The organism is Starkeya nomas (assembly GCF_902703545.1).
GTDB classification, from domain to species: domain Bacteria; phylum Pseudomonadota; class Alphaproteobacteria; order Rhizobiales; family Xanthobacteraceae; genus Ancylobacter; species Ancylobacter moscoviensis.
Window position 1 is genome coordinate 3,940,110 of sequence record NZ_CACSAS010000001.1, and the last position, 224,733, is coordinate 4,164,842.

The 224,733-nt window shown below is 68.6% G+C and carries 206 protein-coding genes, 4 tRNA genes and 3 pseudogenes (1 of these 213 cut by a window edge); 120 read left to right on the top strand and 93 right to left on the bottom strand.

Features of this window, described 5'->3' with window-relative positions:
- The 6 genes from STARVERO_RS18605 to STARVERO_RS18630 form a co-directional block, all read right to left on the bottom strand.
- On the bottom strand, positions 1–623 hold the 5' portion of the coding sequence (locus STARVERO_RS18605; RefSeq protein ID WP_144341234.1) for an LLM class flavin-dependent oxidoreductase. It extends 484 nt beyond the left edge of the window; only the first 623 of its 1,107 coding nucleotides appear in the window; it begins with the start codon at positions 621–623; the stop codon falls past the left edge of the window.
- A 263-nt stretch (positions 624–886) separates the two neighbouring features.
- Positions 887–1,981 carry an ABC transporter ATP-binding protein gene (locus STARVERO_RS18610; protein WP_159600693.1) on the bottom strand — a complete coding sequence of 365 codons (1,095 nt, stop codon included), beginning with the start codon at positions 1,979–1,981 and terminating at the stop codon, positions 887–889.
- On the bottom strand, positions 1,978–2,772 hold the full coding sequence (locus STARVERO_RS18615) for an ABC transporter permease (RefSeq protein WP_144341236.1): 795 nt from the start codon (positions 2,770–2,772) through the stop codon (positions 1,978–1,980). The genes STARVERO_RS18610 and STARVERO_RS18615 overlap by 4 nt, the downstream gene beginning before the upstream one ends.
- 31 nt (positions 2,773–2,803) lie before the next feature.
- A complete protein-coding gene (locus STARVERO_RS18620; RefSeq protein ID WP_159600695.1) occupies positions 2,804–3,676 on the bottom strand; it encodes an ABC transporter permease in 873 nt (290 codons plus the stop codon).
- A gap of 36 nt (positions 3,677–3,712) precedes the next feature.
- Positions 3,713–4,888 (bottom strand): ABC transporter substrate-binding protein, encoded by a 1,176-nt coding sequence (locus STARVERO_RS18625; protein ID WP_159600697.1) that lies wholly within the window; start codon positions 4,886–4,888, stop codon positions 3,713–3,715.
- Between the two features lie 208 nt (positions 4,889–5,096).
- Entirely contained in the window at positions 5,097–6,710 is a 1,614-nt protein-coding gene (locus STARVERO_RS18630; protein ID WP_159600699.1) for a GMC family oxidoreductase, read from the bottom strand.
- A 347-nt stretch (positions 6,711–7,057) separates the two neighbouring features.
- Between STARVERO_RS18630 and STARVERO_RS18635 the strand changes: the two genes are divergently transcribed.
- Positions 7,058–8,233, top strand: a complete 1,176-nt coding sequence (locus tag STARVERO_RS18635) for an MFS transporter (protein WP_144341240.1) — start codon at positions 7,058–7,060, stop codon at positions 8,231–8,233.
- 12 nt (positions 8,234–8,245) lie between these two features.
- Here the strand turns inward: STARVERO_RS18635 and STARVERO_RS18640 are convergent, their stop codons facing one another.
- The gene (locus STARVERO_RS18640; RefSeq protein WP_159600701.1) at positions 8,246–9,733 is read right to left on the bottom strand and encodes an aldehyde dehydrogenase family protein; all 1,488 of its coding nucleotides are present in this window, start codon (positions 9,731–9,733) and stop codon (positions 8,246–8,248) included.
- Positions 9,734–10,076: 343 nt separating this feature from the next.
- Between STARVERO_RS18640 and STARVERO_RS18645 the strand changes: the two genes are divergently transcribed.
- A complete protein-coding gene (locus STARVERO_RS18645) occupies positions 10,077–10,583 on the top strand; it encodes a flavin reductase family protein (protein WP_144341242.1) in 507 nt (168 codons plus the stop codon).
- 17 nt (positions 10,584–10,600) lie between these two features.
- Here the strand turns inward: STARVERO_RS18645 and STARVERO_RS18650 are convergent, their stop codons facing one another.
- A complete protein-coding gene (locus STARVERO_RS18650) occupies positions 10,601–11,500 on the bottom strand; it encodes a LysR family transcriptional regulator (protein ID WP_159600704.1) in 900 nt (299 codons plus the stop codon).
- A 92-nt stretch (positions 11,501–11,592) separates the two neighbouring features.
- On the opposite strand from STARVERO_RS18650, the gene STARVERO_RS18655 reads away from it, so the two are divergent.
- A complete protein-coding gene (locus STARVERO_RS18655) occupies positions 11,593–12,942 on the top strand; it encodes an MFS transporter (RefSeq protein ID WP_159600706.1) in 1,350 nt (449 codons plus the stop codon).
- Here STARVERO_RS18655 and STARVERO_RS18660 read toward each other — a convergent pair.
- The 7 genes from STARVERO_RS18660 to STARVERO_RS18690 all read right to left on the bottom strand — a co-directional run bounded on the left by STARVERO_RS18660 (position 12,929) and on the right by STARVERO_RS18690 (position 21,979).
- On the bottom strand, positions 12,929–15,256 hold the full coding sequence (locus STARVERO_RS18660) for a Tex family protein (protein WP_159600708.1): 2,328 nt from the start codon (positions 15,254–15,256) through the stop codon (positions 12,929–12,931). The genes STARVERO_RS18655 and STARVERO_RS18660 overlap by 14 nt on opposite strands.
- A gap of 52 nt (positions 15,257–15,308) precedes the next feature.
- The gene (locus tag STARVERO_RS18665) at positions 15,309–16,901 is read right to left on the bottom strand and encodes an ABC transporter ATP-binding protein (RefSeq protein ID WP_159600710.1); all 1,593 of its coding nucleotides are present in this window, start codon (positions 16,899–16,901) and stop codon (positions 15,309–15,311) included.
- 9 nt (positions 16,902–16,910) lie between these two features.
- Entirely contained in the window at positions 16,911–17,831 is a 921-nt protein-coding gene (locus tag STARVERO_RS18670) for an ABC transporter permease (protein WP_159600712.1), read from the bottom strand.
- A complete protein-coding gene (locus STARVERO_RS18675; protein WP_159600714.1) occupies positions 17,828–18,955 on the bottom strand; it encodes an ABC transporter permease in 1,128 nt (375 codons plus the stop codon). The genes STARVERO_RS18670 and STARVERO_RS18675 overlap by 4 nt, the downstream gene beginning before the upstream one ends.
- Before the next feature lie 78 nt (positions 18,956–19,033).
- Positions 19,034–20,161 (bottom strand): BMP family ABC transporter substrate-binding protein, encoded by a 1,128-nt coding sequence (locus tag STARVERO_RS18680; protein WP_159600716.1) that lies wholly within the window; start codon positions 20,159–20,161, stop codon positions 19,034–19,036.
- 104 nt (positions 20,162–20,265) lie between these two features.
- On the bottom strand, positions 20,266–20,979 hold the full coding sequence (locus STARVERO_RS18685) for a flavin reductase family protein (protein WP_159600718.1): 714 nt from the start codon (positions 20,977–20,979) through the stop codon (positions 20,266–20,268).
- A gap of 310 nt (positions 20,980–21,289) precedes the next feature.
- Positions 21,290–21,979: a GntR family transcriptional regulator gene (locus tag STARVERO_RS18690; protein WP_144341251.1), complete on the bottom strand. Its 690-nt coding sequence runs from the start codon at positions 21,977–21,979 to the stop codon at positions 21,290–21,292.
- 220 nt (positions 21,980–22,199) lie between these two features.
- Between STARVERO_RS18690 and STARVERO_RS18695 the strand changes: the two genes are divergently transcribed.
- The 7 genes from STARVERO_RS18695 (at position 22,200) to STARVERO_RS18725 (ending at position 30,180) form a co-directional block, all read left to right on the top strand.
- Positions 22,200–22,400 (top strand): ribbon-helix-helix domain-containing protein, encoded by a 201-nt coding sequence (locus STARVERO_RS18695; protein WP_159600720.1) that lies wholly within the window; start codon positions 22,200–22,202, stop codon positions 22,398–22,400.
- 10 nt (positions 22,401–22,410) lie between these two features.
- Positions 22,411–23,310, top strand: coding sequence for a DUF1989 domain-containing protein (locus tag STARVERO_RS18700; protein WP_159600722.1), 900 nt, complete (start codon positions 22,411–22,413; stop codon positions 23,308–23,310).
- A gap of 203 nt (positions 23,311–23,513) precedes the next feature.
- Positions 23,514–24,722 (top strand): hypothetical protein, encoded by a 1,209-nt coding sequence (locus tag STARVERO_RS18705; protein ID WP_159600724.1) that lies wholly within the window; start codon positions 23,514–23,516, stop codon positions 24,720–24,722.
- Between the two features lie 86 nt (positions 24,723–24,808).
- A complete protein-coding gene (locus STARVERO_RS18710) occupies positions 24,809–27,634 on the top strand; it encodes a xanthine dehydrogenase family protein molybdopterin-binding subunit (protein WP_159600726.1) in 2,826 nt (941 codons plus the stop codon).
- The gene (locus STARVERO_RS18715) at positions 27,631–28,176 is read left to right on the top strand and encodes a (2Fe-2S)-binding protein (protein ID WP_159600728.1); all 546 of its coding nucleotides are present in this window, start codon (positions 27,631–27,633) and stop codon (positions 28,174–28,176) included. Before STARVERO_RS18710 ends, STARVERO_RS18715 begins: the two co-directional genes overlap by 4 nt.
- An 11-nt stretch (positions 28,177–28,187) precedes the next feature.
- Positions 28,188–29,492 carry a c-type cytochrome gene (locus STARVERO_RS18720; RefSeq protein WP_159600730.1) on the top strand — a complete coding sequence of 435 codons (1,305 nt, stop codon included), beginning with the start codon at positions 28,188–28,190 and terminating at the stop codon, positions 29,490–29,492.
- A 202-nt stretch (positions 29,493–29,694) separates the two neighbouring features.
- Positions 29,695–30,180, top strand: coding sequence for a DUF4189 domain-containing protein (locus STARVERO_RS18725; protein ID WP_159601898.1), 486 nt, complete (start codon positions 29,695–29,697; stop codon positions 30,178–30,180).
- Between the two features lie 87 nt (positions 30,181–30,267).
- Here the strand turns inward: STARVERO_RS18725 and STARVERO_RS18730 are convergent, their stop codons facing one another.
- Both STARVERO_RS18730 and STARVERO_RS18735 read right to left on the bottom strand, forming a co-directional pair.
- Complete coding sequence (locus STARVERO_RS18730; RefSeq protein ID WP_159600732.1) at positions 30,268–31,182, bottom strand: SDR family oxidoreductase; 915 nt, start codon at positions 31,180–31,182, stop codon at positions 30,268–30,270.
- A gap of 28 nt (positions 31,183–31,210) precedes the next feature.
- On the bottom strand, positions 31,211–31,951 hold the full coding sequence (locus STARVERO_RS18735) for an SDR family oxidoreductase (protein ID WP_159600734.1): 741 nt from the start codon (positions 31,949–31,951) through the stop codon (positions 31,211–31,213).
- A 120-nt stretch (positions 31,952–32,071) separates the two neighbouring features.
- On the opposite strand from STARVERO_RS18735, the gene STARVERO_RS18740 reads away from it, so the two are divergent.
- The 6 genes from STARVERO_RS18740 (at position 32,072) to map (ending at position 36,466) form a co-directional block, all read left to right on the top strand.
- The gene (locus STARVERO_RS18740) at positions 32,072–32,995 is read left to right on the top strand and encodes a LysR family transcriptional regulator (RefSeq protein ID WP_159600736.1); all 924 of its coding nucleotides are present in this window, start codon (positions 32,072–32,074) and stop codon (positions 32,993–32,995) included.
- 93 nt (positions 32,996–33,088) lie between these two features.
- Positions 33,089–33,517 carry a lysozyme inhibitor LprI family protein gene (locus STARVERO_RS18745; RefSeq protein WP_159600738.1) on the top strand — a complete coding sequence of 143 codons (429 nt, stop codon included), beginning with the start codon at positions 33,089–33,091 and terminating at the stop codon, positions 33,515–33,517.
- A gap of 72 nt (positions 33,518–33,589) precedes the next feature.
- Positions 33,590–34,522, top strand: a complete 933-nt coding sequence (locus STARVERO_RS18750) for an AraC family transcriptional regulator (protein ID WP_159600740.1) — start codon at positions 33,590–33,592, stop codon at positions 34,520–34,522.
- 77 nt (positions 34,523–34,599) lie between these two features.
- A complete protein-coding gene (locus STARVERO_RS18755) occupies positions 34,600–35,349 on the top strand; it encodes an SDR family oxidoreductase (RefSeq protein WP_159600742.1) in 750 nt (249 codons plus the stop codon).
- Between the two features lie 137 nt (positions 35,350–35,486).
- Positions 35,487–35,699: a ParD-like family protein gene (locus STARVERO_RS18760; RefSeq protein WP_144341264.1), complete on the top strand. Its 213-nt coding sequence runs from the start codon at positions 35,487–35,489 to the stop codon at positions 35,697–35,699.
- Entirely contained in the window at positions 35,696–36,466 is a 771-nt protein-coding gene (gene map / locus STARVERO_RS18765; protein WP_159600744.1) for a type I methionyl aminopeptidase, read from the top strand. Before STARVERO_RS18760 ends, map begins: the two co-directional genes overlap by 4 nt.
- Before the next feature lie 86 nt (positions 36,467–36,552).
- Here map and STARVERO_RS23855 read toward each other — a convergent pair whose 3' ends face one another.
- Positions 36,553–37,626, bottom strand: coding sequence for a transglycosylase SLT domain-containing protein (locus tag STARVERO_RS23855; RefSeq protein WP_244616820.1), 1,074 nt, complete (start codon positions 37,624–37,626; stop codon positions 36,553–36,555).
- 139 nt (positions 37,627–37,765) lie between these two features.
- Positions 37,766–39,835, bottom strand: a complete 2,070-nt coding sequence (locus tag STARVERO_RS18775) for a sensor histidine kinase (protein WP_159600746.1) — start codon at positions 39,833–39,835, stop codon at positions 37,766–37,768.
- A 15-nt stretch (positions 39,836–39,850) separates the two neighbouring features.
- On the opposite strand from STARVERO_RS18775, the gene STARVERO_RS18780 reads away from it, so the two are divergent.
- From STARVERO_RS18780 to STARVERO_RS18795, 4 genes and pseudogenes are all read left to right on the top strand, one after another.
- Positions 39,851–40,564, top strand: coding sequence for a response regulator transcription factor (locus tag STARVERO_RS18780; RefSeq protein WP_159600748.1), 714 nt, complete (start codon positions 39,851–39,853; stop codon positions 40,562–40,564).
- Positions 40,565–41,210: 646 nt separating this feature from the next.
- Positions 41,211–41,387, top strand: a pseudogene (locus STARVERO_RS18785) (autotransporter outer membrane beta-barrel domain-containing protein); the annotation flags it as partial.
- 261 nt (positions 41,388–41,648) lie between these two features.
- Complete coding sequence (locus STARVERO_RS23400) at positions 41,649–43,205, top strand: hypothetical protein (RefSeq protein ID WP_200837865.1); 1,557 nt, start codon at positions 41,649–41,651, stop codon at positions 43,203–43,205.
- 120 nt (positions 43,206–43,325) lie between these two features.
- Positions 43,326–44,096: a DUF6065 family protein gene (locus tag STARVERO_RS18795; protein WP_144341267.1), complete on the top strand. Its 771-nt coding sequence runs from the start codon at positions 43,326–43,328 to the stop codon at positions 44,094–44,096.
- A gap of 156 nt (positions 44,097–44,252) precedes the next feature.
- Here STARVERO_RS18795 and STARVERO_RS18800 read toward each other — a convergent pair whose 3' ends face one another.
- Both STARVERO_RS18800 and STARVERO_RS18805 read right to left on the bottom strand, forming a co-directional pair.
- Complete coding sequence (locus STARVERO_RS18800) at positions 44,253–44,675, bottom strand: putative quinol monooxygenase (RefSeq protein WP_159600750.1); 423 nt, start codon at positions 44,673–44,675, stop codon at positions 44,253–44,255.
- A gap of 17 nt (positions 44,676–44,692) precedes the next feature.
- The gene (locus STARVERO_RS18805) at positions 44,693–45,535 is read right to left on the bottom strand and encodes a VOC family protein (protein WP_159600752.1); all 843 of its coding nucleotides are present in this window, start codon (positions 45,533–45,535) and stop codon (positions 44,693–44,695) included.
- 340 nt (positions 45,536–45,875) lie between these two features.
- Here STARVERO_RS18805 and STARVERO_RS18810 point away from each other — a divergent pair, with 340 nt between their 5' ends.
- Together STARVERO_RS18810 and STARVERO_RS18815 are read left to right on the top strand one after the other, a co-directional pair.
- Positions 45,876–46,415, top strand: coding sequence for a hypothetical protein (locus tag STARVERO_RS18810; protein WP_159600754.1), 540 nt, complete (start codon positions 45,876–45,878; stop codon positions 46,413–46,415).
- Entirely contained in the window at positions 46,412–46,813 is a 402-nt protein-coding gene (locus tag STARVERO_RS18815) for a helix-turn-helix domain-containing protein (RefSeq protein ID WP_159600756.1), read from the top strand. Before STARVERO_RS18810 ends, STARVERO_RS18815 begins: the two co-directional genes overlap by 4 nt.
- 710 nt (positions 46,814–47,523) lie before the next feature.
- On the opposite strand, the gene STARVERO_RS18820 is transcribed toward STARVERO_RS18815, so the two are convergent.
- A tRNA-Ser gene (locus tag STARVERO_RS18820) sits at positions 47,524–47,613 on the bottom strand.
- A 381-nt stretch (positions 47,614–47,994) separates the two neighbouring features.
- Here STARVERO_RS18820 and rplU point away from each other — a divergent pair.
- The 11 genes from rplU to STARVERO_RS18875 all read left to right on the top strand — a co-directional run bounded on the left by rplU (position 47,995) and on the right by STARVERO_RS18875 (position 58,837).
- A complete protein-coding gene (gene rplU, locus STARVERO_RS18825) occupies positions 47,995–48,303 on the top strand; it encodes a 50S ribosomal protein L21 (protein ID WP_144341325.1) in 309 nt (102 codons plus the stop codon).
- 31 nt (positions 48,304–48,334) lie between these two features.
- On the top strand, positions 48,335–48,604 hold the full coding sequence (rpmA, locus tag STARVERO_RS18830; protein ID WP_144341326.1) for a 50S ribosomal protein L27: 270 nt from the start codon (positions 48,335–48,337) through the stop codon (positions 48,602–48,604).
- 142 nt (positions 48,605–48,746) lie between these two features.
- A complete protein-coding gene (locus tag STARVERO_RS18835) occupies positions 48,747–49,418 on the top strand; it encodes a GNAT family N-acetyltransferase (protein ID WP_144341327.1) in 672 nt (223 codons plus the stop codon).
- Positions 49,419–49,498: 80 nt separating this feature from the next.
- Positions 49,499–50,533, top strand: coding sequence for a GTPase ObgE (obgE, locus tag STARVERO_RS18840; protein WP_144341328.1), 1,035 nt, complete (start codon positions 49,499–49,501; stop codon positions 50,531–50,533).
- A 370-nt stretch (positions 50,534–50,903) separates the two neighbouring features.
- Positions 50,904–52,091: a glutamate 5-kinase gene (gene proB / locus STARVERO_RS18845; RefSeq protein WP_159600758.1), complete on the top strand. Its 1,188-nt coding sequence runs from the start codon at positions 50,904–50,906 to the stop codon at positions 52,089–52,091.
- 78 nt (positions 52,092–52,169) lie between these two features.
- A complete protein-coding gene (locus STARVERO_RS18850; RefSeq protein WP_159600760.1) occupies positions 52,170–52,769 on the top strand; it encodes a hypothetical protein in 600 nt (199 codons plus the stop codon).
- Between the two features lie 456 nt (positions 52,770–53,225).
- On the top strand, positions 53,226–54,266 hold the full coding sequence (locus STARVERO_RS18855; RefSeq protein WP_159600762.1) for a serine hydrolase domain-containing protein: 1,041 nt from the start codon (positions 53,226–53,228) through the stop codon (positions 54,264–54,266).
- A gap of 304 nt (positions 54,267–54,570) precedes the next feature.
- A complete protein-coding gene (locus tag STARVERO_RS18860) occupies positions 54,571–55,746 on the top strand; it encodes an extracellular solute-binding protein (RefSeq protein ID WP_244616821.1) in 1,176 nt (391 codons plus the stop codon).
- An 81-nt stretch (positions 55,747–55,827) separates the two neighbouring features.
- Positions 55,828–56,907: an ABC transporter ATP-binding protein gene (locus STARVERO_RS18865; protein ID WP_159600764.1), complete on the top strand. Its 1,080-nt coding sequence runs from the start codon at positions 55,828–55,830 to the stop codon at positions 56,905–56,907.
- A gap of 1 nt (position 56,908) precedes the next feature.
- Positions 56,909–57,919 carry an ABC transporter permease gene (locus STARVERO_RS18870; protein WP_159600766.1) on the top strand — a complete coding sequence of 337 codons (1,011 nt, stop codon included), beginning with the start codon at positions 56,909–56,911 and terminating at the stop codon, positions 57,917–57,919.
- 30 nt (positions 57,920–57,949) lie between these two features.
- Complete coding sequence (locus STARVERO_RS18875; RefSeq protein WP_159600768.1) at positions 57,950–58,837, top strand: ABC transporter permease; 888 nt, start codon at positions 57,950–57,952, stop codon at positions 58,835–58,837.
- A gap of 33 nt (positions 58,838–58,870) precedes the next feature.
- Here the strand turns inward: STARVERO_RS18875 and gmd are convergent, their stop codons facing one another.
- Positions 58,871–59,887 carry a GDP-mannose 4,6-dehydratase gene (gene gmd / locus STARVERO_RS18880; protein WP_159600770.1) on the bottom strand — a complete coding sequence of 339 codons (1,017 nt, stop codon included), beginning with the start codon at positions 59,885–59,887 and terminating at the stop codon, positions 58,871–58,873.
- A gap of 90 nt (positions 59,888–59,977) precedes the next feature.
- The gene (locus STARVERO_RS18885; RefSeq protein WP_244616822.1) at positions 59,978–61,354 is read right to left on the bottom strand and encodes a phosphohexomutase domain-containing protein; all 1,377 of its coding nucleotides are present in this window, start codon (positions 61,352–61,354) and stop codon (positions 59,978–59,980) included.
- A 154-nt stretch (positions 61,355–61,508) separates the two neighbouring features.
- Between STARVERO_RS18885 and STARVERO_RS18890 the strand changes: the two genes are divergently transcribed.
- On the top strand, positions 61,509–62,951 hold the full coding sequence (locus tag STARVERO_RS18890; protein WP_159600772.1) for a mannose-1-phosphate guanylyltransferase/mannose-6-phosphate isomerase: 1,443 nt from the start codon (positions 61,509–61,511) through the stop codon (positions 62,949–62,951).
- 63 nt (positions 62,952–63,014) lie between these two features.
- A complete protein-coding gene (locus STARVERO_RS18895) occupies positions 63,015–64,208 on the top strand; it encodes a glycosyltransferase (protein ID WP_159600774.1) in 1,194 nt (397 codons plus the stop codon).
- Between the two features lie 68 nt (positions 64,209–64,276).
- Here the strand turns inward: STARVERO_RS18895 and STARVERO_RS18900 are convergent.
- The 3 genes from STARVERO_RS18900 to STARVERO_RS18910 form a co-directional block, all read right to left on the bottom strand.
- A tRNA-Leu gene (locus STARVERO_RS18900) sits at positions 64,277–64,363 on the bottom strand.
- A gap of 159 nt (positions 64,364–64,522) precedes the next feature.
- The gene (locus STARVERO_RS18905; RefSeq protein ID WP_144341338.1) at positions 64,523–64,987 is read right to left on the bottom strand and encodes a hypothetical protein; all 465 of its coding nucleotides are present in this window, start codon (positions 64,985–64,987) and stop codon (positions 64,523–64,525) included.
- Between the two features lie 42 nt (positions 64,988–65,029).
- On the bottom strand, positions 65,030–65,326 hold the full coding sequence (locus tag STARVERO_RS18910; RefSeq protein WP_159600776.1) for a hypothetical protein: 297 nt from the start codon (positions 65,324–65,326) through the stop codon (positions 65,030–65,032).
- A 319-nt stretch (positions 65,327–65,645) separates the two neighbouring features.
- Here STARVERO_RS18910 and STARVERO_RS18915 point away from each other — a divergent pair, with 319 nt between their 5' ends.
- The gene (locus STARVERO_RS18915) at positions 65,646–65,960 is read left to right on the top strand and encodes a hypothetical protein (RefSeq protein ID WP_159600778.1); all 315 of its coding nucleotides are present in this window, start codon (positions 65,646–65,648) and stop codon (positions 65,958–65,960) included.
- A gap of 55 nt (positions 65,961–66,015) precedes the next feature.
- Here the strand turns inward: STARVERO_RS18915 and STARVERO_RS18920 are convergent, their stop codons facing one another.
- The 4 genes from STARVERO_RS18920 to htpX form a co-directional block, all read right to left on the bottom strand.
- Positions 66,016–66,903, bottom strand: a complete 888-nt coding sequence (locus STARVERO_RS18920) for a LysR family transcriptional regulator (protein ID WP_159600780.1) — start codon at positions 66,901–66,903, stop codon at positions 66,016–66,018.
- 19 nt (positions 66,904–66,922) lie between these two features.
- Positions 66,923–67,975: a YeiH family protein gene (locus tag STARVERO_RS18925; protein ID WP_159600782.1), complete on the bottom strand. Its 1,053-nt coding sequence runs from the start codon at positions 67,973–67,975 to the stop codon at positions 66,923–66,925.
- 201 nt (positions 67,976–68,176) lie between these two features.
- Positions 68,177–68,252, bottom strand: a tRNA-Thr gene (locus tag STARVERO_RS18930).
- Between the two features lie 88 nt (positions 68,253–68,340).
- Complete coding sequence (gene htpX, locus STARVERO_RS18935; RefSeq protein ID WP_159600784.1) at positions 68,341–69,324, bottom strand: zinc metalloprotease HtpX; 984 nt, start codon at positions 69,322–69,324, stop codon at positions 68,341–68,343.
- A gap of 147 nt (positions 69,325–69,471) precedes the next feature.
- On the opposite strand from htpX, the gene STARVERO_RS18940 reads away from it, so the two are divergent.
- Positions 69,472–69,693 carry a DUF1674 domain-containing protein gene (locus STARVERO_RS18940; protein ID WP_144341344.1) on the top strand — a complete coding sequence of 74 codons (222 nt, stop codon included), beginning with the start codon at positions 69,472–69,474 and terminating at the stop codon, positions 69,691–69,693.
- 22 nt (positions 69,694–69,715) lie between these two features.
- Here STARVERO_RS18940 and arfB read toward each other — a convergent pair whose 3' ends face one another.
- Genes arfB through STARVERO_RS18955 form a run of 3 tightly spaced genes read right to left on the bottom strand, consistent with a single transcriptional unit; the run spans position 69,716 to position 71,418 of the window.
- Positions 69,716–70,144 carry an alternative ribosome rescue aminoacyl-tRNA hydrolase ArfB gene (gene arfB / locus STARVERO_RS18945; RefSeq protein WP_159600786.1) on the bottom strand — a complete coding sequence of 143 codons (429 nt, stop codon included), beginning with the start codon at positions 70,142–70,144 and terminating at the stop codon, positions 69,716–69,718.
- Between the two features lie 58 nt (positions 70,145–70,202).
- Positions 70,203–70,688 carry a cyclic nucleotide-binding domain-containing protein gene (locus tag STARVERO_RS18950; protein ID WP_159600788.1) on the bottom strand — a complete coding sequence of 162 codons (486 nt, stop codon included), beginning with the start codon at positions 70,686–70,688 and terminating at the stop codon, positions 70,203–70,205.
- 43 nt (positions 70,689–70,731) lie between these two features.
- Positions 70,732–71,418 carry a response regulator transcription factor gene (locus STARVERO_RS18955; protein WP_144341347.1) on the bottom strand — a complete coding sequence of 229 codons (687 nt, stop codon included), beginning with the start codon at positions 71,416–71,418 and terminating at the stop codon, positions 70,732–70,734.
- Between the two features lie 216 nt (positions 71,419–71,634).
- Between STARVERO_RS18955 and STARVERO_RS18960 the strand changes: the two genes are divergently transcribed.
- The gene (locus tag STARVERO_RS18960) at positions 71,635–72,222 is read left to right on the top strand and encodes a L,D-transpeptidase family protein (protein ID WP_244616823.1); all 588 of its coding nucleotides are present in this window, start codon (positions 71,635–71,637) and stop codon (positions 72,220–72,222) included.
- 9 nt (positions 72,223–72,231) lie between these two features.
- Here the strand turns inward: STARVERO_RS18960 and STARVERO_RS18965 are convergent, their stop codons facing one another.
- A complete protein-coding gene (locus STARVERO_RS18965) occupies positions 72,232–72,915 on the bottom strand; it encodes a YggS family pyridoxal phosphate-dependent enzyme (RefSeq protein ID WP_144341349.1) in 684 nt (227 codons plus the stop codon).
- 281 nt (positions 72,916–73,196) lie between these two features.
- On the opposite strand from STARVERO_RS18965, the gene STARVERO_RS18970 reads away from it, so the two are divergent.
- From STARVERO_RS18970 to holA, 4 genes are all read left to right on the top strand, one after another.
- Complete coding sequence (locus STARVERO_RS18970; protein WP_159600792.1) at positions 73,197–74,882, top strand: sensor domain-containing diguanylate cyclase; 1,686 nt, start codon at positions 73,197–73,199, stop codon at positions 74,880–74,882.
- A gap of 112 nt (positions 74,883–74,994) precedes the next feature.
- Positions 74,995–77,607, top strand: coding sequence for a leucine--tRNA ligase (leuS, locus tag STARVERO_RS18975; protein WP_159600794.1), 2,613 nt, complete (start codon positions 74,995–74,997; stop codon positions 77,605–77,607).
- Positions 77,594–78,160: an LPS assembly lipoprotein LptE gene (locus tag STARVERO_RS18980; RefSeq protein ID WP_244616824.1), complete on the top strand. Its 567-nt coding sequence runs from the start codon at positions 77,594–77,596 to the stop codon at positions 78,158–78,160. The genes leuS and STARVERO_RS18980 overlap by 14 nt, the downstream gene beginning before the upstream one ends.
- A gap of 6 nt (positions 78,161–78,166) precedes the next feature.
- The gene (gene holA, locus STARVERO_RS18985) at positions 78,167–79,192 is read left to right on the top strand and encodes a DNA polymerase III subunit delta (protein WP_159600796.1); all 1,026 of its coding nucleotides are present in this window, start codon (positions 78,167–78,169) and stop codon (positions 79,190–79,192) included.
- A gap of 15 nt (positions 79,193–79,207) precedes the next feature.
- Here holA and STARVERO_RS18990 read toward each other — a convergent pair whose 3' ends face one another.
- From STARVERO_RS18990 to mnmE, 5 genes are all read right to left on the bottom strand, one after another.
- Positions 79,208–80,119: a ParB/RepB/Spo0J family partition protein gene (locus tag STARVERO_RS18990; RefSeq protein ID WP_144341353.1), complete on the bottom strand. Its 912-nt coding sequence runs from the start codon at positions 80,117–80,119 to the stop codon at positions 79,208–79,210.
- A gap of 10 nt (positions 80,120–80,129) precedes the next feature.
- Positions 80,130–80,996, bottom strand: coding sequence for a ParA family protein (locus tag STARVERO_RS18995; RefSeq protein ID WP_272482961.1), 867 nt, complete (start codon positions 80,994–80,996; stop codon positions 80,130–80,132).
- A 13-nt stretch (positions 80,997–81,009) separates the two neighbouring features.
- Positions 81,010–81,681: a 16S rRNA (guanine(527)-N(7))-methyltransferase RsmG gene (gene rsmG / locus STARVERO_RS19000; protein WP_159600798.1), complete on the bottom strand. Its 672-nt coding sequence runs from the start codon at positions 81,679–81,681 to the stop codon at positions 81,010–81,012.
- Between the two features lie 24 nt (positions 81,682–81,705).
- A complete protein-coding gene (gene mnmG, locus STARVERO_RS19005; RefSeq protein ID WP_159600800.1) occupies positions 81,706–83,562 on the bottom strand; it encodes a tRNA uridine-5-carboxymethylaminomethyl(34) synthesis enzyme MnmG in 1,857 nt (618 codons plus the stop codon).
- Between the two features lie 193 nt (positions 83,563–83,755).
- Complete coding sequence (gene mnmE / locus STARVERO_RS19010) at positions 83,756–85,138, bottom strand: tRNA uridine-5-carboxymethylaminomethyl(34) synthesis GTPase MnmE (RefSeq protein ID WP_159600802.1); 1,383 nt, start codon at positions 85,136–85,138, stop codon at positions 83,756–83,758.
- A 102-nt stretch (positions 85,139–85,240) separates the two neighbouring features.
- On the opposite strand from mnmE, the gene STARVERO_RS19015 reads away from it, so the two are divergent.
- The gene (locus STARVERO_RS19015) at positions 85,241–87,262 is read left to right on the top strand and encodes a thioredoxin domain-containing protein (RefSeq protein ID WP_159600804.1); all 2,022 of its coding nucleotides are present in this window, start codon (positions 85,241–85,243) and stop codon (positions 87,260–87,262) included.
- Between the two features lie 287 nt (positions 87,263–87,549).
- Here STARVERO_RS19015 and STARVERO_RS19020 read toward each other — a convergent pair whose 3' ends face one another.
- The 4 genes from STARVERO_RS19020 to hemE form a co-directional block, all read right to left on the bottom strand.
- On the bottom strand, positions 87,550–87,930 hold the full coding sequence (locus STARVERO_RS19020) for a hypothetical protein (protein WP_159600806.1): 381 nt from the start codon (positions 87,928–87,930) through the stop codon (positions 87,550–87,552).
- A gap of 21 nt (positions 87,931–87,951) precedes the next feature.
- Positions 87,952–89,217, bottom strand: coding sequence for a transcription termination factor Rho (rho, locus tag STARVERO_RS19025; protein WP_013168580.1), 1,266 nt, complete (start codon positions 89,215–89,217; stop codon positions 87,952–87,954).
- Between the two features lie 247 nt (positions 89,218–89,464).
- Positions 89,465–89,890 (bottom strand): protoporphyrinogen oxidase HemJ, encoded by a 426-nt coding sequence (gene hemJ, locus STARVERO_RS19030; protein ID WP_144341359.1) that lies wholly within the window; start codon positions 89,888–89,890, stop codon positions 89,465–89,467.
- A 15-nt stretch (positions 89,891–89,905) separates the two neighbouring features.
- A complete protein-coding gene (gene hemE, locus STARVERO_RS19035; protein ID WP_244616825.1) occupies positions 89,906–90,937 on the bottom strand; it encodes a uroporphyrinogen decarboxylase in 1,032 nt (343 codons plus the stop codon).
- A 327-nt stretch (positions 90,938–91,264) separates the two neighbouring features.
- Here hemE and STARVERO_RS19040 point away from each other — a divergent pair, with 327 nt between their 5' ends.
- From STARVERO_RS19040 to dnaQ, 5 genes are read left to right on the top strand one after another with little or no spacing between them, the layout of a single operon-like run.
- Positions 91,265–92,131, top strand: a complete 867-nt coding sequence (locus STARVERO_RS19040) for a pyruvate, water dikinase regulatory protein (protein WP_159600810.1) — start codon at positions 91,265–91,267, stop codon at positions 92,129–92,131.
- On the top strand, positions 92,124–92,756 hold the full coding sequence (locus STARVERO_RS19045) for a Maf family protein (RefSeq protein WP_159600812.1): 633 nt from the start codon (positions 92,124–92,126) through the stop codon (positions 92,754–92,756). Before STARVERO_RS19040 ends, STARVERO_RS19045 begins: the two co-directional genes overlap by 8 nt.
- Positions 92,753–93,598, top strand: a complete 846-nt coding sequence (locus STARVERO_RS19050) for a shikimate dehydrogenase (RefSeq protein WP_159600821.1) — start codon at positions 92,753–92,755, stop codon at positions 93,596–93,598. Before STARVERO_RS19045 ends, STARVERO_RS19050 begins: the two co-directional genes overlap by 4 nt.
- Before the next feature lie 8 nt (positions 93,599–93,606).
- Positions 93,607–94,245: a dephospho-CoA kinase gene (gene coaE / locus STARVERO_RS19055; protein WP_159600823.1), complete on the top strand. Its 639-nt coding sequence runs from the start codon at positions 93,607–93,609 to the stop codon at positions 94,243–94,245.
- A complete protein-coding gene (gene dnaQ, locus STARVERO_RS19060; protein WP_144341365.1) occupies positions 94,238–94,936 on the top strand; it encodes a DNA polymerase III subunit epsilon in 699 nt (232 codons plus the stop codon). Before coaE ends, dnaQ begins: the two co-directional genes overlap by 8 nt.
- A 39-nt stretch (positions 94,937–94,975) precedes the next feature.
- Here dnaQ and secB read toward each other — a convergent pair whose 3' ends face one another.
- On the bottom strand, positions 94,976–95,443 hold the full coding sequence (secB, locus tag STARVERO_RS19065; protein ID WP_144341366.1) for a protein-export chaperone SecB: 468 nt from the start codon (positions 95,441–95,443) through the stop codon (positions 94,976–94,978).
- 433 nt (positions 95,444–95,876) lie between these two features.
- Between secB and STARVERO_RS19070 the strand changes: the two genes are divergently transcribed.
- The 4 genes from STARVERO_RS19070 to STARVERO_RS19085 are packed head-to-tail and all read left to right on the top strand — an operon-like array spanning position 95,877 to position 98,865.
- The gene (locus STARVERO_RS19070) at positions 95,877–96,608 is read left to right on the top strand and encodes a Tim44/TimA family putative adaptor protein (RefSeq protein WP_144341367.1); all 732 of its coding nucleotides are present in this window, start codon (positions 95,877–95,879) and stop codon (positions 96,606–96,608) included.
- Positions 96,609–96,620: 12 nt separating this feature from the next.
- Positions 96,621–97,904 carry a murein transglycosylase A gene (gene mltA / locus STARVERO_RS19075; RefSeq protein WP_159600825.1) on the top strand — a complete coding sequence of 428 codons (1,284 nt, stop codon included), beginning with the start codon at positions 96,621–96,623 and terminating at the stop codon, positions 97,902–97,904.
- Positions 97,904–98,503 carry a Smr/MutS family protein gene (locus tag STARVERO_RS19080; RefSeq protein WP_159600827.1) on the top strand — a complete coding sequence of 200 codons (600 nt, stop codon included), beginning with the start codon at positions 97,904–97,906 and terminating at the stop codon, positions 98,501–98,503. The genes mltA and STARVERO_RS19080 overlap by 1 nt, the downstream gene beginning before the upstream one ends.
- Entirely contained in the window at positions 98,500–98,865 is a 366-nt protein-coding gene (locus STARVERO_RS19085; protein WP_144341370.1) for a helix-turn-helix domain-containing protein, read from the top strand. The genes STARVERO_RS19080 and STARVERO_RS19085 overlap by 4 nt, the downstream gene beginning before the upstream one ends.
- Positions 98,866–98,913: 48 nt before the next feature.
- Here the strand turns inward: STARVERO_RS19085 and hslU are convergent, their stop codons facing one another.
- The 3 genes from hslU to STARVERO_RS19100 are packed head-to-tail and all read right to left on the bottom strand — an operon-like array spanning position 98,914 to position 102,109.
- Entirely contained in the window at positions 98,914–100,221 is a 1,308-nt protein-coding gene (gene hslU, locus STARVERO_RS19090) for an ATP-dependent protease ATPase subunit HslU (protein ID WP_144341371.1), read from the bottom strand.
- 47 nt (positions 100,222–100,268) lie between these two features.
- A complete protein-coding gene (hslV, locus tag STARVERO_RS19095) occupies positions 100,269–100,814 on the bottom strand; it encodes an ATP-dependent protease subunit HslV (RefSeq protein ID WP_159600829.1) in 546 nt (181 codons plus the stop codon).
- A 53-nt stretch (positions 100,815–100,867) separates the two neighbouring features.
- Positions 100,868–102,109 (bottom strand): MFS transporter, encoded by a 1,242-nt coding sequence (locus tag STARVERO_RS19100; RefSeq protein WP_159600831.1) that lies wholly within the window; start codon positions 102,107–102,109, stop codon positions 100,868–100,870.
- A 166-nt stretch (positions 102,110–102,275) separates the two neighbouring features.
- Between STARVERO_RS19100 and hisB the strand changes: the two genes are divergently transcribed.
- From hisB to STARVERO_RS19145, 9 genes are all read left to right on the top strand, one after another.
- Positions 102,276–102,869 carry an imidazoleglycerol-phosphate dehydratase HisB gene (hisB, locus tag STARVERO_RS19105; protein ID WP_159600833.1) on the top strand — a complete coding sequence of 198 codons (594 nt, stop codon included), beginning with the start codon at positions 102,276–102,278 and terminating at the stop codon, positions 102,867–102,869.
- A gap of 32 nt (positions 102,870–102,901) precedes the next feature.
- Positions 102,902–103,420 (top strand): DUF2628 domain-containing protein, encoded by a 519-nt coding sequence (locus tag STARVERO_RS19110; protein ID WP_159600835.1) that lies wholly within the window; start codon positions 102,902–102,904, stop codon positions 103,418–103,420.
- Positions 103,417–104,079, top strand: coding sequence for an imidazole glycerol phosphate synthase subunit HisH (gene hisH / locus STARVERO_RS19115; RefSeq protein WP_159600837.1), 663 nt, complete (start codon positions 103,417–103,419; stop codon positions 104,077–104,079). The genes STARVERO_RS19110 and hisH overlap by 4 nt, the downstream gene beginning before the upstream one ends.
- Positions 104,076–104,810 (top strand): 1-(5-phosphoribosyl)-5-[(5-phosphoribosylamino)methylideneamino]imidazole-4-carboxamide isomerase, encoded by a 735-nt coding sequence (hisA, locus tag STARVERO_RS19120; protein WP_144341377.1) that lies wholly within the window; start codon positions 104,076–104,078, stop codon positions 104,808–104,810. Before hisH ends, hisA begins: the two co-directional genes overlap by 4 nt.
- An 11-nt stretch (positions 104,811–104,821) precedes the next feature.
- Entirely contained in the window at positions 104,822–105,607 is a 786-nt protein-coding gene (gene hisF, locus STARVERO_RS19125) for an imidazole glycerol phosphate synthase subunit HisF (protein ID WP_159601910.1), read from the top strand.
- Positions 105,608–105,619: 12 nt separating this feature from the next.
- A complete protein-coding gene (locus tag STARVERO_RS19130) occupies positions 105,620–105,955 on the top strand; it encodes a phosphoribosyl-ATP diphosphatase (RefSeq protein WP_159600839.1) in 336 nt (111 codons plus the stop codon).
- A 123-nt stretch (positions 105,956–106,078) separates the two neighbouring features.
- Positions 106,079–107,038: a type I pantothenate kinase gene (gene coaA / locus STARVERO_RS19135; RefSeq protein ID WP_159600841.1), complete on the top strand. Its 960-nt coding sequence runs from the start codon at positions 106,079–106,081 to the stop codon at positions 107,036–107,038.
- 9 nt (positions 107,039–107,047) lie between these two features.
- Positions 107,048–107,695, top strand: coding sequence for an alpha-ketoglutarate-dependent dioxygenase AlkB family protein (locus tag STARVERO_RS19140; protein ID WP_159600843.1), 648 nt, complete (start codon positions 107,048–107,050; stop codon positions 107,693–107,695).
- A 48-nt stretch (positions 107,696–107,743) separates the two neighbouring features.
- Entirely contained in the window at positions 107,744–108,724 is a 981-nt protein-coding gene (locus tag STARVERO_RS19145) for a hypothetical protein (protein ID WP_144341381.1), read from the top strand.
- Between the two features lie 78 nt (positions 108,725–108,802).
- Here STARVERO_RS19145 and grpE read toward each other — a convergent pair whose 3' ends face one another.
- Together grpE and hrcA are read right to left on the bottom strand one after the other, a co-directional pair.
- Positions 108,803–109,435: a nucleotide exchange factor GrpE gene (gene grpE, locus STARVERO_RS19150; protein WP_144341382.1), complete on the bottom strand. Its 633-nt coding sequence runs from the start codon at positions 109,433–109,435 to the stop codon at positions 108,803–108,805.
- A gap of 82 nt (positions 109,436–109,517) precedes the next feature.
- Positions 109,518–110,618: a heat-inducible transcriptional repressor HrcA gene (gene hrcA, locus STARVERO_RS19155; protein ID WP_144341383.1), complete on the bottom strand. Its 1,101-nt coding sequence runs from the start codon at positions 110,616–110,618 to the stop codon at positions 109,518–109,520.
- 181 nt (positions 110,619–110,799) lie between these two features.
- Between hrcA and rph the strand changes: the two genes are divergently transcribed.
- The 3 genes from rph to hemW are packed head-to-tail and all read left to right on the top strand — an operon-like array spanning position 110,800 to position 113,349.
- The gene (gene rph, locus STARVERO_RS19160) at positions 110,800–111,513 is read left to right on the top strand and encodes a ribonuclease PH (RefSeq protein WP_144341384.1); all 714 of its coding nucleotides are present in this window, start codon (positions 110,800–110,802) and stop codon (positions 111,511–111,513) included.
- Positions 111,510–112,175, top strand: a complete 666-nt coding sequence (locus STARVERO_RS19165) for a non-canonical purine NTP pyrophosphatase (protein WP_144341385.1) — start codon at positions 111,510–111,512, stop codon at positions 112,173–112,175. Before rph ends, STARVERO_RS19165 begins: the two co-directional genes overlap by 4 nt.
- Position 112,176: 1 nt before the next feature.
- Positions 112,177–113,349 carry a radical SAM family heme chaperone HemW gene (gene hemW / locus STARVERO_RS19170; protein WP_159601912.1) on the top strand — a complete coding sequence of 391 codons (1,173 nt, stop codon included), beginning with the start codon at positions 112,177–112,179 and terminating at the stop codon, positions 113,347–113,349.
- A gap of 15 nt (positions 113,350–113,364) precedes the next feature.
- On the opposite strand, the gene STARVERO_RS19175 is transcribed toward hemW, so the two are convergent.
- Complete coding sequence (locus tag STARVERO_RS19175; protein ID WP_159600845.1) at positions 113,365–114,594, bottom strand: penicillin-binding protein activator; 1,230 nt, start codon at positions 114,592–114,594, stop codon at positions 113,365–113,367.
- A gap of 237 nt (positions 114,595–114,831) precedes the next feature.
- On the opposite strand from STARVERO_RS19175, the gene rsmI reads away from it, so the two are divergent.
- The 3 genes from rsmI (at position 114,832) to gshB (ending at position 117,180) form a co-directional block, all read left to right on the top strand.
- Positions 114,832–115,737 carry a 16S rRNA (cytidine(1402)-2'-O)-methyltransferase gene (rsmI, locus tag STARVERO_RS19180; RefSeq protein WP_144341388.1) on the top strand — a complete coding sequence of 302 codons (906 nt, stop codon included), beginning with the start codon at positions 114,832–114,834 and terminating at the stop codon, positions 115,735–115,737.
- Positions 115,730–116,101 (top strand): YraN family protein, encoded by a 372-nt coding sequence (locus STARVERO_RS19185; protein ID WP_200837867.1) that lies wholly within the window; start codon positions 115,730–115,732, stop codon positions 116,099–116,101. Before rsmI ends, STARVERO_RS19185 begins: the two co-directional genes overlap by 8 nt.
- A gap of 134 nt (positions 116,102–116,235) precedes the next feature.
- Positions 116,236–117,180, top strand: a complete 945-nt coding sequence (gene gshB / locus STARVERO_RS19190; protein WP_144341390.1) for a glutathione synthase — start codon at positions 116,236–116,238, stop codon at positions 117,178–117,180.
- An 87-nt stretch (positions 117,181–117,267) separates the two neighbouring features.
- Here the strand turns inward: gshB and STARVERO_RS19195 are convergent, their stop codons facing one another.
- The 4 genes and pseudogenes from STARVERO_RS19195 to STARVERO_RS19210 all read right to left on the bottom strand — a co-directional run.
- Complete coding sequence (locus STARVERO_RS19195) at positions 117,268–117,552, bottom strand: BQ00720 family protein (protein ID WP_159600849.1); 285 nt, start codon at positions 117,550–117,552, stop codon at positions 117,268–117,270.
- Positions 117,553–117,598: 46 nt separating this feature from the next.
- On the bottom strand, positions 117,599–118,021 hold the full coding sequence (locus STARVERO_RS19200) for an Hsp20 family protein (RefSeq protein WP_144341392.1): 423 nt from the start codon (positions 118,019–118,021) through the stop codon (positions 117,599–117,601).
- Positions 118,022–118,201: 180 nt separating this feature from the next.
- Positions 118,202–119,260, bottom strand: coding sequence for a l-ornithine N(alpha)-acyltransferase (gene olsB / locus STARVERO_RS19205; RefSeq protein WP_159600851.1), 1,059 nt, complete (start codon positions 119,258–119,260; stop codon positions 118,202–118,204).
- A 297-nt stretch (positions 119,261–119,557) separates the two neighbouring features.
- A pseudogene (locus tag STARVERO_RS19210) lies at positions 119,558–120,457 on the bottom strand (YifB family Mg chelatase-like AAA ATPase); the annotation flags it as partial.
- Between the two features lie 370 nt (positions 120,458–120,827).
- Here STARVERO_RS19210 and STARVERO_RS19215 point away from each other — a divergent pair.
- The 3 genes from STARVERO_RS19215 to STARVERO_RS19220 all read left to right on the top strand — a co-directional run bounded on the left by STARVERO_RS19215 (position 120,828) and on the right by STARVERO_RS19220 (position 122,598).
- The gene (locus tag STARVERO_RS19215) at positions 120,828–121,949 is read left to right on the top strand and encodes a hypothetical protein (protein WP_159600853.1); all 1,122 of its coding nucleotides are present in this window, start codon (positions 120,828–120,830) and stop codon (positions 121,947–121,949) included.
- A 154-nt stretch (positions 121,950–122,103) separates the two neighbouring features.
- Positions 122,104–122,235 carry a hypothetical protein gene (locus tag STARVERO_RS23740; protein WP_280178142.1) on the top strand — a complete coding sequence of 44 codons (132 nt, stop codon included), beginning with the start codon at positions 122,104–122,106 and terminating at the stop codon, positions 122,233–122,235.
- Between the two features lie 42 nt (positions 122,236–122,277).
- Positions 122,278–122,598, top strand: coding sequence for a Rha family transcriptional regulator (locus STARVERO_RS19220; RefSeq protein WP_159601914.1), 321 nt, complete (start codon positions 122,278–122,280; stop codon positions 122,596–122,598).
- On the opposite strand, the gene STARVERO_RS19225 is transcribed toward STARVERO_RS19220, so the two are convergent.
- Positions 122,548–122,916, bottom strand: a complete 369-nt coding sequence (locus STARVERO_RS19225) for a hypothetical protein (RefSeq protein WP_159600855.1) — start codon at positions 122,914–122,916, stop codon at positions 122,548–122,550. The genes STARVERO_RS19220 and STARVERO_RS19225 overlap by 51 nt on opposite strands.
- A gap of 230 nt (positions 122,917–123,146) precedes the next feature.
- Positions 123,147–123,887: a GIY-YIG nuclease family protein gene (locus tag STARVERO_RS19230; RefSeq protein WP_244616827.1), complete on the bottom strand. Its 741-nt coding sequence runs from the start codon at positions 123,885–123,887 to the stop codon at positions 123,147–123,149.
- Here STARVERO_RS19230 and STARVERO_RS19235 point away from each other — a divergent pair.
- The 4 genes from STARVERO_RS19235 to STARVERO_RS19250 all read left to right on the top strand — a co-directional run bounded on the left by STARVERO_RS19235 (position 123,867) and on the right by STARVERO_RS19250 (position 128,871).
- On the top strand, positions 123,867–125,690 hold the full coding sequence (locus STARVERO_RS19235; protein ID WP_244616828.1) for a hypothetical protein: 1,824 nt from the start codon (positions 123,867–123,869) through the stop codon (positions 125,688–125,690). The genes STARVERO_RS19230 and STARVERO_RS19235 overlap by 21 nt on opposite strands.
- A gap of 270 nt (positions 125,691–125,960) precedes the next feature.
- Positions 125,961–127,718: a hypothetical protein gene (locus STARVERO_RS19240; RefSeq protein WP_159600857.1), complete on the top strand. Its 1,758-nt coding sequence runs from the start codon at positions 125,961–125,963 to the stop codon at positions 127,716–127,718.
- A 93-nt stretch (positions 127,719–127,811) separates the two neighbouring features.
- Entirely contained in the window at positions 127,812–128,237 is a 426-nt protein-coding gene (locus tag STARVERO_RS19245) for a hypothetical protein (protein WP_159600859.1), read from the top strand.
- Positions 128,238–128,241: 4 nt separating this feature from the next.
- Positions 128,242–128,871, top strand: a complete 630-nt coding sequence (locus STARVERO_RS19250) for a hypothetical protein (RefSeq protein ID WP_159600861.1) — start codon at positions 128,242–128,244, stop codon at positions 128,869–128,871.
- A 461-nt stretch (positions 128,872–129,332) separates the two neighbouring features.
- Here the strand turns inward: STARVERO_RS19250 and STARVERO_RS23745 are convergent, their stop codons facing one another.
- The 3 genes from STARVERO_RS23745 to STARVERO_RS19260 form a co-directional block, all read right to left on the bottom strand.
- Positions 129,333–129,458: a hypothetical protein gene (locus tag STARVERO_RS23745; protein WP_280178143.1), complete on the bottom strand. Its 126-nt coding sequence runs from the start codon at positions 129,456–129,458 to the stop codon at positions 129,333–129,335.
- A 463-nt stretch (positions 129,459–129,921) separates the two neighbouring features.
- Positions 129,922–130,560 (bottom strand): recombinase family protein, encoded by a 639-nt coding sequence (locus STARVERO_RS19255; protein ID WP_159600863.1) that lies wholly within the window; start codon positions 130,558–130,560, stop codon positions 129,922–129,924.
- A gap of 115 nt (positions 130,561–130,675) precedes the next feature.
- On the bottom strand, positions 130,676–131,176 hold the full coding sequence (locus tag STARVERO_RS19260; protein ID WP_159600865.1) for a hypothetical protein: 501 nt from the start codon (positions 131,174–131,176) through the stop codon (positions 130,676–130,678).
- An 84-nt stretch (positions 131,177–131,260) separates the two neighbouring features.
- Between STARVERO_RS19260 and STARVERO_RS19265 the strand changes: the two genes are divergently transcribed.
- Both STARVERO_RS19265 and STARVERO_RS19270 read left to right on the top strand, forming a co-directional pair.
- On the top strand, positions 131,261–131,716 hold the full coding sequence (locus STARVERO_RS19265) for a hypothetical protein (RefSeq protein WP_159600867.1): 456 nt from the start codon (positions 131,261–131,263) through the stop codon (positions 131,714–131,716).
- Between the two features lie 255 nt (positions 131,717–131,971).
- Positions 131,972–133,279 carry a hypothetical protein gene (locus STARVERO_RS19270; protein ID WP_159600869.1) on the top strand — a complete coding sequence of 436 codons (1,308 nt, stop codon included), beginning with the start codon at positions 131,972–131,974 and terminating at the stop codon, positions 133,277–133,279.
- Positions 133,280–133,296: 17 nt separating this feature from the next.
- On the opposite strand, the gene STARVERO_RS19275 is transcribed toward STARVERO_RS19270, so the two are convergent.
- Positions 133,297–135,081, bottom strand: coding sequence for a recombinase family protein (locus STARVERO_RS19275; protein WP_159600871.1), 1,785 nt, complete (start codon positions 135,079–135,081; stop codon positions 133,297–133,299).
- Between the two features lie 39 nt (positions 135,082–135,120).
- A pseudogene (locus STARVERO_RS19280) lies at positions 135,121–135,768 on the bottom strand (magnesium chelatase domain-containing protein); the annotation flags it as partial.
- A 254-nt stretch (positions 135,769–136,022) separates the two neighbouring features.
- Here STARVERO_RS19280 and STARVERO_RS19285 point away from each other — a divergent pair.
- From STARVERO_RS19285 to STARVERO_RS19310, 6 genes are all read left to right on the top strand, one after another.
- A complete protein-coding gene (locus STARVERO_RS19285) occupies positions 136,023–136,496 on the top strand; it encodes a formate dehydrogenase subunit gamma (RefSeq protein ID WP_159600873.1) in 474 nt (157 codons plus the stop codon).
- The gene (locus tag STARVERO_RS19290) at positions 136,493–138,052 is read left to right on the top strand and encodes a formate dehydrogenase beta subunit (protein ID WP_159600875.1); all 1,560 of its coding nucleotides are present in this window, start codon (positions 136,493–136,495) and stop codon (positions 138,050–138,052) included. The genes STARVERO_RS19285 and STARVERO_RS19290 overlap by 4 nt, the downstream gene beginning before the upstream one ends.
- Before the next feature lie 14 nt (positions 138,053–138,066).
- Complete coding sequence (gene fdhF / locus STARVERO_RS19295) at positions 138,067–140,922, top strand: formate dehydrogenase subunit alpha (RefSeq protein WP_159600877.1); 2,856 nt, start codon at positions 138,067–138,069, stop codon at positions 140,920–140,922.
- Positions 140,923–140,934: 12 nt separating this feature from the next.
- A complete protein-coding gene (fdhD, locus tag STARVERO_RS19300; RefSeq protein ID WP_159600879.1) occupies positions 140,935–141,768 on the top strand; it encodes a formate dehydrogenase accessory sulfurtransferase FdhD in 834 nt (277 codons plus the stop codon).
- Positions 141,758–142,045, top strand: coding sequence for a formate dehydrogenase subunit delta (locus tag STARVERO_RS19305; RefSeq protein WP_186291810.1), 288 nt, complete (start codon positions 141,758–141,760; stop codon positions 142,043–142,045). Before fdhD ends, STARVERO_RS19305 begins: the two co-directional genes overlap by 11 nt.
- Positions 142,046–142,300: 255 nt before the next feature.
- Positions 142,301–144,130: a monovalent cation:proton antiporter-2 (CPA2) family protein gene (locus tag STARVERO_RS19310; protein ID WP_159600881.1), complete on the top strand. Its 1,830-nt coding sequence runs from the start codon at positions 142,301–142,303 to the stop codon at positions 144,128–144,130.
- A gap of 27 nt (positions 144,131–144,157) precedes the next feature.
- Here the strand turns inward: STARVERO_RS19310 and STARVERO_RS19315 are convergent, their stop codons facing one another.
- The 5 genes from STARVERO_RS19315 to STARVERO_RS19335 all read right to left on the bottom strand — a co-directional run bounded on the left by STARVERO_RS19315 (position 144,158) and on the right by STARVERO_RS19335 (position 148,459).
- Positions 144,158–145,006, bottom strand: a complete 849-nt coding sequence (locus STARVERO_RS19315) for a Cof-type HAD-IIB family hydrolase (protein WP_159600883.1) — start codon at positions 145,004–145,006, stop codon at positions 144,158–144,160.
- Entirely contained in the window at positions 145,003–146,544 is a 1,542-nt protein-coding gene (gene zwf / locus STARVERO_RS19320) for a glucose-6-phosphate dehydrogenase (protein WP_159600885.1), read from the bottom strand. Before zwf ends, STARVERO_RS19315 begins: the two co-directional genes overlap by 4 nt.
- Positions 146,545–146,559: 15 nt before the next feature.
- Positions 146,560–147,543: a phosphogluconate dehydrogenase (NAD(+)-dependent, decarboxylating) gene (gene gnd, locus STARVERO_RS19325; RefSeq protein WP_144341402.1), complete on the bottom strand. Its 984-nt coding sequence runs from the start codon at positions 147,541–147,543 to the stop codon at positions 146,560–146,562.
- Positions 147,544–147,825: 282 nt separating this feature from the next.
- Positions 147,826–147,901 (bottom strand) — tRNA-Ala (locus tag STARVERO_RS19330).
- Positions 147,902–148,060: 159 nt separating this feature from the next.
- A complete protein-coding gene (locus STARVERO_RS19335) occupies positions 148,061–148,459 on the bottom strand; it encodes a TIGR02300 family protein (RefSeq protein ID WP_159600887.1) in 399 nt (132 codons plus the stop codon).
- A gap of 214 nt (positions 148,460–148,673) precedes the next feature.
- On the opposite strand from STARVERO_RS19335, the gene aroA reads away from it, so the two are divergent.
- The 5 genes from aroA (at position 148,674) to STARVERO_RS19360 (ending at position 153,614) form a co-directional block, all read left to right on the top strand.
- Positions 148,674–150,038: a 3-phosphoshikimate 1-carboxyvinyltransferase gene (gene aroA / locus STARVERO_RS19340; RefSeq protein WP_159600889.1), complete on the top strand. Its 1,365-nt coding sequence runs from the start codon at positions 148,674–148,676 to the stop codon at positions 150,036–150,038.
- A complete protein-coding gene (gene cmk, locus STARVERO_RS19345; RefSeq protein WP_159600891.1) occupies positions 150,035–150,670 on the top strand; it encodes a (d)CMP kinase in 636 nt (211 codons plus the stop codon). Before aroA ends, cmk begins: the two co-directional genes overlap by 4 nt.
- Positions 150,671–150,885: 215 nt before the next feature.
- A complete protein-coding gene (locus STARVERO_RS19350) occupies positions 150,886–151,278 on the top strand; it encodes a carboxymuconolactone decarboxylase family protein (protein WP_159601918.1) in 393 nt (130 codons plus the stop codon).
- Entirely contained in the window at positions 151,275–152,126 is an 852-nt protein-coding gene (gene cobF, locus STARVERO_RS19355) for a precorrin-6A synthase (deacetylating) (protein WP_159600893.1), read from the top strand. Before STARVERO_RS19350 ends, cobF begins: the two co-directional genes overlap by 4 nt.
- A 30-nt stretch (positions 152,127–152,156) precedes the next feature.
- Entirely contained in the window at positions 152,157–153,614 is a 1,458-nt protein-coding gene (locus tag STARVERO_RS19360; RefSeq protein WP_159600895.1) for a hypothetical protein, read from the top strand.
- 17 nt (positions 153,615–153,631) lie between these two features.
- On the opposite strand, the gene STARVERO_RS19365 is transcribed toward STARVERO_RS19360, so the two are convergent.
- Together STARVERO_RS19365 and STARVERO_RS19370 are read right to left on the bottom strand one after the other, a co-directional pair.
- Positions 153,632–153,829, bottom strand: a complete 198-nt coding sequence (locus STARVERO_RS19365) for a type 2 periplasmic-binding domain-containing protein (protein ID WP_159600897.1) — start codon at positions 153,827–153,829, stop codon at positions 153,632–153,634.
- 77 nt (positions 153,830–153,906) lie between these two features.
- Positions 153,907–155,472, bottom strand: a complete 1,566-nt coding sequence (locus tag STARVERO_RS19370; protein ID WP_159600899.1) for an EAL domain-containing protein — start codon at positions 155,470–155,472, stop codon at positions 153,907–153,909.
- A gap of 734 nt (positions 155,473–156,206) precedes the next feature.
- On the opposite strand from STARVERO_RS19370, the gene rpsA reads away from it, so the two are divergent.
- From rpsA to STARVERO_RS19385, 3 genes are all read left to right on the top strand, one after another.
- Positions 156,207–157,913 carry a 30S ribosomal protein S1 gene (rpsA, locus tag STARVERO_RS19375; RefSeq protein ID WP_144341411.1) on the top strand — a complete coding sequence of 569 codons (1,707 nt, stop codon included), beginning with the start codon at positions 156,207–156,209 and terminating at the stop codon, positions 157,911–157,913.
- Between the two features lie 247 nt (positions 157,914–158,160).
- Positions 158,161–158,397, top strand: a complete 237-nt coding sequence (locus STARVERO_RS19380; protein WP_280178155.1) for a PIN domain-containing protein — start codon at positions 158,161–158,163, stop codon at positions 158,395–158,397.
- A gap of 134 nt (positions 158,398–158,531) precedes the next feature.
- Positions 158,532–159,047 (top strand): YqhA family protein, encoded by a 516-nt coding sequence (locus tag STARVERO_RS19385; RefSeq protein WP_144341412.1) that lies wholly within the window; start codon positions 158,532–158,534, stop codon positions 159,045–159,047.
- 90 nt (positions 159,048–159,137) lie between these two features.
- Here the strand turns inward: STARVERO_RS19385 and STARVERO_RS19390 are convergent, their stop codons facing one another.
- The 4 genes from STARVERO_RS19390 to STARVERO_RS19405 form a co-directional block, all read right to left on the bottom strand.
- Positions 159,138–159,686 carry a sugar O-acetyltransferase gene (locus STARVERO_RS19390; RefSeq protein WP_244616941.1) on the bottom strand — a complete coding sequence of 183 codons (549 nt, stop codon included), beginning with the start codon at positions 159,684–159,686 and terminating at the stop codon, positions 159,138–159,140.
- A 424-nt stretch (positions 159,687–160,110) separates the two neighbouring features.
- On the bottom strand, positions 160,111–161,199 hold the full coding sequence (gene hemH / locus STARVERO_RS19395) for a ferrochelatase (RefSeq protein WP_159600905.1): 1,089 nt from the start codon (positions 161,197–161,199) through the stop codon (positions 160,111–160,113).
- A gap of 167 nt (positions 161,200–161,366) precedes the next feature.
- Entirely contained in the window at positions 161,367–162,794 is a 1,428-nt protein-coding gene (locus STARVERO_RS19400) for a homospermidine synthase (RefSeq protein ID WP_144341416.1), read from the bottom strand.
- A gap of 320 nt (positions 162,795–163,114) precedes the next feature.
- Positions 163,115–164,335 (bottom strand): polyhydroxyalkanoate depolymerase, encoded by a 1,221-nt coding sequence (locus STARVERO_RS19405; protein ID WP_159600907.1) that lies wholly within the window; start codon positions 164,333–164,335, stop codon positions 163,115–163,117.
- A gap of 632 nt (positions 164,336–164,967) precedes the next feature.
- On the opposite strand from STARVERO_RS19405, the gene STARVERO_RS19410 reads away from it, so the two are divergent.
- Positions 164,968–165,624: a glutathione S-transferase gene (locus STARVERO_RS19410; protein WP_159600909.1), complete on the top strand. Its 657-nt coding sequence runs from the start codon at positions 164,968–164,970 to the stop codon at positions 165,622–165,624.
- An 89-nt stretch (positions 165,625–165,713) separates the two neighbouring features.
- On the opposite strand, the gene polA is transcribed toward STARVERO_RS19410, so the two are convergent.
- Positions 165,714–168,662, bottom strand: coding sequence for a DNA polymerase I (polA, locus tag STARVERO_RS19415; protein ID WP_159600911.1), 2,949 nt, complete (start codon positions 168,660–168,662; stop codon positions 165,714–165,716).
- Between the two features lie 289 nt (positions 168,663–168,951).
- Between polA and truA the strand changes: the two genes are divergently transcribed.
- Positions 168,952–169,704 (top strand): tRNA pseudouridine(38-40) synthase TruA, encoded by a 753-nt coding sequence (truA, locus tag STARVERO_RS19420; protein ID WP_144341422.1) that lies wholly within the window; start codon positions 168,952–168,954, stop codon positions 169,702–169,704.
- Positions 169,705–169,737: 33 nt separating this feature from the next.
- Here the strand turns inward: truA and STARVERO_RS19425 are convergent, their stop codons facing one another.
- Positions 169,738–171,072 (bottom strand): dihydroorotase, encoded by a 1,335-nt coding sequence (locus STARVERO_RS19425; protein ID WP_159600913.1) that lies wholly within the window; start codon positions 171,070–171,072, stop codon positions 169,738–169,740.
- A 116-nt stretch (positions 171,073–171,188) separates the two neighbouring features.
- On the bottom strand, positions 171,189–171,821 hold the full coding sequence (locus STARVERO_RS19430) for a MarC family protein (RefSeq protein WP_144341424.1): 633 nt from the start codon (positions 171,819–171,821) through the stop codon (positions 171,189–171,191).
- 212 nt (positions 171,822–172,033) lie between these two features.
- On the opposite strand from STARVERO_RS19430, the gene STARVERO_RS19435 reads away from it, so the two are divergent.
- Both STARVERO_RS19435 and STARVERO_RS19440 read left to right on the top strand, forming a co-directional pair.
- Positions 172,034–172,924 carry a TIGR01459 family HAD-type hydrolase gene (locus tag STARVERO_RS19435; protein WP_159600915.1) on the top strand — a complete coding sequence of 297 codons (891 nt, stop codon included), beginning with the start codon at positions 172,034–172,036 and terminating at the stop codon, positions 172,922–172,924.
- 125 nt (positions 172,925–173,049) lie between these two features.
- Positions 173,050–174,000 carry a bifunctional riboflavin kinase/FAD synthetase gene (locus tag STARVERO_RS19440; RefSeq protein WP_159600917.1) on the top strand — a complete coding sequence of 317 codons (951 nt, stop codon included), beginning with the start codon at positions 173,050–173,052 and terminating at the stop codon, positions 173,998–174,000.
- A 68-nt stretch (positions 174,001–174,068) separates the two neighbouring features.
- Here the strand turns inward: STARVERO_RS19440 and STARVERO_RS19445 are convergent, their stop codons facing one another.
- Positions 174,069–174,971, bottom strand: coding sequence for a LysR family transcriptional regulator (locus tag STARVERO_RS19445; protein WP_144341427.1), 903 nt, complete (start codon positions 174,969–174,971; stop codon positions 174,069–174,071).
- Between the two features lie 108 nt (positions 174,972–175,079).
- Here STARVERO_RS19445 and STARVERO_RS19450 point away from each other — a divergent pair, with 108 nt between their 5' ends.
- The 7 genes from STARVERO_RS19450 to STARVERO_RS19480 all read left to right on the top strand — a co-directional run bounded on the left by STARVERO_RS19450 (position 175,080) and on the right by STARVERO_RS19480 (position 184,690).
- Positions 175,080–176,105: a zinc-dependent alcohol dehydrogenase family protein gene (locus STARVERO_RS19450; protein ID WP_159600919.1), complete on the top strand. Its 1,026-nt coding sequence runs from the start codon at positions 175,080–175,082 to the stop codon at positions 176,103–176,105.
- A gap of 86 nt (positions 176,106–176,191) precedes the next feature.
- Positions 176,192–179,251 (top strand): isoleucine--tRNA ligase, encoded by a 3,060-nt coding sequence (ileS, locus tag STARVERO_RS19455; protein WP_159600921.1) that lies wholly within the window; start codon positions 176,192–176,194, stop codon positions 179,249–179,251.
- A gap of 24 nt (positions 179,252–179,275) precedes the next feature.
- Positions 179,276–179,764, top strand: a complete 489-nt coding sequence (lspA, locus tag STARVERO_RS19460; protein ID WP_159600923.1) for a signal peptidase II — start codon at positions 179,276–179,278, stop codon at positions 179,762–179,764.
- A 96-nt stretch (positions 179,765–179,860) separates the two neighbouring features.
- Positions 179,861–180,514: a hypothetical protein gene (locus tag STARVERO_RS19465; protein WP_186291813.1), complete on the top strand. Its 654-nt coding sequence runs from the start codon at positions 179,861–179,863 to the stop codon at positions 180,512–180,514.
- A 217-nt stretch (positions 180,515–180,731) separates the two neighbouring features.
- Positions 180,732–182,138, top strand: a complete 1,407-nt coding sequence (locus STARVERO_RS19470; protein ID WP_144341431.1) for a M16 family metallopeptidase — start codon at positions 180,732–180,734, stop codon at positions 182,136–182,138.
- Positions 182,135–183,535, top strand: a complete 1,401-nt coding sequence (locus tag STARVERO_RS19475; RefSeq protein ID WP_244616829.1) for a M16 family metallopeptidase — start codon at positions 182,135–182,137, stop codon at positions 183,533–183,535. Before STARVERO_RS19470 ends, STARVERO_RS19475 begins: the two co-directional genes overlap by 4 nt.
- 183 nt (positions 183,536–183,718) lie before the next feature.
- Positions 183,719–184,690: a hypothetical protein gene (locus STARVERO_RS19480; RefSeq protein WP_159600925.1), complete on the top strand. Its 972-nt coding sequence runs from the start codon at positions 183,719–183,721 to the stop codon at positions 184,688–184,690.
- A 28-nt stretch (positions 184,691–184,718) separates the two neighbouring features.
- Here the strand turns inward: STARVERO_RS19480 and STARVERO_RS19485 are convergent, their stop codons facing one another.
- The gene (locus STARVERO_RS19485) at positions 184,719–186,113 is read right to left on the bottom strand and encodes a DUF3422 family protein (protein WP_244616830.1); all 1,395 of its coding nucleotides are present in this window, start codon (positions 186,111–186,113) and stop codon (positions 184,719–184,721) included.
- A 299-nt stretch (positions 186,114–186,412) separates the two neighbouring features.
- On the opposite strand from STARVERO_RS19485, the gene STARVERO_RS19490 reads away from it, so the two are divergent.
- Complete coding sequence (locus STARVERO_RS19490; RefSeq protein WP_159600927.1) at positions 186,413–187,219, top strand: hypothetical protein; 807 nt, start codon at positions 186,413–186,415, stop codon at positions 187,217–187,219.
- Between the two features lie 115 nt (positions 187,220–187,334).
- Here STARVERO_RS19490 and STARVERO_RS19495 read toward each other — a convergent pair whose 3' ends face one another.
- A complete protein-coding gene (locus STARVERO_RS19495; protein ID WP_159600929.1) occupies positions 187,335–187,754 on the bottom strand; it encodes a hypothetical protein in 420 nt (139 codons plus the stop codon).
- A 243-nt stretch (positions 187,755–187,997) separates the two neighbouring features.
- Here STARVERO_RS19495 and STARVERO_RS19500 point away from each other — a divergent pair, with 243 nt between their 5' ends.
- From STARVERO_RS19500 to STARVERO_RS19520, 5 genes are all read left to right on the top strand, one after another.
- Positions 187,998–189,494 (top strand): FAD-linked oxidase C-terminal domain-containing protein, encoded by a 1,497-nt coding sequence (locus STARVERO_RS19500; protein WP_144341436.1) that lies wholly within the window; start codon positions 187,998–188,000, stop codon positions 189,492–189,494.
- A gap of 23 nt (positions 189,495–189,517) precedes the next feature.
- Positions 189,518–190,939, top strand: a complete 1,422-nt coding sequence (locus STARVERO_RS19505; RefSeq protein ID WP_159600931.1) for an 8-oxoguanine deaminase — start codon at positions 189,518–189,520, stop codon at positions 190,937–190,939.
- Between the two features lies 1 nt (position 190,940).
- Positions 190,941–192,173, top strand: a complete 1,233-nt coding sequence (locus STARVERO_RS19510) for an FAD-binding protein (protein WP_200837869.1) — start codon at positions 190,941–190,943, stop codon at positions 192,171–192,173.
- A 3-nt stretch (positions 192,174–192,176) separates the two neighbouring features.
- A complete protein-coding gene (gene glcF, locus STARVERO_RS19515) occupies positions 192,177–193,496 on the top strand; it encodes a glycolate oxidase subunit GlcF (RefSeq protein WP_159600935.1) in 1,320 nt (439 codons plus the stop codon).
- Between the two features lie 100 nt (positions 193,497–193,596).
- Positions 193,597–194,586, top strand: coding sequence for an asparaginase (locus STARVERO_RS19520; RefSeq protein ID WP_159600937.1), 990 nt, complete (start codon positions 193,597–193,599; stop codon positions 194,584–194,586).
- An 11-nt stretch (positions 194,587–194,597) separates the two neighbouring features.
- Here STARVERO_RS19520 and mbfA read toward each other — a convergent pair whose 3' ends face one another.
- From mbfA to rimP, 9 genes are all read right to left on the bottom strand, one after another.
- A complete protein-coding gene (gene mbfA, locus STARVERO_RS19525) occupies positions 194,598–195,554 on the bottom strand; it encodes an iron exporter MbfA (RefSeq protein ID WP_144341441.1) in 957 nt (318 codons plus the stop codon).
- 172 nt (positions 195,555–195,726) lie between these two features.
- The gene (gene pnp / locus STARVERO_RS19530) at positions 195,727–197,883 is read right to left on the bottom strand and encodes a polyribonucleotide nucleotidyltransferase (protein WP_144341442.1); all 2,157 of its coding nucleotides are present in this window, start codon (positions 197,881–197,883) and stop codon (positions 195,727–195,729) included.
- 240 nt (positions 197,884–198,123) lie between these two features.
- Entirely contained in the window at positions 198,124–198,393 is a 270-nt protein-coding gene (gene rpsO, locus STARVERO_RS19535) for a 30S ribosomal protein S15 (protein ID WP_159600939.1), read from the bottom strand.
- Between the two features lie 307 nt (positions 198,394–198,700).
- On the bottom strand, positions 198,701–199,705 hold the full coding sequence (gene truB / locus STARVERO_RS19540) for a tRNA pseudouridine(55) synthase TruB (protein WP_159600941.1): 1,005 nt from the start codon (positions 199,703–199,705) through the stop codon (positions 198,701–198,703).
- A complete protein-coding gene (gene rbfA / locus STARVERO_RS19545; protein ID WP_159600943.1) occupies positions 199,702–200,127 on the bottom strand; it encodes a 30S ribosome-binding factor RbfA in 426 nt (141 codons plus the stop codon). The genes truB and rbfA overlap by 4 nt, the downstream gene beginning before the upstream one ends.
- A 156-nt stretch (positions 200,128–200,283) precedes the next feature.
- Positions 200,284–203,025 carry a translation initiation factor IF-2 gene (infB, locus tag STARVERO_RS19550; protein WP_144341446.1) on the bottom strand — a complete coding sequence of 914 codons (2,742 nt, stop codon included), beginning with the start codon at positions 203,023–203,025 and terminating at the stop codon, positions 200,284–200,286.
- A 66-nt stretch (positions 203,026–203,091) separates the two neighbouring features.
- On the bottom strand, positions 203,092–203,781 hold the full coding sequence (locus STARVERO_RS19555; protein WP_244616831.1) for an RNA-binding protein: 690 nt from the start codon (positions 203,779–203,781) through the stop codon (positions 203,092–203,094).
- A 46-nt stretch (positions 203,782–203,827) separates the two neighbouring features.
- The gene (gene nusA, locus STARVERO_RS19560; protein ID WP_144341448.1) at positions 203,828–205,441 is read right to left on the bottom strand and encodes a transcription termination factor NusA; all 1,614 of its coding nucleotides are present in this window, start codon (positions 205,439–205,441) and stop codon (positions 203,828–203,830) included.
- A gap of 12 nt (positions 205,442–205,453) precedes the next feature.
- Complete coding sequence (gene rimP / locus STARVERO_RS19565; RefSeq protein ID WP_159600945.1) at positions 205,454–206,260, bottom strand: ribosome maturation factor RimP; 807 nt, start codon at positions 206,258–206,260, stop codon at positions 205,454–205,456.
- 235 nt (positions 206,261–206,495) lie between these two features.
- Here rimP and STARVERO_RS19570 point away from each other — a divergent pair, with 235 nt between their 5' ends.
- A complete protein-coding gene (locus STARVERO_RS19570; RefSeq protein ID WP_159600947.1) occupies positions 206,496–207,404 on the top strand; it encodes a 4-(cytidine 5'-diphospho)-2-C-methyl-D-erythritol kinase in 909 nt (302 codons plus the stop codon).
- Between the two features lie 8 nt (positions 207,405–207,412).
- Positions 207,413–207,736 carry a YnfA family protein gene (locus STARVERO_RS19575; RefSeq protein ID WP_159600949.1) on the top strand — a complete coding sequence of 108 codons (324 nt, stop codon included), beginning with the start codon at positions 207,413–207,415 and terminating at the stop codon, positions 207,734–207,736.
- A gap of 19 nt (positions 207,737–207,755) precedes the next feature.
- On the opposite strand, the gene STARVERO_RS19580 is transcribed toward STARVERO_RS19575, so the two are convergent.
- On the bottom strand, positions 207,756–208,778 hold the full coding sequence (locus STARVERO_RS19580) for a polyprenyl synthetase family protein (RefSeq protein WP_186291815.1): 1,023 nt from the start codon (positions 208,776–208,778) through the stop codon (positions 207,756–207,758).
- Positions 208,779–208,963: 185 nt separating this feature from the next.
- Here STARVERO_RS19580 and STARVERO_RS19585 point away from each other — a divergent pair, with 185 nt between their 5' ends.
- The 8 genes from STARVERO_RS19585 to STARVERO_RS19620 all read left to right on the top strand — a co-directional run bounded on the left by STARVERO_RS19585 (position 208,964) and on the right by STARVERO_RS19620 (position 217,069).
- Entirely contained in the window at positions 208,964–209,188 is a 225-nt protein-coding gene (locus STARVERO_RS19585) for a putative signal transducing protein (protein WP_144341452.1), read from the top strand.
- Positions 209,189–209,199: 11 nt separating this feature from the next.
- Positions 209,200–210,003, top strand: a complete 804-nt coding sequence (locus tag STARVERO_RS19590; RefSeq protein ID WP_244616832.1) for a tRNA1(Val) (adenine(37)-N6)-methyltransferase — start codon at positions 209,200–209,202, stop codon at positions 210,001–210,003.
- A gap of 68 nt (positions 210,004–210,071) precedes the next feature.
- The gene (locus STARVERO_RS19595) at positions 210,072–210,980 is read left to right on the top strand and encodes a S49 family peptidase (RefSeq protein WP_159600953.1); all 909 of its coding nucleotides are present in this window, start codon (positions 210,072–210,074) and stop codon (positions 210,978–210,980) included.
- Between the two features lie 50 nt (positions 210,981–211,030).
- Positions 211,031–211,225: a hypothetical protein gene (locus STARVERO_RS19600; protein ID WP_144341455.1), complete on the top strand. Its 195-nt coding sequence runs from the start codon at positions 211,031–211,033 to the stop codon at positions 211,223–211,225.
- 139 nt (positions 211,226–211,364) lie between these two features.
- Positions 211,365–212,570 (top strand): efflux RND transporter periplasmic adaptor subunit, encoded by a 1,206-nt coding sequence (locus tag STARVERO_RS19605; protein WP_144341456.1) that lies wholly within the window; start codon positions 211,365–211,367, stop codon positions 212,568–212,570.
- 9 nt (positions 212,571–212,579) lie between these two features.
- Entirely contained in the window at positions 212,580–214,586 is a 2,007-nt protein-coding gene (locus STARVERO_RS19610) for a MacB family efflux pump subunit (RefSeq protein ID WP_159600955.1), read from the top strand.
- 160 nt (positions 214,587–214,746) lie between these two features.
- Positions 214,747–216,012 (top strand): phosphoribosylamine--glycine ligase, encoded by a 1,266-nt coding sequence (gene purD, locus STARVERO_RS19615; RefSeq protein WP_159600957.1) that lies wholly within the window; start codon positions 214,747–214,749, stop codon positions 216,010–216,012.
- A gap of 130 nt (positions 216,013–216,142) precedes the next feature.
- Positions 216,143–217,069, top strand: a complete 927-nt coding sequence (locus STARVERO_RS19620; RefSeq protein WP_159600959.1) for a patatin-like phospholipase family protein — start codon at positions 216,143–216,145, stop codon at positions 217,067–217,069.
- 10 nt (positions 217,070–217,079) lie between these two features.
- On the opposite strand, the gene STARVERO_RS19625 is transcribed toward STARVERO_RS19620, so the two are convergent.
- Positions 217,080–217,523 carry a nucleoside deaminase gene (locus STARVERO_RS19625; RefSeq protein ID WP_159601922.1) on the bottom strand — a complete coding sequence of 148 codons (444 nt, stop codon included), beginning with the start codon at positions 217,521–217,523 and terminating at the stop codon, positions 217,080–217,082.
- Between the two features lie 255 nt (positions 217,524–217,778).
- Here STARVERO_RS19625 and STARVERO_RS19630 point away from each other — a divergent pair, with 255 nt between their 5' ends.
- The gene (locus STARVERO_RS19630; protein WP_159600961.1) at positions 217,779–220,061 is read left to right on the top strand and encodes a pseudouridine synthase; all 2,283 of its coding nucleotides are present in this window, start codon (positions 217,779–217,781) and stop codon (positions 220,059–220,061) included.
- A gap of 13 nt (positions 220,062–220,074) precedes the next feature.
- Positions 220,075–220,629 carry a 16S rRNA (guanine(966)-N(2))-methyltransferase RsmD gene (rsmD, locus tag STARVERO_RS19635; RefSeq protein ID WP_144341461.1) on the top strand — a complete coding sequence of 185 codons (555 nt, stop codon included), beginning with the start codon at positions 220,075–220,077 and terminating at the stop codon, positions 220,627–220,629.
- A 43-nt stretch (positions 220,630–220,672) separates the two neighbouring features.
- Here rsmD and STARVERO_RS19640 read toward each other — a convergent pair whose 3' ends face one another.
- Entirely contained in the window at positions 220,673–221,458 is a 786-nt protein-coding gene (locus STARVERO_RS19640; protein ID WP_159600963.1) for an alpha/beta hydrolase, read from the bottom strand.
- Between the two features lie 301 nt (positions 221,459–221,759).
- On the opposite strand from STARVERO_RS19640, the gene infC reads away from it, so the two are divergent.
- Entirely contained in the window at positions 221,760–222,284 is a 525-nt protein-coding gene (infC, locus tag STARVERO_RS19645) for a translation initiation factor IF-3 (RefSeq protein ID WP_144341463.1), read from the top strand.
- A 137-nt stretch (positions 222,285–222,421) separates the two neighbouring features.
- Here the strand turns inward: infC and STARVERO_RS19650 are convergent, their stop codons facing one another.
- Entirely contained in the window at positions 222,422–223,771 is a 1,350-nt protein-coding gene (locus STARVERO_RS19650; RefSeq protein WP_159600965.1) for a bifunctional folylpolyglutamate synthase/dihydrofolate synthase, read from the bottom strand.
- Between the two features lie 8 nt (positions 223,772–223,779).
- Positions 223,780–224,718 carry an acetyl-CoA carboxylase, carboxyltransferase subunit beta gene (accD, locus tag STARVERO_RS19655; protein WP_144341465.1) on the bottom strand — a complete coding sequence of 313 codons (939 nt, stop codon included), beginning with the start codon at positions 224,716–224,718 and terminating at the stop codon, positions 223,780–223,782.
- Between the last annotated feature and the right edge of the window lie 15 nt (positions 224,719–224,733).

Here is a 224,733-nt window from a genome sequence, read left to right on the forward strand (position 1 = left end):
ATGAAGTTCGCCGAAGCGAAGCCCCAGCCATGCAGGCCAGCCTGACGGGCGCTGCCGGAATTGGGCGTCATCGCCGAGATCGCGACTTCCGGGTACGGCTTCTGATAGGGCTTCGCCATCGGCCCGAAGCCGAGCTTCGGTATCACCGAATCCTCGATCTTGATGTGCCAGTACTTGCCCTTGATGTTGTAGGGCGGGTCCGAGGCCCAGATCTTGTGAATGATGTCGATGGAATCGACCAGCATCTCGGCGCGGTTCTTGTCCTCGATGCCGAACAGCTCGAAGTCGCTGGCGAGACCGCCGGGGCCGATGCCCATGATCAGGCGGCCCTTGCTCAGGTGGTCGAACTGCGCCGCGTCGCCGGCAATGTTGGCCGGGTGATGCTGCGGCAGCGCCAGAACACCGGTCGCGAACTTGATGTTCTTGGTCGCGTCGATCAGCGAGGCAAAGAACTGGAGCGGGTTCACGATGGGTTCGATGCTGGACGAATAATGCTCGCCGACCCACACCTCGGAATAGCCGAGCTTGTCGGCGAGGATCGCGGCCTGGCGGTCCTCGTCCAGCATGTCGGTGATGCTCCGCTCGGGGTTGTGAAGCGGTTGCATGAAAAGCCCGAGATCCATCTGCCTCTCCCTGCGCGACCCGCCATCCTTGAAGACCGGGCGGCATCGCTGCTGTTTCACTAATGGCCGCCGCGGGATGTCTCGCCGGCGGTGTCCTGCGGCTCGACAGGAGCCGCGGGTTTTCTTGCGCAATCGGCGTGCCAGCGAAAAAAACGTCGATAAATCAATGATCTTTCGGTCGGAGCCCGAACCTGAGCCGGCGGCGCGTGAGACGTCCCATCGGTGAGACGTTTCGCGGCGCTGAGACCGCCGGACCGGAAAGGTCAATGGGTCAGCAGCACCGCCGCATCCGGCCGCCAGGACGCACGCACCGGCTCGCCCTTGGCCAGCATGGTGCCGTCGACCGAGCGGGTTTCCTGATACTTGATCGTCTCGACCGAGGTGCGGATCGAGTAGACGACGCGGCTTCCCATGAAGACGACGTCCTCGACCACCCCGTCGAGCGCGTTCACCCCGTCCCCGCCCGCGCCGCCCGGCGCCAGCCGGCTGACCTGCAGCGCCTCGGGCCGGATGGCGAGCGAGACGTTCTGCCCGATCGCGACGGCCGCGCCATTGGCCGGCACCTTGACCGTGCCGGGACCGACATCGACATAGGTCGTGTCGGTCTCCGCGGCCCGTACCGCGCCGGCGAGAATGTTCGTCTCACCGAGGAAGCGCGCGCAGAACAGCGAGCGCGGATGCGCGTACATCTCTTCCGGCGTGCCGATCTGCTCGATCCGGCCCTTGTTCATCAGCACGATGCGGTCGGAGAGGATGGTCGCCTCGTCCTGATCGTGCGTCACGTAGATGAAGGTGGTGCCGGTTTCCTGGTGGATGCGCTTCAGCTCGGCCAGCATGTGGTGGCGGATCTTGAGATCGAGCGCAGCCAGCGGCTCGTCGAGCAGGAGCACCGAGGGCGAATTGACCAGTGCCCGCGCCAACGCGACGCGCTGGGCCTGCCCGCCCGAGAGCTCGTGGATCCAGCGATTGCCGTATTCGCCGAGCTGGACGAGGTGCAGCATGTGCTGCACCGCCTCGCGGATGCGCTCCTTCGGCCATTTCTTGAGACGCAGGCCGAAAGCGACGTTGTCGAACACGTCGAGATGGGGAAACAGCGCGTAGCGCTGGAACACCATGTTCACCGGCCGCTTGTCCGGCGGCAGGTAGGAGACGTCGGCTCCCTGAATGGTGACCCGCCCGTGCGTCGTCGCCTCGAAGCCGGCGATGATGCGCATCAACGTGGTCTTGCCGCAGCCCGACGGGCCCAGCAGCGTCAGGATCTCGCCCTGCTGGATGGTGAGATCGATGTCGTGCAGGACGGTCAGCGCGCCGAAGGCCTTCGTGACTCCATACAGTTCGACGATGTTCGGCGTGCTCATGCTTCCATGTCCTTGGCGCGTGCGCTCAGGGCCAGCCGGCGCTGGTACCAGACGAGAAGGCCCCCGATCAGGATCAGGCCGATCGACAGGCCGAGGGAGATGACGGATGCGGCGTTGATGTCCGGGCTGACGGCGCGGCGCATCATCGACCAGATGGTCAGCGGCAGGGTGGTGTCGTTGCCGCTGACGAAGACGGTGATGATGAATTCGTCGAAGGACAGCGCGAAGGACAGGATCGCCGCGCCGCCGATGGTCGGGCCGATGATCGGCAGCGTGACCAGCCGGAAGGTCTGCAACGGCGTCGCTCCGAGATCGCGCGCCGCCTCTTCCAGCGAAAGGTCGAAATACTCGATGCGCGAGCGCACCGCCTCGATGAAGAAGGGCAGGGTGAACAGCACATGGGCGATGATGATCGTCACCAGCGAGCGCTGCAGCCCGATCTGCGAGAACAGCATCACCAGCGCGATGCCGAGGAACAGCCCCGGCAGCGCCACCGGCCCGAAGGCCAGCAGGCCGAACAGGGTCTGTATCCGCCCCTTCAGCCGCGCCAGGCCAAGCGCCGTGAGCGAGCCGAGAATGGTCGTCACCAGCGCGGTGGAGGCCCCTACGATCACGCTATTCCACAGCGAGGCCATGAAGGTCGCGTCGGAGAAGATCTTGGCGTACCAGCGCAGGCTCACCCCCTCGAAGGGAAAGGTGAGCGCCGGCGAGCTGTGGAAGCTGAACAGCGTGATGATGGCGATGGGCGCGTAGAGGAACGCCACATAGAGCCAGACATAGATCCTCAGCATGAGACCTCCGTGTGCGGCGAGACGGCGCGTCTCAATCGTGGAACCGGCGGCCGGGCGCGAGCCGCAGGAGATCGAGCAGCCGCACGAAGCCGAGATAGACGATGAGGAAGGCGGCCAGCAGCAGGAACGCCATCGCCGCCCCGAAGGGCCAGTTGCCGGCGGTGCGGAACTGGTTGGCGATGAGGATGCCCGTGGTCATCCCGTCGCGCCCGCCGAGCAGCTGGGGCGTGACGAAGTCGCCGGCCGAGATGACGAAGGTGAACATGAAGGCGCCGACCAGCCCCTTGTAGCACATGGGCAGGATGACCCTGGTCAGCACCTCGGTATTGCTGGCGCCGAGATCGCGCGCGGCCTCGACATATTCCTTCTTCACGTCGCGCAGCGCCGAGACCAGCAGCAGCAGCGCAAAGGGCAGCATGATGTGGGTCAGCGTCAGTATGGTCGCGAAGGGGCTGAACAGCAGCACCTCCAGCGGCTGGCTGATCAGGCCGAGCTGCATCAGCGTCGTATTGATGAGCCCGTTGGAGCCCAGGATCACCCGCCACGCATAGATGCGCACGAGATAGCTCGAGAACCACGAGACGAGGATCAAATAGAATAGCAGGTTCCCGCGCGTGCGGTAGACGATGAAATAGGCCGCCGGAAAGCTGAGCCCGACCGTCAGCACCGCGGTGCACAGGCCGTTCTTCAGCGCGTTCCAGGTGAGCAGGTAGAAGCCGGACGCGGAGAGCGCCCGGCCGTAATTGTCGAAGGTGAACGCCGGGATGAGCTTGAACGCCTGCGCCATCCAGAAGCTGCAGACGAAGAGAAGCACGGCGGGAACGATGAAGAACACCAGGAGGAAGAGGAACGAGGGGGCGACCAGCGCCAACCCCATTGCCTCGCGACGACGACCCTTCATCATTCCCAACACGATCTCCGTAGGCGGCGGTGCGGCGGCTCAGAACGAGGACTTGAAATCGGTCCAGGCCTGGGTCCACTCGTCATAGGTGGCGTAGGTGTCGGAGGTGCGGGGCGGCTGGCCCTGCAGCGGCGACTTGCGGAACACCTCGGGCAGGTTGCCGTAGTCGAACAGCGCCCTCGTATCGGCGTCCATCAGCGCCGGGGCATGCTTGTTGACCGCGCCGCCGGTGACCGCCTTGGCGACCTCGGCCTGCGCCTTGGCCGCCACCGCCTCGTTCATGAAGGCATAGGCGGTGTCGATGTTCTGCGCGCTGATCGGCATGAACCAGGCGTCGCACCACATCACCGCGCCTTCCGCCGGCACGGCATAGATGGTCTTCACGCCGCGCTTGGCAGTCTCCACCGGCGTGCCGCTCCACACCGAGAAGCAGGCCGCGATCTCGCCGGAGGCGAAGAGCGAGATGACGTCGCCATTCGACGAGCCGAACACGCGGCACTGGTCGCGGTAGGGCCCGAGGCCCTCGAAGGCGGTCTTCATCTCTTCCTTGGTGAGGTTCGGGAATTTCGGCCCGAAGCCGGCGAGGCGCGCGATCATCGGCCAGGTGGCGATGGTGTCGTCGCAGAAGGTCACCTTGCCCTTCAGCTCCGGCGCCAGCAGGTCCTTGTAGGTGGTGATCGGCTTGGTCATGGCCGGGTTGTAGACGAGGGCGTTGAGACCCCAGATCCACGGCAGCGCGAAGTGGGTCTTGTCCCAGTACCAGGTCGGCGCCTCGTAGAACTCGGGATAGATGTTCGCGGCGGTAAAGTTCGGCAGGCGGGCGATGTCGAGCGGCTTCACGATCTTCAGCTCGTCGACATAGAAGCGCTCGAAGCCCTGCGAATATTCGGCGAGATCGAGCCTCACCGGGTTGGAGCCGATCAGCTTGGCGTGGACGTCGTCCTGCGTGCTGATGATGGCCGCGTCGACCTGGACCTTGTTGGCCTCGCGCCAGGCTTTGAGCTCGTTGTCGAGGGTGAAGCCTTCCCAGGCCATGATCTTGAGGTCGCCGCCCACGGCCGCGTGGGCCGGGCCGGGCCAGGCGCCCAGCGTGGCGCCGGCCGCCACCCCCGCGCCGAGCGCGAGCGACGTGCCCAGGAAATCGCGACGGGACAGGACGTCGTTGCGAAGTAGGTTGGCGCGCCCGAACGGGCGCCCTTTAGGCGTATCGACCATGCTGTTCCCCTGATTTTTGAACGTGCTTGATGTCGGAGCCGCGACTTCCGCCGGAGGGGTCAGCAAGAGGCATGCCAGCACTTGCGTGAACAATATTATCTTTCTATATCAATGCCTTAGTATTTTACCGCGACTGGGTTTGAGATTGCTGTCGCAGGAGTCTCAAACCGCGACGGACGGTCGAGAAAACCTGGGCGCGACAGGTTGGTCATGCGAAGGTATCGGCCTGCCCGACTCCATGCCGGATCAGATCGGCGGCCTTCTCGGCGACCATGATGGTCGCAGCGTTGGTGTTGCCGGAGGGCACGGAGGGCATCACCGAGGCATCGGCGACCCGCAGCCCGTCGATGCCGCGCAGCCGGAGCAGCGGATCGACGACGGCCATGTCGTCCGTCCCGATGCGGCAGGTGCCGACCGGATGCAGCGCCCCCTGCGCCCGCTCCTTCACATAGGCCCGGCGCTCCTCACGCGTCTCAAGGCGGCGACCGGGAATCTGCTCGCCGGCGAGCAGACGCGCCATGGAGGGTTGCGCCATGATCTCCTGCCCGAGCCGGATGCCCTCGGCCATGCAGTCGAGATCATACTCCTCGCCGAAATAGTTCGGTGCCACCCGCAGCGGCGCCAGCGGATCGGCCGAGGTCAGCTCCACCACCCCGCGCGAGCGCGGCCGGGTCAGGCAGATGTTCAGCGTGGAGCCGCAGCCGCTCGCGGCCGGCGTGACGCCTTCCTCGATCCCGGTGCCCGGCAGGAAATGGAATTGCAGGTTGGGCTCGGCGATCGCGGGATCGCCCCACCAGAAGGCCCCGCCCTCGATCAGGTTGGAGCAGAGCGGCCCGCGCCGGAACAGCAGCCATTGCAGGCCGGCCATCGCCTTGCGGTGGAGCCTGCGATAGGCGTCGTAGCTCTCCACGCCGTCGAGCGCATGGACGATGTAGACGTCCATATGGTCCTGAAGGCCAACCCCGACGCCGGGCAGGTCATGGCGAACCTCCACCCCGACCTTGCGCAGATGATCGGCCGGACCGACGCCCGACTGCAGCAGCAGTCGCGGGGACTGGATGGCGCCGGCCGACAGGATCACCTCACGCGACGCACGGACCGTCTCGGGCCGGGTGCCTCCGGCGAGGAACTCCACGCCCGACGCCCGCCCCTTGTCGATCAGCACCCGCGTCGCCCGGCAGCCGGTGCGCACGGTGAGGTTCCTGCGCCGCCGCGCCGGCTTCAGATAGGTCACGGCGGTGGAGGCCCGCCGACCGTTGCGCGCGGTGATCTGGTAGAGGCCGCAGCCGGTCTGCACGCCGCCGTTGAAATCACTCGTCGGCGGAATGCCGAACTCCTGGCAGGCCCTTAGCCACGCCTTGGTCAGCGGGTGCGGCGAGGGCTGGCTGGAAACCCAGAGCGGCCCCTCCGTGCCATGCGTGGCGTCGGCGAAGGTGTCGTTGCTCTCCGCTCGCCTGAAATAGGGCAGCACGCCCGCATAGCCCCAGCCTTCCGCGCCTTGTGCCGCCCAGCCATCGAAATCGCTCGGAATTCCGCGGACATAGACCATGCCGTTGACCGAGCTGCCGCCGCCGAGCACGCGCGCCTGCACCATGTGGGGAGCGCCGACGCCGCCCGAGGCACCGTTGGCGGGCTCCCAGGGAATGCGCTGGAGCAGGTTGCCGGTCGCGGTCTTGTAGACCATGGCCGGCAGATGGATGGCGGGAGAAAGATCCCGCGGCCCCTCCTCCAGCAGCAGCACCGAGACGGCCGGATCCTCCGACAGCCGTGCCGCCAGCACGCAGCCGGCCGATCCGCCGCCGACGATGACATAGTCGTACATGCCTCTCACTCTCCTGCTCACCCGGCCGCCGCCAGCGCTCCGTGGGCGGGTAGCAAGTTCCGGTCCGACGCCGGAAAGTACGGATTCCGCGAGGGGGCCGCGCCCGCATCTCACGCCGCGACGTGAGATTCTGCGAAAACCGCGAGACGAATCCGCACATGACGGGAGGCGAACGGCCGGGCGCGAGCGTGCGATCCTTCTTTTTGCGGAACGCAATGGCGCACCGGGCGCACCTGCGGTATGGCGCCCGCGTCTGGCACACATTGTGCCCGGCGGCCGGGACGACCGGCGACGGTCGCAAGGTGGCGTGGCGCCCGATATCGGCGCCGAGCGTATTGGGAAGTGGCATGACTGAAATGACCGCCGCGCGGGAGCAACGAGCGCTCGCCGCGTCGCGCATGGCCGTGAGCGCCGTGTTCTTCGTCGGCGGCGCCGGCCTGACGGTATGGGCGACCTATATTCCGATCCTCAAGGCGCGAGCCGGCCTCGACGACGCCCAGGTCGGCCTCGTGCTGCTCTGCGTTTCGCTTGGCTGCCTGTGCGGAATGCCGGCGGCGGGGTTCATCCGCCCCCGCCTTGGGCCGCTGCGCTCCGGCGCGCTCGCCGGCATCGCCTTCGCCGCCGCGAGCTTCGGTCCTGCCTTCGGCGTCACCATGCCGGTGCTGGCGGCATCGGGCTACGTCATCGGCGTATGCTTCGGCTTCCTCGACGTGTGCATGAACTCGCATGCCTCGGCGCTGGAGCGCGAGCTCGAGCGGCCGATCATGTCCTCCGTGCATGCCTTCTTCAGCCTCGGCAACGTGGCCGGGGCGCTGGCGGGCGGGGCACTGATCGGCTCGGGGCTCGGCATCCCGTCCGCTCTCGGCCTCGCCAGCCTGGTCCTCATCAGCATCGCCACCGCCGCGGTTCCATGGCTCTGGTTGCCGGAAAGCCATGTGCGGGAGGCGGCGGGCACCTCGATCTTCCGCCTTCCCAACCTCACCATGCTGGGGATCGGCATCCTCACCGTGCTGGCCTTCGTCATCGAGCTGGCGTTGATCGACTGGGGAGCGCTCTACCTCGTGCAGGCCACCGGCTCGGTGCCGGCGCAAGCGGCCTATGGCGTGGCGGCCTTCTCGCTCGCCATGACGGGCGGACGCCTGTGGGGAGACCGGATCGTGCGCCGGCTCGGCCCGGTGACGACGATCCAGATCTCCGGTGCCGTCGCCTTTCTGGGCATCGCGATCATCGTGCTGGCCCCGACGACGCTGACGGCGCTGCCCGGCTTCGCCGTCGCCGGCCTCGGCATCGCCAATCTCGTGCCGGTGTTCTTCTCGCTGAGCGGCCGGATGCCCGGCATTCCCCCGACGGCCGGCATCGCCATGACCGTGACCATCGCCTATGGCGGCGGCCTCTTCGGGCCGCCGCTCATCGGCTTCGTGGCGCATTCGCAGGGTATGCGCGCCGCCTTCGTCCTGCTGATCGGCGGCGCGCTGGTGATCGCGGGGATGGTCCGGACGGTCATCCCCCGCGACGTGCGGTGAGAAGCCGGGCGGTCAGCCCAGCTTCATCACCACCGACTTGGTCTCGAGATAGGCGTCGAGATGCTCGACGCCGGACTCGCGGCCATAGCCGCTGGTCTTGTAGCCGCCGAAGGGCACGGCCGGGTCGAGCCCGCCATAGGTGTTGACCCACACCGTGCCGGCACGGATCGCCTTCGCCATGCGGTGCGCGGTGGAGACGTTGGTCGTCCACACCCCGCCGCCGAGGCCGAACACCGTGTCGTTGGCGATGGCGGCGGCTTCCTCCAGCGTGTCGAAGGGGATGGCCGCGGCCACCGGGCCGAAGATTTCCTCCTGCGCGATGCGCATGTCGTTGGTCACGCCGCTGAGCACGGTCGGCTCGAAGAAATAGCCGTCCTTCAGCGCGCCCTCGGTGATGCGCTTGCCGCCGGTGGCGGCGGTGACGCCCTCGCCGAGACCGATCTCCATGTAACCCGCCACCCGATCGAGCTGCTTGGCGTTGACCACCGGGCCGATCTGCGTCGCCGGATCGAGCCCGTTGCCGACCTTGAGCGACTTCGCGTAGTCGCTGACGCGGGCGACGAACTCCTCGTAGATCGGCCGCTGGACCAGCAGGCGCGTGCCGGCGCAGCAGATCTGCCCGGTATTGGCGAACACGCCCATGCCGGCGCCGGCGACGGCGGCGTCCATGTCGCAATCGGCGAAGATGATGTCCGGCGACTTGCCGCCGAGCTCCAGCGTCACCCGCTTGATGTTGCTCTTCGAGGCCTCGATGATCTTGCGGCCGGTGAGGTCCGAGCCGGTGAAGGCCACCTTGTCGACATCCATGTGCCGGGCAAGCGCGTCCCCGGCGATGTGGCCGAAGCCGGGCACGATGTTGACCACGCCTTCCGGCACGCCGGCTTCCAGCAGCAGCTCGCCCAGCCGCAGTGCGGTCAGCGGCGCGTCCTCGGCGGGCTTCAGCACCATGGTGCAGCCGGTGGCGAGCACCGGACCGATCTTCCAGATGGTCGAGGTGAGCGGGGCGTTCCACGGCGTGATGGCGCCGACGACGCCGACGGGCTCCTTCAGCGTGTAGGTGAACACCTCGCCGGGCATGGAGTTCGGCAGCGTGCCGCCGCTGATGACGGTGCACATGCCGGCATAGAAGCGCGGCAGGCCGAGCGCGCGCTGGCGGCGGGCATACATGGAGGTGATGGGCGCGCCCATGTCGAGCACGTCGATATGCGCCAGCGTCTCGAAGTGCTTCTCCACCAGATCGGCGAAGCGCAGCAGGCACTGCTGGCGCTGGAACGGCGTGAAGCGGCTCCACGGGCCGGTGAAGGCGCGGCGCGCCGCGGCCACGGCGAGGTCGATGTCGGCAGCGCCGCCCTCGGAGACCTCGGCCAGCATCTCGCCGGTCGCCGGGTTGAAGGTCTTGAAGGTCTTGCCGGAAAGCGAGGGGACGAACTTGCCGTCGATCAGGAGCTGCTTGGGCAGCGGCGCGATGATGTCGGCGATCGGGTTCACGTTGATGGTCATGGCACTACTTTCGGAAACGAAAGGGATGGCCGGAGAACCGCAAGAGCCATGCCATCGGCTCCTCATCCCGCGGGCGCGCGGAGCGCGGGCGAGCGCCCCGCCGGCGGAAGCCCGCACCGGTGCTGGATTCCTCTCCCCCGCCTCGCCCGATCCGACCAGCCGGCGCGGGACGCCGGCAGGCGCCGGGCGTCTCACATCAGCGACATTTGTCGCAGCGGCTGGCGAGACGCAGACCCCGATCTCCCGCGATTTCCGGAGAATCGGGACGTGGCACGCGACTTGCGCTCCTGTCCCCGCGGTCCCGGCCGGGAATGGCCGGAGGAGCCGCGAAGTGGAGTTCGCCATGATCGAGCCGTCTCATTTCAAGCAGGGCATGCGGCGCCTCGCCGCCGGGGTGTCCGTGATCACCACCATCGACGACGGGCAGCCGCACGGCTTCGTCGCCACCTCCGTCACATCGGTGGCCGCCGACCCGACACCGACCCTGCTCGTCTGCGTTAACCGCAACGTTTCCTGCCACGACGTGATCGACCGCTCACGGTCGTTCTGCGTGAACCTTCTGGCCGAGCCGGAACTGGAGCTCGCCAAGGCGTTCAGCTCCGCCGAGCGCCGCCACGCGCGCTTCAGCACGCATGAATGGCGCCCGCTCTCGACCGGCGCCCCGGCGCTGGTCGGGGCGCTGGCCAGCTTCGACTGCGTGCTGACCGACAAGGTGAGCGTGCACAGCCACAGCATCTTCCTCGGCACCGTGGTCGACATCGTGCTGCCGGAGACACCGCTGCATCCCCTGATCTATGCCGACGGCCAGTTCGACGCGCTGCGCTCGCGCTGCGCCGCGACGGCGCTGTAAGGACGGCCGCTCCGGGATCAGACGCGGCCCCGCGCCGTGTCGCGGGCGACCTTCGCGAAATTCAGCGCCAGGGGCGGCGGCCGGTTGCGCCGGTACACCACCGCCAGCCCGATGCGCGGCGTCGGGGCGCGGATCGAGCGGAAGGCGACGCCGTGCACGTTCAGGCCGCCCATCGATTCCGGCACCAGCGAGATTCCCAGCTCGGCCGAGACCAGCGACAGGATCGAGGCGATCTGCGGCGCCGGCTGGCCGAGCCTCGGCTCGAAGCCGGCCGCCCGGCAGGCGGCAAGCGCGGCGTCGTGGAGGCTGGTGCCGACCGAGCGCGGCGTCAGGATCAGCGCGTCGTCCCTCAGCGTCGCGAGATCGAGGGCGCCCTTCCCGCGCGCCGCCGGGTGGGCGGCGGGCAGCGCCACCACCAGCGGCTCCTCGGCGAGGCTCTCCTCCCGCACGCCCTCGGGATCGGAGGCGGCCGGCCGCAGGATCGCCACGTCGAGCCGTCCCTCGACCAGATTGTCGAGCAGGGTGAGCGAGCTCGCCTCCTCCACCCGCAGCTCGACGTCGGGATAGGTGCGCCCGAAGGAGCGGATCGCCGCCGGCACGATGGGGTTGAGCGCCGCCGTGCCGGTGAGCCCGATGCTGAGCTGACCGATCTCGCCGCGCGCGGCGCGCCGGGCCGCCCGCACGGCGGCCGCGACCTGCCCCGGCAGCGGCGCGACCCCATCGAGGAAGGCCTGTCCCGCCTCCGTCAGCTCCGCGCCATGGGCCACGCGATGGAACAGCAGCGTGCCGATCTCCGCTTCCAGATCCTTGATCTGCGAGCTGAGCGGCGGCTGGCCGATGCCGAGACGCGCGGCGGCGCGGGTGAAGTTCCGTTCCTCGGCGACGGCGAGGAAGTAGCGGATGTGCCGAAGCTCCATCCCATACATATGACAGATGATGAACGCCATTTCCATATATTGGACGGATGGTCGCGCCGGGATTATCTCCCGGTGCGAAAAGGTCACCCGCCATGCCTCCGCACGCCGCCGTCGCCTCCTCCCCCTTGCTCGACCATACCGCTGGCGGTGCTGCCGCCGACGCCTCCACGCCTGCCCCGGCGCGTGAAGCCGCACGCGGACCCGTCTGGATCGCGCGGGGCACACCCGAATACCGGCGGGTCGGCTTCGCGCTGTTCCTCGTCGGCTTCGCCAGCTTCTCGCTGCTCTATTGCGTGCAGCCGCTGCTGCCGGCCTTCTCCCGCAGCTTTGCCATCAGCCCGGCACAGAGCTCACTCGCCCTGTCGCTGACGACCGGCCTGCTCGCCATCTCCATCGTTCTCGCCGGTGCCTTCTCGCAGGCACTCGGCCGCCGCGAGATGATGTTCGGTTCCATGCTGCTGGCGGGCGTGCTCAGCCTTGCCGCGGCCCTCGCGCCGAGCTGGCACGGTCTGCTCGTCGCCCGGGCGCTGGAAGGCTTCGTGCTCGGCGGCGTGCCGGCGGTCGCCATGGCCTATCTGGCCGAAGAGATCGAGCCGCGCCATCTCGGCCGGTCGATGGGGCTCTATGTCGCCGGCACCGCCTTCGGCGCGATGATGGGGCGCGTCGGGATGGGGCTGATCACCGAGTTCACCACCTGGCGCATGGCGCTCGGCGCGATGAGCGTGCTGTGCATCGTCTCCGCCATCGGCTTCCGGCTGCTGCTGCCGCGCTCGCGCAACTTTACCCCCGAGCGCGGGCTCAATCCGCGCTTCCATGTCGAGGCGTGGGCGCAACACCTGCGCAACCGGGGTCTGCTGCGGCTCTACGCCGTCGGCTTCGCGCTGACCAGCGTGTTCGTCACGCTGTTCAACTACGCCACCTTCCGCCTGTCGGGGGCGCCCTACGGCCTGAGCCAGACCGGGGTGAGCCTGATCTTCCTCGCCTTCAGCTTCGGCATCGTCGCCTCCTCGGTTGCCGGCGGACTGGCGGACCGTTTCGGTCGCCGGCCGCTGCTGGTGGCGGGCTTCCTCACCATGCTCGCGGGCGTGGCGCTGACCCTGCTCACCCCGCTGCCGGCCATCGCCGCCGGCATCGCGCTGGTGACGACCGGTTTCTTCATCGGCCATTCGGTGGCGAGCAGCTCGGTCGGCCCGCTCGCCGGTGTGTCGAAGGGGCACGCCGCGTCGCTCTACCTGCTTTTCTACTACATGGGCTCGAGCCTCATCGGCTCGGTCGGCGGCTGGTTCTGGGAGCATGGCGGCTGGCCCTCGGTCGCCGCGCTGACCGGGGCGATGGCGCTGGCCGGTCTCGTGCTCTCCATCGGCATCGAGAGCCGGGCCCGGCCGCGCGCCGGGCGCGCCGCCGAACCTTCCGACGATGTGGAGCCCCTCAGCGCCGCTTGAGCGCGTCCATCAGCGCCGCACCGAGCGCACCCTGCGGCTCACGCGACGCCGGCTTCGCCGGGGCGCCGCGGCCCGATGTCTTGTCGCGGACGTCCGGCCCGCGCCCGGGCTCCCTGGCCTTCGGTCCGCCGGTCGCGGCCTCGCGGCGCATGGAGAGCGCGATGCGCTTGCGCTTGAGGTCGACCTCGACCACCCGCACCTTCACCACGTCGCCGACCTTCACCACCTCATGTGCGTCCTTCACGAAGCGGTCGGCGAGCTGGGAGACGTGCACCAGCCCGTCCTGATGCACGCCGATATCGACGAAGGCGCCGAAGGCCGCGACGTTCGTCACCGTGCCTTCGAGCTCCATGCCGGGCTTGAGGTCCTTCATGTCGTCGATGCCGTCCGCGAAGGTCGCGGTCCTGAAGGCCGGGCGCGGGTCGCGGCCCGGCTTGTCCAGCTCGGCGATGATGTCGCGCACCGTCGGCAGACCAAAGCGCTCGTCGACGAAGACACGGGGATCGACCGCCGCGAGCGCCGAGCTGTCGCCCATCAGCGCGCGCAGATCGCGCCCGCAGGCTTTGACGATCTTGCGCGCCACGCCATAGGCCTCCGGATGCACCGACGAGGCATCGAGCGGCTCGGCGCCGTCTCGGATGCGCAGGAAGCCCGCGCATTGCTCGAAGGTGCGCGGGCCGAGACGTGAGACGTCCAGCAACTGTCTGCGGCTGGCGAAAGGACCGTTGGCGTCGCGATGGGCGACGATGGCTTCCGCGAGCGAGGTGCCGAGACCCGACACCCGCGCCAGCAGCGAGGCGGAAGCGGTGTTGAGGTCGACGCCGACCGCGTTCACCGCGTCCTCCACCACCGCGTCCAGCGCGCGGGCGAGATGGTACTGGTCGACATCGTGCTGATACTGCCCGACGCCGATGGATTTCGGCTCGATCTTCACCAGCTCCGCCAGCGGGTCCTGCAGGCGCCGGGCGATGGAGACGGCGCCGCGCAGCGACACGTCGAGCTGGGGGAACTCCGCCGCCGCCTGCTCCGAGGCCGAATAGACCGAGGCGCCCGCCTCCGAGACCACCACCTTGATCGGCTTGGGCGGCGGCAGGTCGCCCAGCATCTCCGCGACCAGCTTCTCGGTCTCGCGGCTGCCGGTACCATTCCCGATGGCGACCAGCTCGACACCGTGCTGGCGGATGAGACGCGCCAGCTCGGCCTGCGTGCCGCGCACGTCGTTCTTCGGCGGGAAGGGGTAGACCGTCGACGTCGCCACCAGCTTGCCGGTCCCGTCCACCACCGCCACCTTCACGCCGGTGCGGATGCCGGGGTCGAGCCCCATGGTGGCGCGCGTGCCCGCCGGGGCGGCGAGCAGCAGATCCTTGAGGTTGCGGGCGAAGACGTTGATCGCCTCCGTCTCCGCCTTCATCCTGAGCTCGGTCATCAGGTCGAGCGCGAGGTGGAGCGAGAGCTTCACCCGCCAGGTCCAGCCGGCCACCTCCATCAGCCAGGCGTCGCCCGGCAGCTTCTCGCCGATGGCATAGGCCTCGGCGATCATCCGCACGACGGGCTTGATCGGGCGCGGGTCGTCCGCATCGGCCTCGATGTCGAGGGTCAGCACGTCCTCGTTGCGCCCGCGTAGCATGGCCAGGGCGCGGTGGCTCGGCACGCCGGACCAGCGCTCCACATGGTCGAAATAGTCGGAGAACTTGGCTCCCGCCTCCTCCTTGCCCTCCACCACGCGGGCGCGCAGGAAAGCGTTCCGCTGGAGGTAGGCGCGCAGCTGGCCGATCAGCTCGGCGTTCTGGGCGAACTGCTCGGAGAGGATGTCGCGCGCACCTTCCAATGCGGCCTTGGTGTCCGGCACCTCATCGGTGAGATAGGCCTTCGCCAATTCCGACGGCACGAGCGAACGGTCGGCGAGGATCGCCTCGGCCAGCGGCCCGAGGCCGCGCTCGCGGGCGATCTCCGCCCGGTTCCGCCGCTTCGGCTTGAAGGGCAGGTAGATGTCCTCCAGCTCCGCCTTGGTCGCGGCGGCCGCGATGGCGGCCTCCAGTTCCGGGGTGAGCTTGTCCTGCTGGCGGATCGCCTCGTGGATCGCCGCCCGCCGCGCCTCCAGCTCGCGCAGATAGATCAGCCGCTCGCCGAGCTGGCGCAACTGCGTGTCGTCGAGACCGCCCGTGACCTCCTTGCGGTAGCGCGCGATGAAGGGAACGGTCGCGCCCTCGTCGAGCAGCGCGATGGCGGCTTCCGCCTGTTGCGGGCGGGCGCCGATCTCGGTCGCGATCTGCCGGGCGATGGCGGTGGTGGTGGAGGCGTTGTCGGCTGTCATGCGGAACACGGAATCGCTTCAGGGAGGCGCGACCATATTCTGCCCGGCGCCGTCAGCCTAGCGGCGCGCCCTGCTCGCCTTCCGAACCCCCGGCGAAGTGGATGCCGATCGTGCCCCGGTCGACCTCGGCGATCGGCGCCTTGTAGGCGATCTGGCCGTGCGAGATCACCGCGACGGTGTCGGAGAGGTCCAGCACCTCGTCGAGATCCTCAGAGATGAGCAGCACCGCCGCCCCGGCATTGCGCGCGGCGACGATGCGGGCGCGGATTTCCGCCGCCGAGGCGAAGTCCAACCCGAAGCAGGGATTGGCGACGATCAGCACCGCGATAGGCTCGGCGGAGAGCTCGCGCGCCAGCACCGCCCGCTGCACGTTACCACCCGACAGCGCGCCGATCGGCGTGTCGGGCGAGGGGCTGGCGACGCGGAAGCGGGTCATCAGCTCGCGCCCCGCGGCGCGGATGGCGCGCCGGTCGAGCCACCAGCCCCGCCGGCTCAGCGGCGGCTTCTCGAAACGGCGGAACACGATGTTGTCGGCCACCGACATGCCGGCCACGGCGGCATTCTTCAGCGGTTCCTCCGGCACGACGAACAGGCCCGCCGCGTCGAAGGCGCGGCGCGTCGGCAGGAAGTCCCGCCCGTTCACGAACATCTGCCCGGAGGAGAGCGGGCGCTGCCCGCAGCACGTCTCCACCAGCGCGCCCTGCCCGTTGCCGGAGACGCCGGCGATGCCGACGATCTCTCCCGCCGCCACCTTGAGGCTCACGCCGCGCAGCGCCGGCCGGCCGTCATCGTCCTCGGCGAACAGCCCCGCCAGCTCCAGCGCCGGCTCGCCGACAGAGGCGGGCATGGCGCGGCGCTCCGGCAGGGCGGCCTTTCCCGAGGCCCCGGCGGTCGCGGCGGCCTCGCCGACCATCATCGTCGCCATCTCGCGCGTCGAGAGGCCGCGCCCTCCGCCGACGACGCGCCCGCGCCGCAGCACCGTCACGGCGTCGGCGAAGGCCTGCACCTCGCGGAACTTGTGGGTGATCATCAGCACGGTGATCTCCCCGCGCTCGGTCATCGCCTTGAGATGCCCAAGGATCTCGTCCGCCTCGGCCGGCGTGAGCACGGAGGTCGGTTCGTCGAGGATCATAAAGCGCTGGTCGAGATAGAGCAGCTTGAGGATCTCGAGCTTCTGCCGCTCCCCCGCCGAGAGCGCGCCGACGCGCCGGTCGAGCGGCACGCGGAAAGGCGTGCGGTCGAGGAAGGCCTCGATCCGGCGCCGCTCGGCCGCCCAGTCGATGACGGCGGGCGCGTCGCGCCGCGCGATGACGAGGTTCTCCGCCGCGGTGAGCGAAGGCACCAGCGTGAAGTGCTGGTAGACCATGCCGAGCCCCAGCCCCTGCGCCTCGCGCGGGTTGCGCACCGCCACTTCGCGGCCGTCGAGCAGCACGGCTCCCTCGTCCGCCCGGTGAAAGCCCATGAGGCACTTCACCAGCGTCGACTTGCCCGCCCCGTTCTCGCCGAGCAGTGCGTGGAACTCACCGGCGGGCACCTTCAGCGACACGTCGTCGAGCGCCTTGAAGCTGCCGAAGCGCTTCGACAGCCCGATGGCCTCCAGCGCGATGGCGCCGGGGACGGCGAAGGAGAGGGCCTCGTTGCTCATCCTTCCCCCTCAGCGATTGATCGAAAGTTCGCCCGGCGCATATTGCGCGGCGCGGCGGGCGCTTCCCGAACCCGCCATGATCAGCAACGTCAACACATAGGGCGCGGCGTTCAGGAAATAGTAGCCGGCGGTGATTCCGACCGACTGCAGCGCTGGCCCCAGCGCGCTCGCCGCGCCGAAGAACAGCGAGGCGAGGAGGCAGCGCCGGGGTTGCCAGCGGGCGAAGATGACGAGGGCCACCGCCATCAGGCCCTGGCCGGAGGACAGGCCCTCGTTCCAGCTGCCGGGGTAATAGAGCGAGAGGAAGGCCCCGCCCACGCCGGCACTCGCCCCGCCCAGCGCGGTGGCGAACAGGCGCACCCGGTCCACGCCGATGCCGAGCGCCCGGGCGGCGGCGGCGTCATCGCCCGTCACCCGCACGATGAGGCCCGCCCGCGTGTTGCGGAACACCCAGTCGAGGAGAAAGGCGAGGGCGAGGCCGACGAGGAAGAGCGGGCTCACATCCAGCATCTGCGCCAACGCCGGCATGCCCAGCCAGTCGCCGAGCGGCAGCGAGGGCAGGCGCGGTGCGCTCGGCTGGATATAGGGCTTGCCGAGGAACAAAGCGAGGCCGGTGCCGAACGACATCATGGCGATGCCGATGGCGATGTCGTTGACGCGCGGCAACCGGCAGATCGCTCCGTGCAGCGCGCCCATCAGGAACCCCGCTCCCGCCGCCGCGGCCACGCCCAGCCATGGGTTGCCGCTGTGGTAGGAGATCGCGAAGGCCACCATCGCGCCGAGCACCAGCGTGCCTTCCAGCCCGAGATTCACCCGCCCCGACTTTTCCGTCAGGCATTCCCCGAGCGAGACGAAGAGGAAGGGCGTCGACACCCGGATGGCGCCGGCCAGCAGGGCGATGAGCACGGTGATGGCGCCGGCATCCGTCATGGGCGCGGCCTCGCGGCGCGCGGCTGGAACAGGGCGAAGCGCCCGTAGAGCGTCTCGCTGGTCAGCAGCGTCACGAAGATCACGCCCTCCAGAAGCGCCACCGTGGCGTCCGGCAGGCCGAGCCGGCGCTGGATCAGCCCGCCCGCCGCGCCGATACCGCCGAACAGGATGGCGACCGGAGGGATCGCCAGCGCGTTGTGGCGGGCGAGGAACGACACGAGGATGCCGGTGAAGCCGTACCCCGCCACCAGCGACACGTTGGCGGCCCCGTGCACGGTCGCCACGTCGAAGAATCCGGCGAGCCCGGCCGCGCCGCCCGCGAGCAGGCAGCACAGCACGATCAGCTTTCCGACCGGTAATCCCTGCCCGAGCGCCGTGCGCGGGTTGCCGCCGGCGATGCGGATGGCGAAGCCCGTGCTCGTCCGGTTGATCAGCAGATGCGCCAGCACGCAGGCGACGATGCCGGCCACCAGTCCCCAATGCACGGAAGTGCCGGGTATCGGCGCCAGCATCACGTCGGCACCGATCGGATGGGTGGAAGGCTTGTTGGGCGTGGCGGGATCGCGCAGCGGCCCTTCCACGAGGAAGGAGAGTATGGCGACGGCGATATAGGTGAGCAGCAGGCTCGATATGGTCTCGTTGACCCCGCGCCGGTAGCGCAGAACGCCCACCAGGCCGATCCACAGCGCCCCCGCCAGCATCCCGGCGGCCGCCATCAGCGCCAGAAGCACCGGCGCCGGCGCCAGCCCGAGAAACGGCAGCGGCGCGATCGCCGCGGCGAGCCCGCCGACGACGAAGGCGCCCTCGCCGCCGATCACCATCAGCCCGGCACGGGCGGGAAGCGCCACGCAGAGCGCGGTGAGGATGAGCGGCGCGGCACGCTGGAGCGTGTTCTGCCAGGAAAAGGCGCTGCCGAAGGCGCCGCGCCACAGCAGCTCGAAGAAGGCGAGGGGAGACTGGCCCATTCCCAGCAGCACCGCCGAGAACAGCGCCGCCGCCACGAGGAGTGCGAAGGCCGGGACCGCGACGAATTCGGCGGCCCGCCGCAGGCGGTCTCCGCCCTGCGGCAGCAGCTTCGTCAGGCCGGTTCCCGGCTCAACTCCCGAAACGGCGCCTTTTTCCATCCTGGCCTGCACTCCAGAGATTGCCATGCCGGGCGGCGATCCCGCACCGCCCACATTCCGCGCCGCGTCGTCGTGGCGTCAGGTCACCGAGCCCTCGACGCCCTCGACGAGGTAGTTGGTCGTCTCCAGCTCCGGCGCGTAATTGCCGAGCGAGCTGCCGGCCGCGACGATCACGTTGCCTTTGTTGTCGTTGATTGGACCGACAAAGATCGGCTTGCCCGTCTTCAGCGCCGCAATGGCGGCGTCGGCGGCGCGGCGCGCCTCCTCGGTCGCCCCGGCGCCGTAGGGGGTGTTCGTCACCATGTCCTTGTCGTAGCCACCGACCGCGACGTTCGGCAGCTTCTCGCCCTTCACCAACGCCTCGGCGAAGCCCTTGTAGATGGTCTCGTACTTGTTCTCGGCGCCGGTGATGAACCCCTTGGGCGCGAGCGAAGCCTGCGAGGCGTTATGGCCGCAGCTCTTCACCCCGCGCCGCTCCAGCGTCTCGACGATCACCTTCGGGCTGTCGACGTGACAGGCCACGACATCGCAGCCGGCGCCGGCCAGCGCGTTCGCCGCCTCCGCCTCGCGCACCGGCAGCGACCAGTCGCCGGTGAAGATGAGCTTGACCGTCGCATTCGGATTGCCGAGCCGCGCGCCGAGCATGAAGCTGTTGATGTTGCGCAGCACGAGGCTGATCGGCTTGGCGGCGATGTAGCCGATCTTGCCGGTCTTGGAGGAAAGCCCTGCGGCCACGCCGTCCACGTAATGGGCCTGGTCGAGATAGGCGAAATAGCCGCCGAGATTGGCCGGATGCTTGTCGGCCGACCAGAGCGTCGTCGGATGGCGGAACTGCACGTCCGGGTACTGCTTCGCCATGTCGATCATGAACGGATTGAAGTAGCCGAAGGAGGCGCCGAAGATCAGCTTCGCGCCGTCCAGCTCGATCATCGACCGCATGGTGTTCGACACGGCGAGCGTCTCGGGGACGTTTTCCTCCTCGACGACGGTGACGCCCGGCACCTTCTTCAGTGCCTCGACCGCCGTCGCGTGCGACTGGCTCCAGCCGAAATCGCCGCGGGGGCCGACATAGACGACGCCGACGACGAGATTCTCCGCCGCGCGGGCACGGCCGGCCCATGAGGCCGATGCGAGCGCCGCCGCACCGAAGGCGGTGCTCTTGAGCAGGCTGCGCCGATTGATCGCTGCCGTCATCGCTGCTGTCATGGATGTCACTCCCCTCTGACCGGAAAAGCCTCCCGCCGCGCCTGTCGCCATGACGGGCCGCTCCGGCGGGCACCTGCGTACCGGGCGTCGCGCGCCTGGTATCGTTATTTGGCCGGCTGTACCTGCGCACGCGCGACGATGGGCTCGGGCTCGGCCGGCCGGACGATCCGCACCGGCGGCGGGGCGTTCTCCCAGTCGTCCACCGTCATGGTCCGCAGGTCGTAATAGTCGCGGGTGGTCACGTAGCCATGCCCGCCCATGCGGCCGACCGCATCCAGCGCGGCCTGGTCGACATAGTGGTTCTGCGCGTCCACCGCGTCGGCGCGGATATGGGCGGCGACCACCTGCCCCAGGATGATCTCGCGCGAGCGGCCGACCTCCAGCGTGAGATAGCGCCGGCATTCCAGGCTCGCCGGCGCCTCGCCGATGCGCGGGCAGGAAACCTGCGTACCCGGCACCGCCGTCAGCCCGGCCTCGGCCAGCTCGTCCACCGTCGCCGGAAACGGCACGGCGCAGACATTCATACGCTCGACCAGCGCGTCCGAGACGATGTTGACGGTGAATTCCTCGGTCAGGCGGATGTTGCGCGCGGTGTCCTTGAAGGCCATGCCCGGCCGGTTCTCCACTCCGAGCGCGACGATGGCGGGGTCCGCCGACAGGCAGTTGAAGAAGCTGTAGGGCGCGGCGTTCACGCGCCCTTCCTCGTCCACCGTGGTGACCAGCGCGATGGGACGCGGCACGACGGTGCCGATCAGCAGCTTGTAGCGCTGGCGGGCAGTGAGCCCGGAGAAATCGAAGAACTCATGCGAGCGGGACATCGCGCCTCGGCCGGTTGCGGCGGACGGGGCGGCTCGAATGCGCACACCTTCACGCCGATTTCGATTATTCTCGTATGCATGATTTTGATGTTCAAGAATACAATATGTGCAACCAATCGGCGAATTGCACACAAAACGTGCGCCGGGAGGGCTGGCTGTCACGATCCACTCACCGGCGCGCGCATGCCTCGAGGCTGGCGCGGCGACTGGCACGCCAGATCATGACCGGTTGAACCGGCGAACGCAGGCCTGAGCGTGATGCAGGGAGAGGGCCGATCCTATGCGGGCATTCACGCCACCGGCGACGGGCTCAGCGCGCCGCGCTGTAGCGCGCCAAAATGTCGGAAATCCTCACCTCTTCAGCCTCTTGGGGCTTCGGCAGGGCGCGCGCCTCCACCGCGTGGAGATGCTCCTTCATGATGCGGATCGAAGCTGCGGCATCACCCGTGCGCAACGCCGCGATAACGCCCCGGTGCTCCGTCGTCGCGCATTCCGCAACATGAGGCCGACCATAGACGGCGAGGATCAGGGAGCAGCGGGAGACGACTTCGGAAAGGTAGCGAGTGAGTAGCGCGTTGCCTGCGAGTTGGGCAAGAACGATATGAAACTCGCCGGCCAGACGGCTCGCGGAGGCCGTATCACCGCTGCGGGCGGCGGCCTCCTCTTCCTTCACATGCGCCTCCAGCGCCTCGCCCATCTCCGGACGCCAGTGCGCGGTGAGACGGTGGATGACCTGCTGCTCCAGGCAGTGGCGCAACTCGAAGATCTGCCGGGCCTCGTCGAGGCTCGGGATCGCCACCGTGGCCGTGCGCTTGCGCCGGATGTCGACCAGCCCTTCCTGGCTCAGCCGCAGCAGCGCGGCGCGCACCAGCGTCCGGCTGACGCCGAAATGCGCGCCGATCTCGTCCTCGCGCAGCTTGGTGCCCGGCATCAGCGCCTGCTCGATGATGGCCCGCCGAAGCGCCTGATAGGCGATGTCGGACCGCGACGAATTCTCCATGGCCCTGTCTCTGCGGGTATCCCGCCGTCCTGTCCGCCGCCGTGCTGAAACGGCACGACGTCGGGGATACCGGGCACGCGCACGCAAGGCAAGCGCGCCGGACGTTCGTATGCCACCGAACCGGTGATGGACGACGAACATGAATTCCGAATTGCCATCTCCATCGACAATCACGTATACATGATTTCACATCCTTCACGAGAGACGGTCAGGACCTTCCATGGCTACACGCATCGTGCAAATGGCGCTCAACCAGCAGCAGCTCGAACTGATCGACCGGACCGTGGCGAGCGGCGTCGCCGCCGACCGCGCCGCGCTCGTCCGGCACGCGCTCCGGCGCTACGCCGCCCGCCACCTGCCGACGCAGGACACGAATGTCCGCCCGGACGCGAGTGCCCGCCCGAACGTGGCCGTCGGCTGAGGAGGCGATCATGGCGCGCGAGGTTCTTCTCGACTTCGTCCTCGAACCCGGCACCGGCAAGGCGCTGGAGGTCCGCAAGGGACAGATCATCCGGCTGGAGCAGATCGAGGGCGGCCAGTGCCTCGACTTCAACTGCTTCAACCTCCATGACTACAAGGAATATTTCCACACCGGCCGCACCCGCACGCTGCACGGGCTGCACCCCACCGCCGGCGACTTCCTGTGGTCCGCCCCGCCGCGCGAGCGGGCGATGATGTTCATCGCCGCCGACACGGCGAACGCCAACGACGTGATGTTCCCGCGTTGCAGCGCCAATCTCTACGAGTCGCTCTACGGCTTCTGCACCCACACCAACTGCCAGGACATCCAGGCCGAGGCGCAGCGCGAATACGGCCTGACGCCGGACGACGTGCACGATTCCTTCAACCTGTTCATGTGCACCGGCGTCGACGACAAGGCCCGCCCCTACATCACCCGGCAGGCCTCCAAGGCCGGCGACTATGTTGACCTGCTGGCGCTGATGGACGTGCTGGCGGTGCCCAACATCTGCGGCGCCGACATCATGCGCACCAGCAACTTCTCGCTGAAGCCGGCCCGGATCAGCATCCTGCAGGCGACCGAGGAGGATCTCGCCGCCGTTCCCGCCCTGCCGAGCTGGCGCACGCAGCGCACCGTCGCCGACTTCCGCCAGAAGCAGATCCGGGTGGAGCGCGAGCTGAGCCGGGACACCTCCTACGTCGCCGACTTCGCCAACGCGCCGATCCAGACCTCGCTGCTCGACGTGCCGCTGGACGAGGAGGAACAGGCCCTTTTCGACCGCCTGAAACGGAGCGAGCTTTACGACGGGGACGGGGCGGCGCTGCGCGACATTCTCTTCAGCTGGTGGGAGGAGGAGCACCTCGCCCGCTGATCCCGCCCCGGCGTCCGGAGCCGGAGCATCGACGCACGACACCGGCGACGGGAACGCCATCGACACAAGACGCCAGCGACGCAGAACGACATCGCCGTTCAGACAAGAGGGGAGAACGTGCCGTGACCCAGCCTGCCGGGATCCGTACCGCCGGAGCGAGCGCCGCCGCAAGGGCGCCGCGCGCGCACCGCCCTGCCACGACCATGCCTGCCACGACCATGCCTGCCGCCTTCCATGGTGCGCGCGGTGCCGCGTGCCTTGCCGCGTGCCTTGCGGTCCTGCTTGCTCTGCCCGCCCTGCCGGCCCGTGCCGACACCGCCGGCAAGCCCGAGGTTCCCGCCTTCATGGACGTGGTGGCCGGCGCCCCCGGGGCCGCGCCGGCCGTCGACATCGGCAAGCTCGACGAGGCGGTGGGCGACGGCATGGTGCGCCGCGAGGCCACCGCCGCCGAGAAGAAGGTCATCGAGCTGAACAATGTGATGTTCGGCATCTATGACGCCAACCTGAAGAAATTCATCCGCAACCTGCGCGAACAGAACCCGATCATCATCGGCCTGTTCAACGGCGACGGCGGATCAATGATCCTCTATCCCCCCGGCAAGGCGCCCATCGTCGCCCCGCCGGTGGCGCCGGTCTACCGGCTGGTGAAGTCGGTGGGGCACAGCTCGATGGCAGTGTTCCAGCTCGTCGCCACCTCGGTGCGCGATCCGGCCGGCGACACCTCCTGGCGCGCGCCCGCCACCGCCTATCGCGCCAGCCTGCAGGAGGCGCTCGGCAGCCTCGACGCCATCGAGATGACCGGCGAGCAGCGCGCGGTGATGCGCGAGCTGATCACCCGCAACATCGCCTTCCTCGATTCCTGCCTCGGCAAGGGCACCTACACCTATGCCGAGCTCGAAGCCTTCGCCTATGGCCTGCGCCCGCTCATCGGCAAGGCCACCGAGATCGCCGGCCTCGCGCAGGTGGAGCACTGGACCGGCGTGCTGAAGGACTGGCGGCGCATGCTCGGCGACGACTGGGGGCGCACCTACGCCGTCACCAACACGCTCTATGTCACGCGCCGCAACAACATCCTGTTCACGCTGCTCGCCCAGCAGATGGGCCGCGAGGCCATCAACACCCGCCTGCTGCTGCTGGAGACCTCCGCCTTCCAGACCAAGCCGCAGCAGATGCTGGAGCTGCTCGCCCGCATCGTCGCGGACCGCGCGCTCGGCAAGGTGTTCTTCTCCGACTACTACCTGATGGATTCCGAGCTGCTCACCGACGGCACCCGCAAGGCGATGACCGATCTCGCCGCGCAAGCGGGAGAAGAGGTGCTGATGCCCCCGCTGGCGCCCTTCCTCACCAATGCCTGGCCCTGGCAGACCAGCGCCGAGTTTGGAACGGGTCCAAGTCAGATAGACTGGAAGTGAAGCCGGGTGCATAATTACCTTCGCCGGGCAAGCAAGCGTCAAGCAGGCCCGGCGTGGGCGCCAACCCGCAAGCCAGGAGGAAACCGATGCAGGTCGGGATGTCGCGCCGGGGATTTCTGCGCGCGGGCGCCCTTGCGGGCGTCGCGCTGAAGGTCTCCTTCCTCACCCCCGCCGCGCAGGCGCGGCTGATCGAGACGCCGCCGCGCCCCGGCCCGGACTGGCTCACCCCCGACGGCAAGCCGAAATACCGGCTCGACGCCATCGCCAAGGTCACCGGCGCCAAGACCTTCGCGCGGGACTACCGCGCGCCGGACCTCGCCGGCTGGCCGAAGGAGCAGTCGCACGCCTTCCTCATCCACGCCACCAAGGCCGACCATACCTTCGAGGGCATCGACCTCTCCGTCCTCGGCGAGGGGCTGAAGCCCGACCGCATCGTGCTGCACGAGGACCTGATCGCCGACGGGATCACCACGCCGCATCCCGATTTCTTCGGCGACGTCTTCCTGGTGCCGAAGGGCGAGACGCCGCGCCTGCTCGGCCAGCCGGTCGCCCTGCTCATCTACCGCGACTTCGCCCGCTACGACGCCGCCAAGCGGACGGTCCGCTTCGACGATTCCGTGGTCCGCTATGGCGCGAAGACGCCGTTCAACCCGCCGCCCCATTACGGCGCCTCGCGCTATGTGCGCATCGACGGCGGCACGCCCGACGCCGAGGACGCGTTCTCGCCGTTCAAGGACACCGCCATCTTCGGCTCCTTCTCCGGCGACGCGGTGGTCTGGCCGCCGGCCGGCGAGGGCGACGCCATGGCGCGCGGCATGGCCGCCGCCGCGCAGATCGAGCGCGACATCGCCGCGGCCGGCGACGGCGACCTCGTGCTGAAGCGGCACTATTTCTCGCAGTCCATCGACGCCTCCGCCATGGAGGCCGACAACGGCAATGTCTGGTACGACGCGGAGAGCGGCGTGCTGCACATCATGGCCGCCTCGCAGTCGCCCTACGAGGTGGCGGAAGTGTCGGCCGGGATGGTGGCGAAGTCGAAATTCCGCCTGACCGAGGTGGACCTCAAAGTCGGCTACACGGTCGGCTACGGCACCAAGGACCATTATCTCTTCCCGTTCCTCTCGGTGGTCGCGGGGCTCTATGGCGAGGGCCGGCCGGTGCGGCTGGCCAATGACCGCTTCGAGCAGTTCCAGACCGGGCTCAAGCGGCATCCCTTCTGGATGGACAACACGCTGGTGGTCGACCGCGCCACCGGCAAGTTCCGCATCATGACCGGCCACTTCAAGACCGATGGCGGCGGGCGGGCCAACTACTCCTTCTCGGTCTCCTTCGTCGGCGCCACCGCCGCGCAGTCGATCTACTACCTGCCGAAGAGCGACTTCTCCGCCGCCGCCTTCGCCTCGCGCGCCGTGGAGGCGGGCTCCACCCGCGGCTACGGCACGCTGCAATCCATGTCGGCCACCGAGATGATGGTCGACGAGGCGGCCGAGCTGCTCGGCCTCGACGCCATCGAGCTGCGCCTGCGCAACGTATTCCGCTCCGGCATGAAGAACACCCAGGGCGCCATTCCCGGCGGCGCGCTGCGCAACGAGGAGATCCTGCTCAAGGCGCGCGCCCATCCGCTGTGGGCGGAACGGGCCGGGAAGAAGAAGGCGTATGAGGCCGCCAATCCCGGCAAGAAATACGGCGTCGGCTACGCCCATGTGCAGAAGGACTACGGCACCGGCGCCGAGGCCGCCCTCGCCTCCCTCGAGATCGACCCGCAGGGCCGCATCCGCTTCCGCCATGTCGCCCACGAGATGGGGCCGGGCGTGACCACCTCGCAGGCGATCATGGTCGGCGAGATCCTCGGCCGGGTGCCGGACGAGACCGAATACGGCGTCGTGCGCTGGCCGCAAATGCCGCTGGAGACCACCGACGAGCCCTACACGCTGAGCCAGGAGGAAGAGGACCGGCGCAAGGAGAACCCGCGCTGGACCCCGCGCATCACCTCGCCGATGAGCGCCACCAACAGCGTCTATTATCTCGGCCACGCGACGCGCGAGGCGGCGCGCATCCTCGTCGATCTCGCGCTCTGGCCGGCGGCGCGCGCGCTGTGGTCGCGCGGCACGGGCGGCGGCATGCTGGCGCCCTACGACGTGCGGCGCGAGGAGCTGAGCCTCGCCAACGGCATGCTGAACGCCGGCGGCCTGCCCCCGCTCGCCTTCGAGGCGGTGGCGGCGGAGGCCCACCGGATGGGCCTGCCGGTCGGCGTCACCGTGCACACCTTCAACCGCTGGCAGTGGACCGAGGCGGAGTTCGACATTCCCGGCCGCGGGCGCGAGCGGCGCGTGGTCGACGCGCTCGCCTTGCGCTATGGCGAGGGCGCCCCGGCCGAGCGCCGGCAGCTGGAGACCACCGGCGGCTGGCACTTCATCGAGCGCGCCGCCGTCTCCTATCCGCCGACCCAGCGCAACAATGCCGGCGTCACCTATTACGCGCCGATGGCGACGCTGGCCGAGGTGATGGTGGACACGGCCTCCGGCGCGGTCACGCTGCTGTCGCACCATTCCATCCTCGAATGCGGCCGGCAGGTGGTGCCCGAGCTGGTCTCCGGCCAGGTGCAGGGCGGCATCGCCATGGGCATCGGCCACGCGCTGAAGGAATACCTGCCGCTCTACGAGGACGGGCCGGGCGACGGCACCTGGAACTGGAACCGCTACGAGCTGCCGCGCGCCCTCGACGTCGCGCTCTGGACGCAGACGGCGGAGGTGCTGCCGCCGCTCTCCGACAGCGACCCGCCCAAGGGCATCGCCGAGGTGGTGATGATCGCCGTGGTGCCGGCCATCGCCAACGCCGTGACGCACGCCATCGGCAAGCGCTTCTACGACCTGCCGATCACCCCCGAGAAGGTCCGGGAGGCCCTGTCATGACCCTGCCGACGAAGCCGCTCGCCCTCACCGTCAACGGCCAGCCGGTCGGCCCGCTCGACGTGCCGGAGGGGCTGATGATGCAGGACTTCCTGCACGAATATCTCAACCTCACCGGCGCCCGCATGGGCTGCGGGCAGGGCATCTGCCACGCCTGCACGATCATGGTGGAGGAAGCCGACGGCGCCGTTCGCGAGATGCGCACCTGCATCACCGGCGCGCACTGGTTCGCCGGCAAAAAGGTAGTGACCATCGAGGGTCACGCCCAGCACGACGCGCAGGGCGGGCTGGTCGCCCTCTCCTCGGTGCAGCAGGCCTTCATCGAGCACTTCGCCTTCCAGTGCGGCTATTGCACGCCGGGCTTCGTCACCGGCGCGACCGTCCTCATCGACCAGCTCAAGCGCGCGCCCATCCCCCGCGCGGAGCTGGAGAAGACGGTCACGGAAGCGCTCGACAAGCACATCTGCCGCTGCACCGGCTATGTCCGCTACCACACCGCGGTGCGCGACCTGATCCTCAACACGCCCGGCCTGCTGCGCGGCTGAGGGGGAACGCCATGACGAAGCGGACCATCCTGCTCACGGCGGCCGCCCTTGTGGTCATCGGCGCCGCCGCCGTCGCAAGCGTGTTCTTCGGCGCCCTCGAGACGAGCGTGGTATCGAAGGACGTCGACACGCCGCTGAGCGCGCAGGAGATGCAGCGCCTCGCCGAGCGTGGCGCCTATGTGGCGGTCGCCGCCGACTGCTACGCCTGCCACACGGCGAAGGACGGCCCCGCCTGGGCGGGCGGGCTCGCCTTCGAGACGCCCTTCGGCACGCTCTACGCGACCAACATCTCGCCGGACAAGGAGCACGGCATCGGCGCCTGGACGCGGGCGGAGTTCCACCGCTCGGTGCGCGACGGCGTGGCCAAGGGCGGCCGGCACCTCTACCCGGCCATGCCCTACGCCTCCTATCGCGAGATGACGGCGGAGGACGTCGACGCCGTCTACGCCTTCCTCATGACGCGCGAGCCGATGCCGGTCCCGAACCGCGAGAACCAGCTCTCCTTCCCCTTCAACATCCGCCAGTCGCTGACCTTCTGGAACCTCGTGAACCTGCGGCGCTCGGGCTTCGAGCCGGATCCCGCGCGCTCGGAGGTCTGGAACCGGGGCCGCTACGTCGTCGACGCGCTGGCCCATTGCGGCGAGTGCCACACGCCGCGCAACCTGCTGCAGGGCATGAAGCCCGGCGCCTATCTCGAAGGCGCGGTGATCGAGGGCGTGGAAGCCCCCGACATCACCAAAGAGGGCCTCACGCGGATGGGCTTCGACCCGGCGACGCTCGCCGCCTTCATGAAATCGGGCGTCTCGGCGCAGGGCTCGATGACGCACCAGATGTTCGAGGTGGTCCATTTCTCCACCCAGTACCTGACCGACGACGACCTCAAGGCGATGGCCGCCTATCTGTTCGACCTCGACGCGATGCCGGCCACCTCCACGCCGCCGCCGGCGCCCGCCCCGGTCGACGTGGCGCCGCCGGTCGCCAGCGCGGCGCGCAGCACCTATCTCAATCTGTGCGCCGGCTGCCACGGCGCCGAAGGGCAGGGCATCCCGCATGTCGCCGTGCCCCTGTCCACCAATGCCTCGCTGCGCCTGGAAAGCCCGCGCAACTTCGTGCGCGCGGTGCTCAACGGCATCCCCGCCCAGCGCTTTCCCGGGCTGGAGCGCATGGAGGCGATGCCGCCCTTCGCCGACCTGCTCGACGACCGCGAGCTGGCCGATCTCACCAACTGGATGCGCGCCCGCTGGGGCGGCCGGCAGCCGGCCGTGACGCCCGAGGATATCGCGAAGCTGCGGGAGCGGGGACATGGGGGCTCCTGAGGCGGCCCCCGAGGGCGGCGGCTGAGGGCTGGCGCATCCTGTCCCAAAACGCGCGGAATAGAAGATACCTGCCGTAAAGTGAGGACCCCGGCTTGCCGGGGGACCGAACCACCCCCTACCGCTTTGAAGGTGCGGAATGCCGCGCCGGGCCCGACGAACGGGCGACGGCCGGCGAACGCGCCGACCGGGGGGTACGATCATGATGAAGAGCAAGACCGCCACCGCCGCGCTGGGCTTCCTCCTGGCCTTCGGCCAGGCCGGATGGTCGTCGGACCTGCCGACCAAGGCGCCGGCCGCCGCGCCGGTGGCGCAGTCCGGCATCTGGGGCGCCATCGCCTATTCGCGCACGGACGGCAAGCACGGCTTCTTCTGGGGTGCCGACAAGCGCCGCGAGGCGGAAGAGACCGCCTTCAAATATTGCGAGAACGCCGGCGGCAGGAGCTGCTCGGTCGTCACCGTGTTCCGCAATCACCGTCACTGGGACGACGATGACGGCAGCGGCTTCCCCTATAATCACTGCGCGGCGCTCGCCATCGACGCGCAGGCTTCGCCGCTGGCGCCGGCCAACGCCTCGACCCCCTGGGCGGCGGCGTCGGCCACCACGCGCAAGGCCGCCGAGGACAAGGCGCTGAGCAAATGCGACGCGCGCGGCAGCACCTGCAAGATTCGCGAGTGGGTCTGCACCTGAGACGCTGACGGCGGACATCGAGAAAGCCGGCGGGGAGGGGTTCGCGGACGAACGCCCGCCCCCCATCGGCGCTGCCGTCGCCGCCGCTCAGGCCGGCATCGCCGGCGTGAGCAGGTCGGACAGGCCGACCCGGCGCAGCATCTCCGCCCGCAGCCGGTCGAGCACCGCGAAGCCGACATCGGCGCCGTCCTGCGCCGGGTCGATATGGACCCGGAACGGCCGCTGGCCGAAGGGCGCGTCGACCACACGCACGATCGCCTCGGCCACCGCCGACACATCGGCATCCGGCGGCACGATCTCCGCGAACGCCTTCTGCACCTGCGCGCCGAAGCCGGCATAGGGCCCAGCCTCGTACTCGCCGGCCACCGCCTCGTCGGCCGGCGTGCCGGCATGGGCGAAGTGACGGGTGCCGGAGGTGAAGGCGCCGGGCACGATGATCGAGGTCTCGATGCCCCAGCGCGAAAGCTCGCGGGCATATTGCACGGCGATGGCGTCCATCGCCGCCTTGGCGGCGAAATAGGGCGCCAGATAGGGCGGCGTGCCGCCCGCCGAGCTCGACGACGACACCCACACCAGCAAGCCCCGCCGGCGCGCGCGCAGATGCGGCAGCACGGCGCGGTTGACCCGCTGCGTGCCGAGCACGTTGCTGTCGTAGAGCTGGGCGTACTGCTCCGGGGTGAAAGCCTCGGCCGGGCCGAACGCCATGTGCCCGGCATTGTGCACGAGCACGTCGATGCGCCCGGTCTCGGCGATCACCCGCGCCACCGCCGCGTCGACCGAGGGCTGCGACTGCACGTCGAGCTCGACGGCGCGCAGGTCCGCGCCGCTCTCCCCGGCGAGGCGGGCGAACGCCTCGGGCGTGCCGGCATTGCGCCCGGCGATGTCGCGCATCGAGGCATAGACGGTGTGCCCGTCCCGCGCCAAGGCTTCGGCGGTCAGCCGGCCGAAGCCGCTGGACGCGCCGGTGATGAGCACGATCTTGCGGTCCGTGCTGCGTTCCATGGGACTGTCCTTTCGCGTTCCGGGCCGCTCAGTCCATGCCGCCATTGGCGCGCAGGACCTGGCCGTTGACCCAGCCGCCCTCGGGGCCGGCGAGGAAGGAGACGACGGCGGCGATGTCCTCCGGCGTGCCCAGCCGCTCCAGCGGGTTCATCTTCGCCATGCGGTCGATCAGCTCGGGCGACTTGCCGTCGAGAAACAGCGCGGTCGCGGTCGGACCCGGCGCCACCGCGTTGACGGTGATGGAGCGCCCGCGCATCTCCTTCGACATGACCGCCGTCAGCGCCTCGACCGCCGCCTTGGTGGCGGAATAGACGCCGTATTTCTCCAGCCGCAGGCCGATGACCGAGGTGGAGAAATTGATGATCCGCCCGCCCTCGCGCAGCCGCTTGCCGGCCTCGCGCAGGGCGTTGAACGTGCCCTTCAGGTTGACCGCGACGTGGCTGTCGAACAGCGCGTCGTCGGCCTCCGCGATGGCGGCGAGCTTCATGATGCCGGCATTGTTCACCAGCACGTCGACGCCGCCGAACGCCGCCTCGGCGCTGTCGAAGACGCGGCGCACGGCGGCCGGGTCGCTCACATCGGCCTGCGCGGCGACCGCACGGCCACCCGCCGCCTCGATCTTGCGCACCAGCGCCTCGGCCTCCGCCGCGCCGCCCGCATAATTGACGACGACGACGAAGCCGTCGCGCGCCAGCCGCTCGGCCACCGCCGCGCCGATGCCCCGCGAGGCACCGGTGACGATCGCCACCTTCCGATCATCGGTGTTCATGATGTCCTCCATTGCTCGGTCGCCACCACGGCGACGGGGTGGATATGCCACCTGTCCCGGATGAGATAATCGCGTTAGTTTCGGTATTTCTATTCAATCAGAATGAACAATGGTGGCGCCATGGACCGCCTCGACGCGATGCGCCTGTTCACCCGGATCGTGGAGCGGCGCAGCTTCACCGAGGCCGCGCACGACATGGACGTGCCGCGCTCCACCGTGACCACCGTCATCAAGCAGATGGAGGAGCGGCTCGGCGTGCGCCTGCTCCAGCGCACCACCCGCACCGTGCGCCCGACCCTCGACGGCGAGGCGTGGTACCGGCGCTGCCTCGCCATACTCGACGACGTGGAGGACGCGGAGGGCGCCTTCGGCAATGCCGAGCCGAAGGGCATGCTGCGCATCGACGTGCAGGGGACCATCGCCCGGCACTTCCTCCTGCCGGGATTGCCCGATTTCTTCGCCCGCCATCCCGGGATCGAGCTGTCGATGAGCGAGCGCGACCGCTGGGTCGATCCGGTGCAGGAGGGCGTGGACTGCGTGCTGCGCTATGGCGAGCTGCCGGCGAGCGACCTCGCCGCGCGGCGGGTGGCGACGCTGGAGCGCCTGACCTGCGCCGCGCCTTCCTATCTGGAGCGCTTCGGCACGCCCGCCACCCTCGACGAGCTGGCCGGGCACCGCATCGTCGGCATCCGGCTCCTGAGCTCGGGCGCGCTGACGCCGGTCGCGTTCCAGGTCGGCGGCACGCTGCGCCGGATCGAGCTGCCGGCGCCCTTCTCCGTCACCGGGCCGGAGAGCTACCTGCTCGGCGTCCGGCTCGGGCTCGGCCTCGCCCAGGTGCCGCGCTTCCATGTCGAGAAGGAACTGGAAAGCGGGGCGCTGGTCGAACTGCTCGCCGACACCCCGCCGCCCCCGGCGCCGGTCTCGCTGCTCTATCCGCGCAGCCGCCAGCTCTCCCCGCGCGTGCGGGTCTTCCTCGACTGGGCCGCCGGCCGCTTCGCCGGCCATGGCGGGCCGGGCGATCCGCGCCGAGGCGCGGTCAAATAGACGAAGCAGGCGGCTGCGATTATCGTCCCGGCGGGATGCTTCGCCTCAGCATCTTCGTGCCCGTCTCGGCCCCGCAGGTGAAGGAAAACAGGGATGATCGCCGCTTCTGTCAAATTATCCGCATTCGCTATCACGATATCACTTCTTGCCGCGGGAACGGCGTCGCCTGTCCGGGCGTCCGATGACTGCGCGAATGCGAGCGCCCAGTCGACGATGACCGAATGCTACGGCAAGGCCCTCACCGCCATCGACAAGGAGCTGAACGAGAACTACCGCAAGATCGAGAAGCGGCTCGGCGACGATGCCGATACCCGGAAGCGGCTGGTCGCCGCCGAGCGCGCCTGGGTGGCGTTCCGCGACGCCGAATGCGGCTTCTCCACCTCAGCGGCGGAGGGCGGCAGCCTCTACCCGATGACGCTCGCCATCTGCCGGACGGAGCTGACGCGGCAGCGCAACGAGCAGCTCAAGGCCTATCTCGCATGCGAGGAAGGCGATGTGAGCTGCCCGGTGCCGCCGCAATAGCGCGCGGGCTGTCGACAGGGCGTTGTGGACGGCCTAGTAATCGGGAAGCCGAGATCATTATGGATCGTCCCGATGGATCCCCTGAGCGACATCATCGCGCTGCTGCGGCCCCATACCGCGATCTCCAAGCCGATCACCGGACGGGGCCGCTGGGGCGTGCGCTACGCCGCCCATGAGGCGCCCGGCTTCACCCTCATCCTGAAGGGCGAATGCTGGATTGCCTTCGAGGGCCGGGAGCCGATGGCGCTGCGCGAGGGGGATTTCCTCCTGCTGCCCTCCACCCCGGCCTTCACGCTGAGCAGCCATCCGGGCGTCGAGGGCGTGCCGCGCGCGCCGATGGAGGTGGCCGTCCGGCACGGCGAGGCGGAGGGCGCGGCGGACTTCGAATCGCTCGGCGGCACGTTCCGCATCGAGCCGGTCAACGCGCCGCTGCTGCTGGCGCTGTTGCCGCGCCTGATCCACATCCCCGCCGCGCACGGGCGGACCGGCCGGCTCGGCCGCATGATCGGGCTGATCATGGAGGAATGCGCCAGCGAGGAACCCGGCCGCGAGATGGTGCTCCAGCGCCTGCTCGAAGTGCTGCTCGTCGAGGCGCTCCGCTGGCACGGCATCGCGGCGGCCGACGGCCGGGCCGGGCTTCTCAGCGGCCTGCGCGACCCCGCCCTCGCCCGCGCCCTGCGCGCCCTGCATGCGGATGTCCGGGCCGGCTGGACGGTGGCGGATCTCGCCAGGATCGCCGGACAGTCCCGCTCCGCCTTCGCCGCCCGCTTCGGCGAGGTCCTCGGCTGCGGGCCGATCGAATATCTCGCCCGCTGGCGGATGGCGCTCGCCAAGGATGCGCTGATCCGGGGAACGAAGACGCTGGAAGGGATCGCCGACGAGATCGGCTACGAATCCGCCAGCGCCTTCAGCACGGCGTTCCGCAAGCGGCTGGGCTGCCCGCCGGGAAAATTCGCCCGCATCGGCAGCGGGGCCGTGCCGTTTTCTGGACAGTTGGAAATTTAATCTGGACTTCGAATTATGTATCGTCCGGTCATTCGGCCTTAACAAGGGACCCATCCCCAGAACGGATGGAGCTCCCGATGCCCACGATACTGATCACCGGCACCTCTTCCGGCTACGGCCGGGAAACCGCCCGCCGCTTCCTGGCCGAAGGCTGGAATGTCGTCGCCACCATGCGCACGCCGGACACGGATGTCCTGCCGCGTTCGGAGAGGCTGAGAATCCTCCCGCTCGACGTGACCCGCGCGGAGAGCATCGCGGCGGCCGTCGAGGCCGCGGGGCCCATCGACGCGCTGGTCAACAATGCCGGCATCGGCGTGGTCGGCGCCTTCGAGGCCACGCCGATGGCGCATATCCGCAAGATCTTCGACACCAACACCTTCGGCGTGATGGCCATGTGCCAGGCGGTGATCCCGCAGATGCGCGCGCGCCGGGCCGGGGTCATCGTGAACGTGACCTCGACCGTCACCCTCGCCGCCATGCCGCTGGCGGCGGCATACACGGCCAGCAAGCAGGCGATCGAAGGCTTCACCGGCTCGCTCGCCCATGAGCTCGGCCACTTCGACATCCGCGCCAAGCTGGTGGAGCCGGGATACGGCCCGACCACCCGCTTCGCGCAGAACACCGGCGTCCGCATCGAGGATCTCATCCCCGCCGCCTATGCCGATTTCGCGGCGCCGATCTTTGCCGGCTTCGCCCATCCGGCACTGACCACCAAGGAGACGGACGTCGCCGAGGCGGTGTGGGCCGCCGTCAACGACACGACCGGCCGGCTCCACTTTCCCGGCGGAGCGGATGCGGCGGCCCTGCACGAAGCCCGCTTCGGCTGAGAAGCGGGTTCCGGCGGACGCGGCCGTGGCCGGCTATCGGCGCGCCCGGCCGCCATCGCCGTTCCTTCGGCACGCCCTCTTGCCGCGCCGCTCGCGCGCATATATGGACTATATACGAAATATATAGGAGCGGTCGCGTGGGGATCGTCAATATCGAGGATGAGCTGCACGAGCAGCTGCGGCGGGCGAGCCGGGCCTCCTTTCGCTCGATCAACGCCCAGGCGGCGTTCTGGATCAGGATCGGCATGCTCTGCGAGCTGAACCCCGGCCTCACCTTCCAGGAGCTGGTGGCGCGCGAGCTGAAGGAGGCGGGCGTCGACGCCCGGGCTCTCCCGACGGCGGCGGCATGACGAAGACGCCGGCCGAAATCGAACTCCTCGCCGAGTCCGGGCGCCTGCTCGCCTCGGTGTTCGCCTATCTGGACGGGCAGCCGCTCGCCGGATCGACCACGCTACAGGTCAACGACCTCGTCGAGGCGTTCATCGTCGACCGGCTCGGCGCCCGGCCCGCCAGCAAGGGCCAGTACGGCTATGGCTTCGTGCTGAACAGTTCGAGGAACGAGGTCGTCTGCCACGGCGTGCCGTCGAAGGACGAGATCCTGCAGGACGGCGACATCGTCAATTTCGACATCACGCTCGAGAAGGACGGCTATATCGCCGATTCCAACAAGACCTTCCTCATCGGCAACGTCGCGCCGGCGGCGCGGCAACTCGTGCGCGCCACCTACGAGGCCATGTGGAAGGGTATCCGTGCCGTGCGGCCGGGAGCGCGGCTCGGCGACATCGGTCACGCCATCGAGCGGCACGCGAAGCGGAACGGCTATTCGGTGGTGCACGACTATTGCGGCCACGGCATCGGGCGGGAGATGCACGAAGCCCCGAATGTGCTGCATTTCGGCAAGCCCGGAACCGGCCTCGCCCTGCGCGAGGGCATGGTGTTCACGATCGAACCCATGCTCAATCAAGGGCGCCGGACGGTGCGGACCGAGGAGGACGGATGGACCGTCGTCACCACCGACGGGAAGCTCTCCGCGCAGTTCGAGCACACCGTCGCGGTGACGCGCGACGGCGTCCGCGTGCTGACGCTGCGCCCGGAGGAAGCACGGCCCGCCGCATGAACCGCGACGCCGGCCCGTCCTGAGGGATACCGGACCTTGTCTTCGGATGGCCGGAAGCCGCCGGGTGCCGTGAAGGCGCTCGCGGCCTATTCCTCGGCGGAGGCGGTACGGATCAGCGAACCGAGCATGCCCTTGCGCTTGGCCTCGTAGTAATAGCCGCTGGCATAGAGCATCACCGCCCGCTTCTCGTCACGGCCGGCGACCCGGTAGGCGTTGGCGAGATAGGCGACCGCGTAGGTCATGTTGGTGTTGGCGTCGAGCAGATCGCGCGGCGCGCCCCGGAAGCCGAGCCCGCGCGCGGTATCGACGCGGATCTGCATCAATCCCCAATAGGGCCCGTGGCGCTGGCTCGGATCGAACTTGCTCTCCCGCCAGGCGACACGGCGCACGAGCCGCGCGGGGACGTCGAAACGCCGGGCGTGGCGCTCGATCAGGGCTTCGATATGCGGGGGCGCGCGTTCGGCGGTCAGCCGGCCCCTGACGGGCTCGGGAGCGTCGTCGATGGGCGCCGCCGCGTTCCCCACGGGGGCCGCGACGTCCTCGCCGATCGCGTCCTCTCCGGTCGCATTCTGGCCGGTCGCGGCGTCACGCGACGGCGCCGCCTCTTCCGGCGCGGCTTCCACGAGCGCGGCCGGCACCGGCGCCGGTTCGGAGAGGCGCCTCGGCGGCAGCGGCGCCAGCGCGGCCATGACGATCTCGCGCTTCTCGACCAGCCGCTTCGGCGGCAGGGGGACGGACGAAACGATCGGGGCGAAGGAGCTCAAGGCGCCGGAGGGCAGGACCTGTGACGGAACCTGGGGCGGAGCGGCGATGCTCTGCTGGATCGCCTCGATCCCGGAGGTCGCCTGCGCGCGGGCGACGAACGTCCCGCCGGGCGAGGGCCGGCGCGGCGGATCGGTCAGCCACCCCGCATAGGAAGGAGCGACAAGACCCGTCGCATCATAGGCGGCAGGCGCGGAGAACCCGGCCGACATGGCCCCGTCGATCGAGGGCCAGACATTCCGGGGCGTCGCGGCGGAGGATTTCAGCAGCACGATGTGAGCCGGCCGCGCCGGCCCGGATTCAGCCGCGGCCCATGCCGGCGACGAGCCGGAGATCGGGCCGGAAAGGAACGCCCCCGCCAGCGCGAGCACCGCCGCCGCAGGGAATCTTCCGCCCATCCATTGCTGTGTCGTTCGCCATTCCACGCCGCGTCTCTAGCACAATTCGTTAACAGCCGAAACGCTGCGCACCGGCAACGGTCCCGCACGGTCCGGCCACAAGCTCCCGATCGCGTTGCAGATCGCCGGGGAAAGCGCGTTACGTGGTCAATGCCTCCGCCCCTTCGATGGGCAGCGAGAGGCAGAATGTCGAACCGTTCTTGTCGCTGGCGGCCAGCGTGAGGTCGCCGCCGTGCTGGCGGGCGATCTCACGTGAAATGTAGAGGCCCAGGCCGGAGCCGTTCGCCGGTTGGCCCACGGCGCGATAGTATTTCATGAATATGAACTCGCGATCGCCGGGCGCCACGCCGGTGCCCTGATCCGTCACATATACAAAAGCCACGCCTTGATCCGTCGACAGCCGTACCGTCACGGGACCCGGCGCGGCGGAGTATTTCATGGCGTTCTGGATCAGGTTCTGGACCGCGATCTCCAGCAGATTCCGGTCGCCTTTCACCGTGACGCCCCCACCGTCAATAAAGCTGACCCGTCCGGCGACATCGTCATCCAGCCCCGCTTTCACGGTGCGCAATACCTCGTTCACATCGACGGAGTCGGTCGTGGGAAAAGCTTTCTGTCCGCCATGGAGCCGGTCGCCGGCCAGGACGTTTTCGATCAGCAACGACATCCTCTTGACCGTCTGGCGGATCCGGGTGGTGCGTAGCCGGGTGTTGTCGGTACTGTCCACGGAAGACAGATTGTCCGCAGCGGCCGAGATCACGGCCAGAGGGCCGCGAAATTCGTGCGACACCAACGCCACGAAGTCCCGTTGCTGAGCCAGGGCGTCGTTCACTGCGTCCAGAGACTGTCTGAGCTTGAGTTCGAGCAGATGGCGCCGGTCCACTTCGGCGTTGAGCGAGGCGTTTCTTTCCGCGAGTTCCGCGGTCCTTTCTCGTACCTTCATGGCCAGCTGGCGTTCAGCCAATTGCGACACGGCGATGGTGCGATCCTTCTCTGCGTTCAGACTGAGCTCGGCAAATCGTGCGCGTTGCGCGACGGCGGCGCTCAGCAAGACAAGGTGGATCAAGGTTCCGATGGCCATGAACCTGGCCAGGGACGTGTCGATCTTGAACAGGTTGGTCCCGGCATATTGGCTTTGCATCACCAGACTGACGGTGATCACACAGGCAAACGCCAGCGCGGACAGCAGATATTGCCGCTGCTTCAGGACGATCAGCAGATAGAGCACGAACGCGGCGATGAAGAGATAGGATAGTTGCTGCAATCGTGAGACGAAAAATCCCACATCGCCATAGTGTCCTGCGATCGAAAATACCAGGGCGATGACATTGAGCAGGATAATGCCCTGAATGATACGCCAGGCCCAGATCCAGTGGCGGCGGAACTCGAAGAGTCTGGCGAGAAACCACACCATGACAATGCTATACAGGCAGACAATTGCGCCCCAGGCTCGATGAATAGATTTTGGTTCCAGAAACTGGAAAATCTCATCAGCATATCCGAGATGAAATATTGTCATCAATACGGATTCAACAAGGAGCGCCGCATAGAGAAGATACAGCGAATCCCTGAGCAGATAAGCGTAGAGCAGGTTCGCGAACATCATTGCGCCGACGGCGCCGAGCACGATGCCCATGATCCAGTTGTCGGAACGTCGATATTCCGCATATCCGTCCCTCTGCCAGATTTTCAATGCGGTGGTTATCGAGGTCATCGACTGGAATCGAATGTAGTATTCGGTCTCGGCGGATGAGGCGGGGATTGAAAAGAGGGTCGCATAGGCGCGAGGGGCGCCGTCATCTCCGGACAGATCGGTAGAGGGCAAGGTTACGAAATGCCCTGCCCTGTCGCGAACATAGAGCGCGACATGTTCGATCAGGGGCCGTTCTACCTGCAGCAGCCACCGATTGCGGGCCCCTGGGGCGGACAGCGAAAACCGGACCCAGATGGCGCCCTCTCGATAGCCCTCCGTGAGCATCGATGGAACGGGTTTGAACGGGATGTTCAAGCGCCCGGAGACGATGTCTTCGAGGGTGAGCACGCCGGAAGGGTCGTGAAGGACGGCGAGGTGGCCACTGAGTGAAACCGGAGCATCGACGCCGTCCGCCGGATCCAGCGTCAGTGCCCGTGACGTTTGTGTCGTCAGACATCCAAACAGGATGGACAGCGCAATGATTAGATGTAATCGAATACCTTGGAAGCGCTGCACTGGAGGATGCCGTTGATGATCGATGAAGTGTCCGAACAGGGCGGTAACGCGATCTCCCCCCTCGTTTATCTTGTCGATGACGACGGGGATTTTCGCGAGGAAATGGTTTTTGGCCTATCCAGGCTGGGCCTGGACGTGCACGGCTTTCACAGCGCTGCGGCCCTCTACCGGGCCTACGCCGCCAAGCCCTCCGACATCGTCATTCTCGACATCGGTCTGGACGGCGAGGATGGCCTGTCCATCGCGGCCCATTTGCGGGCTTCGCAATCGGTCGGGATCGTCATGGCGACGGCCCGAAGCTCCATAGACGACCGGGTGAATGGCCTCGAGAAGGGAGCGGACGCTTATCTGGTCAAACCCATCGATGTTCGGGAGCTTGCCGCCACCGTGGTCGCGCTCAACGAGCGCCTCGGCAGGCACCGCGCCCCTTTGCCGCCCCCAACGCCCCGATGGGCGCTGGTGGAAGGTGGCTGGGTGCTCACCGACGGCATCGGCCATCGTCTCCGCCTGACCACCTCGGAACAATGTTTCCTGGGGCGCCTGTTCAGTAAGCGCGGCGAGACCGTAGCGCGGCACGCTCTCGTCGAAGCCCTGGGCGCCGACGTCCATGACTTTAACTACGCGCACCTTGACACCATTGCGAGCCGCCTGCGTCGAAGGGCCGAGAAAGCCAACATGCGGCTTCCTTTGCATGCCGTTCGCGGGGTGGGCTTCGCCTTCACCGACTAGACGCGTCACCTTAAATCTCACCTAGAGAAAGCGTCCGTTCCACTTGATGTGGAGGACGATTCGCAGACTATTTCCGCCGATCCATCGGGTGTCAGCAAGTGTCATTATATGATATTATCTGCGATTGTTAATAATATCGAACAAAAATACATGAACAATGGGAGAAAAATTCGCGTTCTAGGCATGCGAAGGCAGAGATGCGTCGCGCACATCGCGAGATGGATGCCCGAACTTGCCAGTGTGGAGCGCGGAGCCATTTACTTGCCAAGCCTGGATTTAGCGAAGAATTTCGGTCTTCTCGGCGGGGCTGCTGCACGTGGCCCGGGTTCGTCGTCGGCCACGCCCCTGTTCTTCCCGGGGGCTCAGGTTGCGGGCCCGTCCGCGGGATCGGTTGTCCACCCGATCCGGCCTGAATTCCATGGCCCGCGAGCCATGCAGCTTCCGCCTTCGGAACAGTCTGGCCGCGGCGCCGTTCCGAAGCCTCCCTCAGCCTCCTCATAAATTCTTCAGCCGCCCGGCATCGGGACGGCGCGCTTTGTAATGGCGCCATGGCCCGGCTGCCCGCGACACCTCCACCGCACTCAATGATGCAGGTATCTAATGACCGTGCCGGCATCTATGCCGTCGACCGTGGAACGGGCGACACACCACCGGCTACGGTATCGGCGGGACCCTGACCTGGTACGGCAATAACGGCTTCTACGTCGACGGCCAGGCCTCGGTGACGTGGTACGAGAGCGACCTGAAGTCCGATCTGGCGGGTACCCTCGCCAAGAATCTCGACGGCCTCGGCTACGCCTTCTCGGTGGAGGCGGGCCGGCGCTGCGAGGGCAGCCCGTCTGGCCGATGGCATTGCGAACGGGAAAGTTAAGAGTACCCATAGTGTAACCGGCTGACTAGAACAGTCAGCGAGTGACAGTTAGTGACATTGTAAATAAGTATAAATATATATGATAATAAAGATGGAGCGGGAATGTCATTCCATCTGCGCTGTAGCGGAGCGTGGTGCGTAGGGGTGGCCGCCGATGAAGTTCCTGGTCGAGTAGAAAGCAAAATCATCCAGGGTCTCTAGGGGCGACTTACCATGCCTTTGAAAAGGGAATTGCGGCGCAGTTGCTCTGCGCTGGCGATTGTGTGCGTGTTGGGAATGGCCGGCCCGGTCTTCGCCCAGACGGCGTCGAACGAGGAATTATTCAAGCTTATTCAGGAGCTTCAGACGAAGCAGAGGGCTCTTGAAAACAAGCTCGGAGCCGCAAACGGCGAAATTGCGCGCCTCAAATCTCAACAGTCAAGGAACTCGGCATTCGCCGCGGCCCCGGCGGTTGGCGTCCAGACCGGAAGCATCGATTCCGGCCCGATCGGCTTCAACCCGCCGCCTGATCCGAGACGCGCCGTCAGTACGACAAACGTGCGCGTGGAAGCGGGCGGCGGCTACAACGGAGCCGGCTTCGGCGAGGTCGGCGGCTCACTCGCCGTCCCACTCGGCGACAGATACGGCTTCCAGATCGATGCTCTGGGTGGCATGGCCGAGGAAAACGGCATTGCCGGTGCGGCCGCCCACCTTTTCTGGCGCGATCCCGAGGTTGGCGCGCTCGGTCTTTACGGGAGCTACCTCTACGGCACCGCAGACTGGGGCTTCGACTCCAACGGCTTTGCCAATTCCGGAATGTACGATTTCAAGGGCGGCCTTGAAGGTCAGCTCTATCTCGGACAATTCACCCTGCAGGGTATCGTCGGCGTCGAGTGGAATAATTTCGGGAGCGGGGATGCCTTTGGCTATTATGGCCAGAGCGAAGCGCGCTTCTTCGACGACATCCGGCTGGCCTGGTACGCGACAGACGACTTCAAGCTGAGCATCGGCCATCGCTATACGAATGGCGCGAATCAGCTTGTCGGCGGCCTTGAATACCTGGCCGATTTTGGAGGGGGAACGGCGGCGTCACTGTTCCTCGACGCGTCGTATAGCACCGAGCGCCCGGATTACGGCTATTACGGCGATCATTACTCGGGCGACGACTTCACGGTTCTGGCGGGCATCCGGGTCTATTTCGGCTCGGGCAGCACGCCGGCGCCTTCGACAAGCACCGGTGGCTACTTCTCGAAGGAACACGGTTACATCCCGGCCAAGGCTCCCAGCCAGCCCGGTGGACGCTCGCTCAAGCAGCGGGATCGCGGCGATCTGATGCCGAGCTATCTCGGCTTCGACGTCGGCGATCTGCCGAAGGCACGGAAGGCGGCTGTCGTCGGTCTGCCCGGTGTGCCGGGAGCGCCGGGCAATCCTGGAACGCCTGGAACGCCTGGAACACCTGGAACGCCCGGCGCTGCCGGTGCGCCCGGTTCGGACGGCACTCCCGGTACGCCCGGCAAGGATGGTCTTCCCGGGACCCCCGGTTCGGACGGTACCCCCGGCACGCCCGGCAAGGACGGTCTTCCCGGTGCACCCGGTTCGAACGGTGATCCCGGCGCCCCCGGTGCGCCCGGCAAGGATGGTCTTCCCGGGACCCCCGGTTCGGACGGTCTCCCCGGTACACCCGGTTCGAGCGGCGAGCCCGGTACGCCCGGTCCGGAAGGGTCCCCCGGCGTCCCGGGCAGTCCTGGCCCGTCCGGTCCCCCCGGCCCTCCCGGACCTCCCGGTCCCTGAAGCTCCTGATGCCAGCGGCCGAAATCGAATGCAGCCGCTGGCGTGGCAGCACAATACGAGCAGCCCGTCTCGGTCGGGCGACGGGCTGCTCGACGCCCGATTTGATTGCGAAGGCTGACCATGACGGGACCAAAACTCGAGTGCTATGCGTTGCACGATCCTTCGCCGCAGCTGGTGGCGGCCGCCGCGGATCGGGACTGGATGGACGCGACCAACCAGCATTTCGCTTACCGCTGCACGCCCCTCTCCATTGCCAACGCTTCCGGGTGGGAGGTGCTGAATCCCGTCGGCTTCTCGGCCACCTGGACCGGATGGAACGGCAAGCAGGACGTCATTCTCCGCCCGCACGAGGCGGGCGTGAATCTGCGCCACACCGGGCTGTTCTTCGGCCACGGAATCCTGAGTTTCCACCCCGGCTATCTCTTCAGGACCGATCCCGACTGGACAATGTGGGTTCGTGGCTCTCCCAACCGTCTCAAGGATGGGATCCAGCCGCTCGACGGCATCGTCGAAACCGGCTGGCTGCCGTTCACCTTCACCATGAACTGGAAGTTCACGCGCCCCTGCACGGTGCATTTTGAGAAGGGAGAGCCCTTCTGCTTCATCACGCTGGTGCCGGCCGTCACGATCGAAAGCGTGCAACCGGTGATCCACCGCATCGCCGAAAATGCCGAACTGAACAGGGAATACAAATCCTGGACAAGCGAGCGGACGAAGTTCAGCGCAGCCATCGACCTCGGTGATCCCTTGGCCAATGAACAGAAATGGCAAAAGAACTATCTCGTCGGCCGCTCGCCGAGCGGTAACTCCGTCGCCGGCGACAATCACCGCGTGAAGCGCAACCTCAAGGCGCCCATCTGGGCCGACAAGCCGCCCGCGTCTGAAGACTGAGCCCGCTCTGGCCCAGCGGATGAGGCGCACCCCGCATTTCGGCCCGCGGGAGCTGGAAAAGCGGGGAGCAGGTCGCTCAGCGCCCCAGCCGACATCGGTACTTTGCCTGAAAGCTGGCGTTCCGATGGAGTTGGCAGGCCCCCGAACCTCTTTTCGTCAGCGCCCCAAAGCCGTGTTCTCCAGAATGCCCATGCGGATCACGCTGACCCCGCCATCGGCGAGGTCCGGCAGGCGCGCGAACCAAGCCCGGACATGCGGGGTTCGATTATGTGCCTCGAAATCGGCCTGACTGGCGAAAATCTCGGTGAAGATGAAATGTCCGGGCGTCTCGCGGCTCTCCTGGAGAAAGTAGAGCAGGTTGTTCGGCTCGGCGCGTACCTGTGCCACGAGCGGTAGCGTGATCGCGCGCAGGGCATCCTCCTTGCCCGGCTTGGCGCGAAGCTGGGCCACGACGGCATAGGCGTCGGCGGGAATGTCGGCATAGCGCACGCCGTCAGCCCCTCGGGCGGTCGCACCTGCAGGGAGCGCGGCCGCGACCAATGCTGCCGGCGCTGCACGGGATGGGAGCTTGCGGGGCATGGCCGGTCTCCTTGCGCTCAGCGCGCTGCCGACACCATCTTGCGCCGCGCCTCGAGCGCGTCGTCGAAGGTCTGCTTGACCGGACCCAGTGCCTGTACGAACTCGAGCTGCTCGCCTTCCGAGCCGGTGCAGTAGATCAAGCGCCATCCGTCCGACTTGCCTTCGGTGATTCCGTTGGAGTTGGCTTCGAGCGGGGTTGCGCGACGCTCGGCCTCGTTCGCCACGGTCACGATGCGGTTCGCGCGGACATTCGTCATCCCGCGCCGGCCGGATTCCGCCTCGAGGTCGGCGATGAACTGGTTGAAATCGACATCGTCGCGGATGTGGAAACAGATATGCATCATTCGCGGAAATGCCGGGCTCATGTGATCGAGCGGCTCGGCGAATGCCCGTGCTCCGCCCATCGGCTGGTCGGCATCGCGATACTGCAGGAGTTCGATCACGACATTGTCGAACTGGATGAAGCGTACATCAAGCCGCTGCGCGCCGCCGCGCAGGTCGGGAATACCCATCGTGCGTGGGTTGACGCCGCGTGCGCGAGCTTCGATTTCCGGGCCGGTCAGAAGCGTGTTGTGGATCCGTTCGCCTTGGAAATCGCCATCGCGCATCACCTCGGTTCCACCCAGCACCTCCGTGTAGAAGGTGAAGGCTCGCTCCATGTTCTGGACCGTGAGGCCGAAATGTTGAACGCCTCGCAGCCGCTGGCCGATCGGTCGCTCGCCGGACTTGAGCGATCCTGCCTCCTGCCCCTGCGCCGCGGACGGCGCCGTCATTCCTGTGGCCGAGGCCAGCGCCGTACCCGCGGTTTTCAGCGCGTCCCGGCGGTCGAGGCCCCCTGAAACCTGTCCCTGGCTTTCCATCATCCCTCTCCCGGAACTTGCCCAAGGTGCTCCGTTGCTCTCGACAGTGGCCGGGCGCTCTCGCCGCTGCATCGCGCCGCCATTCCTCGGCGCTGAACAGGCAAAGTTCCACCTCGGACACCTATGGTACCGCGGCTGGCGCGTCTTACAGAATCTTGCTCTTTGCCGCGCCAACGCTTCGATGGCGATCGGATTTTCCCGATCTCGCCGACCTTCCAGCGGAGCGCGTCGGCGGCTCGTCGCATGGGATGGGGGCCGTCCTGGCTCGGCTTCCTGGCAGGCCGCCGATGGTGTAATTTCGGGCGGCCAAAATGCGTCACGGCAGCCTGGAGCACGGGCGTTGAAATTCGAAGACGCCTGGAAGGAGATCGACGGCAAGAGGGGCGATGACGGAGGCGCCGGCTTCGCGTCCTGGAGGGCGAGTTATTCCCCGCACGTGCCGCGTTACTGGAGAGACCATCTGATTGCGCCGGTACGCACGATCGGTGCCGCGACGGCGACGTCGCTCAAGATGAGCTACTGGTTCTCGACCATCGAGGATTCTCCGCAGGAGGGCGACCCGACATTCGTCAGTGCTTCACTGCGAACGAGCCCGGCAACGGCCTGGCGCGATGCCGCGCCGTCGGGGCTGGTATCCATGCTGCCGTTCGAGGGCGCGCAATGGCGCTTCGAGCAGCCGGTAAGCTTCGTGCAGTTCCATCTTCCTTTCGATCTGAGGGCATGGTTTGCGCTTCGCTGTTCGGAAGGGAGCTCACCCACGATCATCTGCGGATGCCCGCCGACGTACCGGGCGCCCAGCTATGCCGTCGGCTGGATCGCATTCGGCATAGAGCCTCCGCGAGCGAGCCGACCAACCTCCTTCTCGACAGTTGGGCGTTGATCCTCGCCGAAACATTCCTCCGGCGGCTGTCGAGCCACGGCGAGCGAAACGGGCACGGACCGTTCGGCAAGCTCCCCGCCAGGGGAATCGCCCGCGTCGTCGATTACATCGAGGATGGCATCGACCAGGATCTGCGGCTGTCGTCACTCGCCGCTGTCGCCGGGATGAGCGTGTATCATTTTGCTCGGCGCTTCCAGGAAACGGTCGGCATCTCGCCCTATTCCTACGTGCTGGTGCGGCGCATCGAACGCGCTCGTGCGCTGCTGCGCCGGAACGACGAAAAGCTCGTGGACATAGCGCTAGCTTGCGGCTTCTCAAGCCAGGCTCATCTGACGACGGTTTTCCGCCAATGCGTCGGTGTTACCCCAGGAGAATATCGCCGGCGCGTTCGGGGATGAATGGCGGGACAGCGACGGGACCGTCGGAAATGGCCTGGAATCGCTTGCATTCGACAAGCGCCATGGCCCCGGATGATCGGTAATCTGTCGCCAGTCTTCCAGCCAGTTCACGCCGTCCGGCTGCAACGCGCTGGAACCGGACTTCGGCGAGAACGCCACAAAGCGGGCCTTCATCTTTGCGACGCCTGATCCGCTTGGCGGCAATCCGGGTTGCGGTAGACGACGTCCATCACGCTCACGCCATGTCCGGGCGCCGCGTCGTGCCATCTCGGGGCTGCCCAATCTCCCTCAGCTTCGTGCCGAGCGCGGCGAAGGCAGGTTGGGTTCGGTCGATTGACTTCCAGTATGCCCGCTTCGGAAGGCGCTCAGCGCCAGAACAGCCGTGCCAGCGTCGCCGGGAGGCCGCTGCGCCGAGCAGCGCGTCGAGCGCAAAACCAAGACGACATCCCATACCGGACGCCGATTGGTATTCCGGCAATCCTGCCCGGCAAGTTCGCGGTTCAAACCGGTGGTGCGCTCATTTCTCGCGAAACCGGACTGCATCGCCGCACGCGAGAGAATATCCCCAAGGGCCTTACCTCGGCGGCCCTTTTCCGAGTCAGGTCCGGCGCCATGGAGACAACCATGAACCGGAAACGTGCCGCGCTTTCCGGCGGCTCTCGCAACGCGCCAGAGGCTGAATATTCAGTGATATCAATTACGTGAATGGCTGGCGGAGAGGGTGGGATTCGAACCCACGGTACGCTTGCACGCACAACGGTTTTCGAGACCGCCCCGATCGACCACTCCGGCACCTCTCCGCGCACGAGGCGCGGAAGTCCGTCCGCGCCGTGGAGCGGGGGCTCAATAGCCGAGGTCCGCCGCCCGCACAAGTACCGAGCCGCGCGCCCGGCCACATTCTCCCCGCCCGTTCCGCCCAGCCCGCTGGAAGCGCGCGGCAGGGGTGACGGGGAGGAAAGCGACCCGACGCCACGGGGCCGGACGGCGGGAACCCGCCGGAAATCACGCTTTGCCGGGCTTTTTCTTGACACCGACCCCACCGGCCGCTATGAGCCGGGCGCTGCGTGATGGGTGCCCTGCCTCCGTCGCGCGGCGATCAAACCCAACCGACCGAAAGAAGCCGGTCCGAGCCGAGCGCATGGCGCGAGGCCAGAGACCGGGCTCGAACGAAAGGACAGAACATGTTCGCGGTCATCAAGACGGGTGGCAAGCAGTATCGCGTTGCTCCCGATCAAGTCGTCACCGTCGGCAAGATCGAGGCCGAGGCCGGGTCGTCCGTGACCCTCCCGGTGCTCATGCTGGGCGGCGACAACCCGAAGGTCGGCGCCCCGCTCGTGGACGGCGCCTCCGTCACCGTCGAGGTGGTCAAGCACACCCGCGGCGACAAGGTCATCGCGTTCAAGAAGCGCCGTCGTCAGAATTCGCGTCGCAAGATCGGTCACCGCCAGGACTTCACCGTCGTCCGCGTGACCTCGATCGCCGGCGCCTGAGACCGCCAGCAGGTAAGAACAGGAGAGCACCATGGCTCACAAGAAAGCAGGCGGTTCCTCCCGCAACGGTCGCGACTCGGACGGCCGTCGTCTGGGCGTGAAGAAGTTCGGCAGCGAGAAGGTCGTGGCCGGCAACATTATCGTTCGTCAGCGCGGGACGCAGTGGCATCCCGGCGTCAATGTCGGCATGGGCAAGGACCATACCCTCTTTGCGCTTACCGACGGCCGAGTCGAGTTCCGCACGAAAGCCAACTCCCGAACCTACGTATCCGTCGTCCCGGCCGCCGAGGCCGCCGAATAAGCCGGTGAGATTTCTTGAAATCCCGCCGGTCTCGCCCGACCGGTAGGATTTCTGGAATGCCCTTGAGGGCGTCCCGGGTACCCGACAGGGGAGGCGAGGAAACCGCCTCCCCTTCGTCGTTCAGGCCCCCAGGAGACCCTCCATGACCATCGTCGAAGCGCCCCCCGGGTCCGCTCTTGCCGAGAGCAGTATCGCCGTCCTCGAAACCGGCCGCCTCATCCTGCGCGTGCCGCGGATCGAGGACATGACGTGGATCGCCGAGCTCGCCGACAACCGCAAGGTCGCCGAGATGACGGCGAACATTCCCCATCCCTACGGCATGGCGGACGCGGCGGCCTTCGTCGCCAACCTGCCGGGCGGCCCGCAGGCGGCGACCTTCGCCATCTTCCTCAAGAACGACGCCACGCTGCGCGGCGAGGGGGAATCGAGCTTCGGCCCGCCCATTCCCGTCGGCATGTGCGGCTTCGTGCGCCGCGACGAGGATGCGCCGGAGATCGGCTACTGGCTCGGCGAGCCCTACTGGGACCACGGCATCGCCACCGAGGCGACGCGGGCGCTGGTCGACCACGCCTTCGGCGACCGCAAGCTCGAGGCGCTCATCGCCTCTGCCCGCGTCGTCAATCCGGCCTCGCGCCGGGTGCTGGAGAAGTGCGGCTTCCAGTGGACCGGCGTCGGGCTCGCCCGGGTCCGGGCCATCGGCGCCTCGGTGCCGGTCGACCGCTTCCGGCTGGAGCGCCGCCTGTGGACCTCGCTGCGGGCCTGGGGCGCCACCCAGCCGCCGCGCCGGCACGACATCGACACCACCCGGCACTGATCGGTGATCTTGTGCCGGTGATTTTGCTATCCTGAACGGGCTCCCGCACGGGCGGGGGCCCAAGCTTGAGCGTCCGACCGATGAAATTCCTCGACCAGGCCAAGATCTATGTCCGCTCCGGTGACGGGGGGGCGGGCTGCCTCTCGTTCCGGCGCGAGAAGTTCATCGAGTTCGGCGGGCCGGACGGCGGCGACGGCGGGCGCGGCGGCGATGTGTGGATCGAGTGCGTCGACGGCCTCAACACGCTCATCGACTACCGCTACCAGCAGCACTTCAAGGCCAAGAAGGGCGGCTTCGGCATGGGTGCCAACCGCTCCGGCGCCAAGGGCGACGACGTGGTGCTGAGGGTGCCGGCCGGCACCGAGGTGCTGGACGAGGACGACGAGACCGTGCTCGCCGACCTCACCGAGGTCGGCCAGAAGGTCCGGCTGCTCTCGGGCGGCAATGGCGGCTTCGGCAACGCGCATTTCAAGACCTCGACCAACCAGGCCCCGCGCCGCGCCAACCCCGGCCTGCCGGGCGAGGAGCGCTGGATCTGGCTGCGGCTGAAGCTGATCGCCGATGCCGGCCTCGTCGGGCTGCCGAACGCCGGCAAGTCCACCTTCCTCGCCGCCACCACGGCCGCCAAGCCGAAGGTCGCCGACTACCCCTTCACCACGCTGCATCCTGGGCTCGGCGTGGTGAAGGTGGACGGGCGCGAATTCGTGCTGGCGGACATTCCCGGCCTCATCGAGGGCGCGCATGAGGGCGTGGGGCTGGGCGACCGCTTCCTCGCCCATATCGAGCGCTGCCGCGTGCTGCTGCACCTCGTCGACGGCACCAGCGAGCATGCCGGCCAGACCTACAAGACCGTGCGCGCCGAGCTGGAGGCCTATGGCCACGAGCTGGCCGAGAAGCCCGAGATCGTCGCGCTGTCGAAGATCGATTCGCTCGACGAGGAGACGCTGAAGACCCAGCTCGCCCGGCTGCAGCGCGCGGCGAAGAAGAAGCCGCTGGCGCTTTCCGCCCAGTCGGGCGAGGGCGTGCGCGAGGCGCTGCGCGCGCTGATGGCGATCATCGACGAGGGCCGCGCCGAGGAAGTCGCGAAGGAAGTCGCCGAACCCTGGCGGCCGTGAGGTCGCGTCGCAAGGGAGCCTGTTCTTCCCGGCGCCGAACGGTGGACGCCCCGGCGGGGATAGCGGCCGCCTGCTCCCTCTCCCCGTGGGGGAGAGGGTCGGGGTGAGGGAACTGGCTGAACGGCTCCCGGCACAGGCGAAGGCGTGGATGCCCGGGCCGGGCCCGGGCATGACGGAGCTTTGCTTCACATCCCGGCCGCGACGCGCGCCCGCATCCACGGCCTTGCGCCGGGCGTATCGCCCGAAGGCGGCACGATGCTCCGCCAGCTCTGCTGCGTGAAATTCCCGCGCACGCGGCGGCAAATCGGCGTATGAAGCGCGCCAGCGCCCCATGGCCCTCTCCCCTTCCGCAACCCGAAGCCGCCGCCCGATGAACCGCCCCGCCTCGCCGCTCGAAGCCGCCCTGCACGCCGCCGCCGATGCCGCCGGCGCGCCGGCGCCGCAGCTTTCCTCCTTCCGCCGCATCGTGGTGAAGGTCGGCTCGGCGCTGCTGGTGGATTCCACGCGCGGGGCGCTGCGCCATGCGTGGCTGGCGGCGCTGGCCGAGGACGTGGCGAACCTGCACCGCGAGGGCAAGCAGGTGCTGGTGGTCTCCTCCGGCGCCATCGCGCTGGGGCGCAACGTGCTGAAGCTGCCGAAGCGGCCGCTGAAGCTGGAGGAAAGCCAGGCCGCCGCCGCCGTGGGGCAGATCGCCCTCGGCCGTGCCTGGTCGGAGGCGCTGGCGCATGAGGGCGTCACCGCCGGGCAGATCCTCATCACGCTCGGCGACACCGAGGAGCGCCGGCGCTACCTCAACGCCCGCTCCACCATCGCCAAGCTGCTGGAGCTGAAGGTCGTTCCCGTCATCAACGAGAACGACACGGTGGCGACCTCGGAAATCCGCTACGGCGACAATGACCGGCTCGCCGCCCGCGTCGCCGGCATGACCAGCGCGGACCTGCTCGTGCTGCTCTCCGACATTGACGGGCTCTACACCGCCCCGCCGAACGACGACCCCTCGGCCGACTTCATCCCCGTGGTGCCGCGCATCACGGCGGAGATCGAGGCGATGGCCGGCGGCGCCGGCACGGAGCTGTCGCGCGGCGGCATGAAGACCAAGATCGAGGCCGCCAAGATCGCCACCACGGCGGGCGCGCACATGGTGATCGCCTCCGGCAAGGTGAAGAACCCGATCCGCGCCGTCGAGACGGGAGCCCGCTGCACCTGGTTCCTCGCCCCGGCCAACCCGGTGGCCTCGCGCAAGCGCTGGATCGCCGGGGCGCTGGAGCCGCGCGGCGTGCTGCATCTCGACGCCGGCGCGGTCGCCGCGCTGCGCCGTGGCTCCTCGCTGCTGCCGGCAGGGGTGAAGCGGGTGGAAGGCGATTTCCAGCGCGGCGACGCCGTGGTGCTGCGCGGGCCCGACGGCGCCGAGATCGGCCGCGGGCTGGTGGCCTACGACCACGACTACGCGGAGAAGATCAAGGGCCGCTCATCCGACGAGATCGCCGAACTCATCGGCTTCGAGGGGCGGACGGCGATGGTGCACCGGGACGATCTGGTGATCGCGGGTGGGGGGTAGGTAATGAGAGGTGCTTCGATACTTCTTAATGCGGCATTAACTATATGATTCACCTATTCTTTCAACAGGAGGCGAATCATGGACGCGACCTATAATCTCAGTGGCGGCTATAAACCGACGCTTAAGAGATTCGCTGATCTCGATGGTCCCGACTTTTTTCCGACGCCCCCTTGGGCAACGTTCGCACTGGTCGACAACGAGCGTTTCGATGGAAATATTTGGGAATGTGCGTGCGGCAATGGCGCCATGTCCCGCGTACTTGAGAAAGCACAGGGCGCGAACAACGTTTTTAGTTCTGACTTATACAAGCGTGGTTATGGGGAGACCGGTATTGACTTCCTTTCCACGCCCAAGATTTCTGATAACATCATAACAAATCCTCCTTATAATAGTGCAGAAGGGTTCGTCCGCTCTGGACTCAGAAATTCACGTAAGAAGTTTGCGTTACTTCTGAGATTGGCATTCTTAGAGGGCGCAAATCGCGCCAACACAATTTTCGATAAGAGCCCCCCCAGCCGCGTCTGGGTATTCAGCGAACGCATCACATTTTATCCCGCCGGGGCCGTACAGAAAGGTTCGGGTACAACTGCCTATGCGTGGTTTGTATGGGACAAAGACGCTCCGCGAGGCACCGAACTCCGCTGGTTCAAGCCGGGGTACAAAAAAATGCGCATCTGACAAGTTAAATTATGGCTCGTCCAGATTCAGTGAGAGAAAGACGATAAGGCATCCTATCTAAATATCCGTCGTGAATGAAATTTCCTTGAGATTTTCTGTGGGATATAATGTTTCGAACTTGTTGCTCCCACATCTCTTCACCTTTTCGGGTTGAAGACGGAGCTCGATCTTCAGCCGAAAGAGGGATGAAGATAGGAAGATTTCGCCGAATTGAGCGCAACGTAGCCACGCCATCAGGAAGAGTCGAAAGGTACTTACAAACGCCGAGGGCAATCTCTCTTTCTGTCGACTTCGCCATATACCCACTCCTTCTAATCCAAGCATCTCGTCAGGTAATCACTCGGAATGCGTGCGCAAGTAGGGGTTGAGTTGAATTTCGAATTATCTCTCCGGGACGAAAACGGACTCCCCCCATCGTGACCCCACCTCCTGCCGTCCTTCCCTATCCTCCTCTTCATGCACCGCCGCTCCCTGCTTGCCGCCCCGCTCCTGCTGCTGACCCCACGCCTCGCACGCGCTCAAGGCGCGACGCCTGAGATCCCCTCCGCACCCGAAGCCCGAGCCGCCCCGGCGGAGGCCCTCGCCCCCATCCTCGACCGCGCCGCCGCGCTCGAACCGCTGCGCACCGTGCTCGTCATGAAGGACGGGCGCCGGCTCATCGCGCGGAGCTATCGCGGGGCCTCGCCGGAGCGCCCGGCCAACATCAAGTCGGCCTCCAAGAGCATCCTCGCCATGCTGGCGGGCATCGCCATCGACAGGGGCGTGCTGGAGGGGACGGACCAGAAGATCGCCCCGCTGCTGGAGGCCGACCTGCCGGATGATCCCGACCCGCGCCTCCACGCGATCACGCTCGGCCACCTGCTCTCCATGCAGGCGGGGCTGGAGCGGACCTCCGGGCCGCATTACGGCGCGTGGATCGCCAGCCGCAACTGGGTGCGGGCGGCGCTCGACCGGCCCTTCGTCGACGCGCCGGGCGGGCAGATGCTCTATTCCACAGGCTCCAGCCATCTCGTCTCCGCCATCCTCACCCGCGCCTCCGGGCGCTCGACACTGGCGCTGGCGCGGGACTGGCTGGGGCCGATCGAGGGCTTTTCCATCGCCAGCTGGGAGCGCGACCCGCAGGGCCTCTATTTCGGCGGCAACCAGATGGCGATGACGCCCGCCTCGCTGCTCGCCTTCGCCGAATGCACCCGCAATGGCGGGCGCAACCGCGCCGGCCGCCAGGTGATCCCGCAGGAGTGGATCGCGCAATGCTGGCAGGTGCGCACCCGCTCGCGCTTCACCGGCGACGGCTACGGCTATGGCTGGTTCACCCGCGACATCGCCGGGGTGACGACGCATTACGGCTGGGGCTATGGCGGGCAGATGCTGTATGTGGTGCCGGCGCGGGGGATGTCGCTGGTCATGACTTCCGACGCCGGCGCACCCGCCGGCCGCACCGGCCACCGCGACGAGCTGCACCGCCTCGCCGGGGAGATCGTCGCCGCGCTCGGCTGAGCAGGGGCGGCCGGGGCTGCCGAGGCGCGAATGAAAGCCGGCGGCTTTCGTGGGAGAGCGAACCGCGCCCGATCCGCGTGCATCGCCGCGATGCAGCGTGATCAAAACGGCGCCAGAGGACGGCGCGCGAACCCTTTCCGCGCCTGGAGCCGGGCCGCCCTGTCGCCTCGGTCCAAGCGATCCGTCGCCTTTGTGCAACGCAGCAGCGCGGCGGCGGCGCTGGCATGCTTCCTGCTCGATTTCCCCCCGATCCGACCGCCCGCAGATCCCAAGCCACCGGGGCGGCATTCACGAGGGGACAGCCGTGACGAAGAAGCCAGACGCTCCGAACTCGTCGATCGAAACCCTGCTCGCCGCCCGCACCTTCACCCGACGGGTTCTGTTCAAGGGCGCCCTCGCTGCGGGCACCATGGCCGCCGCCGGCCCCTATCTGGTGCGCGACGCCTTCTCCTCCTCGGGCGAACTGAACATCCTCAACTGGGCGGACGAGCTGCCCGAGCCGGTGATCCCCGAATTCACCAAGAAGACCGGCATCAAGGTCAATTCCACCCCGTTCTCGCAGAACGAGGAGCAGATCAACAAGCTGCAGGCGACCGAGGGCGAGGGCTTCGACCTGTGCGCCCCCACCCGCGACCGCGCCCCGCAATTCCAGGAGCTCGGCGTGCTCGCGCCCTACGACACGGCGAAGCTGAAGCTCGACAACGTGCTGCCGGCGATGCTGGAAGGCTCCACCAGCGTGTGGACCTGGGACGGCGGGCTCTACCACGTGCCGCATTGCTGGGGCTCGGAGGCCATCGCCTGGCGCACCGACCTCGCGCCCGGCCTGACCTACGACAAGCTCTCCTACGGCACGCTGTGGGCGCCGGAGTTCAAGGGCAAGATGCAGGGCCGCCCGCATTCGCTGCTGCTCGGCATCGGCCTGTGGTGGGACAAGACCGGCAAGCTGCCGTCCAACCGCATGCTCGACGCCTTCAAGGACGAGGCGACGATGAAGAAGATCTACGACCCGATCCTCGAATTCGCCATCGCCAACAAGGGACAGGTCAAGCAGTTCTGGGATTCGGCGGACAACACCAAGTCCGGCTTCATGGAGAATGGCTGCGTCATCGGCCAGACCTGGGACGGCCCGCCGCTGTCGCTGAAGAAGGACGGCAAGCCCGTCGCCTACATGGCGCCGCAGGAAGGCGCGGTGGCCTGGATCGACGGCTGGTCGCTGCTCAAGGCGGCGAAGAATACGGCGCAGGCCTACGAGTTCATCAACTTCATCCACACGCCGGAGATCTCGGCGATGGTCGCCAACGGCTCGGGCTACAACCCGGTGGTGAAGGGCGCGGACGCCTTCCTCTCCGAGGTCGCCAAGAAGAACTTCGCCGAAGCCTATCCCGGCAACGCGCTCGACAACCTCTGGAACCGCCCGCCGGAGCCGTCGTGGTACGCCGAGCTGCGCACCCAGTACGCCGAGAAGTTCAAGGCGGCGTGATTATTTTGCCGGCTTAATACGCGACCATCGAGCGGACGGAACGCCGCCCGCTCGCCTGTTCCCCGGTATTGAGGAAACCGCATGGCCGCAGCCGTCGAGCTTGAGGGCGTCAACATCACCTTCGGCGAGTTCGTCGCGGTGAAGGACGCCAACCTCACCATCGAACCGGGCGAGTTCTTCTCCTTCCTCGGGCCGTCCGGCTGCGGCAAGACCACGCTCCTGCGCACCATCTCCGGCTTCATCGAGCCCACGCGCGGGCGGGTGAAGATCGCCGGGCAGGACATGAAGGGCATCGGCCCCAACAAGCGGCCCACCGCCCTGATCTTCCAGAACCTCGCGCTGTTCCCGATGATGACGGTGGCCGAGAACATCGGCTACGGGCTGCGGGTGCGCGGCGTGCCCAGGCACGAGCGCGACGAGAAGGTGAAGAACCTGCTCATCCAGGTCGCGCTCGCCGAGCACGGGCACAAGAAGGTCTCCGAACTCTCCGGCGGCCAGAAGCAGCGCGTCGCCATCGCCCGCGCGCTCGCCGTCGAGCCGTCGGTATTGCTTCTGGACGAGCCGCTCTCGGCGCTCGACCTCAAGCTGCGCCAGCACATGCGCACCGAGCTGCGCGCCATCCAGAAGCGCGTCGGCATCACCTTCATCTACATCACCCACGACCAGGGCGAAGCGCTCACCATGTCCGACCGCATCGCGGTGATGAATGCTGGGGTGATCGAACAGGTGGGCGACGGGCGGGCCGTCTATGCTGAGCCGCGCACGCCGTTCGTCGCCTCCTTCGTGGGCGAGAACAACCGGATCCGCGGGCGCATCACCGCCGCGGAGGAGGGGCTGGCGACGCTGGACACGCCGCTCGGCACGCTCAGGGGCCGCAATCCCGTCGGCCTCGCGGTCGGCGAGGAAGCGCTGCTGTTCGTCCGTCCGGAAGCGCTGACACTGCACGACAGCGGTTCGACCGGCGGCTTCGAGGGTGAGACGCTGGACGTCGCCTATGAAGGCAGCGTCACCCACGTCACGCTCCGGGCACGGACCGGCCAGAAGGTGACGGCGAGCATCGGCGCCAGCACCGGCGTCGCGCTGCCGGTGGCGGGCGAGAGGCTGAATGTCGGCTTCCGGCCCGAGGACGGGCTGCTGCTCGCGCATCCCGGGAGGCACTGAGATGAGCGGCAGCCTCGCCTTCGTCCTCGGCCTGCCCCTCGCCGTCGCGCTCGCCTTCTTCGCGCTCGCCGCCCATGAGCGGCGCACCGGCACCGCCACCGGGCCGGGCTTCTTCCAGCGCAACGGGCTCGGCGTCGGCCTCTACCTCATCATCGCGGTCGGCTTCTGGGCCTTCTTCATCATCCTGCTGCCGCAGCTCGCCATGGTGGACATGTCGTTCCGCCCGAAGCTGCCGCCGGCGCAGATGGGCGGGCCGAAGGACGTCTACACGCTGGAGAACTACCGCTATTTCCTGTTCGGCTCGACCACCTCGACCGACGCGTGGAACTGGCTGCACATCAAGGCCTTCCTGCTCACCATCGGGGTGAGCATCGCCATCACCGTGCTCAATTTCGCCATCTGCTACCCGCTCGCCTTCCACATGGCGCAGTCGGCAACGGCGGCACGGCTGCGCATCCTGCTGCTGCTGCTCATCCTGCCCTACTGGGTGAACGAGATCCTGCGCGCCTTCGCCTTCCGCGTGCTGCTCTCCTCGGGCGGCATCATCAACCAGATGCTGATGGGGGTGGGGCTGACGAGCGAGCCCGTCGATTTCCTCGGCGCCGATATCGGCCTCTATATGGGCCTCAGCTACGCCTACCTGCTGATGATGATCTTCCCGCTCTACAACGCCATCGAAAGCCTCGACAAGAATCAGGTCGAAGCGGCGCGGGACCTCGGGGCGCCGTGGTGGCACATCCACGCCTTCATCGTCATGCCGCACGCCAAGCCGGGCATCGCCTCGGGCTGCACGCTGGTGTTCATGCTCACCGCCGGCGCGCTGGCCGCGCCGCTGGTGCTGGGCGGGCCGCGCACGCTGTGGTTCACGCCCATCGTCTATGACCGCTTCTACCAGGCCTTCAACTGGCCGCAGGGCGCGGCCTACGCCTTCATCCTGCTCGTCACCTGCATCGTCTTCGTGCTGCTGGTGCTCAAGGCGTTCCGTCTCAGCCTCGGAGAGATCACGCGATGATGGAAATGACGCGATGACGGAGATCACGCGATGAAAGCCGACCCGTTCCAGCGCGTCCTGTTCGCGGTCTATATCGTGGTCTTCTTCCTGTACCTGCTCGGCCCGCTGGCGGTGATGGGCGTCTCCGCCTTCAACACCCCGCAATACCCGCAGGTCTGGCCGATCGAGGGCGTGACGCTGGACTGGTTCGCCATGCTGTTCGCCGACCAGGACATGATGACCGGCCTGCGCATGAGCATCTGGATCGGCCTGCTGGTGGTCGCCATCTCCGTGCCCATCGGGCTCGCCGGCGCCATCGTGATGACGCAGATACAGGCGCGGGTGCGCTCGGCCTATTATCTCGTCGTGGTCTCACCGGTGCTCACGCCGGGCATCATCATCGGCATCTCCACCGTGGTGTTCTGGCGCCAGTTCACCGGGCAGACCGGCACGCGCTTCCTCTATGACGGCGTGGTGCTCACCGTCCTGGGACAGGCGAGCTTCATCTCCGCCTATTGCATGCTGATCATCCTCGCCCGCCTCCAGCGCTTCGACCGCGCGCAGGAGGAGGCGGCGCTCGATCTCGGCGCCACTTATCCGCAGGTCTTCCGCCATATCCTGCTGCCCTTCCTTAAGCCTGCGCTGGCCTCGGCGGCGGTGCTGGCGTTCCTGTCCTCCTTCGAGAACTACAACACCACGACCTTCTCCATCCTCTCGGACAAGACGCTGACCACGGTGCTGGCCGGGCGCGTGCGGCAGGGCTCGACGCCGGCGATCTCGGCGCTCGCCGTCATCATCGTCGCCGCGACGATCCTCGGCGCCATCGCCTACGAGGTCTACAAGCGGCGGGCCGATGCTGCCGCCGCGCGCCGGCAGCGCGCGGCGCTGGCGGAGGAGGAGGCCGAGCTTTCCGGCACGCCGGCGCCGGCCATGGGCTGAGACGGGAAATCGTCCGCCCCAGCCCGTTCCCCGTCAGCCCTGCCAGCCGTCGTAATCGGCCCGCGCCATCATCGCCGCGAGCTCGCGGACGGTCACCTTCGGCTGCCAGCCGAGCGTGCCGCGCGCCTTGCTGGAATCGCCGAGCAGCAGATCGACCTCGGCGGGACGGTGGAATTTCGGGTTCACCCGCACCGCCACCTTGCCGCTCCTGCGGTCGACGGCCATCTCCGTCATCTCCTCGCCGGACCATTCGAGGTCGAGATCCAGCGCCTCGGCGGCGAAGCGCACGAAGTCGCGGATCGTGGTGGTGACGCCGGTGGCGAGCACGTAGTCGTCGGCCTTGTCCTGCTGGAGCATGCGCCACATGCCCTCGACATAGTCGCCGGCGAAGCCCCAGTCGCGCTGCGCGTTGAGATTGCCGAGATCCACCGGCACGTGCTCGCCGCGCGCGAAGCGGGCGAGGGCGAGGGTGATCTTGCGGGTGACGAATTCCGGCCCCCGCAGCGGGCTTTCATGGTTGAACAGGATGCCCGACGAGGCGTGCAGCCCGAAGGATTCGCGGTAGTTCACCGTGATGAAGTGCCCGTAGACCTTCGCCACGCCATAGGGCGAGCGCGGGTGGAAGGGCGTCGTCTCGCTCTGCGGGACCTCGCGCACCAGGCCGAACATCTCGGAGGTCGAGGCCTGGTAGAAGCGCGTCTGCGGCGTATAGGTGCGGATGCAATCGAGAAGGCGGGCGACGCCGAGCCCGTTGACGTCGGCGGCGTAGATCGGCTGCTCCCAGGACGAGCCGACGAAGCTCTGCGCCGCGAGATTGTAGATCTCGTCGAACGCCGTGCCGCGGATGAGCCGCGTGATGTTGTTGATCTCGCCGAGCTCGAAATCGACGAAGGTGATGTCGTCGGCGATGCCGAGCCGCTGCAGGCGCGCGATTTCCGTCTGGGAATTACGCCGGACCGCGCCGGTAACGCGGTAGCCCTTCTCGAGCAGAAGCTTCGCGAGATAGGAGCCGTCCTGGCCCGTAATCCCCGTAATCAATGCACTTTTCACGGGAGAACTCCGTCGTAACCGTGCCCACCTAGGTGGTCGCAAGCTACCGACAGAAGTCCTCCCGATAAAGGCGCTTGATCAAACCGGCGTTCAGGCCCCGCTCTCGGCGCGGATGAGGTCGGTCAGGTCCGCCACCCGCCGCTCGATCCCGCCGTCCTGCGAACGGGCCTCGACGTTCAGGCGCAGCAGCGGCTCGGTGTTCGACTTGCGCAGGTTCAGCCGCCAGTCGGTGAAGGCCAGCGACAGGCCGTCGGTCTCGTCGCGGGCGGGATTCTGGCCGGAGAGCGCGGCCTCGACCCGCGCGATGGCGGCCTCGGGATTGGCGATGCGGAAGTTGATCTCGCCGGAGGACGGGAAGGCCGCCATGCGGTCCGACACCAGCTCCGACAGGCTCTTGCCGGTGCGCCCCATCAGCTCGGCCACCAGCAGCCACGGGATCATGCCGGAATCGCAGGCCATGAAGTCGCGGAAATAATGGTGCGCCGACATCTCGCCGCCATAGATGGCGCCGGTGTCGCGCAGCGCCTGCTTGAGGAAGGCGTGGCCGGTGCGGGCCTGCACGGCGTGCCCGCCGGCGCGCGCCACCACGTGCTGCGTGTTCCACACGACGCGCGGATCGTGGACGATAGTCGCGCCGGGCTCCTTGGTGAGGAAGACCTCGGCCAGCAGCCCCACAATGTACTCGCCGGGAATGAAGCGGCCATTGTGGTCGAACAGGAAGCAGCGGTCGAAATCGCCGTCCCAGGCGACGCCCATGTCGGCACCCGCCTCGACCACCGCCCGCCCGGTGACCGGCTGGTTCTCCGGCAGGAGCGGATTGGGAATGCCGTTCGGGAAGCTGCCGTCCGGCTCGTGATGCAGGCGCAGGAAGGTCAGCGGCGCGCCGCGCGCGGCAAGCTCCGCGGCGATGGCGTCGAAGGTCGGCCCGGCCGCGCCGTTGCCGGCATTGACCAGGATGGTCAGCGGGCGGAGCTGCGTCTGGTCGACGAAGGACAGCACCCGCTCGACATAGGCCGCGCGCGCGCCCTCGGCCGGCACCACCGTTCCGCCGGAAACGGACGGCAGCTCCGGCCCTTCCGCCAGCGCGCGGATCGCCGCCAGCCCGGTCGCGGTGTCGAGCGGGGCGGAACCCTTCCGCACCAGCTTCATGCCGTTATAGTCCATGGGGTTGTGGGAGGCCGTCACCTCGATGCCGCCATCGGCGCCGAAATGCGTCACGGCGAAATACATTTCCTCGGTGCCGCACAGGCCGAGGTCGAGCACCTCGACGCCGCCGGCGGTGAGGCCCTCGATGCAGGCCGCCGCCAGCGATTCGGAGGAGGCGCGGCAGTCGCGGCCGATGACGACCCGCCGGGCCGACAGCGCCTCGACGAAGGCGCGCCCGATCCTGCGGGCGATGTCCTCGTTCAGTTCTTCTCCAAGACGACCGCGAATGTCGTAGGCCTTGAAGCAGGTAAGCATAGGCATCGCACTCCATCGAGCCAGTGGTGTGATCTGGATTTTTTGCAGTGCACCCTGTCGTTTGATTGTGGTCAAGCCATGATGTTTGGCTTGCCTTTATTCATAACGACATTAGAGATAAATTCGACTTATCGCAGCGGTAGCAAATCACCGGCGCATCATGCCCCATCTCTATCCCGTTCTTCTGTGCGGCGGCTCCGGCACGCGGCTCTGGCCACTCTCCCGCAAGAGCTACCCGAAGCAGTTCGTCAAGCTCGGGGACGGCGAGACGCTGTTCCAGGCCGCCGCGCAGCGGATCGCCGGGCCGGACGTGATGGCGCCCGTCATCATCACCAATTCGGATTTCCGCTTTATCGTCACCGAGCAGCTGGCGGAAGCGGGCATCGATCCCGGCGCAATCCTCATCGAGCCGCGCCCGCGCAACACGGCACCCGCCATTCTCGCGGCGGTGCAGTTCCTGGCGGCGCGTGACCCCGAAGCCCTCCTGCTGGTGATGCCTTCCGATCAGGTCATGCCCGACCGCGCGGCCTTCTCCGCCGCCGTGCGCGCCGGCCTTCCCGCCGCGGCCGACGGGCAGATCGTCACCTTCGGCATCCGCCCGACGCGGCCGGAGACCGGCTATGGCTGGCTGGAGCTGGCCCATCCGCCGGAAGAGGCCCGGCCGGCCGCCATTCCGCTCCGGCGCTTCGTCGAGAAGCCGGCGGCCGAGCGCGCCGCCACCATGCTGGCGGACGGGCGCTACCTGTGGAACGCTGGCATCGTCCTGATGTCGGTGAGGACGGCGCTCGCCGCCTTCGAGACGCATGCCCCGCAGATGGTCACGCCGGTGCGCCGCGCGGTCGAGGAGGCCCGCACCGATCTCGGCTTCCTGCGGCTGGCGGAAGAGCCGTGGCGGCTGGCGGAGGAGATCTCCGTCGACTACGCGATCATGGAGCGCTCCTCCAACCTGCAGGTCGTGCCGTTCGGCGGCGACTGGTCGGACCTCGGCGACTGGGCCTCGGTGCTGCGCGAGGGCGAGCCGGACGCGCGCGGCGTGGCGACGCATGGCCCCGTGACCGCCATCGACTGCGAGGACACGCTGCTGCGCTCGGAAGCCGACAATCTGGAACTCGTCGGCATCGGCCTGAAGGAGCTGATCGTCGTCGCCATGCCGGACGCCGTGCTGGTGGCGGACCGCGACCGGGCGCAGGACGTCAAACAGGCGGTGACGGCGCTCAAGGCGAAGGGCGTGCGGCAGGCCGAGAATTTTCCGCGCGACCACCGGCCCTGGGGCTGGTTCGAGACGCTGGTCCTCGGCGAGCGCTTCCAGGTGAAGCGCATCGTCGTGCATCCCGGCGCCGCGCTGTCGCTGCAGAGCCATTTCCACCGCTCCGAGCACTGGATCGTGGTCTCCGGCACCGCGCAGGTCACGGTGGACGGCGAGGTGCGGCTGCTGACCGAGAACCAGTCCGTCTACGTCCCCCTCGGCGCGATCCACCGGATGGAGAATCCCGGCAAGGTTCCCATGGTGTTGATCGAGGTCCAGACCGGCACCTATCTGGGCGATGACGACATCATCCGCTATGAAGACGTGTACGCGCGGGGCCAGGGGGCAAAAGGCTGACCGACTGCGAAGACGGGCCATCGCCCGTATCGTGTCTGCATGCCGGACAGACCGGGTAACAGAATGACGGACGGTGCAGTTTCCGATGTCGTCGCCGGCCGCCAGCAGGATGATTCACCGCCCCATGAGCCCGACGCCGTGCGTCAGGCGTCCGCCTCGGACGCTTTGCCGGAAGCCGGCAAGGGTGCGCCGGGCTTCGGTTTCGACGTCATCGGCTATCTTCTCTCCGAAATAGGGCTCGGCGAAGCGACGCGACTGCTCGTCGCCGCGCTCGACGCCGCAGACATACCCACCGCCCTCGTCAATGCGCCGCTGCCCGGACGGGAGAGCGACGAAAGGCTGCTCGACCGCCTGACGGATGCCGGGCGGCACGACATCGCGCTGTCGGTCTTCGGCCTGCTCGACGTCGGCATCTTCGCGGCGCGCTCGTCCCGAAACCGCATCAGGATCGGCTACCCGTTCTGGGAACTGCCGACCGCGCCGGCCTCGATAGGCCCGGACATCGAACGTTTCGACGCCTATTGGGCGCCGAGCACCTTCATCCGCGACATGCTGGCGCGCGAGCAGAACCGGCCGGTGCATCTCGTCCGCCAGCCCGTCCGCCTTCCGCCGCTGCCGCCGGCCGCGCCGGTCTTCGAAGGCCCCCTCCAGATCCTGAGCTTCTTCGACTACGACTCGGTCATGGCGCGGAAGAACCCGCTCGGGGCCGTGCGCGCCTTCCTCTCCGCCTTTCCGGCGGGAAGCGAGGACGCGCAGCTCGTCATCAAGGCCCGTGGTGCTCCGCAACCGGACGCCGCGCAGCAGCTCCGGGCGCTCACGGCCGGGGACCGGCGCATCACGATCATCGACGAGACGATCTCACGCACGCGAATGGACGGGCTGATCGCCGGGTGCAACGTGTTCCTGTCGCTGCACCGCTCGGAAGGATTCGGTCTCGGCTGTGCGGAGGCGCTGGCGAGCGGCAAGATCGTGGTCGCCACCGATTTCGGCGGCACGCGCGATTTCATCACGCCGATCACCGGTTATCCCGTGGCCTATCATCGGGTCCGGCTGTCCGCCGGCGACTATCCGGATGCGGCGGGAAGCTATTGGGCGGAGCCGAACGTCGCACACGCGGCGCTGATCCTGCGCAGCATCTATGACCGGCCCGACGACGCGGCGGCCCGGATCGGCGCCGGCCATGCCCATCTCAAGGCCCATCATTCCTTCGAGGCGGTGGGAGCAAGGCTCCGCGAGCTCCGGCAGGAGATGCGCTAGGAGCGCCGGCCAATGCGCCGGGAGCCATGGATCTTCGGGGTCAGAAGGAAAAGCCACGGCCTCGGCCATGGTGCGGGTGGTCGGACTCGAACCGACACTCTGTCACCAGAAACGGATTTTGAGTCCGTCGCGTCTACCAGTTCCGCCACACCCGCGCCGCCGGTCCGGTCCTTCCGGTGGCGCGCTGCTGGCGCGCCGGCGAAGCGCGCGGACTATAGCGGCCCGCGCGCCATGGGCAAGTCCGACCCGGCCTTCACGGGGCGATGCACGACGCGGCCGAGGCCCCGCCGGTCGCCCCGCTCGGCAGGCGCCGCTCAGGGCGCCGGCTTGCAGGTGCCGAAGGCGCTCAGCACCTTGCCGCCGGCAAGGGTGGTCAGCGTCACTTCCGACTTGGAGCGCGAGAGCTGGATGGCCCAGGCCGACAGATGATCGTTGCCGTCGACGATGATCGTGTCGCCCTCGCCGATGATGCTCTGGATCGGGCTGATATGCGGCAGGTCGTCATCGGAGACGCTGGCAATGACCTGTTCGCCATAATGCACGAGGAAGCGGGCCGGCAGATCGATGGTGCCGAGCTCCTTGGACGGCGCGCAGCCGCCGGAAGCGTCGCAGACGAACACCTTGTCGAAGGTGCAGTCGGCGTTCGGCGGCAGGGCCTCGGCGGCGCCCGGCGCGGCCGCCTGCGCCGCATCGGCGGCGGGAGCCGGCGCGGCGTCCTGCGCCTGTGCGGTGGCAACGCCCAGCATCAGGCAAAGGGCGGTAGCTGTCGTCTTGAACATCGGATGACCCTGGCACGTGACCGAAGGATGGAAGGGCAGGTCTCAGTAGACCGGCGTGCGGCACGGCGGATAGGGCGGCGCGCCGCAATAGCCGGGGCCGTAAGCCGGCACCGGACGCGCCGGCACATAATAGGCCGGCGGCGGCGGGGGCGCGTAGTAGTAGGTCCGGGGCGGCTGCGTCGCGGCGGTGGCGACCGAGCCGATCAGCGCGCCGGCGACCAGGCCGCCGATCAGCGCACCCGTCGAGTTGTGGGCATAGACCGGCTGGCTCACCGCCAACGCCGGCAGGACAACGGCGAGGACCAGCCCCGCACGCATCGTCGTCGCGAATTTGCTCATATCCGACCTCTTGCGAATCGTCGCCCGACTATTGCCCGTCGACCTGCCGGGGACAAGCCGCACCTTGTCCCTTTACCGCCGCGGCATGGTGCCTGGACACCGAGCGCCGGAATAGAAGGGTGCGATAATGATACCCGCCATTTTCCCGCGAACGGGCGGCCGGCGAGCGTCGGCGGTGCCCAATTCCGGCACGATGGTGCCCCATCATGGCCGCGATTGCGCGCCAGCGTGGCAGGTGGTCGGCAAACCAAACCGCACGCGACGCGTTGTCGTGGCGGGCCCGGCTCCTTTCCGGAGCGGGACGATAGTGGAGGTTGAAGTGGACAGACGTGGCTTTCTGCTCGGTCTTGCCGGCGCTCTCGGTGCCGGCGTTGCCGCCGGGGCTATGCTTTCGCCGGCCCAGGCCACCGTCCTTGGCCAGCTCAAGGACCTGACGCCGGAGGATGCGCTCGGCGACGCCGCCGTCGAGGCGGCCGGCACGACCCCCGACGGCACGCCCGTCGAATCGACCCAGTACTGGGGCCCTCCCGGCGCCTATCGGCGTCAGCGCCGTCGCCGGCGGCGGCGCGTGTGCGGCTGGCGCCGTGACCGCTGGGGCCGCCCGGTGCGTCGCTGCTGGTACGTCTGGCGCTGACGCGGCGCGAGCCATCCGGATCGAAGAGGGCGCGGACCGGTTCCGCGCCCTTGTCTTACGTATGGCCGTCCGAAGCCAAGTCGAGGAAGGCCTGCGTCGCCTTGGTGGCGTAGCGCTCGCGGTGGCGCAGGGCCAGGAAGCGGCGCGAGGGAACGGGAAACTCGATCAGCGCCATCGTCCCGGCGCGAATCGATCCCTCGACCACGCGATGCGAGATGACGGTGACGCCGCTGCCGGCTTCCACCGCCGCCCGCACCGCCTCGTTGGACGGATATTCCAGCACCACGCGCAGGGCCTGCGGCGCCACGCCGAGGCCCTGCAGATGCGCCTCGAAGATCGCCCGCGTGCCCGAGCCCGGCTCGCGCAGCACCCACGGCCCTTCCGCCAGCTGCCCGGCATCGCGCGGCGCGCGCCATGCCCAGGGATGGGTGACCGGCGCCACCAGCACCATCTCGTCCTCCGCCACCGCCGTCGCGGTGAGCACCGGCGCGTCCACCTCGCCTTCGACGAAGCCGAGATCGGCCGCCCCGTCGCGCACGCAGGCGGCGACGAAATCGGTGTTGCCGATCGCCAGGCTGGTCGCGATGCCGGGATAGCGCGCGCGGAAACGCTCGATCAGCGGCGGCAGCCAGTAGTTGGCGACGGTCTGGCTGCCCGCCAGCGCCAGCGTGCCGTGCGCGAGGCCGGCGAGATCGGCAAGGACCTTCTCCGCCGCCGCGGCGCGGGCGAGCACGGCGCGGGCCTCGTCGAGGAACAGCCGGCCCGCCTGCGTCAGCACGATGCCGCGGCCCACGCGGTCGAACAGGCGGGTGGCGTGGCGCGCCTCCAGTGCCGCCACCGCCGCACTGGTCGCCGACTGGGTCAGGTTGAGATCGCGCGCCGCCAGGGTGACGTGCTCGCGCTCGGCGACGGCGACGAAGATACGCAACTGCTCGAGCGTCATGGGTCTCCCGGCCGGTCGTTCATGCGGTCATCTTCACCAGCATCAGGCTGAAGGCGGCGATGAAGAGGAAGGCGGCGAAGCCGAGCAGGAAGGGCCTCATACCCTTGGCGCGCAGCTTGCCGATATCCGTCTCCAGCCCCATCGCCGCCAGCGCCATGGAAAGCAGGAAGGTGGTGACGAGCACGATGACGGACTTCAGTTCCGCCGGCATCGTCACCACGCTGTTGACCGCGACCATGCCGAGGAAGCCGAGCACGAACCACGGCATGGGCGGACGGGCGCGCGTGGCGCCGTGGCCGTGGCGCGCCGCCCGCCGGGTCGCCATCAGCCCCAGCACGATGACCACCGGTGCCAGCAGCATGACGCGCGAGAGCTTGGCGACGGTGCCGAAATCGCCGGCCGCCGGGCCGTCCTGATAGGCGGCGGCGACCACCTGCGCGATCTCGTGGATCGAGGCGCCGGCCCAGAGCCCGTAAGCATGCGGGGCGAGGTCCAGCACCTGCGGCAGCAGCGGATAGAGGAACATCGCCACCGAGCCGAAGACGGTGACGCAGGCCACCGCATAGGCGACATCCTCGTCCGGCGCCCGCGTCACCGTGTTGGTGGCGATCACCGCCGAGGCGCCGCAGATCGAGGTGCCCGCCGCGATCAGCTCGGCGAGGCCGCGCTCGACGCCCATCAGCCGGCCGAGCCAGGTGGTGAACAGGAAGGTGGCCGCAAGGGTGAGCGCGATGACGGCGAGGCCACTCGCCCCAACCTCCGCCACCTGCGCCGCCGTGAGCTGGAGGCCCAGCAGCACGATGGCCGCCCGCAGCACCCGCCGCATCGCAAAGACCACGCCCTCGCGGGCCCGGACCGGGGTGCCGATGAGATTGTGGAAACCGATGCCGATCATGATCGCCAGGATCATCGGGCTGAGGACGCCGACGAACGGAATCTGCCGCAGGCCGTAGGCCGCGCCGGCGATCGCCGCCGTGAGGGCGATGCCGGGCCAGATGCCGTAATGACGGGGCTTGGAAGCCTTGCGAGCATCGGCGAAATCCGTATCCGCAACATCGACATGGGCGACCATGACCGTCCCTCCTGGGTGACGGTCCTTGATCGCAAGCGCCGATCATTCGATCCAACGGATAATATCGCACAAATCGTTCGGTAAAAACGAACGATCTGGCGCAAAGACTCCGCCGGCGGACGCTATGAGCCGCACGAGGTGTCGCATCGGGATTGAATTCAGCAGGGAATGCCGGGGCCCATGGCCGCGCCGAACGGTAGATGGTGCCGCTTGTCAGACTCGAACTGACGACCTCCGCATTACGAATGCGATGCTCTACCAACTGAGCTAAAGCGGCACGCGCGGCTCTGATAGCCGCGACGCCCCTTTTTTTCAAGCGTCGCCTGATGCGGGGCGGCTTTTGCCCGGCGCCTTCCCGGAATCCGTCAGCCCCACGGGCCGCGCCGGCCACCGCTCCCGGTGCCGCGCCCCCAGGGATCCGACGACCGATCCGTCGCCGGTCGGGGAGCCTGCGGCGCGCCGCCGGCCCACGCGCCGGAAGAGCCCGGCTGGGAAAAGCCGCCGCCCATCTCCCGCGCCAGCGCTTCCAGCGCCGCGATGCGGTTCTCGGTGTTGGGATGGGTGGAGAACAAGCTGTCCATCCGCTCGCCCGACAGCGGGTTGATGATGAACATATGCGCCGTCGCCGGATTGTGCTCGGCCGGCATGTTGGGGATGCGGTGGGCGGCATTGGCGATCTTGCCCAGCGCCGAGGCGAGCCACAGCGGCTGGCCGCAGATCTGCGCGCCGAGCCGGTCGGCCACATATTCGCGCGAACGCGAGACCGCCATCTGCACCACCATGGCGGCGAGCGGGGCGAGGATCATCATCGCGATGGTGCCGATGACGCCGAAGGGATTGTTGTTGTTGCGGTTGCCGCCGAAGAACATGGCGAAGTTGGCGAGCATGGAGATGGCACCCGCCAGCGTGGCGGTGATCGTCATGGTCAGCGTGTCGTAGTTCTTCACATGCGCCAACTCGTGCGCCATCACGCCGGCCACCTCCTCCCGCGAGAGCGCGTTGAGCAGGCCGGTGGTGGCGGCCACGGCGGCGTTCTGCGGGTTGCGGCCGGTGGCGAAGGCGTTGGGCTGGGGATTGTCGATGAGATAGACGCGCGGCATGGGCAGGCCCGCCCGCGCCGCCAGCGCCTCCACCATGTTGTAGAAGTCCGGCGCGCTGGAGCGGTCGACCTCGCGGGCACCGTACATCGACAGCACCATGCGGTCGGAATTCCAGTAGCTGAACAGGTTCGTGCCGGCGGCGAAGAGCAGCGCGATCATCATGCCGCCGCGCCCGCCCAGCATGTAGCCGACGGCCATGAACAGCGCGGTCATGCCCGCGAGCAGAATCGCCGTACGGAAATAGTTCATCGGACCCTCTTAACCGTGCCGCCGTCTCCTCTGTCGGCCGGCGGCTGCCGTAGGGATAGAATGGGAGGCGCCGCCGATGCCCGCAAGATCGTTCGGGAAGGACGGCACGCTTGACGCGGTGCGCCCGCCGGTGGTTCCAATGTCGCCATGACCCGTCCCGATCCCGCTTCCGGCGACACGCCGGCCGCTCCGTCGCAGCCGGCCGCCCGCCCGCTTACGCCCGCCGCCGAGCGGGCGCTGGCCGAGGCCGCCGCCCGGCGCGCCGCCGCGCAGCCTTTCACCGGCCCGAAGGAAATCGACGGCCGCGACGGCCCCGAGCCCGTGCGCTATGGCGACTGGGAAGTGAAGGGCATCGCCTCGGATTTCTGACGCCGACGGGCTTCGCCCCCGGTCAGTCGCCGCCCGTTCCCGGCTTGTCGCGCCGCATCGCCTTCACGCCGGCGCGCCGCGCCTTGCCCTCGAGCCGCCGCAGCTTCGAGCCGAGCGTCGGGCGTGTCGGGCGGCGCGTGACCGGCACCACCGCCGCCTCGCGCACCATCTCGACCAGCCGGGCGACCGCGTCGGCGCGGTTCTGTTCCTGCGTGCGGTAGCGCTGCGCCACCAGCACAATCACCCCTTCCTTGGTGAGCCGCCGGCCGGCGAGGCGTTCCAGCCGCTCCTTCACCGCGTCGGGCAGCGTCTTCGAGCCGCGCACGTCGAAGCGCAGCTGCACCGCCGTCGAGACCTTGTTGACGTTCTGCCCGCCGGGACCGGAGGCACGCACGAAGCTCTCGACGATCTCGTCCTCGTCGAGCCAGACGCGCGGGGCGACGGGAATCATGCGGGAATCGCGAACGGCGCGAAGGCCGGGACCGCATCAGCGATGTGCCGCCACCCGGTCATGGACGCGGCTCGCCGTCGATCGCCTCCAGCCGCTGGCGCACCTTGTCGAGCTCGGCCAGCGTGGTGCCGAGCTGCGCGCTGAGCTCGCGCGTCAGCCGCCGGGCGGCGTCGGGGTAGCCTTCCAGCGTGCGCAGGAACACCATGCGGGGAATGCGCATCACTTCCGCATCTTCCAGCGCCGTGGCGGTGGCGGGCCGCCTGGTGTCGGTGAGCAGGGCCATCTCGCCCAGAAGAGCGGTGGGGCCCACCTGCACCGCCTGGCCGGGCCGGCGGGCCAGGGCGGGATCCGCGCGGGTGATGGCGAAACTGCCGCGATGCACGACATAGGCGCAATCGGCCGGATCGCCCTCGCGGAACAGCGCCTGTCCGCGCGCCACGGAATAGTGCTCCAGGCTGATGGCGATCACCCGCAGAGCCTCACGGCCGATCAGCGTCAGCGTCGGCACACGTTCCAGAAAGGCGATGTCGTCCTCGATGGACATTCGGCAGGCGAAACTCCACGGCGGGACGAATCAATCGTCCCGCTCAGGGCAGCAATTTGTAGCCTCCAGCCTCCGTGGCAAGGAGATTGGGGTGCGAGGGGTCCTTTTCGATCTTCTGGCGCAGGCGATAGATGTGGGTTTCCAGCGTGTGCGTGGTGACGCCGGAATTATAGCCCCACACTTCCTGCAGCAGGATTTCGCGCGCCACCGGCTTCTTTCCGGCCCGGTAGAGATAGCGCAGGATCGCCGTCTCCTTCTCGGTGAGCCGGATTTTCGAGTTGCGCTCGGTCACCAGCATCTTGGCGCCGGGACGGAACGTGTACGGGCCGATGGTGAAGATCGCGTCCTCGCTCGCCTCGTGCGAGCGCATCTGGGCGCGGATGCGGGCCAGCAGCACCGCGAAGCGGAACGGCTTGGCCACATAGTCGTTGGCGCCCGCTTCCAGCCCCATGATGGTGTCGCTGTCGGTGTCGTGCCCGGTGAGCATGATCACCGGCGCCTTGAAGCCGCCCTCGCGCATCACGCGCACGGCCTCGCGCCCGTCCTTGTCCGGCAGGCCGACATCCATCAGCACGAGATCGACGCGCTGCGCCTCGACCTCGTTGATGGCGGCCTGGGCGGTATCGACGGCGACCACCTCGAACTCGTCATAGAGCGAGAGCTGCTCGACCAGCGCCTCGCGCAGGTCCTTGTCGTCGTCGACCACCAAAACTCGTTGAGCGTTCGCCATGTCGCGTTCCCGAATGTCCGCTTTCCGAATATCCGCGTTTCCGCAAGGCCGCCGACGGAAGCACTTGTTCGTGGCACGCCGCGCGTCCACCTTGCGCAGCGTCGGATGGATGCCCCACGTCCCGGAGTAGGCAGGCGGGGCGCGTTCGGCAAGAGTCGGCCGGCCCGCAGATCGACGTAGGAGCGGGTTCGTGACGTGATCGTGAACGGAAAACGCGTGAAGAAGAAGCCCCTTCGCAAAGAAACCCGCAGGAATTTGCCGCTCGCGCGCTCCCGCGCCGCCCGCCTGCGGGTGGTCACGCGGCCGGGGGCGGAGCTGCGGGATCGCCAGCGGGGCTGGCTGTTTCTCGATGGCCGCGCCATTCCCGTCGCGCTCGGCCGTTCCGGCGTCCGCGCCGACAAGCGCGAGGGCGACGGCGCCACGCCGCGGGGCGTCTGGCATCCGCGCGAGGTGCGCTACCGCGCCGATCACGGCCCGCGCCCGGTCACCGGCCTGCCGGTCCGCCGCACCCGGCCCGACGACGGCTGGTGCGACGATCCCGGCGACGGGCGCTACAACCGCCCGATCCGCCGGCCGTTCAAGGCCTCGCATGAGGAGATGTGGCGGACCGACGGGCTCTACGACCTGGTGATCGTCCTCGACCACAACGCCCGCCCGCGCCGGGCGCGGCGCGGCTCCGCCGTCTTCCTGCATCTGGCGCGCGGCGCCTTCGAGCCCACCGCCGGTTGCATCGCCTTCCGCCGCGCCGATCTCCGGCGCCTGCTCGCCCGCATGTCGCCGCGCACGGCGATCGAGGTAGTGTAGAGGCGCGCCTCAGCGCCCGCCGAAGATGGCGCTGCCCACCCGCACATAGGTGGCGCCGAGCGCGATGGCGGTCTCATAGTCGCCGCTCATGCCCATGGAGAGCGTGGACAGGCCGTTGCGGCGGGCGATCTTGGCGAGCAGGGCGAAGTGCGGCGCGGCGGGCTCGTCCGCCGGAGGGATGCACATCAGCCCGTCGATCGCCAGCCCGTGGACGTCGCGGCATTCGGCGATGAAGGCGTCGGCCTCCTGCGGCACGACGCCCGCCTTCTGCGGCTCCTCGCCGGTGTTGACCTGCACCAGAAGGCGCGGCGCCGGGCGCCCGTCGAGCTTCGCGAACTCCTTGGCCAGCGCCGCCGCCAGCGAGGGACGGTCGAGCGTGTGGATGACGTCGAACAGGCCGAGCGCCTCGCGCACCTTGTTGGTCTGCAACGGGCCGATCAGATGCAGTTCCAGATCGGGGAAGCGGGCCCGCAATTCCGGCCACTTGGCCTTGGATTCCTGCACCCGGTTCTCGCCGAACAGGCGCTGGCCCGCCTCGAGGACCGGCAGGATATGCTCCGGACCGAAGGTCTTGGAAACCGCGACCAGATGGACCTGCGCCGGATCGCGGCCGGCATCGCGGCACGCCTGCGCGATCCGCTCCCGCACCTCGCCGAGCCGGCTCGACACTTCCATTGACAGATCGCCCGTCATCGCCACCACCTATCGTGGAGGGAGGCATGGCCGGGCCGCACCGATGCTGTCAATAGAGGTGCCCGAAACAGGCGATCCGGAACAGACGTCCCGAGGCCCCGTAGCGGCTACCGCCTGCCCTTGCGGCAGCGACGGCTGGCCGATAACGTCCGCAGCCACATAAAGCACGCCGCGAGAACAACTTGACCAGCGATCGGGGTCCGACCCCCGTTTCCGACCCTTCCGCTCCGCCGCCCCGGCTCGCTCCTCCGGCAGGGGGACAGAGGCCACGGCCGCGGACAGTGAGCCTGCGGATCCGGCTGGCGGTCTTCGCGCTGCTGGTCATGACCATCGTCGCGAGCGAGCGCACCTACAGCATCGTCCGGCTGCACATGGACAATCTCGCCGCGGCGGAAAGCCACGTGACGGACCTGCTGGAGCGCGGCGTCGGCCAGTTCAGCGCCGCCGTGTCCAGCGCCCACGCCGTGCTCTCCACCCTCGCCGCGACGCCCGGCACGGTGCCGGTGGACAACGCGCTCTACACCGCCACGCCGTCGGACCAGACGCCATCGGTGCCCGATCCGGGCATGACGCCAGACGCACCCTCGCACTGCCAGGCGCTGCGGCCGGTGCTCGAAAGCTCGCCCTCCATCGCATCGCTGACCATCGTGGCGCCGAACGGGATCGTTCGTTGCGGCACGGCGAACGGCGCGGTCGGCCTCGACCTGTCGACCCGCGACTATTTCCGCATCGCGATGCGCGGCATCCCGTCCCTCGAATCGGTATCGGTCAGCTACGTCACCGGCACGCCCAGCCTCTATGCCGCCCAGCCGGTCATCGGGGAAAACGGCGACGTCGTCGCGGTGCTCGTCGCCCGTATCGAGCTGAGCGACCTGCTGCCGCGCGAATTCCTGTCCGACCTCGGACCGACGGCGCAGGTCATCATCGTCGACCCCGCCGGCGCGCTGGTCATGACCTATCCGGACGGCCTGCCGGTCACGGCCCGCATGGACCTGTCGGACACCGCGCCGGTGGCCCGCGCCATGAGCCGCACGCGCGGCACCATCCTCGCCGAAGGGCCGGACGGCGTGCGCCTCTACGCCTTCACGCGCCTGCCCGCCACCAATCTGCACCTGCTCGTCGGCGTCGACGAGGCGATCATCCTGAAGCCGGTCGAGCGGGCCACCTGGTCCGCGGGCCTGATGCTGCTCGTGCTCAGCGGCATCATCCTGTGCACCTTCTGGCTCGCCGGCGAACGGCTCATCGTCGCCCCCGTGCAGGCGCTCGCCAACCGCCTCGTCCGTTTCGGCCGCGGCGAGACCGAGGAGGCGCCGACCGCCCACCTGCTGATCACCGAGCTCCAGCCGCTGGTGGTGGCCTTCGAGCACATGGCGGGCGAGCTCACCCGCCGGGAATCGGCCCTGCGCAACGCCAACCGTCGCCTCAACTCGCTCGCCAGCCTCGACCCGCTGACCGGCATCGCCAACCGCCGCAGCTTCGACGCCGCGCTCGCCCTGCAGTGGAACACGGCGACGCGGCTCGGCATGCTCATGATCGACATCGACAAGTTCAAGGCGTTCAACGACCACCACGGCCACCAGGAAGGCGACCACTGTATCCGCCTCGTCGCCCAGACCATCGCCTCGACGATCCGCAGCTCGGACATGGTCGCCCGCGTCGGCGGCGAGGAATTCGCCGTACTGATGCCTGGCGCCACTCTCGCCGCCGCGACGGAGGTCGGGCAGAGGCTGCGCCGGGCGATCGAGAGCCTCGCCATCGAGCATCCCACCGGCGTGACCGGCGTGGTCACGGTCAGCATCGGCTGCGCCGCCTGCGATCCGGGGCCGGCACTGGCGGTCAGCGATCTGGTGGCGGCGGCCGACAAGGCGCTCTACGAGGCGAAGGCCGCCGGCCGCAACGAGGTGCGCAGCGCGAAGACGGTCGGCGCCGGCACCGCAGACGACGCCCGCCGCGCCGCCGAGGGCTGAGCCGAAGGTTGACCGGGCGCACGACTTGGTGCCTAGTCCGGCGCCATTATCCGCAAGCGGTCATCCTCGCGACGTCCGCCATTTCAACAGCCTGCCCATATAGAAGCCTGCCATGACCACCGAGCGTTACAATGCCCGCGAGGCCGAGCCCCGCTGGCAGAAGATCTGGGACGAACGCGGCATCTTCCGCACCCGCAACGACGATCCGCGTCCCAAATACTACGTGCTCGAGATGTTCCCCTATCCTTCCGGGCGCATCCATATCGGCCATGGCCGCAACTATGTGATGGGCGACGTCGTCGCACGCTTCAAGCGCATGAAGGGCTTCAACGTCCTGCACCCCATGGGCTGGGACGCCTTCGGCCTGCCGGCGGAGAACGCCGCGATCGAGCGCAAGACCCATCCGGGCAAGTGGACCTACGAGAACATCGCCACCATGCGCGACCAGCTCAAGCTGCTGGGACTGTCGCTGGACTGGTCGCGCGAGATCGCCACCTGCGACCCGGAATATTACGGCGAGCAGCAGCGCATCTTCCTCGAATTCCTCAAGGGCGGCTTCGTCTACCGCCGCGAGAGCGAAGTGAACTGGGACCCGGTCGACAACACCGTGCTCGCCAATGAGCAGGTGATCGACGGCCGCGGCTGGCGCTCCGGCGCGCTGGTCGAGCGCCGCAAGCTCGCCCAGTGGTTCTTCCGCATCACCGCGCTGGCGCAGGAGCTGCTCGACGGCCTCGACACGCTGGACCGCTGGCCGGACAAGGTGCGCCTCATGCAGCGCAACTGGATCGGCCGTTCCGAGGGCCTCCACGTGCGCTTCGCGCTGGAGAACGCGCCGGCCGACCTGCCCCGCGAGATCAAGGTCTACACGACCCGTCCGGACACGCTGTTCGGCGCCTCCTTCCTCGCGCTCTCCCCCGGCCATCCCCTGACCGAGACGCTTGCCGCCGGCAATCCGGCGCTTGCCGCCTTCGTCGAGGAATGCCGCCGCGGCGGCACCTCGACGGCGGAGATCGAGACGCAGGAAAAGATGGGCTTCGACACCGGACTGAAGGTGCGCCATCCGCTCGGCGGTCCCGATCTGCCGGTCTACGTCGCCAATTTCGTGCTGATGGAATACGGCACCGGCGCCATCTTCGGCTGCCCGGCGCACGACCAGCGCGACTTCGACTTCGCCAGCAAATACGGCCTGCCGATCACCCCGGTGGTGCTGCCGCCGGACGCCGACCCCGCGACCTTCTCGGTCGCCGGCGGCCCCTATGAGGGCGACGGCACGCTCTATAATTCCCGCTTCCTCGACGGCCTCGCGGTTCCCGAGGCGAAGGAAGCCGTCGCCGCGAGGCTCGAGAACGACGTTCTCGGCAACGCGCCGGTCGGCGAGCGGGCGGTGAATTTCCGCCTGCGCGACTGGGGCATCTCGCGCCAGCGCTATTGGGGCTGCCCGATCCCGATCATCCATTGCGACGCCTGCGGCCCGGTTCCCGTTCCCGAGGACCAGCTGCCGGTGCGCCTGCCGGACGACGTGACCTTCGACCAGCCCGGCAACCCGCTCGATCGCCATCCGACGTGGAAGCATGTCGACTGCCCGCAATGCGGCGCCCCGGCCCGGCGCGAGACCGACACCATGGACACCTTCGTGGATTCGTCCTGGTACTTCGCGCGCTTCGCCTCGGAGCCCGGCACCACGCCGCTGCAGAAGGCTGCCGCCGACAAGTGGCTGCCGGTCGACCAGTATATCGGCGGCATCGAGCACGCGATCCTGCACCTGCTCTATTCGCGCTTCTTCATCCGCACGCTGAAGAAGCTCGGCCGGGTGTCGGTGGAGGAGCCCTTCGCCGGCCTCTTCACCCAGGGCATGATCGTCCACGAGACCTACAAGGACGCGGAAGGACGCTGGCTGTTCCCCGAGGAGGTCGAGCGCGACGCCGAAGGGCAGCCGGTGAAGGTGGGAACGGGCGAGCCCGTGACCATCGGCGCGCCCGAGAAGATGTCGAAGTCCAAGAAGAACGTGGTGCCGCCGGAGATCGTCGCCGACACCTACGGCGTCGACTGCGCGCGCTGGTTCATGCTGGCCGACACCCCGCCCGAGCGCGACAGCGAATGGACCAGCGCCGGCATCGAGGGCGCCTGGCGCTTCGTTCAGCGCATCTGGCGCCTCGTCGGCGACGCCCTCGCCCTGGCGCCCGAGAACGTCGCCCGGCCGGCTGATTTCGGTTCCGAATCGATCGCGCTGCGCCGTGCCGCGCACAAGCTCGCCGCGCAGGTCGAGGACGATGTGGAGCGCCTGCGCTTCAACGTCGCCGTCGCCCGCGTGCACAGCTTCGCCAACGTGTTCGGCGATGCGCTGGTCGCGGCCCGCAAGGGCGGCGAGGTGCCGGCCGATCTCGCCTTCGCCCTGCGCGAGGCGGCGGCCTTCCTCGTCGCCGTGGTCGCGCCGATGGTGCCTCATCTCGCCGAGGAATGCTGGCAGGTGCTGGGCACTGCCGGCCTCGCCGCCGAGGCGCGGTGGCCGGCCGTCGAGCCCGCCCTGCTGGCCGAGGACACCGTTACGCTGCCGATTCAGATCAACGGCAAGCGCCGCGGGGAGATCGTCGTGCCGAAGGACGCCGCGCCCGGCGAGGTCGAGAAGGCGGTGCTTGCCCTCGATGTCGTCACGCAGGCACTCGACGGACGCGCGCCGAAGCGTATCATCGTGGTGCCGCAGAGGATTGTGAATGTCGTCGCCTGACCGGATGAACCCGATGCCCTCCCGCCGCCGCCTGCTCGGCCTCGCCTGCGCGGGGCTGCTCGCCGCTTCCACCGCCGGCTGCTTCCAGCCCATGTATGCCGAGACGACGCCGGGCCAGGGTTCGGCGCTGGCCGAGAACCTCAGCCAGGTCGAGGTCGCCTTCGCCGGCGGCCGCGTCGGCAACGAGGTCCGAAACGACCTGATCTTCGAGCTGACCGGCGGCGCCGGGAACCCGGTGGGAGCGCCCTACCGGCTGATCCTCAAGGTCCGCAATTCGACCACCGAGGCGGCCGTGGTGAGCCCGCTCACCGGCCTGCCGGAAGTCGAACTGGTGACCGTCGACGTCGACTGGCAGCTCTTCGATGTCGGCGACCTGAAGACCCCGCTGAAAACCGGCAACGCCTTCGGCAAGGCCTCGCTGGACAGCGGCTATCAGCGCTTCGCCCGCGCCCGCGCCATCCGCGATGCGGAGAACCGCTCGGCTCGTGTCGCCGCCGAATCGATCAAGAGCCAGCTCGCCTCCTTCTTCGTGACGCGCGCGCCCAAGAGCTGAACCGCCATGGTTGCGGTCCGGCCGAGCGACGTCGAGGCGACGCTGACGCGTATCGATCCGCTGCGCCCGGTGCTCCTGCTCTTCGGCCCGGACAGCGGGCTGGTGCGCGAGCGCGCCCGCGCCTATCTCGCCCGCGCCGCCGAAGGCTCGGACGATCCGTTCGGCATCGTCCGCCTGGACGGTGACGAGATCTCCGGCGATCCCGGCCGGCTGGTCGACGAGGCCGGCACGGTCGCGCTGTTCGGCGGTCGGCGCGTGGTCTCGCTGCGGGCAGGTGCGCGCAACATCGTCCCCGCCGTCGAAGCTCTCCTCGCCTCCCCGCCCTCCAATGCCATCGTGGTCATCGAGGCCGGCGACCTCAAGCGCGGCACCGGCCTGCGGGCGCTCTGCGAGGGCTCGCCGCACGCGCTCGCCATCACCTGCTACGCCGACACCGACCGCGACCTCTCCCGGCTGATCGACACCATGACGGCGGAAGCCGGCATCTCCATCGAGCGCGACGCGCGTGCCGAGCTGCTGGGCCTCCTGGGCAGCGACCGGCTGGCCTCGCGCGGCGAGATCGCCAAGCTGCTGCTCTATGCCGCCGGCGAGCCGCGCATCACGCCCGAGCATGTGCGCGCCATCGTCGGCGATGCCTCGAGCCTCGCGCTCGACGAGATCGCCGACGGCACCTTCGCCGGCCAGCCGGGAGACATGTCGACGGCCTTCGCCAAGGCCATCGGCGAGGGCATGCGGGCGGACATCATCCTCGGCGCGGTGTGCCGTACGGCGCAGTCGCTGCACCAGATGCGTCTCGGCATTGAGACCGGCGGCAGCGTCGAGCGCGCGGTCGAGGGCGCCCGGCCGGCCATTCATTTCCGGCGCAAGCCCCTGGTCGAAAAGGCGCTTCGGAGCTGGACCGCGGCACGACTGGAAACCGCCCTTCTGGCCCTCGACGACGCGCTGCTGACGGCGCGCCGCAACGCGGCGCTCGGCCCATCGGTGGCGGAACGGGTTCTTCTGCAGATCGCCGGTCAGGCCCGGCGCGGCTAGCGATTAACGGGCGCCTCAGCCCGCCGCCAGGCGGCGGCACACCTCGTCCAGCTGGTCGAGCGAGGAATAGCGGATGCGGATCTCGCCCGCCTCGCCATCGTGCTTCAACGTCACCTGAAGGCCCAGCTCGTCGGAGAGCTTGCGCTGCAGCGCGGCGGTGTCGGCATCGAGCGCCGGAATCGTCTTCGGCTTGCGCGGCGGCTTGCCGGCGGCTTCCGCCTTGGCGACGTTCAACTCCTGCGCCAGCGCCTCGATGGCGCGCACATTCATGCCCTGCTCGACGATGGCCCGGGCGAGCGCTTCCGGATCGTCCTGGGTCAGCAGCGCACGCGCGTGGCCGGCGGAAAGGCGCCCATCCGCCAGATATTCCTTCACCGTCTCCGGCAGGCGCAGCAGGCGCATCGTATTGGCGACGTGGCTGCGGCTCTTGCCGATCACCCGCGCCAGATCGTTCTGCGAATAGCCGAACTGATCGGCGAGCGACTGGTAGCCAGCCGCCTCCTCCAGCGGGTTGAGATCGGCGCGCTGGACGTTCTCGATGATCGCAATCTCGAGCGCCTCGCGGTCGTTCACCTCGACGACGACGATCGGCACCTCGTGGACGCCGGCGCGCTGGGCGGCCCGCCAGCGGCGCTCGCCGGCGACGATCTCATAGGCATCGCGCTCGCCGGCCACCTGCCGGACCACGATCGGCTGGATGATGCCGCGCTCATGGATCGAGGCGGCGAGGTCTTCCAGATCCTCCTCGGCGAACGTACGGCGGGGGTTGCGCGGGTTCGGGCGCAGGAAGGCGAGCGGCACCTTGCGGGCGCCGCCGCCCGACCGGCCGCGATCGTTCGCCGCGCCGCTGTCGTCGCCCATATCGCCGATCAGCGCCGCGAGGCCGCGCCCGAGCCGCGAACGTCCGCCGTCTTCCGCCATCGCCATTACGCCCTCCTCACGCTGCCGCCGTTGCGCGCAAGGTCCGCTCGCGCTGGATTATTTCGGATGCGAGACGAAGATAGGCCTGCGATCCGACGCATTTGAGATCGTAGAGCAGCACCGGCTTCCCGTAGGACGGCGCCTCCGACACCCGGACATTGCGGGGGATGATGGTCTCGTAGACCTTTTCGCCCATGAACTGCCGCACATCCTCCACCACCTGGCTGGAGAGATTGTTGCGCGCGTCGAACATGGTCAGCACGACGCCGTGGATGGTAAGATCGGGATTGAGCGTCGAACGCACCTGCTCCACCGTCTTCAGGAGCTGGGACAAGCCTTCCAGCGCGAAGAACTCGCACTGCAGCGGCACCAGAATGGCGTTTGCCGCCGCCATGGCGTTGACCGTGATCAGGTTCAGCGAGGGCGGGCAGTCGATCAGCACATAGGTGTAGTCGATATCGTTCCGCTGGCGAATCGACATCCCCGACGGGGCGTTCAGCCGCCGGATAGCATCGCGCAGTCGATAGGCGCGGTCGCGTTGCCCGGCCAGCTCCAGCTCGACGCCGGAAAGGTCCATGGTGGAAGGCGCGATGTGCAGTCGTGGCACCGCCGTCTCGAGGATAGCGTCGCGGAACTCGACCTCGCCGGTCAGCACGTCATAGGTCGAGACGCGGCGGCTGCGCCGGTCGATGCCGAGCCCGGTGGAAGCGTTGCCCTGCGGATCGAGGTCGACGATCAGCACGGTCTCACCGATCGCCGCCAGCGCGGTGCCGAGATTGATCGCCGTCGTGGTCTTGCCGACGCCACCCTTCTGGTTGGCGAGAGCGAGTACGCGCGGCATCGGGCGCGGCGCGTTCGGTGCGAGCGGAACCTCATCCGTCATGATGTCGATCCTGCTAAACGGGCGCGGAGCCCGGTGACGTCGATACCAGCGGCTCGGCCGCCCGGACGATCAGGACATGGCCTCCACGATCGGTCAGGCTGTCCTTGATCTGAGCCTTGAGTTTCCAAGATTTAGAGGCTTGGGTCAATTCGTTATCAACATCTTGTCCCTTGAGGAACAGTCCCGTTGCCCCCTGCGCAAGGAACGGCGCCGCCAGCTCCAGCAATTTCGGCAATGGCGCAAGCGCGCGGGCGGAGACGATCTCCACGCCGGCGGCGATCTTCGGCGCCACCTGTTCGATGCGGGCGGGCAGCACCGTCACCGGCAGTTCCGCGATGCGCGCCGCCTCGCGCAGGAAAGCCGCCTTGCGGCTGTCGCTCTCCACGAGGGTCACGTCCGCCTCCCGCCGCTCGGCCAGCGCCGCCGCGACCACGAGACCGGGAAAGCCCCCACCGGAGCCGAGGTCGACCCAGCGGGTCGCCTCCCCCGCCAGCGGCACGAGCTGGAGCGAATCCGCGATATGGCGTGTCCAGACCTGCGGCAGCGTCGCCGGCGCGACGAGATTGATCGTCCGCTGCCATTTCTCCAGCAGCGCGACAATGGCATCGAGCCGCTGCTCTGTTTCACGTGAAACAGGCGTGAGTTGCAGCGCGCGGGCGCGGTCGGACGAATCGCTTTCGGTCATGAGCGCAGTATAGCGGCTCGAAACCTACTGCGCGCGGCGCGCATGCGCCGCCAGCAATGCCAGGGCGGCCGGGGTCATGCCATCGATGCGACTCGCCTGACCAATGGTACGGGGGCGAATCGATTCCAGCTTGGCCTTGATCTCGTTGGAGATTCCGGCGAGACCACAATAGTCCACCTCGGGAAGCTCGGCCGCCTCGTCCCGGCGAAAGGACGCGATGTCCGCCTCCTGCCGATGCAGGTAGACGGCATATTTCGCGTCGATCTCCACCTGCTCGCCGATGCGCGCCTCCTCCACCGACGCCTCCGGCCAGATCCGACAGATGTCGGCCCAGCCGACATGCGGATAGGACAGGAGATCGAAGGCGCTGCGGCGCTGGCCGTCCCGGTTCAGCGTCAGCCCATGCCGGTCGCCTTCCGCCGGCGTCAGCGACACCGAGCGGCTCCATTCGCGCACCCGCTCCAGCGCCTCCCGCTTCGCGGCGAAACGCGCGCGACGCTCCGTGCCGACGAGGCCGCGTGCCTCACCGCGATCGGTGAGCCGCTGGTCGGCATTGTCGGCCCGCAGCGACAGGCGGTACTCGGCACGCGAGGTGAACATGCGGTAGGGCTCGCTTACGCCGCGCGTCACCAGGTCGTCGATCATCACGCCGACATAGGCTTCCGCCCGGTCGAAGGTCACGCCCTCCATGCCGCCCGCCCGGCGGGCCGCATTGAGCCCGGCGACCAGTCCCTGCGCCGCCGCCTCCTCATAGCCGGTGGTGCCGTTGATCTGCCCGGCCAGGAAAAGCCCCTTCGCCTTGCGGGTCTCCAACGTCGGCTGCAGTTCGCGCGGATCGACGTGGTCATATTCGATGGCGTAGCCGGGCCGCAGCATCGCCACCCGCTCAAGGCCGGGAATGGTCGCGAGCAGCGCGAGCTGCGCGTCCTCCGGCAGCGAGGTCGAAATACCGTTGGGGTAGACGGTCGGATCGTCCAGGCCCTCCGGCTCGAGGAAGATCTGGTGCCCTTCCCGCTCGCCGAAGCGGACGATCTTGTCCTCGATGGACGGGCAATAGCGCGGACCGACGCTACGGATGTTCCCGGAATACATCGCCGAGCGCTCGATATTCGCCCAGATCACCGCATGGGTTTCCGGCGTGGTGCGGGTGATGCCGCACTGGACTTGCCGGTTGGTGATCGCCTCGGTCAGGGTCGAGAAGGGTTCCGGCGGTGTGTCCCCGTCCTGCATCTCCAGCCCCGCCCAGTCGATGGTCCGCCCGTCGAGGCGCGGCGGCGTGCCGGTCTTCAGCCGCCCGAGCGTCAGGCCGATGGCGGCGAGCGAACCCGACAGGCCGCGCGCCGGCTGTTCACCCATCCGCCCGGCCGGCATCTGCCGGTCGCCGATATGGATCAGCCCGTTGAGAAAGGTGCCGGTGGTGATGACGACGGCGCCGGCTGCGACCACCCGGCCATCCGCCAGGACCAGCCCCTGGACGCGGCCATCCGTCATCAGCAGACGATCCGCCTCCCCTTCCACGACCGAAAGGTTCGGCTGCGAATCGATCGCCCGCTGCATGGCGGCGGCATAGAGCTTGCGGTCGGCCTGCGCGCGCGGGCCGCGCACGGCCGGCCCCTTGCGGCGGTTGAGCACGCGGAACTGGATGCCGCCCTGGTCCGCCACTCGGCCCATCAGTCCGTCCAGCGCATCGATCTCGCGCACGAGGTGCCCCTTGCCCAGACCGCCGATGGCCGGGTTGCAGGACATGGCGCCGATGGTGGCGAAGGCGTGCGTGACCAGCGCGGTGCGCGCGCCGAGCCGCGCGGCAGCCGCCGCCGCTTCCGTGCCCGCATGTCCGCCGCCGACAATGACGACGTCGAAGGAAAGATCGTGTTCGTTCATGGCTGCCCGATCCGCACCATATGGGCGCGCGTCCGTTCGCCTGTTTCAAGCCCGCGAAAGATGGCGGCGTCAAGCCAAACGAACGAGGGCAAAAATCGGGATTGGTGAATGGTGCTGATTCACGTGAAACATTTCGTTTACGAATCGGACCAGCATGCGCCGGTGTTTCACGTGAATCCCCGTCTCGACGGCCTCACTTGCCGATGCAGAATTCGCGGAACACCACGTCGAGCAGATCCTCGACGCCGATGGCCCCAGTCATCCGCCCGAGCGCGCGTCCGGCGAGGCGCAGCTCCTCGGCCAGCAACTCATCGTCGAGATGATCCCACCGGACGAGGGCGAAGCCGAGCCGACCCGCCGCTTCCGCCGCGCTGGCGCGGTGACGCGCGCGGATCAGCGCCGGATGCTCGCTGCCGCGTGCGCGCTCGGAGACGAAAGCTCCGACCGCCTCCGTCAGCGCATCGAGGCCGGTGCCGAACTTCGCCGATACCGAAAAGCTCTGCCCGGCCCAGCCGAACCCCATCGGCGCGGCGGCGCCCGGCGCGTCGAGCTTGTTGGCGACCAGCCACAGCTCCGCGCCCTTCGCCTCGATCTCCGGTCGCTCCACCGGCGGCGGTCTACCCGGCGCATCGTGCACCCACAGGACGAGGTCCGCCTCGGCGATCCGGGCACGGGCACGGCGGATGCCCTCGGCTTCCACCTTGCCCTCCGCCATGCGTAGCCCCGCCGTATCGACGAGCGTCACCTTGTGTCCGCCGAGATCGAGCGCGACCTCCAGCACGTCACGGGTAGTGCCGGGCTCGTCGGAGACGATGGCGACGTCACGTGCGGCGAGCGCGTTGAGCAGCGATGACTTGCCGGCATTGGGCACCCCGGCGATGGCGACCAACGCGCCCTCGCGCACCATCGCCCCGCGACGGTCGGCGAGCGCCGCTTGCAGCTCCGCGAGCAGCGCCATCACTTCCGGTCGGGCGAGCGCACGTGCCTCCGCCGGTACGTCGTCCTCCTCGGCGAAATCGATGCCCGCCTCGATCAGCGCCATCGCCCGGATGAGCCGGCGCCGCCACTCCTCCACCCGCTGGCCGAGATGGCCGAAGGCATGGGCGAAGGCGAGCCGGCGCTGCCCCTCCGTCTCGGCGGCGATGAGATCGGCGAGGCCCTCGGCTTGCGTCAGGTCCATCCGCCCGTTGAGGAAGGCGCGACGGGTGAACTCGCCGGGCTCGGCGGGACGCAGGCCCGGCAGGGCGAACAGTGCCGCCAGCACGGCCGCGACCACGGCGCGGCCGCCATGGATCTGCAGCTCCGCCATGTCTTCGCCGGTGGCGCTGCGCGGGCCGGGAAACCAGAGCGCCAGGCCTTCGTCCAGCACTTCGTCATCGGCGGGATTGCGCAGCTTCGCCAGCACCGCCCGGCGCGGCTCGGGCAGACGGCCCGTCAGCGCCCGCACGGCCGGCCCCGCCGCCGGCCCAGAGATGCGGATGACCGCGACCGCGCCGCCGCTTCCCGAGGAGACCGCCGCGATGGTGCCGCCGCCCGACGCCACCGTGCCAATTCCGCTTTCCTCCTGCACACTCACCCGCTACGCCCTATCTCTTGAGACGGCCCCGAGAGACCACGCCTCGCGCCGCTCCAACAACGCCGCCCACAGCAAGACCCTGTCATAAGCCGGAGAGACGCCTTGCCCAACCACCTCGCCGACGCCGCCAGTCCCTATCTGCTCCAGCACAAGGACAACCCCGTCGACTGGTGGCAGTGGCAGCCCGAGGCGTTCGCGCAGGCGCGCCGCACCGGCCGGCCCATCCTGCTCTCCGTCGGCTACGCCGCCTGCCACTGGTGCCACGTCATGGCGCATGAGAGCTTCGAGGATGAGGCGACGGCCGCGGTGATGAACGAGCTGTTCGTCAACATCAAGGTCGATCGCGAGGAGCGACCCGAGGTCGACCAGATCTACATGTCGGCGCTCCAGCAGCTCGGCGTGCAGGGCGGCTGGCCGATGACCATGTTCCTCGATGCCGAGGGTGCTCCCTTCTGGGGCGGCACCTACTTCCCCAGGGAAGCGAAATACGGCCAGCCCGCCTTCGTGGACGTGCTGAGGACGATGGCCAATGCCTATGCCTCCGGCGATCCGCGCATCACGCAGAACCGTACCGCCCTGCTGGAGCGGCTGCGCCAGAAGGCGCGTCCCGCCGGCCAGGTGGTGATCGGCCCCGCCGAGCTCGACGAGGCGGCGGGCCGCATTCTCGGCATCATGGATCCCGAACATGGCGGCCTGCAGGGCTCGCCGAAATTCCCCAACACGCCCTTCCTCGATCTGCTCTGGCGCGCCTGGGAACGCACCGGCCGGCAGCGCTTCCGCGACGCCGCGCTGCACGCGCTCGACGGCATGAGCGAAGGCGGCATCTACGACCATATCGGCGGCGGCTATGCCCGCTACTCCGTCGACGACCACTGGCTGGTGCCGCATTTCGAGAAGATGCTCTACGACAACGCGCAGATCCTGGAGTTGCTCGGCCTCGCCTATTCCGAGACGCTCGCCGACCTCTTCCGCGCCCGCGCCGAGGAAACGGTCGGCTGGCTCCGGCGCGAGATGATGACCGAAGGCGGCGCCTTCGCCGCCAGCCTCGATGCCGATTCCGAAGGCCATGAGGGCCGCTATTACGTCTGGACGCTCAAGCAGGTGCTCGACGCGCTCGGCGCCGAGGATGCCGAGTTCTTCGCCCGCCACTACGACATCGCGCCCTTCGGCAATTGGGAGGGCGTTTCGATCCCGAATCGATTGAAGGAGGTCGACCGCTCCGGTGGCGACGAGGCCCGGCTCGCTTTGCTGCGCGACAAGCTGCTGGCGGTGCGTACGACGCGCGTGCCGCCCGGACGCGACGACAAGGTACTGGCAGACTGGAACGGGCTGATGATCGCAGCCCTTGCCGGCACTGCACCCCGCTTCGGTCGCCCGGAATGGATCGAGCTGGCCGCCGGTGCCTTCCATTTCATCGCCGAATCGATGGTGAAGGACGGGCGTCTCGGCCATAGCTGGCGGGAGGGACGGCTGGTCTTTCCCGGCCTCTCCTCCGATTATGCGGCAATGATCGGTGCCGCCCTCGCCCTGCATCAGGCGACCGGAGACGCCGCCTATCTCGACCGCGCCGTCGCCTGGCAGGCCGAACTCGAGGCCCATCACGCCGCCGAGGATGGCGGCTATTACCTCACCGCGGACGATGCCGAAGGGCTGATCCTGCGCCCCGACGCCACCGCCGACGATGCCGTCACCAATCCCAACGCGCTGATCGCCCGCAATCTCGTGCGCCTAGCGACGCTGACCGGCGAAGAACGCTACCGCGAGCGCGCCGACCGGCTGTTCGCCGGCCTGTTGCCGCGTGCCGCCCCCCATCTCTACAGCCATGCCGGCCTGCTCAACGCCCTCGACAGCCGGTTGCGCGCACCGGAGATCGTCGTTGTCGGCCAAGGCGAGACGGCCGTGTCCCTGCTCGACACCGCCCGCCGGTTGCCGCGCGCCGAGCTCGTCATCCAGCACGTCACCGACGACGCCGCACTTCCGGCCGGGCATCCCGCGCGGGAAAAGATGGAGGCGATCGACGGCGATGCCGCCTTCGTCTGCGCCGGCTCCGTCTGTTCGCTGCCGGTTACGGAAGCCAATCGGCTGGCCGAAGCCGTGCGGTCGGCGGGTCCATCAATCGGCTGAGAGGAGTGCGACCGGACCTCGCCCCTCCTCCGGGGGTAAATCGGCGATCTGGGGACAGGGCTGTGGATAAGTTGTGGGCATTTTTCGCCGAATGCCCGCGATTCCTCAGAAATCGCTGCTGACGGTCGTTCAGCCTTTTCCGATGGATGGATCGGACAGACGGTCAAATCGCCGTCCTGAGTCATTTCTGAAGGATATCGTTTCGCCTACGAAACAGCCTCATTCATTGCAATGAGGCATCTAGTAGTAGTTCGCCTTGCGAAAATGCCGCCTCTACCGCGCGCGGCCTATTCCTTCCGGCCGAAACGGATATTCGCGAACATCAGCGGGACCACCAGCATCAGCGCCCCGGCGAGGTCGGCCTGGAAGATGTAGGCAAGGCCCAGTTCCTCCCGCACCGCCGGTCCGATCACCGGGTCGGCGAAGTCGGCGACGAGGCCAGAGATGAACAGCGCGGCCGGGAGCCAGACGGTGAGCGGCAGCCACCAGCGCCGGCAGGCCATGACCCAGCTCAGCGCGGCAATGCCGATCACGAAGATCCACAATTCGGCGGAAGGCGGCTCACGCTCGGCGATGCCGGCAGCCGCCGGCATCGTGGAAATCAGGGCGACGGGAGCCCCGAGCACGGGGGTGACAACGAAGAGCCGGAAGAAACGTCCCGCCTTCATGCCGCCTCCCGTTACGATGGCTCAGGTGTTCATGGAATCGAAGAAGTCGCCGTTCGTCTTCGTCTGGCGCAGCTTGTCGACCAGGAACTCGATGGCATCGACCGTGCCCATCGGATTCAGGATGCGCCGGAGCACATACATCTTCTTCAGAACATCGGCCGGCACAAGCAGTTCTTCCTTGCGGGTGCCCGAACGGGTGATGTCGATCGCCGGGAAGACGCGCTTGTCGGAAACCTTGCGGTCGAGGATGACCTCGGAGTTACCGGTGCCCTTGAACTCTTCGAAGATCACTTCGTCCATGCGCGAGCCGGTCTCGATGAGCGCGGTCGCGATGATCGTCAACGAGCCGCCTTCCTCGATGTTGCGCGCCGCGCCGAAGAAGCGCTTGGGACGCTGCAGCGCATTGGCGTCGACACCGCCGGTCAATACCTTGCCCGAGGACGGCACAACGGTGTTGTAGGCGCGGCCGAGGCGGGTGATCGAATCGAGCAGGATGACGACGTCGCGCTTGTGCTCGACGAGGCGCTTGGCCTTCTCGATCACCATCTCAGCGACCTGCACGTGGCGCTGGGCCGGCTCGTCGAAGGTGGAGGAAACCACCTCGCCCTTCACCGAGCGCTGCATGTCGGTGACTTCCTCCGGCCGCTCGTCGATGAGCAGCACGATGAGGTAGCACTCGGGATGATTGGTGGTGATGGACTGCGCGATGTTCTGCAGCAGCACCGTCTTGCCGGTGCGCGGCGGCGCCACGATCAGGCCGCGCTGGCCCTTGCCGATCGGCGCCACGATGTCGATGACGCGAGCGGAAAAATCCTTGCGCGTCGGGTCTTCGATTTCCAGCTTCAGCCGCTCGTCGGGATAGAGCGGGGTCAGGTTGTCGAAGTTGATCTTGTGCCGGATCTTGTCCGGATCCTCGAAATTGATCGTGTTGACCTTGAGGAGGGCGAAGTAGCGCTCGCCGTCCTTCGGCGAGCGTATCTGTCCTTCGACCGTGTCTCCGGTCCGCAGCCCGAAGCGGCGGATCTGGCTGGGCGAGACATAGATGTCGTCGGGCCCGGGCAGATAATTGGCATCCGGCGAGCGCAGGAAGCCGAAGCCGTCGGAGAGGATCTCGACCACGCCCTCGCCGATGATGTCGGTCTCGCGGGCGGCGAGCTGCTTGAGAATGGCGAACATCAACTCCTGCTTGCGCAGCGTGCTGGCGTTCTCGACCTCAAGTTCCTCGGCGAACACCAGAAGTTCGGCGGGATTCTTGGACTTGAGGTCCTGGAGCTTCATTTCCCCCATGGGAAAAGGCCTCGATATCGATATTGGAGAGACCCGGCCAAGCGATAGAACCCGCCGGGACTGCAAAAGGGTGGGAAACGCTGGTCTGCGGACCTGGCCGAGAAGATCGGCCTCTTGTCCGAACACACCGGGCGGCATCGGGGAAGATGCCCGCCAAAGCGGAGCGTCAGCCAGCTTCGTGGAAGTAGCGGCAACATAGGCAAAGCCACGATTCGGCGCAAGCCTGCCGCACGAAGCTTTGACGCGATCAAAACGGCTTTACGATGACGAGGATCACGATGCCGATCATCAGCAGCGTCGGAACCTCATTGATGAAGCGGTAGAAACGCGGCGGACGGGTGTTCCGGTCCTCGGCGAAATCGCGCACCCGCTCGGCCAGAAAGCCGTGGAAACCGCTCATGCCGAGCACCAGCGCGAATTTGGCGAGGAACCAGCCGGAAAAATACCAGCCGCCGTCCCAGGCGAGATAGAGCCCGGCGAGCCACGCCACCCCCATGGCGGGGTTCATGATCGCCTTGAGCAGGCGCCTTTCCATCACCTTGAAGGTCTCGGACTGCGGCGAGCCGGCGGGCGCGTCGCAATGATAGACCATCAGCCGCGGCAGATAGAGCAGGCCCGCCATCCACGAGATGACGGCGATGACGTGCAGCGCCTTGATCCACTCATAGAGCATGGAGGGCCGCCTTCCTCAGCTCCCCCGCACCCGCGCGATCATGCGTTCCACATGAGCGATGGGCGTCTCCGGCCGGATGCCGTGGCCAAGGTTGAAGATATGCGCCGCGCCGTGGAAATCCTCCATCAGCGCATCGATGGCACCGTCGAGCGCCTTGCCGCCGGCGATCAGCGCCAGCGGATCGAGATTGCCCTGCAACGCGCATTTGCCACCGAGCGCATAGCGGGTGGCGCGGCGGTCCGCCGTCCAGTCCAGCCCGACGCCGTTCACCCCCGTCGCCTGCACCAGCTCGGTAAGGCCAGAGAGCGTCGCACCCTTGGGAAAGGCGATGATCCGCGCGCCCGGCACTTCGGCCCGCACCGCCGCCACGATCCGCCGGATCGGATCGATGGTCCAGCGGCGGAAAGCCTCCGGATCGAGCACGCCCGCCCAGCTGTCGAAGATCTGCACCGCATCGGCACCGGCCCGGAACTGGCCGATCAGATAGCGCGCGGAGGTCTCGACCAGCCGGTCGATCAGCGCCGCGAAGAAGGCGGGATCGATGAACGAGACCAGCCGCGCCGGCGCCTGGTCGGGCGTGCCGCGTCCGGCGACCATGTAGGTCGCCACCGTCCACGGCGCTCCGCAGAAGCCGAGCAGGGCCGTCTCGCGCGGCAGCTCGGCACGGATGCGGGCAACCGCCTCGAACACCCGGTCGATCTTGCCGGGATCGAGTTCCTCGCGCAGCGCGGCGAGCTCGGCCGCGTTGGTCACCGGCACGAGGCGCGGTCCCTCGCCGGCCTCGAAGGTGAGTGAACAGCCCAAAGCATGCGGCACGACGAGAATGTCGGAGAACAGGATCGCCGCGTCGAAGCCGAAGCGGCGGATCGGCTGGAGCGTCACCTCGACGGCATGATCGGGCGTGTAGCAGAGGGAGAGGAAGTCGCCCGCCTTCTCGCGCACCGCCCGGTATTCCGGGAGGTAGCGCCCTGCCTGGCGCATCATCCAGATCGGCGTGCGCTTCGGCACATGGCCGTCGAGCGCCTGCAGCATGATGGGCAGGCCCATCCCGTTGTCCCCCGGCTCTTTCATACTTCTTTAATCTCTTTTGAAGGAGAGTCGTCTTTGTTTAGGTGAGGGCATTAGACGGGTTCCTCGCCCATCACAACCGACCCCCAGCTTGATCGCTGCGGGACGGCGCGTGCGCGTTCCGAAATCGCTTCGGTGGCAGGAAGTTAGGGCAGGCGCGGCGGATTATCCACGCAGTTCGCCAAAGGCCCGGCGATTTCACGCACAGGCCCATGCCCTGTGGAGGAAACGGGTCGCTTTCCCCAGCCCGGACTTGCTAACGTCGCCGGGGCATGGCTTGTTCCATCCTCATGCACAGCCCTGTGGATGACCGGTGTGACTGATGCCGCCCGCCCGTCGGAAAGCTACTACCACCTTCATCTCGTGTCGGATTCGACCGGCGAGACGCTGATCAGCGTCGGCCGTGCCGCCGCGGCGCAGTACAATGTGAAGCCGATCGAGCACATCTATCCGCTGGTGCGCACGCACAAGCAGCTCGACAAGGTCATCCAGGCCATCGACGAATATCCCGGTATCGTGCTGTACACGCTGACCGAGCCGGAGCTGCGCAACCGCCTGAAGACCTATTGCCAGGAAAACGGCGTGCCGGTCCTTTCCGTGCTGGCGCCGGTGGTGCGGCTGTTCCAAGCTTATCTCGGGGGCGTGCCGGAGCCGCGCGTCGGCGGCCAGCACCAGCTCGACGGCGATTATTTCCGCCGTATCGACGCGATGAACTTCACCGTCATGCACGATGACGGCCAGCATGTGGACGGGCTGGAGGGAGCGGATGTCGTGCTGCTCGGCATTTCCCGCTCGTCCAAGACGCCGACCAGCATCTATCTCGCCAATCGTGGCATCAAGACCGCCAATATCCCGCTGGTGCCCGGTCTTCCGGTGCCGTCCGGCCTGTCGGAGCTGAAGCGTCCGCTGATCGTCGGCTTGCTGGCGAGCGCCGAGCGCGTGGTGGAGATCCGCCGCAACCGGCTTCTCGGGCTCAACGCGGCGCAGTCGGTGGATGCCTATACGGACCGCCAGTCGGTGGCGGAGGAGATCGCCTTTTCCCGCCGCCTCTGCGCCAAGAATGGCTGGCCGATGATCGACGTCACGCGCCGGTCCATTGAGGAGACGGCAGCCGCCATCATCGGCTTGTTGCAGGAACACCGGCGCAAACTTTCCGAGAGCTCAGGTGCCTGATTCGTCGCGACAGAACGGCCTTTGGCGAGGTTCCAAGCCGCTCGTCCTCGCCTCGAAGAGTACCGCCCGCCGGGCTTTGCTCGAAGCGGCACGTCTGCCCTTCGAGGCGGTCGGGGTCGATGTGGACGAGCGCGCGCTGGAATCGGACGCGGCGGGCAGGGGCGTTGACCCGGCCCGGATCGCCGGCGTGCTGGCCCGTGCCAAGGCGCTGGCCGGCAGCACGGCGCATCCGGGCCGTCTGGTCATCGGCGCCGACCAGACGCTGGCGCTCGGGGATGAAGCCTTCCACAAGCCGGCCGACATGGCGGCGGCGCGGATGCAGATTGCCCGCCTTGCCGGGCGGACCCATGCCCTGCATTCGGCGATCGCCGTCGCTTGTGATGGTGCGGTGCTATTCGAGACGGTCGAATCCGCCCATCTCGCCATGCGGCCGCTCGACGAGGCATCGCTCGACGCCTATCTCGCGGCGGCCGGGCCGGCGGTGCTGTCGAGCGTCGGCGGCTACCAGCTGGAAGGGCTGGGCATCCATCTGTTCGAGCGTGTGGAAGGCGATCATTCGGTGATACTGGGAATGCCGCTTCTGCCGCTTCTCGCCTTTCTGCGCCGCCGGGGAGACCTGCTGTGACCCGCCATGCCGCCGTCATCGGCCACCCGGTCGCCCATTCGCGCTCGCCGCTGATCCATGGCTACTGGCTGAAGCAGCACGGGATCGACGGCGATTATGGGCTGCGCGACGTGCCGCCGGAGCGGATCGAGACCTTTCTCGCCGATTTCGCCGGCAGCGGCCTCGTCGGAGCCAACGTCACCGTCCCGCACAAGGAAGCCGCCTTCCGCGCGGCTGTGGAGCGCGATCCGGTGGCGCAGGCGCTCGGCGCGGTCAACACGCTCTGGCTCGAGGATGGCCGGCTCTGCGGCGCCAATACCGACGTTCACGGCTTCCTCGCCAATCTCGACGCGGCCGAGCCGGAATGGGCGCGCGCGCTGGGGGAGGCGGTGGTGCTGGGGGCCGGTGGGGCCTCCCGCGCGGTCGTCTACGGACTTCTCAGTCGCGGTATCGACCGGGTCGTAGTGGCGAACCGCACACGCGCCCGCGCCGAGGCGTTGCGCGATCAGTTCGGGCCGCGCGTGCTGCCGGTGGACTGGCGTGACCTTGCCAGCCGTCTCGATGGTTGCCGCCTTCTGGTCAACACCACCTCGCTCGGCATGAAGGGCCAGCCGCCGCTCGACATCGACCTGTCCGCGCTGTCGCCGGACGCGCTGGTGACGGACATCGTCTATGTGCCGCTGGAAACGCCCCTGTTGAAGGTGGCGAAGGCGCGGGGTCTCGCCACGGTCGACGGGCTCGGCATGCTGCTTCATCAGGCGGTGCCCGGCTTCGAGCGCTGGTTCGGCGTGCGCCCGGAGGTCACGCCGGAACTGCGGGCGCTCGCCATCGCTGATCTTGCCGCCAAGGGCCAGCTGACGTGACCGGATCCATGCCCTTCCGCCTCGGCCTTACCGGCTCGATCGGCATGGGCAAGTCGACCACCGCCGGCATCTTCCGGGAATTCGGCGTGCCGGTGCACGATGCGGATGCCGCCGTGCACGCGCTCTATGGCGCCGAGGGCGTCGCGCCGGTCGAGGCGGCCTTTCCCGGCGTCACCGTCGCCGGGCGGATCGACCGGGCCTTGCTCGGCGCGCGGGTGCTCGACGACGATGCGGCGATGAAGAGGCTGGAATCCATCGTCCACCCGCTGGTGCGCGCCCGCGAGGCGGCCTTTCTCGCGCAGGCGGCCGCGATGGGCGAGCCGGTGGCCGTGCTCGACATCCCTCTGCTGTTCGAAAGCGGCGCGCGGGGGCGGGTCGATGCGGTGGTCGCAGTCACCGCGCCGGAATCTGTGCAGCGCGCACGGGTTCTCGCCCGTCCGGGCATGACGGAGGAGAAATTCGCGGCGATTCTCTCCCGGCAGCTTCCCGATTCGGAGAAGCGGCGCCGCGCCGATTATGTGATCGACACCGGCCATGGGCTGGATCATGCCCGCGCCGAGGTCGCGGCCCTGCTGGCGGGGCTGCGCGAACGCCTCGCCCGTGCCGACGGTGCGGGGAAGAATGCGCAAGGAGACGACGATGCGTGAGATCGTACTCGATACCGAGACCACCGGCCTCAATCCGCTCACCGGCGACCGGCTGGTGGAGATCGGCTGCGTGGAGATCCTCAACCGCATCCCGACCGGGCAAGTCTACCACGTCTATCTCAACCCCGAGCGCGACATGCCAGTGGAGGCGTTCAACGTCCACGGCCTGTCGGCGGAGTTTCTGTCCGACAAGCCGCTCTTCACCCAGGTGGTGGACGATTTCCTCGCCTTCATCGGCAACGATCCGCTGATCATCCACAACGCGGCCTTCGATATCGGCTTCATCAATGCCGAGCTCGGCAAGGCCGGGCGGGCTGCCATCACCTTCGACCGGGTGGTGGACACGCTCAGCCTCGCCCGGCGGCGGCATCCCGGTGCGTCGAATCGTCTCGATGACCTGATGGCGCGCTACGGCATCGACGGCTCGCGCCGCACCAAGCACGGGGCGCTGCTCGATTCCGAGCTTCTGGCGGAAGTCTATGCCGAGCTGTGCGGGGGCAAGCAGACCACACTCAGCCTCGCCGTCGCGGAGGTTGCCGGCAGCCTGGGCGACCGCCAGTCGTCAGCGCCGCTCCAGCGGCCACGCCCTCTCGCGCCGCGCGTCCACCCCGAGGAAACCGCCGCGCACGAGGCGTTCGTCGCCACGCTCGGTGACGCCGCGATCTGGAAAGAATACACGGCCGAAAGCTGAGCTTCCGGCCGTGCGGGTCGTCGACAGGCGGGTGTGGCGTCAGGAAGCCAGCACGTTGTTCGGCTGCTGCTGCGCCATGCGCTGGCGATAGAGCGTCACGAAGTCCACCGGATCGATCATCAGCGGCGGGAAGCCGCCGTTGCGCACGGTGTCGGCGACGATCTGGCGCGCGAACGGGAACAGCATGCGCGGGCATTCGATCAGGATGAACGGGTGGATCGTCTCCTGCGCCACGTTCTGGGCGCGGAAGATGCCGGCATAGACCAGCTCCAGCGCGAACAGGGTCTTGCCGCCGAGCTCGGCCTTGGCCTCGACCTTCAGCTCGACCTCGTATTCGCCGCCCTCGCGCACGGGGCGCGCGTTGACGTTGATCTGGATGCCGATCTGCGGCTGGCCCTTCACGACCAGCGATTCCGGCGCGCCCGGATTCTCGAAGGACAGGTCCTTGGTGTACTGGGTCAGCACCTGCAGCGTCGGCATCGAGGCGGCGTTTTCGGTTTCGGCCATTAGAATCTCCGTGGGGTCCGCCGGACAGGCCCCCGCAGGGCGCCGGCGCATGGTGCCGCTGGGTCGGTTCGTCCGCCGCAGACGGTCTTCGCAATGGGCCGGTGTCGCTAACACGGTTGCTCGCACGTCACAAGCAGTACCGCCCTGTGCGGGCCTTCCGGTCCCGGAGGGAGGGAGCGTTCAGCCATGGCATGGCGCAGGCCGGCGGCTTGTTCTACTCTTCAGTGACGACGATCCGGCGCGCGCCGTTCCGCCCGAAGTGATGACCCTGGGGCATGGATGGGGTGGCGAAATCGCCCAGACGTCGTAAATAGGTCTGAAGGACGTCCGGCCCGTCGCCGCTTGGAACGGATCGCAGGCGCCCCAGATTCAGAAATCACCCCAGCGCCGGAAAGGTGGGTCCGGCGACGGTACAACAACGGCGAACTGCGACGTGTTCGATATTTATACGATCATCTTCCTGGCCCTCGCCGTGTTCATCTTCATACGGCTGCGCAGCGTGCTGGGACAGCGTACGGGGCGCGAGCGGCCGCCTTACGATCCCTATTCGCGCCGCGACGCCGCCAAGGCACCGGCCGGTCCGTCCGACAAGGTGGTGAACTTCCCCGGCACCGCCGAGAAGCCGCCCGTGCCGGAAACCGTCGATGCGACCGAGGCCGAGACCGAGGAACCGGCGCCCGCGCGCTGGGCCGGCGTCGCCGAAGTTGGCTCGGCCGTGGCCAACGGCCTCGACGCCATCGCCGCGCAGGAGCGCGGCTTCGACGTCCAGCACTTCCTCACCGGCGCGCGCTCCGCCTATGAGATGATCGTCGTCGCCTTCGCCAATGGCGACCGCGCGACGCTGAAGGAGCTGCTGGCGCGCGACGTGTTCGACGGCTTCTCCGCCGCCATCGCCGAGCGCGAGCAGCGCGGCGAGACGATGCAGACGCAGTTCGTCGGCATCAACAAGGTCGAGATCATCGAGGCCGGCGCCAAGGGGCGCACCGCGCAGATCACGCTGCGCTTCCTCTCGCAGCTCATCTCCGTCACCCGCGACAAGAACGGCGCGGTGATCGACGGCGATCCCGAGCAGGTGGCTGATGTCACCGATGTCTGGACCTTCTCCCGCGAGCTCGGCACCCGCGACCCGAACTGGAAGCTGGTCGCCACCGAAGCGGCTTCGTGAGAAGATGACGGGGTGCGTGTCCATCTCGTCATCCTCGCCGCGTCCGGCTTTCTGACCGGCGCCCTGCCGCCCGTTCTGCCGGGGACCGTCGGCGTGCGGCCGGCCCTCGCCGCGTCTTCCACGCCGGAACCGCTCTTTCCGCAGGCGGCGCTGGAGCCCATCGGCTTCGACGCGCTGCCCGGCTGGGCGGGCGACGACCATGCCGGCGCTTTCGCCACCTTCCGCAAGAGCTGCGCCCGCATCGCTTCCAAGCCGGACACCGTCACCCCCGCCCGCCCGGTCTTCACCGCCCTGCGGAAGGTCTGCGCACAGGCGGCGCGCCTGCCCGGAAAGGTGAACGACAAGGGTGCCAAAGCCTTCTTCGAGAAGGAATTCCGCCCCTTCCGCATCAGTCCCGTCGACCAGCCCGACGGTTTCCTCACCGGCTATTACGAGCCGGAGGTGGAAGGCTCGCTCACCCCTTCGGCCGAATTCGCCACCCCACTTTATCGTCGCCCGCCGGATCTCCTCATCGAGGCGCCGCCCAAGGACGGCCCGCCCGCCAACAAGGGCAAGGCGTTCCGCCGCGTCGACGGCCAGCTCGTGCCCTATCACGACCGTGCCGCCATCGAGGACGGCGCGCTGAAAGGGCAGGGGCTGGAGGTCGCCTGGATCCGTGATCCGGCGGATGCCTTCTTCGCCCATATCCAGGGCTCGGTGCGAGTGCGGCTGCCGGACGGCCATGTGCTGCGCCTGAACTATGACGGCCATAACGGCCAGGCCTACACGCCGGTCGGGCGCATCCTCATCGATCGCGGGCTGGTGGCGCGCGAGAAGATGTCGATGGACGCCATACGCGCCTATATCGCCGCCCATCCCGAGGAGGGGCGCGAACTGATGCGGCAGAACCGCTCCTACGTCTTCTTCCGCGTCGCCCACGAGCTGAAGGGCGACGACGGCGCGGTGGGCGCGCAGGGGCTGCCGCTGGCCGCCGGCCGCTCCATCGCGGTCGACAAGAACATCCATGTCTACGGCACGCCCTTCTACATCGACGCAGCGCTGCCGACCGGCAGGGACGGCGCCGTCGAGCCTTTCGAGCGGCTGATGATCGCGCAGGATACTGGCTCGGCCATCGTCGGGCCGGCGCGCGCCGACATCTTCTTCGGCGCCGGCAAGGAGCCCGGTGCGGTGGCCGGCCGCATCCAGCATCCCGGCCGCTTCGTCATCCTGCTGCCGCGCGCGCTCGATCCGGCGCGGCGCCGCGTGCCGTTGCCGCCGTCCCGGCCGCCGGTTCCCGCCGTCGCGGAAACGCCGTGATGACCGGCGACGGAACCGGGCGTCCGCGGCGCCGGCGTCCCCTCCAGCCGGAGGAGAAGGCGCTGTGGGAGCATGTGACGCGCTCCATCCAGCCCATGCGCCCGCTCGCCCGGATGGCGCCCGTCGAAACGCCGCCGGAGGATGCACCCGCTGCGGAGACGGCAAACCGCAAGGCGGTGAAACCCGCGCGGGCTCCATCCCTCTTGCCGCCACCGCTTCCCAAGCCGCCCGGCCCGCCGCCGCTGGCGCCGCTGGAACCGAAGCAGCGCCGCCGCCTGTCGCGCGGGGCGGAGGTCGATGCGCGGCTCGACCTGCACGGCATGACCCAGGCGGCGGCCCACGGCCGGCTGATTGCCTTCCTGCGCGGGGCGCAGGGCTCCGGTCATTCGCTGGTGCTTGTCATCACCGGCAAGGGCGACGGGGCGCCGTTCCTCGCCGGCGAGGGCGGGCGCGGCGTGCTGCGCCGGCTGGTGCCGCAATGGCTCGCCGCGCCGGAGCTGCGTGCCGTGGTGGTCGGTTTCGAGACCGCCGCGCGCGGGCATGGCGGGGAGGGCGCGCTCTATGTGCGGGTGCGGCGCGTGCGCGGAGGCCGGCCATGACGCCCTTCGGCCGCCGCATGCGCGAGATGCGCGCCGAGCGCGGCGTGACGCTGTCGCAGATGGCCGAGCAGATCGGCGTCTCCGCCGCCTATCTCTCGGCGCTGGAGCACGGCAAGCGCGGCCAGCCGACCTTCATGATGCTCCAGCGCATCATGGCCTATTTCAACGTCATCTGGGACGAGGCGGAAGCGCTGCGCGCGCTCGCGGAGATGTCCGATCCGCGCGTCGTGGTCGACACCTCCGGCCTCGCGCCGGAGGCGACGGAGCTGGCGAACCTGCTGGCCCGCGAGATCGCCACCCTGCCGCCGGAAGCGGTGGCGGAACTGCTCGGCCGGCTCAAGATCCTCAGCCGGCCCGGGTGAGCCGGCCCCGGTTTCACGTGAAACCGGGGGACTCGTTACGCATCCGATTCAAAGGATGTAGCGGCTCAGATCGGTATTGCCGGCGAGGTCCGCAACACGCTCGCGCACATAGGCGCCGTCCACCACAATCGTGTCGCCGGCGCGGTCCGGCGCGGTGAAGGACAGTTCGTCCAGCACCCGCTCGATCACCGTCTGCAGGCGCCGCGCGCCAATGTTTTCGACGCTGGCGTTCACCTGCACGGCGACGTCGGCGATCGCTTCCACCGCGTCCTCGGTGATGGTGAGCGTGACGCCTTCCGTGCCCATCAGCGCCACCGACTGCTTGACCAGGCTCGCCTCGGTCTCGGTGAGGATGCGCTTGAAGTCCTCGCGGCTCAGCGCCTCCAGCTCGACGCGGATCGGCAGGCGGCCCTGCAATTCGGGCAGCAGGTCCGAGGGCTTGGAGACGTGGAAGGCGCCGGAGGCGATGAACAGGATGTGGTCGGTCTTCACCGGCCCGTGCTTGGTCGAGACCGTCGTGCCCTCGATCAGCGGCAGCAGGTCGCGCTGCACGCCCTCGCGCGAGACATCGGCGCCACCCCGGCGCTCGGAGCCGGCGATCTTGTCGATCTCATCGAGGAAGACGATGCCGTTCTCCTCCACCGCGCGGATCGCGTCCTGCACGATGGCGTCCTGGTCGATCAGCTTGTCGGCTTCTTCCGACAGGAGAAGCGGGTGAGCGTCGCGCACCGTCACCCGGCGCGGCTTGGTGCGCCCGCCAAAGGCCTTGCCGAACATGTCGCCGAGGGAGATCGCGCCCATCTGGGCTCCCGGCATGCCGGGAATCTCGAACATCGGCATGCCCTGATTGCCGGCGGAGACCTCGACCTCGATCTCCTTGTCGTCCATCAGCCCGTCGCGCAGCTTCTTGCGGAAGCTCTCGCGGGTGCCGGGCGAGGCGGTGGTGCCGACCAGCGCGTCGAGCACCCGTTCCTCGGCGGCCAGATGCGCCTTGGCCTCCACGCCCTTGCGCTTGGCCTCGCGCACGAGGCCGATGCCGACCTCGACGAGATCGCGCACGATCTGCTCGACGTCGCGCCCGACATAGCCGACCTCGGTGAACTTGGTGGCTTCCACCTTCAGGAAGGGGGCCCCGGCGAGCTTGGCGAGGCGGCGGGAGATCTCGGTCTTGCCGACGCCGGTCGGGCCGATCATCAGGATGTTCTTCGGCAGCACCTCCTCGCGCAGCTGGCCCTCCAGCTGCTGGCGCCGCCAGCGGTTGCGCAGGGCGATGGCCACCGCGCGCTTGGCGTTGTGCTGGCCGACGATGTAGCGGTCGAGCTCGGAGACGATTTCGCGGGGCGAGAAGCTGGTCATCGGACGTCTTTCGAAAGGAACGGAAAGGCAGAGGGCGCGCGCGCCTCTCAGCCGATGGTTTCGACCACCACGTTCTGGTTGGTGTAGATACAGATGTCGGCCGCGATGCCCAGGCTCTTGCGCACGATCGCCTCGGCATCCTGCCCGCTGTCGGCCAGCGCGCGGGCGGCCGCCAGCGCGTAGCCGCCGCCCGAGCCGATGGCCGCGATGCCGTTTTCCGGCTCCAGCACGTCGCCGGTGCCGGTCAGCACGAGGGTCACGTTGGCGTCGGCGACGATCATCATCGCCTCCAGCCGGCGCAGGTAGCGGTCGGTGCGCCAGTCCTTGGCGAGTTCCACGGCGGCGCGCTGAAGCTGGCCGGGATACTGCTCCAGCTTGGCCTCCAGCCGCTCGAACAGGGTGAAGGCATCGGCGGTGGCGCCGGCGAAGCCGCCGATCACGTCGCCCTTGCCCAGTCGCCGCACCTTGCGGGCGTTGGACTTCATCACCGTGTTGCCGAGCGTCACCTGCCCGTCGCCGCCGATGGCGACGCGCCCGCCGGAGCGGACGGAGACGATGGTGGTGCCGTAGATCGTGTCGGGGGAATGGGTCATGCAGGGCTCTGCTGTGGAAGGCTCCGAGAGCCCTTACTTAAGGCCTCGAAGCGTCAGCGCAACTCGGCGGCAGCTTGGTCCTGCAGCTCCGTGCCCGTCGCAGGCTCCGCCAGCTTCAGCCCCGGCAGGATGCCGGCGAGCACGATGACGCCGCCGGCGATGAGGAAGGCATCGACCGGCAGGAAGACCAGAAGGCCGGTGAGCAGCCCCGCCAGGAATACCGAGAGCGCCACTCCGGCATTGGCGATGCCCAGTGCCCAGCCGCGCTCGGTCTCGTCCACCGCCGAGGAGACGGCGGCGAGCAGGGTGATGAAGGCGAGGATGTTGCTGGCGGTCGACAGGAAGGCCACCGCCACCTGTCCCCAGGCCGGCAGCGGCAGGCCGCTGACGATCAGGAAGGCGCCGCACAGGGCGAGGCCGAGGAGCGCGGTCGGCTTGTCGCTGCCGAGCCACGCCCGCACATACCGGAAGCCGATGGCCGAGGAGAAGGCGCAGCCGAGCCCCATCACCATGGAGAACAGGCCGAGATCGGCGGTGGTGAAGCCGTAGGAACGCTGCATCTCGATGAGGATGAAGGTGTAGTAGATCAGGAAGCCGAACTGGAACAGGAAGAAGGACGCCGCCGGCACGATGATCGCCGGCCGGTCACTGACGCGGGCCAGCAGCCGGAAGGGCTGCTTCCAGTCGAGGCTGAAGGCGCGGCGCGCCTCGTCGCTGGCGAAATGGGCGGAGCGCAGCAGCGCGAGGGTGAGCAGGCACAGCGCCAGCGCGAGGCCGAGCGGCAGGCGGAAATCCCAGTGGCCGAGAATCCCGCCGATGGCCGGGCCCGCCACCATGCCGAGCGTATTGACCAGCACGACCTGCGCCATGGCGGCGCTGCGCCGGTCCTCGGGCGCCGCGTCGACGACCGAGGCCTGCGCGATCGGCGCGGTTCCCGCCATCAGCCCGGAGGACAGCCGGCCGAGGAAGAACAGCCAGAGATGGCCCACTTCCAGCGCCAGCCACATCAGCCCGTAGCTCGCCGCCAGCCCCGCCATGCAGATCATCAGCGTGCGCCGCCGTCCGACCGCGTCGGAGAGGTCGCCGAGCAGCGAGGCGCCGAAGAACATGCCGATCGGGAACAGCGAGAAGGCCAGCGAGAGCAGCGTGTCGCGCGTCGAAGGCGCGTAGCCGGCGACGATCGTCCCGTTCTCGAACAGGGCGACGATCAGCGGATACATCAGCCCGAAGGAGAAGATGTCGATGAAGACGGCGAGGAACAATGGGGCGCGGGCACGCAGCGTGGCGAGGTCCATCGGGCACTCCGGGGCGATGGCCGGGACGGGTGGCGGGAATGGGCGGGAAGGCTGCCATGATGACGGCGTTTCGCCAGCCGCGCCAGCCTCTTGTCGGGCACGGCGCGGCGCGTATGGCATCGCAACACTATAGCTGCTAAGACGCCGGCTCTCCGGGAGCCCCATCATGCGCACCGCCAGCATCGCCCGCGCCACCAAGGAAACGCAGATCCGCCTCTCCGTCGACCTCGACGGCACGGGGAAGGCGACGATCGCGACCGGGGTCGGCTTCTTCGACCACATGCTGGACCTGCTGGCGCGCCATTCGCGCATCGACATGGAGATCGAGGCCAAGGGCGACCTGCACGTCGACTTCCACCACACGGTGGAGGATGTTGGCATCGCGCTCGGCCAGGCGGTGAAGGCGGCGCTCGGCGATATGCGCGGCGTCACCCGCTACGCCAGCCTGCACCTGCCGATGGACGAGACGCTGACCCGCGTCGCGCTCGACATTTCCGGCCGGCCCTTCCTCGTCTTCCGCACCGAGTTCCCGGCGCCGAAGATCGGCGAGTTCGACACCGAGCTGGTGCGCGAGTTCTTCCAGGCCTTCGCCGTCAATGCCGGCCTGACGCTGCACGTCGAGACTCTGTACGGCGTGAACGCGCACCATATAGCGGAGAGCTGCTTCAAGGGCCTCGCCCGCGCCCTGCGTGCGGCGGTGGCCATCGATCCGGCGGCAGCGGGGGAGATCCCCTCCACCAAGGGCAGCCTTGGTGGCTGATCTCAGTGGCTGAGAGCGAACGGCTGAGGAACATGGCGGTCTGGACAGTCTTCGAGCCCGAGGCGGCGGACGAGGCGCGCGCGACCCATCACTGGGCGGAGGGCCTGGTCTTCGTGCCCGAGCGCATCTCGTGGAGCGCGCTCCTGCTGGCGCCGCTGGTGCTGCTGCGCCACCGGCTGTGGCTGGCGCTCGTCGTCTATCTGCTCGTGCAGGGCGCGCTGCTCGTCGCCATCCGCCTGCTCGGCCTCGACGGCGATGCCGGCATCCTGCTTCTGGTGGCGAATGTCGCGGTGGCGGTGATGCTGCCGGGCCTGCGCCATGCCCGCCTCGCCGCGCGCGGCTTCGAGGAGGCCGGCACCGTCGTGGCGCCGAAGCTGGAAGCCGCCGAACAGCGCTATCTCGACGCCCGCCTCGGCGGCGCGTCGCTCGTCCCGCTCGCCCGGCCGCGCCTCGACGCGCCGGCCGGCGAATGGGGCGCGTCTTCCGTTCCCCCGCCGGCCCGCCCGGTGGAATCCGCCGTGCTCGGCCTGTTTCCGGAGGCCCGTCGATGATACCGCCCGCGCCCGTTGCCCTGATCGACTACGGTTCCGGCAACCTGCATTCGGCGGGCAAGGCGCTGGAGCGCGCCGCCCGCGAGAGCGGCACCGACCGTACCGTGCTGGTCACCGCCGATCCCAACGTGGTGCGCCGTGCCGACCGCGTCGTGCTGCCGGGCGTCGGCGCCTATGCCGATTGCCGCCGCGGGCTCGATGCCGTGCCCGGCATGGTGGAGGCGCTCACCGAGGCGGTAATCACGGGCGGACGCCCGTTCCTCGGCATCTGCGTCGGCCTGCAGCTCATGGCCTCGCGCGGTCTGGAGCACGGCGTCACCGAGGGGCTGGGCTGGATCGAGGGCGACGTCACCCGGATCGTGCCGGGCGACCCCTCCCTGAAGATTCCGCACATGGGGTGGAATTCGCTCACCGTCGCCCGTCCGCATCCGCTTCTGGAAGGCATTCCGACGGGCGAGGGCGGGCTCGATGCCTATTTCGTCCATTCCTATCACCTGAGCGCCGCGCATCCGGGCGAGGTGATCGCGACGAGCGAGTATGGCGGCAAGATCACCGCCATGGTCGGCCGCGACAACATCGCCGGCACGCAGTTCCATCCCGAGAAGAGCCAGCGCCTCGGCCTCGCTCTCCTCGCCAATTTCCTCAAGTGGACGCCGTGATCCTTTTTCCCGCCATCGATCTCAAGGAAGGCAAGTGCGTGCGCCTGCAGCAGGGCGACATGGCGCGCGCCACCGTCTTCAATCATGACCCCGCCCAGCAGGCCGCGCAGTTCGAAAGCCAGGGCTTCCGCTACCTGCACATCGTCGATCTCGACGGCGCCTTCGCCGGCAAGCCGGTCAACGCCCATGCGGTCGAGCGCATTCTGGAAGCCGTCGGCATGCCGGTGCAGCTCGGCGGCGGCATCCGCGATCTCGCGGGCGTCGAGGCGTGGCTGGCGAAGGGCATTACCCGCGTCATCCTCGGCACCGCGGCGGTGCGCGACCCGGCCTTCGTGAAGGAGGCGGCTCGCCGCTTCCCCGGCCGCGTGGCGGTGGGCATCGACGCGCGCGACGGCCGCGTCGCGGTGGAGGGCTGGGCGGAGACCTCGGACCTTGAGGCCGCCGAGCTCGCCCGCCGTTTCGAGGATGCCGGCGTCGCCGCCATCATCTATACCGACATCGCCCGCGACGGCCTGCTGAAGGGTCTCAACCTCGACGCCACCATCGCGCTGGCCGACGCCGTCTCCATCCCGGTCATCGCCTCGGGCGGGCTCGCCTCGCTCGACGACGTGCGGGCTCTGCTGGAGCCGCGCGCCGCCAAGCTCGAAGGCGCGATTACCGGCCGTGCCCTCTATGACGGGCGGCTCGACCCGCATGCCGCGTTGGCGCTGGTGGCGGGTTTGCCGGCATGAGTGAGGATTCCATGCTCAAGGTCCGCGTCATCCCCTGCCTCGACGTGAAGGACGGCCGCGTCGTCAAGGGCGTGAAGTTCGTCGACCTGCGCGATGCCGGCGATCCCGTCGAGGCGGCGAAGGCCTATGACGCGGCGGGCGCCGACGAGCTCTGCTTCCTCGACATCACCGCCAGCGTCGAGGCCCGCAGCACGCTCATCGACGTGGTCAGCCGCACCGCCGAGCAGTGCTTCATGCCGCTCACGGTCGGCGGCGGCGTGCGCACGGTGGAGGACATCCGCGCCCTGCTCAACGCTGGCGCCGACAAGGTGTCGATCAACACGGCGGCGGTGAACCGGCGTGAATTCGTGCGCGAGGCGGCGGAAAAGTTCGGCGAGCAGTGCATCGTCGTCGCCATCGACGCCAAGAAGGTCTCCGCGGAGGGTGAGCCCGACCGCTGGGAGATCTTCACCCATGGCGGGCGCAACCGCACCGGCATCGATGCCATCGAATACGCGAAGGAAGTCGTCGCGCTCGGCGCCGGCGAGATCCTGCTCACCTCCATGGACCGCGACGGCACCGGCGAGGGCTTCGACCTCAAGCTCACCCGCGCCATCTCCGATGCCGTAACCGTGCCGGTGATCGCCTCGGGCGGCGTCGGCACGCTGGACCATCTGGTGGACGGCATCCGGGCGGGGGGCGCATCGGCGGTGCTGGCCGCCTCCATCTTCCATTTCGGCACCTTCACCATCGGCGCCGCCAAGCAGCGCCTCGCCGAGGCCGGGCTTCCCGTCCGCTTCGGCGGCGGTGATTTCTAGAAGGAGGCCGCCATGGCCGAGGACACGGCGCGCGTCACTCTCGACGACCTTGCCGCCATCGTCGCCCGCCGCGCCGCCGGCGAGGGCGAGGCTTCCTATACGCGCACGCTCATCGCCAGGGGCGTCGCCAAATGCGCCCAGAAGCTGGGCGAGGAAGCGGTCGAGACGGCGCTGGCCGCCGTCGGGACCGATACGAAAGCCGTCGTATCGGAGACCGCCGATCTTCTCTACCATCTCGTCGTGCTGCTTCAGGCGCGCGGCGTTCCCTTGGAAGACGTCTATGCGGAACTGGGCCGCCGGACGAACCGGTCCGGCCTCGAGGAGAAGGCTTCCCGCCCGAAGGGCTGAGGAAGTGAGGATCGCGGCGGCTGGTAACCTGCGGCCTCGCGGTGTTCCTCGTCGTCACCTTGTGGTATACGGTCGACCAACGCTTGGCGTCTTCAATGTCCAGGCGAGCCGGGAAACGCTGCCATGGATCTGAAGCTCGACGATGCGGGGCTGTCACCCTTCCGCAATTTCAGCCGCGTCGAATGGGCGGCGCTGCGCGCGGACACGCCCCAGCCTCTGCAACCGGAGGAGATCCAGCGTCTCCAGGGCCTGAACGACCGCCTGTCGCTGCCCGAGATCGAGGAAATCTACCTGCCGCTGTCGCGCCTGCTGTCGATCTATGTCGGCGCGACGCAGAAGCTGTTCCGGCAGATGCAGAAATTCCTCGGTCCCGAGCAGAACGGCAAGATGCCCTACATCATCGGGGTCGCCGGCTCGGTGGCGGTAGGCAAGTCCACCACCTCGCGCGTGCTGGAGGCGCTGCTGGCGCGCTGGCCGAACACGCCCAAGGTGGCGCTGGTGACGACGGATGGTTTCCTGCTGCCCAACGCCGTGCTGGAGCAGGAAGGGCTGATGGGGCGCAAGGGCTTCCCGGAAAGCTACGACCTGCCGGCGCTGCTGCATTTCCTTACCGACATCAAGGCCGGGCGGCGGCCGGTGCGCGCCCCGATCTACAGCCACTTCAACTACGACGTGACGCCCAATGCCTCGGTGGAGGTCGACCAGCCGGACATCCTCATCGTCGAGGGGCTGAACGTTCTGCAGACCAGCCGTCCGCCGAAGGACGGCAAGGGCATCCCCTTCGTCTCCGACTTCTTCGACTTCAAGATCTACATCGACGCCGACGAGACGATCCTGGAGCGCTGGTACGTGGAGCGCTTCATGCGCCTGCGCGAGACGGCGTTCCGCGACCCCAAGGCCTATTTCCACCGCTATGCCAGCCTGTCCGGGACGGAGGCCGACGCCACCGCCCGCTCCATCTGGCGGTCCATCAACCTCGTGAACCTGCGCGAGAACATCCTGCCCACCCGCCAGCGCGCCGACCTCATCCTGCGCAAGGGCGGCGACCATGAGGTCGAGGCGGTCGCGCTGCGCAAGCTCTAGGCGCCGCCAATGGCCCCGTCCCCGGTGGAGATCGTGCCCGGCTGCTTCTACTGGCCCGGCTGGTTCGACCGCGGCGAGCAGGAGGCGCTGGCCGAGGATCTGCGGCAGGTACTGGCGCAGGCGCCGCTGTTCACGCCGCGCATGCCGAGGACCGGCCAGCCCTTCTCGGTGCGCATGTCGAATTGCGGGCCGCTGGGCTGGGTGTCGGACGAGACCGGCTACCGCTATCAGCCGACCCATCCCGAGACCGGGGCGCCCTGGCCGCCCATCCCCGCGCGCCTGCTGGCGGCGTGGCGGGCGCTGGCCGGCTCGCCATGGGCGCCGGAGGCCTGCCTGATCAACTGGTACGCGCCGGGCGCGCGCATGGGCCTGCATCAGGACCGCGACGAGGAGGAGTTCAGTGCCCCGGTGCTGTCGCTCTCACTGGGCGACACGGCGCTGTTCCGCGTCGGCGGCACGTCGCGCAAGGATCCCACGCGCTCCGTCCGCCTCGCCTCCGGCGACGCATTGCTGCTGTCGGGCCCGGCGCGGCTGGCCTTTCACGGCATCGACCGCATCCTGCCGGATACGTCGACCTTGCTGAAGCAGCCCGGCCGCATCAATCTGACGTTACGACGGGTGCATCGTGGCGAGGCGTGCGAAATTCCGCCTTGTTGAGCCCGCAGAAACGGCGAAGTTCGAGCTATCGATTCTGAAGGATTGCGCATGCGCCTTGTTGTCCCCATTGCCGCCGCCGCTTTTTCCCTTCTGGCCTGCTGCCTTCCCGCCGCCGCGGCCAACGCGCAGGCCGTCTTTCCCAATCAGGGATCGATCGGTCTCGTGCCGCCGGAGGGCATGAGCGAGATACCCGGCGTGCCGGGCTTCCAGGATCGCGCGGCCAAGGCCTCGATCCTCGTGCTGGAAATGCCGAAGCGGGCTTTCGCCGAGATCACCAGCGACGTCGCCGCGAAGGAGCTGCAGAAGCAGGGCGTGACGGTGGAGGAACGCCGTGACGTGGAGCTTCCCGACGGCATCAAGGCGGTGCTGCTCAAGGGCTACCAGGCGGTCGGCAGCGAGGCGCTGAAGAAGTGGATTCTCATCGCCGGGGGCAAGGAGCAGACCGGCATGGTGACGGTCCAGTTTCCCGAGCCGACATCGGCCCGCTACAGCGACGAAACGATCGAATCGTCGCTGCGCTCGGTCGTGTTCCGCGCGCCGCCGAGCACCGAGGAGTTGCTGGCACGCCTGCCCTTCACCCTCGGCGACCTCTCCGGCTATCGCGTGCTGAAGGTGCTCGGCAACAGCGCCGTGCTGCTGACCAAGGATGACGGCAAGAAGGCGGACGGCAAGGCCGGTGACGGCGAGCCCGACATGGCCGGCAACGCGTTCTTCATCGTCGCCGCCGGTCCCGGCGACATCCGCGAGGAGGAGCGCGAGAGCGTCGCCAAGCGCGCCATCTCCAGCGTGCCGGGCGTGAAGGAGCTGCGCGTCGAGCGCGGCGGCCCACTGCGCATTGGCGGCCAGGCCGGCTTCGAGCTGGTCGGCAAGGGCCTCGACATGAAGACCGACAAGCCGCTGAAGGTCGCCCAGTGGCTGCGCTTCGGCCGCACCAGCTATCTGCGCATGGTCGGCGTCGCGCCCGAGGAGAATTTCGACGCCGATTTCACCGCCATGCGCGGCCTGCGCGACAGCATCGAGATGCGCTGAGGCTCCTCCGCTTCGCAAACGAAAAGGCCGGGCGGTTTCCCGCCCGGCGCTTGTCGTCACGATCTGGGATGGCGCCGATCAGCCCTCGGCGGCGGGGGTCTCGACCGGCGCGGCCTTGGGGCCGCCCTTGGAGACGCCGACCAGTGCCGGGCGCAGCACGCGCTCGCCGATCTTATAGCCGGGCTGGATGACCTGCACGACCGTGCCGGAAGGCACCTCGGCGTTCGGCACCTCGAACATCGCCTGGTGCAGGTTCGGATCGAACTTGGCGCCCTCCGCCTCGATGCGGGCGACGCCGTGCTTGCCCAGCGTCTGCGTCAGCGCGCGCGAGGTCAGCTCGATGCCGTCGAGCAGCGTCTTCAGCGTGCCCTCGGCCTTTTCGCGCGCCTCGGCGTCGATGACCCCGAGCGCCCGCTCGAAATCGTCGGCGACCGTGAGCACGTCGCGGGCGAAGCCGGTGATGCCGTAGACCTTGGCATCGGCGACCTCGCGCTCGGCGCGACGGCGCACATTGTCGGCCTCGGCGAAGGCGCGCAGGAACTTGTCCTTGAGCGTGGCGACCTCGGCCTCCAGCCGCTCCTTCTCGGCGGCGAGCTGGCTGGCGAGGTCTTCGGGCGCTGCCGTAGTCTCCGCCGTTTCGGGAGTCGGCGCCGCCACGTCGGGCCGGTCAGCGTCGGGCTGGTCAGCCGGGTTGCGGTTGTCGTCGCTCATAAGCACCTCGTCGGGAGAATGGATTTGCCGGCGGAGCGTCGTTCCGCGGACGCCCGCCATATCGGGTCGGGGACAGGAAAAATCAAGCCGCGTCAATTCCCGGGCCGGCCAGCACGCGGCTGACGACACGGGCGGTGAAGTCGACCATCGGCACGATCCGGGCATAGTTCAGCCGCGTCGGCCCGATGACCCCGAGCACGCCGACCACCCGCCCCTGCCCGTCGCGATAGGGCGCGACGATGGTGGACGAGCCGGACAGCGAGAACAGCTTGTTCTCCGAGCCGATGAAGATGCGCAGCCCCTGCGCGCCCTCGGCGCGGCCCAGCAGGTCGACCACCTCCTGCTTGGCTTCGAGGTCGTCGAACAGCAGCCGCACCCGCTCCAGATCCTCGATCGCCCGGAGGTCGTGGAGCAGCCGCGTCTGGCCGCGCACGATGAGTCGCCGCTCCGCCGTGTCGCCGCCGGACCAGCTTGCGAGGCCGGTCTCCACCACCCGCGCGGTCAGCTCGTCGAGCTCGGCGCGGCGGGCAGTGAGTGTGCGCTCCACCTCGCCGCGCAGCTCGGCCAGCGTGCGCCCGCGCGTCAGCGAGGCGAGAAAGTTCGTCGCCTCCACCAGCGCCGAGACCGGCAGGCCGACCGGCAGCGGCACGAGGCGGTTCTCCACCTCCCCGTCCTCGGAGACGAGGATCAGCAGCGCCCGCGTCGCGTCGAGCGGCACGAATTCGATGTGCTTGAGCCGTACATCCGTCTTGCCGGTGGTGACGACGCCGGCGCCGCGCGACAGGCCGGAAAGCAGGTTCGAGGCTTCCGCCAGCACGCCATCCACGGTCTGGGCGCGGGCGGCGGCGCGCACCTGCGTCTCGATGGAGTTGCGCTCATCCTCGGAGACGTCGCCGATCTCCAGCAGCGCGTCGACGAAGAAGCGCAGTCCGCGCTCGGTCGGCAGCCGGCCGGCGCTGGTGTGAGGAGCGTAGATCAGCCCGGCCGCCTCGAGGTCCGCCATCACGTTGCGCACGGAGGCGGGCGAGAGCGTCATCGGGATGAGGCGGGAGATGTTGCGCGAGCCCGCCGGCTCGCCCGTGGCGAGATAGGTCTCGACGATCTGGCGGAAAATCTCGCGCGAGCGTTCGTCGAGCCGGGCGAGCTGCGGCGCGGCAGCGGACAGCAGAGGTTCGATGGGCATTGCGAGCCTGTGGTTCCGGTCGGTCGATCCCGTTGGTCGTGTCCTATTATCTCGGTAATCGGGCGGTGGGTTCAAGCGCTCTGGTCCGGCGCCGTCCCCGGTCATTGCACCGGCGCGGCCGCGCCCTTACAAGGGCCGGCCAGAGGGGTCCCGCCGACCCGCGTTTCAGGAGACCGCCCGCATGCGCCCTTCCCGCCGCCTTCCCGACGAGATGCGCTCCGTCAGCTTCGAGCGCGGCGTGCTGCGTCATGCCGAGGGCTCCTGCCTGGTGAAGTTCGGCGAAACCCATGTGCTGGTGGCTGCGACGCTGGAAGAGCGCCTGCCGCCGTGGCTCAAGGGCCAGGGCCGCGGCTGGGTGACGGCGGAATACGGCATGCTGCCGCGCGCCACCCATGAGCGCACCCGCCGTGAGGTGACGACCGGCAAGCCGTCCGGCCGCACCCAGGAGATCCAGCGCCTCATCGGCCGCTCGCTGCGCGCGGTGGTGGACCTCGAAAAGCTCGGCGAGCGTCAGATCACCGTCGATTGCGACGTCATCCAGGCCGATGGCGGCACCCGCACCGCCTCCGTCACCGGCGCGTGGATCGCGCTGCATGACTGCCTGAGCTGGATGAAGTCGCGCGGCATGATCCCAGCCGTTCCGCTGCGCGACCATCTGGCCGCCGTTTCCTGCGGCATCATCGACGGCGAGCCGCGCCTCGATCTCGACTACGCCGAGGATTCGGAGGCGCATACGGACGTGAATTTCGTGATGACCGGCTCCGGCGGCTTCGTCGAGGTGCAGGGAACCGCGGAGAAGACGCCCTTCACCGAGGACGAGTTCAACGCCATGCTGGGCCTCGCCCGCAAGGGCATCACCAAGCTGGTCGATCTGCAGAAGCTGGCCGTATCATGAGCAGCGAGCCGCATCGGCGCCTCGAAGGACGCATCGTCATCGCCACGCATAATCCGGGCAAGCTGGAGGAAATGCGAGGCCTGCTGGCGCCCTACGGAGTCGATGCCGTCTCGGCCGGCGAGCTCGGCCTGCCCGAGCCCGATGAGACCGGCCTCACCTTCGCCGAGAACGCCCGCATCAAGGCGGTCGCCGCCGCCAGGGCGTCCGGCCTGCCGGCCTTCGCCGATGATTCCGGCCTGTGCGTGGACGCGCTCGGCGGCGCGCCGGGGCTCTACACCGCCCGCTGGGCGGGGCCGGAGAAGGACTTCATGGCGGCGATGACCCGCGTGGAAGAGGAGCTGCGCGAAGCCGGGGCGGAGCTGCCGGACCTGCGCCGCGCCTATTTCATTTCCGCTCTCTGCCTCGCCTGGCCCGACGGCCATGTGGAGGATTTCGAAGGCGTGGTGAACGGCACGCTGGTGTGGCCGCCGCGCGGGCCGGCCGGCTTCGGCTACGACCCGATGTTCCAGCCGGACGGCCAGCCTGAAGACAATCCGCGCACCTTCGGCGAGATGACGGGCGCCGAGAAGCACGGCCTGCCGCCGCTCGGCCGGGGCCTCTCGCACCGCGCCCGCGCCTTCATCGCGCTGGCGCAGGCCGCCTTCGGGGCGACGTTTGACTGAGGTGGCGCCGCGCCCGGCGCCGCCGCCGGTCGATCCCGGCTTCGGCGTCTATGTGCACTGGCCCTTCTGCAAGGCCAAGTGCCCCTATTGCGACTTCAACTCCCATGTCCGCCATTCCCCGCCCGACCAGGCGCGCTTCGTCGCCGCCTTCCGGGCCGAGATCGCCCATACGCGCCAGCGCATCGGCCAGCGGCGCACCCAGAGCGTGTTCTTCGGCGGCGGCACTCCCTCGCTGATGGATCCGGCCACGGTCGGGGCGATCCTCGAGGCCATCGACACCGCCTGGCCGCTCGACGCGCGTGCGGAGGTGACGCTGGAGGCGAACCCGACCAGCGTGGAGGCCGGGCGTTTCCGAGGCTACCGCGCGGCGGGGGTCAACCGCGTCTCGCTGGGGGTTCAGGCGCTGGACGACGCCGCGCTGAAGGCGCTCGGGCGCATGCATACGGCACAGGAAGCGCTGGGCGCGGTGGCGGTGGCGCGCGCCGCCTTCGAGCGCGTGTCCTTCGACCTCATCTATGCCCGCCCCGACCAGAAGCCGGAGGACTGGGCGGCCGAGCTGAAGCGCGCCATCGACGAGGGCTGCGAGCACCTCTCGCTCTACCAGCTCACCATCGAGGACGGTACGCCCTTCGCCGCGCTGCACCGCGCCGGCCGGCTCATCGTGCCCGACGGCGATGCCGCCCGCGCCCTGTGGGACGTGACGCAGGAGACCACGCTGGCCGCCGGCCTTCCCGCCTACGAGATCTCGAACCACGCCCGGCCGGGGGCGGAAAGCCGCCACAACCTGCTCTACTGGCGCTACGGCGAATATGCCGGCGTCGGCCCCGGCGCCCATGGCCGGCTCGACACGCCCGAGGGCCGGGTCGCCACCTCCACCGAGCGGAGCCCGGAGGAATGGGTGGCGCGGGTCGAGCAGGCGGGCCACGGCGTCATCGTCGACGAGCGGCTCTCGCGCGCCGAACAGGCCGACGAATATCTGCTGATGGGGCTGCGGCTGACGGAGGGTATCGACCGCGCGCGCTTCGCGCGGCTGGCCGGTCGCGACCTCGATGCTACGCATTTTGCTACCCTCCTGGTGGAAGGCCTGATCGAGGAACTGCCCGGCGAGCGCCTGCGCGCGACGGCCATCGGCCTGCCCGTGCTCGACGCCATCGTCGCCGATCTGGCGGCTTAGCGGCGCCGGCCGCCTTCAGGTGGCCTGCGCGAAGCTGCGCGGGGCCGGGCTGACGATCCGCGTCGAACCGCCGGCGATCTGCATTACCGCCAGGCCGCGCTGGTTGGTGCCGTCGGCGCGGAAGCGGAAGATGCCGTCGACGCCGCTGAAGCCCGACGGATTCTGGATCGCCGCGTCGGTGATGCCGTTCTCGCCATAGCTGTTGACCAGCGCCGCCATCAGCGACACCGCATCATGGGCGAGGGCGGCGGTGCGCACCGGCTCGCGGCCGTAGCGGGCCCGGTAGCGCCCCGCGAACGCGCGGAAACCGGCCGGATCGGGCGCGGCGAAGATGCCGCCATTGAGCGAGGGGGCGGCGAAGAGCTTCGGATCGTCCCACAGGCCGGTGCCGATGAGCTGCTTGCCGGTGAGGTTCACCCCCGCCGCTGCCAGTGCCTGGAGCACCTGCGGTACCGCGTCGGCAGCATCCGGCAGGAACACCGCGTCGGCCTGCACGGCGGAACCGGCAACGCGCCGCGCGGCTTCCGCGTACTGGCCGGGCGCGTAGCGCTCCAGCCCGACGATGCGCCCGCCGACGACCGGCACGGTCTCGCGGAAGGCGGCCTCGACCACCGAGCCGTAGGCGTTGTCCGGCACCAGCCCGACGAAGGAGCGCCGCCCGATGGAGGCGGCGTAGCGCACGCCACGCTCGACGTCGGTCTGCGGCAGGAAGCTGAGCAGGTAGACGCCCTGCGTGGCGACATTGGTGTCGGTGGAGAAGCCGACGAGCGGCACGCCGCGCTGCCGGGCGACCTGCCCGGCGGCGGCAACGGAATGGGCGAAGAGCGGGCCGATGATGGCGCGCGCGCCCTCGTCCAGCGCCTGCTGGGCGGCCGTCTGCGCGCCCGGGCCGGTGCCGCCGTCATCCTTGACGATCAGCCGCAGCCGGGCGCCGGCGAATTCCGACAGCGCCAGATCCGCCGCGTTCTGCAACGCCTGCGCCACCGTCGCGGCGTTGCCGCTGGCACCGAGCGGCAGGATCAGGCCGATGGGCGTGCCGGTGCCGGGCGCGGTATTGCCGCCGGGCGGCAGGGCCGGGGCGGGAAGCGAGGATTGCGGTGGCGCGACATCGGGGCCCGAGGAGCAGGCGGCGAGCGTCGCCGCGCCGGCCATCACCAGGAAGCCGCGCCGGGTGGCGTTGCGCGCCCGCACGCCCGTCAGCCGGCGTTCGTCGTCGATCGGCCGGGGGAAGTCGTCTTCGCTCATCGTGCTGTATCGCTCATCGCGCCCGGCGTTCGGAGAAAATCGCACGCCCGCCAGCACGACGGGCACCATCGTCCTTTGTAGGACGGAGGGCCTCGCCCTGTCACCGTGTGGGATGGTCACGATGGATGAATGGCCGACATATCCACGTGTTCACGGGAGTACCGGCTGCCGGCAGGTAGCTTCGTCCCGCACACGGCGCATGACGCGGGAGATGGGGGTCTCTACAATGCCGTCATCATGAACGCCTCCCCTGAGTCTTCCCGCCCCCGCCTCTTCCGCATCGCCGGCCACAGCCTTCCCGCCGCGCGGCCCGAGAGCGGGCTCCACATCGTCGCCACGCCCATCGGCAATCTGGGCGACGTTACGTTGCGGGCGCTGGAAACGCTGGCGGGAGCGGACGTCATCGCCTGCGAGGATACCCGTATCACTCGGCGCCTGCTGGATCGTTACGGTATCGAAACGCCGCTCGTCGCCTATCACGACCACAATGCCGAGCAGACGCGCCCGCGCCTTCTCGCCCGGCTGGCGGAGGGGGCCGTGGTGGCGCAGGTCTCGGACGCCGGCACGCCGCTGGTGTCCGATCCCGGCTACAAGCTGGTCGAGGCGGCATTGGAAGCCGGGTACCGGGTGATTCCTGTCCCCGGCGCGTCGGCGAGCCTTGCCGCGCTGGTGGCGGCGGGGTTGCCGACCGACCGTTTCTTCTTCGAGGGTTTCCTGCCGGCAAAGAGCGGCGCACGGCGCACGCGCATCAGCGAATTGAAGACCTTACCCTCGACGCTGGTCGTCTATGAGAGCGGCCCGCGCCTGCCCGAAAGCCTCGCCGATCTGGCGTCCGGCCTCGGCGCCCGGCCGGCGGCGGTGTGCCGCGAGCTCACCAAGACCTTCGAGGAGGTGCGGCGCGGCCCGCTCGATGCCCTCGCCGCTCACTATGCCGAGGCCGGGCCGCCCAAGGGGGAGATCGTGCTCGTCATCGGACCGCCGCTGGCGGCCGAGTCGAGCGCGGCGGATCTCGATGCCGCGCTGCGCACGGCACTCGCCAGCCTGTCGGTGAAGGACGCGGCGGCAGCGGTGGCGACCGCGACCGGCCTGCCGCGCCGCGCCGTCTATGCCCGCGCGCTCGCCCTGCAGGCCGGCGATGAGTGACACCGGCGAGAAGCGCCGCGCGGCCTTCACGCGCGGGCTCGATGCCGAAGCGGCGGCGGCGGCGCTGTTCGAGGCCGAGGGCTTCACCATTCTGGCGCGCCGCGTGCGCACCCCGCGTGGCGAGATCGACCTCATTGCGCGCCGCGACGGATTGCTGGTGTTCATCGAGGTGAAGGCGCGCACCAGCCTCTATTCCGCCGCCGAATCGATCCTGCCGCGCCAGCGCCGGCGCATCGCCGGAGCGGCGGAGATCTTCCTCGCCCGCAATCCCGAATTCGCCGGGCTCGACATGCGGCTCGACGTGGTGCTGGTCGCGCCCAATGCGGCGCCGGTGCACCTGCCCGGCGCCTTCGAGGCGGAATAGCCCGGAACGGCCTCACGTCGACACCGCTCGGTAGCGTCCGGTGCGCGAAGGCGCTACATCAGGCGCAACGCCTCCGGCGCCTCTGTCGCCGGCTTGCATTCCCCGACAGGCATCCCGCCGATACGGAATTTCCCATGAGCCTCAACGTCGCCGTCCAGATGGACCCGATCGACCGCATCAACATTGCGGGCGATTCCACCTTCGCGCTGCTGCTGGAAGCGCAGGCGCGCGGGCACGCGCTCTCCTATTACACCACCGACCGCCTCGCCATGCGCGACGGCGAGCTGTTCGGCACCGTGCAGCCGCTGGAGGTGCGCGACGTGCGGGGCGACCATTTCACGCTCGGCGAGCCTCGCCGCGTGCGGCTCGACAGCTTCGACGTCATCCTGATGCGTCAGGATCCGCCTTTCGACATGCAGTATGTGACGGCCACGCATCTGCTCGAACGGATCCACCCGAAGACGCTGGTGGTGAACGATCCCGCCCATGTGCGCAACGCGCCGGAAAAGATCTTCGTCACCGAGTTCCCGGACCTGATGCCGCCGACGCTGATCACCCGTGACCTCGAGGAGATCAAGGCGTTCCGCGACGAGTTCGGCGACATCGTGGTCAAGCCGCTCTACGGCAATGGCGGCGCGGCGGTTTTCCGGCTGACGCGGGAGGACCTGAACTTCGGTTCGCTCTACGACCTCTTCGCCACCACCTTCCGCGAGCCCTGGGTGGTGCAGCGCTTCCTGCCGGAGGTGAAGCACGGCGACAAGCGCATCATCCTGGTCGATGGCGAGTTCGCCGGGGCGGTCAACCGGGTGCCGAGCGAGGGCGACCTGCGCTCCAACATGGTGCGCGGCGGCGCGGCGAAGGAGACCGATCTGACGGCGCGCGAGCGCGAGATCTGCGAACGGCTCGGCCCCTCGCTGCGCGAAAAGGGTCTGCTTTTCACCGGCATCGACGTGATCGACGGCAACCTGACCGAGATCAACGTCACCTCGCCCACCGGCATCCGCGCCATCCGCCGCCTCGGCGGCCCGGACATCGCGGCGCTGATCTGGGATGTGATCGAGAAGAAGCGTCGCGGCTGAAGGCTCGTTCCGGCTTCAAAACGAAAACGGCACCGCCTCGTCCCCGAAGCGGTGCCGTTACTTTCGTCGGCGTGCTCGCCGCACGGCTCAGTGGACGCTGAGCGTCACCAGCTCGTTCTGCGCCGCGCTCGCCAGGGCCGCCTCGCGGCTGTCGGTAAGCATGATCGGCGTGCCGTCGGCGGCATGGAGAGTGAAGAGCGTCAGCCCCGGCGCGAGGTGCGCCTGCGGGAAGAGCCCGGCAGCATCCTCGGACCGGATGGTGCGCACATAGGCGATATGCCCGCCGCCCAGATTGGCGAAGGCTTCCGGCGAGAGCGCACCGGCCAGGGCGGAACCCGCCGCGCCGGGATCGAGGTGAAATTCGTTGGTCATGGTCCGCGACTCCTTTCGTAGCTGTCGAGACCGGCTTCGGGCTCCCTCATTCATCCGTCGCAATAGCGATACGCCGGACGATGCGTTCCGGTTCCGGCCGGACCAGGTCGACCGAGAGAAGTCCGTTCTTCAGATCGGCACCCAGAACCCGCATGCCATCGGCCAGCACGAAGGTGCGCTGGAACTGGCGTGCGGCGATGCCACGGTGAAGATAGACCCGCTCCGGCTCCTCGGCCTGGCGGCCGCGGATGACGAGCTCCTTTTCCTCCACCGTCACCTCGAGCTGCTCGCGGGTGAAACCGGCGACAGCCAGGGTGATGCGGAGCCTTTCCGGCTGGTCCGGGGGCACCACCCGCTCCACATTGTAGGGCGGATAGCCATCCGAACCTTTCATGACGCGGTCGAGCGCTCGCTCGACCTCGTCAAAGCCGAGCAGGAAGGGGCTCGACAGCGAGGGAATGCGCGACATGCTCCCAAAGTCCTCGTCTAGAAGCGACTTTGCGTGTGTGGGACCCCAAGAGAGGCATCCCGTTCCGCTGGGATATGGGCAAGCGGCAGGGGCGACGCAAGACATCGCCGCGCAGGGCCACTGAAAAAGGCGCGCGCGACGTAACGGCCGGCAAGGCTGGGCAGCGTGGTGGGAAAGGGCTCAGGCGGCGTGGCGTTCGCCGTTCACCCCGAAATGGTCGAGATAGCGCGGGTTGATGCGCTCGACCGGCAGCACGATGAGCACGTCGGTGGTGCCGAACTGGCGGTCGATCACCGCGCCGCGGCCGATCTGCGCGCCGAGCCGCAGATAGCCCTTGATCAACGGCGGCAGCTCGTTGAGCGCGGCCTTGGCGTCCAGCCCCTCGACCGGCAGCCGGTCCATCGCCGCGGCGTGCCGCGGCAGCGCGTCGGCCGACCACTCCGGGTCGACGGGGGCGAAATGGTGCAGGAAGGCGAGCGGGCGCGCGAGGCTATCGGGATCGGTGCCTTCCAGGCTGGCGCAGCCGAACATCACGTCGATGCCGTGCCGGCGCACATAGGCCCAGATGCCGTGCCAGAGCAGCTCCACCGTGCGCTTGTTGCGGTAGGAGGAAAGGACGCAGGAGCGGCCGAGCTCCAGGAAGCGCCGGTGCGGGTGGCGTGCCAGCAGCGGCGCGATGTCGAATTCGCCGGCCGTGTAGAAGCCGCCATGGCGGGCGGCGATCTCCTGCCGCAGCAGGCGATAGGTGCCGACGACGCGCGGCACGCGCTTGCCGCGCACCATGCGGCAGGAATCGTGGTCGAGCACGAGGAGATGGTCGCAGAAGCCGTCGAAGGCGTCGAAGTCGCGCCGGGCAAGGCGCATGGCGGCGGCCGGGGCGGCCGACATTTCCTCGTAGAACACCTCGTAGCGCAGGCGCTGGGCGCGCCGCACATCCGCCGCCGTCACCGCGAGGCGCACCTCCAGCGGCCCGATCCGCCCGAGCGTCTGCGGCCCCCGATCGCTCCGGCTCTCGCGGTGGCGCAGGCCGGAATAGGAACGCAGCGCCGGCATGAAGCGGGAGGGCGCAAATGCGGTGGGCAGAAAGGGGAGTGGCCCGGACTCCGAGGCGCGAGACCCCGGGGTCAGCGATTTGAGCAGGGCGGGAGCGAGGAAACGGGGCTTGAGCAGGGCGCGCAAGGCGGGATGGCCACCGGCAGGGCGTGCCTCGACATTCGCGTCGGCCAGCATCTCGGTCATGGAAAGGCCCCCAAACCTTTGATCCACTATAGCGGCTTCGGATTGGAATCACATCTGTAGGACGCCTATGTGACAGTGCGTCCGGGCCGGGTCTTGCCGGAAAACAGCGCCTCGACGCGGGAGCACCGGCCGCCCATCAGCCGTAGAGCGAGGGGTGCTTTCGGGGAAAACGTCGGCTCGTGCGGTGGCTTTGCGGCGTCCCCGTCGATCCCGTTCCGAGGCCCGTCTCGGCCATTCCATGTCCGTGGGAAAGCGCGCCGCTGTCCCGGTGGCGCACCCCCCGAGAAGGATCCACCGTCAGGCGGCCGCGGCAGCCCGGTCGGCGGCGGCGCGGTAGGCCAGGGCCTCGGCGAGATGCGTGCGGCCGACCGATTCGGCGCCGGCGAGATCGGCCAACGTGCGTGCCACCCTCAGCACCCGGTGATAGCCGCGGGCGGAGAGCCGCATGAGCCGCGCGGCGTCGGCGAGCAGCGCCGTGCCGGCTTCGTCCGGCGCGGCGATCGCTTCCAGGATCGGGCCGCTCGCCTCGGCATTGGTGAAGAGGTCCGCCCGGCCCAGCGCCAGATAGCGTTCGCGTTGCAGGCGTCGCGCTTCGGCGACGCGGGCGGCGACCTTTGCGCTCGGCTCGGCAGGCCCCGGCCGCACGAGGTCGATCGCCGCGACGGCCGGCACGTCGAGATGCAGGTCGATTCGGTCGAGGAACGGCCCGGAGAGGCGGGCCTGGTACTCGCTGGCGCAGCGCGGCCCGCGCCGGCAGGTGTGGCCGGGCTCGCCGGCCCGGCCACAGCGGCAGGGATTCATCGCCGCGACGAGCTGGAAACGGGCGGGATAGGCGATGCGGTGATTGGCGCGGGCGATCACCGCCTCGCCGGTTTCCAGCGGCTGCCGGAGCGAATCCAGCACCGCCGGCTGGAATTCTGGCAGCTCGTCGAGGAAGAGCACGCCGTTATGGGCGAGCGACACCTCGCCGGGCCGGGCCCGCATGCCGCCGCCGACCATCGCCGCCATGCTGGCGGAATGATGCGGAGCCCGGAAAGGCCGCCGGCTGGTGAGCGCCCCGCCCTGCAGCGTGCCGGCGACCGAGGCGATCATCGACACGTCCAGCAGCTCCGCCGGCGAGAGCGGCGGCAGCAGCGACGGCAGGCGCTGCGCCAGCATCGACTTGCCGGCGCCCGGAGGCCCGCAGAGCAGCAGGTTGATGTCTATATACCCGGGAAATGTCTCCCCCCGACCCCGGCACTAAGCCAGAGACGGCGCGCGTCCGCGACATGACCTGCGGGGTAGCTTGATGAGCGCGAAGTGTGCCTCTTGCAGGGGATGAGCGTCCGGATTCTTGATACGTTCTATCGGGGTCTCTTGGAGTTTTTGCCACTATCCCCACAACCCCCACTACTATTTGGGCCTGCCACACGCCAAAATGCCTATATATAGAGTGACTCAGCGTCATAGCTCCGGTTTTTGGGCTATATTCTAGTTGAGGCGGTGAGTCGGCCCCCGGCACCTGCTGAATGGGAGCCTTTGAAAAGAACAAAATGAGTCTTCTGGGTTTGTTCTCACGAGGTATCAGATGGCCAAACTGGCTTCATCGGCGTCGAAGAGCGTACAGTTAGAAGTCCCCTCCTTCAGGTCGTTTCGAGAGCGACCGCTAGAGCAGTTTGGCACCGACTTCCTGAACCATGTTCGGGAAACCGGAATGCCGGAAACCTTCCCGGGATTGTACCTTGAGAAGATCGACCGTGATGAACGGTTCATCGTTCTCAAACAGTTCGTGATTGAACGGAAAAAGCGGGCGGATGGTAAGCTCGCCTTCTGCCCCCGCTGCTATCAGCGAGATAAATATCGCAAGGGCGACCTCGCGTGGTTTCCCCGGCTGATGGTCTGTGCGGCAATTGGGAATTGCTGCGCGGGCCACGATGCCGGCACGGCGGCGGCAAAGGAATTCAAGGCAAAGAGGGATAGGGATGCGAGAGAGAGCTACCTCCTCGATCATCTTCCCTTGATCGCCGCGAAGCTGAATGCTGTTGCTCAATTGGAGGGTGTTGCCGAGGCAGCGGGCGAGGTTTACCGACAGTTTCGTCGGGAAGTCCCGAAGGTCCATAGTCAGCTGCGTGCGGCGAAGACTAACTACGGGGGGAATCTCGTGGTGAGCCGGGTGCTCCGTAGCGACGACTCCGAGGACGAAAGTGACTATGTTGGCCCTGCGGGATTTGGTCGTCGCAGCGGGGTGGAGACGCAGGAAACCACGCTCGGGTTGCTGGCCGGGCAGATTGCACTCATCAAAGATTTCGCGCCTGAGAAGGAACTGGCAATCGTCCGACGACAGCTAGAGTCGGTGGGCTTCTCATTCACCGAGGAAGAGGCGGTCGATTTTATCCTCAGCAATCAAGAGCGTGAGTTGAAGGTGGCGGTGGTCATCCTTCAGTCAGCTGACGAGGGATATGCAAGGCTTATTAGCCGCTTACGCGAATTCTGGGCATTCTTCACGCCTGAGAATGTCGCGCTCATCCACGCCTATGGTGTTCACGAGGATAGCCCGCTCAATGTTCAGGCAGGCTACGCGGTGCGCGGCGGGCGAGTCGATGTACGCTTCAAAACCCCCGATCAGTTCTGCCTCCTCCGGTTCAATCAAGGCCTCATGACGATCAATGACGAGTGGCCTGAGCCCCCAGTCCGCACCAGCGGACCATAGCCGAGCGGCTCCCGCCGTTTCCTCGATTGCGTTTCAACTGTCAGACGAGCGCCCTGACCTCCACGCCCGCCGTGTACACCCGAGAGGGCACCTGACCTGAGACCCTGAACTTCCTCCAGATTTGGGTAGAGTCCGTCGATTACGGAGACGGACGATGCGACCATCGCGGTTCACGGAAGAGCAGATTATCGGACTACTGAAGGAGCAGGAGACCGGTGCGGCACTCGGCAACATGGCGCCGGTCGAGTTCGCAATGAAATCCACGCTGGAAAAACAGGCCGCATGAGGCCACAAACGAAACCCAGGACTCTACCATAGACCGGAGGAGATTAGGGTCTCAGGTCACACCGTCTATGCCTCCAGCCGGGACGTTGCGGCGTTCTTCGGGAAGCGGCATGACAATGTGCTGAAGGCGGCAGAGGATGCCATCGCGGTCATGCCAGCGGAGGGTCTCCCGAATTTTAGGGAGACTACCTACACCCACCCGCAGAACGGCCAGACCTACCGCATGTACGAAATGACGAAGGACGGCTTCACGCTCCTCGCGATGGGCTTCAACGGGAAGCCGGCGCTCGCGAGTGCTTTTCCTTCTGTCTGCCTACTTCGCCCAACGTGCAAAAAACAGTGCCCAAACGATCATCCACGCTGAGGCCAAAGGGAGAAGGAACAGTATCGCGTTAATAGGCCAGCGCAGCGCAATCGGCATCTGAGCGGTCTTGCCTAAGAGGATTGTTGATGCCCTTTCTGTCAGTAGGTTAATCCGAAATGCGAGGTAGCATCCGAATGCAACGCCGACTGCTAGAATTGGAAAGCCTGCTATATAAAACAATAGGTTGGCGTTTCCCAGCGTCCTGATGGCCGAAATAATAATTATTAAAATAGACCACCATGCAATAGTCGTTAGTAGCATTCTCGCATAATCGAACGCTGCCTTTTCTGCATCAATCAATTTCTGAATTTCTTGCATTGTGGCCCCCTTCCTATATCGGTCGCAGTATGGCGCCGAAATTGAGTGTCGCGAAGTCACGACCACCTTCAACGGCGCCGGCCGGGCAACGACGGGCGAGGGCACGGTGGCCGCTTATGCCTCCTGTAGATGGAGCAAGGTCGTTCTAGAGAGGAGAGGCACGCGCTGCTTACGGGTCCTGTATAGGGAGTGAAGGTTCCCACATAGAGGTGGCAGCGGCGCAGATCAGCTTATTGGAACTTGCGCCGCTTGAACGCGAGCACGTCTGCGGGTGTCAGTCTGAACCACTCACCGTTCATGCGACGCTCAGAAAACCGCCTATGCCAGTACGCTTCAATGCCGGCTGGATCATCGGTTGCAATCGTGTGCACCAGCGTCGCAACCTCGGGAAGTGCAATGCGAATTTCCTTGATGCGGCGTTCTATCTGATCGCTGCGGCCAATTTTGAAGTTGGCGCCGGACCGCAGCAAATACACAGCCCCATCGCTCCGTGCGCCCGACTGCTTGGCAGGAGCGCTATCCAATTTCACCTCGGGAAGCATAGCGCGCACATCAGCAAAATCAGGCTGTTCGGCCGTCCATGCTCGGAGTTTGTCCGCGAGCCCTGCCTGTCCGCCCATGCTTTGATGGATGGTGCTGTGAGACGGGAAGCCGGGATGTTGCCGACCGTAGATGCGCAGTTCTGCCGTGGTCGGCATTCGCCCGTAGTGCCGGAATGCGCCTATCAACGCTGCGAGTACGGCATGTTCGGGCGTCTTCGCCTGTTTTTCGTTCTGCGCGAGTCCTGCTTCAGTCAGGGCGTCACCCCACCGCGCCCAATACACGCCTAACCAGTCTGCCGGACGGATGCCGGTTTCGCGTTCGAATACTGCGCGGCCCGGAGCCTTGCCGCCTTGCGCTGCAATTCGCCTTATCTCGGCTAGGATTCGTTCCCGCAGATGCACCCGGACATGGACCCGAAGGCCCTTCAAGCCTTCAGCCGGGGCTATGTCAGGATTCAGCGGGAGGCGAGCCGCAAGCTCAACGTCCGGGCGGCGGACGGCCTCTTCTCCAATGACCTTGAAGGGCTCCGGGTCCAGCTTCAGGAACTCCCCGGCATGGACCCTGAGGCCGTGGAGAACGTCATGGCGCAGCTCACCCGGCCGGTGGACAAGGGCGCCGTCACCCGCGCCAAGCATCGCGCCTTGCTGGACGAGAGCCTCCGTGTCCAGATGCCGGACGGAACCGTGACGACGCTTGCCGAGCTTCTCCTTGAGGAGGACATCGGCAAGCTCATGGCCTCCTATAACCGCACCATGTCGGGGCAGGTGGCGCTCGCTCAGGTGCGGGTTGAGAAGGTCATCGACGGGCAGCGGCACGTGCTCATTGACGGGCTCGCGGGACCGGGGGCGCTGGAGAACAAGCTCCAGAAGATGGCGGCCGTTGCGGATGAAATCGACCAGCCGCAGGCCGCGCTCATGAAGGACCAGCGACACATTGAGGCACTCCACAAGGGCACCGCAGGCGTGCCGCTGTACGATGAGAGCACGGCCTTTGCGCAGGCGCTCCGGCTTCTTCGGGAGTACGGCCTTGCGCGCGTCGGCGGACAGCTCGGCTTCGCCCAAATCCCCGAGATTGGCGCCATCTTCACGGCGGGGTTCAAGGCCGCGATGGCGGGCATGCCGAGTTACCGGGCGTTCGTGCGCGATGCCCGCACGGGAAGGCTGAAGGACGGCTTCGCGGCGGAGATTGAGTCGGTCTTCGGTCGCGGTGCCGAGCGCATCCGCACGGCCGGCGACTGGCGCCTGTCCACCGAGGGAGAATGGGGGACGGCCTTCGAGATGAGCCCCCGTATGCGGAAGATTGAGACCGCTCTCGGTGTCGCCAAGCGCGTCACCATGGAGATATCCGGCCTCAACGCCCTGAACACCCTGCTTCACCGCTGGTCCACCTCAGCGGTCCTGCACTGGTTCTCTCGTGTCGCCTCGGGGGAAGCCACGACCTCCGTTCAGCGGCTCCGCAACATGGGCCTCACGGACGCCATGGCGGAACGGGTGTTCGCTCAGATGCGGAAGTACCGGACGCTGAAGGGCAACTCCACGTTCAAGCTGGAGAGGCTGAGCCTCGACCAGTGGGACGACCTTGAGGCGCTCGCTCACTTTGAGCACGCGGTGCATGTGCGGGGCAGCCGCATGGTGCAGTCCAATAGTCCCGGCCTCTTCGCGCCGTGGATGTCTCACCCGGTGGCGAAGACGGTGCTCCAGTTCCGTACCTTCGTCATCGGCGCCCACTCGAAGCAGATGCTCCACAACATCCACATGTGGGACCGGGAAAGCCTCACCAACTTCCTCGGCTCGATGGTGGCGGGGCAGCTCGGACATGTGGCGCAGACGGTGGCGAACGCCCCGATGCTCTCGGAAAAGCAGCTTGAGGAGCGCCTGTCCCTTCAGGGCATCGCCATGGGCGGGTTCCAGCGGGTCGGGATGGTCGCCCTCCTGCCGCTGATGGTGGACACGGTGGCGCGGGCCTTCGGACAGCCGGGCGTCTTCAACAGCCGGTCCACCGACCAGACCTCGGACGTGTGGTTCGGCAATCCCACCACGGGGCTCCTAGACGACATCCCGAAGGCCATGCACGCCATCACCGCGCCGTTCTCGGACGGGCGGCCGATGTCGCGGGGGGAGGTGCGGGCCATCCTTCGCCCGCTCATCTGGCAGAACACGCTCCCCATGACGACGCTCTTCGGGCTGATGTCGCAGGGGCGGCCCGATACGGCACGCTCTACCGCCCCCTGAACACCCTTCCCGCGACGGCTTGCGAGCCGCCCCGGTCCCTCTTCCCACCGACCTTGCGCCCTCGTTCGGAGCACCCGAGCGGGGGCGTTTCCATTTCTCGCGGCGCGCCCTGAGGGGCGCCCAAGGAACATGACCATGGCACAGAAACTCTCCGGGCTTGCCCCGCTCCGTGAAGACCCCATCAGCACCGTCAAGCGCCTCCCACGTGCCCCGCGTCGGGTAGCTCCCGAGATTGTCGAAGCGCGCCCCCTGCGGCCGACTGCGGCACCCGTGAGCACCTATGTCCGGCCCCCGGAAGCTCCTCGGAGCAATGACCTTCTGGACGTTGCGGCGGCCCTTCAGTCCTTCTCCCCCGTCCTCACGCAAGCCTTCGAGAACATGGAGGCGAAGCAGGCCGCGAGTGCCGAGGCCGCCGTGGCGCAGTCCACCGTGGAGGAGCTTCAGGCCCATGTGCGGGCCGGAACGTCGCCCATCTCCTCCAGCCCCTTCGCCGCCAAGGCGTTCGCCAAGAGTGCAGCCACGCAGCTTGCCACCCGCCGCGTGCAGGCTCTCCAGACGGCGTGGGATAGCGGCGAGTTCGACCGCGACACGGGTGACTTCGACGCCTTCATTGCGGGGGCCGCAGCCGAGGACCTGAAGGGCATTCAGGACACGGACGCCAAAGAGATATACGGCGCCGTACTGAACAAGTTCTCCCCGCGCCTCCGGGCTCAGGCGACTGAATACAAGGTCAAGCGCGAGAAGGACACGGCTCTCACGGCAGTGGGCGATACGTGGTTCGCCGCCGTCACCTTAGGTATCTCCGAGGGGAAGTCCCCCGCTGAGCTTCAGGCCGCCCTCAGGGGCCAGTACGGCTACTATAAGGACACCATGGGGCTCCAGCCTCAGGAGCTTGATGGGGTGGTCCTGAACGTCAGCAGGCGCCTCGCGGAGAACCCGAACAATGAGAAGTATGTCGAGCACTTCCTGAGCGACACGCGCGGGGGCATCGGCTCTATCGCGGCCAAGCAGGACGCAGGCCCCACCGCTCAGGTCATCCTAAACCGCGCTCAGTCCACCACGGCGGCCTACCAGAAGGAGCAGCTACGGCTCCAGAACAAGGCCGCTGCGGATGCCGATCAGGCGCGCGTTCAGTCGTCCCTTGAGGTGGCAGCCGAGAACGGCACGCTGGCCTTCATGACCCCCGTGGACGTGCGTACGGAGGCCGGTGATACGAAGACCGTCACTGCCGACGACCAGCAGAAGCAGGGCGTGGAGCTGATCCGCAAGAAGGCCGAATCGATGGCCGCTCAGGGGAACCCCGAGGGCGGCATGAACTATCGCATCGGTGCCCTGTCGAAGAACGGGCTGGTGGACCCTCAGTTCACCCGCTTCACCGATACGGCTAATCCCGAGGCGGTGCCGGCGAGCCTGAAGCCGAACCTCACCAAGGTCCGGGAGAAGCTCGGGGACCTTCAACAGGGTTCGTGGGAGTTCCTGTCTCCCTCTACGTGGCCGCTGCCGGGCCGCTCAGGCAATGGCGTCGGCGCCATCACCATGACGGACGACGTGGCCCGCAAGCTGGAGCAGTGGGGGGAGTTCTACGTCCGCCTCGGCAAGTCCCCGGACGACGCCGTGGAACTGGCGAAGGAGCGCATTCAGGCGGGTCATACCATCGTCAACGGCAACCCTGTCCCGACCACCGACCGGGCCGTGCCGGAGAACTTCCGGGCCATTGCCGAGCACAAGCTCAAGCAGTGGGCGGACACCTACGGGGTTCGGTACGGCTATGAGGCCGGGGACCTCACGGTGGAGCCGGCCGGGGACGGTCAACAGGGAGTGTGGACCATCATCCGCGCCCATGGGGACGGCCCGGTGCTGGTGGAGGAAGAAGACGCGAGGGGCGGCCTCAACTTCTCCCTCAGGGCGGCCAAGGTGGAGCAGGAAGCCGCCGCGAAGGCTGCCGTTGTGGAAGCGCAGAACGCCAAGCAGCAGCGCCGCAACGCTCCCGCGAATGCCGGCCGGGTGCGCCGGAACGGGCCTCAGTAACCACGAGCGACCACACGAACGAACTCGGGGGCGGTGCTTCGGCGCCGTCCCTTCCGCATGCCCAAATCACACCATCAGAAAGAGACCGAAGACATGAACACCACCACCCTGCCGGCCCAGCCGAAGGCCGCGAGCACGGACTTCTTTGACGCCGACATGATTGCCACGGAGATGGATTACGTCTTCCCGTGGAAGGTCCGCGCCCTCATCAAGCGCAACATGCCCACGCTGCGGACCCTTGGTCCCGTCATCACCCGCAGGGTCCATGTGACAGCCGAGGATGGCAGCGTGTGGGAGGTTGACGACTACGAAATCAACCGCACGCAGGCGGCCGTGATCGGGGCGCTTGTGCCGACCCCGAAGGGGAACCTGTCAGGGGCCTACATGGCCGAACTGGAGGCCCTTTTCTACGCCGGGCACCTCGTGGTGGCGGACACCCCGGAGGCCAAGGAGGCGGTGCAGGGGGCCGCTGAACGGCACCGAGAGCGGCAGCGCGCGGCCATGGGCGGGGTGCGGTGAGACCATGACGGACATCACCATGCCCGCGTCCCCGGCCTCCGTCCTCCCGGCCACGGGGGAGACCACCGTCCACGACCTGCGGCTTGCCGAGGCCCTTGGCTTCAAGCGCCCCGCCAACATCCGCAACCTTATCAAGCGGCACCGGGGGATACTGGAGGCCATTGGACCATTGCTTCAGCGTGAAGCGATGGTCGGAATCGGCTCCGGGGCGAAGCGTGCCGTCACTGAGTTCCACCTCAGCAAAGCGCAGGCCGCCTTCATCATCGGCAAATCGGACACACGGGAAGCCGATAGCGTCCTTGCGCTCATCTCCGAAGCCTTCGCCATGCTCTCTGACGGCAAGCTGGTGGCGGTGGATGAAGCCGCCCAAGCCGAGCTGGACGCCGCTGCGGCACGTGCTGCCGAGAGGCGCCGACTGATGCGGGAGGAGAAGGACGACTATTCCCGCATCATGAAGAGCTTCAGCAAGTCGCCCTCGCGCTCTGTCATCGGCCACAAGCCGGACGGCGCGGCCATCCTGCGGGAGTTGACGGCCTTCGAGAAGCAGCGGGAGGAGAGGCAGGCGGCGCAGAAGCGTCAGTCCCGGTGGGCGGCGCAGGCCCGGAAGACCCGGAACCCCGGCGACCCGGACTAGGGTTCCATTTGGTGCGCCACGGCGGCGCGCCAATAGTCCCTCAGGGCGGCCGATCATTGCGACACGTGGCGTGACGATAGGGGGCCATTGCGCCACCGTGTCGTGATGGTCCCCGGCTTCCCGAGTGGGGACCCCGGAATATTTCGGCACAAAATTCTGAGTGCCCATCTAAATTAGAAGAAGCGCGCGATTCCCCCTCGGGGGCCTCCAGTCCCGCATAACGACCCCTTCAGGGACGCCCCTACGAGCCCCCTACACCGCCGCTCCGTCCCGCCGCACCACACCCTGCCGGGCACTACTCCCGGCCGCTGGTGAGTCGTTCTGACTCGCCCTGAGCGTCCTCCTTCGCGCGGCTCTGCTGAGCTATCCTCGGTGCCATGACACCAGACAACCCCCTCGATACATCCACCATTCAGGAGCCTGCGGGCACGCCCATCCGAGGCGCGGCAGGTCGCGGAGGGTTAGCCGATCTGCTCAATGATGATGGCGCGGATTTGCGCGCGCGTGAGGCCGCAGGGCTCGGGCTTCCAATCCGGGCTGGAGTGGACGATGGAGGGTGCGGGCGGGGTGAACTTGTGAGTACGCATATATCCTCTTGGCCGCATCGACCCGTGGTCGGCGGCTGACGCTGGTGCGTCGATGTGTGGGTGGGCAGTGCCCTGCATCATGCGATGGGGCTTAGGTCGCAGTTGCGACGGCCGGATGACTACCGCGTCAATGCGTTGCGATTGAGGCGCCCCGGTGCGGTTCGTTCCCGGCCGTGTTGTGGGCGCGGGTAATGTACCTCAGCAAACCGCGAGGCCACCATCAGGCGCGCATGAACGAGCCCGAAACGGACGATCCGGCTAACCCATTGATAGAGAGCTGGAAGTTATGCCTCTTATAGATGGAGCAGGGTCATTCCCATAGAGAGCCTGTTCGCGGCCTCTGAAGTGCTCCCGAGCGAGGGCTTACGGGTCCTGTATAGGGAGTGAAGGTTCCTACCTAGAGAGCACCGAGGCGGGTTCTTGGAGATGACCACCACCATCAACCCCACCCTCAATCCCATCCTCAGAGACCCCACGCCTCCAGTGCCTTCGCCTGTCCGGCCGGGTCATCCTTGATCCGGTAGACTGTCTGCCGGGTGAGGCCGGTGTGCTTGGACACGTCGCTCGCGCCCACCCCTTCCGCCAGCATCTCCCGCACACGGGTGAACTGCTCTCGGCTGAAGGTCGGCTTCCGCCCCTTGTACTTGGTTGTCCCCTCTGTGGCCTTGGCGTGGGCTATCCCAGCCTTCTGCGCCTCCTTGGTTGCCTCTGCCTGCGCCTGAGCGGTGGCCGCCATGAAGCCTATCAGGGCGTCTCTCACGGCCATCTGCACGGGGTCCTTGGTGGCCCCGTCGAAGGTCATCGCGTTGATAATGGTCTTCACCACCACGCCCCGGCGCATGAACTCGCGGATGGTCTCGGTGACATCGGCGTAGTTGCGCCCGAGGCGGTCCACCCAGCGGACCACGAGGGTGTCCCCGGAGCGCAGCACGTCGAACAGTCGGCGGCCTTCAGGGCGCTCCCTGAGGGGCACGGAGACGCCCGACACGCCCTCATCGGCAATCACCATGTCGAAGGCATAGCCGGCCGCTTCGGCGTGCGTTCGCTGGTGGCTGAGGGTTTGGTCGGCAGTCGAGACGCGGGCGTAGAGGATGGTGGACATCGGCCTCTCCGGTGTCGGCAGGGGTGATGTCCGCAGATAATATGTACGCAGGACCTAAGTCAACCCTAGCGTACGCTCTTTCCGGTGTCTTTTGGGGTGTCCGCTGGGGCATACCTCAGGGGTCGGGTTGCCATGCCGCCCGCCACTGGAAGCCATTCGCATTGGCTCGGAGGGCGTCTCTCAGCCCCATTAGGTTCGATAATGTCCGCAGCGCCTTCAGCTTGAACTTCTGGAAGCGTGCATCACTGAAATGTTCACCCTCCACCGTTGTTTCAGTACCGATATTTCGGCTTCGCCATACAACCGTCGGCCGACCGGACACCATGCCCCATGCGCCGTGGCCGATGAGATTGCGCTCGTCTCGCAGTTCCTTAAGGTCGTCCCATAACCGGCTTGGTACATTCCACCCAAGTGCTTCAAGTTGGCCCTGCAACTCTTTGCAGTGGTCGGCGGCATGCTTTTTAGCGGTTCTGCGTCTCTGCTCACCCCGCTCGCCCTTAACCAGCCAAATCAGTTCCACAAGCTGGTTTTCTAGGTGTCCGTGGAGGGTGAGGGCATCGGCAATTGAAATCTTCAGACCGTCCGGGATGTTGGCGCTGTACGGGTTCGTTGTCATAGCCGCTGACTGCCCTTTCCTAGCCCGTCGAGCACCAAACCGAAGCCTGATCTGAATCCAACGCAAAATGGAGTCTACCGCATCATGACCGATGCCACCCCCACGCACGCCCCTAAGTCGCCCATCCTCGCCACCTTGCGCTTCGAGGGGAAGACCATCCGGGCCACCCGACACCCCGCCCATGGCCGCATGCTGATGGCGCACGATGTCCTCCTTGCCATCGGCTACATACCTAAGCCGCCGCACGGCGCCCGGCCCATCCTCAACGGCCTCAAGGTCTCCGATACGAACCGCATCACGCTCACTCGCGGGGACTTCGACACCACCGAGGGGCGCCCGGAGCCGACCTTCTCCAAGGCAACCTTCCTCAATCGCGTCGGGCTGGATGAGCTGGTGGCAGGCGCCGCCGCGAAGAAGGTGAAGACCTTCGGCCCGTGGATGGCGGACGTGATGGAGAATGGTGCCCCGAAGCGGAAGCCCAAGGCGGTGCCCGAAGCAGCCCCTGAAGTGTCGGCTGAAGGGCTGCCTTGGGAGGACTGAGGCGGTCATCCTATTCCCAAACGGGAATAGCTAAGCCCCCACTATAGGAAGCCCTGAGCGGCCTCAGGGGGCTCCCCGCCGCGCTCAGGCGCCCCCTTCACACGCGCATCATGCCGACCTCCGCGAGCCCCGAAGCGGGCTCCTGTGGATAACTCGGTGTGGTCGTGTGAGGGGGCGTCTATCCCCTTTGCGAACCCCTTCACGACCCCCGAAACGCCCCTTGAACGCGGACTCCCGGTGCCGCAAAGAGTCCCCATGAGCAAGCATTCCCAAGCCCCGGAACGGCACCGCTGGTTTGACGACTGGCGCGGCGCGAGAGGCCCGGCCCTCCGCAAGTTGGTCACGGACATCACCGCTGAGGTTGAGGCGTTGGAGCGAGCCAAGGGTGCCCGCAAACGAGCGCGGAAGGCGGTCGATCAGCGGCACTTCGAGGTGGCTATGGAGGTGGTCGTGAGCAACCTCGCCCATGAGGGGCTGATGCCGAGTGAGACTGGCCGGCTCGCCATCCTCACCGGTAATGGCGCCAAGGGTGCCACCCGGTACGACAACAAGGCGCTGGGAAAGCCCCTCAGGGACTTGCTGGGGAGCATGGCGGAGTTGGGGTTGGTGGAGTGGCATCGTCCGGTGTCGTGGCGCGAGGCGTGGGCTGTGTCGCCTGCGAAGACCTTCCGCGAGCGGGTGGAGGGCGCGCGCCTCGGGGCTGGAGACTTTGGGCGTGTCGCGGGAGAGGAGACCATCATCCTCACGCGGAAAGGGCGCCTTGGACCGGGGGCGGCCGCTGTCGCGCGCGAGCTTGTCGACTATGCCGATACCCCCGAGACGGTCGCCATGCGCCACACCATGGAGCATCTGAACTCCTCCCTGTCATCCGCAGACATCACCTTCGTAGACGATGGAGCCGGCCCAGTGGACGTGCACGACCGCTCGATGCGCAGGCACTTCGTCACTGCCTTGTCGGAGGGGCAGGCATTTGACCGGGGAGGGCGTCTATTCGGTGGGTTCTGGCAAAACCTCCCCTCTGCCCGGCGCGGCGGCATCCGCATCGGCGGGGAGCCCGTGGCGGAACTCGACTATGGGCAAATGGCGGTGAGGCTGGCCTATGCTCACGTAGGAGCGACGCCTCCCGATGGCGATATGTACGCCCTTGCGGGGCTGGAGGGGCACCGAGCGGCGGTGAAGACGGCATTCAATGTCCTTCTGAACGACAGCCACAGGCGGAATTCCTGGCCCGCGTCGCTGGTTGAAGGCTACGACGATGTGGAGTCGAGTGAGGCACTGCCCACGGGCTGGACCGTGAAACGGACAAAAGCCGCCATCCTCGCGCGTCACCCGGCTCTCGCTCCATGTCTCGGCTCAGGCATCGGGCTAAAGCTCATGCACACGGAGAGCGAGGTGTTGGTGGCTGTGCTGATGGAGATGGCGGCGCGGGGAATTGTCGGTCTTGGCATCCATGATGGTCTCCTCGCTCCAGCATCCAGAATGAATGAGGTGGCTCGGATCATGTTGGCGGCCGGGGAGACAATCGCCGGCACCACCATCCCGGTCAGGGCCTCGGCTCTCTAGGTAAGAACCTTCACTCCCTATACTGGACCCGTAAGGACAGCCGCGTTTCCGACAGGGGCGTCCGCCTCCGGCTGCTTCGCCTTCTTGTCACGGGTTGCGGTCTGATTTCCACCGACCCGCATGGCTGTTTGTTCAGAGCGTTTGCCCTCGACCGATTTGAAGCCGTAGGCCTCACGCTGCTTCAGGATGACCCAAATCTCCCGGCTATACGCATCAGCTCCATGGAACGTGAGGACGATCCGCCCGAATAGGGCGTCACCGAACAACTCCTGACCGGTCGTGGCGGGGAAAAACGAAATGGCCCTGACGACCTTCTTGAGCGCCTGATTGAGCCGGCTGCGAACTAGGAATAGGTCCTGAGGCGATTGCTCGCGATGGGCGCGCGCGAGGACCGCTAGCGCCTCCTCAAGCTGCCCTTGATCTCGCCCAAGGCCGGCCAACCGCGCGCGTTCTGTTTCTAGTGTCGCGCCGGTCTGCCTTATGGCCTCGGCCAGCTTGGCTATTTCGCCTTCAAGCTCGTCCAGCTTGGATTTCAAGGCCCCGCTATCGGGGCGTTCGATCAGCAGTCTTATGACGGCCTCTAGGCTCGACTGAGCGCGGCGGTGAGCGGACTCCTTAAGGAGCAGCTCGTTCTCAGATTGCCGGATCAATTCGCCTGCCTTGGCCGTAATTGAGGGAAACAGGTCCCGGTAGTCGACCTCTCGCAGGGAAAGCAGGACGAATGCCTCAGTGGCGCGGTACTGCCATGAGGGTGAGTGGCAATTAGCGGCGCTGCGGCGCGCGTTGGAGCACTTCAGGTAAAGCTCGCGCTCCTTTTTTGCGACGTAGTGCATAGGACCGCCACACACGCCGCAGCGTGCTATGCCGCTGAGCAGGTTCGAGAAGGCGCGCCCCTTCCTGCCCCCGCCTACGCGCCTCGTGGTGCGAACTTGGCGCGCCTTTAGGAACGCTTCTTCGTCAATGATGGCAGGAAAATAGTCGCGGATGCTGTCTCCATCCGCCAGCCTCACCGATCTACCGCCCGTCCGGTCGAGCCTCATGGGCTGATAGGTGCCGATGACGGCTTCGCTGTCGAGTAGCTTCTGTATGTAGGACGGATGCCAGCCCTGCGATTTTCTGAAAGTCGGGATGCCCTCCGAATTGAGAATGGCTGCGACACGCCCCTTGCCCACTCCATCCAGCGTCAGTTCAAACACGCGCTGTACGATACGCACGCGCTCAGGGATTACCTCGAAGTTGGTTCTCTGCGGATTGAGCTTCAGCCATGCCGGGCACGTGGCCGTGAGCTTGTGCCCCTCAACTCGCGCGCGCTCACGTTTGTTGGACCAAGCGGCACTTACCCGCTTCCCTTTCGTAAGGCTCTCCTCGTGGGCGCGGTACATGACCGAGAGCGAGACTAGGAGTTCGCCAAAATTTTGGTCGAGAGAGTCGCTGGTGAACACCCTCCCATCCTGAAGCGTAGCGATGTGGATGCCTTTACCGAGGAGCGCCGTGAGCTGCGAGAACGCGCGCGTGACCGTATCTCGGCTAAGACGGTCAAGACTTTCGACGAGCAAAAACGACCCGCGCGCTATCCGGCCGCTGTCAACCGCGTCGATGAACGACCCCAACGCACCTTCAACGGCGTTACGGCCCCGATAGGCAGAAACGCCAAGGTCTTGAAATGTGAGTGTCTCATCAAGCTCCAGCCCCCGCCCAAGGGCAAATGTTCTGCTCGATTCAGTTTGGCGGCGGTAGCTATCGCCCTTCCCTTGTTCCGGCGTCGAGAAACGGACGTAGCTGTAGGCTTTGGGCTGATTCATGACAGTTCGGTACCCGTGAATTTCCGGGTATACAAGCTACAATGTTAGAAGATTGTGCCGGCCGGCGGCGGCGATCTCCAGCGCCCGCTTCGCGACCTCCTGTCCCTTCACCTCGGCGAGATCGGGCAGCGTTCCGCCACCATGCTCGAGCCGGGGCTCCGGCCGGCCGAGCATCTGCCGTCCAGCGAAGTGATTGACGATCTGGATCAGCGAGAGCGGCGCGAGAACCGCCATGTCCGGGCTCGCCCAGGCGGCTTCCGGGCCGCAGGCGGCGGGGCAGATGAGCCCGTGGCCGCGCGCATTGGCGCCCATGGCCGCCGGCAGCACCCCGGCGACCGGGGCCAGCCGCCCGTCGAGCGCGAGTTCGCCCACCACGGTGAAACCGTCCAGCGCGTCGGAGGGCAGCGCCCCGATGGCGGCCATCAGGCCGAGCGCGATGGGCAGGTCGTAATGGCTGCCTTCCTTCGGCAGGTCGGCGGGCGCGAGATTGACGGTGATGCGCTTGGCGGGCAGCGCGAGCCCAGAGGCGATGAGCGCGGCGCGGACCCGCTCCTTGGCCTCGGTGACGGCCTTGTCGGCCAGGCCGACCAGATTGAAGGCCGGCAGCCCGGGGCTTACCTGCACCTGAACGTCGACGGGGCGCGCCTCGACGCCCTCGAACGCCACCGTCGCCACGCGCTGGACCATGCCGCGCCCCCGTTTCGCCCCGGCGAAATCCGCTTCCGCCATGAGGAACGTAGCGGACTACCGCCATACGTCAAGAACATTTGAAGAACAAATTCGGGGCATGCCGCAGCGGCAGCCTCATTTCCACATGTGCGACTCAGCGGCTCATTGACGATAGAAGAATTCTATCAAGGCACGGAACACCTGAATTGATTTCGGTTTCGCCGCATACGATCCTTTCGTTTGGAAAAATCCAAAAGAAGGCCCGGGAGAAAATGCCGCATTACGAACCCTGGAGCGACGAGCGCGCCCGCGCGGTGATCGAGGAATTCTCTCACCTCGAAGGCCCTCTCATGCCCATGCTCCATGCGGTGCAAGAAACCTTCGGCCATGTGCCGGACGCGGTCGTGCCGATGCTGGCCGAGATGCTGAACATCTCCCGCGCCGAAGTGCATGGCGTCGTGACCTTCTACCATGATTTCCGCCACGAGCCGGCCGGCCGCCATGTATTGAAGCTGTGCCGCGCCGAGGCGTGCCAGGCGGCGGGCGGCGATGCGCTGGCCGATCACGCCGAGCACCGGCTCGGCTGCAAGCTCGGCGAGACGACGGCGGATGGCCGTGTCACCGTCGAGCCGATCTACTGCCTCGGCCTGTGCGCCACTGCGCCTTCCGCCATGCTGGACGGCAAGATCGTGGCTCGTCTCAACGAGCGTCGCCTCGACGCGCTGATCGCGGAGGCGCAGTCGTGACCATTCGCATCTACGTTCCCAAGGACGCCTGCGCCATCGGCTGCGGTGCCGACGAGGTGGTGGAGGCCATCGAGGCCGCTGCCCGCAAGCGTCAGCAGCCGGTCGAGATCGTGCGCAACGGCTCGCGCGGCATGCTGTGGCTGGAGCCGCTGGTGGAGGTCGTGACCCCTGAGGGGCGGATCGGCTACGGCCCGGTCGAGGCCGGGGATGTCGAGGGTTTGTTCGAGGCCGGTTTCCTCACCGGCGGCGCGCACGGCCTGCGCATCGGCAAGCCGGAGGAGCATCCCTTCCTCGCCAAGCAGACGCGCCTCACCTTCGCGCGCTGCGGCATCATCGATCCGGCCTCCTATACCGATTATCGCGCCCATGGCGGCTATCGCGGGCTGGAGCGCGCGCTGCAGCTCGGCCCGGCGGAGATCATCGAGGAAGTCAAGAAGTCCGGCCTGCGCGGCCGTGGCGGCGCCGGCTTCCCGACCGCCATCAAGTGGAAGACGGTGGCCGACGCCAAGGCGGACCGGAAGTACATCGTCTGCAATGCCGACGAGGGCGATTCCGGCACCTTCGCCGATCGCATGATCATGGAAGGCGACCCCTTCGAGCTGATCGAGGGCATGACCATCGCCGGCATCGCGGTGGGCGCCACCAAGGGCTTCGTCTACACCCGCTCGGAATATCCCCACGCCATCTGGGCAATGGAGAAGGCGATCGAGGTGGCGCGGGCGCACGGCATGCTCGGCGTCAACATCGCCGGCTCGCAGTACAGCTTCGACATGGAAGTGCGCATGGGCGCGGGCGCCTATGTGTGCGGCGAGGAGACGGCGCTGCTCGATAGTCTCGAGGGCAAGCGCGGCACGGTGCGCGCCAAGCCGCCGCTGCCGGCCCACAAGGGCCTGTTCCAGAAGCCGACCGTCATCAACAACGTGCTCTCGCTGACCGCCGTGCCGCATATCCTGGCCGATGGCGGCGAGTTCTACGCCAATTTCGGCATGGGCCGCTCGCGCGGCACTATGCCGATCCAGATCGCCGGCAATGTGAAGTTCGGCGGCCTGTTCGAGACCGCCTTCGGCATCACGCTCGGCGAGCTGATCAACGACATCGGCGGTGGTACCGCCTCGGGTCGTCCGGTCAAGGCGGCGCAGGTGGGCGGCCCGCTCGGCGCCTATGTGCCGACCTGGCAGTTCGACCTGCCCTTCGACTACGAGTCTTTCGCGGCGAAGGACGCGCTGATCGGCCATGGCGGCATCGTGGTGTTCGACGAGAGCGCCGACATGGCCAAGATGGCGCGTTTCGCCATGGAGTTCTGCTCGGTCGAGAGCTGCGGCAAGTGCACGCCCTGCCGCATCGGCTCGACGCGCGGCGTCGAACTGATGGACCGGATCATGGCCGGCGAGCGCCGCGAGGCCAATCTCGCGACGCTGACCGACCTTTGCCAGACCATGAAGCTTGGATCGCTCTGCGCCCTTGGCGGGTTTACCCCCTATCCGGTGCTGAGCGCGATGAACCATTTCCCCGAGGATTTCGGTGCCCCGCCGCACCGCCTCGAAGCCGCTGAATGAGGAGGACGCTGCGCATGTCCCTCGTCCATGAGATCGACTACGGAACGCCCGCCCCGAAGACCGACGCGCTGGTGACGCTCACCATCGACGGCATGGAAGTGACGGTGCCCGAGGGTACCTCCATCATGCGCGCGGCGATGGAGATGGGGACGCAGATCCCCAAGCTCTGCGCCACCGACAGCCTGGAGGCCTTCGGCTCCTGCCGCCTATGCCTCGTCGAGATCGAGGGTCGCAACGGCACGCCGGCCTCCTGCACCACGCCGGTGGCGCCGGGCATCAAGGTGCATACCCAGACGCCCCGTCTCGCCCAGCTGCGCAAGGGCGTGATGGAGCTCTACATCTCCGACCACCCGCTGGACTGCCTGACCTGCGCGGCGAACGGCGACTGCGAGCTGCAGGACATGGCCGGCGCGGTCGGCCTGCGCGAGGTGCGTTACGGCATGGAGGGCGCGAACCATTTCGCCCCCACCTCCGAGCTCGTGTTGCCGAAGGACGAGTCGAACCCCTATTTCACCTATGACCCGGCCAAGTGCATCGTCTGCAATCGCTGCGTGCGCGCTTGCGAGGAAGTGCAGGGCACCTTCGCGCTGACGATTTCCGGCCGCGGCTTCGATTCCCGCGTGTCGCCCGGCCAGTCGGAAGCCTTCCTGACCTCCGAATGCGTCTCCTGCGGCGCCTGCGTGCAGGCCTGCCCGACGGCGACGCTGTCCGAGAAGCGCCTCATCGAGATCGGCACGCCCGAGCACTCGGTGGTCACCACCTGCGCCTATTGCGGCGTCGGCTGCACCTTCAAGGCGGAGATGCGCGGCCAGGAAGTGGTGCGCATGGTGCCGTGGAAGGACGGCAAGGCCAATCGCGGCCATAGCTGCGTGAAGGGCCGCTTCGCCTGGGGTTACGCCACCCATCAGGACCGCATCACCAAGCCGATGATCCGTGCCAAGGTCACCGACCCGTGGCGGGAGGTGTCGTGGGAGGAGGCGATCGCCCACACCGCTTCCGAGCTGAAGCGCATCCAGGATGCCTATGGCCGCAAGGCGGTGGGCGGCATCACCTCCTCGCGCTGCACCAACGAGGAAGCCTATCTCGTCCAGAAGATCATCCGCGCCGGCTTCGGCACCAACAATGTCGACACCTGCGCGCGCGTCTGCCACTCGCCGACCGGCTACGGCCTGAACCAGGCCTTCGGCACCTCGGCCGGCACGCAGGACTTCGACTCGGTCGAGGATTCCGACGTCATCCTCGTCATCGGCGCCAACCCGACCGACGGGCACCCGGTGTTCGGCTCGCGCATGAAGAAGCGGCTGCGCCAGGGTGCCAGGCTGATCGTCATCGATCCCCGCCGCATCGACCTCGTGCGCTCGCCTCATATCAAGGCGGACTTCCACCTGCCGCTGCAGCCGGGCACCAACGTCGCCGTCGTCACCGCGCTGGCGCATGTCGTCGTCACCGAGGGTCTGGTGAACGAGGCCTATGTCCGCCAGTTCTGCGACTGGGACGAGTTCCAGGACTGGGCGGAGTTCGTGGCCGACAAGCGCCACTCGCCCGAGGAAGTCGAGAAGCTCTCCGGCGTGCCGGCCGAGCTGATCCGCGGCGCCGCCCGGCTCTACGCCACCGGCGGCAACGCGGCCATCTATTACGGCCTCGGCGTCACCGAGCACAGCCAAGGCTCCACCACCGTCATGGCCATCGCCAACCTCGCCATGGCGACCGGCAATATCGGCCGTCGCGGCGTCGGCGTGAACCCGCTGCGCGGCCAGAACAACGTGCAGGGCTCGTGCGACATGGGTTCGTTCCCGCACGAGCTGCCGGGCTACCGCCACATCTCCGACGACGCGACCCGCGCGACGTTCGAGGCCATGTGGGGCCGCCCGCTCGATCCCGAGCCCGGCCTGCGCATCCCGAACATGCTGGACGCGGCCGTCGACGGCACCTTCAAGGCGATCTACATCCAGGGCGAGGACATCCTCCAGTCCGACCCGGACACCAAGCATGTTGCCTCGGGCCTCGCGGCGATGGAGCTGGTCATCGTGCAGGACCTGTTCCTGAACGAGACGGCCAACTACGCCCATGTCTTCCTGCCGGGCTGCACCTTCCTCGAGAAGGACGGCACCTTCACCAATGCCGAGCGCCGCATCCAGCTTGTGCGCAAGGTGATGGCGCCGAAGAACGGCTATGGCGACTGGGAAGTCACCCAGATGCTGGCGCAGGCCATCGGCCTCGACTGGAACTACACCCACCCCTCGCAGATCATGGACGAGATCGCTGCGCTGACCCCGACCTTCGCCGGCGTGTCGTTCAAGAAGCTCGACGAGATGGGCTCGGTGCAGTGGCCGTGCAACGACGCCAACCCCGAGGGCATGCCGATCATGCACATCGGCGGCTTCGCGCGCGGCAAGGGTAAGTTCGTCGTCACCGAATACGTGCCGACCGACGAGCGCTCCGGCGCCCGCTTCCCGCTGCTGCTCACCACCGGCCGCATCCTCAGCCACTACAATGTCGGCGCGCAGACCCGCCGCACCGAGAACGTGGCCTGGCACCCGGAGGACGTGCTGGAGATCCACCCGCACGACGCCGAGCAACGCGGCGTGCGGGACGGCGACTGGGTGCGCATCGACAGCCGCGCGGGTTCCACGACGCTGCGCGCGGAGATCACCGACCGCGTGGCGCCGGGCGTTGTCTACACCACCTTCCACCACCCGGGCACGCAGGCGAACGTCGTGACCACCGACTTCTCCGACTGGGCGACCAACTGCCCGGAGTTCAAGGTCACGGCGGTGCAGATCGCCCGCTCGAACGGCCCGTCCGAGTGGCAGGAGGACTATGACGACTTCGCCCGCCAGAGCCGTCGCATCGCCGTCGCGGCGGAGTGAGCGGAGGGCCCGATGATCCCGCCGGTCGTCCGTGTCGCGCGCCTTGCCGTCGCTCCTTCGGGAGCGAAGGCGGGCGAGCGGGCGATCCCCGAGGAGACGCCCGTCGCCATCGTCCATAACGGCTCCACCTATGCCGTGATGATGGCGACCCCTGGCGACCTCGAGGATTTCGGCTACGGCTTCAGCCTCACCGAGGGCGTCATCGGCGATCTCGCCGATGTCGAATCCATCGAGACGCTGGAGTTCGAGGAAGGCGTCGAGATCCGCCTCTGGCTCAACCAAGAGCGTGCCGGCGAGCAGGTGGCGCGCCGCCGCCAGATCGCAGGGCCCACGGGCTGCGGCCTGTGCGGGGTGGAAAGCCTGGAACTTGCCGTCAAGCCGGCGCGGGCCGTGGGCGAGGGGCGGAGCTTCACGGCGGCGGACATCTCCCGCGCGGTGGCGTCGCTGCCGCCCGTCCAACTGCTCAACCATGAAACCCGCGCGGTGCACGCCGCCGCCTTCTGGGAGCCGGAGGCCGGGCTGGTGGCGGTGCGCGAGGATGTCGGGCGCCACAATGCGCTCGACAAGCTGGTCGGCCATCTCGTCCGGCAGGGCCGCGCGGCGGCATCGGGCATCGTGCTGCTGACCAGCCGCGTGTCGATCGAGATGGTGCAGAAGACCGCCATGCTCGGCGCGCCGGTGCTGGTCGCGGTTTCCGCGCCGACCGCTCTCGCCGTCCGCACGGCAGAGGCCGCCGGCATCACGCTGGTGGCCATCGCCCGTGACGACGGCTTCGAAGTGTTTACCCACCCCCATCGCATCGTGCTTGGCGGGGCAGAACAGGAGCGTATCGCCCATGTCGGCTAATACGATGGAGCGCCTTGTCTACATGGCGAACCAGATCGGCAAGTTCTTCGAGCCGCAGGGCCACGAGAAGTCCGTGAAGGGCGTCGCCAAGCACATCAAGGATTTCTGGGATCCGCGCATGCGCGCGCGCATGGAAGATCACATCGCGGCGGGCGGCGAGGGCCTGACGCCGGCGGTGTTCGAGGCGCTGAAGACCTTGCCGCCCGTGAGCCGCGATACCATTCCGGCTCCGCACCCGACCCTGAACCCGCCGGGGCCGACCGCTCACCATCACTGAGCGTCCCCCTTTCTGACTGCCGCAAAGCCGGCGCGTGGCAAGCGCGCCGGCTTTGTCGCGTCCGGCAGGTGCCGCGGCGAGCCGGCCATCTGCCGCCAGGTCATGTGCGTCATCGCCTTTCCCCGACGGGAAAATTCTTCCGAAATGCCCGGCTCCGGCGTGATTCGTCGCGAATCGACCACGCTTCCGCCATGCGTGAGCGGCATCCGATCCTGTAGCTTGAGGTCGGGCGGTACCAGCCGAGGTCGGGGACAGATGCAGAGCGACGGACACGCATTGCTGCTCGGGGCGCTGGTCTTCCTCGCCACGGCCGTCGTCGCCGTGCCCATCGCGCGGCGGCTCGGTCTGTCGCCGATCGTCGGCTACATCCTCGCAGGGGTGGCCATCGGACCTTCCGGCATCGGCATCTTCCACGATCCCGAGCGCATCATCACCGTGGCCGAGATCGGCGTGGTGCTGCTGCTCTTCATCATCGGGCTGGAGCTCCAGTTCTCCCGCCTGCTGGCGCTGCGCCGCGCCATCTTTGGTCTCGGCACGGCGCAGCTCATCTTCAGCGGCGCCGCCATCGCGGTGCTGACGCATTATGCCGGCAACGGCTTCGACTGGCGCGCCTCGCTGGTGGCGGGCCTTGCGCTGGCGCTCTCGGCCACCTCCATCGCGTTGCAATTGCTGGAGGAAAAGCGTGGGCTCTCGCTGCCCTACGGGCAGCGGGCCTTCGGCGTTCTGCTGTTCCAGGACATGGCGGTGGTGCCGCTGCTGGCCTTCCTGCCGCTGCTCGCCAAAGGCACCCATGAGGAGAGCACCTTCGCCGAATCGGCACTGCACGTCGCCATCATCGTCGGCGCGCTCATCCTGATCATCGCCATCGGGCGCTACATGCTCACGCCCTTCTTCCGCATCCTCGCGCGCTCGGGCGCGCGCGAGGTGATGACGGCGGCCGCCCTGCTCGTCGTGCTGGGGGCGGGCACGTTGATGGCGGCGACGGGCATGTCGATGGCGCTCGGTGCCTTCCTCGCCGGCGTCATGCTGTCGGAATCGAACTTCCGCCATGAGCTGGAAGCCAATATCGATGCCTTTCGCGGCCTGCTGATCGCGCTGTTCTTCATGGGCGTCGGCATGTCCATGAATCTCGGCGTGGTGCTCGCCAACGCGCCGCTGCTGATCGCCGGCACGCTGCTGGTGACGGTGGTGAAGGCGGTCTCCGTGTGGGCGGTGTTCCGCGTCTCCGACGGCACGCGGGCAGACGCCGTGCGCTCCGCCTCGGTGCTCACCCCGGCCGGCGAATTCTCCTTTGTGCTCTTTCCGCTCGCCCTCGGGCTGGGACTGATCAATGCCCGCCAGAGCGACATGCTGGCGGCCTGCGCGGCCATGACCATGCTCCTCGGCCCGCCGGTGGCGCTGATCGGCGAGCGCCTCGCCCGCCGGCTGGAGCGACGCCCCGCCGATCCGCCCAAGGAGGATTTCTCCGATGCCCATGGCTCGGTGCTGGTGGTCGGCTTCGGCCGCTTCGGCCAGATCGCTTCGCAGTGCCTGCTGGCGCAGGGTCTGGAAGTCACCATCATCGACAACGATGTCGAGATGATCCAGAGCGCCGGCCGCTTCGGCTTCCGCATCTATTACGGTGACGGCACGCGGCTCGACGTGCTGCGGGCCGCCGGCGCGGAGCGGGCGCAGGTCGTCGCCATCTGTGTCGACCGGCGGGACACCGCCGACCGCATCGTGGCGATCATGCAGGCCAACATGCCCGGCGTGCGTTTGCATGTGCGCGCCTATGACCGCAACCATTCGGTGGCGCTGCGGACGCAGGGCGTCGACTACGAAATCCGCGAGACCTTCGAATCCGCGCTCAGCTTCGGCGAGGCGACGCTGCGCGCCAACGGCATCGACGCGGCGACTGCGCAGGCGACGGTGACGGATGTGCGCCAGCGCGATCTAGAGCGGCTCAGCCGCCAGCTCGCCGAGGGCGAGGATCGCGGGCCGATCCCGATCGAGCCGGAGCCGCTGGTGCCGCCGGAGCGCAGCGCCCGTCCGCTCAATCCCGAGGCGGAGGACGTGCTCAAGCACGAGACCGAGTTCTCGTCCTGAGTATGTAGCGGGTAATTCGCCGGCAAATTATCCGGCGCGGGGAAGCACGAACTGCTCGATCGCGCGGGCGACGCCGTTCTCGTCATTGCTCACCGAGACGAAGTCGGCCTGCTCCTTCACCTCCGCCGCGGCGTTGCCCATGGCGATGCGCAGGCCGGCGACGGCGAACATCGGCAGGTCGTTGGCCATGTCGCCGATGACCGCCACCTCGTCCATCGGCACGCCGAAATGCCGGGCGAAGGCGCGCGCCGCATAGCCCTTGTCGGTGCCGGGGGGCGTGAGGTCGAGATATTTGGCCTGCGAACGCCGCGCCGTCGCGCCCGCGCCGACCAGCGCCTGCAGCTCCGGCTCGCTTTCCGCCAGCATGTCGAAATCGGTCGAGGAGAAGACCAGCTTGCCGGCGCGGGCGATGTGGTCGCCGAACTCCGCCACCACGGTGGGCTGGAACGCCACGGTGCGGATCTCGCTGGCGACATAGGCGTTGCCGGGGTCGGTGATGAACCATTCGTCGTCGGCGAACACCCAGACATAGGCGCCGCGCGGCGCCATCATCTCGATGCCCTTGCGGGCGGCTTCCGCCGCCACGAAGTGCTGCTCCACCGGCGTGAAGTCGCCACGCTGGATGGAGCCGCCGTTGAAGCCGCCGAACAGGTCGAGCTTCAACGCCTCGACCAGGATCCTCATGCCGCGCGGCGGGCGGGCGGAGACGGCGGCGAAGGCGACGCCGGCCTCGCGCAGGCGCCGCACGGCTTCGACCGTGGTAGGGGTGACCTGCTTTTCCTTGTTCACCAGCGTGCCGTCGACGTCCGACACCATGAGCCGGATGCGGCCCGAGGGCGTGTGCTTCGCGGCGGGCGAGGCGTCGGTTGCGGTCATCGGCGTTCCCTTTCGAGCGGCAGCCACTGGAAGCCATCCTGCGCCAGCATCACGTCGGCCATGGCCGGGCCGTTGGAGCCGGCGGAATAGAACTGCACCTCGTCCTCGCCTCCCGACACCGCCTCGATGATCGGCTCGACGGCCTCCCATCCGGCCTCGATGGTATCGGCGCGCTGGAACAGCGTCGGGTCGCCGCACAGGCAGTCATAGATCAGCGTCTCATAGCCGGTGCTTGGGGCCGCCTTGAAGTAGTCGGCGTATTTGAAGTCCATCTCCACCTCGGAGAGCTTGACCTTGCGGCCCGGCACCTTGGCGGCGAAGCGCAGCGAGACCCCCTCGTCGGGCTGGACGTGGATCACCATCAGATTGGGCTTGAGCGCGGTGGGCAGGTGGCGGAACAGCACGCCCGGCGCCCGCTTGAACTGGATGGCGATCTCGGTGCGCCGCACGGCCAGCGCCTTGCCGGTGCGGACATAGAAGGGCACGCCGTTCCAGCGCCACGAGTCGACGAAGCACTTGAGCGCCACATAGGTCTCGGTGCGGCTTTCGGGATCGACGTCCCTCTCCGCCCGATAGTCCCGCACCGCCTGCCCGTTGACGAAGCCGGCGCGGTACTGGCCGCGCACCGCCGCGCCGATGGCATCGTTCGGGCGCATATGGCGGATCGCCTCGATCACCTTGGTCTTTTCGGTGCGTACGGCGTCGGCGTCGAAGGAGTTCGGCGGCTCCATCGCGGTCATGGCGAGGAGCTGGAACATGTGGTTCGGCACCATGTCGCGCAGCGCGCCGGTGGCGTCGTAGAAGCGCCCGCGCTGCTCCACCGTCACCGTCTCGGCGGCGGTGATCTGCACGTGGTCGATATATTCCTTGCTCCAGATCGGCTCGAAGATGCCGTTGCCGAAGCGCAGCGCCATCATGTTCTGGACCGTTTCCTTGCCGAGGAAATGGTCGATCCGGTAGATCTGCCGCTCGTCGGCGACGGCGAGCAGGCGGCGGTTCAGCGCCCGCGCCGAGGGAAGATCGGTGCCGAAGGGCTTCTCCACCACGACATGGCGGAAGGTCTCCGGCTCCTCCTTCAGCAGGCCGGCGGCACCGAGCTGTTCGGAGATGGTGGCAAAGAAGCGCGGCGCGACGGCGAGGTAGAAGACAGCGTTGCCGGTCTGCTGCCGGCGCCGCTCCAGCCGCTCGCGGATGCGCCCATAGGTGGCCGGATCCTCGAAGTCGCCGGCGACATAGCCGATGCGGCTGATGAGCCACTTCCAGGTCTCGCCCTCGGTGTCGAGGTGCCCCGGCAGGTTCGCCACCTCGTCGGTGAGGTAGGCGCGGTAGTCCTCCTCGCTCTGCTCCACACGGTCGACGCCGACGATGGCGAAGTCGTCGACCAGCACGCCCTCATTGGCGAGGTTGTAGAGCGAGGGGAGCAGCAGGCGCTTGGTGAGGTCGCCGGAGGCGCCGAAGATGAAGAAGGTCGAGGCCGGCGCCGGCGCCGTGTCCGGCGCCAGCACCTTCTGGCCGAGAACGACGGTCTCGCTTCCCATGAACGCGCCCGCCGCTCACTTGCCGTTCTTGAATTCGGTATGGCCGCCGAACTGGAAGCGCATGGCGGAGAGCAGCTTCTCGCTGAAGGTGTGGTCCTGGCGCGAGCGGAAGCGGGTATAGAGCGCCGCCGAGAGCACCTCGGCCGATACCGCCTCCTCGATCGCCGCCATCACCGTCCAGCGGCCCTCGCCGGAATCGGCGACCTCGCCGGGATAGTCGCCGAGCGTCTCGTCCTTGGCGAGCGCGATCGAGGTGAGGTCCAGCAGCCAGGAGGAGACGACGCTGCCGCGCCGCCACACCTCGGCGATGTCCGCCATGTCGAGCGTGAAGCGCTCGTTCGCCGGCAGCGCCTCGGACTTCTTGTTCTTGAGGATGTCGAAGCCTTCCGCGTAGGCCTGCATCAGGCCGTACTCGATGCCGTTATGGACCATCTTCACGAAATGGCCCGAGCCAGCCGGCCCGCAATGCATGTAGCCCTGCTCGACCCGCAGATCGCGCCCCTCGCGGCTGGGGGTGAGCGGAATGTCGCCGCGTCCGGGAGCGAGAGCGGCGAAGATCGGGTCGAGCCGGTCGACCGCTTCCTTCACGCCGCCGATCATCATGCAGTAGCCGCGCTCCAGGCCCCAGACGCCGCCGGAGGTGCCGACGTCGATGTAATGGATGCCCTTGGGCTCCAGCTCGGCGGCGCGGCGGATGTCATCCTTGTAGAAGCTGTTGCCGCCGTCGATGATCGCGTCGCCCGGCGACAGAAGTCCGGCGAGCGTGGCGATGGTGCCCTCGGTCGGTCCGCCGGCGGGCAGCATCACCCAGACGGCGCGGGGGGCGTCGAGCTTGGCGACAAGGTCGGCCAGGTCGCCCGCAGGGCGGCTGCCCTCGGCGCCCAGCTCCTTCACGGCGGCTTCGTTGCGGTCCCAGACCACGCAGTCGTGGCCAGCTTTGGTGAGCCGGCGCGCGATGTTTCCGCCCATACGGCCGAGGCCGACGATTCCAAGCTGCATTGATTCTCCTCCCGAGCGCGCGCCAGCCGCCTGCGGAGATGCCGCATCTCCGCGCCGGCGCCGTCACATCCACGTCGAACGTTTAGCGCAAGCCTATGCCGGGCATACGACAATTGGAAAGGGGCGGACGCGCATGACGAGCCGATCGTCTGTTCCGCGAGTGCCGGCGGGCACGGTCTCGATCGGCTGGCGGCGGTTCGACGCCGCGGAAGGTCACGCGAATATGAGACCGCGCCGCGAGGGCGGCGAATCGGCAGGTGCGTCGACCATCGGGGGGAGATTTGGTGGAGCCAGGCGGAATCGAACCGCCGACCTCTTGAATGCCATTCAAGCGCTCTCCCAACTGAGCTATGGCCCCACCGGGGGCGCCGGATGCGCGGGGCGCCGGAGCGCCTCGCCTTGGGTTTTCACCCGGCTGTCGCTCCGGTGCGAGCCGGAGCGGAACGGTCGTAAAGCACATGGCGGAGCGGACTGCAAGCCTCGACTTCACGTCGGGTGCGCCGTCCCCAGCGCTTTTTCAGCTTTCCTCGTCGTCCTCGAGGCCGTCGCCGATCAGATCGGACACGTCGTCGTCGCCATCCTCATCTTCTTCAAGGAAAGCGTCCTCGTCGTCGTCGTCGCTGGCGACGTCCTCGTCGATCTCCAGATCGTCGTCGACGGCGGCCGACTTGGCGTTGCCGGCGGTGGTCTCCTCGTCGGCATCCTCCAGCGAGACCAGTTCGACCTCGGTGTTCTCCTCGACCTCGGGGTCGGCCTCGACGGCGCGCGGCGCCTCGGCGCGGCCGCGCGTGACAGGAGCGGTGATCGGCACGATCTGCCCGGTATAGGGCGAGATCACCGGATCCTTGTTCAGGTCGTAGAACTTCCGCCCGGTGACGGGGCAGATGCGCTTGGTGCCTAATTCAGGTTTCACCACGGTTTCAAACCTCGGGTGGTGATGGAAAGGGTGCTCCCATTGAACTGCTCGCGATGCGGAGTCAAGCCGCATCTTGAAGGCCCGTGGCGGCGATAACGCCCTCGTGCTACGACGGGCGCCCGTCGCGGGCGCGGGAGCCCGGCTCTCCCGCCGGCGCGCGATAACCGTTCCGCAGGATCCGCGCGGCCGCGGTCCCAAAGACAAGGCTTGAGTGATGAGCAGCACCGGACATGACGCCAATCCCGTTCCCGCCCTCGCCCGCCGTTCCGCGGCGCTGAAGGGCCGGGTGCGCGTGCCGGGCGACAAGTCGGTTTCCCATCGCTCGCTCATCTTCGGCGCGCTCACCGTCGGCGAGACCCGCATTTCCGGCCTGCTGGAAGGCGAGGACGTGCTCAACACCGCCAAGGCCTGCGCCGCGCTCGGCGCCACGGTGGAGCGGCTCGGCGAGGGCGAATGGCGCGTCGAGGGCGTCGGCGTCGGCGGGCTGCGCCAGCCGGAAGGCGTGCTCGACTTCGGCAATGCCGGCACCGGCTCGCGGCTGATGATGGGCGTGGTGGCGGGCAACCCGATCACCGCTACCTTCGACGGCGACGCCAGCCTGCGCCGGCGGCCGATGCGCCGCATCCTCGATCCGCTGGAGAAGATGGGCGTGCAGGTGGTGGACGCCGCCGAGGGCGGGCGCCTGCCGCTGACGCTGAAGGGCCCGAAGGACCTGGTGCCGATCACCTATGAGAGTCCGGTCGCCTCGGCGCAGATCAAGTCCGCCGTGCTGCTCGCCGGCCTCGGCGCGCCGGGCGAAACGACGGTGATCGAGAAGGAGGCGAGCCGCGACCATACCGAGCGGATGCTGACCCATTTCGGCGCGCAGGTGACGGTGGAGCCCTATGGCGCGCACGGCCGCAAGGTCACGCTGAAGGGCCGGCCGGAGCTCAAGCCCGCCCCGATCCGTGTGCCGGCCGACCCGTCCTCCGCCGCTTTCCCGCTGGTGGCGGCGCTGATCGTGCCGGGCTCGGACGTGGTCATCGAAGGGGTGATGACCAACCCGCTGCGGACCGGATTGTTCATCACGCTCAAGGAGATGGGCGCCGACATCGTCTTCGAGAACGAGCGCGTCGAGGGCGGCGAGAGCGTCGCCGACATCCGTGTGCGGGCTTCCGCCCTGAAGGGCGTGGACGTGCCGGCCGAGCGCGCGCCGTCGATGATCGACGAATATCCGGTGCTTGCCGTTGCCGCCTCTTTTGCCGTCGGCAAGACGCGCATGAACGGTCTTTCCGAATTGCGGGTCAAGGAATCCGATCGCCTGGCGGCCGTTGCGGACGGGCTTGCGGCCGCCGGCGTCACCTATGCGATCGAGGGCGACGACCTGATCGTGGAGGGCACCGGCTCGGTGCCCGGCGGCGGCGCGGTGGCCACGCATATGGACCACCGCATCGCCATGAGCTTCCTGGTGATGGGCCTCGCCGCCACCAACCCCTTGAAGGTGGACGATATTTCCTTCATCGCCACCAGCTTTCCGAGCTTCCTGCCGCAGATGCGCGGGCTCGGCGCGGTGATCGAGGATGAGGCCGTGGCGGCATGATCATCGCGATCGACGGGCCGGCCGCCTCGGGCAAGGGCACCATCGCGCGCCGGCTCGCCGCGCATTACCGCCTGCCGCATCTCGACACCGGCCTGCTCTACCGGGCCGTCGGTGCCAAGGCCTTGGAAAACAACGTCGATTTCGACGACGCGGCGGCGCTGGCGGGGATCGCGGCGGCGCTCGACCTCGCCGCGCTCGACGCCGAGGCGCTGAAGGCCGGCCCGGTGGGGGAAGCCGCCTCGAAGGTGGCGGCGGTGCCGGAGGTGCGCGCCAAGCTGTTGAAGCTGCAGCAGGATTTCGCCCACCAGCCGGGGGGCGCGGTGCTCGACGGGCGCGATATCGGCACCGTCATCGCCCCCGATGCCGAGGTGAAGCTCTTCGTCACCGCCACGCCGGAAGCCCGCGCCGAGCGGCGCTTCAACGAGCTGCTGAAGCGCGGCGAAGAGGTGACGCTGGCCGCCGTGCTGGACGACATCCGCCGGCGCGACGCGCGCGATTCCGGCCGCTCCAGCGCCCCGCTGATGCAGGCGCCGGACGCGCAAGTGCTTGATAATACAGGGCTCGACGTCGAGGGAAGCTGGCAGGCGGCGCTGGCGCTGGCCGAGCGGGCCCGCGCCGCGGCGGGGCTGTGAGGGCGAACGCGGCAGCGGGGCGGCAGGTGGCGATGGCGGCAGGTAGCAAGAGTAGCGGAACGGGTAGCAAAATCCGTAGCAAAGAGGGTAGCAAGCGGCGCGAAAAGAGTAGCATCCGCCCTGCTACCCGTAGCACCCGTAGCGGGGGTAGCACCCCCGGCGATGTGACCGGCGGCGCGGCCGGCGAGGGGCCGGATTCGCGCCTCGCGCGCGGCATGGCGCGGCTCTCGCAGATCACCGGCCGCTCCGGCGAGGAGGTGATGGCCGCGCTCGGCGAGGTCGCCCCGGATTTCGCCCGCTACATCTTCGAGTTCGGCTATGGCGACGTCTATTCCCGCCCGGGGCTCGATCTGCGCACCCGCATGCTCGCCACCGTGGCCGGCCTCGTGGCGCTGGGCCATGCCGAGCGCGAGCTGACCGTGCATATCGGCTCGGCGCTGAATGTCGGGGCGACGCGGGAGGAGGTGGTGGAGGTCATCATGCAGATGGCGCTCTATGCCGGCTTCCCGGCGGCGCTCGACGCGCTGCTGATCGCCAAGAAGGTGTTCGCCGCGCGCGATGCGGCCCCGCCCGCCGCTCCGCCCCCCGCCGCCCCGCCCGCGCCATGACGCGGCGGCTGCTGGTCATCGGCATCGGCGCCGGGGCGCCGGGCCATCTCACGCTGCAGGCGATCGAGGCGATCAACCGCGCCGAGGTGTTCTTTGTCTTCGACAAGGGCGAGGCGTCGTCCGAGCTGGTGGAGGCGCGCGAGGCGATCCTCGCCGCGCACCGGCGCGCGCCCTGGCGGCTGGCCTGGACGCAGAGCCCCAAGCGCCGGGCCGAGGCGCGCGTGCACCTCGACGGCCGGGACGCCGCCGCGCCCGGTCCGGCGGCGGAATACCGCGCCGGCGTCGCGCACTGGCACGCGGAACGCGCCGCCCGCCTCGCCGCGCGGATCGAGGCGGAGCTGCCCGAGGACGGGGTGGGCGCGATGCTCGTGTGGGGCGACCCCGCGCTCTACGATTCCACCCTGCGCATCCTCGCCGGCGTGCGCGCCGTGCTGGCACTGGACGTGGAGGTGATCCCCGGCATCTCCGCCGTGCAGGCGCTGACCAGCGCGCACGGGCTGGTGCTGAACGAGGTGGGGGAGAAGGTGACCTTCACCACCGGGCGGCGCGTGCTGAAGGATTTTTCGCACGAGGGCACCCTGGTCGTCATGCTCGATGACGGCACCGGGCTGGAGGCGCTGATCGCCCGCGAAGCCGAGGAAGCCGCCGCCGGCGCCCCCCCGCTCGCCATCTGGTGGGGCGCCTATCTCGGCATGAAGGACGAGCTGCTGATGTCGGGCCCGCTCGCGGAGGTCGGGCCGGAAATCCTGCGCTTGCGCGCGCAGGCGCGGGCGGCGCGGGGGTGGATCATGGATGTGTGGCTGGTGAGGACTTGCTCTATAAAGAGCAGAGCGATATTTTCGTACTAATATATGAGCGTTAGAGGGAGCGTTCTGAACATGTTATCGTTTGCGACGGAGTTCCCTGTTAAGGCGTCCCTTGACCGAGGAGTATTTATTGCTGAGCTAATTGCTTGGTTGAGGGGAATGGAAAGCAGTTCGATTTTTGATGCCTTACATAATATTGATTTAGATAACGATCTCGCCCATTTGGTTGGAGGTAATAAAGAAGAGCTTAGAATTAGAGAGTTGATGCATGATAATATACTAGAAGCTATTGGTTTTCGGCATGATATTCAAGACGATTCTGGTCGGCTTTGGCGCACTGAGGCGGTTTTAAAACAGAAAGAGTACGAAACAAGCGAAAGAGTAGTTCGTATCAGAACTCAATGTATCGCTAAGACCCCTGGGGCCATGCTAGGGATTCCAAAGAAACCATTCTTTATTAAGTCTATAATCAATGATGGGTATGCAGGGATCGACAATGTTTTACAAGTTACAGACAATCCTATATGGTTACAAGAAAGTGGATCCGATTTAGATTTAGCAAAGTATATTATAACAGGTAAGGCAAGTTATAATTTGCCTATTATCTATATATCAGCAGATAATAATAACAAATGGATTTTTTCCAAAAATCAAATTATCAAATTGGCTTTTGATCTCGGCGGAATCGCTCATGTTGTTGTCGAGCCAAGTAAAGAATTTTCATTTAAGATTCAAGAAATTATAGATGATCGGAACGTATATGGCGGTGCAATTGCAATATCGACTCCAGATAGAGGTGTTGTTCGTAGTTTTTACCTTGGATGGAAATTTGATAGCCCGAACATGATTTTTGATACGGTCCGTAGTGATGTTATTGCTATTCGGGGACAAATGCCTGCAAGGGGCTGGGACTGGACAGAGTTGCAGGAGCAAGCACTTCGCCGTCAGCGAGAGAGGGAACGTAATCGCCTAGGCGCGAGCGAACTAGAAAGCTTATATGAAGAAGAGAATAATTACTTAAGGGATAGAATTAAGCAGCTTGAGGATGATATACTATCATATGCACCGCGGACGTTAAGTTCGTCGAATGACGACGATTTAAATTTTTCAAAAATATCGGAAAAGGTTGGTCCAGAGATATATCCTGGGGAATTTGGCGATAGAATTAGGATGGCGATGAAGGAGTGCATCGCTCGCTCCGACCAATTTGGTCTTGATGCCAGATCGAAGGTTGTATTCGAGGCGTTTATTTCTCATTCAGAGCCGTCAGTTAGATTGAAGGAGCTGCTTGACGAATTAGAAGCTTCTGCAAAAGATCCAAAGAGAATGGCCTCTGTGCTGTCGTCATTGTTAGTTATGCATGGATATCAGAACAAATCGAATAATAAACATCTTCGATTTGAGCCTAGAGATGGCTATTCTGGTTTGGATAATATTACAATTGCAAATACCCCGAGCGATTATCATTCCTTGCAAAATCTACGGAAGCAGATTGAAAGGACGCTTGGATTATCGAAATTGTCTAAGTGATTCCCGTAGGTGTCGTCTCACCCCTCCCCCGCAAAGGCCAGAAACGCCTCGACCTTCGCCGGGGTGTGGCGGCGGGTGCGGTGGTAGGCGTAGAGCGGGAAGCGCTCGTCGGACCAGTCGGGCAGGACCTGCACGAGGCCGCCGCTTTCCGGCCGGGGCGCGAGGCCAGGCGCGAAGCTCTGGAACAGGCCCTGCCCGGGTTGATCGCGGATCACCGAAGGGTGGCGCCATGAGGCCGGCGGGGCGGAATGGCGGCGAATGCCTCGTCCGATATGAAGCCCCCGCCCGGCGCCTATTCCGCCGCCAGCGTGATGACGTTGGAGGGGGAGCCGTGGGCGGCGCGGTTGTGCCGGCAGAAGGCGATGAACTCCTCCGCCGGCAGCGCCCGCGCGAACAGCCAGCCCTGCGCGAACTCCACCTTGTGGCGGCGCAGATAGGCGGCCTGGGCGTGGGTCTCCACCCCCTCGGCGACGATGCGCAGCTTCAGCGCCCGCGCCATGGCGATGATGTGGTCGGCGACGTGCCGGGTCGGCGCCTCGGTGCCGATGACGTCGATGAAGGACTTGTCGATCTTCAGCGCGTCGACCGGCAGGCGCTCGAGATATTTCAGGCCGGAATAGCCGGTGCCGAAATCGTCGATCGCCGTCATGTGGCCGCGCCGGTGCAGCTCGGCGAGGGTGGCGCGGGCGCGCTCGATGTCGACGAAGCTGCGCTCGGTCGCCTCCAGCCAGATCTGCTGCGGCTCGATGCCGGTGCCGGCGAGCCGGCGCTCCAGCACCGGCAGGATGCGCCCGGAATTGAGGTCGGCGGCGCACAGGTTGATGGCGATGTGCATGAGCCGGTCGCGGCGCAGCAGGTCGCCGAGATCGGTGACGATGCCCTCGATCACCCGGTCGGTGAGGGGATGGATGAGGCCGGTGTCCTCCGCCAGCGGGATGAACAGGTCGGGCCGGATGATCTGCCCGTCCGGCCGCCGCCAGCGCACCAGCGCCTCGGCGCCGACGCAGCGGCCGGTGGCGAGCTCGACGATCGGCTGGTAATGGGCGATGAACTCGCGGTTGCGCACCGCCTGCGCCAGCTCCCCGCGCGGCGACAGCCGCCGGCGCGACAGCCAGACGGCGAGCCCCGCCACCAGGGCGGCGAGAAACAGCGCGATCGGCGCCAGCGCGTATTTCGCCGCGTCGAGATGGTCGAGGAAGCTCTGGCGCGGCCGGGTGGCGACGACGCTCCAGCCATTCGCCTCGCGCCGCACGACGAGGTGGTCCTCGTCGGCCGGGGCGGCGGCCGGGCGCAGATAGGCCGGCGCCGTCTGTACCGGCATGCCGCCGGGCGCGAAGATCTCGATCCGGGTCTGCGGATGGCCGAGCGGGGCGGCGAAGCGCGTCTGGTCGACCATCGCGGTGTGGCCGCGCAGGCCGAGCACCATCATCAGCCGGCGGGGGTTGAAGTCGGAGGAGAAGTTCACCCCGAGCCGGATGCCGCCCGGCATCGACACCTCCGCCGGCGGGTGCGTGAAGGGTGTTTCGGCGAGGCCCCAGACGTTGCACTGCACGGTGCCGCCGCCGACATAGCTGAGATTGTCGGTGGCGAGCGAATTGACGGTGAGGTCGCGCAGGCGCCGGATGTGGCGCGGCGAGCAGGGCTCGAAATCGGTGGAGGCGATGGATTGGAGCGTGCGCTCGGCGTCGGCGTAGATATCCAGCGTGTTGCCGAGGACCTGATCGGCGGTGCGCCCGAGGCGCTCCTCGTCGGCCGCCGTCGCCATCCGCCACGACAGGACGAGTGTCGCCGCGAGCGGCACGGCGGTGCCGATCACGGCCAGAAGCGCGGCGATGCCTATGACACGCCAGTGACGCACGCAGGGGATCTCCCTTCGCGGCGCACCGTTCCCGGCGGGCCCGGCAACGCCTTGGACGAGTCGCGGGACGGCGCCCGAGACGCCCTCCCGTCGGCCTAACGCACGTTGATGGGAAACGTTACCACAACTGTGGGAGGAACACTCCCCCCGATACCGGCGGGGCGCACACGCGTGCGCGCCTGTCTCCGAGCGCTGCCCCGAGCGCTGCCCCGAGCCTTGCCATCCTTGAGTTCCTGGGTTATGGCAACGCCGTCCGGGCGCCCTATATGATGGGCGGACGACGGGTGGGCCGGCGATGCGGGATGCGCGTCGCCGCGAGCGTGGAGGCAAGCCCGCCCTCGCCGTGCATCGGCGCCGGTGCCGCAGGGTTACGCCGCGGGCCTCTCAGAGGCCGCGTGCCGGCGTTCCGCGAGCGGCCCAACGACACCGTGGCGTATCGTCCGCTCCGCCTTGCAGAACAAGGGCTGGCGGACAAGGGCGACCGGTGCCGGACTCCAGATGATTTTCGACCGTTCCGGCGCGATGGCCCGGTTCGGATCATGTACCGCGTTTCCCCGGTCCCGCCGCGTCGAGGCACTGCCCCGCCGCGCGGAGCCGGGTTTCACGTTCCCGACGTCGCGGCCAATGCGCCGGGCTTCGCGAGAGGTTGCACCGGGAAGAGCCAGGTCCCGGTGCCCGCGACGGATGGAACGATCCCCAACCCCGTGCCGGCGCATTGGCGACCAGGAGCATAAATGTCCGCTACTCAATCCCTCAGCGCCGCGCGCGACGATTTCGCCGCGATGCTCGAAGAGAGCTTCAATCAGGCCGAGCCCGCCGAGGGCACGGTGGTCAAGGGCACGGTCGTCGCGATCGAGAAGGACCTCGCGATCATCGACATCGGCCTGAAGACCGAGGGCCGCGTGGCCCTGCGCGAATTCGCCGGTCCCGGCCGCGACCAGACCATCACGGTCGGCGACGAGGTCGAGGTCTATCTCGAGCGCGTCGAGAATGCGCTCGGCGAAGCCGTCCTGTCGCGCGACAAGGCCCGCCGCGAAGAGAGCTGGGTCCGCCTCGAGAAGGCGTTCAACGCCCAGGAGAAGGTCACCGGCGTGATCTTCAACCAGGTGAAGGGCGGCTTCACCGTCGACCTCGACGGCGCCGTGGCCTTCCTGCCGCGCAGCCAGGTCGACATCCGCCCGATCCGCGACGTCGCCCCGCTGATGCACAACCCGCAGCCGTTCCAGATCCTCAAGATGGACCGTCGCCGCGGCAACATCGTGGTCTCGCGCCGCACGGTTCTCGAAGAGACCCGCGCCGAGCAGCGTCACGAGCTGGTGCAGAACCTCGAAGAGGGTCAGGTCATCGACGGCGTGGTCAAGAACATCACCGATTACGGTGCGTTCGTCGACCTCGGCGGCATTGACGGCCTGCTGCACGTCACCGACATCGCCTGGCGCCGCGTGAACCACCCGACCGAGGTGCTGAACATCGGCCAGACGGTCAAGGTGAAGATCATCAAGATCAACCACGAGACCCACCGCATCTCGCTCGGCATGAAGCAGCTGCTCGGCGATCCGTGGGAGGGCATCGAGGCCAAGTACCCGGTCAACGCCCGCTTCAAGGGCCGCGTGACCAACATCACCGACTACGGCGCGTTCGTCGAGCTGGAGCCGGGGATCGAGGGCCTGATCCACGTCTCCGAGATGAGCTGGACCAAGAAGAACGTCCACCCCGGCAAGATCGTCGCCACCTCCCAGGAAGTGGAAGTCGCGATCCTCGAGGTGGATCCGGTCAAGCGCCGCATCTCGCTGGGCCTCAAGCAGACCCTGCAGAACCCGTGGGAAGCCTTCGCCGAGAAGTATCCGGCCGGCTCGACCGTCGAGGGCGAGGTCAAGAACAAGACCGAGTTCGGTCTGTTCCTGGGTCTCGACGGCGACGTCGACGGCATGGTCCACCTCTCGGACCTCGACTGGAACCGTCCGGGCGAGCAGGTCATCGACGAGTTCAAGAAGGGCGACGTGATCAAGGCGGTCGTTCTCGACGTGGACGTCGAGAAGGAGCGCATCTCGCTCGGCGTGAAGCAGCTCGGCGGCGACCCCTTCCAGGATTCGGGCGAGCTCAAGAAGGGCTCGATCGTGACCTGCGAAGTGATCGACGTGAAGGAAGGCGGCGTCGACGTGAAGATCGCCGGCACCGACATGACCACCTTCGTCAAGCGCTCGGAACTGGCCCGCGACCGCGGCGACCAGCGCCCGGACCGCTTCGCGGTCGGCGAGAAGTTCGACGCCCGCGTCACCCTGTTCGACCGCAAGGCGCGCAAGGTGCAGGTCTCGATCAAGGCGCTCGAGATCGCCGAGGAGAAGGAAGCCGTGGCGCAGTTCGGCTCGCAGGATTCGGGCGCTTCGCTCGGCGACATCCTCGGCGCCGCCCTGAAGAAGGCTTCCGAGAAGGCCGAGTGAGGGTTTCCACCCTCACCGCCTGACCGGTGAACAAGACGACGGCCGGCGTGGCGACACGCCGGCCGTTTTTGTTTCGCCCATCGTCTCCGGCCTCTCGGATCTTGCCTCCGGCGAGCCCAAGGGCAGGGCCCACATAGCCGAAGGCCGATCCGGGATGACGAGGTAGGGGAACGAGCGACGGGAAAGAGGCCAGACGCCGTCATCCCCGGGCCGGGCCCGGGGATCCACGCCTCCGCTGCTGGCGGCGATCCTCGCCGATTTCGGCGACCGCGTGCTGCCGATGGATGCGGCGGTGGCGCTGCGGCTCGCGCGGCTTGCGGAGGCGGCGCGCCCGCAGGTGGTCGAGCTGGCCGACCTGATCATCGCCGCGACCGCCTCGGTCCATGGGCTCACGGTGCTGACGCGCAATATCCGCCCTTTCACGCCGACCGGCGTCGATGCGCGTGACCCGCCGGCCACGCTGCCGGACGACGTTGGTCCCTGAGCCGCGCCCTGTTTGAAGCCGTCATGCGGCTCCGGTAGCATCACGCCTCCCGCCCCGGCCCCCAGGAGGCTTTCCATGCTCCCCATCCCTGCCCTCGACCGCCGGCGCCTTCGGGCCTTCGGGGAGCGATGAGCATGCCGGGCACGTTCGGCCGCTTCATCGTGCGTCTCGTGCTACTCAGCCGCTGGGCGATGGTGCCGTTGTTCATCGGCCTTGCGCTCGGGCTCGTGCTGCTCGTCGTCGCCTTCGCCATGCGGCTGTGGAGCTTCGCCCTCCAGCTCACCGCGATGAGCGAGACGGCGGTGATCATGGAGCTGCTGACGCTGCTCGACCTCGTGCTGGTCGGCGGGCTGATGGTGATCGTGATCCAGTCCGGCTACGAGAATTTCGTCGAGCGGATCGACCGGCGGCAGGCGCCGGAATCGCCGGCCTGGATGACGCGGATCAGCTTCGCCGGGCTGAAGCTCAAGCTGTTCGCCTCGCTGATGGCGATCTCCGCCATCACCCTGCTCAAGGCGCTGATGCGGCTGGAGACCGATGTGAGCGAGACGCAGGTGCGCTGGCTGATGGCGGCGAGCGTGCTGTTCCTCGCCGCCTATGCGGTGCTCGCCTTCACCGACCGCTTCGCCCGCACCGGCGAGGACGACTAGAGCGTTTCAGGGTTTAGCGGAAACGCTCGAAATCTCCGAGCTGGCGTCTTTTCTTCACGCGAGCCGGTGCCGACTTCGCCCGAGAATACTCTAGCCCTCCCGCGGCGCGACCACCCGCGCGGGATTGCCGACGACGGTGGCGCCGGCGGGGACATCGCGCGTCACCACCGCGCCGGCGCCGACCAGCGCGTCGTCGCCGATGGTCACGCCCGGCAGGACGATCGCCTTGCCGCCGATCCAGACATTGCGGCCGATATGGACGGGCCGGCCATATTCCAGGCCGGCGCGGCGGGCCTCCGGGTCGCGCGGGTGATCGGCGGTGTAGATGTGCACGCCGGGGCCGATCTCGGTGCCGTCGCCAATGGTGACGCGCGCCACGTCGAGCACCACGCAGTCGAAATTCAGGAAGACGCCGCTGCCGAGGTGGATGTTGAAGCCGTAGTCGCAGTGGAAGGGCGGGCGGATGCCGGTGCGCTCGCCCACCGAGCCCAGCCCCTCGCGCACCAGCACCCGGCGCTCGTCGCGCGAGAGGGTGAGCGAGGCGTTGAAGCGGGCGAGCCAGGCGAAATTGGCGGCCTGCGCGGCCTGGATCTCCGGATCGCCGGGCCGGTAGAGCTCGCCGGCCAGCATCTTCTGCATCTCGGTGCGGGCGGAGGAAGGGGTGTCGGGCAAGGCAGGCCTCGTCGGGGATGTCGCGGGGGCATTCTGCATCGGTCAAGCCGGATGGGCCAAGCCGGATGGGCCAAGCCGGATGGGCCAAGCCGGATGGGCCAAGCCGGATGGGTCAAGCCGGATGGGTCAAGCCGGATGGGTCAAGCCGGGCGGCGGCGCAGAACACGTTGGGTTTCGGACTTGATAGGTGCGGCGGGTCTCCGGCTCTTGTCATCCGGGACGGCCGAAGACGGATCCGGGATGACGGCTTGAGACAGAGGAACGTCAGGCCGGGCTTGGCCCGGCCATCGACGCCCTGGCGAGGGGCAAGGGGAAGTCGTGGATGCCCGGCGCAGGGCCGGGCATGACGGCGCTCATGCGGGATGCGCCGGATCGTCCCGCCGCCGCGACCTCAGCCCAGCTCGGCCCAGCCCTTCAGCTCGCGGCGGATCACCGTCTCCAGCACCGCCATGCCGTCCGGCGTGTCGTTCAGGCATTCGATGAAGTGGAACTTCTCGCCGCCATTGTGGTGGAAGATCTCGGCGTTCTCGCCGCCGATCTCCTCCAGCGTCTCCAGGCAGTCGGCGACGAAGCCGGGGGTGATGACGGCGAGCCGCTTCACGCCGGATTTCGCCAGCGCCTCCACCGTCTTGTCGGTGTAGGGCTGCAGCCATTCCGCCTTGCCGAAGCGCGACTGGAAGGTGAGCCTGAGCTTCTCCTCCGGCCAGCCCAGCTTTTCGCGCAGCAGGCGCACGGTCTTGTAGCAGTAGCAGTGATAGGGGTCGCCCTTCTCGAAATATTCCTTCGGGATGCCGTGGAAGGAGGCGAGCACCAGTTCCGGCTCCCAGTCGAGCTTGCCGAGTTCCGAGGTAATGGAATTGGCCAGCGCCTCGATATAGGCGGGCTCGTCCGGCCAGTGCGGGGCGACGCGCAGCACCGGCTGCCAGCGCATCTTCTTCAGCGCGTCGAAGGCGGCGTCGCACACCGTGGCGGAGGTCGCGGCGGCGTATTGCGGATAGAGCGGCACCAGAAGGATACGCTCGCAGCCCTGTGCCTGCAGCGCCTCGATGCGCGAGGCGACGGACGGGTTGCCGTAGCGCATCGCCCAGTCGAAGACGAGGCGCCCGTCGAGCGGGCCGAGGCTGGCCGAGAGCTTTTCCGACTGCGCGCGGGTGATGGTGCGCAGCGGCCCCTCGTTCCGCTCCTTGTTCCAGATGGTCGCGTAGTCCTTGCCCTTGGCCTGCGGCCGGCGGGAGAGGATGACGACGTTGAGCAGGAACCACCACAGCGCGCGGTTGACCTCGATCACCCGGCGGTCGGAGAGGAATTCCTTGAGGTAGCGCCGCATCGACCAGTAGTCGGTGCCGTCCGGCGTGCCGAGATTGACGATGAGCACGCCGATCTTGCCGAAGGCGACGGGCGGATGGCCGGCCGGCAGGCCGCCATCGGGGCCGGGGGTGAGCGCCACGGACGCCTCGTTGACCACAACGGTCTTGTTCATCGGCATACCTCGCCTGACGGAAACCCAACACGCAGGGCGAGCTTATAGGCCAACTCGCCGGGTTTTCGCCATCACGAGTCCCCGAGGCGCGCTGCCGCGCCTCGGAGTCGTATTTTCGGGCGCGCTGCCGCGCCTCGGGGCCATATTCTTGGGCGCGCCGCCGCGCCTCACCGCACCAGGATGTTGCGGAACTGCCAGGGATCGCTCGTGTCGATGTCCTCGGGGAACAGGCCGGGGCGGCCGTCGAGGGGGGTCCAGTCGGTGTAGTAGCCCTTCACCTTGCCGAGATAGGGCTTCTGGATCGCCAGGCAGCGGCGGTAGTCCATCTCGTCGGTCTCGACGATGCCCGCCTCCGGGTTCTCCAGCGCCCACACCATGCCCGCGAGCACGGCCGAGGTGACCTGAAGGCCGGTCGCGTTCTGGTAGGGCGCGAGCTTGCGGGTTTCCTCGATGGTGAGCTGCGAGCCGTACCAGTAGGCGTTCTTCTCGTGGCCGAAGAGCAGCACGCCCAGCTCGTCGCGCCCGTCGACCACCTCGTGCTCGTCGAGGATGGCCCAGTCGCCGGAGAACTTGCCCTCATTGCCGAAGGTCTCGTGCCAGGACAGCAGCGCGTCGTTGCAGGGGTGGTAGGCGTAGTGGCAGGTCGGGCGGTAGGCGACCTGCGCGCCGTTGCGCACCGTGTAGTAGTCGGCGATCGAGATCGACTCGTTGTGGGTGACGAGGAAGCCGTGCTGCGGCCCGAGGCTCGGGCACCAGGTGCGCACCTTCGTCGCCGCGCCGGCCTGCATCAGGTAGATCGCCGCGCCGGAACCGAAATTATGGGTGTGGCCGTTGGCGGGCATCCACTTCTCATGGGTGCCCCAGCCGAGCTCGGCCGGCTGGAGACCTTCGGAGACGAAGCCCTCCACCGACCAGGTGTTGACGAACTTGCCGAAGGGGCGCGGGTCGCGGGCGCGCTGGGTGTCGCGCTCGGCGATGTGGATGCCCTTGACGCCGACGCGGCTCATCAGCGCCGCCCAGTCCTCGCGGCTGGCGGGCTCGTCGAAGGCGAGGCCGATGTCGCGGGCGAGGTCGACCAGCGCCTGCTTCACGAACCAGGACACCATGCCGGGATTGGCGCCGCAGGTGGAGACGGCGGTCGGCCCGCCGGGATTGCGGCGCTTGGCCTCCAGCAGCGTCTCGCGCAGCGCGTAGTTGGAGCGGCTGGCCGCCGTGGCGTCCTTGTCGAAATAGAAGCCGAGCCAGGGCTCGATCACCGTGTCGATGTAGAGCGCGCCGCATTCGCGGGCGAGCGTCATGATGTCGACCGAGCCGGTGTCCACCGACAGGTTCACGACGAAGCCGCGGCCGCCGGTGGTGAGCAGCGGGGTGAGCACCTCGCGGTAGTTTTCCCGGGTGATCGCCAGCTGCAGGAAGCGGATGCCGCGCTCGTCGAGCAGGGCGCGGTTGTCGTCCACCGGATCGATGACGGTCAGGCGATCCTTGTCGAAATCGAGATGCCGCTCCAGCAGGGGCAGGGTACCGCGCCCGATCGACCCGAAGCCGATCATCACAATGGGACCGTCGATTTTTCCGTAGACCGGCCAAACTGACATTCTCGGGGGGACTCCTTTGGTTCCGAGGGACAGGAAAGTGCGGGGGCACCATGGGATGTCGCAGCGTGCCGCGTCAATGGTGACGGGCACGTGACGGGGCGTGGGCGGGTCGCAGGGGTAATGCGGGTGGGGAAGGTGGGTCGGCCGGCTATGGCTCCGAATGCCGACGCTCCCCCGGAAGCGACGTCATGGCCGGGCTTGTCCCGGCCATCCACGCCTTCCTTTCACCCGCAAAGTCGTGGATGCCCGGCCCAAGGCCGGGCATGACGGTCTGCGAACGGGACGCGCCCGTCCGGGATGACGACAAGAGGAACGCAGCCCTACGCGTCGCTCGCCAGCACGTGGTTGCGCACCAGCGGGTAGACCTGGCCCTTCCAGCGGCGGCCCGAGAACACGCCGTAATGGCCGACGCCGGCCTGCAGGTGGTGGCGGCGCAGATGCGGGCGCAGCGAGGAGCAGATGTCCTGCGCGGCGACGGTCTGGCCCACGGCGCAGATGTCGTCGCGCTCGCCCTCCACGGTGAGCAGCGCGGTGCGGCGGATGGCGCGGAAATCGATCCTTTCGCCGCGATAGGTGAGCACGCCGCGCGGCAGCTCGTGCTCCTGGAACACCTTGGCGATGGTCTCCAGATAGAACTCGGCGGCGAGGTCGAGCACGGCGAAATACTCGTCGTAGAAGGTCTTGGCGGTGTGCGCCTTCTCGTGCTCGCCCATGGCGAGGTTCTCGAACAGCTCGACATGCGCCTTCACGTGGCGGTCGAGGTTCATCGCCATGAAGGCGCCGACCTGCACGAAGCCGGGATAGACCCGCCGCCCGGCGCCGGCAAAGCCCGGCGGCACGGTGGCGATGAGGTTCTTCTCGAACCAGTCGAGCGGCTTGGAGGTGGCGAGCTCGTTGACCTTGGTCGGGTTGATGCGGGTGTCGACCGGCCCGGCCATCAGCGTCATGGAGCGCGGCTGGGCCGGGTCGTCCTGCTGGGCCATCACCGCCGCTGCGGCGAGTACCTGCACGCAGGGCTGGCAGACGGCGAGCAGGTGCCCGCCCTCGCCCATCGCCTGCGTGAAGCGGATGACGTGCTCGACATAGTCGTCGAAGCCGAAGCCGCCAGCGGCGAGCGGCACGTCGCGCGCATTGTGCCAGTCGGTGACGTAGACGTCGTTCTCCGGCAGCAGGGTCTTCACCGTGTCCTGCAGCAGCGTGGCGAAATGGCCGGACAGCGGGGCGACGACGAGGATGCGCGGCTGCGGCTGGTCGATGTCCTTGGCGAAATGCAGCAGCGAGCCGAAGGGCAGCGCCAACGCCACCTCCTCGCGTACCTCGACCTCGCGGTTGCCGACCGTGACGCGCTCGATGCCGAAGGCGGGGCGGTGGTGGCTGAGGCCGGCACGCTCGATCATCTCGAAGGCGGCGGAGAGATTGCGCAGCACGGCGCTGTCGCCGAAGCCGCCCATGGCGGTGCCGAGGACCCGCCGGGAGAGGCGCGCCGCCACGCGGACGGGATCGAACAGATCGGTCTGGGCCTGATAGGCGGCGTAGATCATCGGCGGCGGGTCTTGTGGCAGGAGGTGGGGCGGCCGGTGAGGCAGCGGGTGATGCGGTTCGCGCGGCGCGGGCCGGGCGGGAGGATTAAGGGCCCGCCCCGGGGAGAGGACAGGTTAGCGGGCGCGGGCGGTGCGGGCGATACGACGAAGGACGCGCCGCGGGGCGCATCTAGGGTGGAATCGTAAGGGGTGAACGGCGCGCTTGCCAAGAGCGGGGCTTTCAGGCGGTTCCGCCGCGCCGCTTCCGGGCGGCTTCGCGTGGCCTGCCAGGGCGTCCCGGCGGGCGCCGGATCGGGAATGGCACGAATAGTGTTTGCCCTGCGGCAACCGATCATCATCGCCCACCCGACACAGGACGTACGCCCATGGCCGCCGCCCCGACCTCCAAATCCCGCTCCGCGCCCCGCGCCAAGCCCGGATCGCGAGCGAAGACCGGGGCCGAGGGACCCGCTGCCAAAGAGCCCGTTGCCAAGGCAGGCGTTGCCAAGGCAGGTGTCGTCAAGAAATCGGCCGTTCCGTCGAAAACCGCCACGGCAACACCCTCCGCGCCCGCCCCGGCGAGGGCGGGAAAGCCGTCCGCGCCGAAGGGCGCGAAACCGGCGGACAAGCCGAAGACCGGACCGGCGGCCGCTGTGGCGACGGCCACGCTGACGATCAGTAGCAAGAACTATTCCTCATGGTCGCTGCGCGGCTTCCTGCTGTGCCGGCTGGCCGGGCTCGACATCGCCGAGGCGCGGGTCTCGGCCGAGGATCCCTCGATCCGCGCCGAGCTGCTGCTGCAATCCTCCTCCTTCCTCGTGCCGCGGCTCGACCATGACGGCCTGCGCATCTGGGACACGCTGGCCATCGGCGAATACCTGCATGAATTGAAGCCAGAGGCCGGGCTTCTGCCCACGGATCGCGCAGCGCGGGCGCATTGCCGCTCCATCGCCGGCGAGATGCATTCGGGCTTCGCCAATCTGCGCTCGGCGCTGCCGATGAACATCAAGGCGCGCCATCCCGGCTTCAAGGTGTGGACCGGCGCGCAGGGCGACATACTGCGCATCGTCACCATCTGGACCGGCTGCCTGAAGGCCTATGGCGGGCCGTATCTGTTCGGCGCGGCGCCGACGCTGGCGGACGCGATGTACGCGCCGGTGTGCTCGCGCTTCACCACCTATGACGTGCCGCTCGACCCGGCAAGCCGGGCCTATTGCAGGACCATCCTGGCGCTGCCGGCGATGAAGGAATGGACCGCCGCCGCGCTGGCCGAGCCGGACGAGCTGGAGGAGCTCGACGTCGAGTTCTGAGGGGCGGAGGCGGTTCACCGAGACGTGGATGGCCGGGACAGGCCCGGCCATGACGCCATTCAGATGGGGGAGGTACGCATTCGCCGGTGCTAGTGCGCCTCGTCCCAATTCGAAGCCGCGCGGGCGTCGACCTTGAGCGGCACCTTGAGAGCGACGGCCGGGAACGGCGCCAGCTCCATCACCTCGCGCACCACCGGGATGGTGGCGCCGACCTCGCCGTCCGGGACCTCGAAGATCAGCTCGTCATGCACCTGCAGCAGCATGCGGGCGGAGAGCCCTGCCTTCTCCAGCGCCGGTTCCATGCGCGCCATGGCGCGGCGGATGATGTCCGCCGCCGAGCCCTGCAGGCGGGCGTTGATCGCCGCGCGCTCGTTGAAGGCGCGGATCGACGGGTTCTTGGCGGATATGTCGGGGTAGTGGCAGCGCCGGCCGAACAGCGTCTCCACATAGCCGTGCTCGCGGGCGAAGGCGCGGGTCTCGTCCATATAGGCGCGGATGCCGGGGAAACGCTCGAAATAGCGCTTGATGTAGGCGCCGGCCTCCTCGCGCGGGATGGAGAGCTGGTTGGCCAGCCCGAAGGCCGAGATGCCGTAGATGATGCCGAAATTGATCGCCTTGGCGCGCCGGCGCACCTCGCCGGGCATGCCCTCGATCGGCACGCCGAACATCTCGGACGCCGTCATCGCGTGGATGTCGAGCCCGTCCTGGAAGGCCTGCCGCAGCGAGGGGGTGTCGGCGATCTCGGCGAGCAGGCGCAGCTCGATCTGCGAATAGTCGGCCGAGATCAGCTTGTGGCCCGGCGCGGCGATGAAGGCCTGGCGGATCTTGCGGCCTTCCTCGGTGCGCACCGGGATGTTCTGCAGGTTCGGCTCGGAGGAGGACAGCCGGCCCGTCGTGGTGGCGGCGAGCGCGAAGGAGGTGTGCACGCGCCCGGTCTCGGGGTGCACATAGCCCGGCAGCGCGTCGGTATAGGTGGATTTGAGCTTCTGGAGCTGGCGCCAGTCGAGGATGCGGCGCGGCAGCTCATGGCCCTGCTCGGCCAGTTCCTCCAGCACGTCGGCGCCGGTGGACCAGGCGCCGGTCGGGGTCTTGCGGCCGCCGGGGATCTGCATCTTGCCGAACAGGATGTCGCCGAGCTGCTTGGGCGAGCCGGGGTTGAAGGTCTCGCCGGCCATGCCGGAGATCTCCGCCTCCAGCCGGCCCATCCCTTGAGCGAACTCGCCGGACAGGCGCGAGAGCATCTGCCGGTCGATGCTGATGCCGCGCGCTTCCATCCGCGCGAGCACGGTGACGAGCGGGCGCTCCAGCGTCTCGTAGACCGTGGCCTTGCCCTCGGCGGCGAGGCGGGGCTTGAGCACCTGCCACAGGCGCAGCGTGACGTCGGCGTCCTCGGCGGCGTAGTCGCTCGCCCTGTCGATGGGCGCGCGGTCGAAGCGGATCTGTCCCTTGCCCTTGCCGCAGACTTCCTCGTACTTGATCGGCGTGTGGCCGAGCCAGCGCATGGAGAGCGGGTCCATGCCGTGCGGCGAGGCGCCGGCGTCGAGCACGTAGGAGACCAGCATCGTGTCGTCATAGGCGACGAGCTCGATGCCGAGGCGCTTCAGGATCAGCCAGTCATATTTGAGGTTCTGGCCGATCTTGAGCACGCCGGGGTGCTCCATCAGCGGCTTAATGGCGGCAATGGCGTCGTCGAGCGGGATCTGGTTCGGCAGCAGGCCCTCGCTGAACAGGCCCTCGTCGCCGCCCTTGTGGGCGAGCGGGACGTAGCAGGCCTCGTTCGGCGCGGTGGCCAGCGAGAAGCCGACGATCTCCGCCTGCATCGGGTCGAGGCCGGTGGTCTCGGTGTCGACCGCGATGAGCCCGAGCTCGAAGGCGCGGGCGACCCATTCGCGGAGCCGCTCCAGCGTGGTGACGGTCTCGTATTTCGAGCGGTCGACCGGCGTGGTCGCCGCCTCCTTGATGCGGGCGGCGGAAAGCGCCTGCGGCGTGAAGCCTTCGCCGAGGGCCGCGGCCGCCTCGGTCGGGATGGCCGGTTCCTTCGTCTCCGGGTCGAGCCCGGCGGCGAGCAGCGCGGTCTCCGCCCCGCCCGCGCGGAGGCCGGGGTCGGGCTCGATGGCGCCGGCGTCGATCTCGTAGGCCTCGGCGACGCGGCGGGTCAGCGTGGTGAACTCCATCGCCTTGAGGAAGGCGATGAGGCGCTTGCCCTCCGGCTCGACCACGGCGATGTCATCGAGCGGCACGTCGAGCGGCACGTCGCGCTTGAGCGTCACCAGCTCACGCGACAGCCGGGCCTGATCGGCGAACTCGATGAGGTTCTCGCGCCGCTTGGTCTGCTTGATCTCGCCGGCGCGGGCGAGCAGCGTGTCGAGGTCGCCATATTCGGCGAGGAGCTGGGCGGCGGTCTTGATGCCGATGCCCGGCACGCCCGGCACGTTGTCGACCGAATCGCCGGCGAGCGACTGCACGTCGACCACCTTCTCGGGGCCGACGCCGAACTTCTCGACCACCTCTCCGGCGCCGATGGCGCGGTCCTTCATCGGGTCGTACATGCGCACGCGCGCGTCGACGAGCTGCATCAGGTCCTTGTCGGAGGAGATGATGGTGACCAGCGCGCCCTTGGCCTTGGCGAGTTCGGCATAGGTCGCCATCAGGTCGTCGGCCTCGTACTTGTCCTGCTCGACGCAGGCGAGGTCGAAGGCGCGGGTCGCCTCGCGGATGAGCGGGAACTGCGGGCGCAGGTCCTCCGGCAGGTCCGGGCGCTGGGCCTTGTAGAGCGGGTAGATGTCCTTGCGGAAGGTCTGCTCGGACTTGTCGAACACGACCGCCAGATGCGTCGGGGCCGGCGAGAAGCCCTGCGCCCGCACCAGCTTCCACAGCATGTTGCAGAAGCCGGCCACCGCGCCGATGGGGAGCTTGTCCGAGGTGCGGGTCAGCGGCGGCAGCGCGTGATAGGCGCGGAAGATATAGGCGGAACCATCGATCAGGACGACGTGGTCGCCGGCTTCGACGGGATCCTGGCGGGGGTCTTGCTCGGGCATTCGGGGCTCCGTTGGGAGCGGGCAAGCCCACCCCAATTCTCGATTGCCTGAGCTGTGCTCAGGCGGGCGCACGATGCCCGAAGCCCACCGGCCGGGCAACCATCCCGGCCCTCTTCCGAGCACCGTCATGCCCGGCCTTGTGCCGGGCATCCACGACTTCATGCCCGGAGCGACGGAAGTCGTGGATGGCCGGGCCAAGCCCGGCCATGACCGTGTTCGTGGGTGGCCCAGGCGCGGCGAGGATGACGCCGCGCCTTCCCGGCGCTACAGAGCGCGCAGGAAGTGAACCATGCCCCGCTACAAGCTCACCATCGAATATGACGGCACGCCCTTCGTCGGCTGGCAGATCCAGGCCGAGGGAGCGAGCGTGCAGGGCGTGCTGGCCGAGGCGGTGAAGCGCTTCGCCGGCGAGGCTGCGGCGGTGCACGGGGCCGGGCGCACCGATGCCGGCGTGCACGCCACGGGGCAGGTCGCGCATGTCGAGCTCACGCGCGACTGGCGGCCGGACACGGTGCGCGACGCCATGAACGCGCATCTGCGCCCGCATCCCGTCGCGGTGCTGGCCGCCGAGCGTGCGGCGGACGATTTCCACGCCCGCTTCTCGGCCGTCGGCCGGCGCTATGTCTACCGCATCATCGCCCGCCGGCCGGACCTCGCGCTGGAGCGGGACCGGGCGTGGCGGGTGCTGCGCCCGCTCGACGCGCAAGCGATGGCGCAGGGCGCGGCGCGCCTCGTCGGCCGGCACGACTTCACCACCTTCCGGGCGGTGGGCTGCCAGGCCGCCTCGCCGGTGAAGACGCTCGACCGGCTGGAGGTGGAGACGGTGCCCGTCGAGGGGCCGGGCATGGAGGTGCGGGTGCACGCGGCGGCGCGCTCCTTCCTGCACCATCAGGTGCGCTCCATGGTCGGCACGCTAGTGAAGGTCGGCGAGGGTGCCTGGACGCCGGACGACGTCACCGCCGCTTTGGAGGCGAAGGACCGCACGCGCTGCGGCCCGATGGCGCCGGCGGCGGGGCTCTATCTGGCGGAAGTCACGTACTGAGATGCCGCGGCGGCCTGAGGTCGGCGCCGCGCCTCACAGCTTCGGCAGGGCTTCCATGAAGCGCACCGGCGCGCCCTGCGCGGGCGTGAGCAACTCGCCTTCCCACATGACGCGGGCGCCGCGCAGCAGCGTGCCGACCGGCCAGCCCGTCACCTCGACGCCGTCATAGGGGGTCCAGCCGGGCTTGGAGGCGATCCAGCCGTTGCGGATGGTCTCGCGGCGCTTGAGGTCGACGACGGTGAAGTCCGCGTCGTAGCCGACGGCGATCCGGCCCTTGGTGGCGATGTTGAAGATGCGGGCCGGACCGGCGCTCGACAGGTCGACGAAGCGCTCCAGCGTCAGGCGGCCGGCATTCACATGGTCGAGCATGGTGGGCACCAGCGTCTGCACGCCGGTCATGCCCGAGGGGCTCGCCGGATAGGGCTTGGCCTTCTCCTCCAGCGTGTGCGGGGCATGGTCGGAGCCGAGCACGTCGACGACACCCTCCGCGAGGCCGTGCCAGAGCGCGGCGCGATGGCGCGCCTCGCGCACCGGCGGGTTCATCTGCACCAGTGAGCCGAGCTTGGCGTACCAGCTCGCATCCATGGTGAGGTGATGCGGCGTGACCTCGACGGTGGCGACGTCCTTGTGGGCGCGCAGGAACTCGATCTCCTCCTGCGAGGTGACGTGCAGCACGTGCACGCGCTTGCCCTCCTCGCGGGCGAGGTTGACGAGGCGGGTGGTGGCGGTGAGCGCCGCGATCTCGTCGCGCCAGACCGGATGCGAGGAGGCGTCGCCCTCCACGCGCAGATGCTTGCGCTCGTCGAGGCGCGGCTCGTGCTCGCAATGGAAGGCGGCGCGGCGGCGGATCACCTTGAGGATGGCGCGCACGCCGGGATCGTCGGCCACCAGCAGCGAGCCGGTGGAGGAGCCGATGAACACCTTGATGCCGGCGGCGCCGGGCAGCATCTCCAGCTCCGGCAGATCCTTCACATTGTCATGGGTGCCGCCGACGAAGAAGGCGAAGTCGCAGTGCATGCGGCCGGTGGCGCGGGCGATCTTGTCTTCCAGCGCGCTCGCCGAGGTGGTGAGCGGGTTGGTGTTCGGCATCTCGAACACGGCGGTGACGCCGCCCATGACCGCCGCGCGGGACCCCGATTCGAGGTCCTCCTTGTGCTCCATGCCGGGCTCGCGGAAATGCACCTGGGTGTCGATGACGCCGGGCAGGAGGTGCAGGCCGGTGCAGTCCACCGTCTCGTCGGCCCGGTCGGGCGAGAAGGAGCCGATGCCGGCGATGCGGCCGGCGCGGATGCCGACGTCGCGCGCGCCGATGCCGTCCTGGTTCACCACCGTGCCGCCCTTGAGCAGGAGATCGAAGGTCTCGGTCATGATGATGTCCTCGCCGGTGATGGAACGCGGGTGGTGAGCGCGCGCACGCTCTTACGCCATATCCCGCGCCAGCGGAACGCCCGTGGCGCCGGGGCCGGGCGTTCGTGGGGCGCGGGTCAGGTGAGTCCCGGGAACAGGGCGCGCAGGCTCGCCACCAGCATTTCCATGGCGATGGCCGCCAGCACCATGCCCATCAGCCGCTTGGTGACGGTCATCACCGTGGGCGAGAGCACACGGCCGATGAAGGGGCCGGCGATCAGCGTCGTGCCGAGCAAGGCGAGGAAGGCGAGGATGCCGATGGCCAGCGCGGCGTAGTCGCCGGTGTGCTGCGCGGTGTCGGCATAGACGATGAGGGCGGAGATGGTGCCCGGCCCCATCAGGATGGGGATGCCGAGCGGATAGAAGGCGACGTTGCTGGCGCTGGCGAAGGTCGCCTTCTCCGCCCCCGAGCCGCCATGGGTGGCGCTGTCCTCGCCGTGCAGCATGGACAGGGCGATGAGCAGCACGATGAGCCCGCCGGCGAGGCGGAAATGGTTCACGTCGAGGCCGAAGAAGCCGAGGATCGCCTGCCCCGCCACCGCCGAGACGAAGCAGCCCACCGCCACCGTGGCGAGCACGAGGATGGCGGTGCGGCGCTGCTCGCCCTCGCTCATGCCGGAGGTGAGCGACAGGAAGATCGGCAGGTTGGCGATCGGGTTCATGATCGCGAACAGGGCGGCGAAGACCTTGGCGGCGAAGGCGAAATCCATCGGCGGTGCTCTCTCCTTCCGGCAGGGCGGGCCGTGCCTTTGTCCAGTCGGCGTGGCGGATGCCGGCTCTTGTAGCAGGAACCGCGCACCTGCGTCCGCCCTCGTCATGCGCTTGAGGACGCGGGACGGCGGCGCCGGAGGGCGCACCGGCGCATGCCCGTTCCGCCCGCCGCGCTCTTGTGCGGGCCGCGCCGGCGTGGCAATCCGCCTGCATGCAAGCCGATGTCCAGATCCCCTCCGTCCCGCCCATCGTCGCGTCCTTCGCCGACCTCGCGCCGCGCTACGACCTCGTGCTGTGCGATGTCTGGGGCGTGCTGCACAACGGCGTCGTCGGCTCCCAGCCGGCCGCCGACGCGCTGAAGCGGGCGCGGGACGCCGGCACGACGGTGATCCTCGTCTCCAACGCGCCGCGCCCCGCCGAAGGGGTGGCGCGCATCCTCGACGGCTTCCGCATCCCGCGCGACGCCTATGACGCCATCGTCACCTCCGGCATGGTGACCAACGCGCTGCTCGCCGCCCGGCCGGGCGTGAAGATGTGGCATCTCGGCCCGGAGCGCGACCTCGGCATCTATGACGGGCTCGACCTCACCCAGACCTCCTTCGAGGCGGCGGAGCTGATCGTCTGCACCGGCCTGTTCGACGACACGGTGGAGACGCCGGAGGACTACGCGGCGACGCTGAAGGCGGCGCGGGGGCGCAACCTGCCCTTCATCTGCGCCAATCCCGACATCGTGGTGGAACGCGGCGGCGACCTGATCTGGTGCGCCGGGGCGATCGCCGAGGCCTATGCGGAGCTCGGCGGCGACGTGGTGTTCTGCGGCAAGCCGCACCGGCCGATCTACGAGACCGCCTTCGCCACCGCCTCGAAGCTGCGCGGCGAGGCCGTCAATCCGGCCCGCGCCATCGCCATCGGCGACGCGCTGCGCACCGACCTCGCGGGGGCGCTGGGCTTCGGCATCGACTGCCTGTTCGTCGCCGCCGGCATCCATGCCGGGGAGCTGGGCCTCGAGAACGGCTCGCAGGTCGACCCCGGGGCGCTGGCGCGCCTGCTGGCGGACGGCCCCGGCCGGCCGGCGGCGGTGACCACCCGCCTCGTCTGGTGAGGGGCTTCCGGCGCGGCCTTGCGGGAAACCCCGATTGACGGCGGCGCGGGCCGGCGCCACTTATCGCGCGTGCCGCGCCGTCGGCATGCCGACCCCTCCGCCGTGCCCTTCCCGCGTCCGGTGACATGACCCACGCTGCCGCTTCCCCGCACCCCTTCATCGTCCTGCGCGACGGGCAGGCCCTGCCTCCCGGCCTCGCCGCGCCCGTCGTCGCCATCGGCAATTTCGACGGCGTGCATCGCGGCCATCGCGCGGTGATCGGCACCGCCGTCGACCAGGCGCGCTCGCTCGGGCGGCCGGCGCTGGCGGTGACCTTCGAGCCGCATCCGCGCGCCTTCTTCCGGCCGGAGGAGCCGATCTTCCGGCTTACCCCCGAACCGATGAAGCTGAAGCGCCTCGCCGAGACCGGCCTCGACGGCGCGGTGGTGCTGACCTTCGACGCCGGGCTCGCCGCCAAGGACGCGGAGAGCTTCGTCGCCGACATACTGGTCGGCCGGCTCGGCGTCTCCATGGTGGTGGCGGGCTACGACTTCCATTTCGGCAAGGGGCGCGGCGGCTCGCCGATCTTCCTGCGCGAGGCGGGGCGGCGGCACGGCTTTGCCGTCGAGATCGTCGCGCCGCTGCTCGACGAGGGGGCGCAGGTTTCCTCCAGCGTCATCCGCGCCGCGCTGGCGCAGGGGCGCGTCGAGCAGGCCGCCCACATGCTCGGCGCGCCGTGGGAGGTGGAGGCCGAGGTGATCCACGGCGACAAGCGCGGGCGCGAGCTCGGCTATCCCACCGCCAACATGCGGCTCGACCCGGCGGTGACGCTGGCCCACGGCATCTACGCGGTGACGGTGGAGATCAACGGCGTGCGCCACAAGGGCGTGGCGAGCTTCGGCCGCCGCCCGACCTTCGATGACGGCGCGCCGCGGCTGGAGACCTTCATCTTCGATTTCAGGGGCGACCTCTACGGGCGGGTGCTGCCCGTCGCCTTCCACGCCTATCTGCGCCCCGAGCTGAAGTTCGACAGCATCGAAGCGCTGATCGCGCAGATGAACGAGGACAGCGCGCGGGCGCGGGCGGCGCTGGATTGAGCGCCGCGCCAGCTCCCTGAGCCGGCGCATTTTTCTTCACGCCGGCGGCTGCCTCGCTCGAAAGCGCGCTAGAGCTCCGCGCTGCCCGGCAGCTCCGCCGCCAGCGCGTCGAGGGCGAGGCGCACCTTCACCGGCAGATGCGGGCTCGCCGGCCACAGCGCGTGGGTGGAGAAGACGAGGCGCGGCAGGTCCGCCAGCAGCGGCACCAGCGTGCCGGCATGCACCCGGTCGCGGATGAGCCAGCAGGGCAGCCAGGCGAGCCCGTGGCCGGCCTCGGCCGCCTCCGCGATGGATTCGAGATCGTCGAAGCGCAGCCGGCTCGGCGGCGTCGCCTCCACCGGCCCGCCGGGCAGCGGGAAGGTCCACGCCTTCACCCGCCCGTCCCGCGCATAGGTGATGGCGTGATGGCGGGACAGGTCCGCCAGCCCTGCCGGCGCGCCGTGGACGGCGAGATAGGCGGGCGCCGCGCACACCGTCATGCGCTGCAGGCCGACCGTGCGGGTCATCAGCCCGCTTCCGTCGCCGATGGCGCCGTTGCGGATGGCGAGGTCGTAGCCGTCGTCCACCACGTCCACCAGCCGGTCCGACAGGGCCATGTCGATCTCCAGCCGGGGGTGGCGGGCGGCGAGCCGCGCCAGCACCGGGGCGACGCAGCGCCGGCCGAACAGCAGCGGCATGGCGACCCGCAGCCGGCCGACGGCCTCGCGCCGGCCGGATTCCAGCGTCGAGCGGCCGGCGCGCAGCTCGTCCAGCGCCCGCACGCAGCGCTCGTAATAGACCTGCCCGTCGGCGGTGAGGCTCTGGCGGCGCGTCGAGCGGTGGAACAGGCGGACGGCGAGGCGCGATTCCAGCCGCGCCACCGTCTTGGCGACCGCCGAGCGCGTCAGCCCCATGCGCTCGGCGGCGGCGGAGAAGCTGCCCGTCTCCACCGAGGCCACGAAAACGTCGATGCCGGCGAGAACGTCGCTCATGTCGATTGATGCCAAAAATTCGCCAATGATGGGAAAACCTATCGCAACCGGAGCCTTCTGCTCAACGATAACGTCCGTCCGACATCGATTTTGGTCAAGGAGCGAATGATGACGGACAGGATGCGACGCTGGCAGATCGACGATTACGGCCGGGCGGCGCTGGCGCTGAAGGAGGTGCCGGTGCCGCGCCCCGGCGCCGGCGAGGTGCTGGTGAAGGTGGAGGCGGTCTCGCTCAACTATCGCGACACGCTGGTGATCGCGAACGGCCTCGGCGCTCCGCTCGACTTCCCCTTCACGCCGGGTTCGGACCTCGCCGGCACGGTGGCGGCGGCGGGCGAGGGCAGCCGCCGCTTCGCCGAGGGCGAGCGGGTGATCTCCACCTTCTTCCCCGGCTGGATCGACGGGTTGCCCAGGGGGGATTCCGCGACCCTGCCCTATCAGGCGCTCGGCGGCGCCTATCCCGGCATGCTGGCGGATTATGTCGCGCTGCCGGAGGAATGGCTGGTGCGCGCGCCGCGGACGCTGGCGCCCGAGGAAGCCAGTACCCTGCCCTGCGCGGGCCTCACCGCCTGGTTCGGCCTCGTCGAGCGCGGGGGTCTGAAGGCGGGCGAGACGGTGCTGGTGGAAGGGACGGGCGGCGTCGCCCTGTTCGGCCTCGCCATCGCCCGGGCGCATGGCGCGCGCACGATCGTCGTCTCCGGCAGCGCCGGCAAGCTGGCGCGGGCGAAGGCGCTCGGCGCCGATATCGGCATCGACCGCACGGCCGGCGACTGGGTGGAGGCGGTGCGCGCGGCGACCGGCGGCTATGGCGCCGACCATGTCCTGGCGCTCGCCGGCGGGCCGGCGCTCGGCCGGGCGGTGGAGGTGGCGGCGATCGGCGGGCGCATCGCCCAGATCGGCATCATCGAGGGATTCGATGCCGCCCTGCCGCTCGGCCCGCTCATGCTCAAGCAGCTCACCCTCAACGGCATCGGCGTCGGCCATCGCCGGGCGCTCGAGGATCTGGTGCGGGCGGTGGACACGGCCGGGCTGAAGCCGGTGATCGACGCCCGCTACCGGCTGGAGGAGCTGCCGGCGGCGCTCGACCATCTCGAACGCGGCGCCTTCGGCAAGATCGTGGTCACGCCGGGCTGAGCGGCCGGAGCCCGCGAACGGCCTTCGCGCCCTTGCACCGCCCCGGCGCTGCGCTTAAACCGTGCGGCGAGTGTAAGGAGCGCGTGATGACGAGCCGCAACAGCGATGGTCGCAGCGAGAACGAGGCCGCCGGCGAGAGCGCGGCCCGCGATTATTCGTCGACCCTGTTCCTGCCGCAGACGGATTTCCCGATGCGCGCCGGCCTGCCCCAGCGCGAGCCGGAGCTGCTGGCGCGCTGGGAGCGCATCGACCTCTACGGCCAGCAGCGCAAGGAAGGCGAGGGGCGCCCGCGCTTCGTGCTGCATGACGGCCCGCCCTACGCCAACGGCAACATCCATATCGGCCACGCGCTGAACAAGATCCTGAAAGACGTGGTGGTGCGCTCGCAGGGCGCGCTCGGCCACGATTCCAACTACGTGCCGGGCTGGGACTGCCACGGCCTGCCGATCGAGTGGAAGATCGAGGAGCAGTACCGCGCCAAGGGCAAGAACAAGGACGAGGTGCCGGTCGTCGAGTTCCGCCAGGAATGCCGCGCCTTCGCCGAGGGGTGGATCGACGTCCAGCGCGCCGAGTTCAAGCGACTCGGCGTCGAGGGCGACTGGTCTCACCCCTATGTGACCATGAGCTACGACGCGGAAGCGCAGATCGCCCGCGAGATCGTGAAGTTCGCCAGCAACGGCCTGCTCTATCGCGGCTCCAAGCCGGTGATGTGGTCGGTGGTGGAGCGCACCGCGCTCGCCGAGGCGGAGGTCGAGTACCACGACCACACCTCGACCACGATCTATGTGAAGTTCCCGGTCACCGGCTATCGCGAGAGCGACGCCACCGCCGGCGGCCTGCCCAAGGGGCTGAAGCCGGCGAGCGAGGCGGACGACATCCACCTGTTCCCCTCCTATGAGGGCGCCAGCGTGGTGATCTGGACGACCACGCCCTGGACCATCCCCGGCAACCGCGCCATCGCCTTCTCCAAGGACGTCACCTATGCCGTCTACGAGGTGACGGAGGCGCCGGCCGACAACTGGGCCAAGGTCGGCGAGCACTTCATCCTCGCCGACAAGCTCGCCGGGGAGGTGTTCAAGGCCGCCCGCGTCACCGGCTGGGAGCGCCGCAAGGAGGTGGACCCGACCCATCTCGTCTGCGCCCACCCGCTGGCCGGCGTCGAGGGTACGAAGGGCTATTTCGACTTCCCGGTGCCGGTGGTGGCGGGCGACTTCGTCACCGAGGAGACCGGCACCGGCTTCGTGCACATCGCCCCCGGCCACGGCGCCGACGACTTCAACCTCTACATCGCCGAGAGGCTCGGCGAGGTGCCGCACACGGTCGGCCCGGACGGGCGCTATTACGACCACGTGCCGCTGTTCGCCGGCCATCGGGTGATGGACGACAAGGGCAAGGACGGAGACGCCAACGACGCGGTGATCAAGGCGCTGGCGGCCGCCGACAAGCTGATCGCGCGCGGCCGGCTGAAGCACCAGTACCCGCATTCCTGGCGCTCCAAGGCGCCGGTGATCTTCCGCAACACGCCGCAATGGTTCATCGCGATGGACAAGGACATCGCGGCGGCGGACGGCTCCTCGACGAAGGGCGACACGCTGCGGGCGCGCGCGCTCGGCGGCATCGCCGGCGTCGACTGGGTGCCGGCCTCCGGCGAGAACCGCATCACCGGCATGATCGAGAACCGCCCGGACTGGGTGGTCTCGCGCCAGCGCGCCTGGGGCGTGCCGATCGCCGTCTTCGTGAAGGACAGGGGCGACGGCACGGTCGAGATCCTGCGCGACGAACAGGTCAACAGGCGCATCGCCGACGCCTTCGCGGCGGAAGGGGCCGACGCCTGGTACAAGGAAGGCGCCGCCCGGCGCTTCCTCGGCAACGATTACGACGCCAATGAGTGGACCAAGGTCGACGACATCCTCGACGTCTGGTTCGACAGCGGCTCCACCCACGCCTTCACGCTGGAAGTGCGCGCGGACCTGAAGGTGAACCGCGCCTTCACCGGCGGGCCGGACCGGGTGATGTACCTCGAAGGCTCGGACCAGCATCGCGGCTGGTTCCATTCCTCCCTGCTGGAGAGCTGCGGTACGCGCGGGCGCCCGCCCTACGACGTGGTGCTGACCCATGGCTTCGTGCTCGACGAGCAGGGCCGCAAGATGTCGAAGTCGGTCGGCAACGTGGTCGCCCCGCAGGAGGTGATCAAGTCGTCCGGCGCCGACATTCTGCGCCTGTGGGTGTGCGCTTCCGACTATTCCGACGACCTGCGCATCGGGCCGGAGATCCTCAAGACCACGGTCGAGACCTACCGCAAGCTGCGCAACACGCTGCGCTGGCTGCTGGGCTCGCTGCACCACTACCGCGAGGCCGAGCGCATCGCCTATGCCGACATGCCGGCGCTGGAGCGCATGGTGCTGCACCGCCTCGTCGAGCTCGACGCGACGGTGCGCGAGGCCTATGCGGCCTTCGACTTCAAGCGCGTCAACGCGGCGCTGACCGCCTTCATGACCAGCGAGCTGTCGGCCTTCTATTTCGACGTGCGCAAGGACGCGCTGTACTGCGACCCGATCTCCTCGGTGACGCGCCGGGCCTGCCTGACCGTGCTGGACGAGGTGTTCAACCGGCTGGTGGTCTGGCTGGCGCCGATCCTGCCCTTCACGGCGGAAGAGACCTGGCTGTCGCGCTTCCCCTCCGAGACCGGCTCGGTGCATCTCGTCACCTTCCCCGAGACGCCGGCCAAGTGGCGCGACGACGTGCTCGCCGATGAATGGCGCAAGATCCGCCTCGTGCGGCGCGTGGTGCTGGGGGCGCTGGAAGTGGAGCGCGCGGCCAAGCGCATCGGCTCCAGCCTGGAGGCGGCGCCGGTGATCCATGTCACCGACCCCAACCTGTTCACGGCGGTGAGCGCGGTCGACCTCGCGGAGGTGTGCATCACCTCCGACGCGCATCTGGTGCCCGACGAGGGGCCATCGGGCGCCTTCCGCCTGCCGGACGTGCCCGGCGTCGCGGTCGTGGCGGCGAAGGCGGTGGGCGAGAAATGCGCCCGTTCGTGGAAGATCTCGCCGCTGGTCGGCACCGATCCCGAGTTCCCGGACGTGACGCCGCGCGACGCCATGGCGCTGCGCGAGCTGGCCGCCGCGCGGCGGGCGGCGGAATGATGCGGCGCGGGTGAAAGCGCGACGATGAAGCTCCGCCTCGCCGGTCCGCTGACGCTCTATGGCGGCCTGTTCGCCCTCGCCGCGCTGGCGATCGACCAGGGAACCAAGCTCGCCGTGCTCAACGGCGTCGATTTCGGCGAGACCGGCAAGGTCACCCTCACGCCGTTCCTCGACATCGTCTACGCCTGGAACACCGGCATCAGCTACGGGCTGTTCGCGCAGGGCGCGGACGGCTGGTGGCTGCTGGGCGGGCTGAAGATCGTCGCGGCGGTGGTGTTCTGGTTCTGGCTGGCGCGGGTCGACCGCCGGCTGGAGGCGGCCGCGCTCGGGCTGCTGATCGGCGGCGCGCTCGGCAACGCCATCGACCGCGTGGCCTATGGCGCGGTGTTCGACTTCGTGTCGCTACACGCCTTCGGCTATTACTGGTATGTGTTCAACCTGTCCGACGTGGCCATTGTTGCCGGTGTCGGGCTGCTTTTGTATGATTCATTTTTCGGGGACGCCGCAAAATAGCCGCCCTGGAATGACATCGGAGCTTCCGCACGCTTGAGCGGGGCCCGTCGGCGCGGCCTTCACGCCGCCCACGGACGATCCGCAGGAGACGACCGGATGATGAGACGACACCTTGCGACCCGCACCCGGCTGCTGGCCGGAACCGCGCTGTTCGGTGCCCTTCTGGCCGGGGCGCCGGCCTACGCCCAGGAAGACTCGGACCTTAACCTGACCGGCAAGCTCCTCACCGCGATCGGCCTCGTGGCGCCGCCGCCGCCGGATATCGACTATCGCGAGCGCGCGCCGCTGGTGGTGCCGCCGTCCGGCGACGCGCTGCCGCCGCCGCGCGATGCCGGCGCCATGGCGCAGAACCCGGCCTGGCCCAAGGACCATGACACGGTGGCGCGGCAGAAGGCCATCGCCGCCGAGCCGGTGATGCGCGACGAGACCGACACCGCTCACCGCGCGCTTTCGCCCTCGCAGCTCGAGCGTGGCGCCAAGATCGGCGGGGCGAGCGGCAGCGGCTTCGCCAACCGCCGCAAGAACGACGACAACCGGCTCTCGCTCAACCAACTCGAATTCTTCGGCTGGACGAAGAAGGAAGAGAAGATGGAGTTCGAGGGCGAGCCGGACCGCGAGCTGCTGACCCAGCCGCCGGTGGGCTACCAGACGCCCGCGCCGGGCGCCGCCTATGGCGTGGTCGCCGACCGGCCGGAAGAGAAGCAGTGGAGCCTGCCGAGCTGGTTCGACCGCACGCAGTCGAACAAATAGGTCCCGGCGGAACAATCAGGTTCCGGCAGAGACCCCTGCCGCACTTCTGCCGCGTCTCACTTCGCGGTGATCGGGCGTCGCCACGCTTCGCATGAGCGGCGCCCCGTCGCTACATTGCGCCTGCGATCCCCGCCCCGCGCCGCCCTTCCCGGCGGCACGCCAGACGGCGCCTTCCGGGGCGGACGCCGAAACGGATGCCGCTGTGACTGGAAGAATCATGCCCGCTCTCATGCTGATCGCCGGCGCTGCCGCCGGCGCCGCCGGACTTGCCGCCGCCGCGCCCCGCGCCGAGGCGGCGGAGGTTTCCGAGTTCACCCTCGACAACGGCATGCAGGTGGTGGTGGTGCCCGATCACCGGGCGCCGGTGGTTACCCACATGGTGTGGTATCGGGTCGGCTCGGCCGACGAGCAGCCCGGCAAGTCCGGCATCGCCCATTTCCTCGAGCACCTGATGTTCAAGGGCACGGCCACGCACCCCGCCGGCGAGTTCTCGCAGGTGGTGTCCAAGCTCGGCGGCCAGGAGAACGCCTTCACCTCGCAGGACTACACCGCCTATTTCCAGCGTGTCGCCAAGCAGCATCTGGGCACGGTGATGGGCTTCGAGGCCGACCGCATGACCGGCCTCGTGCTGACCGACGAGGTGGTGTTGCCCGAGCGCGACGTGGTGCTGGAAGAGCGCCGCATGCGCACCGACAATGACCCCAGCGCGCAGCTCTCCGAAGCCGCGCAGGCGGCGATGTATGTGAACCACCCCTACGGCCACCCGATCATCGGCTGGGAAGACGAGATCAAGCAGCTCAACCGCGAGGACGCGCTCGCCTTCTACCAGCGCTTCTACACGCCGAACAACGCGATCCTCGTGGTTGCCGGCGACGTGGAGCCGGACGAGGTGAAGAAGCTCGCCGAGGAGACCTACGGCAAGGTGAAGCCGCGCGCCGAGATCGCCGAGCGCGAGCGCCCGCGCGAGCCGGCGTCGCGCGCCGAGCGCCGCCTCGTGCTGGCGGACGGCCGGGTCGGCCAGCCGGCGCTGTCGCGCAATTATCTCGTGCCGGCCTTCCGCAACGACAAGCAGGAAAGCGTGGCGCTCGACGTGCTCTCGCAGGTGCTTGGCGGCGCGACCGGGCGTCTCTACCGCTCGCTGGTGGTGGAGAAGGGCCTCGCCGCCAGCGCGGGCGCCTGGTACCAGTCGACGGCGCTCGACGACACGCGCTTCGGCATCGCCGTCACCCCGCGCCCGGAGGTGACGATGGAGGTGCTGGAGAAGGCGCTCGACGAGACCCTCGCCGCGCTCGCCAAGGACGGCCCCGATGCCGGCGAGCTGGAACGCGCCAAGACCCGGCTCGTCGCCGATGCGGTCTACGCGCAGGACAACCAGGCGACGCTGGCGCGCATCTACGGTGCCGCGCTTGCCACCGGCTCGACCGCCGAGGACGTGAAGGACTGGCCCGATCAGGTCAAGCGCGTCACCGCCGAGGAGGTGCGCGACGCCGCCCGCCGCTGGCTGGTGCCGGCGCGCGCGGTGACCAGCCAGCTCCTGCCGGCCGGTCCGGCTTCGGGCCCGACGCCGGCCGCGGTCGCTCCGCCCGCCGAAAGCGGCCATGCCCGCCCGGAGGACCGTTCGTGAGCGGCCCGTCGGCCGGCCGGGCGCCGCGCGGCGGACGTCCCGGCCTTCTCCGCTTCCGCTCCTTCCTTTCCCTCGCCGCCGCGGCCACGATCATGACCCTCGCTCTCGCGCCCACTTCCCCCGCCCAGTCCGAGACCACGCGCATCCAGCGGGTCATCAGCCCCGGCGGCATCGAGGCCTGGCTGGTGCACGACACGACGCTGCCGCTGGTGGCGGTGGAGGTCGCCTTCCTCGGCGGCGCCGCGCAGGATCCCGCCGACAAGCCCGGCGTCGCCAATCTCGCCGCCTCGCTGCTCGACGAGGGCGCCGGCGACCTCGATTCCCGCGCCTTCCAGGACCGGATGGCGGAAAAGGCGATCGAACTGCGCTTCGACGCCTCGCGCGACATGACGGGCGGCTCGCTGCGCACGCTGTCGGATAATGTCGACGAGGCGTTCGAGCTGATGCGGCTGGCGGTGACCGCGCCGCGCTTCGACGACGAGGCGGTGGAGCGCATCCGCCAGGGCCAGCTCGCCATGCTGCGCCGGCGGCTGAACGATCCCTCGACGCTGGCGAGCCTCGGCTGGTCGGCCCGCGCCTTCCCCAACCATCCCTATGGCCGCCCGGTCTCCGGCACGCTGGAGAGCGTGCCCGCCATCGGCCGCGACGACCTGAAGGACTATGTCCGCCGCACCGTGGCGCGCGACAACCTGAAGATCGCGGTGGTCGGCGACATCACGCCGGAGAAGCTGGGCCCGGCGCTCGACCACATGTTCGGCGCGCTGCCCGCCAAGGCCGAGCTGACCCCGGTGCCGGACGCGGTGCCGCAGGGGCTCGGCACCGAGGTGGTGAAGGAACTCGACGTGCCGCAGACCTCCATCGTCTTCGGCGGCATTGGGCTGAAGCGCGACGACCCGGACTTCATCCCGGCCTTCGTGCTCAACCACATGCTCGGCGGCTCGGCCTTCTCCTCGCGCCTGTTCAAGGAAGTGCGCGAAAAGCGCGGCCTCGCCTATTCCGTCTACAGCCATCTCGCCCCGCTCGACCACGCGGCGCTGATCCTCGGCGGCACGGCGACCAAGAACGACCGCGCCGGCGAGTCGATCGAGCTGATCCGCTCGGAATACCGCAAGCTGCTGACCGACGGGCCGACCGAGGCCGAGCTGGAGGACGCCAAGAGCTACCTGATCGGCTCCTTTGCGCTGCGCTTCGACAGTTCCGCCAAGGTCGCCTCCCAGCTCCTGCAGATCCAGATCGACGATCTCGGCATCGACTATATCGACAAGCGCAACGAGCTGGTCGGGGCGGTGACGCTGGACGACATCAAGCGCGTGGCCGCGCGGCTGAACGAGAACCCGGAGCTGCTGTTCAGCCTTGTGGGCAAGCCGGCGGGCCTCGTCCCGAACAAGGGGGGCTGAGACCCGCCTCGCGCCCGTTGTGCGGCTCCCGCCTTGCGCAGGACCGCCGTCACGGGCCATTCTCTGCCGCCCGTCGCCTGCTATAAGGGCGGCGGGACGGGACAGTTCGAAAGATCGGCCGCCGGCGCCTTGGGGAAATGACGCGCCGCGGCCCATCCAGCCGGTGCGGCGGGGAGTATGCGTATGGGTATCAGGGACGAGCGGAACGGAACCGACGGTGAAACCGGGCGGCGCGCCGAGAGGCGGGGCGGGCCGGGCAGAACCTTCCTTCTCCTTCCCGCGCTCGCCCTGCTGCTTGCGGGCTGTGCCGGCAACGGCGTTGGCGGCGGCGACGGCAATGAGGGCCCGATGGGCTCGGGCAATTCCGGCGGCCAGGGCCTGTTCGGCTCGACCATGCAGACCACGACGGTGGCGCGGAGCCCGTCCGGCGGGAACACGAGCGGCGCCGGCACGGCGGCGGTGACGCCGGGCGATGCCGATGCGTCCGAGTTTACCTGCCCGCCGGTGCAGGTGCGCGGCGGCGCGGCGGCCTGGCAGGTGACCGACCCGCAGGACGGCGCGGTACGCTACCAGGCGACGCTCGGCCAGTTCTCCCGCGAATGCCGCTTCACCGCGCCCGACATGACCATGCGCGTGGGCATCCAGGGCCGTGTCCTGCTCGGCGCGAAGGGCGGACCGGGCAAGGTCAACGTGCCGATCCGCGTCGCCATCGTGGAGGAGGGCCCGACGCCCAAGTCGGTGTGGACCCAGTTCTATTCGGTGCCGGTCGAGATCGGTCCGGGCGTGCTGCAGGTCGATTTCAGCCTCGTGGCCGATCCGAGCTTCCCGCGGCCGACGCCGGCGCTGTCCGAGCGCTACGTCGTCTATGTCGGCTTCGATCCGCAGGGCGCCAACGAGAAGCCGCAGCGCCAGCGCCCGCCGGCGCAGGCCCGCCCGCGCACCCAGTCTCAGCCGCAGGCCCAGCAGCAGCCCCGCCAGCCGACGCGCCAGACGCAGACGGCGCCCGCCGCCGCTCCGGTGCAGACGACGGCCCCGGCTGTGCAGGCCGCGCCCGCCGCCCCGGTGCGGACCGTGGCGCCGGCTCCGGCGTCGAACGATGGTGACACGCAGTGGATCGGCGCCCCGGCGCCCTCCACCGGCACCTTCTCGCAGTAAGGATCTGGAAGAAGCGGGACGAGGCGTCTCACGCCTCGTCGGACAGCTTCTCGATCGCGGCGCCCGGATGGATCCGGCCGGCGGCCGGCCGCTCGCCATGGCCGATGTCGGAATGGCCCTTGCGGATGCGGCGGACCACCGTCCAGATCAGCAGCGCCACGAAGGGCACCGCAATGGCGGTGACGATGCCGACGTCGTAGTGCAGGCCGATGGCTTCGGCCCGCGCGTGCAGCCCCTCCAGCGTGTAGTGCAGCAGGCTGATCACGTAATAGGAGATGGCGGCGACCGACAGGCCCTCGACCGTCTGCTGCAGGCGCAGCTGCATGCGCGCGCGGGCGTTCATCGAGCGCAGGAGGTCGCGGTTCTGCTGCTCCAGCTCGACGTCGACGCGCGTGCGCAGCAGGTTGGCGGCGCTGGTGAGCTTGACCGACAGATTGGCCTGGCGCTGCTCGATGGCCTGGCAGGTGCGCATCGCCGGCTGCAGGCGGCGGGTGAGGAACTGCTGCCAGGTCGGATAGCCCGAGATCGGCCGCTCGCCGATGGTGGTGAGGCGCAGGTCGACGATTTCCTGATAGGCGCGGGTGGCGCCGAAGCGGAACAGCGAGGCGGCGGCGTCGGCTTCGAGCTGGGCGGCCAGCGAGGTCAGCGCGTCGAGCAGCTTGTTGTTGGCGGCCAGCCCCTCGCTGCGGCGCATCTCCTCGGTGAGGGCGCCGAGCTCGTTCTCGATATGGGCGACGGTCGGCGCGAGGCGCTGGGCCTCCGGCAGGCCGAGCAGGGCGAGGGTGCGGTAGGTCTCGACCTCCAGCACGCGCTGGACGAGGGCGCCGGCGGCGTCCGCCGTCATCCCGCGGTCGCGCACGAGGATGCGCACGAAGCCGGAGGGGTCCGGCTGGAAGTCGGTGGCGATCTCGGCGAAGCCGTCCTCGACGTCCGAGCGGGCGAGGCTGGTGCGGTCGAACAGCCGGTCGAGCGGCAAAGCGTCGGCGGTGTCGGTGACGAGGTGCAGGTCGACGGCGACCAGCAGCGGGCCGGGCTGCGGCAGCTGGGTGAGCACGTCGGCGAGGCTGGCGGCGGAGGGCTGGAACGGCAGGCCGCCCTCGATCACGTCCTCCGCCGGCAGTTCCCAGGTGTAGGTGGTGAATTCGGCGTGGCGCTCCCAGCGCAGCACGGCGCCACCGAAGGCGACGCGATGCTGCTTGGCGTCGCGCGACGGCTCGGGCTGGCCGCGCGCCAAGCACAGGGCGGCGAAGGCGGCGCGGTCGGCGAGCGCCTGGGCGCGATCCACCAGGAAGGCGACGTGGAGGATGCGGGCCGGCGTGGAAATCGCCACGAAGGGGCGGGCATGCAGTTCCGCCAGCACCGGCGCGCGCAGCGGGTGATCGTAGAAGGCCTTGCCGGCCGGGGCCGTCTGTCTTGCCGTCACGGGGTCGCTCCCCTCATGGCCGCCCGGAAAGACCGGGGCGGCGGAACCGCGCGCCGCCCAGTGGGTTGCACGCTGGTGGAGCGCTGGCAAGAGGCATCTGGACGCGGGTGCAGCGCACACCGAGGAAGCGGTGGCGGGCCTTCTCCCGCCAGCTTCCGCGGCGTGAGTGTTGCGGATTGGCATCAGCCTTTTGGCAAAGAGGAGACGGGGCGGGCTCCGCCATAAGACGGCCCAGAAACCATTTGCAAGGGCCGGGGGGCCAGCGCATGAAGTTCGTAGTTGTTTCGGGATTTGTGACAATGAGATTCTCGCGAGCCTGGGCCGTTTGCCTCGCCATTGCCGCCATCCTCGCCGTTTCCCTTTCCGTTCCGGCCGAAGCGCAGTCGCGCCAGCAGCAACAGCCGCAGCCGCGCGTCTATCTCCTGCGCGGTCTCGCCAACATCTTCTCGCTGGGCATGGACGACCTCGCCGCCAAGCTCAACGCGCGCGGCATCCGCGCGAGCGTGCACCCCTATGGCGACTGGCAGGCGCTCGCCAGCCAGGCGGTCGCGCAGGCGGGCACCGGCAAGCGCCGCGCGCCGGTGATCATCATCGGCCATTCGCTGGGCGCCGACGCCGCCGTCTACATGGGCAACAAGGTGAGCGGGGCCGGCGTGCCGGTTCCGCTGGTCGTGACCTTCGATCCCGTCAACCCGAACACCGCCTCGGCCCGCATCGGCAAGGTGGTGAACTATTATCAGGCCGGCGGCTCCGGCAAGCCGGTGTCCGGCCCGCGGGTCGAGAACATCGACCTCACCAATTCCGGCTCGCTCAGCCATTTCAACATCGACAAGGCGGCCGACCTGCACCAGCGCGTCATCGCGATGATCCAGCGTCCGCAGCGCCCGGTGGCGCGCCGCAAGCCGAAGCCGGCGGCGACGCAGAACGTGGCGGCGCCCGCTCCGGCGGCGAGCCCGGTTTCGGCGCCGGCCGCCACCCCGGCGGCGACGCCGGCCAGCGCGCCCGCCACGCCGGCTTCCGGCTCGTCGACCTCCAGCTCGACCGCGGGAGCCGAGACGGCGGCCGCGGCCAGCGCCACGTCGGCCGGCACCGGCACCTCCAACTGACGCCTTTTCCGGCCGTCGCGGCCGGGACGGAAAAACGGCGCGGCGCCGCATCGGCCCGCGCCGTCGTCATTTCTGGCGTCATCAGCGAGGGCGCAGCCCACGCTTGGCGGTGCCGTCAGGCCGGGACCACGGAAAAGACGACGAAGGTGTGCATCTCGCCATCCTCGTCGCGCAGCGAGACATATTCGCCGGGCGCGAAGGCGTGGTCGCCGAAGCGATAGCCGGTCTCGTCGTCGTCGCTGGCGTTCTGCTCGTAGTCGAACACCCAGCTCGCGCCCGAGACGCCGCCGGCGCGGCGCACCAGATAGCCGCTCTCCGGCGTGTCATTGCCCCAGAAGCGGGTGACGGTGCAGGCCTCGCGCACGTCCTTCCAGGCCTCGGCGTCGATATGGCCGCTCGCGTCCAGCGGCGCGACGAACTCGTAGCCGTGGCGGGCACTGCCGTCCGGGAAGTCCTTCGAGCGGGCCAGATGCAGGCGGATGCGCTGAAGCTCCCGCGTCTCGGCCCTGGTATCGGTGGCGGCGGCGTCGGTCATGCGCGTCTCCTTATCTGTTGCTTGGGCCGGGACCTGCGTCCGGGCGGCCATCTGCGAAAGCCCTACGACCTAGAGGTGCGCGCTTCCTTGATCCGGCGCAAGGGGCGGCGGACGACCCGCGCGAAGCGTTGCGGGCGAAACGGGAATTCGCCCTTGGTCTAGTTTTTTTACCATAGGAAGGTTAGACGCTTTTCCCTAGAATAGGTCGAAACCAGAAACGTCGCCGTTCAAGGGAGAAGCGCCATGTCGGGCCTCGTCATGCCGGAGCCGAAGGCCGATGTCCTGGCCCGCCGCTCGCAGATCATCGCCGACCTGCGCGCCATCGTGCCGGGCGAGGGCGTGATCGACACCGAGACCGAGATGCGCCCCTTCGAGAGCGACGGGGTGACCGCCTATCGCCAGCTTCCCCTCGCCGTGGTGCTGCCCTCGACCACCGAGCAGGTGTCGAAGGTTCTCGCCTACGCGCATGCGAACGGCATTCCCGTGGTGCCGCGCGGGGCGGGGACCTCGCTGTCGGGCGGCGCGCTGCCGCTCGCCGACGGCATCCTGCTCGGCATGGGCAAGTTCAACCGCATTCTCGACATCGACTTCGCCAACCGCAGCGTGGTCGCCCAGCCGGGCGTGACCAATCTCGGCATCACCACGGCGGTGGCGCATGAGGGCTTCTATTACGCGCCCGACCCCTCCTCGCAGATCGCCTGCACCATCGGCGGCAATGTCGGCGAGAACTCCGGCGGCGTGCACTGCCTGAAATACGGCCTGACCACCAACAACGTGCTCGGCGTCGAGATGGTGCTGATCACTGGCGAGATCATCCGCGTCGGTGGCAAGCACCTCGATTCCGGCGGGCTCGACCTGCTCGGCCTCATCGTCGGCTCGGAAGGGCTGCTCGGCGTGGTGACGGAAGTCACCGTGCGCATCCTCAAGAAGCCGGAGACGGCGCGCGCCGTGCTGCTGGGCTTCCCGTCCTCCGAGGCGGCGGGGGCGTGCGTGGCCGCCATCATCGCCGCCGGCATCATCCCCGGCGGCATGGAGATGATGGACCGGATGATGGTCCACGCCGCCGAGGCCTTCCTCGGCGCCGGCTATCCGCTGGATGTCGAGGCGCTCCTGATCGTCGAGCTGGACGGGCCGGAGGCGGAGGTGAACCACCTCATCGACCGCGTCGCCGAGATCGGCAACGGGCTCGGCTGCATGACGCTGCGCGCCTCCACCAGCGAGGAGGAGCGCGTCGCCTTCTGGGCCGGACGCAAGGCCGCCTTCCCGGCGGTGGGCCGCATTTCGCCGGACTATCTGTGCATGGACGGCACCATTCCGCGCAAGGCGCTGCCGGAGGTGCTGAACCGCATGGAGCAGATGTCGGAGAAATACGGCCTGCGCTGCGGCAACGTCTTCCACGCCGGCGACGGCAACCTGCACCCGCTGATCTGCTACGACGCCAACAAGCCGGGCGAGCTGGAGAAGGCGGAAGCCTTCGGCGCCGACATCCTGCTGCTCTGCGTCGAGGTGGGCGGGGTGCTGACCGGCGAGCACGGCGTCGGCGTCGAGAAGCGCGACCTGATGCCCTCGATGTTCGACGAGACCGATCTCGCGCACCAGCAGCGGCTGAAATGCGCCTTCGATCCGGACGCGCTGCTCAACCCCGGCAAGGTGTTCCCGGTGCTGCACCGCTGCGCCGAACTGGGGCGCATGCACGTCTCCGGCGGCAAGCTGCCCTTCCCGGACATTCCGCGGTTCTGAGGCGAGGTTTCGAGCGTCTGCCCATGGCCACCCTCCTCGTCCGAAACGCCACGGTGCTCGTCACCATGGACGGCGCGCGCCGCGAGATCGCGGGCGGTGGGCTGTTCGCGCGCGACGGCGTGATCGAGGCGGTCGGGCCGGGCGACAGCCTGCCGGCCAGCGCCGACCGGGTGATGGACCTTGCCGGCCATGTGGTGCTGCCGGGCCTGGTCAACGCCCACCATCATCTCGACCAGACGCTGACGCGCAACCTGCCGGCGGCGCAGAACGTCAACCTGTTCCGCTGGCTGAAGGCGCATTACCGGCTCTGGGCGGCGCGCACGCCGGAGGCCTCGCGCACCGCCACGCTCGTCGGCCTCGCCGAACTCGCCCTGTCCGGCTGCACGACCTGCTTCGACCACGCCTATGTCTTTCGCAACGGCTGCCGGGTCGACGACCAGATCGGCGCGGCGCGCGAGATCGGCCTGCGCTTCATGGTCTCGCGCGGGTCGATGTCGCTGGGCGAGAGCAAGGGCGGGTTGCCGCCGGACGACTGCGTGGAGGACGAGGACGACATCCTCGCCGACAGCGAGCGGGTCATCGGCGCCTATCACGACGCCGCGCCGGGGGCGATGACGCGGATCGTACTGGCGCCCTGCTCGCCCTTCTCGGTGACGCCGGAGCTGATGCGGGAGAGCGCCGCGCTGGCCCGGGCGAAGGGGGTGCGCCTGCATACCCATCTCGCCGAGACCGTCGACGAGGAGCGCTACACGCTGGAGCGCTTCGGCCGGCGGCCCGTCGCCTATATGGAGGAGCTGGGCTGGCTGGGCGAGGATGTGTGGTTCGCCCACGCGGTGCATGTGAACGCCCATGAGATCGGCTGCTTCGCCGATGCCGGGGTCGGCGTGTGCCACTGCCCCTCCTCCAACATGCGGCTCGCCTCCGGCATCGCGCCGGTGAAGGCCTCTCGGCGCGCCGGCGTGAAGGTCGGGCTCGGCGTGGACGGCTCGGCCTCCAATGACGGCAACAACCTGCTGGGCGAGGCGCGGCAGGCCATGCTGCTGGCGCGGCTGCAGATCGCGCTGCGCCCGCCGGAAGGGCCGGACACCACGCTCTCCACGTCCGACCCCGCGCGCGACCATGAATGGATGAGCGCCCGCGAGGCGCTGGAACTGGCGACGCTGGGCGGGGCGGCGGTGCTGGGGCGCTCCGACATCGGCTCGCTGGAGCCGGGCAAATGCGCCGACTTCTTCGCCCTGCGGCTCGACGACGTCGCCTTTGCCGGCGGCCTCGCCGATCCCGTCGCCGCCGCGCTGTTCTGCACGCCGGGCCGCGCCGCCTTCACCGTGGTGCATGGGCGCCCGGTGGTGGAGCACGGCGACATCGTCACCATCGATCTGCCGGCGGTCGTCGCCGAGCACAACAAGCATGCCGCGCGGCTCGCCGCGCTCTCGGGAGGTGCCTGAAATGAGCGAGAGGCTGTGTCCGCGCGACGAGGCCGATGTGGTCGAGGCCGTGCGCTGGGCCGTTTCCAACGAGCGCACGCTGGATGTGGCGGGCTCCGGCTCCAAGGCGGCGCTCGGCCGGCACATCCAGACCGACGTCACGCTGGAGCTGAAGGGCCTCTCGGGCGTCACGCTCTACGAGCCGGAGGAACTGGTGCTGAGCGCCCGCGCCGGCACGCCGGTGGCGCAGATCGAGGCGCTGGTCGCCGATGCCAAGCAGATGATGGCCTTCGAGCCGATGGATTTCGGCCCGCTGCTGGGCCTGCCGCCGGGCGGCGGCACGTTGGGCGGGCTGATGGCCTGCAACCTCGCCGGCCCCCGCCGGCCGAGCGCCGGCGCGGCGCGCGACCATGCGTTGGGCATCCGGGCCGTCTCCGGCCGGGGCGAGGCGTTCAAGGCGGGCGGGCGCGTGGTGAAGAACGTCACCGGCTACGACCTGCCGCGCGGCCTCGCCGGCTCCTACGGCACCTTCGCCGCCTTCACCGAGCTGACCATCAAGGTGCTGCCGCGCCCCGAGACGGTGGAGACGCTGCTGGTGCTCGGCCTCGATGACGCCGCCGCGGCGAACGTGATGAGTGGGGCGGTCGGCTCCTATTACGACGTCTCCGGCGCCGCCCATGTGCCGGCCGACGTCGCCGCGCGCATTCCCGTGGTGGCGGGCGCGGGGCGCGGCGTCACGGCGCTGCGGCTGGAGGGCGTGAAGCCCTCGATCCTGCACCGGCGCGGCAAGCTGGAAGAGATGCTGCGCGCGCGCGGCGCCCTGTCCTTCCTCGATGCGGACGGCTCGCACGCCTTCTGGCGCGCCATGCGCGACGTCCTGCCCTTCGCGCTCGCCGAGGGCGGCAATGTCGATACGGCGAAGGCGGTGTGGCGCGTCTCGGTGGCGCCCATGGCCGGCGCGTCCATCGGCGCTGCGCTGCGCGAGGCGGGGGCGGTGAGCTTCTACGACTGGACCGGCGGCCTGGTCTGGATCGAGATGGCCGATGCCGAGCCGCATACGCGGCGCGTGCGCGAGGCGGTGGCGCAGGCGGGCGGCGGCCACGCGACGCTGATCCGTGCCTCCGCCCCCGTCCGCGCGGCCGAGGAGGTGTTCCAGCCGCTCGACGCCATCACCGGCGCGCTGGTGAAGCGGATGAAGAGCGGTTTCGATCCCGGGCGGGTGCTGAGCCCCGGGCGCATGTATGCGGGAGTGTAGGCGATGCAGACGAATTTCTCCCTGGCGCAGCTCGCCGACCCGCAGACCGCCCGCTCCGAACAGGTGCTGCGCGCGTGCGTGCATTGCGGCTTCTGCACCGCCACCTGCCCGACCTATGTGCTGCTGGGCGACGAGCTCGACAGCCCGCGCGGGCGCATCTACCTGATCAAGGACATGCTGGAGAACGACCGGCCGGCCACCGCCGAGGTCGCCAAGCATGTCGACCGCTGCCTCTCCTGCCTCTCCTGCATGAGCACCTGTCCCTCCGGTGTGCACTACATGCACCTGATCGACCATGCGCGCGATCACGTCGAGAAGACCTATCACCGCCCGCTGATGGACAAGCTGACCCGCGCGCTGCTGGCGCGGGTGCTGCCGAGCCGGCGGCTGTTCCGCCTCGCCATCGGCGGGGCGATGCTCGCCCGTCCCTTCGCCGGCCTGTTCGACGCCGTGCCGGGGCTGAAGCCGGTCGCCGCCATGCTGCGCCTCGCGCCCGCCCGGCCGGCGCCGCGCTCGGCCAGCGAGGATGTGCGCCGCTTCGCGCCGCAGGGCGCCCGCCGCGCCCGCGTCGCCCTGCTCGACGGCTGCGCCCAGCCGGTGCTGCGGCCGGAGATCGACGAGGCGGCGATCCGGCTGATGACCCGCATGGGGGTGGAGATCGTGCGCCCCGCGGGCGGGGGCTGCTGCGGCTCGCTCACCCACCACATGGGCAAGGAGGACCTCGCGCTGGCCAATGCCCGCGCCAATGTCGACGCCTGGTGGCGCGAGATCGAGGGCGAAGGGCTGGACGCCATCATCGTCACCACCTCGGGCTGCGGCACGACGATCAAGGACTACGGCCACATGCTGCGCACCGACCCGGCCTATGCCGAGCGGGCGGCGAAGGTGTCGGCGCTGGCCAAGGACGTCAGCGAATTCCTCTCCGAGCACGAGCTGCCCACGCCGGTGATTCCGGCGGGCATCCGCGTCGCCTATCACTCGGCCTGCTCGCTCCAGCACGGCCAGAAGGTGCGCGTGGCGCCGAAGGCGCTGCTCGCCAAGGCCGGCTTCACCGTGCTGGAACCGGCGGAAGGGCACCTGTGCTGCGGCTCGGCCGGCACCTACAACATCCTGCAGCCGGAGATCGCCGCGAAGCTGCGCGAGCGCAAGGTCGCCAATATCGAGCGGACGCTGCCGCAGATCGTCGCCGCCGGCAATATCGGCTGCATGACGCAGATCGGCGGCGGCACCGCCCTGCCGGTGGTGCACACGGTGGAACTGCTGGACTGGGCGACCGGCGGGCCGCGGCCGGCGCAGATCGACGCGTTGCGGATCGCCGCCTGACGCGGCAACCGGACCGAAAGGCCGACTGACGGGCAGGGCGGGCGCGGCTATCATTGCCGCGCCGCGCCTCCTCGCGGGGCCTCGCCCAGGGATCTGCCTCATGTCGCGTCCGCGCCTTCTCGTCCTGTCGCTCGGCGGCACCATCACCATGACCGCCTCCGCCGCCGGCGGTATCACCCCGACGCTGGGCGCGGCCGATCTGGTGGCGGCGGTGCCGGGGCTGGAGGCGGTGGCCGAGATCGAGGCGCGCTCGCCGCTGAAGGTCGGCAGCGTCTCGCTGACGCCCGAGAACATCGCCGAGGTGGCGCAGGACATCCGCACCGCCTTCAACGCGGGCTTCGACGGGGCCGTGGTCATACAGGGTACCGATACGATCGAGGAGACCGCCTTCATCCTCGACCTGCTGGTGCGCGACGAGCGCCCGGTGGTGGTGACCGGCGCCATGCGCGGGGCGCAGCAGCCGGGCGCCGACGGACCGGCGAACCTGCTCTCCGCCGCCCTCGTCGCCGCCAGCGACGCCGCGCGGGGGCTGGGCACGCTCGTGGTGCTGAACGACGAGATCCATGCGGCGCGCTTCGCGCGCAAGGCGCATACCGCGCTTGCCTCCGCCTTCATCTCCGATACGGGCGGCCCGCTGGGGCTGGTGGCGGAAGGGCGGGCACGGATCCTCGCCCGCGTGGTGCCGCCCGCCACGCCGGCGCTCGTGGCCGCGCCGGGCGGGTTGCCGCCGGTGGCGCTGATCAAGATCGCCATGGGCGATGACGGGCGGCTGCTGCGGGCGGTGCCCGATCTCGGCTTCGCCGGCCTTGTCATCGAGGGCGCGGGGGCGGGGCATGTGCCCGGCGCCATCGCCGGGGCGGTCGGCGAGGTCGCCGCGCGGCTGCCGGTGCTGCTGGCGAGCCGCACGCTGGCCGGGCCGGCGTTCGAGCGTACCTATGGCTATCCGGGCTCGGAGATCGACCTGATCGGGCGCGGCGTCATCCCGGCGGGGCTGCTGAACGGCCTGAAGGCCCGGCTGCTGCTCGCCTTCGCGCTGCATGCGGGATGGGAGCCGGAGACGATCCGCGCCGCCATCGCCGCCTATGGCTGAGCCCGCGCGGCTCAGGAACTGCCGATGAAGATGCCGGTGGCGAGCACGAGGATGCCGCCCAGCACCACCTGCACGATGGCCGAGGTGAACGGCGTCTCCATGTAGTGGGTGCGGATATAGGCGATGGCGGCGAGCTCGAAGGCGACCACCACGCCGGCGACCGCCGTGGCGGTCCAGAAATCGGGGATCAGATAGGGCAGGGTGTGGCCGAGGCCGCCCAGCGTGGTCATCACGCCGCAGGCGATGCCGCGCGGCCACGGGCTGCCGCGGCCGGTGATCGCGCCGTCGTCCGACAGGCCCTCGGTGAGGCCCATGGAGATGCCCGCCCCGATCGAGGCGGCGAGGCCGACCAGGAAGGCGGCCCAGCTGTCCTGCGTGGCGAAGGCAGCGGCGAAGATCGGCGCCAGCGTCGAGATCGAGCCGTCGATGAGGCCGGCGAGGCCGGGCTGGACGATCTGCAGCACGAAGATGCGGTGGGCGGTGGCTTCCTCCGATTCCTTCTCGCCGCTGGTCTCGATTCGCCCGCCGAGCTCCTGCGCCAGCGTCTCGTGCGCGCTTTCCGCCTCGGCGAGGTCGGCGAGCAGCCGGCGCGTATCGGCGTCGCGGGCGCGCTCGGCGGCCTTCACGTAGAACTGCTGCGCCTCGTACTCCATCATCTCCGCCTGCCGGCGCACCGCGTCGATGCGCAGCGTTTCCAGCAGCCAGAGCGGGTTGCGCTTGAGGAAGCCCTTCACGTCCTGCCGGGTGATGTAGGGCAGCTCGCCGCCAAACTTGCGGCGGTAGAGCTCGTGCAGCGCGTGGCGGTGGCCGTGCTCCTCCTCCGCCATGCGCTCGAACATCGCCGCCGTCGCGGGGTAGTCGGCCTTCAGCCGCGCGGCGTATTGGAGGTAGATGCGCGCATCCTCCTCCTCGTTGGAGATGGCGAGGCCGAGAATCTCGGCCTCGGTGAGGTCGTCGAAGCGCTTCATCGAGGATGTCCGGAATTCAGATTAGAACTAATCTAATCTGATGCCCCGAAGCTGTCGATCCGCTGACAGTCACGGCCGCCATGCGTGCGGCGAATGGCGCGGCGTCGCCCGGCGCAAACGAAACGGGGCGCCCGAAGGCGCCCCGTCGACAATCCTGGAAGGATGCGGCCGATCACTCGGCGGCGCCGGCCTCGGGCTCGTCGCCCTTGCCCTTCGCCTCGAGGTCCTCGCCGGTCTCCTGGTCGACGACCTTCATCGACAGCCGGGTCTTGCCGCGCTCGTCGAAGCCGAGCAGCTTCACCTTCACCTTGTCGCCTTCCTTGACGACGTCGGAGGGCTTGGCCACGCGCTCCTTGGCGAGCTGCGAGACGTGCACGAGGCCGTCCTTGGCGCCGAAGAAGTTCACGAAGGCGCCGAAGTCCACGACCTTGACGACCGTGCCCTCGTAGATGTGGCCGACTTCCGGCTCGGAAGCGATGGACTTGATCCAGTTCAGCGCCGCCTTGATCGACTCGCCCGAGGCGGAAGCGACCTTCACGGTGCCGTCGTCCTCGATGTTGATCTTGGCGCCGGTCTTCTCGACGATCTCGCGGATGACCTTGCCGCCCGAACCGATCACTTCGCGGATCTTGTCGACCGGGATCTGGATCACCTCGATGCGCGGGGCGTGCTCGCCGAGCTCGCTGCGGGCGCCGGTGAGCGCCTTGGCCATCTCGCCGAGAATGTGGGCGCGGCCATCCTTCGCCTGGCCGAGGGCGACCTTCATGATCTCCTCGGTGATGCCGGCGATCTTGATGTCCATCTGCAGGGCGGTGACGCCCTTGTCGGTGCCGGCCACCTTGAAGTCCATGTCGCCGAGGTGGTCCTCGTCGCCGAGGATGTCGGAGAGCACGGCGAACTTCTCACCCTCGAGGATGAGGCCCATGGCGATGCCGGCCACCGGGCGGCGCATCGGCACGCCGGCATCCATCAAAGCGAGCGAGGTGCCGCAGACGGTCGCCATGGAGGAGGAGCCGTTCGACTCCAGGATCTCCGAGACGGCGCGCAGCGTGTAGGGGAACTCGTGCGCGGGCGGCAGGATCGGGCGGATGGCGCGCCAGGCGAGCTTGCCGTGGCCGATCTCACGACGGCCGGGGGAGCCCATGCGGCCGGTCTCGCCGACCGAGAAGGGAGGGAAGTTGTAGTGCAGCAGGAAGCGCTCCTTGTAGGTGCCTTCCAGGCTGTCGATGAACTGCTCGTCCTCGCCGGTGCCGAGGGTGGCGACCACGAGGGCCTGCGTCTCGCCGCGGGTGAACAGCGCCGAGCCGTGGGCGCGCGGCAGCACGCCGACCTCGGAGACGATCGGGCGGACGGTCTTGGTGTCGCGGCCGTCGATGCGCACGCCGTCGTCGAGGATGGTCCAGCGGACGATCTTGGCTTCGAGCTCCTTGAGCACCTCGCTCAGGGTCTGGCCCTCGGGAACCGCCTGGCCTTCCGCCGCGAGCGCGGCGTAGTGCGCCTTGGCCTTGGCCTTGGCGGCGTCGACCGCGGCGTAGCGGTCCTGCTTGCGGGCGATCTTGTAGGCGGCGCGCAGGTCGGCCTCGATCAGGCCGCGCAGCTCGGCCTCGAGCGCCGAATGGTCGGGAGCGGCGAACTCGCGCGGCTCCTTGGCGGCCTTCTCCGCGAGGCGGATGATGGCGTCGATCACCGGCTGGAAGTGGCGGTGGCCGAACATGACCGCGCCGAGCATCACTTCCTCGGACAGCTCCTTGGCCTCGGACTCGACCATCAGCACGGCGTCGGCGGTGCCGGCGACCACGAGGTCGAGCGCCGATTCCTTCACTTCGTCGACGGTCGGGTTGAGCACGTACTCATTGTCGATGAAGCCGACGCGGGCGCCGCCGATCGGGCCCATGAAGGGCACGCCGGAGAGCGTGAGGGCGGCGGAAGCGGCGACCATGGAGACGACGTCGGGATCGTTCTCGAGGTCGTGCGACAGCACGGTGATGACGACCTGGGTGTCGTTCTTGTAGCCCTCGGCGAAGAGCGGGCGGATCGGGCGGTCGATCAGGCGGGAGACCAGCGTCTCCTTCTCGCTCGGACGGCCTTCGCGCTTGAAGTAACCACCGGGGATGCGGCCGGCCGCGTAGGCCTTTTCCTGGTAGTTGACGGTGAGCGGGAAGAAGTCCTGCCCGGGCTTCGGCGCCTTGGCGGAAACGGCGGTGGCGAGCACGGTGGTGTCGCCATAGGTCGCGAGCACGGCGCCGTCGGCCTGACGCGCCATGCGGCCGGTCTCGAGGACGAGCGTGCGCCCGCCCCAGTCGAGTTCCTCGCGGTGAATATCGAACATGTCTGTCTCTGGCTTTCCGAAGCGGGAGCCATGGGCAAGACGGCGAGAGGCTCGGATGCGTCCCATCGGGACGGGTGCTCAAGCCTCCGGCGATCCTGCCATGGCGCGCCGCTTCTCATCGGTCGCGGCGAGCCCCATGCCCGCCGCCTTGCGGATGTCGGCGCCGCGGACCATCCGCCGGCGCCGTCTTTCAAAGAGCGCGAGGCCCGCACGGTCGCCGTGCGAGCCTCGCGGGATGCGTCAGCGGCGGATGCCCAGCCGCTCGATCAGGGACTTGTAGCGCCCTTCCTCGGTCTTCTTGAGATAGTCGAGGAGGCCGCGGCGCTGGGACACCAGCTTGAGAAGGCCGCGACGGGAATGGTTGTCCTTGCCGTGGCTCTTGAAATGCTGGGTGAGGTTCACGATGCGCTCGGTAAGGATCGCGACCTGCACTTCCGCCGAACCGGTGTCGCCCGACTTGGTGGCGTATTCCTTGATGAGCGCCTGCTTGCGCTCGGCAGTGATCGACATCGGTAAGTCCTTTCGTCATGACGTCGGTGGATGGCGGCGCGTCCGGGTCGGGCCTGTCGAGGCCGTCGGGAGAGCGCTTCGCCGGTTCCGCAGTTCGGCCGGGCCGGGATGTCGTCCAGCGCGGTCAAATAGCTGCAGGTCGCGCGGACACAGGTCCGCAACGCGGGCGCAACATACACGAAAACGCCAGTCTGGCTAGCGGCACGTGCGCGGGCCCGGCCGGGGCGCGGGGGCGGAAGAGCCGTCGGTGGCCGGGACGTGCCCGGCCCTGACGGCTTCTCCCGGCCCGAGGCGACCGGCGGCCAACTCACTTGCCCGAATGGAATATCCGCTTCGGGTGGATTTCGCCGGCCTCCGCCTCGCCGAGCGCGACGAGCCGGCCGCCGGCGGTGACGGCGACGGGGCCTTCCAGGATCGGCGCGTCGCCTCCGCGCAGGATGATCGGCTGGCCATGGGCGAGGCGGGAGGCCTCGGCCGGCGAGACGCGCAGCGAGGGCAGGCTGTCGAGCCCGATCTCGACCGGGCGCAGCGCCTGCATGGGAGCGGCGTCGTCCATCGCCTCGGACATCTCGCGCAGCCGCGCCAGCGGGATCAGCTCCTCCTCGGCGAAGGTGCCGACGCGGGTCCGGCGCAGGGCTGAGATATGCCCGCGGGTGCCGAGCGCGCGGCCGAAATCGCGGGCCAGCGAGCGCACATAGGTGCCCTTGCCGCACTCGGCCTCGAAGACCGCGTGGTCGGCGTCGGGCTGCTCGATCAGCTCCAGCGAATGGATGACGACGGTGCGGGCGGCGAGCTGCACCTCCACGCCGTCGCGGGCGAGGTCATAGGCGCGCTCGCCGTTGATCTTGAGCGCCGAGAAGGCGGGCGGGACCTGCTCGATCTCGCCGCGGAAATCCTCCAGCACGGCGAGGATCGCCTCGCGCGCCGGGCGCAGCTCGGAGGTGACGACCGCCTGCCCCTCGCTGTCGTCGGTGTCGGTCTCGATGCCCCAGCGCACGGTGAAGCGGTAGACCTTGCGCCCGTCCATGACGAAGGGGACGGTCTTGGTGGCCTCGCCCAGCGCGATCGGCAGGCAGCCGGAGGCGAGCGGGTCGAGCGTACCGGCATGGCCGGCCTTCTTGGCCGAGAACAGCCATTTGACCGCGCCGACCGCCTGGGTCGAGGTCATGCCGATCGGCTTGTCGAGCAGCACCCAGCCGTCAATGTCGCGCTTGGGGCGGCGCTTCTTCGGCGCCTCGGCGGCGGGGGCCGCATCGGATGGCGCGGCGTCGGTCTGCGCGGCGTGGAATTGCGTGGCGAGCGGGGCGTTCATTCCTCGTCCTCTTGCCTGTCGTTGTCGTCCTGTCCGTCGAGATCGCGCTGCACCTGCGGCGAGCGCAGCAGCGCGTCGATGCGCGCGCCTTCCTCGAAGGAGGTGTCGATGCGGAAGCGCAGCTCGGGGACGAACTTCAGCTCGACCCGGCGGCCGATCTCGCCGCGCAGCGGCTTGGCGTCGGTCGCCAGCGCGTCGATGGCCGCCTTCGGATCCTTGCCGCCGAGCGGCATGACGTAGCAGGTGGCGATCTTCAGGTCGGGGCTCATGCGCACCTCGGGGACGGTGATGATCACCCGCGAGAGCGCCGGATCGGGCAGGTCGCCCCGCGCGAGAATCTCGGCGAGGGCGTGGCGCACCAGTTCGCCCACGCGCAACTGGCGTTGGCTCGGGCCGGAACCCGAGCTCGCTTTGTTCTTCATGATGCACAAACCTTCAGGGCCTCCGCCCGCGAACCGCAGGCGGGGAGGCCGGCTTCGACCGGAGCGCGCGGGCTTGGACCGCTCGCCCCCGTGGATTTTCTGCGCCGAGGGCGCGGCCGCTCCCCGCGTGCGGGAAGCGGCGAAGGGAGGCTGTCGTCAGAGCGTGCGCTGCACGACCTCGACGCGGTAGCACTCGATGACGTCGCCGGCGCGCATGTCCTGGTAGTTCTCGAAGGACATGCCGCATTCCTGGCCGGCCTGCACCACGTTGACCGCATCCTTGAAGCGGTTGAGCGTGGCGAGCTTGCCCTCGTGGATCACGACGTTGTCGCGGATCAGGCGGACATGCTGGCCGCGCTCGACGGTGCCGTCGGTGACGAGGCAGCCGGCCACCTTGCCCACCTTGGAGACCGCGAAGATCTCCTTGATGAGTGCGTTGCCGAGCATGGTCTCGCGGTTGACCGGGGCGAGCAGGCCGCCCATCGCCGCCTTCACGTCATCCACGAGGTCGTAGATGATGTTGTAGTAGCGGATTTCGATGCCGGCACGCTCGGCCGCGTCGCGTGCTTCCTTGTTGGCGCGCACGTTGAACGCGATGATCGCCGCGCCGGCCGTCTCGGCCAGCGTCACGTCGCTCTCGTTCACGCCGCCCGCGCCGGAGTGGATGATGCGGGCCTGCACCTCGTCGGTGCCGAGCTTCTCCAGCGAGGAGATGATCGCCTCGACCGAGCCGGACACGTCGCCCTTGATGATGAGCGGGAATTCCTTCCGGCCGGCCGTCTTGGCCTGGCTCATCATCTGCTCCAGCGAGCCGCGGACGGTGGCGGAACGGGCCGCCGCCTTCTCGCGCTTCTGGCGCTGGCGATAGTCGGTGATCTCGCGGGCGCGGGCTTCGCTCTCGACCACGGCGAGGCGGTCGCCCGCCTCGGGGGTGCCGTTGAAGCCGAGCACCTCGACCGGGAAGGACGGCCCGGCGGCGGCGACGTTGGCGCCCTTGTCGTCGATCAGCGCGCGCACGCGGCCGAGCTCGGCGCCGGCCACCACGATGTCGCCGACCCGCAGCGTGCCGCGCTGCACGAGCACGGTGGCGACGGGACCGCGGCCGCGGTCGAGCTTGGCCTCGATGACGGTGCCTTCCGCGTCGCGGTTGGGGTTCGCCTTGAGGTCGAGCACTTCCGCCTGCAGGCTGATCGCCTCCAGCAGCTTGTCGAGATTGGTCTGGGCCTTGGCCGAGACCTCGACTTCGAGCGTGTCGCCGCCGAGGCTTTCGACCTGCACCTCGTGCTGGAGCAGCTCGGTGCGCACGCGCTCGGGCTTGGCGTCGGGCTTGTCGATCTTGTTGATCGCCACGATGAGCGGCACCTTGGCCGCGCGGGCGTGATTGATGGCCTCGACCGTCTGCGGCATCACGCCGTCATCGGCCGCCACCACCAGCACCACAATGTCCGTCACCTTGGCGCCGCGGGCACGCATCGCCGTGAAGGCGGCGTGGCCGGGCGTGTCGATGAAGGTGATCTTGCCGCCGAGCGGCGAGGTCACCTGATAGGCGCCGATGTGCTGGGTGATGCCGCCGGCTTCGCCGGAGACGACGTTGGCCTTGCGGATGGCGTCGAGCAGCGAGGTCTTGCCGTGATCGACATGGCCCATGATGGTCACGACCGGCGGACGCGGCTCCAGATCCTCGGCGGTGTCGACCGTATCGAACAGGCCTTCCTCGACGTCGGATTCGGCGACGCGGCGCACGGTGTGGCCGAGTTCCTCGGCGATGAGCTGGGCGGTGTCGGCGTCGATCACGTCGGTGATCTTCACCATCTGGCCCTGCTTCATCAGCAGGCGGATGACGTCCACCGCGCGCTCGGCCATGCGGTTGGCGAGCTCCTGGATGGAGATCGTCTCCGGGACCGTGACCTCGCGGGCGATCTTTTCCTTCGCCTCCACCTGACGGTGGCCGCTCATGCGCTGGGTGCGGCGACGGAACGAGGCGACCGAACGCTGGCGCTCGTCTTCGCTGGACTGGGCGGTGACGACGGTCAGGCGGCCGCGGCTCTTCTCGGCGCCGGCCGGCGTACGGGTCGGCTTGGGCGGCGTCACGGGGCGCGCGGGCGCGCCGCCGGGACCGCGGCGGACGGGACGACGATCGTCGTCCTCGCCGTCCATGGTCTGGGTGCGCGGGGTGGCAACACGCGGCGCGCCGACTTCCGGACGCGGCGCGGCGGCCGGGTTGGAGGGCTGGGCGGCGCGGGGCGCGGGAGCGCTCGCGGAGGGAGCGGCGGCCGGGGCCGGGGCATCCTCGCCGAAGCGCTTGCGGGCCTCCTGCTCGGACTTGCGCTTGGCCTCCTCCTCGAAGGCGCGGCGGGCCTCTTCCTCGCGCTTACGGGCCTCGGCGGCCTCGCGCTCGACCTTCTCGCGCGCCTCGCGCTCGGCGCGGCGGCGGGCCTCTTCCTCGGCGATGCGGCGTTCCTCGACCTCACGGATGCGGGCATCCTGCAGGGCGGCGGCGCGGGCGCGCGCCTCCTCCTCGGTCAGGGTGCGCAGCACCACGCCGCCGGGACGGTTGCCCTGCGGGGCCGGGCGCGGACCGGAGGTGTTGGCGCCCGGCGCGGGCTGCGTGCGCAGCGGCGGGCGGCCGGAGGGCTGGGTCTGTGCGGGGCGCGGCGCCTGCTGGCCGGCCGGAGCGGATGCCGGCGGCGAGGCGGGCGCGGCGGCCGGCGCATCGGGCTTCTCGCCCGGGCCGAGCACACGGCGCTTCACCTTCTCCACCACGACGGACTTGGACCGTCCGTGGCTGAAGCTCTGGCGGACGACGCCCTGCTCGACAGGTCGCTTGAGCGTGAGGGTGGTCTTGCCGCCCTGTCCAACGCCCATCGTCTTCTCGCCGGGGTTCTTCGTATCGGTCATTCGGTATCCGTTCCTGTACCTCCCCGCCTCATCGCGGGAAGGTGCCACTTCCGTCCGCCAGCCTGCTTATTCCGCACGCCAGCCTTCGAGCTTTTTCATACGCGCGAGGAACCCCGCGCTCGTCGGATGCGCGAGCAGCGCAGCATGTACCACATTTGCCCGCCCAAGCGCCAAGTCCAATTGCACGCCGAACAGACCATCGACGCGGGCGATCTCGCGACCGGCCGCCTCGCCGATGCGCCGCGCCAGCGCGTCGAGCTTGGCCACCCCGTCCGGAGCGGCGTCGCCCGCATGCACGAGCACGGCAACCTTCCCGCCCTGCAACGCCTCGATGACCTTGGCGTTGCCGGCCACGACCTGCCCCGCCTTGTTGGCCAGGGCGAGCGCGCCGAGCGCATCCTTCTCCAGGAGCTGCCCGACCAGCTCGGGCAGCGCCGGATCGGCGCGGCCCTTGCCGCGGAACGCGCGCCCGAAGGCCTTCTTCTTCAGCGCCTCGGCAAGCACCGAGCGCTTCGCGGTCACCCAGGCGCCCCGTCCGGGGAGCCGGGCATGGAGGTCCGGCACCACGCTGCCGTCCGGCGCCACCACGAAACGCAGCAGCTCGTCGACCGGCTTCACCGTCCGGCTGGCGATGCACTGCCGCGCGACCGCGTGGCGGGCATCGGGAAGCCCCGCATCGGTGAGCCCGGCGTCGGTCTCGTCGGCCCCATCGGCGCCGGCGGGCGCCGCCGCGGTGAGTGCCGTCTCGTCCTGCACCGGTCCCAGCTCCTCGTCACCTCTCCGCTTGCGAGGCCAGGGCCGTTCAGCCCTGCGCCTCGTCGGCGGGAGTCTCTTCCGCCTCGGCCTCGGCGGGGCCGGCGAGTTCTTCCTCGCTGATCCAGCCGGCCTTCACGCGGGCCTGCATGATCAGCGCCTCGGCGTCCTCGCGGGACACGTCGAAACCGTCCAGCGCGCCGGAGACGCGGATGACCTCGCCGTCCTTGCGCTCGGTCCAGCCGGTGAGGTCGTCGGTCGCGCAGCCGGCGAGGTCCTCGACCGTCTTGATGTCGTGCTCGCCGAACGCCACCAGCATGGGCGAGGTGACGCCCGGCACGTCGCGCAGCGCGTCCTCGACGCCGAGCTCCTTGCGGCGGGCGTCGAGATCGGCCTCGACCTGGGCCAGATGCGCCAGAGCGCGGTTCTGCAGCTCCTGCGCCGTGTCCTCGTCGAAGCCCTCGATGCTCGCGAGCTCGTTGAGCGGCACATAGGCGATTTCCTCGACCGAGGCGAAGCCTTCGGAGGCGAGGAGCTGGCCCATCATCTCGTCGAGGTCGAGAGCCTCGGCGAACATCTTGGTGCGTTCGGCGAATTCCTTCTGCCGCCGCTCGCTTTCCTCGGCCTCGGTCATGATATCGATGTCCCAGCCGGTGAGCTGGGAGGCGAGGCGCACGTTCTGGCCGCGGCGGCCGATCGCCAGGCTTAGTTGGGCATCCGGCACCACGACTTCAATACGCTCGCGATCCTCGTCGAGCACGACCTTGACGACTTCCGCCGGGGCCAGCGCGTTGACGATGAAGGTGGCGACGTCCTGCGACCACGGAATGATGTCGATCTTCTCGCCCTGCAGCTCGTTCACCACGGCCTGCACGCGCGAGCCGCGCATGCCGACGCAGGCGCCGACCGGATCGACCGAGGAATCGCGCGAGGTCACGGCGATCTTGGCGCGCGAGCCGGGGTCGCGGGCGACCGCCTTGATCTCGACGATGCCGTCATAGATTTCCGGCACTTCCTGCGCGAACAGCTTCGCCATGAACTGGGGATGGGTGCGCGAGAGGAAGATCTGCGGGCCGCGCTGCTCGCGGCGCACGTCATAGACATAGGCGCGGATGCGGTCGCCGGTCTTGAAGACCTCGCGCGGCAGCAGCTCGTCGCGGCGCAGCGAGGCTTCGCCACGGCCTAGGTCGACGACCACGTTGCCGTATTCCACGCGCTTGACCGCGCCGTTGACGATCTCGCCGATGCGGTCCTTGTACTCCTCGTACTGACGGTCGCGCTCGGCCTCGCGCACCTTCTGCACAATGACCTGCTTGGCGGACTGGGCGGCGATGCGGCCGAAATCGAAGGGCGGCAGCGTGTCCGCGATGGAATCGCCGACCTGCGCGGCCGGGTTCAGCCGGCGGGCGCCGACGAGGTCGATCTCGACGGCCGGGTTCTCGACCTGGTCGACCACCAGCAGGTGGCGGGCGAGGCGCAGCTCGCCGGTGCGCGGGTTGATCTCGGCATGGATGTCGGTCTCGGCGCCGTAGCGCGAGCGCGCCGCCTTGGCGATCGCATCTTCCATGGCGGCGATGACAATGCTCCGGTCGATCGATTTCTCGCGCGCGACCGCATCGGCGATCTGCAGCAGTTCGAGCCGGTTTGCGCTGACGACAGCCATCAGAGCGTCTCCTTAAAACGTGGATTTACGTTTGGCGTTGGACTTCTTGACCGGCTTGGCGGCGCCCTTCGGCTTGCCCCGGATCGGCATCTTCTTGGGCGGCACGCGGCGGACGGCGCCGCCTTCTTCCGCGCTGCCGGCCTCGTCTTCGTCAAAGGCGACGTCGCCGAGATCGGCGGTGTCGATGTCGTCCTCGTCGATCCCCGCGCCCTCGCGCAGCGCCTTGTCGCGGCGCAGGGCCTCGCGGATCAGCGCGTCGGTCATGACGAGGCGGGCCTCGCCGATATCGGCGATGGGCAGGGCGACGGTGTCGGGCGTCTCGGCCGGCGCGTCGGGCAGGCGGACGAGAGCTTCCTCGGCCCGCGTGCCGACGAGGATGCCGCGAAAGCGCTTGCGCCCGTCCACCGGCACGGCCATCTCGACCTTCACGTCATGGCCGGCCCAGCGCTCGAAATCGGTGACGCGCACCAGCGGCCGGTCGATGCCGGGCGACGACATTTCGAGATTATAGGCGCCGGAGATCGGGTCCTCGACGTCGAGCACCGGCGAGATGGCGCGGCTCGCCGCCTCGCATTCGTCGATGCCGAAGGTGCCGTCGGGGCGCTCGGCCATGATCTGCAGGGTCGGCGGGCTGCCGCCGGCGATCTTCACCCGCACGAGGCGGAAGCCGAGGCCGCCCAGCACCGGGCCGACGATGGCGGCGACGCGGGCGGCGGGGCCCGCCTCGGTCACGAGGCGCGGCTCGTCGAGGCGGCCCGTCTCGGGGGCCGACTTGGGCAGATCGTTCGTTTCGCTGGCGTGGGCTTCGTGTTCGCTCATCGTCCTCGCCGGACCGTCGCGCGGTCCGCAATGCAAAAAGAGCGGGCTCCGGCGGCGGAACCCACTCTCAACCGACCAGAAGTCGTTTGTGAGATCGTTGAATGCGCCGCTTATACAGCCAAACCGCCTTCCGGTGCAAGCGAGGGCGCGGGAGGCCCCTCCCGGCGCCCGGTCCGGGCCATTCGTTCGCGGCGGCTTGCTTGCAGGCGGGTCGGCGCCGTCGCATAAGCGCGTCATGTCCGCCGCCCCGCCCAACGCCTCGCCCGCGCACCTGTTCCCGACGCTTGCGCTCGCCGAGCGGGCGCCCGCCAAGGTGAACCTGACCCTGCGCGTGCTCGGCCGGCGGGCGGACGGCTATCACGAGTTGTCGAGCCTCGTCGCCTTCGCCGGCACCGGCGACCGGCTGGCCCTGCTGCCGGGGGACGATCTCGCGCTTCACCTCGACGGGCCGGGCGCCGGGGCGCTGGCCGCCGACCCCGACAATCTGGTGCTGCGCGCGGCGCGGGCGCTGGCGGAACGTGTGCCGGGGCTGCGGCTCGGCCGTTTCACCCTTCTCAAGCGGCTGCCGGTGGCGGCGGGGATCGGCGGCGGCTCGGCGGACGCGGCCGCCGCGCTGCGGCTGCTGGCGCGGGCGAACGGGATCGCGGCCGACGATCCGCGCCTGGCCGGGGCGGCGCTCGCCACCGGCTCGGACGTGCCGGCCTGCCTCTATGGGCGCTCCTGCCTGATGGAAGGACGCGGCGAGAGCCTGACGCCGGTCGCCCTGCCGCGCTTCGGCGCGGTGCTGGTCAATCCGCGCGTGCCGGTGTCGACCGCCGATATCTTCCGGGCGCTGGCCATTCCGCCGGGAACCCGCCATGGCGTCACTTCGCCTTTTCCCGCCGGCGCGCCGCGCGGCGCGCTCCTGGACTGGCTGCGTGCCGAGCCGAACGACCTCGAAGCCCCGGCCCGGACCCTCGTTCCGGTGCTCGACGAGGTGGAGGCGGCGCTGCGGGCGACCCCGGGCGCGGAACTCGTGCGCATGTCCGGCTCGGGCGCGACCATGTTCGCGCTCTACGAAAATTGCCGCGTCGCCGCCGGCGCCGCGCGCATCGTCGCTGGCGCCCATCCTACATGGTGGGTGAAGTCTACCGTGCTGGGATAGGGAGCGAGATGAGCACTGCCTTTTTCTTCGCCGTCGCGGCGTTCTTCGAGATCGCCGGATGCTTCGCCTTCTGGGCGGTGGTGCGCAACGGCGCGAGCGCGCTGTGGCTGGCGCCGGGGGCTCTCAGCCTCGTCGCCTTCGGGGCGGTGCTGACGCAGGTGGACGCGGCCGCGGCGGGGCGGGCGTTCGCCGCCTATGGCGGCGTCTACGTCGCCGCCTCGCTGGTGTGGCTGTGGGCGGTGGAGGGCTTTCGTCCCGACCGCTGGGACCTGATGGGCGGGGCGGTGTGCCTCGCCGGCGCGGCCATCGTGGTGTTCGGGCCGCGCGGCTGAAGCGCGCCGGCGCAAAGCCTCACCGCACGCGCGAAATGCAGAAGTCCACCACGTCGATCAGCGCCGCCCTGGCCGGGCCGGCGGGGAAGCCGGCGATGGCCTGCTTGGCGGCCTCGCCATAGGCGCGGGCGCGTTCCACCGTCTCGGCCAGCGCGCCGTGCCGGTCGAGCAGGGCCATGGCGCGCTCGAGGTCGCCCTCGCCGATCGCGCCATCCTCGAGGCAGCGGCGCCAGAAGGCCCGCTCCTCCTCGTCGCCGCGCCGGACCGCCAGCACGATGGGCAGGGTGATCTTCCCCTCGCGGAAATCATCGCCGACATTCTTGCCCAGCGCCGCTTTCGAGCCGCCATAATCGAGCGCGTCGTCGACGAGCTGGAAGGCGATGCCGAGATTCATGCCATAGGCGCGGCAGGCGGCCTGCTCGGCCTCCGGCCGGCCGGCGAGCACCGGCCCGACCTCGCAGGCGGCGGCGAACAGCTCGGCGGTCTTGCCGCGGATGACCGCGAGATAGGCGTCCTCGTCGGTGGCGATGTTCTTGGCGGCGGCGAGCTGGGCGACCTCGCCCTCGGCGATCACCACGGCAGCGGTCGACAGGATGTCGAGCGCGCGCATGTTGCCGACCTCGATCATCATGCGGAACGCCTGGCCGAGCAGGAAGTCGCCGACCAGCACGCTGGCCTCGTTGCCCCACAGCATGCGGGCGGCGAGCTTGCCCCGGCGCATCTCGCTGTCGTCGACGACGTCGTCGTGCAGCAGCGTCGCCGTGTGCATGAACTCGACCGAGGCGGCGAGCTTCACCGCGCCGTCGCCCTCATAGGCGGTGAGCGCGGCGGTGGCGAGGGTGAGCATGGGCCGCAGCCGCTTGCCGCCGGAGGAGATGAGATGCTGCGCGACCTCCGGAATCATCGTCACGTCGGAGCCCGTGCGCGACAGGATCAGCGCGTTGACGCGCTCCATGTCGGCGCGGACGAGCGTGACGATGCCCTCGATGGAGGGCTCGGCGGCGACATCGGCGGCGGGATCGAAAGGCAAAGCAACGGCCACGAGATACGTTCCGGTTGACGAAGCGCGAGCACCATATTGAGCCCCCGGCGGCGACGGCAAGTGCCGAGGCGCATGCCGGGCCCCGACCGGGGGCGCCTCCCGCAATAGCGCAATCGCGGCGTGGGGGAAACGCACCGGAGCGTGCCGGACCTGCGCTTTTGTGCCGATCGTGCCATCATGGCCCCATGCGCGAACTCCTCCGCACCAATGACGTCGTGTTGATCTCCGCCGTCGAGGCCCTGCTCGACAGTGCCGGGATCGACCATCTCGTGCTCGACCAGCACATGAGCGTGCTGGAAGGCTCGATCGGCCTGCTGCCGCGCCGGCTGCTGGTCGAGGACGCTCTGTTCGTGCGCGCCCGCGCCCTGCTGAACGAGGCGGGCTTCGGCGCCGCGCTCGTCACCGAATGAGGGGCGCGGGCGTGGAGACGCACGAGGTGCCGGTCTCCGAAAGCGCGGCGGTCGATATTCCTCCCGATGAGGCGCTGACCGACGACGCCTTCCTCGGCGGCCGGCTGCGCCTGCTGCAGCCGCCGCGCGGCCACCGCGCCGGGCACGACGCCATGCTGCTGGCGGCGAGCGCCCCCGCCGACGCCCGCCGCGCCGTCGATCTCGGCGCCGGGGTGGGGGCGGCCGGCCTCGCCTTCGCGGTGCGGGCGGACAAGGCCGAGGTGACGCTGGTCGAGATCGATCCGCCGACCGCCGCCCTGGCCGCGCGCAACGCGGCGCGCCAGCAGCCGGACATCGCGGCGCGGGTGAAGGTGGTGGTGGCCGACATCGCCCGTCTGGGGCGCCCGTCCGGTCCCGAGCGGCCGGCGGCGGGAAGCGCCGGCCTGGTGCTGATGAACCCGCCCTTCAACGATCCCGCCCGCCACCGCGCCTCGCCGCATGCCGGGCGGGCGCTGGCGCACAGCGTGGCCGATGCCGATGCCGAGACGTGGCTGCGCGCCGCCGAACGGCTGCTGGAGGCGGGTGGGCGGCTGGCGCTGATCCACCGGCCGGAAGCCATCGAGGCATTGCTGGCAGCCATGAAGGGGCGTTTCGGTGCCGTGACGATCCGCCCGGTGCATCCGTTGCCGGACGCTCCGGCGAACCGCGTGCTGATCGGTGCCGTCAAGGGGCGGCGCACCCCGCCAGCGCTGCTGCCGGGCCTCGTGCTGTCCGACGGCGCCGGCCGCCCGAGCGCGGTGGCCGAGCGCCTGCTGCGGCGGGGCGAGGCGATCTGACGCCGGGGTGATCGCCTTCAGCGCGCGATGCGCTTGAGTGGCCCCGTACCGCACCCTATTTTCAGCCCATGGCAAACTCATCCTTCCTCGCCGGTCTCCGCCGCCGCCTCGATCCCGTCCTGCCCGCCGCCCTGCGTGGGGATACGCCGGTCGTGCCGGTGGTGCGGCTCGTCGGCGCCATCGGCATGTCCACGCCGTTCCGCCCCGGCATCACCTTCGCCAACACCGCCAAGGCGCTGGAGCGCGCTTTCGCGGTGAAGGGCGCCAGGGCGGTGGCGCTGGTGATCAACTCGCCCGGCGGCGCGCCGGCGCAGTCGCACCTCGTCTACAAGCGCATCCGCGCGCTGGCGGAGGAGAAGAAGCTTCCGGTCATCGCCTTCGTGGAGGATGTCGCGGCCTCGGGCGGCTACATGCTCGCCTGCGCCGCCGACGAGATCGTCGCCGATGTGTTCTCCATCGTCGGCTCCATCGGCGTGGTGAGCGCCGGCTTCGGCTTTCCCCGCGCGCTGGAGAAGCTCGGCATCGACCGGCGCGTCTACACCGCCGGCGAGCGCAAGGTGATGCTCGACCCGTTCCAGCCGGAGAAGCCGGAGGATGTGGAGCGGCTGAAGGCGCTGCAGCAGGAGATCCATGCCGCCTTCGCCTCGCTGGTGAAGGAGCGGCGCGGCGACGTGCTGGATGCGGACGAGACGACGCTGTTCTCCGGCGAATTCTGGTCGGCGCCGCAGGCGCAGGGCCTCGGCCTCGTCGATTCGATCGGCGACCTGCGCTCCTTCCTGCGCGCCCGGTACGGCGACAAGGTGCTGACCCCGCTGATCGAGACCCGGCCCGGCCTGTTCGGCCGCCGCTCGCCCGGGGTGATGGGGATCGGCGGCGACGCGGGAGCCGGGCTTGGTTCCGGCATCGGCGCGGGCGCGGCGGAAACCCTCATTTCCGCCGCAGAGGAACGCGCATTATGGAGCCGCTTCGGGCTCTGAGCGCCCGTTCCGCGAGGCTTCCAACACCCGAGACCATTCGGACACCCGACATGCCGCCCGTCTTCGTGCTTGCCCTCGGCGCCCTCGGCGCCGCCGCCCTGGTGAGGATACTGGCCCGCGAGTCCCGCCGCGTGAACGCCGAGCTCGACGCGCAGCGCCGCGTCGAGGAGGCGACGCAGGGCGACCGCCGCGGCACGCTGCGCCGCGATCCGGCGTCCGGCGAGTACCGGCCGAGCGATTCCTGAGCGGGACGCCCGTTCCACACGGCGTCGCGGCTCGAACCGTTCCAAGCTGACGGTCGGGCCCATCATTACCGCGAATTCACTTTGTGCACCGCAGGTCCGGCCTTATCCCCTTGAAGGGGAAGGCTGATGGGACACGACGATGCTGCAGAGGGCGGATAGCGACTGGACGATGGAAGGCAAGGCGGGTTCCCCGGCACGTCGTCGGCGCTGGCCGCTCGTGCTCGCCGTCGCGCTGCTCGCCGCGGGCGCCGCCTACTACACCTATGGCGGGAACACGCAGGAGGCAGCGCCGGTCCTCCAGACCGCCCGGGTCGAGACCGGCGACATCGAGACCAGCGTCACCGCCATCGCCAAGATGCAGCCCAAGACCTATGTCGATGTCGGCACGCAGGTCTCCGGCCAGCTGCGCACCATCCGTCCCGATGTCGGCGATGTCGTGAAGAAGGACGACCTGCTCGCCGAGATCGATCCCACCGTTTACCAGACCCGCGTCGCCGGCGACCGCGCCAGCCTCGACAATCTGCGCGCCCAGCTCGCGCAGGCCGAGGCGCAGCTTACCCTCGACAGGCTGCGCAACGAGCGGGCCCAGCAGCTCCTGAAGAACCAGTCCGGCAGCAAGGATGCCGCCGACGCGGCGGAGGCGACCGAGCGCATCAGCGAGGCCAAGATCGACGCGCTCAAGGCGCAGATCGCCCAGACGCAGGCAACGCTGGAGGGCGACCTCGCCAATCTCGGCTACACCAAGATCTACGCGCCGATCGACGGCACGGTGGTGTCGATCACCGCCCGCGAGGGCGGCACGCTGAACGCCAACCAGTCCGCGCCCATCGTGCTGCGCATCGCCGACCTGCAGACCATGACCGTCACCGCGCAGGTGGCGGAGGGCGACATTCCGAAGATCACGGTGGGCACGCCGGCCTATTTCTCCACCCTCGGCCTGCCGGACCGGCGCTGGCGCGGGCAGGTGCGGCAGATCGAGCCGACGCCGACCATCGTCAACGACGTGGTGCTCTACAATGTGCTGATCGACGTGCCGAACGAGGACCTGACGCTGATGACCGACATGACGGCGCAGGTCTTCTTCCGCCTCGGCGAGGCCAAGGGCGTGCCGCTGGTGCCGACGCCGGCGGTGCGCACCGCGCGCGACGGCACACAAAGTGTGCGCGTGGTCACCGACAAGGGGCCGCAGGACCGGGTCATCAAGACCGGCCTGTCGAACCGCAGCGTGACGCAGGTGATCGAGGGACTTCAGCCCGGCGACACCGTCATCATCGGTTCGGGTGCGCCGGCCGCCGGGCCGCGTCCCGGCACGGACCGGCCCCGCATGCCCCCGCGCCTCGGCTGAGGCGGGCCGATGAGCGAGGTCGCCCCGCGTACCGACGAGGCCGTCCCGGCTGCGGCGCATGCCGCCCCCGGCGCCGGCACGCGCCCGATCATCGAGCTCGTCGACGTCAGCCGCATCTACCCCAACGGCGAGACCGTGGTGCGCGCGCTGGACCGGGTGTCGCTCGCCATACATCCGGGTGAGTTCGTCGCCATCATGGGCCAGTCGGGCTCGGGCAAGTCGACGCTGATGAACATCGTCGGCTGCCTCGACCGCGCCTCCTCCGGCACCTACCGGGTGGACGGAGTGGACGTCGCCGATCTCGACGCCGACGCGCTGGCCGAGCTGCGCTGCTCGACCTTCGGCTTCGTGTTCCAGCGCTACAACCTGCTGCCGAGCCTCACCGCCGCCGAGAATGTCGAGATTCCCGCCATCTATGCCGGCACCCCGAAGGAGGAGCGGGTCGAGCGCGCCCATCTCCTGCTCGCCCGGCTCGGGCTCGGGGAGCGCAGCGAGCATCGCCCCAGCCAGCTTTCCGGCGGCCAGCAGCAGCGCGTCTCGATCTCGCGCGCGCTGATGAACGCCGCGCCGGTGATCCTCGCCGACGAGCCGACCGGCGCGCTCGACACGCGCTCGGGCGAGGACGTCCTGGCGCTGCTCTCCGAGCTGAACGCCGAGGGGCACACGGTTATCCTGATCACCCACGATCCGGACGTGGCGGCGCATGCCCGGCGCATCGTGCGCTTCCAGGACGGGCGCATCGTCGCCGACGAGCGGCACGAGAGCGAGCCCGCCCGCGCGCCGATGCCGGCCTCCGGCCCCGCCCGGCGCGGCGGGCTGGCGCGCTTCCTGCCCGATCTGGCGGAGGCGGTGCGCATGGCCTTCGCCTCGATGCACGCCAACATCTTCCGCACCGCGCTGACGCTGCTTGGCATCGTCATCGGCGTCGCCTCGGTCATCACCATGCTGGCGGTGGGCGACGGCGGCAAGCAGAGCGTGCTGGAGCGCATCTCGCAGATCGGCACCAACCTCCTGATCGTGCGGCCCGGCGCCGCCGGCATCCGCTCCTCCGGCGACAACGCCACGCTGCTGCCGGAGGACGCCGACGCGCTCGCCGCCATACCGGGCGTGAGCGCCATCGCGCCGGAACGCTCCGGCCGCTACACGATGCGCTACGGCTCGGAGGACTATTTCACCTCGGTCAGCGGCACGACGCCGGACTATCTCGCCGCCCGCGACTGGCAGATCGCGCGGGGCGTGATGTTCACCAACGCCGATGTGCGGGCCTATGCGCCGGTGGTGGTGCTGGGCCAGACCGTGGCGCGCAACCTGTTCGGCGAGGACGACCCGATCGGCCGGCACGTGCTGGTGAAGAACGTGCCCTACGAGGTGATCGGCGTGCTCTCGCCGCGCGGCGCCAACGCCTTCGGGCAGGATCAGGACGACATGGCGCTGGTGCCGCTGTCGACGGGCTTCGTGCGGGTGTTCGGGCGGCAGTTCCTCAATTCCATCACCGTGAAGGTGGCGGATGCCGGCGACATCCCGAAGGTCGAGAGCGCCATCACCCGCATCATTGCCGAGCGGCACCAGGCCGAGGACTTCCAGGTGCGCAACACCGCGCAGTTCCTGGAGACGGCGATGGAGACGCAGAACACGCTCACGCTGGTTCTGGGCTGCGTCGCCGCCATCTCGCTGCTGGTGGCCGGCATCGGGGTGATGAACATCATGCTGGTGAGCGTGACCGAGCGCACGCGCGAGATCGGCATCCGCATGGCGACCGGCGCGCGCATGAGCAACATCATGCTGCAGTTCAACACCGAGGCGCTGGTGGTGTGCTCGGTCGGCGGGGCGGTCGGCGTCGGGCTGGGCCTCGCCGCGGCGCTGGGGCTGGAGGCGATGGGCGTCACCATCGTGCTGTCGCTGATGCCGCCGCTGGTGGCCTTCGGCTGCGCCTTCCTCACCGGCCTCGTCTTCGGCTACCTGCCGGCGCGCAAGGCGGCGGGGCTCGATCCGGTGGTGGCGCTGGCCTACGAATAGGCCTCCGCCGCCGCGTGCCAGTTTGGCCCCGTTGTCCCCGGGGGCAAGCCCGGCCATGGCGACTCGCGGCAGGCAGCCCCTTGCCCCTCGCGGCCCGAACGTTTAGGCGGAACGCCGGGATGGCGGCCGGTTGGGAATGCCGCATGACGAGGGTTGGCGCATGAACGTACTTCTGCTCGGCTCGGGTGGCCGCGAGCATGCGCTCGCCTGGAAGCTGGCGCAGAGCGCCCTGATGGGCGCCTTCTTCGCGCTGCCGGGCAATCCGGGCATCGCCGAATACGCCAACTGCTTCGGCAGCATTCCGCTGGAGGACCACGACGCCATCGTCGCCATCTGCCAGGCCGAGAAGATCGACCTCGTGGTCGTCGGCCCCGAGGCGCCGCTGGTGGACGGCATCGCCGATCGGCTGATCGCCGAGGGCATCGCGGTCTTCGGCCCGCGCCGGGTGGCGGCGCAGCTCGAGGGTTCCAAGCTCTTCACCAAGGAGCTGTGCAAGGCCCACGACATCCCCACCGCCGCCTTCGGCCGCTTCACCGAGGCGGGCGCCGCCCGCGCCTTCGTGCAGCGGCACGGCGCGCCCATCGTGCTCAAGGCCGACGGGCTGATGGCCGGCAAGGGCGTCATCGTGGCGATGACGCTGGAGGAGGCGCTCGCCGGCATCGACGAGGTGTTCGCCATGGGCGGGGCGGGGACGGAGATCCTGATCGAGGAATTCCTTGAAGGCGAGGAGGTCTCGTTCTTCTGCCTCGTCGACGGCGAGACGGTGCTGTCCTTCGGCTCCGCGCAGGACCACAAGCGCGCCTTCGACGGCGACCAGGGCCCGAACACCGGCGGCATGGGCGCCTATTCGCCCGCCCCGGTCTTCACCGCCGAGATGGAGCGGCGCACCCTGCACGAGATCGTCAAGCCGACGGCGCGGGCGCTCGCCGACGCGGCCAGCCCCTATCGCGGCGTGCTGTTCGCCGGGCTGATGATCACCGCCGAGGGGCCCAAGCTGATCGAGTACAACGTCCGTTTCGGCGATCCCGAGTGCCAGGTGCTGATGATGCGCATGGAGGGCGACCTGCTGCCGCTGCTCCATGCCGTCGCCACCGGGCAGCTGGAGGACCAGCCGGTGCCGCTGAAGCCCGACGCCGCCATCTCCGTCGTAATGGCGACGAAGGGCTATCCCGGCGCCTACGAGAAGGGCTCGCGCATCGGCGGGCTGGAGGCGGCCGAGACCATTCCCGGCGTGAAGGTGTTCCACGCCGGCACCAGCCGGGCGGGCGACGCCATCGTCGCCGCCGGCGGGCGCGTGCTCAACGTCACGGCGGTGGGCGGCAATGTCGCCGAGGCACGCGAGCGCGCCTATGACGCCATTGCCCGCATCGACTGGCCGGAGGGCTTCTGCCGCCGCGACATCGCCTGGCGGGCTCTGGGCGAGTAGCCGCAGCGCCTCCCGGGAGGTCTCGCAGTACCGATTTATCCGGCTTTTTCGCGCGCCGCGCACTGGCGGTGGCAGCGCCGTACGCCCATTATCAAACAAATGCCGTGCTGATGCGGCATCGGGCGAAGCCATGGACGATTCCACCACAGGACGGCGGCGCGGCGAGCCCGCGCCGCACGATGACGCCCCGCCGCCCACCCTGGCTGCGCCGCCGGAACCGACACTGCATGTCGCGCATCATCCCAGCCTCGCCGTCGCGCTGGGCTCGGGGGGCGCGCGCGGCCTGTCGCACATCCTCGTGCTGGAAGCGCTGGACGATCTCGGTCTCCGGCCTACCGCCATGGCGGGGGCCTCCATCGGCGCGATGTTCGCGGCGGTCTATGCGGCCGGCATGCCGGCGCGCGACATCCGCCATCTCGTCACCCACACGCTGCGCAATCGCGGCGAGGTGATGCGCCGCCTGCTGGCCGCCCGCGTCGGGCGCATCAAGGACCTTTTCGGCGGGCTGGGAAACCCGGTGCTGGTCGACGCCGAGCGGCTGATCGAGGGTTTCCTGCCGGAGGCGGTGCCGGAGACCTTCGAGGAACTGTCGATCCCGCTGCAGGTGGTGGCGACCGATTACTGGGAGCGCTGCGAGCGGACCTTCGAGCGCGGGCCGATCCGCCCGGCGGTGGCGGCCTCGCTCGCCATACCCGGGCTGATCCGCGCCGTGCAGCATGGCGGGCACACGCTGGTCGATGGCGGCGCGGTGAACCCGCTGCCCTTCGACCTGCTGCGGACCCGGGCCGATATCGTTATCGCGGTCGACATCACCGGCGGCCATGGCGGCGAGGCGCGCGGTGTCCCGGCGCCCTTCGACGCCATGTTCGCGACGTTGCAGATCATGGCGAGCTCGATCGTCGGCGAGAAGCTGAAGGCGGGCGCGCCGGACATATTGATCCGGCCGAACGTGAATGATTTCCGGGTGCTCGACTTCTTCCGCGCCGCTGCCATCCTGAAGGCGGCCGAGCCGGTGAAGGACGAGGTGAAGCGCCGGCTGGAGGTCGTGCTCGGCTGAATCCTGTCCGCTAGAGCCGTCCCGGCCAGCGGCGCTCGGCGAAGAACTCGCGGAGCAGCTCGGCCGATTCGCGCTCGCCGAGGCCGCCATAGGTCTCCGGCTTGTGGTGGCAGGTCGGCTGGGCGAAGAAGCGCACTCCGCTCTCGATCGCGCCGCCCTTGGGGTCGGACGCGCCGTAATAGACCCGCCGGAGCCGGGCGAAGGAGATGGCGCCGGCGCACATGGTGCAGGGCTCCAGCGTGACGTAGAGGTCGCATTCGGCGAGCCGATCGTTGCCGAGCACCGAGGCGGCGGCGCGGATCACCATCATTTCCGCATGGGCGGTGGGATCGGCGAGCTCGCGCATGCGGTTGCCCTCGGCGGCGAGCGCGGTGCCGTTTCGCACCAGCACCGCGCCGACCGGCACCTCGCCGCGCGCCCCGGCCTTGGCCGCTTCCGCCAGCGCCAGCAGCATGAAGTCGGTGCGCGCCCGCGCGGCCCCGGAACCGGCTCCATCGCCCGAATTGTTCGTCGTCAAAGCCCTACTCGCCAAAAGCTCGCTTCATCCCGCAGGACATGCTAGAGCCGGATCCGATCAGGTTGAAACAACCTGATCGGTAAATCCGTCTCCATCTCCATGATAACGAGACCGTTTTGCCGATCAGATCGCACATGCAATCTGATCGGAACGGGCTCTCGTACCGCCGCCTCGAGACCAGATCGAATCCCCATGCCGAAAAACCCGCCGCCCCGCAAGGACCACAACCGCGTTCCGCGCGCCCCCCGCACCCTGGCGCCGGCCGAGCCGCGCGAGGCCGAGCGCGTCGCCAAGGTCATCGCCCGCGCCGGGCTCGGCTCGCGCCGCGAGATCGAGGAATGGATCCTCGCCGGCCGCGTGGCGGTCAATGGCGAGATCCTGGAAAGCCCCGCCCGCACCGTGACGGGCGAGGACAAGATCACCGTGGATGGCGCGCCGCTGCCCGACAAGGAGCGCACGCGGCTGTTCCTCTACCACAAGCCCAAGGGCGTGGTGACGACCAATTACGACCCCGAGGGACGGCCGACGCTGTTCGAGATCCTGCCCGGCGGCCTGCCGCGCCTGGTTTCCGTCGGCCGGCTCGACCTCAACACCGAGGGGCTGATCCTGCTCACCAATGACGGCGGGCTCTCGCGCGTGCTGGAGCTGCCGGAAACCGGCTGGCTGCGTCGCTACCGGGTGCGCGCCAAGGGCGACATCACCCAGGACAAGCTCGACGCGCTGATCGCCGGCGTCACGGTGGACGGCGTGCATTACGGGCCGATCGAGGCGAAGCTCGACCGCGTGCAGGGCGCCAATTCCTGGCTGACGCTGGCGCTGCGCGAGGGCAAGAACCGCGAGGTGCGCAACGTCCTCGGCTCGCTCGGGCTCGACGTGAACCGGCTGATCCGCCTCTCCTACGGCCCGTTCCAGCTCGGCGAGCTGCCGCAGGGCGAGGTGGAGGAAGTGCGCACCCGCGTGCTGGCCGATCAGCTCGGCGAGGCGCTGGCCGCTGCCGCCGGAGCCGATTTCGAAGGCCCGCTCTTCAACCATGGCGAGGACGAGGCGCCCCGGCGCGCCGCCAAGGCCCGTTATGCCGCGGCGGAAGGCGCCGAGGACCGCCACCGCCGCCGGCCGATCGACGCCGAGCCGGGCGAGGGCCGGGAAGTGACGGCCGGCATCGTCGCCGACCGCAAGGGCCGCAAGGTGCTGGTGCAGCGCGTGCGCTCGACCGAGACCGAGCCGGAGGAGGAGCGCCCGGCGCGCCGCCCGCGTCGTGACGACGAGCGCCCGCGCCGCGCCGAGGAACGGGGCGGCGAGCGCACCTTCCGTCGCCGGCCCGAGCGCCCCTTCGGGGACGAGGGCGGGCGCGAGGAGCGTGCCCATGAGGAGCGTTCCCGACCGGCCCGCGCCGCGACCAGCCGGGACCGCAAGGTCGGCGGCCCGCGCCCCGCGCGACCGCGCGGCGAGCGCGACGACGATGCGGGCGAGCGTCCGTTCCGCAGCCGCAGCGAGCGTCCGACCTATCCGCGCGAGGAGCGCGAGGGCGGCGGCGAGCGCCCCTTCCGGGTACGCGACGACCGGGCGGAGCGTCCCGAGCGTCCTTTCCGCGAGCGTCCGCGCCGCGAGGAAGGAGAGGGCGATTTCCGTCCCCGCGCCGAGCGTCCCTTCCGCGAACGGGGCCCGCGTCCCGAGGGCGATCGCGCCCCGCGCCGCGAGCGGCCCGAGGGCGGGCGCACCTTCCGCGGCGAGGGCAGTGACCGGCCCTATAGCGGCCGGGTGAAGTCCGAGCAGTCGCGTTTCCGTTCCCCGCGTTCCGACGAGGGCGGGCGCGAGGAGCGTGGCCCGCGCCGTGAACGCCCCGAGGGCGAGCGCAATTTCCGCCCGCGTCGCGAGGGCGAGGAGCGACCCTTCCGCGCCCGTCCCGACCGGGCGGAGCGTCCGGAGCGTCCGTTCGGCGAGCGCCCGCGCCGCGAGCGGGCGGATGGCGATTTCCGTCCCCGCGTTGAGCGTGCCGAGCGTCCGTTCCGCGAGCGGGGTCCGCGTCCGGAAGGCGATCGCGGCCCACGTCGCGAGCGTCCCGAGGGCGACAGTCCCTTCCGTTCGCGCGAGGATCGCCCGCGCGAGGACCGTCCGCGTGAGGATCGCGCGCCGCGTGGCGAGCGGCCGGAAGGCGGACGGCGTTTCGATCGGCCCGAAGGCCGGTCGTTCGGTCAGAAGTCCTTCGGTGGCGAGGCGGGCGAGCGGCCGCGTCGTCCCGGCGGGCCGGGCAAGAGCTTCGACAACAAGAGTTTCGGCAACAAGAGCTTTGGCGACCGGCCGGGCGGCGAGCGCCCCTCGCGCGGGAGCAAGCCCGGCGGATTCAAGTCCGGCGGCAAGTTCGGCGACAAGCCGGGTGGTCGTCCCGGCGGCGGCAAGCCGGCGGGTGGCCGGCCGACCGGCGGAAAGCCGGGGAGCAAGCCCGGCGGGCGTCCGCCTCGCGCTCCGCGCGGCTGAGGACGCCTGAGCGATGCGCATCGTCGGCGGGCGCTTCAAGGGGCGGGCGCTGCGCGGCCCGTCCTCCAACGCCACGCGACCGACCTCCGACCGGCTGCGCGAGGCGCTGTTCAACGTGCTCGCCCATGCCTATGACGACGCGGCGGACGGCGCGCGGGTGCTCGATCTGTTCGCCGGCACCGGCGCGCTGGGGCTGGAGGCGCTCTCGCGCGGGGCGACGTTCGCGGTCTTCGTGGACGAGGCGCCGGAGCCGCGCGGCCTGATCCGCGCCAATGTCGAGACGCTGGGTGTGGGCGGCATCACCCGCATCTTCCGCCGCGACGCGACGAAGCTCGGCGCGGCGCTGGCGAGCGATGCGTTCGACCTCGTCTTCTGCGACCCGCCCTATGGCCGCGGCCTCGCCGAAAAGGCGCTCGCCAGCGCGCGCGAGGGCAACTGGCTGGCGCCGGGAGCTCTGGTCATCGTCGAGGAGGCGACCGAGGCGGCTTTCCAGCCGCCGGACGGCTTCGAGGAACTGGAGCGCCGGCGCTACGACGGGAGCGAGGCGATCTTCCTGCGCGCGCCGTGACCTCTGCCCCGGACAGGCCGTGCCTGTGCCGGGCGGGGATGCCTCACCCCACTTCCTCGACCGCCGCGAGGATGCGCTCGATGTCTTCCGGGCGGGAGAGGCGGTGATCGCCATCCTTCACCAGGGTGAGCACGACATCGTCCTCGGCGAGGCAGGTGACGAGGCGCAATGCGTGCTGCCACGGCACATCGGGATCCGCGACGCCCTGCAGGATGCGCACCCGGCAGCCTACCGCGAAGGGCGCGCCGAGCACGAGGTTGCTGCGCCCGTCCTCGATCAGCGCGCGGGTGATCGGCTGGCCGGGGCCGTATTGCGAGGGGCGCACCCATTTGCCGACGTGCAGGATGGTGGCCCGCACGTCGTCCGGCATCGCCTTCCACATCAGCTCTTCGGTGAAGTCCGGTGCCGGGGCGATTAGCACCAGCGCGGCGAGCCGGCCGGCTTCGCCGCGCGCCGCTAGCGCCCGGGCGAGGAGCAGCGCGATCCAGCCGCCCATGGAGGAGCCGACGATGATCTGCGGGCCGCTGGTCTCGCGGTCGAAGACCGCCAGCGCGTCCTCGGCCCAGCGCGAGATGGTTCCCTCCTCGAAGTCGCCTTCCGATTCGCCATGACCGGAATAGTCGAAGCGCACGACCTGCCGACCGGTGCGCGCGCCCCATTCGGCGAGCGCTTCCGCCTTGGTGCCGCGCATGTCGGAGAGAAAGCCGCCGCACCAGACCACGCCGGGCTTCCCGGCGGTCGATATCCCCGGCGTCACCCGCACCGCGATCCGGCGCGCATCGGTGCCGACGGGGATGAAGCGTGGGGCGGTCTCGGGGGTCTCGGTCATGCTGGGCGGGTCCTCGTCATCGCTCGCGCGCCTTGCGATTCGGGCCAGGCGCGCCATCTTGGCTTACAGGCAGGTGCCGCGCGCGAACAGCGCGAAAGGGATGCTGCCGGCGGAACGAATGCGGCCCATTGGGCGATTGCATCGTTTCCGTGTCGTCACGCCGTTGACTTCTGACGGGTTTGTCACGATCTTCTGCGACCGTTTTTACGCGCGCGCAAGACGAGCCGGCCGGCACCCTTACGAGTCGCGGTGAAACGCATTTTCTGAAATGGCAGAGGAGAGAACCGCCATTCGCCGCCCCATGAGACCCGTCGCGCCGGAGAAGGAAGGCCCGCGCGTCAACGAAGACATCCGCATCCGCGAGGTGCAGCTCATCGACCAGGATGGGCAGAATCTCGGTGTCGTGCCCACGCGCGATGCCATTCTGCGCGCGCAGGAAGCGGGCCTCGATCTCGTCGAGATCGCCCCCAATTCCGTGCCGCCGGTCTGCAAGATCCTCGATTATGGCCGCTTCAAGTACCAGAACCAGAAGAAGGCCAACGAGGCGCGCAAGAAGCAGCACATCGTCGAGATCAAGGAAATCAAGCTGCGGCCCGGCATCGACACGCACGATTACGACGTGAAGATGAAGTCGATCCATCGCTTCTTCCAGGAAGGCGACAAGGTGAAGATCACCCTGCGCTTCCGTGGCCGCGAGATGGCGCATCAGGAGCTCGGCTACAAGCTTCTGAACAAGGTCAAGGAAGAGCTGGCGCCCGTGGCCAAGGTCGAGGCTGAGCCCTCGCTCGAAGGCCGCCAGATGATCATGGTGCTGGCACCGCGCTGAGCGGCGGCCGCGCCTTTTCCAGTGCTGCAGTTTGCGCGTTATCCCGGACGGCCCTCAGGGCCGGTCCGGGATCGCTCTTTTTTCCAGCGAATCCGCATGCGGTCTCCACTCCCCGGCGGGACGACGGCGCGCGCCTGCTAGTCCGGCAGGCTGCCGTTCTCGGCCAGCACGGCTCCCGCGAGATAGAGTGAGCCGGCGATGAGCACGCGCGGCGCCGGGCCGACCGGATAGGCGGCGAGCCCGTCCAGCGCGGCGGTGACGCTCGGCGCCGTCGAGGCGTCCATGCCGTGGGCACGCGCGGCGGCGGCCACGGCTTCCGGCGGCTGCGCCTTGTGCTCGCCGGGAATCGGCACGGCGATCAGCTCGCGCGCCAGCCCGGCGAAGGGTGCGAGGAAGGCGCCCGAATCCTTCGTCCCGAGCATGCCGACGATCAGCACCAGCGGCCGCGGCACGCGGTCCTCGATGTCCGCCAGTGCGGCGGCGAGCGCCTGGCCGCCGGCGGCGTTGTGGCCGCCGTCGAGCCAGATGTCGACGCCCTCCGGCGCGTGCTGGGTGAGCGGCCCCGGGCCGAGCCGCTGCAAGCGTGCCGGCCACTGGGCCGAGCGCATGCCCTCTTCGTAGGCGGCGGTCGGGATGCCGAGATCGGCGATGCGCAGCGCTTCCACCGCGAGGCCGGCATTGCCGATCTGGTGCGGGCCGACGAGGCGCGGGCGCGGCAGGTCCAGAAGCCCGGCCTCGTCCTCAACGACCAGTCGCCCGCCTTCCTCATGCGCCTGATACTGCTCGCCCATGATGGACAGCGGCACGCCAAGCCGGGCCGCCTGCCGCTCGATGACGGCGAGCGCCTCGCGAGGCTGGTGGCCGAGCACGGCCGGCACGCCGCGCTTCAGGATGCCCGCCTTCTCCGCCGCGATGGCGGCGACGGTCTCGCCGAGGAAGTCCACATGGTCGATGGAGACCGGCGTGATGACCGAGACGAGAGGCTTCTCGACGACGTTGGTGGCGTCGAGCCGGCCGCCGAGGCCGACCTCCAGGAGCAGCACGTCGGCGGGAACCTCGGAGAACAGCAGCAGCGCCGCCGCGGTGGTGATCTCGAAGAAGGTGATGGGCTCGCCGCCGTTCGCGGTCTCGGCGCGCGCCAGCGCTTCGGTGAGGCGGGCGTCGTCGACAATGGTGCCGGCGAGCCGGATGCGTTCGTTGAAGCGCACGAGATGCGGCGAGGTGTAGACGTGCACCCGCTTGCCGGCGGCTTCCAGCACGGCGCGCATGAAGGCGACGGTGGAACCCTTGCCGTTGGTGCCGGCGACATGGATCACCGGCGGCAGCCGGCGCTCGGGATGGCCGAGCCGCTCCAGAAGCCGCCACATGCGGTCCAGCGACAGGTCGATCAGCTTCGGGTGGAGGGCGAGCAGGCGGTCGAAGATGTCCTCGACCGGCCGCCGGCGCCCTTCCTCAGGGTCGGGACCGGCAGCGGGCAGGGAAGGCATGGGAGACCTCAGGCGCTCGCGGGCGCAGGTGGCGGCAGCGCGGCGGCGTCGCCCGCCGTGGCCGCGTCGGTGGAGGCCCTGACGGCTTCCGTCGCCGCCGGGGCACGCATCAGCAGGCGGCACAGCCGGCCGAGCGTGGCGCGCATGTCATGGCGGTGCACGACGAGGTCGATCATGCCGTGGTCGCGCAGATATTCGGCGCGCTGGAAGCCTTCGGGCAGCTTCTCACGGATGGTCTGCTCGATGACGCGCGGCCCGGCGAAGCCGATCAGCGCGCCCGGCTCGGCGATCTGGATGTCGCCCAGCATGGCGTAGGAGGCGGTGACGCCGCCGGTGGTCGGGTTGGTCAGCACCACGATGTAGGGCAGGCGCGCCTCGCGCAGCTCCTGGATGGCGCAGGTGGTGCGCGGCATCTGCATGAGCGAGAGGATGCCTTCCTGCATGCGTGCACCGCCCGACGAGGCGAACATGATGAAGGGGGTGCCGCGCGAGGCGGCGGTCTCGAGGCCGGTGACGATGGCCTCGCCGGCGGCCATGCCGAGCGAGCCGCCCATGAAGCCGAAATCCTGCACCGCGACAGTGACGGGGAGGTTCTCCAGCTTGCCGAAGCCGACCTTCAGCGCGTCCTGGGCGCCGGTCTTGGCACGGGCGTCCTTGAGGCGGTCGACATAGCGCTTCTCGTCACGGAACTTCAGCGGGTCGGCCGGCACCTGCGGCAGGGCGACGTCGTACCACTTGCCGCCGTCGAAGATCGAGCGCAGGCGCGCCGTCGGATCCATGCGCATGTGGTAGCCGGAGCCGGGAATGACGAAGAGGTTCGCCTCCAGGTCCTTGTGGAACACCATCTGCCCGGTCTCGGGGCACTTCACCCAGAGATTTTCCGGCACTTCCCGGCGGTTCAGGAACGAGCTGAGCTTCGGGCGGACGACGTTCGAGATCCAGTTCAACGGCTTGGCTCCAGA

What these genes read in the sequence shown, in the direction of transcription:
- STARVERO_RS18610 (WP_159600693.1), bottom strand. Translation starts at nt 1,981, where the DNA reads ATGAGCACGCCGAACATCGTCGAACTGTATGGAGTCACGAAGGCCTTC.
- STARVERO_RS18615 (WP_144341236.1), bottom strand. Translation starts at nt 2,772, where the DNA reads ATGCTGAGGATCTATGTCTGGCTCTATGTGGCGTTCCTCTACGCGCCC.
- STARVERO_RS18620 (WP_159600695.1), bottom strand. Translation starts at nt 3,676, where the DNA reads ATGATGAAGGGTCGTCGTCGCGAGGCAATGGGGTTGGCGCTGGTCGCC.
- STARVERO_RS18625 (WP_159600697.1), bottom strand. Translation starts at nt 4,888, where the DNA reads ATGGTCGATACGCCTAAAGGGCGCCCGTTCGGGCGCGCCAACCTACTT.
- STARVERO_RS18630 (WP_159600699.1), bottom strand. Translation starts at nt 6,710, where the DNA reads ATGTACGACTATGTCATCGTCGGCGGCGGATCGGCCGGCTGCGTGCTG.
- STARVERO_RS18635 (WP_144341240.1), top strand. Translation starts at nt 7,058, where the DNA reads ATGACTGAAATGACCGCCGCGCGGGAGCAACGAGCGCTCGCCGCGTCG.
- STARVERO_RS18640 (WP_159600701.1), bottom strand. Translation starts at nt 9,733, where the DNA reads ATGACCATCAACGTGAACCCGATCGCCGACATCATCGCGCCGCTGCCC.
- STARVERO_RS18645 (WP_144341242.1), top strand. Translation starts at nt 10,077, where the DNA reads ATGATCGAGCCGTCTCATTTCAAGCAGGGCATGCGGCGCCTCGCCGCC.
- STARVERO_RS18650 (WP_159600704.1), bottom strand. Translation starts at nt 11,500, where the DNA reads ATGGAGCTTCGGCACATCCGCTACTTCCTCGCCGTCGCCGAGGAACGG.
- STARVERO_RS18655 (WP_159600706.1), top strand. Translation starts at nt 11,593, where the DNA reads ATGCCTCCGCACGCCGCCGTCGCCTCCTCCCCCTTGCTCGACCATACC.
- STARVERO_RS18660 (WP_159600708.1), bottom strand. Translation starts at nt 15,256, where the DNA reads ATGACAGCCGACAACGCCTCCACCACCACCGCCATCGCCCGGCAGATC.
- STARVERO_RS18665 (WP_159600710.1), bottom strand. Translation starts at nt 16,901, where the DNA reads ATGAGCAACGAGGCCCTCTCCTTCGCCGTCCCCGGCGCCATCGCGCTG.
- STARVERO_RS18670 (WP_159600712.1), bottom strand. Translation starts at nt 17,831, where the DNA reads ATGACGGATGCCGGCGCCATCACCGTGCTCATCGCCCTGCTGGCCGGC.
- STARVERO_RS18675 (WP_159600714.1), bottom strand. Translation starts at nt 18,955, where the DNA reads ATGGAAAAAGGCGCCGTTTCGGGAGTTGAGCCGGGAACCGGCCTGACG.
- STARVERO_RS18680 (WP_159600716.1), bottom strand. Translation starts at nt 20,161, where the DNA reads ATGACAGCAGCGATGACGGCAGCGATCAATCGGCGCAGCCTGCTCAAG.
- STARVERO_RS18685 (WP_159600718.1), bottom strand. Translation starts at nt 20,979, where the DNA reads ATGTCCCGCTCGCATGAGTTCTTCGATTTCTCCGGGCTCACTGCCCGC.
- STARVERO_RS18690 (WP_144341251.1), bottom strand. Translation starts at nt 21,979, where the DNA reads ATGGAGAATTCGTCGCGGTCCGACATCGCCTATCAGGCGCTTCGGCGG.
- STARVERO_RS18695 (WP_159600720.1), top strand. Translation starts at nt 22,200, where the DNA reads ATGGCTACACGCATCGTGCAAATGGCGCTCAACCAGCAGCAGCTCGAA.
- STARVERO_RS18700 (WP_159600722.1), top strand. Translation starts at nt 22,411, where the DNA reads ATGGCGCGCGAGGTTCTTCTCGACTTCGTCCTCGAACCCGGCACCGGC.
- STARVERO_RS18705 (WP_159600724.1), top strand. Translation starts at nt 23,514, where the DNA reads ATGCCTGCCACGACCATGCCTGCCGCCTTCCATGGTGCGCGCGGTGCC.
- STARVERO_RS18710 (WP_159600726.1), top strand. Translation starts at nt 24,809, where the DNA reads ATGCAGGTCGGGATGTCGCGCCGGGGATTTCTGCGCGCGGGCGCCCTT.
- STARVERO_RS18715 (WP_159600728.1), top strand. Translation starts at nt 27,631, where the DNA reads ATGACCCTGCCGACGAAGCCGCTCGCCCTCACCGTCAACGGCCAGCCG.
- STARVERO_RS18720 (WP_159600730.1), top strand. Translation starts at nt 28,188, where the DNA reads ATGACGAAGCGGACCATCCTGCTCACGGCGGCCGCCCTTGTGGTCATC.
- STARVERO_RS18725 (WP_159601898.1), top strand. Translation starts at nt 29,695, where the DNA reads ATGAAGAGCAAGACCGCCACCGCCGCGCTGGGCTTCCTCCTGGCCTTC.
- STARVERO_RS18730 (WP_159600732.1), bottom strand. Translation starts at nt 31,182, where the DNA reads ATGGAACGCAGCACGGACCGCAAGATCGTGCTCATCACCGGCGCGTCC.
- STARVERO_RS18735 (WP_159600734.1), bottom strand. Translation starts at nt 31,951, where the DNA reads ATGAACACCGATGATCGGAAGGTGGCGATCGTCACCGGTGCCTCGCGG.
- STARVERO_RS18740 (WP_159600736.1), top strand. Translation starts at nt 32,072, where the DNA reads ATGGACCGCCTCGACGCGATGCGCCTGTTCACCCGGATCGTGGAGCGG.
- STARVERO_RS18745 (WP_159600738.1), top strand. Translation starts at nt 33,089, where the DNA reads ATGATCGCCGCTTCTGTCAAATTATCCGCATTCGCTATCACGATATCA.
- STARVERO_RS18750 (WP_159600740.1), top strand. Translation starts at nt 33,590, where the DNA reads ATGGATCCCCTGAGCGACATCATCGCGCTGCTGCGGCCCCATACCGCG.
- STARVERO_RS18755 (WP_159600742.1), top strand. Translation starts at nt 34,600, where the DNA reads ATGCCCACGATACTGATCACCGGCACCTCTTCCGGCTACGGCCGGGAA.
- map (WP_159600744.1), top strand. Translation starts at nt 35,696, where the DNA reads ATGACGAAGACGCCGGCCGAAATCGAACTCCTCGCCGAGTCCGGGCGC.
- STARVERO_RS23855 (WP_244616820.1), bottom strand. Translation starts at nt 37,626, where the DNA reads ATGGGCGGAAGATTCCCTGCGGCGGCGGTGCTCGCGCTGGCGGGGGCG.
- STARVERO_RS18780 (WP_159600748.1), top strand. Translation starts at nt 39,851, where the DNA reads ATGATCGATGAAGTGTCCGAACAGGGCGGTAACGCGATCTCCCCCCTC.
- STARVERO_RS23400 (WP_200837865.1), top strand. Translation starts at nt 41,649, where the DNA reads ATGCCTTTGAAAAGGGAATTGCGGCGCAGTTGCTCTGCGCTGGCGATT.
- STARVERO_RS18795 (WP_144341267.1), top strand. Translation starts at nt 43,326, where the DNA reads ATGACGGGACCAAAACTCGAGTGCTATGCGTTGCACGATCCTTCGCCG.
- STARVERO_RS18800 (WP_159600750.1), bottom strand. Translation starts at nt 44,675, where the DNA reads ATGCCCCGCAAGCTCCCATCCCGTGCAGCGCCGGCAGCATTGGTCGCG.
- STARVERO_RS18805 (WP_159600752.1), bottom strand. Translation starts at nt 45,535, where the DNA reads ATGGAAAGCCAGGGACAGGTTTCAGGGGGCCTCGACCGCCGGGACGCG.
- rplU (WP_144341325.1), top strand. Translation starts at nt 47,995, where the DNA reads ATGTTCGCGGTCATCAAGACGGGTGGCAAGCAGTATCGCGTTGCTCCC.
- rpmA (WP_144341326.1), top strand. Translation starts at nt 48,335, where the DNA reads ATGGCTCACAAGAAAGCAGGCGGTTCCTCCCGCAACGGTCGCGACTCG.
- STARVERO_RS18835 (WP_144341327.1), top strand. Translation starts at nt 48,747, where the DNA reads ATGACCATCGTCGAAGCGCCCCCCGGGTCCGCTCTTGCCGAGAGCAGT.
- obgE (WP_144341328.1), top strand. Translation starts at nt 49,499, where the DNA reads ATGAAATTCCTCGACCAGGCCAAGATCTATGTCCGCTCCGGTGACGGG.
- proB (WP_159600758.1), top strand. Translation starts at nt 50,904, where the DNA reads ATGAACCGCCCCGCCTCGCCGCTCGAAGCCGCCCTGCACGCCGCCGCC.
- STARVERO_RS18850 (WP_159600760.1), top strand. Translation starts at nt 52,170, where the DNA reads ATGGACGCGACCTATAATCTCAGTGGCGGCTATAAACCGACGCTTAAG.
- STARVERO_RS18855 (WP_159600762.1), top strand. Translation starts at nt 53,226, where the DNA reads ATGCACCGCCGCTCCCTGCTTGCCGCCCCGCTCCTGCTGCTGACCCCA.
- STARVERO_RS18865 (WP_159600764.1), top strand. Translation starts at nt 55,828, where the DNA reads ATGGCCGCAGCCGTCGAGCTTGAGGGCGTCAACATCACCTTCGGCGAG.
- STARVERO_RS18870 (WP_159600766.1), top strand. Translation starts at nt 56,909, where the DNA reads ATGAGCGGCAGCCTCGCCTTCGTCCTCGGCCTGCCCCTCGCCGTCGCG.
- STARVERO_RS18875 (WP_159600768.1), top strand. Translation starts at nt 57,950, where the DNA reads ATGAAAGCCGACCCGTTCCAGCGCGTCCTGTTCGCGGTCTATATCGTG.
- STARVERO_RS18885 (WP_244616822.1), bottom strand. Translation starts at nt 61,354, where the DNA reads ATGCCTATGCTTACCTGCTTCAAGGCCTACGACATTCGCGGTCGTCTT.
- STARVERO_RS18890 (WP_159600772.1), top strand. Translation starts at nt 61,509, where the DNA reads ATGCCCCATCTCTATCCCGTTCTTCTGTGCGGCGGCTCCGGCACGCGG.
- STARVERO_RS18895 (WP_159600774.1), top strand. Translation starts at nt 63,015, where the DNA reads ATGACGGACGGTGCAGTTTCCGATGTCGTCGCCGGCCGCCAGCAGGAT.
- STARVERO_RS18905 (WP_144341338.1), bottom strand. Translation starts at nt 64,987, where the DNA reads ATGTTCAAGACGACAGCTACCGCCCTTTGCCTGATGCTGGGCGTTGCC.
- STARVERO_RS18910 (WP_159600776.1), bottom strand. Translation starts at nt 65,326, where the DNA reads ATGAGCAAATTCGCGACGACGATGCGTGCGGGGCTGGTCCTCGCCGTT.
- STARVERO_RS18920 (WP_159600780.1), bottom strand. Translation starts at nt 66,903, where the DNA reads ATGACGCTCGAGCAGTTGCGTATCTTCGTCGCCGTCGCCGAGCGCGAG.
- STARVERO_RS18925 (WP_159600782.1), bottom strand. Translation starts at nt 67,975, where the DNA reads ATGGTCGCCCATGTCGATGTTGCGGATACGGATTTCGCCGATGCTCGC.
- htpX (WP_159600784.1), bottom strand. Translation starts at nt 69,324, where the DNA reads ATGAACTATTTCCGTACGGCGATTCTGCTCGCGGGCATGACCGCGCTG.
- STARVERO_RS18940 (WP_144341344.1), top strand. Translation starts at nt 69,472, where the DNA reads ATGACCCGTCCCGATCCCGCTTCCGGCGACACGCCGGCCGCTCCGTCG.
- arfB (WP_159600786.1), bottom strand. Translation starts at nt 70,144, where the DNA reads ATGATTCCCGTCGCCCCGCGCGTCTGGCTCGACGAGGACGAGATCGTC.
- STARVERO_RS18950 (WP_159600788.1), bottom strand. Translation starts at nt 70,688, where the DNA reads ATGTCCATCGAGGACGACATCGCCTTTCTGGAACGTGTGCCGACGCTG.
- STARVERO_RS18955 (WP_144341347.1), bottom strand. Translation starts at nt 71,418, where the DNA reads ATGGCGAACGCTCAACGAGTTTTGGTGGTCGACGACGACAAGGACCTG.
- STARVERO_RS18965 (WP_144341349.1), bottom strand. Translation starts at nt 72,915, where the DNA reads ATGACGGGCGATCTGTCAATGGAAGTGTCGAGCCGGCTCGGCGAGGTG.
- leuS (WP_159600794.1), top strand. Translation starts at nt 74,995, where the DNA reads ATGACCACCGAGCGTTACAATGCCCGCGAGGCCGAGCCCCGCTGGCAG.
- STARVERO_RS18980 (WP_244616824.1), top strand. Translation starts at nt 77,594, where the DNA reads ATGTCGTCGCCTGACCGGATGAACCCGATGCCCTCCCGCCGCCGCCTG.
- holA (WP_159600796.1), top strand. Translation starts at nt 78,167, where the DNA reads ATGGTTGCGGTCCGGCCGAGCGACGTCGAGGCGACGCTGACGCGTATC.
- STARVERO_RS18990 (WP_144341353.1), bottom strand. Translation starts at nt 80,119, where the DNA reads ATGGCGATGGCGGAAGACGGCGGACGTTCGCGGCTCGGGCGCGGCCTC.
- STARVERO_RS18995 (WP_272482961.1), bottom strand. Translation starts at nt 80,996, where the DNA reads ATGACGGATGAGGTTCCGCTCGCACCGAACGCGCCGCGCCCGATGCCG.
- rsmG (WP_159600798.1), bottom strand. Translation starts at nt 81,681, where the DNA reads ATGACCGAAAGCGATTCGTCCGACCGCGCCCGCGCGCTGCAACTCACG.
- mnmG (WP_159600800.1), bottom strand. Translation starts at nt 83,562, where the DNA reads ATGAACGAACACGATCTTTCCTTCGACGTCGTCATTGTCGGCGGCGGA.
- STARVERO_RS19020 (WP_159600806.1), bottom strand. Translation starts at nt 87,930, where the DNA reads ATGAAGGCGGGACGTTTCTTCCGGCTCTTCGTTGTCACCCCCGTGCTC.
- rho (WP_013168580.1), bottom strand. Translation starts at nt 89,217, where the DNA reads ATGGGGGAAATGAAGCTCCAGGACCTCAAGTCCAAGAATCCCGCCGAA.
- hemJ (WP_144341359.1), bottom strand. Translation starts at nt 89,890, where the DNA reads ATGCTCTATGAGTGGATCAAGGCGCTGCACGTCATCGCCGTCATCTCG.
- hemE (WP_244616825.1), bottom strand. Translation starts at nt 90,937, where the DNA reads ATGGGCCTGCCCATCATGCTGCAGGCGCTCGACGGCCATGTGCCGAAG.
- STARVERO_RS19040 (WP_159600810.1), top strand. Translation starts at nt 91,265, where the DNA reads ATGACCGGTGTGACTGATGCCGCCCGCCCGTCGGAAAGCTACTACCAC.
- coaE (WP_159600823.1), top strand. Translation starts at nt 93,607, where the DNA reads ATGCCCTTCCGCCTCGGCCTTACCGGCTCGATCGGCATGGGCAAGTCG.
- dnaQ (WP_144341365.1), top strand. Translation starts at nt 94,238, where the DNA reads ATGCGTGAGATCGTACTCGATACCGAGACCACCGGCCTCAATCCGCTC.
- secB (WP_144341366.1), bottom strand. Translation starts at nt 95,443, where the DNA reads ATGGCCGAAACCGAAAACGCCGCCTCGATGCCGACGCTGCAGGTGCTG.
- STARVERO_RS19080 (WP_159600827.1), top strand. Translation starts at nt 97,904, where the DNA reads ATGACCGGCGACGGAACCGGGCGTCCGCGGCGCCGGCGTCCCCTCCAG.
- STARVERO_RS19085 (WP_144341370.1), top strand. Translation starts at nt 98,500, where the DNA reads ATGACGCCCTTCGGCCGCCGCATGCGCGAGATGCGCGCCGAGCGCGGC.
- hslU (WP_144341371.1), bottom strand. Translation starts at nt 100,221, where the DNA reads ATGACCAGCTTCTCGCCCCGCGAAATCGTCTCCGAGCTCGACCGCTAC.
- hslV (WP_159600829.1), bottom strand. Translation starts at nt 100,814, where the DNA reads ATGACCCATTCCCCCGACACGATCTACGGCACCACCATCGTCTCCGTC.
- STARVERO_RS19100 (WP_159600831.1), bottom strand. Translation starts at nt 102,109, where the DNA reads ATGGACCTCGCCACGCTGCGTGCCCGCGCCCCATTGTTCCTCGCCGTC.
- hisB (WP_159600833.1), top strand. Translation starts at nt 102,276, where the DNA reads ATGCGCACCGCCAGCATCGCCCGCGCCACCAAGGAAACGCAGATCCGC.
- STARVERO_RS19110 (WP_159600835.1), top strand. Translation starts at nt 102,902, where the DNA reads ATGGCGGTCTGGACAGTCTTCGAGCCCGAGGCGGCGGACGAGGCGCGC.
- hisH (WP_159600837.1), top strand. Translation starts at nt 103,417, where the DNA reads ATGATACCGCCCGCGCCCGTTGCCCTGATCGACTACGGTTCCGGCAAC.
- hisF (WP_159601910.1), top strand. Translation starts at nt 104,822, where the DNA reads ATGCTCAAGGTCCGCGTCATCCCCTGCCTCGACGTGAAGGACGGCCGC.
- STARVERO_RS19130 (WP_159600839.1), top strand. Translation starts at nt 105,620, where the DNA reads ATGGCCGAGGACACGGCGCGCGTCACTCTCGACGACCTTGCCGCCATC.
- coaA (WP_159600841.1), top strand. Translation starts at nt 106,079, where the DNA reads ATGGATCTGAAGCTCGACGATGCGGGGCTGTCACCCTTCCGCAATTTC.
- STARVERO_RS19140 (WP_159600843.1), top strand. Translation starts at nt 107,048, where the DNA reads ATGGCCCCGTCCCCGGTGGAGATCGTGCCCGGCTGCTTCTACTGGCCC.
- STARVERO_RS19145 (WP_144341381.1), top strand. Translation starts at nt 107,744, where the DNA reads ATGCGCCTTGTTGTCCCCATTGCCGCCGCCGCTTTTTCCCTTCTGGCC.
- grpE (WP_144341382.1), bottom strand. Translation starts at nt 109,435, where the DNA reads ATGAGCGACGACAACCGCAACCCGGCTGACCAGCCCGACGCTGACCGG.
- hrcA (WP_144341383.1), bottom strand. Translation starts at nt 110,618, where the DNA reads ATGCCCATCGAACCTCTGCTGTCCGCTGCCGCGCCGCAGCTCGCCCGG.
- rph (WP_144341384.1), top strand. Translation starts at nt 110,800, where the DNA reads ATGCGCCCTTCCCGCCGCCTTCCCGACGAGATGCGCTCCGTCAGCTTC.
- STARVERO_RS19165 (WP_144341385.1), top strand. Translation starts at nt 111,510, where the DNA reads ATGAGCAGCGAGCCGCATCGGCGCCTCGAAGGACGCATCGTCATCGCC.
- STARVERO_RS19175 (WP_159600845.1), bottom strand. Translation starts at nt 114,594, where the DNA reads ATGAGCGAAGACGACTTCCCCCGGCCGATCGACGACGAACGCCGGCTG.
- rsmI (WP_144341388.1), top strand. Translation starts at nt 114,832, where the DNA reads ATGAACGCCTCCCCTGAGTCTTCCCGCCCCCGCCTCTTCCGCATCGCC.
- STARVERO_RS19185 (WP_200837867.1), top strand. Translation starts at nt 115,730, where the DNA reads ATGAGTGACACCGGCGAGAAGCGCCGCGCGGCCTTCACGCGCGGGCTC.
- gshB (WP_144341390.1), top strand. Translation starts at nt 116,236, where the DNA reads ATGAGCCTCAACGTCGCCGTCCAGATGGACCCGATCGACCGCATCAAC.
- STARVERO_RS19195 (WP_159600849.1), bottom strand. Translation starts at nt 117,552, where the DNA reads ATGACCAACGAATTTCACCTCGATCCCGGCGCGGCGGGTTCCGCCCTG.
- STARVERO_RS19200 (WP_144341392.1), bottom strand. Translation starts at nt 118,021, where the DNA reads ATGTCGCGCATTCCCTCGCTGTCGAGCCCCTTCCTGCTCGGCTTTGAC.
- olsB (WP_159600851.1), bottom strand. Translation starts at nt 119,260, where the DNA reads ATGACCGAGATGCTGGCCGACGCGAATGTCGAGGCACGCCCTGCCGGT.
- STARVERO_RS19215 (WP_159600853.1), top strand. Translation starts at nt 120,828, where the DNA reads ATGGCCAAACTGGCTTCATCGGCGTCGAAGAGCGTACAGTTAGAAGTC.
- STARVERO_RS23740 (WP_280178142.1), top strand. Translation starts at nt 122,104, where the DNA reads ATGCGACCATCGCGGTTCACGGAAGAGCAGATTATCGGACTACTGAAG.
- STARVERO_RS19225 (WP_159600855.1), bottom strand. Translation starts at nt 122,916, where the DNA reads ATGCAAGAAATTCAGAAATTGATTGATGCAGAAAAGGCAGCGTTCGAT.
- STARVERO_RS19235 (WP_244616828.1), top strand. Translation starts at nt 123,867, where the DNA reads ATGGACCCGAAGGCCCTTCAAGCCTTCAGCCGGGGCTATGTCAGGATT.
- STARVERO_RS19245 (WP_159600859.1), top strand. Translation starts at nt 127,812, where the DNA reads ATGAACACCACCACCCTGCCGGCCCAGCCGAAGGCCGCGAGCACGGAC.
- STARVERO_RS19250 (WP_159600861.1), top strand. Translation starts at nt 128,242, where the DNA reads ATGACGGACATCACCATGCCCGCGTCCCCGGCCTCCGTCCTCCCGGCC.
- STARVERO_RS23745 (WP_280178143.1), bottom strand. Translation starts at nt 129,458, where the DNA reads ATGCGTACTCACAAGTTCACCCCGCCCGCACCCTCCATCGTCCACTCC.
- STARVERO_RS19255 (WP_159600863.1), bottom strand. Translation starts at nt 130,560, where the DNA reads ATGTCCACCATCCTCTACGCCCGCGTCTCGACTGCCGACCAAACCCTC.
- STARVERO_RS19260 (WP_159600865.1), bottom strand. Translation starts at nt 131,176, where the DNA reads ATGACAACGAACCCGTACAGCGCCAACATCCCGGACGGTCTGAAGATT.
- STARVERO_RS19265 (WP_159600867.1), top strand. Translation starts at nt 131,261, where the DNA reads ATGACCGATGCCACCCCCACGCACGCCCCTAAGTCGCCCATCCTCGCC.
- STARVERO_RS19270 (WP_159600869.1), top strand. Translation starts at nt 131,972, where the DNA reads ATGAGCAAGCATTCCCAAGCCCCGGAACGGCACCGCTGGTTTGACGAC.
- STARVERO_RS19275 (WP_159600871.1), bottom strand. Translation starts at nt 135,081, where the DNA reads ATGAATCAGCCCAAAGCCTACAGCTACGTCCGTTTCTCGACGCCGGAA.
- STARVERO_RS19285 (WP_159600873.1), top strand. Translation starts at nt 136,023, where the DNA reads ATGCCGCATTACGAACCCTGGAGCGACGAGCGCGCCCGCGCGGTGATC.
- fdhF (WP_159600877.1), top strand. Translation starts at nt 138,067, where the DNA reads ATGTCCCTCGTCCATGAGATCGACTACGGAACGCCCGCCCCGAAGACC.
- fdhD (WP_159600879.1), top strand. Translation starts at nt 140,935, where the DNA reads ATGATCCCGCCGGTCGTCCGTGTCGCGCGCCTTGCCGTCGCTCCTTCG.
- STARVERO_RS19305 (WP_186291810.1), top strand. Translation starts at nt 141,758, where the DNA reads ATGTCGGCTAATACGATGGAGCGCCTTGTCTACATGGCGAACCAGATC.
- STARVERO_RS19310 (WP_159600881.1), top strand. Translation starts at nt 142,301, where the DNA reads ATGCAGAGCGACGGACACGCATTGCTGCTCGGGGCGCTGGTCTTCCTC.
- STARVERO_RS19315 (WP_159600883.1), bottom strand. Translation starts at nt 145,006, where the DNA reads ATGACCGCAACCGACGCCTCGCCCGCCGCGAAGCACACGCCCTCGGGC.
- zwf (WP_159600885.1), bottom strand. Translation starts at nt 146,544, where the DNA reads ATGGGAAGCGAGACCGTCGTTCTCGGCCAGAAGGTGCTGGCGCCGGAC.
- gnd (WP_144341402.1), bottom strand. Translation starts at nt 147,543, where the DNA reads ATGCAGCTTGGAATCGTCGGCCTCGGCCGTATGGGCGGAAACATCGCG.
- aroA (WP_159600889.1), top strand. Translation starts at nt 148,674, where the DNA reads ATGAGCAGCACCGGACATGACGCCAATCCCGTTCCCGCCCTCGCCCGC.
- cmk (WP_159600891.1), top strand. Translation starts at nt 150,035, where the DNA reads ATGATCATCGCGATCGACGGGCCGGCCGCCTCGGGCAAGGGCACCATC.
- STARVERO_RS19350 (WP_159601918.1), top strand. Translation starts at nt 150,886, where the DNA reads ATGGCGCGGCTCTCGCAGATCACCGGCCGCTCCGGCGAGGAGGTGATG.
- cobF (WP_159600893.1), top strand. Translation starts at nt 151,275, where the DNA reads ATGACGCGGCGGCTGCTGGTCATCGGCATCGGCGCCGGGGCGCCGGGC.
- STARVERO_RS19360 (WP_159600895.1), top strand. Translation starts at nt 152,157, where the DNA reads ATGTTATCGTTTGCGACGGAGTTCCCTGTTAAGGCGTCCCTTGACCGA.
- rpsA (WP_144341411.1), top strand. Translation starts at nt 156,207, where the DNA reads ATGTCCGCTACTCAATCCCTCAGCGCCGCGCGCGACGATTTCGCCGCG.
- STARVERO_RS19385 (WP_144341412.1), top strand. Translation starts at nt 158,532, where the DNA reads ATGCCGGGCACGTTCGGCCGCTTCATCGTGCGTCTCGTGCTACTCAGC.
- STARVERO_RS19390 (WP_244616941.1), bottom strand. Translation starts at nt 159,686, where the DNA reads ATGCAGAAGATGCTGGCCGGCGAGCTCTACCGGCCCGGCGATCCGGAG.
- hemH (WP_159600905.1), bottom strand. Translation starts at nt 161,199, where the DNA reads ATGAACAAGACCGTTGTGGTCAACGAGGCGTCCGTGGCGCTCACCCCC.
- STARVERO_RS19400 (WP_144341416.1), bottom strand. Translation starts at nt 162,794, where the DNA reads ATGTCAGTTTGGCCGGTCTACGGAAAAATCGACGGTCCCATTGTGATG.
- STARVERO_RS19405 (WP_159600907.1), bottom strand. Translation starts at nt 164,335, where the DNA reads ATGATCTACGCCGCCTATCAGGCCCAGACCGATCTGTTCGATCCCGTC.
- polA (WP_159600911.1), bottom strand. Translation starts at nt 168,662, where the DNA reads ATGCCCGAGCAAGACCCCCGCCAGGATCCCGTCGAAGCCGGCGACCAC.
- truA (WP_144341422.1), top strand. Translation starts at nt 168,952, where the DNA reads ATGCCCCGCTACAAGCTCACCATCGAATATGACGGCACGCCCTTCGTC.
- STARVERO_RS19425 (WP_159600913.1), bottom strand. Translation starts at nt 171,072, where the DNA reads ATGACCGAGACCTTCGATCTCCTGCTCAAGGGCGGCACGGTGGTGAAC.
- STARVERO_RS19430 (WP_144341424.1), bottom strand. Translation starts at nt 171,821, where the DNA reads ATGGATTTCGCCTTCGCCGCCAAGGTCTTCGCCGCCCTGTTCGCGATC.
- STARVERO_RS19435 (WP_159600915.1), top strand. Translation starts at nt 172,034, where the DNA reads ATGCAAGCCGATGTCCAGATCCCCTCCGTCCCGCCCATCGTCGCGTCC.
- STARVERO_RS19440 (WP_159600917.1), top strand. Translation starts at nt 173,050, where the DNA reads ATGACCCACGCTGCCGCTTCCCCGCACCCCTTCATCGTCCTGCGCGAC.
- STARVERO_RS19445 (WP_144341427.1), bottom strand. Translation starts at nt 174,971, where the DNA reads ATGAGCGACGTTCTCGCCGGCATCGACGTTTTCGTGGCCTCGGTGGAG.
- STARVERO_RS19450 (WP_159600919.1), top strand. Translation starts at nt 175,080, where the DNA reads ATGACGGACAGGATGCGACGCTGGCAGATCGACGATTACGGCCGGGCG.
- ileS (WP_159600921.1), top strand. Translation starts at nt 176,192, where the DNA reads ATGACGAGCCGCAACAGCGATGGTCGCAGCGAGAACGAGGCCGCCGGC.
- lspA (WP_159600923.1), top strand. Translation starts at nt 179,276, where the DNA reads ATGAAGCTCCGCCTCGCCGGTCCGCTGACGCTCTATGGCGGCCTGTTC.
- STARVERO_RS19465 (WP_186291813.1), top strand. Translation starts at nt 179,861, where the DNA reads ATGATGAGACGACACCTTGCGACCCGCACCCGGCTGCTGGCCGGAACC.
- STARVERO_RS19470 (WP_144341431.1), top strand. Translation starts at nt 180,732, where the DNA reads ATGCCCGCTCTCATGCTGATCGCCGGCGCTGCCGCCGGCGCCGCCGGA.
- STARVERO_RS19480 (WP_159600925.1), top strand. Translation starts at nt 183,719, where the DNA reads ATGGGTATCAGGGACGAGCGGAACGGAACCGACGGTGAAACCGGGCGG.
- STARVERO_RS19490 (WP_159600927.1), top strand. Translation starts at nt 186,413, where the DNA reads ATGAGATTCTCGCGAGCCTGGGCCGTTTGCCTCGCCATTGCCGCCATC.
- STARVERO_RS19495 (WP_159600929.1), bottom strand. Translation starts at nt 187,754, where the DNA reads ATGACCGACGCCGCCGCCACCGATACCAGGGCCGAGACGCGGGAGCTT.
- STARVERO_RS19500 (WP_144341436.1), top strand. Translation starts at nt 187,998, where the DNA reads ATGTCGGGCCTCGTCATGCCGGAGCCGAAGGCCGATGTCCTGGCCCGC.
- STARVERO_RS19505 (WP_159600931.1), top strand. Translation starts at nt 189,518, where the DNA reads ATGGCCACCCTCCTCGTCCGAAACGCCACGGTGCTCGTCACCATGGAC.
- STARVERO_RS19510 (WP_200837869.1), top strand. Translation starts at nt 190,941, where the DNA reads ATGAGCGAGAGGCTGTGTCCGCGCGACGAGGCCGATGTGGTCGAGGCC.
- glcF (WP_159600935.1), top strand. Translation starts at nt 192,177, where the DNA reads ATGCAGACGAATTTCTCCCTGGCGCAGCTCGCCGACCCGCAGACCGCC.
- STARVERO_RS19520 (WP_159600937.1), top strand. Translation starts at nt 193,597, where the DNA reads ATGTCGCGTCCGCGCCTTCTCGTCCTGTCGCTCGGCGGCACCATCACC.
- mbfA (WP_144341441.1), bottom strand. Translation starts at nt 195,554, where the DNA reads ATGAAGCGCTTCGACGACCTCACCGAGGCCGAGATTCTCGGCCTCGCC.
- pnp (WP_144341442.1), bottom strand. Translation starts at nt 197,883, where the DNA reads ATGTTCGATATTCACCGCGAGGAACTCGACTGGGGCGGGCGCACGCTC.
- rpsO (WP_159600939.1), bottom strand. Translation starts at nt 198,393, where the DNA reads ATGTCGATCACTGCCGAGCGCAAGCAGGCGCTCATCAAGGAATACGCC.
- truB (WP_159600941.1), bottom strand. Translation starts at nt 199,705, where the DNA reads ATGAACGCCCCGCTCGCCACGCAATTCCACGCCGCGCAGACCGACGCC.
- rbfA (WP_159600943.1), bottom strand. Translation starts at nt 200,127, where the DNA reads ATGAAGAACAAAGCGAGCTCGGGTTCCGGCCCGAGCCAACGCCAGTTG.
- infB (WP_144341446.1), bottom strand. Translation starts at nt 203,025, where the DNA reads ATGACCGATACGAAGAACCCCGGCGAGAAGACGATGGGCGTTGGACAG.
- nusA (WP_144341448.1), bottom strand. Translation starts at nt 205,441, where the DNA reads ATGGCTGTCGTCAGCGCAAACCGGCTCGAACTGCTGCAGATCGCCGAT.
- rimP (WP_159600945.1), bottom strand. Translation starts at nt 206,260, where the DNA reads ATGAGCGAACACGAAGCCCACGCCAGCGAAACGAACGATCTGCCCAAG.
- STARVERO_RS19570 (WP_159600947.1), top strand. Translation starts at nt 206,496, where the DNA reads ATGTCCGCCGCCCCGCCCAACGCCTCGCCCGCGCACCTGTTCCCGACG.
- STARVERO_RS19575 (WP_159600949.1), top strand. Translation starts at nt 207,413, where the DNA reads ATGAGCACTGCCTTTTTCTTCGCCGTCGCGGCGTTCTTCGAGATCGCC.
- STARVERO_RS19585 (WP_144341452.1), top strand. Translation starts at nt 208,964, where the DNA reads ATGCGCGAACTCCTCCGCACCAATGACGTCGTGTTGATCTCCGCCGTC.
- STARVERO_RS19595 (WP_159600953.1), top strand. Translation starts at nt 210,072, where the DNA reads ATGGCAAACTCATCCTTCCTCGCCGGTCTCCGCCGCCGCCTCGATCCC.
- STARVERO_RS19600 (WP_144341455.1), top strand. Translation starts at nt 211,031, where the DNA reads ATGCCGCCCGTCTTCGTGCTTGCCCTCGGCGCCCTCGGCGCCGCCGCC.
- STARVERO_RS19605 (WP_144341456.1), top strand. Translation starts at nt 211,365, where the DNA reads ATGCTGCAGAGGGCGGATAGCGACTGGACGATGGAAGGCAAGGCGGGT.
- STARVERO_RS19610 (WP_159600955.1), top strand. Translation starts at nt 212,580, where the DNA reads ATGAGCGAGGTCGCCCCGCGTACCGACGAGGCCGTCCCGGCTGCGGCG.
- purD (WP_159600957.1), top strand. Translation starts at nt 214,747, where the DNA reads ATGAACGTACTTCTGCTCGGCTCGGGTGGCCGCGAGCATGCGCTCGCC.
- STARVERO_RS19620 (WP_159600959.1), top strand. Translation starts at nt 216,143, where the DNA reads ATGGACGATTCCACCACAGGACGGCGGCGCGGCGAGCCCGCGCCGCAC.
- STARVERO_RS19625 (WP_159601922.1), bottom strand. Translation starts at nt 217,523, where the DNA reads ATGCTGCTGGCGCTGGCGGAAGCGGCCAAGGCCGGGGCGCGCGGCGAG.
- STARVERO_RS19630 (WP_159600961.1), top strand. Translation starts at nt 217,779, where the DNA reads ATGCCGAAAAACCCGCCGCCCCGCAAGGACCACAACCGCGTTCCGCGC.
- rsmD (WP_144341461.1), top strand. Translation starts at nt 220,075, where the DNA reads ATGCGCATCGTCGGCGGGCGCTTCAAGGGGCGGGCGCTGCGCGGCCCG.
- STARVERO_RS19640 (WP_159600963.1), bottom strand. Translation starts at nt 221,458, where the DNA reads ATGACCGAGACCCCCGAGACCGCCCCACGCTTCATCCCCGTCGGCACC.
- infC (WP_144341463.1), top strand. Translation starts at nt 221,760, where the DNA reads ATGAGACCCGTCGCGCCGGAGAAGGAAGGCCCGCGCGTCAACGAAGAC.
- STARVERO_RS19650 (WP_159600965.1), bottom strand. Translation starts at nt 223,771, where the DNA reads ATGCCTTCCCTGCCCGCTGCCGGTCCCGACCCTGAGGAAGGGCGCCGG.